Below are 230686 nucleotides of genomic sequence, written 5' to 3' on the forward strand. Positions count from 1 at the left end.
CTTGCCAAGTACTCGATCACCGTGAGCGCGCAGCCCGCGTTTGATGCCGCCTGGGGTGGGGCAGGAAAACTCTATGAGCAGCGCCTGGGCGGCCCACGGAGAGCGGCCATGAACCCCTTCGCCTCGTACTACTCCACCGGCGTGCCCGTGTGCTTTGGAAGCGACAGCCCGGTCACCCCCTTGCGCCCGTGGTCCAGTGTCCGGGCCTGCTTGGAGCACAGCAACCCGGACCAGCGTATTTCGGCGCGCGCCGCGTTCCTGGGACACACCCGCGCCGGGTGGCGGGCCAGCAGGCAGCGCAATCCGCTCATGGGTCAATTGGTTCCCGGGGCACCTGCAAGTTTTGCAGTGTGGGAGGTTGAAGAGCTGATGGTTCAGGTGGCAGATGACCGTGTCCAATCCTGGTCCACCGATCCGCGTGCCCGTACGCCCCTTCTGCCCGCGCTGGACAGCGGAAGCGACCCCACCTGCCTGCAGACCGTACGGGAGGGCCGGGAGCTCTTCTCAAGGGAATCATTTCGGTCATAGTTGTAAATATCCTGCCGATACTGAAGGCCCCCTGACCTGCGTCAATGAATGAAGCCGCAGGTCAGGGGGCGCTTGACAGTTTTTGTGAAGCCCGTAGCATTTAGGGTCAACAGGCTTCCACAGGGAATACCTGGTTGTCTGGCCGCGGTGGGGTCCGTGTCAAAACAGTCAATGGGCCCGTTTTCAGACCGTGGCACTCGTAGTGGGCAGGTCCGCAGTGCCGCAGAAAACGGTTCGGCCTCGAGTTGGAAACACGGGTCGGCACTGGACCTGGGCTTGTGGACCTGCCCGCGGCCAAGGAGACTTGGTGTGTCTAGCACCACAAGTGGCCCTGAGCACGCCGAGTTGTCGCCCTATAATGGAGAGTTGCGCCAGAATCCCAGCCTCGCTGCTGCTCCGGCCCACTGACCGCTCCATCAAGGAAAGGCCTCTTCTTGCGTGTCCTGACGATCATCCCCACCTATAACGAGCTGGAATCGCTGCCCAAGACCCTCGGACGGCTGCGCGTGGCTGTCCCCGCCTCTGACGTCTTGGTTGTCGATGACAACAGCCCTGACGGCACGGGACAGCTCGCCGACAGCATTGCGGCCGAGGACAGCCAGGTCCATGTCCTCCACCGCAAGGGCAAGGAAGGCCTCGGGGCCGCTTATATTGCCGGATTCAAATGGGGTATGGCGGCTGGCTACGACGTCCTCGTGGAGATGGACGCTGATGGATCTCATCAGCCCGAGCAACTGCCGCTCTTGTTGGATGCCATCAACGACGGCGCCGACCTCGCCATGGGCTCACGCTGGGTTCCCGGCGGAGGCACCGTGAACTGGCCGTTGTACCGCCAAGCGATCTCACGCACGGGCAGCACTTACGCCCGCATTATGCTTGGCCTGAAGATCAAGGACATTACTGGCGGGTACCGCGCCTTCCGCCGCAGCACCCTTGAGGCACTCAAGCTGGACCAGGTCGAATCGGTTGGCTACGGCTTCCAGGTGGACCTTGCGTGGAGGGTCGCCAAGCTGGGACTGAAGATCGTAGAACGCCCCATCACCTTTGTGGAGCGCGAGCTAGGAGCCTCCAAGATGAGCGGCAACATCGTTGTTGAGGCCATGATCAACGTGACCAAGTGGGGGTTGGCCTCCCGCTGGGCCGCGCTGACCCGGAAGAAGTCCCCGGTTTCAAAGTAGGCCAGAACAAACAAGGGCCGGGTCCGCACTCTGTTAAGAGGGCGGACCCGGCCTTTGTCTTAGGACTACGCCTTTGGCTGTGCCTTACGCCGAGCGGCGTTCCCCGCGGCGTTCGCGCAGGATGTTCAGCCGGTCTTCAAGGATCTGCTCGAGTTCGGGAAGGCTGCGGCGTTCCAGCAGCATGTCCCAGTGGGTACGGACGGCCTTCTCGTTGGTGTCAACGGGGCGTTCGCCATCAACCAGGAGCGCTTCCTTGCCCGTCTTGGAAACCCAAACAGGGGGAATCTCCGCTTCGGACGAGAAGGTCACGAAGACCTGCTCCCCGTCCGCGCAACGGTATTCAACCCTCTGGCGCGGTGCCGGCTCAACGCCGGACTCGGTTTCCATGCTCTGGGCGCCAAGACGCATGCCCCGCAGGCTGCGATCGCTCATGATTACTCCCTCTGTCTGTTCACGGAACCAGGCTCCGCGCTAGCCGGACGCCGAATCGACGCCGCCCGGGCTACTGTATGCACACGTTGCATCACTAGATGAAACGCCTGACCAAGCGTTAATGTTCCGTTCGGACTGAACCGGCCGGACAAATACACCATTATACCCGGATTGATGCAGGCAGGACAAAGCGGGAGCCTTCCCTGAAAAAAGCCCCTGACGGAACTCCGTTGCAGCCCGGATGCCACGAGGGGCCGGCCACGTGAGATGGCCGGTCCCTCGCCTCGAACTGGATTGCGAAGCTGCCTTCGGCTACGCTGGCGGATCCTGTGCCGGGGGAATCGATTCGGGGTGTCCGGAACTCACTGCCGGGGCGGCCGCGGGTGCGGAAACCTCGGCTGCGGGCTTCCCGGAGTCGCTGAACAGGTCCGCAACGCCGGCCCCTCCGTTTGTGCCTCCCAGTGCACTGCCGATGCCCTTAAGGGCCTCGCCGACCTCGCTGGGGATGATCCACAGCTTGTTGGATGATCCTTCCGCGATTTTCGGCAGGGTCTGAAGGTACTGGTAGGCCAGCAGCTTTTGGTCCGGATTGCCCTTGTGGATGGCATCGAAGACCTTCTGGATGGCTTGGGCTTCACCGTCGGCGCGCAAGATAGCCGCCTTTGCGTCGCCCTCGGCGGCAAGAATTGCAGCCTGCCGCTGGCCTTCGGCCGTGAGGATCTGCGACTGCTTGGTACCTTCGGCCGTCAGAATTGCAGCACGCCGGTCGCGCTCGGCCCGCATCTGCTTTTCCATCGAGTCCTGGATGGAGTGGGGCGGGTCGATTGCCTTGAGCTCCACGCGTGAAACGCGGATTCCCCACCGTCCCGTAGCTTCGTCCAAGACCCCGCGGAGCTGGCCATTGATCTGGTCGCGCGAGGTGAGGGCCTCTTCGAGATTCAGGCCACCCACCACGTTGCGGAGCGTCGTGGTGGTCAGCTGCTCAACAGCCTGGATGTAGTTGGCGATCTCATAGGTCGCGGCCCGAGGATCCGTCACCTGGAAGTAGACCACCGTGTCGATGGAGACTACCAGGTTGTCTTCGGTAATCACCGGCTGCGGCGGGAAGGAGACCACTTGTTCGCGAAGATCCAACAGTGGCAGGAGGCGGTCGACGAAGGGGATCAGGATGGTGAGCCCGGGGTTGAGCGTGCGCTGGTACTTGCCCAGGCGTTCGACGACGCCAGCGCGCGCTTGCGGGATGATCCTGATCGAGCGGACCAACACGATGATCACAAATATGACGAGAACTAGCAGCACGATCGCGGCTGCAGTTCCTCCCAAGCTATCCATACATCTCCTTCATTCCCCAGTTACGTATTTGATGTGGTCTTGTGTGCGGCAAGCGCCGATCATTTTCTGGCCAAGTTTGCGGGACGCGCGCTCCGGGGCGCCGCTCAGCGCGGACTGTTTTCCGCCGTTGAGGCGACTACCGCCGTCGCGCCGTCAATCCTGGTGACCTGCACTGTCTGGCCGGCGTCGATGATTCCCGCGGCGCTGCGGGCGGTCCATACATCGCCACCGATCTTCACCAATCCTGCCGTCGCACTGACTGGCTCCATCACGAGCGCCGGTTGGCCGATCAGGCGGTCCACGTTGGTCCGTTGTTCGGCAGGACCCTTGTGCAGATGCTTCAGGGCGATAGGGCGGACAAAGGCGATCATGAGCAAGGACACGACGCAAAGGACGACGATCTGAAGCCAGAGATCAGCTCCGGCAAAGTCCGCGACCAGTGCAGCCAATGCGCCGCCGCCGAGCATGATGAAGAAGAAGTTGAGCGTCAGCATCTCCACTACGGCAAACGCGAGGAAAACCGTGAGCCAGAGAGCCCACCAGTTGCTGCCAAGCCATTCAAACATCATTCCCCCTGTTCCCGGACTTGCGGCGGCAGCCGGCCTGATCCGGACTGCAGCGTCGGCAAGATCCAGTCGCTGTTTTTCCATCCTAGCCCGGTGCGAAGCTTCGCGTTAGGAGGGTCGCTCAGGCGCAGTGAAAATGCTGAGGTTGAACTTCGCTGTGGCTCCGACTGACGATTCTGCTGCGATCGACGCCAACAAAGCCGAACGCTCCAGATGGTGGCCCGCCGGGCCCATGAAGGCGACGTCAGCAATATCGCGCCCGTTGAGTGTCAGCTCCACGTCGAGTTGGACGGAGTCCCCGGGAGTGAAGAATTGCATGGACTCTGCCAAGCGCTCGTCTTTGCCCGGTTCTATGCTCAGCATTCCGGTGCGTTCCGCAATCTCCGCGAGGTGTCCGCTCCGGGGAGTCACCACGATCACCCGGCCGCCAGGACGCAACACGCGGGCAAACTCCGGAGGATTCCGCGGCGCAAAGACCACGATGAGGGCGTCGACGCTATGGTCGGCGAGCGGCAGTGGACGCCAGATGTCCCACACCAGATTGATGGCGCCGGGATTCAGACGTGCTGCCCGGCGGAGGGCGAACTTCGAGATATCGATGCCAATAGCGGCCGCGGGAGTGCGGTCCAGCACCGTATGTAAATAGTGGCCGGTGCCCGTGCCGGAGTCCAGAACAAGGGATCCCGGCGCCGACAGGACCGGGGATGCCAGTTCCGCGATGGCATCAGCCAGGGGAGCGTAGTGTCCGCCGCCCAGGAAGTCGTTGCGGGCTGCGACCATCTCTGCCGTGTCTGCCTCGAAGACCGTACCTTTGCCGGTAAGCAGGTTGAAGTAGCCCTGTTTGGCGGCATCGAAACTGTGGCCGGCGACGCAATTCAACGAAAAGGGCGCCGCACCGCTGAGGCCGAAAGAACCCTGGCAGACCGGGCAGCGCAGGGAAGGGACGGCGTCGGCAAGCATAGGGGTAATCCTACGGCGGCCGGAGTGGCACGAGCCGTCGCGACGGGACGGCAGCTAGGCTCACCAGCGTGAAAGCCGAACAACTCCCGCTGCTGAAGTCCGTCTCTTCCCCTGCCGCCCACCCGGATGGCACCCGCGCCGTCGTGTCCGTCACCCGGCCCGATTTCGACGCCGATGCGTACGTAGGGCAACTCTGGAGTGTTGCCTTCGACCCTGCAGTCCCGCCTCGACGAATCACCCGAGGCTTCCGGGACACTGCACCCGCTTTTTCCCCCGACGGCAAGGTGCTGGCGCTCCTCCGGGCGACGCCGGACGGAAAGCCACAACTGCACGTAGTCGAAGCCGACGGCGGGGAGCCGCAAGCGATTACGGAACAGAAATTGGGAGTCTCGGAGTTTTCCTGGGCGCCCGATTCGAGCAGGATTGTGTTCTCCTCGCGGATTCCCGAAGAAGGCCGTTACGGAACGGTTGAAGGCGTCGGGGCGGACGGCGAGGACCCTCGGCTCATCACGGACAACCAGTACCGGCTCAACGGGCTCGGCTACACGGCGGACAAACCCGCCCAACTGTTCGTCGTCGACGTCCCGGAGCGCGGAGCGGAACCTCCCGTGGCTCCCGTGGGGCGCGCTGCGAAATCACGCGGACCTGAGGCGCCGAGCTTGCTGCCGGCAGCGGTGCAGTTGACGTTCGGCGACGCCGATCACGCGTCACCGTCTTTCAGCCGCAACGGCGAGAGCGTCTACTTTGTCGCGTCGCTCCATAAAGCGCACGACGCCGATATCGCCTCTGGGATTTATCGCGTCCGGGCTGCGGGTGGCGAGCCAGAAGCCGTGCGGCCGGATGCCGCGCCACAAGCTGTGCACGAGGTCCGCGAATCCATCGACGGCGAATGGCTGTTCTTTACGGCGCAGGACCTCGGTGAAGACGGTTTGGACTTCGTTGCGAGGAACACGGCCCTCTACGTGATGCCTGTTCGCGGGGGCAAAGCCGCAATGCTGAGCGATGTCGAAGGCCAGGACATTTCCGGCCCCCTCGAACCTCTCGGGGTGGATGGCATGCTTGGTCTCAACACAAGCCGTGGGAGTGTGGAGCTGATCAAATGGACGGCCGACGGCGGGAGCGCGGTCCTGCTCAAAGGGCCCCGGGTTGTAGGGGGTGCTTCCGCGGAGGGTGGCGTGGTGGCCGTCAGTGTCAGCGACGCTTCGAGCAACGGCGAGGTCGGCGTCCTGGAGCGGCGCGAGCTGCGCTTGCTTACTGACTTCTCCGGGGAACTCCGGGCAGAAGCAAACATCCTGGATCCGCAGGAATTCACCGCCACTGGCAATGATGGCTACGCGGTCCATGGCTGGGCGGTCCTGCCGGTGGGCCAGGGTCCGCATCCGGTGCTGCTGACCATCCACGGTGGCCCGTTCGCTCAATACACGGCCGCTTTCTTCGATGAGGCCCAGGTATATGCAGAGGCGGGATACGCCGTCCTGATGTGCAATCCCCGTGGTTCTGCCGGATATGGTCAGGCACATGGTGGCGCCATCAAGGCGAAAATGGGCACCGTGGACATGGCGGATGTGCTTACCTTCCTGGATGGCGCACTAGAGGCCTTCCCGACGATGGACGGGGAATCGATCGGCATTATGGGCGGGTCTTATGGTGGATATCTGACGGCGTGGGTTACTGGACATGAACACCGTTTCAAGGCGGCCATTGTGGAGCGAGGCTTCCTTGACCCCGTCAGTTTTGCCGGCTCTTCGGATATCGGGTGGTTCTTCGGCGGTCAATATACGGGTGGATCTCCGGAACAGATGGCGGCCCAAAGCCCCATGGCCGTCGTAACTGAGGTCCGGACGCCTACGCTCGTGATCCACAGCGAAAACGATCTCCGTTGCCCTGTTGAGCAGGGACAGCGCTATTTCGCCGCCTTGAAGGCACAAGGCGTGGAGACGGCGTTGCTTCTCTTCCCGGGCGAGGACCACGAACTTTCGCGTTCCGGTACGCCGCATCACCGCCGTCAGCGGTTCGAACAGATCCTCGCGTGGTGGGCGAAGTACCTGCCTTCCGCGGCAAACCCGTCGCGCGAATCCGGCCCGGTTAAGAGTTAAGGAAGCCCAGCCCGCGGCGTGCCTCGTCGATTCCGGGGTACGCCCAGCGGGCGCCGTATTCTTGATCGCCGGCAAGGGACCGCAGCTCGGCCCTGTCCAGATAGAGTCCGCCGTGCAGATGGTCGGTCTCGTGTTGGACTATCCGTGCCTGCCATCCTGAGAATCCTTCCGAGGCTGAACTTCCGTCAGGACGTTGGTAGTGCACGCGAACATCCCGGTGCCGCGTGACCACGGCCTGGAATCCACGCATCGACAGGCAGCCTTCGTAGAACGACGCGGTGGAAGTCCCTTCGGGCTCGTACCTGGGATTCAGGATCGCGAGGAAGCCCAGCGGTGTCCTCTCACGGATTTCTGAAGCGACGGGGTCAACGTCGAAATGGTCCTCAAGCACGGCCAACTGCAAGGGAATGCCGAGCTGGGGTGCTGCGAGGCCAACGCCGGGGGCGCCGTGCATGACATCCCGCATCCGTTCGATCAGTTGCGCCAGCTCGGTGTCCTCGAGCTGGCCATCATAAGGTGCGGCGAGTTGCCGGAGCACGGGGTGGCCGACCTGGACGATGGGTGGAAGCCCGTCGAGCCCGAGTAGATCCTGAACTGCGGCGCGGATCTGGGAGGCCGTGAACGTCGTGTCCGGGCCGGCCGGCAGGGGCCGAGTCTCAAAGTCCATGGATTGAGCTTAGTGGGATGGCACCTCAACCGTCCCCGCAGCTCTTTGTGACGAAATCGTAGATGCTTCCACGCAGCGCGTTACCGGCAGCAACCTTGATAGTCCCGGCAACTCCATTGACCGTCACGTGAAGTGGCATGAGCGTGCCCACTTTGTCCTCCGCGACGGCGTGCGGGTCGCAACGTGCGGGGCGGATGCGCAGGCTGAGGGTCGAGTCCTTGTCTGCGCCATGAATCACGACGCCATGGGGCCATGGGCTACCCGGGTCCGCTGCGAGGAGGGTGGTTTCGCCGATTGATTCGATGGTCATGGACCCTGTACCGCCACGGGGTTTGACCGTGATGGTCATTGTCGCCAGGCCTTTCCCGGGTCCTGGGTCCAACGTCGGCAGGAGCTCCAGGCTCGCTATTTCCGAGGCTCTGCGTTCCAGGCATAGTTCGCTGTTGTTCCGAGCCAGCACGCCGAAGGGATCCGTCACGGCTTCGCTGTACACGTGGTCCGAGCCCGCCAGCACATAGTCAACCGTGGATTCCGAGGAGCCAGGGGGACAGGCTGGAGACGGAAGCTGCACGGGCAGGCTCTTTGTCTGGCCCGGCGGAATGGCTGTGCCATCGGCGCTCGAAGACCATCCGATCGTTCCATCAAAGCTCGCCGTGCGCAGGGCGGCGCGTACCACAGTGATGGTGTCCGGGCCGCGGTTGCTGAATTGGATCTCGATGATGTGCGTGCTGTAGTTATCCCGGAACTGGTTTAGTTGGACGGTGAGTGGGCCGGCGGGCGTCGTGGCCTGTGGTCCAGGCGTCCCGGTACATCCCGCGGTAGAAGCTGCCATGATGCCCAACAGACCGATGAGTACGACGGCGGCTGCCCGCCGTCGTCGAACACTCACTTTACGCCCCTGGGGGTCATGGATGCAGTCTAAAACGCAATCACGCCTAGTGCATCGTGAATCGGCGGGCCACGAGTTCCGAGAACATCGGCAAGGTTATCGCCCGGCCGATCAAGGCGTTCCGTGCGCCCAGGACTTTCGGAGGCAACGGGCGGCCCAGCGCCATGTTCACACTGGCCTGCCATATGGCTTTCTTCGCTGCACGCTGACGGTTGCGCTCGAATGCCGCGAGTTCCTTGCTGGCAGGCTTTCTTCCGGACGTTCGCAACGCCTCGCTGATAATCGGCGCCAGGGCAACCGCATCCAGCCAGCCCAGATTCATCCCTTGACCGCCGATCGGGCTGATCTCGTGCGCCGCATCGCCGAGCAAGGCAACCCGTCCATGAACCATCCGGGAGACCAGGCGTGAGGTCACGCCGAACGCACTGATCATCGTATTGCTCGTTGAGTCCACCGCCGTTCCGGTCCGCTTTCGGATCAGGGCAGCGAGCGCACGGGGAGTTGGTTCTTGGCAAGGCGCGCCAAGCCGGACTACCCATCTTCGGATACCGCCGGGCAGTGGAAAAGACTCGACGATTCCCGCCGGCTCAAGGAAGAGGACTGCCTTGTTGCCGTACATCGACTCATCCTGGAAATCGCCCATGACGTAGTAGTCGGGGTAAGTACGCAAGCGCGGCTCCAAACCGAGGCCCTCTCGGACGGCGGAATGGACGCCGTCGGCCGCCACCACGAAGCGGCCCAGGAACTCCACCGCCGACCCGCCTTCCTGTCCGCGCAAACGTAGGTACCCGCCGTCGTCGACCACTTCCTCGACGCGCACGCCGCGGAGAAGGGCGCTTGGATCGAGTTCGATAACCCGGGACTCGAGGGCTTGGGTGGTGAGATATTGCGGAACGGAAAGGATAAAGGGGTATTCAGCGGAAGGCCGGGCAAAATCCATATCGGCAACTTTGCGCCCGCCGCTGTACGCGGCCCCGTGGGTGATCCGGACGCCTGAGGAGACCAAAGAATGGGCAGCGCCCACAGCGTCGAGTGCGGCTAGCGCCGGGGGATGGATTCCAATCGCCCGGGTTTGGCGGCTCGACGTTGCCCGTCGCTCCAGGATTGCAACGCGGTGCCCGTGTTGCAACAAGAGCGCGGCCATGTACAGCCCCACCGGCCCCGCTCCAACCACTACCACGTCAAACATGTGGAGCCTCACCGGGTCGGTAAACCAGGAGGTTGTGCCACAGGCCGTTGCCTTCCACCGTCCAGACAGGGGGAGTGGCGGCACGCAGTTCCGCCATTGTGTAACTGCGCCTGATGGACGTGAGTCCGTCGCCGTGGATATAGGAGCCGAGCCCGAGTGGCCAGGCACCGGCCCAGAAGAGAGAGTAGGCGAGGCGGCTGCGCCTGAGGTCGTTATGGAGGGCAATACGGCGGCACAGCTGTTCAGAGTCGCGAAGGAACGAGGCGAATTCGGGGGGCGTCAAGTGGTGCAGGACGTGGTTGGAGATGACGACGTCGAATCGGAGCCCCTCTGACACAAGCTCCGAGCTGAAGGCCTTCCGATATTTCACGCCCTCGACTGGCGGCGCGGAGTTCGCGAAATGGAAGGCACGCTCGTCCGGATCGATTCCGGTGACCTCGAGCTGGTATCCCTCCGCGGCGGCCCGGCGCGCGAGGCTTCGGGCGACGTCGCCACCGCCGCAGCCAATGTCGAGGACCGTGGTGGGCGCCGCCGTCGTGAGCAATGGCCTGATTAGGGACTTGTATGTATCCCGCCAGCCAGACACCACTGCGTTGACGAGCGGAAACCGCGCGTAACTGCGGTTGAGCCGACTGAGCTCGCAATCGGGGCGGTCCATGTCCTCAATGGCGGTCACGTCACGCTCGCGGAGAAAGCCGCCTGGGCGGGGGAGGGCAGGCATCACAATGCTGGAGAAACCCGGGTGAACAGCCCCGTTTCCACAGTGAGGCCGGGCCCGAATGCCATGGAACAGATACGCTCCTCCCGCTGTGCCGGAGTTTGTCCCAGGATGTGCTTCAAGACGAAGAGTACGGTGGCGCTGCTCATGTTGCCGTAGTTGCGAAGGACTTCGCGTGCCGGAATCATCTGTTCCTCGGTGAGCTCGAGCTTCGACTCGACCTTGTCGAGAATACTGCGGCCGCCGGGATGGATGGCCCAATGCGTGATGTCCCGATAGGGGAGTCCTGCCAAGGAGGGGTCGCGAGCAAGCAGCGGTTCGAGCGCCCCGGTGATGTGCTCCTCGATGATGTGCGGCACGTACGATCCGAGAACCATTTCGAAACCTTCGTCGCCAATGTTCCAGGCCATGGCTTCTTCGCCCACAGGCGTCAGGACTGTCTCGAAATGGTCCAGCCTGATCACCGGGTCCGGCCCTTCAGGTTCACGGGAGGTCACGACGGCGGCGGCCGCACCGTCGGCAAAGATCGCCGATCCCATGATGGTGTCCGGGTCATTCGAGGTCCGGACGTGGAGAGAGCACAGCTCCACGCAGATAACCAGAACGACGGCAGAGGGATCGGCCTGACAGAACTGCCGGGCCGCCCGGAGGGCCGGGAACGCAGCGTAGCAACCCATGAAGCCAAGGTGGTAACGCTGCACGGCCGGGCTGAGGCCAAGGGCCCGGACCACCTTATAGTCGGGCCCGGGGTTGAAGAATCCGGTACAGGAGACAGTGATGACATGAGTTATGTCAAGTAAGTCAATGTCAGGACATTTCCCTACGGCGGCTTTGGCGGCCTCTATGAACAGCTTGGTAGCCTCGACAGCAAAAATCTCGTTGCGGACCTTGGTGCTGGGACTCAGAACCCGGCCTGAGTCAGGGTCGAAGAATGACGGGTTCTCACCGTGGTTATCAAGGGTCAGTTCAGCAACGGCAGTGAACCGGGTGTCAATCGCAGCTGAATCGAAGCAAGTTCGCACGAGCCGGGATCCGAGTCGCGTCAGGCCGGGTTGGGATGCAAAGACATCGCGCGCTTGTGGCTGTACAAGCACTGTGGGCGGTACGGCAGTTTCCAGAGACCTCACGTAGACCGGCATGCTTCATTGTTGGCGACGAAGATGCTGTTGACAATGGCAGTGGGGGGAAATGTGGAAGTTTTGAGGGTTTGGTTTTGCGGCGTCGCCGGGGTGCTGCTGAGACACTCAAGACTGGCAACGAGACGTGTTGGCGTGGGACGAGTAGGAGTTCCAGTTTTCAACCGTGGGTGAGTGTCAGGCCTACTACACTGCGGTCATGGAAGTCTTTGCCACTGTGGCGATCGGGATTGACTTAAGTTTTGCCGCGACAGCAGACGGCGGTAGGCGCATGCCTCTTTTAGGTGGCTCCGCTGTGGAGACGAGGTTCAATTACCGCCCGAATTGGGGTCTTCCGGGCTGGGCCGACGGCGAGCAGACGGCTGCACCGATATTGGGTTTCTCCCGGCAGGATATTCATCCTGGGGAAGCGGTTCGCGCCGTGATCGCGCCTCTGTTCTTTGGCAGCGTGCCAGCTTGGAAAGAGGTAGGTCCCGGAGATGAGCTGCGCATGTACGAAGGTCTACGCATCTGCGGGCGCGGCACCGTTGTTTGGGTGAAGCCCTCGAACTGGCCCATGCCAGAAGTGGACCAAGTGCGGTTTACTCGCTGGCTCGAAACCGGATAACCGGCGATGTATTAGGGGGTAGTCCTGTATCAGGCTTCGGAGGTGTGGCGGTAGGTAACCGTGGCGAATGCGCTGCCCACCAGGGCTCCTGTGACGCCCGCGACTACCCAGGGATTCTCTGAATAAACCAGGCTGCAGAGGGCAAAGGCCATTGCGCCTGAAGTCATCAGTGCAACGACTCCCGTGACAATTGCCCGCGTCTTGCGGGTCGCTTCCTCGGCCACCGCCAACCTGGCAACGATTACTGCGCCGGCAACTGCCGCCCCAAGGACCGTCATAACAAGCACTTCAGCGAATAGGTAGAAGAGATAATAAAGGACGAAGACAGGGTTGAATGTGGGCAACGTGTAACTGAGAAGATGAACTACGGCCGCTGTGATGCCCAGGCTCACGCCGAGGCAAGCAAGCCTCGACCTTAGCTTTCCCCTGCGCCACCAGCCGGGTTGGCTGCTACTTTTCGCCACTATTCAGCACCACCCGTCGGAGATTGCCGCCTGTAATTCCCGGCTCTTGCTCATGCTTCCCCCTGTGTTCGGTTGGCTTGTAGTGAAGCGCCGATGTATCTGGCATAGGTGCTTGCTGAGGCAACCGCGTGACGTTCGATGGTTGCCGGGGAGTAGCCAAGGACTTCGGCGATGATGGGTATCGGGGTTGCTTTAGTCATTTCGTGAAGTGTTCCGAGCCGGGCCGCGCGCGTTGAGAACATGCTTTTGAGACGCTCACGAAGTGTCCCGCCTCTAACGTGGTGTCCTGGGTTTTGGCCGGGGAAAATCCATGGTGAATTGGGGTGCGCCGCCGTTTGGCTCCGTCTCGCGGCCAGGTCGCGTAGGGGGTGGTCGAGGGGAGGCGGGAGCGTTATGGCTGTGGCGCCGAGGGTGACGGTGGCATGTTCATCCAGTATTTCGGCGTTGCTCCAGGTGAGGCGTACGGCATCTTCGATCCGTTGTCCGAAGATCAGGACGAGGATGGCCGCAAACCTGTCGCGGGGATTGAGCTTATCGCTGTGGATGGCTTCCTGGATCAGGCGGTCTTGCTCGGCGGACCCGAGCTTTGCACTGGTGCCTCGCCGGTGCGGGGTCATGGCGATGTCAGCCGGGGTGAGCCTGCTTTTGATCGCCCATTGGAGGAACCGGCTGGCGAACTCACGGGTCGTCGGGCCTCCTGCTTGCCAGACGTCCAGGTCTGCCTGCGTCAGCTGCTTGAGCGTGGTGCCTCGGTCGGCAATCCATTTCAGGAATTCGATGGCAACAGTCACGGTCTGTTTGGAACGCAGGAAGGTGCCTTCGCTGATCTGATCCATGGCGCTCATGCGCCGGATTAGGTGCCACCGGATGAAGCGTCGGACGACGTCGTGGCTGTCGCCTTTGGGGAGTCGCTGGAGGGCCTGTTCGCTCCAGGTGTGGTAGCGGGCGAGTCGTTCATCCCGGCGGGGGAGCGCGCCGTGTTCGACGAGCAGTCCCCGGACGTAGTCGCGGGTCCGGTGTGGGGGGAGAGCGTCCAGGGATTCGTGGGTTATGGATTCGGAAGCGGCAAGGTCTGTAAGGAAGCCGCTGACGTGCTTTTGGTTGATCCAAGTCAGTCCGCTGTTGGCGCGGTTCATGGACTTCAGTGCGGCGGCCACTGGCTGGAGGGGTTCGGCGATGGCGCCGGTGTGGGGGTTGGTGAGAAGCCGTTCGACGGTGGTGGTGAGGACGCAGGTCCAGCAGCGGCCGCCGGAGTGGAGTTCAGCCTCGGTACCGCAGCCGCGGCAATCTACGTTCAGCTGGATGCCGCTGCAGGACCGGCAGACGGGCTGGCCTTCAATGAGTCCCGGCAGGACGCCTTGGTGGCCGCAGGAGCAGGTGCCGGTGCGGCGTTTCCCGGCCTGGTAGCAGTATCCGCAGATGCGCGCATCTGGCCATGAGGCAACGATTTGATGATGCTCGGAGCATCGTCCGCACGGTTCAGGCCACTTGGCCGGGTCACTCGCCCGGCGTGGTCTACTCATCGGGTGCGCTGTTGGGATCGGCGAGAAGCTTGATGCGCCTCGCAATCGGCTTGTTCGGCACCGCAGCGATGCCTTCAGTGTGACGCGGCGCGTTGGCACTGGCGGCGGCGCGGATTTCAACGTAGGGCTCGAAGAGGTCGTTGGGGCTGCAGTCCAGGATGTCGCAGAGGGCTGCGAAGGTGCGAGCTGGAATCCGTTCCGGCTCACCTGTGATGAGCCGGTAGACCTGGGTGTCGGAAAGGTTGATGCCCCGTGATCTGAGCAGAGGCTGGAGCTCGGAGGTCTTCCACAGGTTGCGGCTTGCCATCACTTTTCGAAGGTTCCAGTGGTAGCCCATCCGGCGTTGGTCTGGCATTACTGCTCCCGCGGGGTTGTGCGCCGTGCGATCATCTGTTGCACGGTCTTGTGCTTGAAGTCGTTGGACACATGGGTGTACAGGCCGGTAGTGGAGCCACTGGCGTGGCCGACCTGTTCCTGGACAAAGGCCGGATCATATCCGGCTTCGATCTGGTGGGTGACATAGGAATGCCTTGTCTCCGCAGTCGCCGTGTGCGTTTGGGTTCGTGTGGCGATAGAGCAGCCGGGACTTCCGGTGCTTCGGCTTGTGACCGAGCTGGTCGCGCGTGTTGCGTTTGGACGTTTCTGAGGTGTCATAGATCACTTTCTAGGAAGGTGTTGCCTGTTAGTTGGATGAGCCGATGGTGGCGGCTCGTTGCGGCAGCCGGCTGACCCGGCTGTCGGAGGTGGCCGCGGCCCGCAGGCGGACGATCTCGTCGTGTTGGGCGGCGAGTCGTGCGAGAGCTTGGGTCTGGAACTCGGTGAGTTGGTTGATCGTGGCGGTTGAGTCAGCCAGGCGGTGCTTCAACGCAGTGACCTCGTTCTTGAGGCGGGTGATCTGCGCGTCGCGCAAGTCAGGCTGTTCGCCTGCCTGCTTGAGAGTCCGCAGGCGCTGTTCGAACTCGACGCGCAGATCGGCGTAGGGCCGGCTGCCGTAGAAGGCAGTGCGGTCGACGCCCGACTCGGCGGCGAGAGTCTTGACGTCGCAGCGGCCCTCGGGCGGGATCTCGCCGCGCAGGAGCCGGTCCATGGCGGCGCGGATCCGGTTCTCGTTGGCGGTGCGCTGAGCTGCGGTGATCCGCATGTCATTCCTTGGTCTGGTTGGTGGCGGTGCCAATGGCGTCCAGGACGCCCAGGGCTCGGTGGAGGTCGGCCTGCAGTCGGGCTCGTTCGCTCTTGCGGGTGGGGCCGAGGCTGCCGAGGAAGGTCTTGGTCTGTGCGGCGTGCTCGGCCCAGACCGGCCGGTGACGGGGATGGTGGGTGGCTTGCGGGCAGCGCGCGGAGTCACACATTCCCGTCAGGGGTCGGTCGGCATGCGGGGTGCCGGCGAGTTTCAGGCAAAGCGCCCGGGACGGGTCGGTGAACCAGCAGTAGTTGGCCGTGCCCAGATGCAGTGTCTGGGCACGTTTGGTGAGCAGGTTGAGCACTTCTCGGTCGCTGCGCTGGGTCTTCGGCGGGCCCGCCTCGCCGGTGGTGAGCTTGCCGTCGACGTGGGCGAAGAAATCCGTCAGCTCGCTAGCCGCTGGCCCTGCGGGCATGATGCCTTGCTGGTAGTTGCGGAACTCGGTCCAGACCAGATCGAGGTTGCGCTCGGCCTCGTGCTTGTTGACCTCGGACAGCAGTTCGGCCTGCGCCCCGCCCGGTCGGGACGCATACCCCTCCGTTGTTGCCGTCGCGATGTGCTTGAGGTGCAGTTTGGCCGCGAGCAGACCCCCGGGACGGTAGGCCAGCTCGATCGCCAGCGTGCGACGTAGAGCCCGGAGGCTGACTGGGGCTTCGGGGATGGGAGCCAGGCCGAGGCGCCGGCCAGCTGGCCCGTTGACCCAGTTGCGGAACCATCTGTAGCGGACGTCGAAGGCGAACCGGCCCAGCAGCGGCGCTCTGTTCTCGGGGGTCTCATGCAGCCGTTCGAGCAGCTGAGCGGCGCGGTAGGCGGGTTCGATGATGACCCATTCGTCGGTGAGGCCGCCCAACTGCTGGCCTTTGATGACTTTTCCGGCCAGCCGGTAGCGGACCAGCCCTGGGCCGTAGTGCTCGGGTGGGCGGCAGCAGCCCACTTCCAGCTCCATCAACTCGGACGACCGCATCCCGGACACCGCTGCCAGCAGGACGATCGCGGCCGTGCGGACGATTCCGACGAGGGCGACAGCTTCCGATCGATCCAGCGGCAGTGTCCAGGGGAGGGTTCCATCCCCATCAGCGCGGCCGACGGCGGTAGCGTTGCGGGCGAAGGGTTTCTCCGCCCCGACCACGGCCATGGTCGCTTCGATCCGGTCGCGCAGGTGCGGAATCCACTGCCGCCAGAACTGGGTGAACCCGGCCTGGCGGGCCAGCAGCCCGAGGGAGACCCGGGTCAGCGGATCGTCGGGTGCCCAGCCGCCAGCCACCCGGTCCCGGATGGTGTGCTCGGCAGCCATCGGAAGCGGTTCGCTGCGGCGTTCGTAGTCCGCCAGCAATTGCGTGATCTCCTCGGCGGGCAGCGTGGAGGTAAAGACGTGGTCCCCAAGCCTGTGCGACCATTTCCGGTCGGCGTCTCTGACCTGTGTGATCAGGTCGATCGCGTGCGGGCCGAGCGTGCCCACCAGATAGCTGGCTGCTGCCAGCATCGGCTGCAGGGACGCGTCGGCGACGGGCGGGGTCTTGTTCTGTCCAACTCCGGAGGGCATCTCGGCGACCGCGGAGGGGGCGGCACCGCCCCAGGGGCGCAGGTCCTCGGGGACCCGGTCGAGGCTGAACAGTTCCCGGTGGTTGACCAGGTCGACGACGGTCTGGGCGGCGGCCCGTCGGGTCGCGGGGCTTCGTTCGCCGACGACCTGGCCGTTGTCGTCGAGCAGGTAGCGTCGGTGGGCCAGGTATGCCTCGCAGCGGTCGGCGCTCACCTCGCCGAGGCTGGTGAGGCCCTGATCTGTGAGCCAGATCAGGAACCGGGTCAGTTCGGCCAGCCGCCCGGAGGCGGTCAACAGGTGCAGCGGGGTCCGGTAGGCGCGCGGCAAGGGCATTACAGCCTCGTGTCTGGGGGCAAGCATCGCCACGATCTGCTCCTTGGCGACGACCCGCCAGCGAGGGTTGGCAATCGCGGTGAAATCGAACCGGCGGCTGACCTTGGACATCTGGTTCGGCAAGCCGATCACAGCGGTGAAATCCCAGCGTTCGTCCTCGAACACCGGCCGGCGCGTCCCGTCGGGCAACGCCAATCCGGCTTCACGGCAGATGTCCATGCCGGCGAACACTGACCCGGGCTGCTCATAGGCGAGTGCGGTTGTCATCGGGTGGACTCCTCCGGGCGCACGGGAAGTTCGTCGTCACTGTCGCCGACCTGGGCAGCGGCACGAACCACGACGACGGGGTCGAAGCCGTCCAGCACCTGGCCGATCCGCTGGGAGTAAGGGCCGAACACGGCCATGAACTGAGCAGCGGGCATCTGCTGCCATTGCCGGGAGAAGAACGCCTTGAGCCGCAACAGGTTCGCCGCGTGCCGGGGCGCGAACACCGCCAGCGGGCAGAGCAGGCAGACCCAGGGCCGGGCAGGGCACGGCTTGCCCTTCGGTCCGTGCAGGCCGGAGAGCTGATCCGCGCAGGCCGCGGTGAACACGTCGCGTTGCCCGCCGACGAGTTCGGCGATCACCGTCTCGTCCAGGTGGAGCGCAGCGACCAGCTGCGGGTAGTCCCCGGCGAGGGTGGCGGCGTCCTCGCCGGTCACGACCATAGGCGGGTGCGCCTTGCGCAGCAGGTCGTGCTGGGCGTCCTCCACGATCGCCTCAGCCGCCCGACGCTGGGAGGGCGTGGTGGCGGTCAGGTAGTGATCCCCCTCCACCTCCGGGCTGTGGTTGGGGTCGATGGTCGCCCGGCCGCGGCCGGCCCAGCTGCGCTTGTCCCGCAGCGACTGGAACGTGGTGCGGATCCGCGAACGATGGATCTTGATCGGCGCACCGTCGGCATCGAGCAGGTCGTGGCGGACCACCCATCGTTGGATCGCGACCCGGCCGGCCGCTCCGACTTCCGCCGTGATCTCGGTTCCGCCGGGTTTCCTCAGCCGTATCCACAAATGCCGCCCGTGCTCCGGGGCGGCGTGGCCGCGCAAGAGTTCCGAGTGCGCCAGCCACTGCTCCAGCAGCCGGACCGCCCGCCGGGGCAGGTTGAGGCTCTCTGCCGCGGTGCGGCCCTTGACGTAGGACAGCAGGATGGTGGAGTCGCCGGCCCAGTCGATGTCGTCGGTGACCAGGTCATCGATACCGTCAGGGACGATGCCGGAGTAGATGCCGAACAGCAGCCGGTAGGCGATCACGACATCCAACCGCGGGAACAAGTCCATGCTCGCTTCCAGCACCCCGCCGCGCTGGCGGACCACGTTGTCCGAGCAGCCCAGGTGCTGCCCGAAGGAGGCGATGCCGACCGGGCCGATCCGGGCCAGCAGCCAGCGCAGGTTCTCCTCGCTCCACCCATGCTCGCGCGGGTGCTGGCCGCGCCGGGCCGCGGCCAGGGCGCGCTTGTGCCGGGCGAACGACTCGTCCACGACACGGCGGCAGGTCTGCGTGAGCTGGTCCCAGTGGTCTTCCGGGTAGGGCGGCAGCTGGTGGCGGCTGCGCTGGGGGTTGTAGGCCCGCCCGGCCGCCAGCTCGGCCAGTTTCGCGTCCAGGCGCCCGCCCGCGAGCTGGAATCCGTGAAGCATCCGGCGGGTGCACGCCTCTTTCGGGCCACTCGCGGCCATCCAGTACTCGGCCATCTGCGCCCGGCTCAGGTCCGACGCCCCACCGGTGAACCCCCGGGCGGCCAGCGTGCGGGTCAGGTGCCGGATGGACTGCGCGTAGTGGGTCAGCGAGCCCGCCGCGTCGACCGAGCCGTGCGGGTGGATCAGCTCTACCAGCCCCACCGCGAGGTCTCGGGCCAGCAGCGGGCAGGGCAAACGGTCCAGGTCGAACCGCGCGGTGGAGCCGTCGCTGAACACGCATTCGATGCCCAGCGGGTCCTCGGTCACGGTGGCCGGCATCAGCACAACCCGCTGTCACCGTCGTCGAACTCCGCCGCGGCCTCCTGCTCGGCAGCGGCCTCGGCGAGCAGACCGTCGGCGATGCCGGCGCTGTCGTAGGCGTCACGGTAGATCCGGGTCGTGTCCAAGCGTTTGAGGTACTTTTCCGTGGTCAGCACCGAGGAGTGGCCGAGCAGATCCCGCAGCACAAGCAGTGGGTCCGCTTTGGACAAATAGAACACCAGGGCGGCGTCGGCGTCGGTGTCCTTCACCAGCTTCGCGGCTTGCCGGTAATGCCCGGTCACCAGATATTCCAAAGTTCGCATCGAGAAGGAATGGCGCAGCCGATGCGGGTGGATGTGCGGGAACCGTGGCTCGAACCGGGCGCGGATCCGGTCGACTGTCCGCTCGAACACCGTGGCCCAGGCGGTGAACGGTCCGCCGCCGTTGCGCAGCGCGAGCAGGCAGGAGCCCCCGCCCGGAGCGACCAGCCGACGCCGCTCGTCCGGAGTGAGCGTGTCCCACCGGCGGCGGATGCCGTTGATCTGTCCTCCCCGCGCGTCCGGGTTGGTCACCAGCAGCGGCTCGCCCCAGCGTCGCGGCGGGCGCCAGGCCGAGCCGTCCACGGTCACGACGCGGTCGAGTTCGAGATAGTGGTGGACGGCCGCCAACGCCTCGTAGGAGATCCAGGTGGTCCGGAACTTGCGGCCCTTGGTGATCCCGGCGGGAACGGGGAACGGGATCGGAATCGCCACGGGCCGGGGTGGAAGCGCCGGGATCTCGTAGGTCAGCAGGTAGGTGAACTCCTGTGCACGCAGGCCGGTGGCCAGCGCAAGTCCGCCCACGGCGGCGTTGCGGGCCAGTTCACGACCCCGGTAGCCGGCATCCAGGGCACCGTCCGGGGCGAGGCCGCGCAAGCCGTTGAGGAACAGGTCGGTGAAGTCCGGCTCCAGGTACTTGATCGTCACGTGCGGCTTCGGGGTCCGCCGCACCGCCAGGTTCACCCGAACATCCCGGCCGGTGCCGCGGAACAAGGCCCGTGCCGTGCGGTAGGTGAACGGCTCGGCCCCAGCGTGTCCTTCCTCCATTGCCCACCGGTAGAACAGCGACAGGATGCTCATGTGCTGGCCCCACGTCGTCGCGGCAAACCGGTGCTTGAGCGGGCCGGTCGCGCGATGCTCGGCGTACCGGCTAAGCCCCAGCTTCAACCGATCCCGCGAGTCGAACAGCCCCACGCCATGCTCGGCCAGGAACTCCATCCACTCCTTGATCGCCCGCGCGTACGCCGCCCACGTGTTCGGTGACGGCGCCCCGCTGGCGGGAAGCTCGCGCAGCCACCGGTTCACCGCGACCGTCGGCCGCGGCGCGGCCGGCCCGTCCTCGAAGCACAGGTCCTCATCGACCAACACCGGCATCCGCTCCGGGATCAGCGGCCGACAATCGACCTCCCAGGACTCCCAACCCTGGGACGAGAAGAAACTCAAGATCATAACCGGAGACCATACAAACACCACGCGACTCCATGCAAAGCGCAAACGCCATGTTCCCCTGCCCTGTCACCACTTATCGCAACACGGAAACTAAGCGGGGATAAAGTGGCGGAGTGAGTGCATGGTCAGCTTCTCAGGAAGGCCCGCCAGCTCGCGAATCGCCTGGAACGACCGGTCGAAGGAGCGGACGTCCAGGCGACCCGCACGTTCACTGGGCCAGAGACTGAGCGTGCGATCCGCCGTAGGAAATCTAGCGCGCCCTTCGTCCGAGAGCCAGAATCCGAGGAGTTCGACCACCCAGTCGAACTCCGGGCTGGTCAGAACCGTACGCCGCCGTGGGCCCGATCCCGAGGTTCCTTTGGCGAAACGAACCTCGGCGCACCCAAAGCCCTTGTAGGCCGGCACGTGGGGATTGGGGCCGAAATCCACCGTCTCCAACATGGTCAGCTCACGTCGGCGCAGGCCATAGGCGTAGCAGACCTTGAATGCGATCGAGTCCCGCAGCGCTGGCAGCCAACGTTTCGACCCGGCGGCGAACTCCTGGTCGGCGAGGTCGTCTACCGTGTCGAAGAAGGTCTGGAGCTCATTTCTGGTGAAAGAGCGGCGTCCTTCCGGGGCGGCGTCATCTGTGGCGTGCTTGGGACTGTTCCACTCGAAGCAGATCTGGGAGGGAATGTCCCCGAAGGCTTGCTCACAGTAGGAGACCCAGCCGTAGCGGGAATCGGTGATGTAGGCGCAGAAGATCCGGATGGCGCTGCTGTATGACCGGAGTGTGGTCAGGGTGACAGGCTTCTCGCGTGACCTGAGACCGGACAGGTACTCATCGACGTCGTGGGCATGCCACTTCCAGGGATACTCGTTGGTGAATGCATGGAACCGAGTCACGATCGACGCTGAACTTTTGATCCATTCAGTCGTCAGGCCGCGGGCCAGCATCTGCGCCCGCCAGCCATCCAGCATGGCCTCGAACACCCGGTCTTCGGCCCTGAACAGGGAAATATCACCGTCGGTCAGGACGGACGGAATAGACCACGGCAGACGCTCCATGGTTAGCATCATATGTCGAAACCTTGCATCTAATGCAAGTAACCGACTCTGACCTGCGACAATGAGACGCTACTGCCGACTCATCTCGGGAAGAATGTTGACCAGGAAGCTTGGTCTGACCTGCAGAAACACGAAATTGATGCAGTAGGACGAGTTCTTGCATTAAATGAAACTCGTCCTGGTCTAACGCCGATAATGTACATTATGTAAAGTAATACTCTCTGTACCTCTTCTGCGATCTCCCGCGCCCCCCTGGTCCGGGGTCTATTGCGCGAGGGCCGGGCCCGCTTGGGTACTGTAGGCCTTGATTGCCCGGGAGAGGCGCTGAATGCCTTCGGCTATGACGTTCGGCGGATTGGTGACGTAAGACAGGCGCAGAGTGGTTTGATCAGGGTCGTGGGCGTAGAAGGCGGAGCCGGGCACAAACGCTACGCCCTCTTCAACGGCCAAGGGAAGAAGATCGTTGGTGTCGATGTCGTTCCCGAGGCGGACCCACAGGAACATGCCTCCGTCGGGGTTTGTCATGCCTGCTCCTTCGGGCAGTATCCCGGTGAGTTCTGCGTGCATGGCGTCACGGCGTGTTTTGTATACCGCGTTGAGGCGCCGGATGTGCTGATCGATGTTGTTCGTGGCAAGGTAATGTGCGACCGCCAGTTGGTCGGTTACCGGTGACTGCAGGCCGACCGCTTGTTTCACGATAGCGATGCTTCGGAGGATTGGCCCTTCTCCCCTGATCCACCCCACCCGGAGGCCCGGCGCCATGATTTTCGACATCGAATTCAGCAGCAGGGTCTGGGCCGGCATTCCGGGGAGCGTTGCGATTGGACCCACTGGGTCACCGGAGTATCGCAGCGGTCCGTAGGGGTCATCCTCGACCAACGCTGTTCCGGTGCGAAGCAGGACCTCGGCCACTTGATGGCGGCGGCTGGCCGGCATGCACCCGCCAGTGGGGTTTTGGAAGGTCGGGATCAGGTACACGAATTTCGGCTGATGCCGTTCTATGAGCTGTTCCAGCTCGTCCGGAAGTACTCCGTGCTCATCCGTGGGAATGCCGATCATCTGCGCCCCGGACAGCGCGAAAGCCTGGACGGCAGCAAGGTAGGTGGGCCGTTCCACGAGAACAACGTCTCCGGAGTCCAGAAGTGCTTGACCGATCAAGTACAGGCCCTCCTGGGAGCCGGAGGTGATCTGGATCTGTTCTGCGGTAGTCGGCAGTTGGCGGGACATGCGCGCTGCGGCCTGCTCCCGTAGTGCCGGTTCGCCTTCTGTCGAGGCGTATTGCAGTGCCTTGCTGGCTTGATTGGTCAGAACATGGTCAAAGGCTGCCCTGATTTCCTCGACGGCGAACAGCCCGGGGTCTGGGATGCCTCCGGCAAATGAAATGACGTCTCCGCGCGACAGGATGCTCAGAATTTCACGTACCGGAGATGATTGGACTCCCTTGAGGCGGTCTGCGACCGGAAACCTCCACGGGAGCGCAGTCCTGTTCCCAGGGTTTTTCTCCGTCGATTCGTTCATCGTTTGCACTGGTACCTTCCTGTATATGCGCGCTCGCCACCCGAGGGGTGTTGATCCTCAGTTGTCGCGCGGCACTCCCAGTGTGATGTCATTGGTCTATGCTGTTCAACCATGACAACATGATCGGAGTCCACCTTGCCGAGGACCTGGTCAACCTCGACGTCGACGGCGCGTGGACGCGCGATGCGGTTTCGGCCACACTTACGCGTTCTCTGGTCCGCATCGTGGACCTCGACGACGAACTCACGGAGCTTCACGACTGGACGCGCCGCCTGCGGGCGGTGTTCGCCGCAACCGACACGGACACGCGGTGCGAGTTGATCAACGAATTGTTGGCCGTCGGGGGTGCGTGAGGTTCACCTCGCGACGCACGACGGCTTTCCCCCGCATCTCCATTTCGCCCAAGACGGGCATCGCCTCACCGAGCGAGTGCAGGCGGCGACCATCGGCGGCCTCGCGATCTTCGCCGTCGAGGCCCGCGTCGGGCGCATGGGCATTTGCTCACGCCCCGGATGCGAGCACGCCTACGTCGACACGAGCCGGAACGGACGACGCGCCTACTGCTCGGCAACTTGCGGCAACGCCCACGCAGTCCAGCGTTACCGCGAACGGAAAGCAGCCAATCGCCATAGCACCGAGCTCGGTTCGAACCACCTAGAACGTGTATGACTTGATACGAAATAGCGAAGCATCGCCGCCCACCGATAATTGCGCCGTGGCTCGACTACGGTCAACTAGAGTCCCTTAGGTAAGGAGCAAGCCATGGGTGAAGCCTTCAATGCCGTGGACGGCGTCCGGATTTCCTTCCAGGAATCGGGTGCAGGCCCCACCATCGTTCTGGTGCACGGTTCAGGGCTTTCCCGCGCCATCTGGCGGGGTTTCGGCTACACGAAGGCCTTGGAGGAACGATTTCACGTGGTGGCCCTGGACCTACGGGGACATGGCCGCAGCGACAAACCGCATCACGAAGACGGCTACAGTATGGATCTGCTCGTCGGAGACCTTCTGGCAGTCCTGGACGCCACGGGTGTGCAGTCAGCCCACTACCTGGGGTATTCCGCTGGCGCGAGAGTCGGATTCTCACTGCTGGCCAGCAGTCCCGAGCGTGTCAAGACGTTCACATCTGCCGGCGGCACATACCGCACGCCGGCCGGGCAAATCGAATCGATATTCTTCCCCGGATATGACGAGGCCCTGGACCGGGGTGGCGTGCCCGAATTTCTGCGCCAGTGGAGCAGTGCCGCAGGCCGTGAGATAGATCCGCAGACCGCAGCAGCCTTTCTGGCGAACGACCCCGCCGCCCTGCGCGCCTACTTCCGGCGCAGTGAGGACGAACCCGGAATCCCGGAGGAGGCTCTCCGGAAGATCGACACCCCCACCTTGCTGCTCGCCGGCACGGAGGATCCGCTCCGGCATGCGGACTCGGAACGGGCGGCCCGGCTCATGCCCAAGGCCCAATTCCATGCCCTGCCCGGCCGTACTCACGGACAGACTCTGACTCCCGCCAGCCCCGTCCTCAAGATGGTCAACTCACTCATCGAATCGACTCGAGAGTAGCGAGCGAGAAACGATCATCACTCCCCCAAAGCCGCAATCGCGTGCGCCGGGAGCAGAAGAGATAACGGAAAGAAGGGACCCATAGTGCTGATCTGTGCAACGTGCGCCGTCGAATACGAGGAGCCGACCCCGGCGGTCTGCCCGATCTGTGATGATGAGCGCCAGTATTTACCCGCAAGCGGACAGCGCTGGCTCAAATTGGACGCACTGGAACAGGGTGGCCAGCGTACTGTGTTGAAGGAGAACGAGCTGGGGCTGATAGGGATCACCACCGAGCCCGTAGTGGGGATCGGCCAGACCTCGCAGCTTGTGATCACGCCGGCGGGTTCGCTCCTATGGGATCCGGTAGGTTACGTCGATGACAGCGCTGTGGACGCCGTACTCGGCCGGGCCCCCGTCCTCGCAATAGCCGCAAGCCATCCGCACATGTTTGGTGCGCAAATCGAATGGTCCCGCCTCTTAGGCGGGGTTCCGGTACTTGTGGCCGACGCCGACCGCGACTGGCTAGGGCGAACCGGACCCGCCGTCGAATTTTGGTCCGGCAGCCGAACAGTCACCGAAGGGCTCACACTGCACCAGACCGGGGGACACTTCCCTGGCAGCGCAGTAGCTCACTGGGCTCGTGGGGCAGACGGAAAGGGCGTACTGCTGACCGGCGACAGCGTGTTTCCGAATCCCGACCGCCGCTCCATCGCGTTCATGCGCAGCTACCCGAATCACGTTCCGCTCTCCGGCGCAGTGGCGCTTCGAATCGCCAGGCAACTCGGCGAAATCGAATTCGATCGGATGTACGGCAACTTCAACAATATGATCGCTTCAGGGGCCAAGACCGTGTTGCATGGTTCTGCGCAGCGGCACGCGGCATGGGCACGTGGAGACTTTGACCATTTGACCTGAACCTGGACGGTGTGCTGGCACCGCCTCACTTAACTACCTGCTGAAACCGCAGTCCCCACGCCTAGCGCCGCGAGAATCGCCGCGGAGGTCCGTTCCAAAGCTTTGGTCACGGTTGGTCGTTTCAGCCAGAGAACGGCCTTGGTAGCCACGAAGGACAGGATTCCGAGGTAGATCATCGAGATCGCAAAGTCGATGACGCCGAGCATCATCGTCAATCCAAATGAGGCTTCCCCGGAAGGCAGGAACTGGGGTACAACGGCGAGGAAGAACAGTCCAACCTTCGGATTGAGCAGGCACGATACGAGCCCGGCGAAGAAGCTTGAGCGCAGTTGGCCGCTGACTCCAGGGCCGCCGTCTCGCTGCGGTGCTATTTGCGAGCGGCGGCTGTGGACAAAGGCGCTGACTCCCAGGTAAATCAGATCTTCACCACCCTGTAGGCTTCGGCCGACTGCTCCAGCAGGGCCGCCAGTCCGATGCCCACAAGGCCTGCCCAGAAAATGCTGCCGAGCGAGGAACCGAGCGCCGCTGAGAGGCCGGCTTTGACGTTTGACAGACTGCACCTGAGGACGAGGAAGGAGTCTGGGCCAGGGGTAAGGGCCAAAATAGCGCACAACCCGACAAACGCCGTCAGTGAGCTCAGAGTCATCTTCCCATTCAACCATTGCCGGAGATTTGTGCTGCGCGTAGCGGGGCGCACGGAACCTTCCCAGACGTCCCAGCTACAATGGGGGCCGTCCGTCATTCCCCCGGAGAGGTAGTCCCCCTTTTGGTAACTCGCCACGATGCACCCAACCCGGAATCGGGTCAGTCCGCACCTGTCGCCTATCCGGGGCAGGGCAAATTGGCTACCCGCAGCCGGCGTTTCAGCTATCGTCGGGCGCCGCGCTGGTTCAAAATCACGAGCGCCGTGGTGGCCGTCCTGCTGCTCGCGGTCGTCGCCTTCGGCGGATATTGGGTGTGGAGGCTTCAATCCAACATTTCGACGGCTGCCCTGGGAGCCGGTGGCCACAGATCGGAAGGCCCGGCAGATGACCGGAAGGACCGCTTGCAGATCCTCATTCTCGGTACCGACACCAGAAGCGGCAAAAACGGACAATTCGGGACGACGGACCAGTCATCCGGCCATGGGCAATCCGATGTGATGATGTTGCTGGATATTTCCGCAGACAACAATCACGTCAACGTCATCAGCCTTCCTCGGGACCTGCTGGTCGACGTCCCCGCGTGCACTGACAACAAGACCGGACAGCACTACGCAGAACGCCAGAACGCCATGATCAACAGCGCGATGGCCGAAGCCGGCATTGGCTGCGCCGTGGATACCGTGAACAAGCTGACGGGCCTGGAGATGGACCACTTCATGATGGCCGACTTCAACGCCGTCAAAGAACTCTCCAATGCGGTCGGTGGGGTGGACGTCTGCGTGAGCTCGGCCGTGAACGACCCCGACTCCGGACTTCACCTGCCCAAAGGCACCTCGCAGGTCCAAGGGGATCAGGCCCTCGCCTTCCTGCGCACTCGCCACGCATTTGCCGATGGCGGTGACCTCGGCCGAATCAAGGCCCAACAGGCGTTTCTTGGCTCGCTGACCCGCAAACTCAAAGCCGACGGAACACTCGGCAACCCGCAGAAGATGCTGAGCATCGCCGACACGGTCACCAAAAACCTGACCGTCGACGACGGGCTTGCTTCCGTTCCTGCTTTGCTGACCATCGCCGACCGACTGAAGAACATTGACCCGGCAAAGGTCAACTTCATCACGCTACCGAACGTCCCAGCGGCGTCAGACCCAAACAGGCTCGACCTCGATCAACCGGCTGCCAGCAACTTTTTTGCCGCCTTGAAACAAAGCGCTGATCTCAGTCAGCCTGCCCCTAGCGCTGCTCCCTCCCCTGCTCCGACCACCGAAACTCCGAAAGCGGCCTACAACAAGGCGCTTCAGCCGATCACCATCGCCAATGGAACAGGCGTGAGCGGCAGGAGCCAGGACATCGCAGCGCTGCTCTCCTCCGGTGGCTTCACGAAGGTTGCCCGGATTCAGGGCGATGCGAGGCCGCAAACCATGGTCTACTATGGTGCCGGGTTTGCCGATGTCGCCGCGGACGTTGCCGCCATGTTCGGGTTGCCAGCGGCGAGCGTGCAGCAGGTTCCCAGTGTCCAGGGAGTCCAGCTTTACGCCGGGCAAGACTTCGCCACAGGGAGCAAACCGACGCTTCCGGCGCCCAAGCCGAACGATGTGGTTGCCCAGACCGCCCAAGACCAGACGTGTCAGGCAACCAACCCCGCGGGATAGCCGGAGCACAACGCCACTGAGAGCACCGGCGGCCGCACTGGCCACAGTGCGAAAGCGGTACTACCTTGAGGTTCCCTTTACTGGGGCTGCTCTCCGGTGACGTTGACCAGCCACGCAATGCCGAATTTGTCGGTCAGCATTCCGAAAATATCGCCCCACGGCGCTTTCTCCATCGGTACGGTGACCGTCCCGCCGTCGGCCAGTCCATCCCAATAGCCGCGAAGCTCGGCTTCATCGTCTCCGCTGAGGGACACCGAAATGTTGTTGCCCGGGTTGTAGTCCATGCTGTTGGGAGTGTCTGCAGCCATCAATAGCAGCCCGTTGTCGGTCTTAAGCGCCGAGTGCATGATTTTCTCGCTTTCGGCCGGGTCTTCGCTGGCGTGGAATTCCGCGAAAGTGCTCTGGGTCAGCTCTCCGCCGAAGACCGACTTGTAGAAGGCCATGGCGTCCTTGGCACTGTCCCGAAAGCTGATGTAAGGATTGAGGTTGGTGGTCATTACATGGCTCCTCAGTTGTTGTGGCAGCGGATTCAGCTGCCTTTGCGTCATGCTAACAGCGCCGGCGTGAAGCATCCACAGGGATTGCTCCGTGCCGAACGGCGCTCTGAGGCTCTGTCCGACATGTAGAATCCAACCGCTTCTTGCACCTGCGAAACAGACCACAGGCACGTCGTCCGGAAAACAACACCCGACGGCGGCTGGCTACCATAGAGCATGACCATCCCTGCCGCTTTGGCTTCCTTCGCCTTCGTTGCCGCTCTGCTCACGATCATTCCAGGAATGGACACGGTTCTCGTGCTGCGCACTGCCATCAGTCAGGGCCGCGTTCCGGCGTTCGCCGCAGCCGGAGGGATCTGCACAGGCACGATGGTGTGGGGTGTTGCTGCCGCCGTCGGCGCGTCTGCTTTGCTCGCTGCTTCGGAAGCCGCATTTCTGGTCCTCAAATTGGCTGGTGCCGCCTATATGGCGTGGCTGGGCTTGTCCATACTGATCAAGAGTTTCCGGCGTGTGCCTCTCGCCTCAGCTGCGGACCTTGCCCTGGCCTCGGCCGAATCCATGGCGCAACCCCGGCCGGCAAGCAGACGTTCTTCATGGCTCACCGGCATCACGTGCAGTCTGCTGAATCCCAAAGTAGGAGTGTTCTACATGGCGATGATTCCGCAGTTTTTGCCGCCGGACGCGTCGCCGTTGCTGATGGGCGTACTTCTGCCGACCGTCCACAGCATTGAAGGCATCTTGTGGTTCGCGGGGATCATCGCCGCAACCCACTTTGCCCGCAGATGGCTCCAATCACCTGTGGTGGGCAAAGTCACGGACCGCATCGCCGGCGTCGTACTCATCGGGTTCGCGGCCAAAATCGCAACAGACCGGAGTTGACCCGCCTAGTTTACTGTTGGCTCACGGCCTACGAGTCCCACCGTGTTGCCTTCGCTGTCTTCGATGAACGCCATCCATTCGTCGGTTCCGGCAGGTCCAAGGCTCCCGTCAACGTGGCTGTAGATGAGCTGTGGTTCCTGAATGACCTTGACTCCTGAGGCACGGATCTCTTCAATCGAGGACCTGACGTTGGCCACACCAAGATAAATAAGCGACGTCGGAGCCCCCTTATCCAGGAGGAGCCGAACCCCGTTCAAATCGAAGAACAGTAGCCCAGGTGGATCGAACCTTCCCCTCGGCTCGCTGCCGAGGAGTCGCGAGTAGAAAGCAGCTGCGCGGTCGAGGTCAACGGCCCGCTGGGCAACTTGGATCAACCTCATTATTTACCTCCGGGGACTGGCTTCGCTCTAGGTTTGGTAGCCACATCTTCCGCGCAGCGAGGCTTTGGTTCAAGGCCTTGTTCGCGGGCGTTCGTTCCAGGACCTGAACCCATCGGTTAGAGTTCGGCATCCGTGCGGGATAGGGTCGTTTCCATGCCTGCTGCAAAAGCCACCCCGGTCCGGACTGCCCTCATCGCCGCATTTTTTGATGCCGTTTTCATCCTGGTTTTCGCGGCCATCGGCCGGGACGCACACCAGCGCGCCGATGTCTTGACGGGGGTCTTCTCGACGGCCTGGCCGTTTCTTGCGGGTGCCGCGATAGCGTGGCTCTCCGCGAGGATATGGCGGGCGCCCTTCGCGATCTGGCCGTCCGGCGTCGCTGTATGGATCGGAACCGTGGCCGGCGGCATGCTTTTGCGTGCAGTTACCGGCCAGACCGTAGTACTTGCCTTCATCATCGTTGCTTTGATCAGCTTGGCGATCCTGCTGCTTGGCTACCGTGCCGTGATCGCCCTCGTGACCCGGGTTCGTCGACGGAGAAGTCAGCCCTGAGCGCCAACCCATGCACTAGGCTTGCATCGTCCACTGCTGCACTTCGGAAAGGCCGCCCCCAGTGATCACCGCTTTTGTCCTGATCAAGACCGACGCTTCACGTATCCCGGAGACGGCCGAGGAGATTTCCGCCATCCAGGGCATCAGCGAGGTCTACTCCGTCACAGGAGAATGGGACCTTATCGCCGTGGCACGTGTCGCCAAGCATGAGGAGCTGGCGGACGTCATCGCGGACAAGCTCTCCAAGGTTCCTGCAGTGGTTCACACCACTACGCACATCGCATTCCGTGCGTACTCCCAGCACGATCTGGACGCCGCTTTTTCCTTGGGCTTCGAGCAGTAAACGCCAATACCCCTGGCGCCTGGCCGGCTCAGTTTTGGGTGAGTCCGACCCACGTGTCCAGCACCCGGGCAGCTGCCCCGGAGTCAATGGACTCGGTGGCCCGCAGCCAGGCCGATTTCATGCGGTCTAGGAACGGTCCGTCGGCGGAAGTGTCGAAGGCAACCAAGCCGGCAGCGGCGTTGAGCAACACGGCATCTCGGACCGGGCCCGGCTTCCCGCCCAGTACTTCGCGCACGACGGCGGCATTCGCCTCGGCGTTGCCGCCTCGGAGATCTGCGACGGTTGCCAAGGCGATCCCCAGGTCGGCCGGCGAGAACAGAAGTTCGGTAACTTCCCCGTTCCTGATTTCCCATACCGTGGATGGACCCGTGGTGGTCAGTTCATCGAGGCCGTCTCCTCCGCGGAATACCAGTCCGCGACTCCCCCGGCGCGCCAGGACCCCGGCGATCAGCGGCGCCATGGTGGCATTGGCCACCCCAACGGCTGAAGCCTGGACATGGGCCGGGTTGGTCATCGGTCCCAGGAAGTTGAAGGCTGTGGGGATGCCGAGTTCTGCCCGGACAACTCCGGTATGCCGGAATGACGGGTGGAATACCTGCGCGAAACAAAAAGTGATTCCAGCCTCTTCGGCGTTGCGGGCAACGCGCTCAATCGGCAAGTCGAGCCTCACGCCAAGGGCTTCCAGGACGTCCGCGGAGCCTGACGACGACGACGCCGCCCTGTTTCCATGCTTCACGACGCGCGCGCCCGCACCGGCGGCCACGAGTGCAGCCATCGTGGAGATGTTGACGGTGTTGAGTTGATCGCCACCCGTACCCACGATGTCCAGTTTTTCGCCCGGGATACTCACGGGATTGGCGTTGGAGAGCATCGCCTCAACCAGTCCTGTGACCTCCTCCACAGTCTCCCCCTTTGCGCGCAACGCAACCAGGAAGCCGGCAATCTGGGAAGGAGCGGCTTCCCCGGACATGATCGTGTTCATGGCCCATGCGGTGTTCTCGACCGAGAGGTCATGCCCCTTGATCAGGGCGGAGATGAGTCCGGGCCACGAGTTGCTTGCCTGCTGTGCAGATGCCTGTGAAGTCACCACTTGATGCTAGCGATCCACCCGGCTCCATGACCAATGCGAACCACTCAGGGAACTTTTCCGCGCGAATTCGCGTGTTTGTAGAAAAAGTCCCCCCAAAAGGCGGTTCGCATTGGGAAGTCCGGACTTTTACAGACATAATGTCCTTGTGACATCTGCGACCCATGCCCCCAGTACCCCGGCGCACCCGACGCTGAATCGCCCCAACCTGGTTTCCGTTGGAACCGTTGTGTGGCTTTCCAGTGAGTTGATGTTCTTCGCCGGTCTCTTTGCCATGTACTTCACCCTGCGATCGACGTCAGGTGCGTTGTGGGCCGAAGAAACCGGCAAGCTCAACTTCCCGTTTGCGCTTGTCAACACGATCGTCCTTGTGGCCAGTTCCTTTACATGCCAGATGGGCGTCTTCGCTGCCGAGCGACTTGAGCCACGCCGTCGAGGCGGCGTGCTGCAGCTCACCCGCTGGGGTATGACCGAGTGGTTCATCCTGACGTTCCTCATGGGCTCCTTCTTCGTTGCCGGGCAGACCACCGAATACGCCATGCTCGTTTCGGAGCACGTCACCCTTTCGGCCAACGCCTACGGTTCCTCGTTCTACATCACGACCGGCTTCCATGGTCTCCACGTCATCGGCGGCCTCATAGCCTTCCTGTTCATCATCGGTCGCGCTTACGCGGCCAAGAAGTTCGGGCACTTTGAAGCGACCTCGGCAATCGTCACCTCGTACTACTGGCACTTCGTGGATGTTGTGTGGATCGGGCTCTTCCTGGTCATCTACGTCCTGAAGTAGCCAAGCACTGACTCTTGTTTCGCAAGAGGATGAATTTTCAAAAAGCGGCTCACGGAGCCGACGCAGGATCGAATAAAGGAACCACCACGTGAAGGCACTCTCGCAGAAGCGACGTCATCCACTGGCAGCCATTGCGCTGCTGCTGATGGGACTCCTCGTCACTGGTGGGCTTTACGCCGTTGCCACAACGGTCAACCAGGCGAAGGCAGACACCACTACCTTCAGCGCAAGCGACGCCCAGGAAGGTGGCAAGCTGTTTGCCGCCAACTGCGCCACCTGCCACGGCATGGGCGCCAGCGGATCCAAGGACGGCCCCTCGCTGGTCGGCGTGGGTGCGGCTGCGGTTGACTTCCAGGTTGGCACCGGCCGTATGCCCATGCAGATGAACGGACCCCAGGCACAAGAAAAGCCGAGGCAGTTCAACGACCAGCAGACGCAGCAGCTGGCGGCTTACGTCGCTTCTCTCGGCGCCGGCCCGGCCATTCCCGATGCAGCGCTGCTTGACGAAAAGGGAGATGCCGCCAAGGGTGGCGAACTCTTCCGTGTCAACTGCGCTATGTGCCACAACGCCGCAGCCGCCGGCGGTGCATTGACCCGCGGGAAGTTTGCTCCAGCATTGGCTGGTGTCTCGGGCCAACACATCTATGAAGCCATGGCAACCGGTCCACAGAACATGCCCGTCTTCAACGACGCCAACATTTCTCCTGAGGGCAAGCGCGACATCATCACCTTCCTGAAGAAGATTGAAGCCAACGGTTCGCCGGGTGGCGCCGACCTCGGTTCGCTGGGTCCGGTTTCCGAGGGCCTCTTCGTCTGGGTTGCAGGCCTCGGCGTCATCATCGCCTTCACCATCTGGCTGACGTCGCGTACGTCTTAGTCCAGGCGCAGTAAAAGCTTCTGCTGTCCCCACAGCAGTTTTGAATTGAACATTAACCCGGTTCCGACCGGGACAACGAGAGAAGGATGAGGCGAATTATGGGCAACCATAGTGACGGCAGTCCGAACCACTCGGGCACCGTAGCTACGGCTGGTCAGAATGTTGTGGAGAAGTTTCAGGATCCTGGACTTCCTCCGCACCGTTTGCGCCTGGCTGACACGGACCCGAGAGCCGCTAAGCGAGCCGAGCGGCAGGTAGCCATTCTGTTTGGCATCTCCGTCATCGGCACGGTGATCTTCCTGGTGTCGTACTTTGCCATCGATCTGCACACCGATGGATCGATCGCAACGATCCGCACCCAGAACCTGTTGCTTGGCCTTGGTACTGCATTCGCGATGCTCGGCATCGGCACCGGCATCGTGCACTGGGCCAAGGCCCTCATGCCGGACCACGAGGTATCGGAAGAGCGCCACGCCATCCGCACCGAGGAAGACCGGCAGGCAGCCGTGCGAATCGTCGAGGACATCGTCGAGGAAACCGGCATCAAGCGTCGCCCACTGATCCGCAACACCCTTTTGGGTGCTGTGGCACTGGCCCCCTTTCCGGCCTTGGCCGTATTTGGTGACCTTGGACCCCGCCCGGACGACAAGCTCGCACACACCATGTGGGCACCCCAGGACGGCAAGCTCAAGCGACTCACCCGCGACCCCGACGGAACTCCGATCAAGGCGTCGGATGTGACCATCGGTTCTGCGTTCCACGTGATCCCAGAAGGCCTTAACGAGCTCCAGGAAGGCAAGCTGAGCGCGAAGGCCAAGGCCGTCGTCCTACTCATGCGCCTCAACCCGGAAGACTTGACGATTTCCAAGGGCCGGGAAAACTGGAGCTACAACGGAATTGTTGCCTACTCCAAGATCTGCACCCACGTTGGTTGCCCGGTTGCTCTCTATGAGCAGCAGACGCACCACCTGCTGTGCCCGTGCCACCAGTCGACCTTCGACCTCACCAAGGAATGCAAGGTTGTCTTCGGACCCGCCAGCCGTCCGCTCCCCCAGCTGCCCATTGCGGTCGACGCTGAGGGCTACCTCGTAGCCACGAGCGATTTCAAAGAACCTGTAGGACCGAGTTACTGGGAGCGTGACGAGCATGAGCGCCTCATCAACAGCTGAAGTCCCCTTCGTACCCAAGACCAAAGTTGGCCGTATCACGGACTTCGTTGACGAGCGGGTCGGCGGATCAGGAATCCTGCGTGAGTTCGGCCGGAAAGTCTTCCCCGATCACTGGTCCTTCATGTTCGGTGAGGTGGCGCTGTATTCCTTCGTCATCCTCCTCATGTCGGGTACGTTCCTGACGTTCTTCTTTGACCCGTCCATGGCTGAGACCCACTACTCGGGTTCATACACTCCGCTGACCAATGTCGAAATGTCCGTGGCGTACAGCTCCTCGCTGAACATTTCCTTCGACATTCGCGGTGGCTTGTTCTTCCGCCAGGTACACCACTGGGCGGCTCTGCTGTTCGTGGCCTCGCTTGGTGTGCACATGCTGCGCGTGTTCTTCACGGGCGCCTTCCGCAAGCCGCGTGAAATGAACTGGGTTGTGGGTGGTGTCCTGCTGATCCTGGCTATGGCTGAAGGCTTCACGGGATACTCCCTCCCCGACGACCTGCTCTCCGGTAACGGCCTGCGAATCATCGACGGCGTCATCAAGTCCATCCCGGTGATCGGAACGTACATCTCCTTCTTCCTCTTTGGAGGTGAGTTCCCGGGAACGGCCATCATCGGCCGGCTGTACGTACTGCACATTCTGCTGGTGCCAGCCATGATTCTTCTCATGATCGTCATCCACCTTTTCATGGTGGTTGTCCACAAGCACACGCAGTACCCCGGCCCGGGGCGCAACGACGGCAACGTCGTTGGTTACCCGCTAGGACCGGTCTACGCTGCGAAGGCCGGCGGCTTCTTCTTCATCGTGTTCGGTGTCGTCGCACTTATGGCTGCGATGTTCACTATCAACCCGATCTGGAACTACGGGCCGTACGACCCCTCCCCCGTGTCGGCCGGTACACAGCCTGACTGGTACATCGGATTCGTCGATGGGGCACTGCGTCTTATGCCGGGTGTGGTCAACGACTTCCACTTCGAGTACGTCATCTTCGGCCATGTGCTGACGCTGAATGTCCTGCTCCCGGCATTGGTTCCTGCCGGCATCATTTTCACGGTGCTCTTCATGTACCCGTGGATTGAACGGTGGATCACCAAGGACAACCGCGAGCACCACGTCCTCGACCGTCCTCGTAATGCTCCAACCCGCACCGCCATCGGTGTCGCAGGGTTCACCTGGTACTGCGTCATGTGGGCCGCTGCAGGTTCGGACCTCATCGCAACGCACTTCCACGTTGCCCTGAACGACGTCACGTACTGGCTGCGCACGCTCTTCTTCCTTGGCCCGATCATCGCGTTCATGGTGACCAAGCGCGTGGCCCTTGCGCTCCAGCGCAAGGACCGCGAGATCGCCTTGCACGGCCGCGAAACCGGTCGCATCGTGCGCTTGCCGCATGGTGAGTTCATCGAGGTACATGCACCGCTGGACGACTATAAGCACTACAAGCTCGTCGGCTTCGAGTCGCCCGTCCCGCTTCCGGCTGAGCCGAACGAGCACGGTGTGGTCACCCCGAAGGAAAAGCGCCGCGCGGCACTTTCCAAATGGTTCTTCGAAGACCGTGTTGCTCCGGCAACGCCAGCCGAGCTTGAAGCCGCGCACGGGCATGGCCACCATGAGGCCATCGAGTCCGGCGAAGAGCACAAGAGCCTGAGCCATTAGTTCTCGGCGATAACAAATGAGAGAGGGCCCCGTCCGCATTGGACGGGGCCCTCTCTCATTGTTTGTGTGTGCCTGCTGCCGGGTCACTCGCTGACGCTTTGAGGCTAGTGGGTATGGTACCCCGTGGACCGGCTTCGCGTGGACCGAACGCCTGGGCGCTGCAACGGGACCCACAACTTATACCGGTCAGCCCTGTAGTAGGAGACGGAATAGTCCACCATGGCGCGTGCGACGAAGGCGTGACGTTGAATCTTGAGCAGCGGAGTGCCGACATCCACGTTCAAGAGCCGCGCAGTCGATGGCGAAGCTGCTGTTGCTTCGATCATGTCCTCGCCCCATTCCATGACGAGTCCGTACTTTTCGCTCAACACGTTGTACAGCGAAGTGGGAGGCGCTCCGTCCAAAAGGCCCGGCACGCGATGGGCGGGGATGAAGTTCTCGTCCACGCTCATAGGCTCGTTGTCTGCGAGCAGGAGGCGTCGGAAGCGAACCAAGGGAGTCCCCTCCTCCAGCTGGAGTTCCCGGGCTAGGAAGGCACTCGCGGCGATCTGCTCGAAGCTCAAAACCTTCGCCGCCGGAACCATGCCGCGACGTTGCATTTCCTCGCTGTACGACGTGAGCTTTACTTGGAGGTCCAGCTTCGGTTTGCGGACGAAAGTTCCCAGACCAACCACTCGTTCAATGACCTCTTCGCCGACGAGGGCATCGATGGCCTGCCGCACCGTCATCCTGGCTAGTCCGAAACGTTCAGAGAGGTCCCGCTCCGATGGCAAGGCAGCACCGGGCTTGCAAGACTCCGAGATGTAGGTTCGCAGGATCTCGCGCAGTTGAACGTAGATAGGAGTGCCGCTCTTGCGGTCGATCTCCCCCGTGATACGTGCTGCTTCAGCAGGCATGACGGCTTCCGGCCCCGAAATCTTCCATGAAACAAGCGTAGGCCATTCTCCTGACAGGTCTAGACCAGCTGGACGCCGTGAACTGTGCCCTCGTGCGGCGGCGCTACGCTTGTAAGGATCAAAATCGCAGTCGGCATCTGGCCGTCCGAGTCAAAAGGAGCCGGTTTGCCCGAGCACAAAGCCATCGTCGCCGCAGAGATCGGCCTTCATGCACGGGCAGCCGCCGTGTTTGTCCGTGCGGTGACGGCTACCGGGCTCCCGGTGACCATCCGGAAACCCGGCCAGCAAGCGGTCGATGCCAGGTCCCTTCTTGAGGTCATGACCGAGGACTTCGGCCATGGCTGCGAGGTGGTTCTGTCGGTCCCTGGAGAACCGCTGCCGGCTGGTCGGACGCTTGAAGAGGTTACTGACGCCCTAGCCGCCCTTTCGGCCGTCTTGGAGGCCGTAGAAGGGCGCTGAGCGGGGTAAACGCACAGGCTCGGCCGGGAAGCGTGCCCGCGGACACCGTTCTTCTATACGACAACGACAGCGGGCCCCACCAATTGGTGGGGCCCGCCGTCGTTGTTCAAAATGCTTCTAGTGCGCGTGATCTCCACGGCTGTATTCGAAGACCCAACCGACCAGGGCCACGAGAGCCAGGCCAGCGGCGACGAACGTAATCCAGAAACCCACGGCGAGGCCAAGGAAGCCACCGGCACAAGCCAAGCCGAGGACCAGCGGCCACCAGCTCCAAGGGCTGAAGTGTCCCTGCTCGCCGGCGCCTTCGTGAATCTCGGCGTCCGGACGGTCTTCCGGACGCATACCGACACGCTTGCCTGTGAAACCAAGGTAACCGCCGATCATGCCAGCCAGGCCGCCGACCAGGAGAATACCCAGCGTGCCAACCCACTCAGACCAGTGGGTCAGAAAACCGTAGGCCACCGCAACGGGGACGAAGAAAAACGACCCGGCTCCAAAAATCCATGATTCGATCTTCACTTGGCGTCCTTCTGATCAGCGTTGCCGAGCAGTGTTGCTCCCGGCTCAGGCGACTGTGCTGTGTGGTGCTGTGCGAGCTCCGGGTGGTGTAGGTCAAGGGCCGGACGCTCGGAACGGATACGGGGAAGCGAAGTGAAGTTGTGCCGCGGCGGGGGGCAGGACGTAGCCCACTCGAGCGAGGCTCCGAAGCCCCAAGGATCGTCAACTTCAACCTTCTTGTTGCTGCGCCACGTGATGTAGACGTTCCAGAAGAAGGGCAGGAGAGACGCACCGAGGACGAAGGATGAAATCGTGGAGAACTGGTTCATCCAAGTGAAGTTGTCCTGCGGCATGTAGTCCGCGTAGCGACGGGGCATGCCCTCGACGCCGAGCCAGTGCTGGATGAGGAAGGTGCCGTGGAACCCCAGGAACAGAAGCCAGAAGTGGATCTTGCCCAGGCGTTCGTTGAGCATCTTGCCGGTCCACTTGGGCCACCAGAAGTAGAAGCCTGCGAACATGGCGAACACGACCGTACCGAAGACCACGTAGTGGAAGTGGGCAACCACGAAATACGAGTCCGAAACGTGGAAGTCAAGTGGCGGAGAGGCGAGGATGATGCCGGTCAGGCCACCGAAGAGGAAGGTGACCAGGAAGCCGATGCTCCAGAGCATGGGCGTTTCAAAGGTAATCGAGCCCTGCCACAGCGTTCCGATCCAGTTGAAGAACTTCACGCCGGTGGGTACCGCGATCAGCATCGTCATGAAGGAGAAGAACGGAAGCAGCACGGATCCAGTGACATACATGTGGTGGGCCCACACGGTCACCGACAATGCGGCAATGGCGATGGTCGCGTAGACAAGGCCCTTGTAGCCGAAGATCGGTTTGCGGCTGAACACCGGGAAGATCTCAGAAACGATGCCGAAGAACGGCAAGGCAATGATGTACACCTCGGGGTGACCGAAGAACCAGAACAGGTGCTGCCAGAGGACAGCTCCGCCGTTCTCCGGATCGAAGATGTGGGCGCCGAATCGGCGATCCGCGCCGAGTGCGAAGAGCGCAGCGGCGAGGGGCGGGAACGCCATGAGGACCAGGATGGCCGTCACCAGGGTGTTCCAGGTGAAGATCGGCATGCGCCACATCGTCATGCCCGGAGCGCGCATGCAGATGATGGTGGTGATGAAGTTCACAGCACCCAGGATGGTTCCGAAACCGGACAGGGCGAGGCCGAAGACCCAGAGATCGCCGCCGACGCCCGGCGTGAATGTCGTGTTCGACAACGGCGCATATGCGAACCAGCCGAAGGATGCCGCACCCTGCGGGGTGATAAAGCCGGACACGGCGATGGTGGAGCCGAAGAGGAAGAACCAGAAGGCCAATGCGTTCAGTCGCGGGAAGGCAACGTCCGGGGCACCGATCTGCAGCGGCATGATGACGTTGGCGAAGCCGGCGAAGAGCGGTGTCGCAAACATCAGGAGCATGACGGTGCCGTGCATCGTGAAGAGCTGGTTGTACTGTTCCTTGGTCTGCAGGATCTGCATGCCGGGTTCGAACAGCTCTGCACGGATGAGCAGCGCCATGACGCCGCCCAGGCAGAAGAACACAAAGGACGCGATCAGGTACATGTACCCGATGGTCTTGTGGTCAGTGGAGGTGATCCAGTTGACGACGATGCGTCCCTTGGATTTGGGTACTACCGGAGACTCAAGGACTCCGGCGGATTGAGTGTAAGTAGCCACGTCGCTTCCCTTAATTCTTCTCGTTCAGGTTCGGGTTGCGGTCGTACTTCGAATCGAGAAGACCGGTATTGCCGCTCTGGCGAAGCTGGTTCATGTGAGCCTGGAACTCAGCCTCGGAAACAACCTTCACGCGGAACAGCATCTCTGAGTGGTATTCACCGCAAAGTTCGGCGCACTTGCCGTCATAGGTTCCCTCCTTGGTGGGGGTCAACCTGATGTAGTTGGTCTTGCCGGGAATCATGTCGCGCTTCTGCAGGAAGGCGGGGACCCAGAAAGAGTGGATGACGTCGCGGGAGTTCAGCTGCAGGTCAACTGACTTGTTGACCGGAAGGTACAACGTGGGGAGCTTATCCTTGTCCACGTCGTTGCCCGTGAGGTGTGCCTGGACGCCTGCCTCGTGGAGGTCCTCGGTGACGACAGAGCCCTTCACGTAGTTGAAGTCCCAGGCCCACTGCTTGCCGTGGACGTCAACAACGACGTCGGCCGGCTGGGAGCGGTCATCAATCGCACGCTGGTCCTGGTCGGTGAAGTAGAAGAACACCAAGACCATGAACAGCGGAATGGTCAAATAAAAGACCTCCAGAGGGAGGTTGTAGCTAAGCTGCTTCGGAAAACCCGTGGTGCCCTTACGGCGGCGGTAGGCGATGATGCACCAGACCAGCAGGCCCCAAGTAATAATGCCGACGACCAGGGCGGCGATCCATGAGTTGACCCAGAGGTCCATGATCCGATCGGTGTGGTTGGTGGTGCCACGCTCGGTGGGCAACCAGCCCTTCTCTACCTCTGGTGAACATCCGGTCAAAACCAACGCGCCGGCTAGTGCCAAGCCAGTGATCGAGGTGATCTTTATGCGTCGGCTGCCGGTTCGGTTCTGCGAACTCACAGACGGCCCTTCCTCTTGTTGCTGCAGCCCGGCAGGCCGAAGGCCCACCGGGCACACTAAAGTTTTACTACCCGATGTAGAGCTTACCGCTACCGAGCGGGTTTCGCCGACATGCTGGCCCAGTGCGTCGGGTTGGGTTGAAACCCGTTCCTGAACTGGGCCAACAGTCTGCGAATGCCCGGCTTAGTGGAACGAATCGCCGCAGGCGCAAGACCCGCCGGCGTTGGGGTTGTCGATCGTGAAGCCCTGCTTCGAGATCGTGTCCTCGAAGTCGATGCTGGCACCGCTCAGGTACGGCACGCTCATCTTGTCGACAACCACTTCAACGCCGTCGTAGTCGCGGACGGCATCGCCGTCGAGCAGGCGCTCGTCGAAGTAGAGCTGGTAGATCAGGCCCGAGCAGCCGCCCGGCTGAACAGCGACGCGGAGCCGCAAGTCCGTGCGACCCTCTTGTTCAAGAAGGCTCCGGACCTTGCCTGCGGCGACGTCGGTCAACTTGACCTCGTGCTCGGGAAGCTCGCCGCCTGCGAGCTGCGCTCCGGTGCTGTTTTCGTTGGTTGCAGTGCTCATTGGCCTACCTTCTTATGACGCTCTTGGCGGCTGCGCCTTCGCGCCGCCTGCCCTTACCCAAAATACGTGCGGGTTATAGCTACATGCTACGTCGAGCCGGCGCATAGCTATAACTCCTAACGTAACCGCCGGGACCGTTACCTTGTTCCCCGCCGTGGATCTTGTTCCCCTGGTGATCCATATGGACACCTTCGGGATCTGGAGTGTCAGAGGCCTTCCGCGTTAAAGCGCGCCAGCATCAATGCCTCGGCCAGGACGGCGTTATGGAAGTCGCCAATGTGAAGTGATTCGTTGGCGCTGTGCGCCCGGGAATCCGGATCCTCTACGCCGGTCACGAGGATCTGGACATCGGGGTAGGTTTCGGTCAGGTCCGCGATGAAAGGTATGGATCCACCGATCCCCATTTCGACGGCCGGCACACCCCAGGCTTCACCTAGTGCCCACATCGCGATCCGGGCCGCAGCCGAGCCGGTGTCAGTAGAGAAGGCGTTGCCTTGCTCCCCCGGTACGAACGTCACTTTCGCTCCGAAGGGCGAGTTGGCCGTCAGGTGCCTTCCCATTGCGTCCATAGCGGCATCCGGATCTTGCCCCGGAGCCAAGCGCAGGCTGAACTTCGCGCGCGCGGAAGGGAGCAGCGTGTTGGATGCGACGTCGACGGCGGGTGCGTCGATGCCGATGATGGACAAGGCGGGCTTGGTCCAGAGCCGTGAGGCGATGCTGCCGCTGCCTGCAAGCCTCACACCGTCGAGCACAGAGGCATCCGCACGGTACTGTTCCTCGTCAACGTCCTCTACCACGTCATCTTTGGCCACCAAGCCCTCGATGGCCACGTTGCCGTCGTCGTCGTGCAAGGTCGCGATAAGACGGGACAAGAGGGTCGGCGCGTCCAACACAGGACCACTGAACATGCCGGAGTGCACGGCGTGGTCCAGCACCCGCACCTCGAAGGTGCCGTCCACCAGGCCGCGAAGACTGGTTGTCAGGGCTGGAACGCCGACCTTCCAGTTGCTGGAATCGGCCACGACGATAACGTCCGCCTCGAGGAGATCGCGGTGTGTTTCGAGGAATGTACGGAAGGTCGGCGAGCCCGCTTCTTCCTCGCCCTCGAAGAACAAAGTGACGCCGAGGCCGAAATCATCTCCCAGCACTTGGGTTGCAGCAGCGTAAGCGCCCAGGTGGGCCATGATTCCCGCTTTGTCGTCGGCTGCGCCGCGGCCATAAAGGCGGCCTTCGCGTTCCTCGGCCACAAACGGCTCGGTATCCCACAGGCTCACGTCGCCGGGCGGCTGCACATCGTGGTGCGCGTACAGAAGGATGGTCGGCTTGCCCGGCGCTGCAACGCGGCGCGCAACAATAGCAGGTCCTCCCGGAGTGCCGTCCGTCTTGTCGCAACGCAGAGTCTGGACGTCGGCGAAGCCCGACTCGCGGACCAACGCCGCAACGGCCTCGGCGCTGCGCTCAAGTTCCGCGGGGTCGAAACTTGGCCAGGCAATGCCCGGAATGGCGACGAGCGCTTTCAAACGCGCCATGGTCTCGTCAAAAGAAGATTCGACGGTGGACTTGAGCGCATCGACATTGATCGTGCCGGAGCCGCCGGAAAGGGTCTGCGGGATCTCCGCATTCATTGAAGTCATGGCGAAAACACTACCGCTGGGAGTGGTGCGGGGAAACCGGTATGGACGGCGTCGCGGACTCATTCGCAGGGTGCCGCGTCGCGTCAACTTCAGGGCGCTTCCTGCGGGGTATTCTGTAGGGGTGTTTGGACGTAAAAAGGATGAGCCGAGCGCTCAAGACTCAATAGACCAGCTTGCCGCCGATGCCGCCGCGAAAGGTACAGGTGCTGGTAAGGGCGCACCCACGCCCAAGCGCAAAGAACAGGAAGCTGCTCGTAAGCGCCCCTTGGTGCCGACCGACCGTAAGGCCTCCAAGGAAGCCGAGCGCATCGCAGTGCAGGACCAGCGCCAGAAAGTGCGCCAGGCACTCGATACCGGGGACGAAAGATACCTGCCGCTACGGGACAAGGGACCCCAGAAGCGTTTCGCCCGCGACTACGTCGATGCCCGTTTCAGCCTCGGCGAGTACCTGATGTTCGGAGCGCTGCTGTTCGTAGTGATCTCCTTCATCATTCCGTCAGGAAGCGATGCCCTCAGCTATATCTTGATCGGTTTCTGGGTCATGTTCCTGGCGGTCTTCGCGGACGTTTTCATCCTTTCCCGCAAGCTGCGCAAGGGCCTGACGCAGAAGTTCGGCGAAGTCGAGCGCGGCACTGTCTGGTACGGCAGCATGCGTTCCCTGCAATTCCGCCGCCTGCGCCTTCCGAAGCCGCAGGTCCAGCGTGGCCAGTACCCCTCTTAGGGCCGCAAGCCACCAAGGACGCAAGCCACCCAGGACAAGAGTCCAACTAAGCAGAAAGACCCTGGAACAGCTGTTCCAGGGTCTTTCTGCTTGTCCGCATGCGGCGATCGAGGGCCTGGCTAGCGGCGGTGCTTCGCAAGGGCCTTGTTGATGCCGGCGGCCCAGAACGGACCTTCGTAGAGGAACGCGGTGTATCCCTGCACCAGGGTGGCTCCGGCGTCGAGCCTTTCCTGGACGTCGGCTGCGGACTGCACCCCGCCGACGGCGACGAGCGCCAGGCCCTCCCCTACGGCGGCCTTGAGCCGGCGCAGTACCTCGAGCGACCGCGCCTTGAGGGGCGCACCGGAGAGCCCGCCGGCGCCGCAGGCCGCCACCTTACCCGGTTCGGAAACGAGGCCCTCCCGTCCGATGGTGGTATTGGTGGCAATGATGCCATCGAGCTTGAGGTCCAGGGCGAGGCGGGCGACATCGTCAATGTCGTCGTCGCTGAGGTCCGGGGCGATCTTGACCAGCAGGGGGACATGGCGACCAGCGGATTCGTCGGCGGCGTCTCCGACGGCGCGCAGCAGCGGGCGGAGGGTCTCGACGTTCTGGAGCAGGCGCAGGCCGGGAGTGTTCGGCGAGCTGACGTTGACCACAAGATAGTCGGCGGCGGGCGCCAGGCTCCGGGCGCTGACCAGATAGTCCTCAACCGCGTCGTCGAGCTCGACAACCTTGGTCTTGCCGATGTTGACACCGATCACGGGGCGAACGCCCGCATGCGTGCGCTGCAGGGCCGCCCTCGCGGCCTTGAGGCGCGGCGCCACCGTCGCGGCGCCGTCGTTGTTGAATCCCATGCGGTTGATCACGGCCTTGTCCTCGATCAGGCGGAAAAGCCGTGGCTTTTCATTACCCGGCTGGGCCTGGCCCGTGATGGTGCCTACTTCCACGTGGCCGAAGCCCAACTCCGCGAGGGCCTCGATTCCGTGGCCCTCCTTGTCGAAACCGGCAGCAAGGCCGAACGGCGAGGGGAAGGTCAGGCCGAAAGCCTCCGTGCGCAGCGAGGGGTGCGGTGCCGTCATTTTGGCCAGAACGCGCCCCGCTCCCGAGCGGTGTGCGAAGCGGATCGCCTGGAAGCCGATCTTGTGTGCTTTTTCGGCATCCATCCAGGAGAAGGCCAGCTTGAAGAATGTTGGGTAAACGCGCATGTTCCTAGTTTTCCGGTTTACAGGCGGCGCACCAAACCGGAGCGGTTACCGGGCGTTAGCATGTACGAATGCCCAGCAATCCACGTGATGGAGTTCACTCCAAGGCAACCATTCAAGCCGACGTTCTCGTCATCGGCGCGGGACTGTCGGGGCTGGTGGCCGCCGCCCAAGCCTACGCACTCGGGAAACGGGTTGCCGTGGTGGACCAGGAACCCGCAGCCTCCGTGGGCGGCCAGGCACATTGGTCTTTCGGTGGACTGTTCCTGGTCAACACCCCCGAACAGCGAAGGCTGGGCGTCAGGGACAGCGCCGAACTTGCCTTGGGCGACTGGTTGGCATCCGCGGCCTTTGACAGGCCGGAGGACTCCTGGGCCCGGCTTTGGGCGGAGGCCTATGTAGACTTCGCCTCCGGCGAGAAGCGCCGGTGGCTGAGATCGCTCGGCGTGCGGCTCTTTCCGCTGGTGCAATGGGCCGAGCGCGGCGGCTATGGCCCCCAAGGCCACGGCAACACAGTCCCGCGGTTCCATGTCACCTGGGGCACTGGCCCCGGCGTCGTTCAACCGTTCCTGGAAAAGGTGAGCGAGGGCGTCGCCCGGGGCAGGGTATCCCTCCACTTCCGGCATCGCGGCACGGAACTAACGACGACGGCGGGCCGCGTCACCGGGGTCAGCGGCGAGATACTTCAGGCGTCCGGCGCCGGACGCGGCGAAGCGTCGTCGCGGACCGTCGTAGGGAGTTTTGAAGCGACTGCCGGAGCCGTCATCGTCACCACCGGCGGAATTGGTGGAAACCATGCAATGGTGAGGCGGCAATGGCCCGACCGAACGGCCCCGGAACACATGCTGAGCGGCGTACCGGCCTCCGTGGATGGCGAGTTCCTCGCTGCCGTTGCTGCCGCCGGCGGAGGGCTCATCAACGGTGACCGCATGTGGCACTACCCCGAAGGCATCCACAACCACTCCCCCGTGTGGCCCTTGCATGGCATCCGCATCCTCCCGGGTCCGTCGTCGCTGTGGATTGATGCGACGGGACGGCAGCTGCCCGCCCCGCTTTTTCCAGGCTTCGATTCCTTGGGTGCCCTCAGGCATATCCTGGCGGGCGGACACGGACATTCGTGGTTCGTATGCAACCGGACCATCGCACTCAAGGAATTCGCCTTGTCGGGTTCAGAACAGAATCCGGATCTCACAGGCAAGGACATCCGGCTCCTGGCCTCTCGGCTCAGTCCTGCCAGTGATTCCCCGTTGCGCGGCTTCCTGGACCGTGGCGTGGATTTCCTGCAGGCTGCAACGGCCACCGAACTAGCTGGAAAAATGAACTCGCTGACGGGTTCGCCCCTGATAGATCCCGGCCAGCTCGATAACCTCATCCGCGATCGGGACCATCAAGTGGCCAGCGGGCTAGGCAAGGACCCGCAGCTCGCCGCTGTCCGGGCGGCGCGGAGGTTCGCCACCGACAAGATCATGCGTGTGGCCCCTCCGCACCGGCTCACCGACGCGAAACACGGCCCGCTTCTGGCAGTTCGGCTCTCCGTGCTGACACGCAAGAGCCTTGGCGGACTACAGACGGACCTTCGTTCACGCGTCCTTGACAGTTCCGGAGCGTCGCTCCCCGGATTGTACGCGGCTGGAGAGGCATCTGGTTTCGGCGGAGGCGGAATCCATGGATACCGGGCATTGGAAGGAACCTTCCTTGGCGGCTGCCTGTTCTCCGGGCGCGCAGCAGGGCGCGATGCCGCAGCGAGTGTCTAAGCTGTTCCCATGGAGTGGCAGACCGACATCCTCGGCGCGGACTTCGAAAGTTGCGCCTTCGAGGCGGCAGGACCTGACGGGGTGGTCCGGCGTGCAACACTGGTTCGCCACGTCCCTCACGAGGTTGCAGGACGTGGCGATCGGCCACCGGCCACCAACGGTTCCATCCTTTTCCTGCACGGCTGGAGCGACTACTTTTTCAACGTCGCACTGGCAGAGTTTTGGACCGGACAAGGCTTCCATTTCTACGCCCTCGACATGCACAACCACGGCCGCAGCCTGCAGGCGGGCACCCCGGGTGGCTACGTGGAACATCTAGATGACTACGACGCTGAGATCGGCAAAGCGATCGACATGATCCGCTCCGGCGACCTTCTTGGGGAGGTGCCCCGTTCGTTGACCCTCATGGGACATTCCACCGGAGGACTCGTGGCCGCCTTGTGGGTCAGCCGCAACCCCGGTTCGGTCCAGTACCTCGTACTCAACAGCCCGTGGCTTGAAATGCACGGAAGTTCCTTGGTCCGCCGTGCAGCCCAGACCATGGTGAAGCCGCTTGCGCGCTTCCGTCCCACGACAATCCTGCGCTTGCCCGAACGAGGGTTCTACTTCCGCAGCATCAGCAGCTCAGCCGAGGGCGAATGGCTCGTCGATCCCAAATACCGGCCCCCCTTGGCCTTCCCCATGCGGGCAGGATGGCTCAGCGCTGTCCTCAGCGGACACACGAGGGTGGCCCGCGGGCTGAGAATTGACATCCCCATCCTCGTGCTGATCTCCGGAGCGAGCGCGAACGGGATGGTCTGGCAGGAGTCCATGAGGCGTTCAGACGCAGTCCTGGACGTGAACACCATGGCTGTCCGTGCCATGACCCTTGGCCGCACCGTCACGTTGGAACGGGTGGACGGCGGTCTTCACGACGTGTTCCTTTCGGCAGGCCCGGTGCGCGCCGATGCCTACGCCCGGCTTGCGCGCTGGATTCGCGGTTACATCTCGAACGGCCCGCCGCCTGAGCATTTGGCCGGCGAGGAACACGGACAGTCTGGGGAAGCGCCATGACCACGGAGCTGGGCGTGCCGGTATGGCAACAGGATTTTCTGGGCGGTGGTTTCGAGGCCCTGGAATTGGAACTTCCACCCGACGAAGAAGGTCCGGTTTGCGCCACCCTTGTCCGTCACGTCCGTCCAGTGCCAGCCCATTCGGCGCCACACGGACTTCTCGATGCCTTGACGGCCTTCACCAGACGCCGCCGTCGGAGGGAAGTTCCCGTCACGGAGGGCCCACCGAGGGTGGTGCTCTACCTCCACGGCTGGGCCGACTACTTCATGCAGACAGAACTGGCGGAGTTCCTGAGTGCCTCCGGATTTCATTTCTATGCGCTTGACTTACGCAAGTTCGGACGGAGCCTCCGGCCGGGGCAAACTCCCGGCTACACCACCGATCTGTCGGTATACGACGAAGATATCGATGCCGCGCTGCTTGCGATACGCCAGGACATTGCCGAAATAACCGGTAGCGCGGAGGCGCCTACCGTCCACCTTCTGGCCCATTCCCTGGGTGGCCTGCTTGCGGCACTGTGGGCTGACCGGAACCCTGGCCGCATTGCCACCCTGACGCTGAATTCGCCGTGGCTGGAACTTCAGGGCAGCAGTCTGATCCGCAGCATCGCGATGCATTTGGTGGAACCGTTTGCCCGCACGGATCCCAAGCGGCCATTCCGATTTCCGGAGATGCCGGCCTACTGGGAAAGCGTGAGCAACCTGGCCCACGGGGAATGGACCCTTGATCCGGAATGGCGGCCGCGAACGTCGTTCCCGATCCGCGCGGGGTGGACAAAGGCAGTCCTGGCGGGACACTCCACCGTCGAACGCAAACTCAATATCGATGCTCCGGTGCTCGTGCTGCTTTCGGGACGCACCCGCATCCAGTCGGAGTGGAGCGCGGAGCTCATGCGCGTCGACGCCGTGATCGATGTTGAGCAGACTGCCCGCCGGGCCCTGGGACTTGGACGGCGGACAGCCGTGTTCCGCTACCCGGGCGCTCTCCATGATGTGTTCTTGTCACGGCGCACGGTCCGCCAGCAGGCCTACAGGGACGTCGCTATCTGGTTGGCTTCTTATCCGGACTGACCGGATTTTGACAGCGCACTCGTGTTAATTGTCAGCGGGATGCGGCAGCGTCCACTGCGCCACCGTAGCGGCGGTCCCGTTTGGCATAGATCTCGACGGCGTCCCACAAGGTCCTGCGGTCGACGTCGGGCCACAGCGTATCCATGAAGACGAACTCTGCGTAGGCCGATTGCCACAAGAGGAAGTTGGACAGCCGCTGCTCACCGGAACTGCGCAGGAACAAGTCGACGTCCGGAAGATCCGGTTCATCAAGGTACTTCTGGATGGTCTTCTCTGTGACAGAGCCCGGCTTCAGGCGTCCATCGGCAACATCCTGGGCGATAGCTGCGACGGCGTCGGCGATTTCGGCCCGGCCGCCGTAATTAACACACATGGTCAACGTGCACGTGTCGTTGCCGCGGGTGTAATCCTCTGCTTCCTCAAGTTCCTTGATGACGGAACCCCATAGCCTGGGACGTCGGCCTGCCCAGCGAATTCGCACCCCCCACTCGTCGAGCTGGTTGCGCTGCCGACGCAGCACGTCCTTGTTAAATCCCATGAGAAAACGCACTTCTTCAGGAGAACGGCGCCAGTTTTCAGTGGAGAAAGCGTAGACGCTGACGTACTTGATGCCGAGTTCGATCGCGCCGGCCATCACATCCAGCAGCGCCGGTTCCCCGGCCTTGTGGCCCTCGATGCGCGGCAGGCCGCGTTGGTTTGCCCAGCGGCCGTTGCCATCCATGACGATGGCCACGTGCTGCGGGACCAGTTCGGCGGGTATGGCCGGTGGCCTGGCCCCCGAGGGATGTTGGTACGGGGCCTTAACCGGGGTCCTCCGCGCAGTTGCCGTCTTCTTTTTTCCCAGTGCCACTTTCAGCTTCGCTCCACATGTTTGAGGGACTTCAATGCTCGTTCAAGATGCCATTGCAAGTAGCTCGCCACCAAACCGGCTGCCTCCCGGCGATGCAGGCTCTCGGACACATCCGCCGTTGCCCAGTCCCCCGTCAGCAACGCGCCCAACAGGACCACGGTCTCGGGTGCCGGCGCCGGCGAACCAGGGGGGCGGCAGTTAGCGCAGATCATTCCGCCCAAGGGAGCGGAGAATGCGGTATGCGGACCGGCCGCCCCACAGCGGGCACAGTCCGTGAAGCTGGGTGCCCAGCCGCCGGTGGCCAAAGCGCGAAGGAGGTAGGAGTCAAGAATGAGTTCCGGGGGGTGGTCGGAACGGCTCAGCGAGGCAAGAGCCCCCACGAGGAGGTTGTATTGCGCGGTTCCCGAATCGGCGTCGGCGTCTGTCAGCTTCTCTGCGGTTTCCGTCATGGCGGCAGCGACCGTGTACCGTGAATAATCGGCGGCAATCGAGCTCCCATAGGCTCCTTTGGCGACCGCCTGGGTGACGATGTCCAGGGTGCGGCCAGACACCAGTTGGAGGTCTGCCACCATGAAGGGTTCCAGCCGGGCCCCGAACCGGCTACTGGTCCGCCGCACACCCTTTGCCACCGCCCGAACCTGGCCGTGATGTTTTGTCAGCAGAGTGATAATGCGGTCCGCTTCGCCCAGTTTGTGGGTGCGCAGCACAACGGCATCGTCCCGATAGGACCGCGCTGCGAACGAAGAAGGATTGGCCACAGTTAATCTTCGCACCACACCGGGCCTTCTCGGGTCCGGCGGAGCCGTGCGGCACCGTGTTGACGGTGCCGCACGGCAAATAGCTATGCCCGGACAGCCCTAATGGCGCGATTGACAGCAGAGATGACTGCCTTGAGCGCAGCGGTGCTCGTGTTGGGATCGATACCGACACCCCACAGGACCCGCTCGCCGACGGCGCATTCGACATATGCTGCCGCACTGGCGCTGCCGCCCTCGGACAATGCATGTTCCGAATAGTCCAGGACGCGTACGTCCACGCCGTCTTCACGCAGGATATCCAGCAGCGCAGCGATGGGGCCGTTGCCCGTGCCGGTTCGTTGAACCACGGTGCCGTCGACGCGGAGCGCTGCGTGCAGGGTCAGCTCGCCGGATTCATCGGTCTCCGTGCGGATGGAGCCCAGCGAATAGCGTCCCCACTGGCCATCGGCCGTGGTAGCGGGAAGGTATTCGTCTTGGAACATCGCCCACAGCTGGGCTCCACTGACTTCGCCGCCCACGGTGTCGGTGCGGTGCTGGATGACGCCGGAGAATTCGATCTGTGCCCGGCGCGGCAGGTCAAGGCTGTGCTCGTTCTTGAGCAGGTACGCCACACCGCCCTTGCCGGACTGCGAGTTGACGCGGATGACGGCCTCGTAGCTGCGGCCCAGGTCCTTGGGATCGATCGGCAGGTACGGGACCTGCCAGGTGAAGTCGTCAACGGCCTTGCCGGCCGCGGCAGCTTCCTTTTCGAGGGCTTCGAAACCCTTCTTGATGGCGTCCTGGTGCGAACCGGAAAATGCCGTGAACACGAGATCGCCACCATACGGGGAGCGCTCGGGGACGGGCAACTGGTTGCAGTACTCCACGGTCCTGCGGACTTCGTCGATGTCTGAGAAATCGATCATCGGATCCACGCCTTGCACGAACATGTTCAGGCCCAGGGTGACCAAGTCCACGTTGCCGGTACGCTCGCCGTTGCCAAACAAGCAACCTTCGATGCGGTCGGCGCCTGCCAGGTAGCCCAGCTCTGCCGCCGCGACGCCCGTGCCGCGATCGTTGTGGGGGTGGAGGGAGATGATGATGCCGTCACGGGGATGCAGGTTCCGGTGCATCCATTCGATGGAGTCGGCGTAAACGTTGGGGGTGGCCATTTCCACGGTGGCGGGCAGGTTGATGATGACTTGCTTGTCGGCGGATGCTTCAAAAACGTCGGCAATTGCGTTGCAAACCCGCGCTGCGTACTCGAGCTCGGTTCCGGTGAAGGACTCCGGCGAGTACTCATAGGTGATGTGGGTGTCCGTGAGGGTTTCCTCGTACTTCTTGCACAAGCGCGCACCCTGCAGGGCAATATCCAGGATCCCGTCTTCGTCCTGGTTGAACACAACGCGGCGCTGGAGAACCGACGTGGAGTTGTACAGGTGGACGATGGCCTGCTTGGCGCCCACGAGGGATTCGTAGGTGCGCTCAATCAGATGTTCGCGCGCCTGGGTCAGGACCTGGATGGAGACGTCATCCGGAATGTGGCCGCCTTCGATGAGTTGCCGCACGAAGTCGAAGTCGGTCTGCGACGCAGACGGGAAGCCGACCTCGATTTCCTTGTACCCCATCTTCACCAGCAACTGGAACATCTTCAGCTTGCGGGCCGGGCTCATGGGATCGATCAGTGCCTGGTTGCCGTCACGCAGGTCCACGGCGCACCAGCGCGGGGCCTTGGTGATGACTTTGTCCGGCCAAGTGCGGTCTGCCAGCTCGACCTTGATCTGGTCCTGGAAAGGCAGGTACCGGTGGATCGGCATTCCGGAGGGCTTTTGTGCGTTGCGCATGACTTAGGGCCTTTTCTCTTAATCTTGAAGGAAGATTGGCCGGGCACAGCTAACTCCGCAGCGAGGGTTGGCCTAGCGAATATTCGCTTTCAAGGCCCCGCCGCGGCAGCTAAGGAGAAGCATTCCTGCACGCACCATTTCACAGTAACACGGGTGCGTATGATGACAATGCAATACCTGAAGCAACGTCCACTATGCAGACGCGGTTACGGTGGAGAGCCGGATCCGCTCGTCGTCCGAAGGAGTTCTTGTGCCACAGTCGGGGATCACACTGTCCAACATCGATGAAAGCGTTCGGCCGCAGGACGATCTCTACCAGCACGTCAATGGTGCGTGGCTGAAGGCCACGGTCATTCCGGACGACCGTCCGCTGGAGGGAACTTTCACCGCGCTGCGTGATGGCGCCGAACTGGCAGTCAAAGCGATCATCGAAGAGGCGGCCGCTAAGGGCGAGGACGCCAGTGGAATCGAGCGCAAAGTCGGTGAGCTCTATAACAGCTTCATGGACGAGGACGCTGCCGAAGCCAAGGGCATGGAACCGATTCGCGCCCGGATCGATGAGGTCTTTGCCACTGCTTCGCCCGCCGAAGTTGTCGCATTGTCCGGGCGGCTGTTCCGCTCGGATGTTTCCGGCCTCTTCTCCATCTACCCAGCGCCCGACGCCGGGAACCCGGACCGGGTCCTGCTTTACATCGGCCAAGGCGGGCTTGGCCTTCCAGACGAGTCCTACTACCGGGACGAGAAGTTCGAACCGATTGTCAGTGCCTACGGCAAGTATGTCGCCAAACTCTTCAGCCTGGCAGGTATTCCCGATGCCGACGCAGCGGCCCAGCGCATCGTCGCCTTTGAAAAGGCCCTTGCCTCGCACCACTGGGATAACGTCACGCTTCGCGATCCGCAAAAGACATACAACCTCAAGACTGCGGATGAGGGACGTGAACTGTTCCCATACATGGACGCATGGTTCGACGCCGCCCGGATTGAGGGCGACAAATTCACCGAGCTGGTGGTGAGCACTCCGGATTTCTTCACCGGTGCGGCCGCCCTTGTCGAGTCTGAACCTCTTGCCACCTGGCAGGAATGGTTGGCTTTGCGCGTGCTCAACGCTGCTGCCCCCTATCTGTCGTCAACCTTCGTCGATGCAAACTTCGATTTTTACGGCACCACCCTGAGCGGTACGCCGCAGAATAAGGACCGCTGGAAGCGCGGCGTCGCCGTCGTCGAAGCCGCCCTCGGAGAGGCAGTGGGACAGATCTATGTGGAGCGCCACTTCCCCGAGGGTTACAAGGCCAGGATGCAGACGCTGGTCGCCAAGCTGATCGAGGCTTACCGCCAGAGCATCACCGCCCTCGACTGGATGGGCGAGGACACCAAGGCGGAAGCACTGAAGAAGCTCGCGGCCTTCCGGCCCAAGATTGGTTTCCCGGACAAGTGGATCGACTACTCCGCCGTCGACATCGACCCGGCTGATCTTCTGGGGAACGTCGAGCGGGCCCACAATGCCGACGTCGACCGCCACCTTGATGAGATCGGCAAGCCGGTTGATCTGAACAAGTGGCTCATGACCCCGCAGACCGTGAACGCCTACTACCACCCGATGCTGAACGAGATTGTTTTCCCCGCGGCGATCCTGCAGCCCCCCTTCTTCACGGCAGAGGCTGACGACGCCGTCAACTACGGCGGCATCGGCGCAATCATCGGACATGAGATCGGCCACGGCTTCGACGACCAGGGCTCCCAGTTTGATGGAAGCGGAGCGCTGCGGAACTGGTGGAGCGAGGAAGACCGCAAGGCATTCGAAGGACTGGCGGCCAAACTCGTGGCCCAATTTGACGCTCTTGCGCCGTATGCGGCTCCTGAGCATAAGGTCAACGGGAAACTCACGCTGGGCGAAAACATCGGCGACTTGGGAGGCCTGACCATCGCATACAAGGCTTACCTGCTGAGCCTTGACGGTTCGGAACCGCCCGTCTTGGAGGGCCTTACCGGCCAGCAGCGCTTCTTCATGTCCTGGGCTGCCGGCTGGCGCCAGGTCATCCGGCCCGAGGAAGCCATCCGGCGCGTCGCTACGGACCCGCACTCCCCCAACGAGTTCCGCACTAACGCCATCGCCAAGAACCTGAACTCATTCCATGAGGCGTTCGCGGTGGAATCCGGGGACGGGATGTGGCTGTCGCCTGAGGACCGCGTCAGTATCTGGTAAGAAGCAGTACGAAAGAAGGGAGCGTTGACCACAAGCGGTGGTCAACGCTCCCTTCGCTTTGTCGCGTGGCTACCGGGCGATGAGGGCGGGGTTGACGGCCTGACACTTTACGTCGCCCGCGGTCTGCTTGACGACGTCGGCCGGGACGGAAACCATTCCAAACTTTGTTCCCGTTGTGAAGTCGGAGCCCACATACACCTGGACTCCGACGATGCCCGGAGACGGCTCGATCTGTGCGGCGGGAATGCCCAACAGGCCGGCAACGTCCGGCGCAACGTCGGCATAACCGGTCCCGTAATAGACAACCGTCTTGGATGCAGCCGCGGCCAGGAAATGGCCGGCCTTGGTGAACCCGCCGCCAATGAGTGCGGCCGCGAGTTCCTGGCCTCGTGACGCAACGCCCGAACCGTCGGCTACCGTCACTGCTTGGAGGGCCTTGTTGTAGGCAGGGGCGGCGGGAGAACCGGCAGCCGGCGTTGAAGGAGTGCCTGAGGAGGCCGTCGGGGCAGGCGAGGAACTCGGCGACGGAGCCGCTGTGGCGGCCGGGTTGGTGAGGTCCAAGTTCGCCCGCATGGCCGCAAACAACTGCGTGGCCTGTGGTTGGACCAGTTCGAGCCTGTTGATGTCGACGGCGGCGGGCCGGGTGGGAGCCGACACGAAGGCCACCTTGGACAGGTCAATGTCTTTGAGGCGGTTCCCGATCGTCAGGAGCGACTGGGCGGATGCCAGGCCGTTATCCACGGTGAGGTTCTTGGTTACGACGTCGGCGATCGAAAGCAGGCTCTGCGGATTGCTGAGCGTGCCATCAGCCTTGACTTTGCGGGTCAGCGAGGAAAGGAACCCTTGCTGCGCTTGGATGCGTCCGAGGTCGCTTCCATCACCAAAACCGTGGCGGGTCCTCAGGAAGGCCAGGGCCTGCTCGCCTTCGACTTTCGAAGTCCCCTTGGCGAGTCTGAGCCCGGAATCGGGGTCGTAGACGGCGTCGCTCACGCACACGTCGACTCCGCCCACGGCTTTGGACAGTTCCTTGACGGCGTTGAAGTCAGCCATCATGAAGTGGTCAATCTCCAACCCGGTGAGCTTGTTCACGGTGTCCACCGCGCAACCGATGCCGGCCTCAGCCATGGCCGAGTTGATCATGACGTTGGAGTGGGCTTCATAAACCGTGTTGGTTTTGGCGTCAGTGCACTTAGGGACAGTCACCAAGAGATCACGGGGAAAGCTAGTGAGGCTCACCCTCTTGTTGTCCGCCGAGATGTCCAGAAGCATCATGACATCTGATTGACCGTAGCCTGTGGAGTCCTGTGAGGAACCGTATTGCGAGTTTTTCCCGTCGCGGGTGTCGGAACCGAGGATGAGGATCTGCAAGCGGTCCGTGGCATCGTTGGCCGCGGCTTCGGTTCTCGTGGCGCCTGCCGACAAAGGTGCCTTGCTGATGTTCGACTGCAACCGGATAACCCAGTAAGCGGCGAAAGAGATGCCGGCGACGAGGAGCACAGACACTGACACTGCGGTGATCTTGAGCCAGAGCGGGAGCCCCTTAGGAGCATTCATGTGGCGGGGGGTGCTGGGGGCTTCCCCGTAGCGTGCAGCGCCGGGCGGACCAATGGTGCCGGGCTCCTGCACGCGTGCATCGCGACGTCGCACTACGTGCTCAACCTTTCCTCGGAAAATGGGATTCGGACCATTTTACGGGCCCAAACTGGGAAAATCCCCAGTGACTAGAACCCCAGCTTCACGAGTTGCTTTGGATCGCGCTGCCAATCCTTGGCCACCTTGACGTGCAGGTCAAGATAGATCTTGGTTCCGAGGAGGGCTTCGATCCCCTTGCGGGCGTTGGTTCCGACCTCCCGCAAGCGACTTCCGGCCTTGCCTATGATGATGGCCTTTTGGGACGGGCGCTCAACGTAGAGATTGACCCGCACGTCAAGGAGCGGGTTGTCTTCGGAGCGGCCTTCGCGGGGAAGGATTTCCTCCACCACCACGGCCAGGGAGTGTGGGAGTTCATCCCGGACACCCTCCAATGCGGCTTCGCGAATGAGCTCGGCGACCATGATGGCCTCAGGTTCATCCGTGAGTTCACCGTCCGGGTAAAGAGGCGGGGAAGCGGGCATGTGCCCAATGAGGACGTCGGCAACGGTGTTGACCTGGAAGCCGTCGGTTGCGGAAACCGGAACGATGTCCGCCCAGCCTTGCTCGCCGAGCACTTCGCGCCCCAGTGCCGCGACTGCAAGGAGCTGCTCGGTCAGGGCCTGACGGTCTACGAGGTCGGTCTTGGTGACGAGTGCGATGATCGGCTTGCGTCCAACGGCAGCGAGCTGCGCAGCAATGTACTTGTCACCCGGACCGATCTTCTCGTTGGCCGGCAAGCAGAACCCAATGGCATCCACTTCCGAGAGGGTGTCCGCCACGAGATCGTTGAGGCGCTTGCCAAGAAGGGTGCGTGGGCGGTGCAAACCCGGGGTGTCCACGAGGATGAGCTGTGCGTCTTCCCGGTGGACAATGCCGCGGATCGTGTGCCGGGTGGTCTGCGGCTTTGCCGAAGTGATGGCTACCTTCTGGCCAACCAGAGCGTTGGTGAGGGTCGACTTGCCGGCATTCGGACGGCCCACGAGAACGGAGAAGCCTGCGTGGAAGCCGCCGAAGTCCTGATCGGCGTCGAACTTCTTATTGTGCTTGCTCACGTGGAACTCCCTGTTGCGTTGTGTCGGCCTCGTCGAGAAGGTCTTCAAGGTCAGTGTCTTCTTTTGGAATGGCTGCCGCAATGATATGGCTGACCCGGTTTCGCCGGCCTTCAAGCCTATCGGCTTTCAAGGAGATCCCGTCCACCTTCACCGCACTGCCTACGATCGGCACCTTGCCCAAGGTCTTGGCCAAGAGGCCGCCTACGGTGTCCACTTCGTCGTCGTCGAGGTCAATGTTGAAAAGTTCGCCGAGGTCGTCGATGCTCATCCGTGAACTGACACGGAACGTGCCATCACCCAAGTCGGTGACCTCCGCATCGTTGGAGTCGTATTCATCCACAATCTCTCCCACGATTTCCTCAATGAGGTCCTCCAGCGTCACCAGTCCCGCCGTGCCACCGTACTCGTCAATGACCACAGCCACGTGCGTGGACTCTTGCTGAAGCTCGCTGAGGAGGTCGCTGACGGGCTTGGATTCCGGAACGAAACGGGCCTCGCGGGCTATCGCGTCCACGTCCGGGCGTACCGAAGGCTGTTCCGGACGGTGCAATGCGGCAGCGACGTCCTTCAGATAAAGAATCCCGCGGATCTGATCAGCATTCTCGCCGATAACCGGAATCCTTGAGTAGCCGGAGCGCAGGAACAAGGCCATGGCCTGCTCAAGGCTGGAGCCCGACTCGATGCTCACAATGTCCGTTCGAGGGACCATCACAGAGCGGACCAAGGTGTCGCCGAAGTCGAAGACCGACTGAATGAGTTCGGCCTCGCTGTCCTCGATCATGTCCGATTCCGTAGCCCTGTCGACGAGCTCACGGAATTCTTCCTCGCTGAAGAACGCTTCATCGCCGCTGGGAGCACCAGGCGCCACCGCACTGCCGATCGCTACGAGCCAGCCGGGAATTGGCCCCAGGATCCAGCACAGGAACCTGATGAGGGGGGCCGAGAAGCGCACCACGCCGCCTGAGTTGGCGCGCCCGAGTTGACGAGGCGAGACGCCCACCAAGACGAACCCGATGACGGCCATGATGCCCGTCGCCGCCAGTCCGGCGAGCCAGACATTGTCGAGGAGACTGTGCATGACCACGGCGACAGCCACTGCTGCCGCCATCTCGAACCAGACCCGCCAGAATCGTAATGCCCGTATGTGGGCAACAGGTTGGGCGAGGATGCTGCGAAGGGAAGTCCCCCGGCTCTTGACGATGGCGTGCTCTGCCTCGTGCCGCGGCAGGAAGGTAAAGGCAGCCTCCGCCGCAGTCAGCAAGGCGACGAAGCTGAGGAACACCAACGCCATGCCGACCAGGATGAGTGAGGTCACTGCATGGTCTCCATGGGGGCATCCTTGCCGAGGAACTCGGACAGCAGCTCACGCTGCAGGCCGAACATTTCTTCCTTCTCTTCCGGCTCAGCGTGGTCGAAACCGAGGAGGTGGAGGATTCCATGCGTGCAAAGCAGGAGCATTTCATCCTGGGTTGAATGGCCCGCATCGCGCGCCTGGACCTCGGCCACTTGCGGGCAGATGGCGATGTCGCCCAGCATGCCCTGTGGCGTCGGTTTGCCTGGCGTTCCCGGTGTTAGCTCATCCATGGGAACGGAAAGGACATCGGTTGCGCCGGGTTCGTCCATGAGCTCGATGTGGAGCTTTTCCATGGCAGCTTCGTCCACGAGCAGGATGGAAAGTTCAGCTTGGGGGTGGATGTAGAGCCGCTCAAAGATGAAACGCGAAAGCGTCACCAGTTGAGCCTCGTCCACCTGGATGCCGGACTCGTTGTTGACCTCGATGCTCATCGGCGTTCTCCCCGTTTCTCATGCGCCGCCGCGTGCTGTGCGCGCACCCGGTGCTTTTCGTCCCAAATGCTGTAGGCGGACACAATGTCGGCCACCAGCCGGTGCCTGACGACGTCGGAAGCGTCCAACATCGTGAAGTTCACGCCGTCGATCCCACTGAGGATTTCCCGGACGATACGCAGGCCGGAGGTGGCTCCAAAAGGTAGATCCACCTGGGTGATGTCCCCTGTGACTACCATCTTGGAACCGAAACCAAGCCTCGTGAGGAACATCTTCATCTGTTCCGCAGTGGTGTTCTGGGCCTCATCAAGAATGATGAACGCATCGTTGAGCGTGCGGCCGCGCATGTACGCAAGCGGCGCCACTTCAATCGTTCCGGCAGCCATGAGGCGCGGGATCGACTCCGGATCCATCATGTCGTGCAAAGCATCGTACAACGGACGCAGATATGGATCGATCTTGTCACTCAGCGTTCCAGGGAGGAATCCGAGGCGCTCCCCTGCCTCGACGGCGGGCCGCGTGAGGATGATGCGGCTGACTTCCTTGAGCTGCAGTGCCTGCACGGCCTTCGCCATGGCCAGGTACGTCTTGCCGGTGCCGGCCGGGCCGATCCCGAAGATCACCGTGTTGTCGTCTATGGCGTCAACGTAGCTCTTCTGGTTCAGAGTTTTTGGACGAATGGTGCGTCCGCGGCTGGAAAGAATGTTGTGGGTCAGCACTTCCACAGGACTCTGAAGTGACTGGCTGCGCAGCAGGGAAACGAGCTGTTGGAGTACGTCAGGGGTGATAACGGTCCCCCTGCCGACCAAACCCCGGACTTCCTCCAGGAGCCGCATGATCCGGGGAACATCGCCGGACGGTCCGCTGAAGGAGAGCTCGTTGCCGCGCACATGAAAGTCGACGCCGGGGAACTGGGCTTCTATGTAGCGCAGTGCCTCGTCATGGCTGCCGAGGGTCTGAACCATCTGATCAGAGTTGTCGAAGACGACAACTTCCGTCCGGGCGCCTGGGACAGAGTGCGGGAACTCGGCCGGGCCTGTGTCAACGCTGCCGGCCCTGGGCCGCCCGTTCAATGATTCTGTCATAGTGCTGGCCTAGTGGCCTGTGCTCCTCCGGCTTGGTTATGTCCATCGATTTGCTCCGATGTCCGTTCGCTGGATGGGCGCAGGATCGCGGGCCTCGGATTGCTTTCAATCCTACGCCAGCCAGTCTCGAGGGTGGTTCCGGACCGTGCCCGGGAGGGCTGCGGGCAGCCGATTTCAGGCCAGTTTGGTATCAACTCCGTATCGACCTCGTATCAATCGCATTGCAGTTGGTGCCGGAGTATGGAATCGCCAGCAAGCGCCGCGGGGACTATGACAAGCTGATTTATGGGCAAAAATGCCCTGCACCCGCTCCTCGGGCGCATGACTCCCCCGCACCACAGCGGCCGAACACGAGCAGGAATCCACTATTACCAGGCCAGCCGGCATTCCAGAGGGCACACGCATCCGGAGACGTTCCGCCATGCTTGTGACCGCGCTGACCGCTGCCCTGTTTCTTTCGGGTTGCGTTGCTGACCGTTCGGGTCAGGGATCAACTACGCCTGTCCCCAATCCGACCGCTGCCCTGCAGGCGGCACCCGCCACCAATGCGCCGCTCGAGACAACCCAGGCGTCAAACAAGATTCCGGTGTACTGGATCGGACGAAGCGACACGGATATCTTCCTGTACCGCGAATTTCGTGACAACCCAGGCAACGAGAACCCCATCACTACCGCCCTGCGGATCATGATGTCCCAAAAGCCGCTGGATCACGATTTCTTCACGCCATGGCAAAATCCGAGCGACCTTGCGACGTCGATTTCCGGCAAGAACGTGGTCACGGTCGACGTTTCCCGCGACGCGTTCAATTCCAACCTCGACGCCGGAATGGCGCAGCGAGCGGTCCAGCAGCTCGTCTACACCGCTACCGCTGCTGCGGCGAGCTCGGGCTTGATCGACTCCGGTCAGCTGATCAAGGTGACCATCCTGGTAGACGGGCACACGGACTACATGGCGTTCGGTCAGGTCAAGCTGGGTGATCCGATGGTCCGGGACGCAACCATGGTGGCACCCGTCTGGATCATTGAGCCTCAGGAGGACCTGACCCTGCCTGCCGGTCCAGTCAAGTTCAACGGGCGTAGTACCGACACTTCGAAGAAACTGCATTGGCAGATCCTCCGCGAGAACTCAAGCGGCGAGAAGACATCATACCTGTCCGGTCAGACCACTGCTTCGACCGTGCCGGGACAAGGTGGCGCCTTCAACTTCACGGTGGGCCTCGGAGCCGGGCGGTACGAGTTGCGCGTTTCCATGGTGGGTCCAGGCGACGCCGATATCGCCACGGATACCCGTTCTTTCAGCGTCCGCTGATCACCTGCTTGCACCGCGAGCCACTCGACGGGCTGCCTGGGCAGCGCGCTTGGCGCTCTACCAGCGCCCCAGAATGTCGCTGGCCAGTACGACGGCGGCCGGGCCCGCCGTCGACGAGCGAAGTACATGGTGCCCCAAGAGGGCGGTGACCGCGCCGACGTCGCTCAACTTGGTTACTTCGCGCGGCGAGATGCCGCCCTCTGGCCCCACGATGAGCAGCACTTCGCGACCTGCTCCGGGGTCCCCGCCGGAAAGCTGATCCTGCCACTTCTCCAATACATCCCTCAGCGGGCGCTTTGCGTCCTCGTGCAGGATGATCGCCAGATCAGCAGCGGCAACGGCCGCCGCCAAGCCGGAGCCGTCGACGGCGGCACGCACTTCCGGGATCCACGCGCGCCGTGCCTGTTTGGCCGCTGCGGTAGCCACCGATTGCCACTTCGCGAGGGCCTTGGCGGCCCGCTCCCCCTTCCAACGGACAATGGATCGTTCCGCCTGCCAGGGCACCACGGCGTCGATCCCGAGTTCCGTTGCCGTCTCGACGGCGAGTTCATCGCGGTCGCCCTTGGCGAGGGCCTGGACCAAAACGAGGCGCACTTTCGGCTGGCGCTCCTGGAGGACATCAGATGCAAGGACTTCCAGGCTTCCTTGTCCGGATGCGGTCACAGTTCCCGTAAGGCGCTTTCCGGCGCCGTCGGCAATGTCCACGGCTTCGCCGACTTCCAAACGCTTGACGGTGACTGCATGCCTTGCCTCGGCGCCGACCAGCACGAACGTGTCACCGGGCCCGAGCCCGTCGAGCGTTCCGGCGGCCGCGAAGAATACGGGGTTGCTCACCGCTACAGGTTACCGAGCTTGTCCCGCAGCTTCGCGAACATACCGCCGCTCGCTACGAGCTTGCCCTCGGTAAACTGCTCACCGCGCAACTTGGCCAGTTGGCGGAGCAACTCTTCCTGCGCGGCGTCGATCTTTCCGGGCGTCTCAACGTGCAGGTGTACCTTGAGGTCTCCCCGGCCGTATCCGCGGAGATGGGTGACGCCCAGTCCGCGCATGGTGATGACCTCGCCGGACTGGGTGCCGGCCTTGACGTCGATCTCCTGGGGGCCGTCAAACGTATCCAGCTGCAGCTCGGTTCCCAGTGCCGCGGCCGTCATGGGAACGCTCAGGGTCGCGTGAAGGTCGTCGCCCTCGCGTATGTAGGTGGAATCGGCGTTGACCCGGATCTCCACGTAGAGATCGCCGGAAGGACCGCCGGCCGGCCCTGCTTCGCCCTGAGACGACAGCTGGATGCGCGTTCCGGTCGCCACGCCGCCAGGCACTTTGACGGTCAGCGAACGGCGGCTGCGGATGCGGCCCTGGCCGCTGCACTCATTGCACGGATCCTTGATGATAGATCCGAAACCTTCACATGAACCGCACGGCGCGGAAGTCATGACCTGGCCGAGGATGGAGCGGACTGGGCGCTGGACCTGACCCGAGCCGCCGCAGATGTCGCAGCGCTCCGGGTGGGTTCCCGCTCGGCAGCATGAGCCTTCGCACGTGGGACAGACGACCGCAGTATCCACTTCAAGTTTCTTGTTGACGCCGAAGACGGCCTCGCGCAAATCGATGCGGACACTGATCAGCGCGTCCTGGCCGCGGCGCATACGTGATGCAGGTCCCTGCATGCCACCGCCACCCCCGCCGAAGAACGTGTCGAAGATGTCCTGGAATGCGAATCCCTGGCCCGCGTAACCTCCACCGAAGCCGTTGTCAGTGCCGTTCTCGTTGCCCGTGGCGTCATACACGCGGCGCTTCTGGGGGTCGGAGAGGACCTCGTAGGCGTGGGTCACGGCTTTGAATTCCTCGGCGGCGCCTTCTCCGGGGTTCACATCGGGATGCAGCTTACGGGCGAGCTTGCGGTAGGCCTTCTTGATCTCCTCGCCGGTTGCTTCCGGTGAGACGCCCAGAACGTCATAGTGGCTGCTCAAAGTCGGTATCTCTTCCTTGTTGTACTGCGTTTCTTGCGAGACGGTTTCTGGCCGGGGCTGTCAGCCGCCCAGAATGCGGGAAAGGTAGCGTGCGACGGCGCGGACGGCCGCCATGGTGTTGGGATAGTCCATCCGGGTAGGCCCAAGAATGCCGATCTTGGCGTTGCTGCCCGGACCGTAGCCGGTGGCGACCACCGACGCTTCGGAGAGACCGTCGTAAGGGTTCTCGCGGCCGATGCTCACTGTGACTCCCCGAGGGTCCTCGGCCATGTCCGAGAGCAGGCGCAACATGACCACCTGTTCCTCGAGAGCCTCCAAGACCGGCCCGATGCTGAGCGGGAAATCCACGTTGGAGCGGGCCAGGTTTGCTGTGCCTGCCATGACCATGCGTTCGTCCCGGCTTCGGTCGGCCAGCCTTTCCAGACCAAGAGCGAGGACACCGGCAAGGCCTCGAAGCGCTGGCGGGCAGAGGGCAACCACGGACGGCAGGACCTGCGGCATGAGGTCAAGCTGCGAGCCGGCAATGCTCCCAAGGAAACGTGTGCGCAAGGCCATGACATCTTCGTCCGTGGCATCGGCCCCTGCGTGCACCACGCCCTGTTCCACTTTGCCGGTGTCGGCGATAAGTACTACCAAGACCTGGCGCGGAGCCAGCAGCACAAACTCAATGTGCCGTACGCGGGCGCGGCTAAGGTGCGGGTACTGCACGACGGCGACCTGGTTGGTCAGTTGGGACAGGAGCCGAACGGTGCGCTCAAGGATGTCCTCGACGTCGTCGGGTCCCTCAAGCAGCGAGTGGATGGCCCGGCGCTCGGCGGCTGAAAGCGGTTTGACCTGGGAAATACGGTCGACGAACAGGCGGTAGCCCTTGTCCGTGGGGATCCGGCCGGCACTGGTGTGCGGTGCGGCGATGAGTCCTTCTTCTTCCAAAAGGGCCATGTCGTTGCGGATGGTCGCGCTCGACACTCCCAAATGGTGCCGTTCGACCAAGGCCTTGGATCCGACGGGCTCGCGGGAGTGAACGTAGTCCTCCACGATGGCGCGCAACACTTCAAGCTTGCGTGGTTCGCTCACTGCCCACCTCCATTCAACAGCCAGTGCTGAACAGTTACTACTCAGCGACCTGATATTCAAACAATTAGCACTCAACATGCCCAAGTGCTAACAAGTCTAGTATGAGCCACCACGTTGTTAGCATTGGTACCGCTCGCGGCGAACATGATTCCCGCGCGGTCCGGCGGAATGTCCAGGGCCGTCATTGATCCCCTAGCGCAAAGTGGTGTGAAGACCGTGTCTTACGACAATTGGGGCCCGCGAGACCTCTCCTCGCCTGCCAAGAGGCAACTGCCCGAGGTGCCCGTTGAACGCGGAATGGTTCTCGAAGACGTGCAGTCCGGTTGGGTCGGGGCCGTGACCAGGGTCGAAAAGGCCGGCGGCATGCACATTGTGGTGCTGGAGGACCGCCGGGGAAAGAACAAGTCGTTCCGGCTCGGCTTCGGATTCCTGCTCGACGGACAACCGGTAAAACTTCTGCCGCCGGCGCCCCGCGCCGCTGCCGGAGCGGTCACCGGGCAAGCGGGCAGGACCGCTTCAGGATCCGTCAGGGTGGCCGGCCAACGCGCGCAAGTCGCCAAGGCAAGCCGGATCTGGGTGGAAGGCAAACACGACGCCGAACTCGTGGAGAAGGTCTGGGGAGATGACCTCCGGGTGGAGGGAATCGTCGTCGAACCCTTGCATGGCGTTGACGATCTCAAGGCGGCGATTGCCGAGTTCTCTCCAGGCCCGGGCCGCAGGCTCGGAGTCCTGGTGGACCACCTGGTGCCGGATTCGAAAGAGTCGCGGATTGCCGCCGATGCCATGACACTGCCCGGTGCTGCAGGAAACGTCCTGATCGTGGGCCACCCCTATGTGGACGTCTGGCAGGCTATTCGCCCCAAGGTTCTGGGGATCCAGCAATGGCCCACCGTCGCCCGCGGAACCGATTGGAAGACCGGCATCCTGAAGTCGTTCGGCTGGCCGCATGAGACACCGGAGGACGTCGGGCTAGGCTGGCAGAAGCTTCTCGGCGCCGTCCACAGCTACGCGGACTTGGAGGCCTCCCTGCTGGGACGGGTGGAAGAAGTGATCGACTTCCTGACTGTACCCTGACGGCTCCTTGCAGCTTCCGGTTCGCTTTAGCGGCGGCCTCGGTGCGGTTTCCGCGACTTCGGGTCCGGGGGGTTGGTCCGCTGATCGCGCGCTAAGCAAGTATTCTGGGACAGCAACACTGCACCGATAGATACTCGAAGGAAGAAACTGTGGCAGACAACGCTCCTGACGATGGGGACGGCGCCTCGGGCCAGTCCCAGTACCACGGCGTTCCTGCCAACGCGCTGCCCTTGACCGCCTCGGAAGACCGGCAGTGGGCAACCCTTGCGCACTTCGGCGGGATCCTCGGCTGTGTGCCCTCGCTTCTGATCTACCTGATTTTCCGCGAACGTGGCCCCTTCACGGCTCAGGAATCCAAAGAGGCGCTGAACTTCACTTTGCCTCCAACGATTGCCGCAGTGCTTGCCAACATTCTGGTCTTGCTCCCGGTGGTTGGAAACTTGTTCGCAGTTCTGGCCACGGCAATCTGGGTTGCTGTGACGTGCTTCTCTGTATCTGCCGGCATCCGCGTCAACCACGGACAGCCGCACCGCTACCGCTTCAACCTGCGCTGGATCAAATAGCGGCTGTTCCCCGGCGCGCGAGTGCTCGCGCAAGCTGGTACGCGCGCCAGCGTTCGTGCCGGCGGGGGCTACTCCGGGAGGATGCGACGCACCACGGCGTCAGCCAGTAGCCGCCCCTTGAGCGTCAAAATCAGCCGCCCTTGGAAGGCCGCCGCGGGCTCCACCAGGCCGTCGGCAATGAGGCCCGCCACGGCATGACGGCCCACCTTGTCGAGGGCGTCTACCTGGAGTCCCGTGCCGAGGCGCGCTTCCAGCATGATGCGTTCCACTTCCCGGGTTCCGGCGTCGAGGGTTTCGCGCCCAGCGGCAGGAGAGACGCCTTGACCGAGCCTGTTTGCGTAAGCGGTGGGGTGCTTGACGTTCCACCAGCGGACGCCGCCCATGTGGGAATGCGCGCCGGGTCCGATGCCCCACCAATCGTCTCCCCGCCAGTAGGCAAGGTTGTGTTTGCACGCCTGTTCGGGTGTGCGGGACCAGTTGCTGACCTCGTACCAGTCGAGCCCGGCGGCGCTGATCAGCTGATCGGCGAGTTCGTATTTGGCGGCGTGGTCGTCGTCGTCGATTCCGGGAACTTCCCCGCGCCGGATCTGGGCGGCCAGCTTGGTGCCATCTTCCACGATCAACGCGTAGGCGCTGATGTGGTCCGGTTTGTAGGACAGCGCAGTGTCAAGGGAAGTTTGCCAATCGGCCATCGACTCGCCTGGAGTGCCGTAGATCAGGTCGAGGCTCACGGCGAGGCCAGCGTCGCGCGCCCATTGGACCACCAACGGGACCCTGCTGGGCGTGTGGGTACGGTCCAGAACCTTGAGGACGTGCGGGACTGCTGACTGCATGCCGAAGGAGACCCGCGTGAAGCCGGCGTGGGCCAGCAGCTGGAGCGACTCGGGAGTCACCGAGTCCGGGTTCGCTTCAGTGGTGACTTCGGCCCCTGTTTCCAGCCCCCAGTGCCCGACGGCGGCCGTCAGGATGCGTGCCAGGTCTTCAGCAGGCAGCAGCGTCGGCGTGCCTCCGCCGAAGAACACCGTGCTCAAGGGCCGATGCGGGAGTCCGGAGGAGCCCATGGCCTTGACGGCGAACTCTACTTCCGAAATCGCAGTGGAAGCGTAGGCGTCCTGGGATGCGCCGCCCCCAAGCTCGGTGGCGGTATAGGTGTTGAAGTCGCAGTATCCGCAGCGCACGGCACAGAAAGGTATATGGACGTACAGGCCAAACTTGCGTGACTCGACACCGTCAAGCACCTGCGGCGGCAGGAGGCCGTCCGCAGGTGCCGGATCTCCGAGGGGAAGGACACTAGGCACACGATCCCCCGTATGCCCGTCCCCCGGTGTTTTGGGCGAACAGCCCCATTATTTCTTGGCCTTGTCCTTGGACTCGTCGGTGGTAAGGGCTGCGATGAACGCTTCCTGTGGAACCTCCACGCGGCCCACCATCTTCATGCGCTTCTTGCCTTCCTTCTGCTTTTCCAGAAGCTTGCGCTTACGGGTGATGTCACCGCCGTAGCACTTGGCAAGGACGTCCTTGCGGATGGCGCGGATGCTTTCGCGGGCAATGATGCGCGAGCCGATGGCAGCCTGGATGGGCACCTCGAACTGCTGGCGGGGAATGAGCTCGCGCAGCTTGCCGGTCATCATGACCCCGTAGGCGTAGGCCTTGTCACGGTGGGTGATGGCGCTGAAGGCGTCAACCTGCTCGCCTTGGAGCATGATGTCAACTTTGACCAGATCGGCAACTTGCTCGCCGTCGGCCTTCCAGTCCAATGAACCGTAACCGCGGGTCTTGGACTTAAGGATGTCGAAGAAGTCGAAGACAATTTCGGCAAGCGGCAAGCGGTACCGGATCTCTACACGGTCCTCGGAGAGGTAGTCCATGCCGCCCATGACCCCACGGCGGCTCTGGCACAATTCCATGATGGCGCCGACAAATTCGTTGGGCGCCAGGATGGTGGCGGACACCATCGGCTCACGGACCTCCGAGATCTTGCCCGTGGGGTATTCGCTGGGGTTGGTGACGTGGAGGACACGCTTGTCCTCCAGCGTGACCTCATACTCAACGTTGGGAGCAGTGGAGATGAGGTCGAGATTATACTCGCGCTCGAGGCGCTCACGGGTGATTTCCAAGTGCAGCAGGCCAAGGAAGCCCACGCGGAAGCCAAAGCCGAGCGCGGCCGAGGTCTCCGGTTCATAGACGAGTGCGGCGTCGTTGAGCATCAGTTTCTCGAGGGCATCCCGGAGCACCGGATAGTCCGTGCCGTCCAAGGGATACAAGCCCGAGAAGACCATGGGTTTGGCATCGGCATAACCGGCCAGGGATTGCGCAGCGGGCTTGGCCAGGTTGGTTACGGTGTCGCCCACCTTCGACTGGCGGACGTCCTTTACGCCGGTGATCAGGTAGCCGACCTCGCCCACGCCGAGTCCCTTGGAGGGAGTGGGTTCCGGCGAGCTGACACCGATTTCCAGCAGTTCGTGTGTGGCACGGGTGGACATCATCTGGATCCGCTCGCGCGGATGCAGCATGCCGTCCACCACGCGGACATAGGTGACCACGCCGCGATACGTGTCATACACGGAATCGAAAATCATGGCGCGCGCCGGGGCGTTGGGGTCGCCAACGGGTGCCGGCAAATCGCGGACGATCTTGTCCAGGAGGGCCTCCACGCCGGCGCCGGTCTTGCCGGACACGCGCAGCACGTCCTCGGGGTCGCCGCCGATCAGGTTGGCGAGTTCCGCCGCGTACTTTTCGGGCTGGGCGGCCGGAAGGTCGATCTTGTTGAGCACCGGAATGATGGTGAGGTTGTTTTCCATCGCCAGGTAGAGGTTGGCCAGGGTCTGGGCCTCGATGCCCTGGGCCGCGTCCACCAAGAGGACTGCACCTTCACAGGCCGCGAGGGAACGGGAGACCTCATAAGTGAAGTCAACGTGGCCAGGGGTATCGATCATGTTCAAGGCGTAGCTGATGCCGTCAAGTTCCCAGGGCATGCGGACAGCCTGGGACTTGATGGTGATGCCACGCTCGCGTTCGATATCCATGCGGTCCAGATATTGGGCCTTCATGTCGCGGGATTTAACGACGCCGGTGTACTGCAACATGCGGTCGGCCAAGGTGGATTTACCGTGGTCGATGTGGGCGATGATGCAGAAGTTCCGGATGATGGCCGGATCTGTCGCGGCGGGCACCGGTGCGGTGCGGGCCATGGGAGACACGCAGGGTCCTTACTGTTGACACTCACACGGCCGAATCCCGGACTGATCTGGACCAATCCGGCCAATGCCGCATATCTGAACTTATAGTCTCCCATGAACACGACGCCGGTTGTGCACTTCGATCAGGCGCCGTTGCGTTGCGGGCGACGCAGGATGTCAATGGAAAGTACGGTGGTGCCATGGCATCGGACACACATTTGCTTGGCAGACTCCTCAAAGGCTCCCTGGGCTACCTTCGACGGATCGTTGGAGCCCCCGTCGGTACAGAGCCCCGCAAGCCACCGAAAAGCCGGGTGTCGGCGGAGACGAGCCGCCCCCGGAACGCGGCGGCCGGCGTCGGGCAGCTTTCCCGGCCCTATCCGGGGGACTTCCGGGGCAAGGTCTCTCCGCGGTACTCCCCCAACCCTGACGGCAAACCGGATCCTGGAGAGATCGTGTGGTCGTGGGTCCCCTACGAAGAGGACTATTCCGAGGGCAAGGATCGGCCGGTCCTTTTGATAGGGCGCGACGGCGGGTGGCTGCTGGGGCTGATGTTGACCAGCAAAGACCACGATAATGGCCGCCGCTCAGGCGACTACGTGGACATCGGGACGGGCGGCTGGGACCCCCGGGGCCGGCCCAGTGAGGTCAAGGTGGACAGAGTGGTGCGCATCAATCCCGCGGACGTCCGGCGTGAGGGCGCCGTCCTGGACAAACGCACTTTCCAGGTGGTGGCCCGGCGACTGGGTGGGCAACACGACTCGGCGTAGACGGCAAATCCCCGGAAAAGCGCAGAGTCTGATAATATTTATGGCTGTGTGTCCGTGCAGGTCGACGGCCACTCATGGTTGGCTGCCATAGGCATCCCCACGCCGCTCAGTCGATGGCCAACCTGAAAACCCTCTAGACCATTTCCGCATTAAAAAGAGAGTTCACACACGTGGCTAATATCAAGTCCCAGAAGAAGCGCATCCTCACCAACGAGAAGGCTCGCCTGCGTAACAACGCTGTCAAGTCTGAGCTGAAGACGGCCATCCGCGCCGTTGCCACCGCCGTTGAGTCCACGGACAAGGATGCCGCTGCAAAGGCTCTTGTTGCTGCCAGCCGTAAGCTGGATAAGGCTGTCAGCAAGGGCGTTATTCACAAGAACAACGCTGCAAACCGCAAGTCGGCGATCTCCAAAAAGGTCAACGCACTCTAAGGTTTATCCAGTTCGACTGAGCTGAACGTGAGGCCGGCGCCCAATGGGTGCCGGCCTCAGTTATTTAAGCCCGGCACGAACGAGGCGGAACGGCCACCGGGCGGTGGCTCCGACTCACGACGCGCAATTGGACTCTCGACCCTCGGATTCCCTGTGTGTCGTCAGGAAATGTGCGTATGGCCCAACAATCTGGGTGTCGCGCGTCGGCTACCGGCCCCGGGCCGAAGCGGCAATGACCGTGACAGCGTGCTCCACCGCGTATACCGGATCCCGCGAGAGGCCTTTGACCTGGGCGTCCGCTTCAGCCGTTACCTGGATGGAACGGATCAGGCCTTCAGGAGTCCACCGTCGGACGTCCCGCTGCGCCTGCTCCACGAGCCAGGGCTGCATGCCAAGCTGCTTGGCGATCTGTGCTGACGAGCCTTGGGCTCCGGCAACCTTGGCAAGGGCGCGGAGCTTCGCGGCAAGGGCGGCAACCAGCGGCACGGGGTCAACCCCGGTGGCGAGGGCGTGCCGGAGGGTGGACAGGGCCTGCGGTCCGTTGCCGGCCATGGCGGCGTCGGCAACCTTGAACGCAGTGGCTTCCACGCGGCCGCCGTAGTACCGCTCCACGGTGGCTGCGTCCACGGTGGTGGTGGCATCCGCGATGAGCTGGTTGCATGCTGCTGCGAGCTCCGAGAGGCTGGCCCCGACTGCATTGACGAGGGCCTGGACAGCTTCCGCTTCGATGCGGCGGCCGCCTGCCTTGAATTCCGAGACGACGAATGCTGTTTTCTCGGCATCCTTTTTCAAGGGCTGGCAATCCACGACCGGCCATCCGGAGGACTTGATGGCGTCCAGAAGCTTCTTGCCCCGTACTCCCCCACCATGACGAAGGACCAACACGACGTCATTCTCAGGATGTGTGAGGTAAGTCAGCGCATCGGCAAGAAAGGCATCGTTCATGGACTCAAGGCCCTCGATCTCGATGAGTTTAGCCTCATCGAACAACGACGGCGTGACAGTCATAGCGAGGGAACCGGACTCGTAGCTTCCCGCGTTGAGTTTGCTGATTTCCACGTCCGGCGCGGTGGCCCGCACCTGGGAACGGATCCGATCCATTGCACGGATTCCGAGGTACTCCTCAGGGCCGGTGATAAGCACTACGGCGGACGGGGTAACGTCCCGCCAGCCGATGGTGTTCGCCGCGGAGGCCTTAGCCTTGGCGACCTGGGCAGCAGCCAATGTTGCTTCCTTCCAGAAGGGTTTTGCTTCGGTCCCAGTCTCCCACGTCGAGCGTCCCGCGCATTGTTCGCCAAGGCCCCGGCCCTGTAGCCGGGCGTCCGGGAGCTCCCGGAATGCCCCTTAACCCATCGGCGACGGACAGTTGACTCCGCAGCCTTCATGAGGAGAAATAGCCGGCGGTGCAAAGCCAGCACGGCGTGGCCCGTCCACGCTGGATGCAGGACCAGCCACACCAGCAGGATGGTCACAACAGACCACAGAAGCATGGTGGCAATTCCTGTCAGGCCTTCGGGCCAGGACAGTGCGGCTCCCGGAAGTCCTGCGAAGAACCGGGCGATGACCGCCACCATTCCCGCGCTCACTCCGGCAATGGCCATAGGAATGGCAGCTAGCCAGGGAACCAACGGAACGATCGGAACGGCAATGGTCCCCAGGATAGTCACCGGTGGGACAAACGGAGCTGCCGCGACGTTCGTCAGCAATGAGTAGCTGGAGAATTGTGGCTGCAGGGCAACAATCACCGGGCTGCACAGGAGCTGCGCTGACAAGGGAACAGCAATGGCCGAAGCGATCCAGGAAGGCAGCCAAGCTGGAGCCCAGGATGCGATGGGCCCTGCCAAGAGGACAATCCCCAGCGTGGCGAGGACCGACAGGAGGAATCCCACGCTCATGCCAAGTGAAGGATCCAGAATGAGCAGGCTACTGATTGCGAGGCAGAGAAAGCCCAGGCTCCGGCCCCGCCGCCCGCCGCTGAGGGCTGTAACGCCGATAGCCCCCATAACGGCTGCCCTGAGGACGCTCGCATCCGGGCCGACCATCATGACAAAGGCGGCCAAGCCCACAAGGGCCCCGATTGCCGCGGCGCTCCTGGGAAGCCGTAAGCTCCTGGCCAAAAGCACCAAGCCCCCAAGGATGAGGCTGCAATTTGCGCCGCTGACGGCCGTGAGATGGGTGGTGCCGGTGGTTTTCATAGCGGCTTCCAGGCCTTCGTCCAGGCCGGAGGTGTCGCCCGTGACCATTCCCGGCAAAAGACCTGCGGCGTCGCCCTGCAACCATTCGGCAGCAGAGGCGAATTGCTTCTTCAACTGCGCCGGACCTTCCGGCATAGCGCCCTCCGTTTCCAGCCTGGGCTGTGCGTTGGGGCGGTGCTGTGCATCGAGGTCATGCCGCGCGTCCGGCTTCAAAGGAGGTGTAGCGGCCGCGAGAACGCCGGCCTCCAACTGGCCTGCTTTTGCCTGCTTCAGCTTCCCCGCGGTTCTGATCTCGTCGCCCGTTGCGACCTGGTCCCAGCCCTGCCCCCCAGTGAGCAGAATTCTTGTGCGGGAACGGATCAACTGACCATCGGTTGCTATGTCCATCACTTCTGCCGGAACTGCCCACCGTCCCGATCCACGCGAGCCAGTGCCCAGTTCGCGGGGCTCTCCCACGATCAGCACGTGGATGACAACGGAGTCCCGCGATGCCGCGGCCTCAGCGACGGGGCCGTCCTGGCGCGGTCCCGCATCCATTGCTGCATGGGCCGCCACGGCAGCACCGAACAAGCACGCAACGGCCAGGGTGGCGGCAAGGGTCCTTGAGCGCGAACGCGAGTTACCGCCGACGCGGGCTTCCGAGCGCCTGGGCTCCGGGTGCCTCCGAGCGGTTTGCCGAATCTGGGGGATTCGCTGACGCCGGCCTCCCAGCAGAAGCCCCGCGACAACACACAGGCCCGCACACAGGGCCATTATCCATAACGACGGCAAGAAGGGAGCGGAGAGGGATACGGCCCACGTGAGCGTGGCGGACGGGACCAGCCGCAGGTCGATCCGGCTACGGTTCCCATGGGCGTCCTCGCGCCCCGACGGCGTCGATCGCGGGGCACTCGCCTGCCCGGTTCCCTTCATACCCGGTCGCCGGCCATGTCAGACCGTCACCAAGGGCAGTAGGGCTTCCATCATCTTCGGGCCGACGCCATCTACGGCGTCCAGGTCTTCCACCGCCACAAACGGACCGTGCTGCTGCCTCCACTCCACGATGCGCTTGGCCAGGACCGGACCAACCTTTGGCAGGGCATCGAGTTCCTCAGCCGTCGCGGTGTTGAGGTTGAGCTTTCCTCCCGCAGAGGCTCCGGATCCCGAGTTACCGCTTCCCGAAGTTCCCCCTCCACCATCTCCGCCCGCGGCCCCGCCGGCAGCTCCAGCCGCTGGAGCGGTAACGGCATCCCCTGCCCGCGGAACATGGATCTTCGCCGCGTCCTGCACTACCGCCGCAAGGTTGAGGCTGTTCAGATCGGCGGCCGGCTCCGCGCCCCCGGCAGCGGCGATCGCATCAAACACTCGTGCTCCGGCCGGCAATGTGACGATCCCGGGGTCCTTCACGGCACCGGCCACATGGACAGTAAGCTGGCCGCGCCGCGATTCGGGCGGGTCATCCTGTGCTGTGCTCACACCAACGCGTGGCGCTGCACCAGCAAGCGAACTGCGGACCAAGGGCGCGACGGTTGGCTGGGCCGTCCACGCCTGCCAGGCGAACCACAACAGCAACAGCAAACATGGAACGGTCAGCAAGACAGCTACTCGCCTCGGCGTGCGCCAACGAAGCCGCGGAGGAGCCATCGATTCGCCAGAGGCGCCTGAATCGCCGGAATCTGGTTCGCCGGAAGAGTAGCCGGACGGGGAAGTCCCAGTGTTGCCTTCAAACAACGTGTGCAAGGGCAGTAACGGGTCGCTATTGTCGTGACCCCGATGAAGTCCGCCCTGTCCGGCGCCTCCCAGCTCAGCACTATGCTCGCCAGCCAGAGGCGGTGCAAGACGGGCCGTGAACCGTCGACGCGCAGCACTCGCGGCGTCGTTGGCTGAGGCGGCACCGTTCCTGCGTGGCATACCACCGAGCCTAGAACTGCCCACCCCGCCGTGGCAGGCGGCATCGACCCTATGTGGACAAGGACGCTGGCAAGAGGCAGTGTGGAGGATCAGTTGCACCCGGGGACGCGTCAGCAATCAAGTGGGAGATCGGAGCAGCGTCGGTGCAGTCGATATCTGGCTCGTACAGGTCCGCCGGAGTGTCGCCGATGTCCGGACTGGACACCGTGCAGTCGCTGCCCTCGCGGCTTACGTCGACGCCAGTCGTATTCTCCCCCGTCTCTGGCAGCTTCGCCACCAGCATGCGGTCGATGACGCGGATCGGGACAGCGACATACGTGGAGCGGGGCCAGCGACCTAGGGTTCACGGTCAGCTACACGGAAGCCGTAAGCCTCGGCCACCCACCAACCAAGGTCGATACTGCGGACAAGCAGGCAGTCCGGTGGAAGTCGAGTTTCAGCTGAACTGGCACGACGGACGATGGCTCCTCGGGATAGGACACGCGCCCATCCGCGCAGTGACGTCCCACCCTGCAAAACCCGGCGGATAAACCGCCTGCCAAGTCAGGACGGATAATTCCTCGCCCCACTTTCCGAGTGAGCCTTTGGCCGTGGCTGCGGTGAATGACCCGTCACGGCCATACCTCAAGCAGCTTCCGGTGGTCGAGTCATCCTCTGCTCTGCTCCCGCCAACCGTCGACGCGCAGCACTCGCGGCGTCGTTGGCTGAGGCGGCACCGTTTCTGCGTGGCATACTTTCCTGACACGCTCTCAGCAAAGAGAAGTCCCGGCACCTGATCTGATTGATGAACGGCCGGGACTTCTACAACAAAAGTGATTACCAAGTAACCAAGCTCATGCCCAGGCTGTTGGCAATCGTCCGGGTGGAGGTGAAGAGCACGTCGGGCGAGCACACATTTGCACCCTGGTCGTGTACCGATCCGCAATTGTTCGGGTCAGCGTTCAGCACTGCTTGGATCATGCCGACAGCACCGACCGACCCATCGGAACGAGGCATAAGGACGGGGCCGCCGCTGTCACCTTGAATCGCGGCAATCTGGCCGTAAGTCTGCTGATAGCCCTCAATGTTGTATGTGCCGCCATAGCCGTCGTTCCACCAGTAATACATGCCGATGACCTGAATATTGCAGTGCACCCCGGAGTTGCCGCCGCTCGTGCAGATACCGTCGCCCGGGGAGACATCCTGAAACCCTGAGACGGCTTTCGAGTATCCCGCAGTGTTATTCCAGGCGCCGTCGAACATCCAGCTGCTGCCCGTGCCGTCAAGGAGAGATGCCTGGCCATCTGGCGAATCCCGAAGTTCATACCCTACATAGACCCCGGAGTTGTCACGGTCATAGTAAGAACCTTGGGGGCAGTGCCGTGCAGTTACAGCGTAGGAGCGGCTTGCGTCTTTCAGCGAGAAGCCGGTGCTGCAGGTGTGACCGGATTCGATCATGTAGCCGCCGGAGTTGAACGGCGCATAGTCATTCGAGCGCGTTGCCCTTGCCGGAGTCGCTCGGCGGTTGTCGGTCACTTTCACGGGTCCGCCAGCCGCCGTCCCTGCGGTTGCTGACACCTTCGCCAGGTCCGGTGTCGACTGTCCAACGGAGTGCCCTTCGACGGCGATGGCGCCGTCGTCATCGCGCACGCCCACGATTCCATCGACTTGGAAACCGAGATCCTTGAATGCCTTACTCTGGGCATCGATCTTTGTAATCGCGGCCTTGATTTGCGGCCACCCAATGCTTGAAGTCGGATAGTTTTTGCTGATTGGCCACGAATGTCGGACCGTTTGCCTTCGTGTAGCGATCGATCTCGCTTGACCCAGAAGGGGCTGTCGGCGAGGTCGTAGCCGCCACCGCGGCACCACCACCGATTCCGGTTGAGACGAGCAAAATGGCCGCCGATGCGCGGACAGCAAGTGATAAGAACTTCAATTTACCCCCAGGTTTGATTAGTTCTTCGATATTTAATTTTGTTAGGTTGGCTATAGCGGGCGTCACCAATTAGGACGCTGGTCCGCGCAGCGTGGTCGTTACTTGTTTTTGAAGTTGAGAGTGTCGGTTCCGCCCTTCCATGTCAAAGTGTCCTGATTAAAGGTCATTTCAATAGGCTGTTTCAGGAACTGTACGACCCACTTTTCCTGTTCAGCCGGGTCGCCGACGCATCCAACCGCTCCGACCGCCAGCTTTTCAACAATGAGAGTGCTCCCTGTGATCATTGCTGGTCCGCTGATTGGATTACAGGGAGTCTTCGCGGTGAGCTCTAATCCACCATTCACAGAATTCAGCTCCACCGTAAGCCCGCCAGTAGCTACCCACGGGAGAGTGACGCCGTTCGAAGTCCCCGAAATGCTGACGTATTGAGAGCACGGAGCAGAGGGAAGGAAAGGCGCGCAGGATACATGTGGAGTTGCGGAACTGATCGGAGGCGGAATGGGTACGGCTGTGCCGGCTTTGCCGACCGGGCCGGACGCGCAAGAAGTCATGAGCAGACCGACGAAAAATAAGCAATAAGTGAATCTCGGCAACCGACAATGCTTCATCGAATCCCCCTGAATGTTGAAATTGATCGGAGCATATACATGGATGAGGTCTTTGTCACTGAGCTTCTCGTACATTGTTTTCAACGATTCGTGCCAAGGATCCGTCGTCGCGTTTCGCGGCTTCGGCAACAAGGTCGAGGCTCAGGTGGGCCGCGGCCTCGGCCAGGAACGAGGGATGGGACAACCCCGACCGGCCTTTGGAAGTCGCCGGGCCGGCCGGGGCTGCCCGGTTCTTACGGGACGGCGTCGTTGGGCCGGGGGCCGGAGGATAGTCGCTTGGCAGGCTCAGCGTGGTCAGGCACCACTCCAAGGCTGCCCGCGATCGAGCTCAAGAGAAGAGCGGGGATCTTGGACCGGCGCCGGTGCTTCATGCGCCTGGGCTCTTGCCGGTCAGGTACGTTTCCACGCATGGTCCGGACAATCCTGTTACCTATTGTTTTGACGCTGTCCAATGTCTTCTCCTTTCCTTGTCTGCCACGTACTCGTTGCTTCAGGTGGTCTTCCGACGATCCACCCCTTGATCCGCTCCCCACGGGTTGCCCCCGATGAAGCCTGCGGGTCTCCACTTATTAAGTTGGTATGCGGTATCCTTCGTGACGCGAAAATCGGCTTGCATCTTCGGCCTTTGCCCAACAAGGTCGCCGCTGGCCTTTGCACGTAGGGGACGATTGCTGCTACGTCGCCATTGCCTTATGTACCGAGACGTGCACGCTGACCAACTACTTCCAGATCCGCTGTGCGTTTACGACCTTGTGATGACCCGGCATCACGCAGCGCTAGCCCCGAGAACTCGAATAGCGCAGCAAGCAAAGAGGAGCGCAGTGACAGGGCCGCAGCTCCCGGGGTGGGAATGGGATGAGGGTCGATCCCGCGAATTGAAGGATCAAACCGCAGAGACATGTTCGGAAATCCTCCGAGACGCCAGGCACGGAGCCGTAACCAGGGCCGTGCCTGCCCACGCTGCGCCCTGCCACATAGTCGACCAGAAGTCCGGACAATCACGATAAAGGCGAAGGGTCGACCACAGTTAGAACGAACGTAAGCCAGATCAAGAGTACGAAGTGCTACATCGAAGAGTACGAAAATGAGCGGGGCCAGATGAGTGACCGCCTTCGCGAGAAGGTGACGGGTCGAAAGGTCGATCCGGGACTGACGGAGGGAAACAAGCGAGATCAGGTTCATCCACAACGAGAAGCTCTCCCACATGTATGCCTGACGGGCACGCCGTTCACAAATACCGAGGCCCTGGCTCGGATTTTCTCAACCATGGGAAAGGCGAACCCGGCCGTGACGTGTCCGCGGAGCTGGCAGTACTTTTCAGTCGCCGTCCGCGGACGGCTTCGCGAGGTCTTTGCCTGTGGCGGGGCTGCTTGCGCTGGAACCGCCTGCCGCGACGCCAGGCGTGCTGCTTTCCCCAACGACCACCACCAAAACGCCGAGGCCTGCGTGAGCTGCGAGGACGGCAGGCAGGGCACTTATCTGTGCAGGCGGGCATCCCAGGCAGTCCTCCCCCAGCCGCGACGCCAGCCGTTCGGCCTCTGCCAGGTTTCCAAAATGGTGCACGGCAAGCCGGGACTGTCCCGACGGCCGGGAATTGACATCAGCAGAAACGATTTCCTCAAGCCGAGCGACGGCCTTAGCCGCCGAACGCACCCTCTCAAGCGGCACGATCTTGCCGTCGTCGACCGCCAGGATTGGTTTGATGGACAGCATTGTCCCGAGCAAGGACGCGGCAGTGCCGATTCGTCCGCCGCGCCGTAGCTGCTCAAGGCTTGGCACATAGAAATAGACCTTGGTACGGCCCAATCTCTCCTCGGCAAAGCGACGGACTTCCGTGGCCGAACGGCCGTCTGCTGCGGCGACGAGCGCACTTTGGACGCCCATGCCTAGGGCCATTCCCACGGTGCGCGAGTCAATGACCTCCACCGGGATTGCGACCCGCTGTGCGGCCAACCGGGCGGCATCGGCGGTGCCGGACAGCTCGGCGGAAATATGGATGGAGACGACAGCCTCAAAGCCGCGAGACTGCGCGGCGAGGTAAGCCTGTTCGAATTGCCCGGGTGAAGGACGTGAAGTCTTCACTGACGATCCGGCCGCCAAAGCCAGCGCCAGTGTCTCAGTGATGTCATCTTCGCCCTCGCCGTAGATTTCTTCGCCCACCATGACAGGCATCGGTACGACGGCGAGGCGCCCGTCCGCAACGAACGCTTTGACCCATTCGGCCGGCAGTGCGGCTGCCGAATCAGTGACGACGGCGGTCCGCACGGCGACAGGCGGCGGTTCAGCTCCGGCGCGACCCGGCGTCGTCGGCTGACGCAGGCGGGCCAAACGTTCCTTGAGCCACAACCATGCGGGTGGTTCGCGGTCCGTCAACGGTGCCTCCTGGGCTGCTGGCCGGCCGCCGGCAAACACCGGCGGCCGTATTCCCGGCTAGGCCGGGACGATGTTGACCAGTTTAGGCGCGCGCACGATCACCGTGCGGATGCCACGGCCATCGAGTGCCCGCTGCACGTTTTCGCTCGCCAAGGCGAGCTCGCGAAGCGCGTCCTCGCTGATGTCAGGCGACACCTCGAGGCGGTCGCGGACCTTTCCTTGAACCTGCACGACAGCCGTCACGGTGTCCTGGACAAGGAGGGACGCATCGTGGGACGGCCAGCCAGCATTCGCCACGGAGGCCGGGTGGCCCAACTGGTTCCACAGGTCCTCGGCCGTGTACGGCGCGAAGAGGCTCAGGATGATCGCTACGGCCTCGGCGGCTTCGCGGACGGCGGGATCTGCCCCACCGGCACCGGAATCGATGGTCTTACGGGTCGCATTGACCAGTTCCATCAGCTTGGCCACCACGACGTTGAACTTGTTGTTGTCCAACAGCTCTGCGGCGTCGGCGATGGTCCGGTGGGTGACGGTGCGGAGGGCGCGGTCACCGGTGGAGACATCGACACCCGGTTCGCTCGTGACGTCCTGGCCAAGGCGCCAGGCGCGGGCAAGGAACTTCGCCGAGCCCGACGGCGAGACGTCGGCCCAGTCGACGTCGTCCTCGGGCGGAGACGCGAAGACCATGGTCAGGCGAACGGCGTCGACGCCGAACTTGTCCAGCTGCTCGCCAAGATCCACGCCATTGCCGAGGGACTTGCTCATGGCCTTGCCGCCGTTGAGGACCTGTCCCTGGTTGAGCAGGGCGCTGAAGGGTTCGTCCGCTGCAAGCAGGCCCATGTCGTGGATGACCTTGGTGAAGAAGCGGGCGTAGAGCAGGTGCAGGATGGCGTGCTCCACGCCGCCCACATACTGCCCGACGGGCATCCAGTCATTGATCTTGGCCGGATCAAAAGGGCCCTCGGTGTAATGCGGGGAGACGAAGCGCAAGAAGTACCAGGACGAGTCAACGAACGTGTCCATGGTGTCCGTGTCCCGCTGGGCGGCCCGTCCGCAGTTGGGGCATTCGACGTTGACCCATTCCAATGCCGCGGCGAGAGGAGACGTGCCTCTCGGCGACAGCGCTTCTCCGCGCAGGTCTTCAGGCAGGGTCACAGGCAGTTGATCGTCCGGTACCGGCACCTCGCCACATTCGGCGCAGTGGATGATGGGAATCGGAGTACCCCAGAATCGCTGCCGGCTCAGGAGCCAGTCGCGCAGGCGGAAGTTGACGAACTTCTCCCCCGTGCCCAGCTTCTCCAGGATGTCGATGGCCGCCGGGATGGCCTCGGCCTTGGACAGCCCGTCCAGTTCGCCGGAGTTCATCAGGGTGCCTTCGCCGGCGGTCGCAATACCGGTTTCCGCGGGGTCTTCCCCACCCGTGTTCAGCACCGGACGCACTGGCAGGTCAAAGGCCCGCGCGAAATCGAGGTCGCGCTGGTCGTGGGCAGGGACTGCCATGATGGCGCCCGTGCCGTAGTCGGCAAGCACATAGTCGGCGGCCCAGACGGGCAGCTTTTCGCCGTTGAGGGGGTTGATCGCGTAGCGGCCAGTGAACACGCCGGTCTTCTCGCGCTCAGTGGACTGGCGCTCAATGTCCGACAGGGCCTTGACCTTTTCGCGGTAGGCCATGAGGGCGTCGTGGTGTTCGGGTGTGACCAGGTCCAGCGCCAGGTGAGCGTCTGCGGCGACAACGAAGAACGTTGCCCCATACAGGGTGTCCGGGCGGGTGGTGAAGACAGTGACCTCGCGCTCGGCGCGGCCGTCCGTGGATTCGATGGCGAATCGCACGTGTGCACCCTCGGAGCGACCGATCCAGTTGCGCTGCATTGCCAGCACTCGCTCGGGCCAGTGCCCCTGGAGCTCGGACATGTCATCCAGCAAGCGGTCAGCGTATTCAGTGATCCTGAAATACCACTGGTTGAGGGACTTCTTGGTCACGGGAGTTCCGCAGCGTTCGCAAGCGCCGTTGACCACTTGTTCGTTGGCCAGGACGGTCAGGTCCTTTGGGCACCAGTTGACCGGGGAATCCTTGCGGTAGGCCAGACCGCGCTCGTAGAAACGCTTGAACAGCCACTGTGTCCAGCGATAGTACTCCGGGTCCGACGTGTGCAGCCGGCGGGACCAATCGGCAGAGATGGCGTAACGCTTGAACGATGCAGCCTGGGTATCGATGTTGGCATAGGTCCACTCGCTGGGGTGGGCATTGCGCTTGATGGCGGCGTTCTCTGCCGGCAGGCCGAAGGAGTCCCAGCCGATGGGGTGCAGGACGTCGAAGCCCTTCTGCCGGAGGTAGCGTGCCACCACGTCGCCCATGGCGAAAGCCTCGGCATGGCCCATGTGGAGGTCGCCTGAAGGGTAGGGGAACATGTCCAGGACATAGCGCCGCTCACGGGATCCGTCATCAACAGGGGTGAAGACTTTGAGGTCTTCCCAGACCTGCGGCCACTTGGCCTCCATCGAGGCGAAGCTGTAGACACCCTCCTCGGGCGTCTCGCCTGCCACTGTTGACTGTGCTCCGGTTTCTGTCTCCGGCTGAACGCTCACTGCTGCCCTCTTCTGTTCTTCCATGACGGTTTTGCCTTCTGCTCCGGGCCCCGGAAGGTCCCGGACACACAAAAGCCCCTCGGCAAGGAGGGGCGGCCGCTCGGTTCGCGTTGTCTTAGAATCGACGTTTACCGGGCGGCTAGCTAAGCAGAAGGATCGCACGCATAAAGCCACCTTACCGCACCAAGTCCTTGGCGCGGGTTCGAGAAGCCCAGCAGCGCCGATTGAGGTTCCGGGGACTCCCCGCCATGGTGTGGTGGGCACCGCGAAGCGGGCGGGCGGGAGTCCCCGGAACCTCTCTTAAGGAGGCCTATTTAACGTCCTCGTCTACCCAATCCATGGACTTGGTCACTGCCTTCTTCCACAGGCGCATTTGGCGCTCCTGCTCTTCGGCCGGAAGCTGCGGCTCCCAGCGCTTGTCCTCGCCCCAGTTGGCGCTGAGTTCGCCGAGGTCCTTCCAGAAACCGACCGCGAGGCCGGCGGCGTAGGCAGCACCCAGGGCTGTGGTCTCCACGACCTTCGGACGGACCACGGGGACGCCCAGGATGTCCGCCTGGAACTGCATGAGCGCCTCATTGGCGACCATGCCGCCGTCGACCTTCAACTCGGTCAGTGGAACGCCCGAGTCCGCGTTGACGGCGTCGAGCACTTCGCGGGTCTGGAACGCGGTGGCCTCCAGCGCTGCGCGGGCGATATGGCCCTTGTTGGCGAAACGGGTCAGTCCCACGATGGCTCCGCGGGCGTCGGCGCGCCAATACGGGGCGAACAGGCCGGAGAATGCCGGAACAATGTACACGCCGCCGTTGTCCTCGACCCCGGCCGCCAGGGTCTCCACCTCGGGAGCGGAGCTGATTATGCCAAGGTTGTCGCGCAGCCACTGGATCAGTGAACCGGTTACGGCGATGGAACCTTCCAGTGCGTAGTGCGGTTTGGCATCGCCCAGCTTGTAGCCCAACGTGGTCAGGAGGCCGTTCTTCGAGTGGACGATCTCCTCGCCCGTGTTGAAGATCAGGAAGCAGCCGGTGCCATAGGTGTTCTTGGCTTCGCCGGCCTGGAACGCCGCCTGGCCAAAGGTTGCCGCTTGCTGGTCACCGAGGATGCCCGCGACGGGCACTTCGCGCAGCAGTTGGGACGTGTGCACGGTGCCGTAGACCTCGGAAGAGGACTTGATGGCAGGCATCATCGACGCCGGCACGCCGAAGACGTCCAGGATGTCCTGGTCCCACTGCAAGGTGTCGAGGTCCATGAACAAGGTGCGCGAGGCGTTGGTGACGTCCGTGGCGTGCACGCCGCCGTCGACGCCGCCTGTCAGGTTCCACAGGACCCAGCAGTCAGTGTTGCCGAAGATGAGGTCCCCGGCTTCAGCCTTGGCCCGCGCACCTTCAACGTTGTCCAGGATCCACTTGATCTTGGTACCGGAGAAGTAGGTTGCCAAGGGCAAACCGACCTTCTGCTTGAAGCGCTCGGGTCCGCCGTCCTGGGCAAGCTCGTCCACGATTGGCTGTGTGCGGGTGTCCTGCCAGACGATCGCGTTGTAGATGGGTTCGCCCGTGTTCTTGTCCCACACGACGGTGGTCTCGCGCTGGTTCGTGATGCCGACGGCGGCGATGTCGTGCCGGGTCAGGTTCGCCTTGGAGAGCGCCGAGCCAATGACCTCACGGGTGTTGTCCCAGATTTCGACTGGGTTGTGCTCCACCCATCCGGCCTGGGGGAAGATCTGTTCGTGTTCCATCTGGCCGGAGGAAACGATGTTTCCCGAGTGGTCGAAAACGATAGCGCGCGAGCTGGTGGTTCCCTGGTCAATGGCGATGACGTATTGCGACATTTTGACGTCCTTGTCTGATTGCTTGGTGTGGATGCGGGATAGGTGTTGAGCGGAGTACTACTTGGCGATGGTTGCCATAATCGGCACTGAGTGGGCAACCAGGCCCGCGATGGTTCCGCCCAGGAGCGGTCCGACCACGGGAACCCACGAGTATGCCCAGTCGCTGGAGCCCTTGCCCTTGATTGGCAGAATGGCGTGGGCGATGCGTGGACCGAGGTCACGGGCCGGGTTGATGGCATAGCCCGTGGGCCCTCCAAGGGACGCGCCGATACCCACGACGAGCAGTGCCACTGCGAGCGGTCCGAGGCCGGACGGAGTGCCGCCGAATGTCAGGATCACGAAGACAAGCACAAAAGTGCCGATGATTTCTGTTACGAGGTTCCAGGGGTATGAGCGGATCGCCGGACCCGTGGAGAACACCGCGAGTTTGCTCGCTGCCAGCGGCTCGGCGTCGAAGTGCTGCTTGTGGGCGAGCCACGCGAAGATGGCGCCGAGGAAGGCGCCGGTCAGTTCTCCGCCGAAGTAGGTGAACGTGGATGCCGCGCTCACGGCTACCCCTGGGGCGAACTCGGCCTTGCCGTCAACCAAGAGGCCAAGCGTGACGGCCGGATTCAGGTGCGCGCCGGACATTGCCGCCACGTACACGCCGGCAAATACAGCGATGCCCCAGCCAAAATTCACCATCAGGAACCCGCCGTTGTTACCTTTTGTGCCTTTCAGCGCGACGTTTGCCACAACGCCACAACCGAGCAGGGTAAGCATTCCGGTTCCGAACACTTCGGAAAGGAAAACAATTCCGAGAGACATCTTTGACTCCTCATTTTCTTCTGTTGTCAGCCCCCGCAGATTTGTTGGGGGCCGTTGGTCCGGCGTCCGTTAGTGCCGTCCCGGTTGCGGTGATCCCTGGCCGAGCGGAGCACCGCAACCCTTGTGTCGCGGCTTCATGGCCGGGACAATCAAGCTGATGTGACGTACATTACGTTCAAGCGACGAGGCTGTGAACAGTCACGCCATGAAAACGTAGAAGCACCTCCTGTGCGTGTTGGATTTCCGCGTCACGCTGCGTTGGATCCCAGCCAAGCGGCCCGGAAAGGACCTCGGCGATTTCGTTGAGCAGCTCCCCTGTCACGAGGCCGCGGAAGGCCAGCGAGGTGCGGCGAATGAGGACATCCACGAGGTGCCCGATCTTTTCGTTGGCGGCCATGAATTCCAACTCCCGGACGCTGAGCTCGTTCGTGGAACGCAGTTTCCGGTCCTCGCCCGCCTTGAGGAACGCGATGACCTCCTCGGCGCGGGTACCGTAGCGGGTCAGCAGGCCGCTGACGCGATCGGCGTCGAGGCCGGGAGCCATGTGCTTCTTGACCCAGTCCTGGATGCCGTCCTCGCTGTCCGGGAAGCCGGAGCCGCCGCCGATGGCGAGCTTCGCCGTCGACACCTTGCGTTCCATGCCCAGCTCACGGAGGACGTCGTTACTCAGGTGTTCGGCGAGGGCGCGGAAGGTGGTCCATTTTCCGCCGATCAGTGAGAGGACGACGGCGGCCTTGCCGCCTTGGGCGATCGCAACGCCGGAGGCCAGGCGCTCTCTACGTTCGATGCGGTAATCGCGTGACACGAAGCCCGGCTGGGTATCATCATGGCGCGGTAGCGGGCGGACCCCGGCGAAGCTGTAGACGATGTGGCTGCGGTCCACCGTGATGGATGGAAATACGTGCCCCACGAGGTCGAAGAAGTAGTCAATCTCGGTTTCGGTGCACACGGCGTCCTGGGCCATGTCGGCGTCGACGTCGGTGGTGCCCACCAGGACGCGGTCACCCATCGGATAGATCAGGACGATCCGCCCGTCCGTGTGTTCGAAGAAAATTTCGCGGCCGCCGCACGCTGCGAGCAATTCCGGGTGGTCCAGGACAATATGGGAACCCTTGGTTCCGCCCATGAAACGGCTCGCGGCACCCATTGCCTTGTTGGTGAGGTCAACCCAGGCGCCGGTGGTGTTGACGATCACGTCGGCCTGGAAGCTGAATTCTTCGCCAGTTAGTTCATCGCGCAGCAAAACGGCGCCGGCCGTGCCGGCGGCGGAGTCCATCGAGACAGAGTCCATCGAGACGAGCGAGACGTAGTTGCTGGCGCGGGCGCTGCCACCGGGCAGGTCACTTCCGATGCCTGCTTTCTCGCCGTCCTGGAGCACATCGAGCGTCAGTCGCTCCGGATTGTGCACGGAGGCGTCAAAGTAGGTGGCTGCGTATTTGATGCCCGGGTGCAGCCGCGGCAACTCGGCCAGCGCCTTTTTCCTCCCGCGGAACTGATGGCGCGGCACGCTGCCGCCGTCGCGGGAAAAGAAGTCGTACATGCTCAGTCCGAGCTTGATGAGGAAGGCGCCACGTTCCGTCGGCTTTCCTTGCTTGTGCGTGAGGAAGCGTGTGGGGGCGGACAGTATCCCGGAAAAAGTGCTGAAGATGGGGATGGTTGTCTGCAACGGCTTCACGTAGTGCGGGGCGATCTTCAGGAGGCGGTTGCGCTCGACCACGGATTCCTGCACGAGGCGGAATTCCCCATTCTCGAGGTAGCGGATACCGCCGTGGATCATGTGGGACGAAGCCCCGCTGGCACCCTGGCAGTAGTCACCACGCTCCACGAGTGCCACATCCACTCCCTGCAGCGCCAGATCACGGAAAGTGCCGACGCCGTTGATGCCGCCTCCGATGATCAGCACTTGGGCTTTCGGCCGTTCGCGAAGTGCCGAAGCGGAGGTTCGATGTGGTGATCCTGCCGCGGAACCGGAAATGCTGGTGTGTCCCAAAACTGCTCCCTTGGGCTTTGGTATGAGCGCTGCATCACTTGACGGCGCACCTTGCACAACTATTCTTCGAAAGAGTGGAAAATGAAATCAAGCTATTTGCACAAACGTGCAGAACGGAACCCACATGCCACGCGTACGACATTCAGAGGCCCTCCGGGCAGCGCAGATGTACTACCTCCAGGACCTCACGATGGACGCCATCGCCCGCGAACTTAGGACTTCACGTTCAACGGTTTCCCGGTTGTTGTCCTCGGCCCGCGAGTCGGGACTGGTGCAGATCCAAATCCGGAGTCCACTTGACTCCGCCCCCGAACTGGAACGGATGATCCGCAGCCACTACGGCGTGGACGTGCACGTGGTACCTGTCCTGGACACTTTGAACGAGGCGGAAACCCTCGACCGGGTGGCGATGCAGGCAGCACGCACGATCGGTCCACTTGTCGATTCCAACGCCATTATCGGCGTGGCCTGGGGTGCGACCATCAGCGCCGTCAGCAGACACCTGACCCGCAAGATCACACACGGCAGCACTATCGTGCAGCTCAATGGCGCCGGGAACATGCAGACTACCGGCATCACCTATGCGAGTGACATCATGCGCCGTTTCGGCATTGCCTATGGCGCGCGGGTGGAACAGTTCCCCGTGCCCGCCTTCTTCGACCACGCTTCCACCAAGACCGCCATGTGGAATGAGCGCAGCGTCCAACGCGTGCTCGACCTCCAAGCGAGGATGAGCATCGCGATCTTCGGTGTCGGGTCGGTCCATTCGGACTATCCCAGCCACGTCTACGCGGGCGGGTACCTCGATGAAACCGACTTGAATCTACTGGCCAGCTCCGACGTCGTGGGGGACGTTGCCACCGTCTTCTTCCGTGCCGACGGCTCTTCCGACGGGATCACCCTCAACGAACGTTCCACCGGCCCAAGCCATGAGCAACTGAGGCAGGTCCGGCGCCGCATCTGCGTCGTTTCGGGGGCATCCAAGATCAACGGCCTGCGTGGTGCCTTGGCGGCCGGGCTGGCTACGGATCTGATCGTGGACGAGGCCACCGCAAAGCGCCTGGTGAGTTTCGGGAGCCCATCCTGAATATTTGGCTGGTCCTGAATCATTCCCGGCATCGAGGTGGGTAGAGTCTTGGCTATGAAACCCTCGCCTAGGCTCAGTCTCAACAACGGCGTCCTGATTGACCAGTTGGGGTTCGGGCTCTACAAGGTGCCACCGGCGGACGCCACTTCTGTGGTCGCCACCGCGCTAGGCGCCGGCTACAGGCACTTCGACACCGCCGCAATGTACGGCAACGAGACCGGCGTAGGCCGCGGCATAGGCAGCGCCGTGATACCCCCTGCCGGTGTGGATGGCAACACCGGAGGCTCCGGCGAAGGCACGCACTCGCTTTCGCGCGAAGACGTCTTTGTCACGACGAAGCTCTGGAATGACGATCACGGCTATGACTCCACTCTCCGGGCTTTCGACAACTCCATGGCCAATCTCGGCCTGGACTACGTCGATCTGTACCTGATCCACTGGCCTTGCGCCGAGCGCGGCCTGTTCCAGGAGAGCTACCGGGCCATGGAGACCCTGTACCGTGAAGGCCGCGTGCGCGCGATCGGAGTTTCCAATTTCCAGCCGGCCCACCTTGAATCGCTAATGCAGAAAGCCGAAGTGGTTCCAGCCGTGAACCAGATCGAACTGCACCCATGGCTGCAGCAGCCACGGCTCCGGACCCTGCACGAGCAGTTGCGTATCCGCACCGAGGCCTGGAGCCCGTTGGGGCGTGGACAGGTCCTCCAAGATCCAGCCGTGCGCGCGCTGGCGGACAAGTATGGCAAGACGCCCGCACAAATCATCATCCGCTGGCACCTCCAGCTGGGGAACATCGTGATTCCCAAAGCGAGCACTCCGGCACGCATCCAAGAGAACTTCAATGTCTTCGGCTTCGAGCTTGATGCCGAAGACATGGACGGCCTTGCCACCCTGGAACGCCACCACCGCACCGGGTCACACCCGGACAATGTCAACTAGGACCCGTCGAATGGAACAAGTGGACACCCACTCCCCCGAACCCACCCCGGCCTCCCCACGGGAGTTCTTCAGCCAGGCCCTGGCCTCCCGGACCAGCGCCTCGGACATCGATCTTGACGGCAGCAACGTGGCGTATTGGTGCTACGAACCGGTCACCACGACTGCGACCACGCGAACCATCCTGGTCATCCATGGTTTCCGCGGCGACCACCACGGCCTGCTCCGGGTGGCCGACCATTTGCCCGAGATGCGGATCATCATGCCGGACCTTCCCGGCTTCGGCAGTTCGGAACCTTTTGCCGGAGACCCCCACACGGTGGAACGCTATGGAAAATTCATCACCGGCTTCATGGCGGCACTGGGCCTCGGGCCGGACACGGTTTTGCTCGGTCACTCCTTCGGCTCCATCGTCGCCAGCCACTTCGCCGCCTCGAACCCAGGTGCAATCCGTCCACTGATCCTGGTCAATCCCATCGCGGCTCCCGCGCTCGAGGGGCCAAAGGGCCTCATGACGAAGCTGGCAGTCATGTACTACCAAGTCTCTGCCAAGCTCCCGCGCAGGCTGGGGCTCGCCGTCTTACGCAGCCGCCTGATTGTTCGCGTCATGAGCGCCACCATGGCCAAGACCCGCGACAAGGAACTCCGTGCCTTCGTCCATGGGCAGCACGATGCGTACTTCTCCGCCTTCGCCGACCGTGCCAGCCTTCTGGAGTCCTTCCGGGCCTCCGTGTCCAGCCATGTGGCCGAGGTCGCCAGCCAACTGGACCTCCCGGTGTTGCTGGTGGCCGGCGAAAAGGATGAGATCGCGCTGCTCCGGGACCAGCACAAACTGCTGGAGCTCCTGCCCGACGGCGCGCTGGTAGTGATTCCCGACGTCGGGCATTTGATCCATTACGAGACACCGGCGCCGGCCGCCGCCGCCATCCGCAGCTTCCTGGAGGAACACCCCGCGTGAAAATCGTCATCGACGCCCGCTTCACCCGCACGGACCATCATGACGGCATCAGCCGCTACGGTTCGAGCCTTATAGCGGCGACGTCCAAGATCGCGGATGTCACCATGCTGATCAGCGACAAACGCCAGTTGGCGCTCCTTCCGGACGTCCCTTACGTGCTGATCAGCAGCCCGCTGTCGCCGCGCGAACTGTTCGTGGCGCGCGAAGTCAACAAGCTCGGCGCCGACGTGGTGGTTTGCCCGATGCAGACCATGGGAACCCTGGGCCGGAAGTACGGCCTGGTCCTGACCCTGCACGACCTCATCTATTATGAGCACCCGGCCCCTCCGGGCTTCCTGCCGGCACCCGTACGGCTGCTGTGGAGGCTCTACCACAAGGCCTACTGGCCGCAGCGCCTGCTTCTCAATCGGGCGGACGTCGTAGCCACCATCAGTCACACCACTGAGTCGCTCATGGCGAAGTTCAATTTGACCCGCCGGCCTGTCCGGATCGTGGGCAATGCGCCACAACCAGGTCAGACGCCGCGTGATCCGGAGGGCGGCGCCGAGAAGTCCCTGCTTTACATGGGCTCGTTCATGCCATATAAAAACGTGGAGACAATGATCCAGGGCATGTCCGAATTGCCCGGATTCACGCTGCATCTTCTGAGCAGAATCACCCCCCAGCGCCGTGCCGAGCTCGAGCCCCTGGTGCCGCCCGGTGCCCGGGTCGAATTCCACAACGGCGTCACGGATGCCGAATACGATTCCCTGTTGATCCGTGCCACGGCCCTCGTCAGCCTATCCAAGGCGGAAGGCTATGGGCTGCCCTTGGTTGAGGCCATGGCACTTGGCACTCCCGTGATAGCCAGCGACATTCCCATCTTCCGGGAGGTCGGTGCGGATGCCGTGAGCTATGTGCACTCGGAATCGCCCGCCGAATTTGCTGCGTCCGTCAGGGCCCTTGAAGACGAGGAGTTGTGGCAAGGGCGCTCACGCCGTTCAGTGGAACGCGCGGCCGACTTCAACTGGGACCAATCGGCCCGTCAATTGCTGGCGGTGGCCGAAGAGGTCGTGGCGATGCGAAGCCGCAAGCGCTAGAGGACGTCCACGCCGTCGAGCCGCAGTTGCACAGGTCCCGAGGTGCGCTTCGCCGCACTGGCTGCTTTGACTGACCGCATGGCCCGGGTGGCTTCGGCCGCTTGGGCGTAGGGAATGAAGAGCAGCGTCCGGACGTCCGGATCGCCGTCTTGCGCTGATGCACGCTGCGCTGACGGGGCGAGCGAAACAGGCGCGGGGCCAGCAGTGCGCAACTGGATGTTCTTGGCCAGGACTTCGGTGAAGTGCACGACGTCGGCCCGCTTGCCCGTGACGGACGCGATCCGTACCGCGGGCGGCAACTGAAGTTCCTGCCGCAGTGCCAGCTCCCGGGAGGCGTACCCGGCCGGGTCCCAACGCAGGAGGGCACCCGTCGCTGTGGTGTCGTCGGCAGTGATGACGACGAGTCCGCCTTCGCTGGCGGGGCGCACGAGCGCCGCAGCGTTGAACCACCGCCGAACGGTGTCCTCGCCAGCACGAAGGTTCTCCCGGCGGAGGAGCGAATTGCCATCCAGGAGCAGCGCCGCTGCATAGCCGCCGGGTGCGATGGGTTCAGCGCCCACGGTGGCCACCACCAGCGCACGGGCGTCGGAGACCGAGGGTTTGACCTGGTCTCCTGAAGAAGTCACGACGGCCTTGCCCGGAAAAGCCCTGCCCAGCTCTTCGGCGGTCCGGAGCACGCCGGCCGCCCCTCTGCGAAGACGGCCGCCGCCACAATTGCGGCAACGCCATTCAGGAGCCGGGGTGGAGCACCAACGGCACTGTGGCAGGGCCGATTGACCGGCGATTGCGAGGGGCCCTTGGCAATTGTTGCACCTGGCCGGCTCGCGGCAATCCTCGCAGACCAACGACGGCGCGTAGCCGGCCCGGGCCACCTGCACCAGGACAGGTCCACGTTCCAGTCCTTCTTTGGCGGCCCGCCACGCGGCGCCGGGCAGGCGTGCAATCCTGGCCAGGGGGTCCCGCTCCTGCTCGAAACTGTCCGCCGTGTTGAGAACGCGGGGCGCGCTGCCGCGGACCACGGTCCGAGGGGGTTCCACTGGGACGGCCCAGCCCCCTTCGACCAGTCTCTGAAGCTCGGTGCTGCGGCTGTGCGCAGCCATGAGGCATGCCGCAGACTCCTGTTCGGAGCGCAAAAGCAGGATTTCGCGGGTGTGGGCGTAAGGAGCGCGTTGGTCGATATGGAGGTCGTCGCCGTCGTCCCAGCACACCACGAGTCCAAGGTCCTGAACTGGAGCGTACGCCGCGGACCGCGTACCGATCGCCACCTTGGCGGCGCCGCTCAGCAGCCGAAGGTAGCTCCGGTACCGCGGGGACTGACCGTCGTCGGCCGTCAGCCGCGCGATTTCCCCAACCGGCAAGACAGCGTCGAGCGCCGCTTCCATTCGGTCAAGATCACGGTAGTCGGGCACAACCACAATCGCGCCACGCCCTGAGGAACGGACTGCTGCCACCGCAGACGCCACAAGTTCGGGCCAGCCGGCGGCTCCAAAGCCCTGCACTGCGGTGAGGACAGCCCGCGGCGAGCCACCTCCGGCCAGATGCTGCAGGTACGGTGCGCCGTTGGTGTAGGAAGCCCAGGTTGCTTGAGCCGGGGATACGGCGCCCCCGGCGGGGCTGGCAGCCGCGGCTCGATCCTCCAAGAGGGACGCACCGGAAAGGAATAGCTTCTCCAGACCCGCGACACGCGGCGGAATGGCTGTCCGGAGAACGTCGCTCAGCGTCCCGGCGTAGCGTGCCGCGATGCTGGAGGCAAGCTCCAGCAAAGGCGGCGTCAACACTTGGACGGGTGAAATCACCTTGAGCAGCGGGCTTAACGCATGCCCTGCCTCCGACGATTCCGCACGCTCCAGCACGTAGCCGTTGAGTTCCTGGCCGCTGAAGCGCACTTTGACCCGCACGCCCGCCAACGCGGTGTCTTCGAACTCAACCGGGACACTGTAGTCAAAAGGCCGGTCCAAATGCGGCAGAGGCGATTCGATCAAGATCCGTGCCACCGGATTGCGTGCCGCGAGGGTTGGCCCGGCGGCGTCGCTCCCGCGAGCGGGGAAACCCTGCAACAAGGACGGCTGGCGGGCTGGCGAAGGCAACGCCATGGCAAAGGGAAGCAGCGAATCATCGCTCATGCTTCTCACCTCCCTGGAGTGCCGGATGCCGGCGACGGGCTCAATGCGAGTGACGGGCTTGCTCGTGAGGACATGGCCCGCTGTTTCACACTTGGGAAAAGCCAAGCAGACACCACCGACAATTTTGCCCGGCGGATCAGTCCCTAACCGACACGGTCCGGATCAGGCGTTGAAATATTCCTTCAACTCGTCCACCCGGTCCAGCCGCTCCCACGTGAAATCGGGCTCGTCGCGGCCGAAGTGGCCGTGCGCTGCCGTCTTGGCGTAGATGGGACGCTTGAGGTCAAGGGCGTCGATGATGGCACGCGGACGGAGGTCGAAGATCTCCGCAATTGCTTCGCTGATCTTGGCCGGGTCAACAGTCTCGGTACCGAAGGTTTCGACGTACGTGCCGACAGGACGCGCCTGGCCGATCGCGTAGGCAATTTGGATTTCAGCGCGCTTCGCCAGCCCTGCGGCCACGACGTTCTTGGCTACCCAGCGCATTGCGTAGGCGGCCGAACGGTCCACCTTCGACGGATCCTTGCCGGAGAAAGCACCGCCGCCGTGGCGGGCCATGCCGCCATAAGTGTCAACAATGATCTTGCGGCCGGTCAGTCCGGCATCACCGACAGGTCCGCCGATGACGAAGGCGCCGGCGGGGTTCAGGATGTTCGCGACGTGGGAGATATCCAGGTTGGACACTGCCAGGACGGGATCGATCACGTGCGACGCCAGATCGGCGCGCAAGCGATCAAGGTGGGTTCCTTCGGCGTGCTGGCTGGAAATGACCACAGTTTCAACGGAAACCGGGCGGTCGCGGTCGTATCCGACCGTTACCTGGGTTTTGCCGTCAGGGCGCAGGTAGGCCAGTTCGCCGCTCTTGCGAACTTCCGTGAGCCGCTCCGAGAGGCGGTGGGCCAGCCAAATGGGGGTTGGCATGTAGGACGGGGTTTCGTCACTCGCGTAGCCGAACATGATGCCCTGGTCACCGGCGCCTTGGAGATCATAGTCGTCCTCCTGGCGGCCTTCGCGGGCCTCGAGGGAGTTGAAGACGCCGCCGGCGATGTCGTTGGACTGCTGGCCGATCGAGACTGACACGCCGCAACGGGCGCCGTCGAAGCCGTTGGCGGAAGAGTCATAACCGATTCCGAGGATCGTCTCGCGGACGATCTGCGGAATTTCGACATATGCATCCGTAGTGACTTCGCCAGCCACGTGCACCAAGCCGGTGGTGGCCATAGTCTCAACAGCCACGCGGGACTCGGGGTCTGCTGCCAGAAGCGCGTCAAGGATGGCGTCGCTGATCTGGTCGCAGATCTTGTCCGGGTGCCCTTCCGTAACCGACTCCGAGGTGAAGAGCCGGAGCTTGGACGGGGTTCCGTGGGATTCATGATGCAGCGGTAAAGTCACTCGACTACCTTACTCGGTTGAGGGCGGTCGGCTTCCGCCGTATGTCCCTGTGCTAAGGAATGAATTGCTAAGGAATGAGCTGCGTCCAGGCCTAGGTGGCCGGGTGCACGTGGCTCAACTCAGTACTGATGCGGTCAATGACGGCGGCGGCGACGTCGGATTTGGAACCCGCCGCGGACTGCGGCGCCGCACCATGGCCGGACAGAATGATCACGGAATTCTGGTCTTGGCCAAACACACGTCCGACTCCGACCTGGTTGACCACCAAAAGATCGCAGCCTTTGCGTTTGAGCTTGGCGATGGCGTGTTCCAGGACGTTGCCGTCCTCGTCCCCGGTTTCGGCTGCGAATCCGACGATCAACTGTGTGGTTGATCCGGCGTCGCGGCGCTGTACCAGCTCATGCAGGATGTCAGGGTTCCGTACGAGGCGCACTACGGGAGCGTCCTCGCCTTCGCTCTTCTTGATTTTGGTATCTGAAACTTCAGCGGGACGGAAATCGGCGACTGCTGCCGCCATGATGACGACGTCGGAGCCAACGGCGGCTTCCAGCGCGGCGTCGCGGAGTTCCAAGGCAGATTCAACCTGGACCAGCTCAACGCCGGCGGGAGGCTGCACTTCCATGTGGGCTGCGAGGAATCTCACATTCGCGCCGGCGTCGAGGGCTGCTGCGGCAAGGGCAACGCCCTGCTTGCCGGAAGACCTGTTCCCGAGGAAACGGACCGGATCCAAGGCTTCCCTGGTGCCACCCGCGGAAATCGTAATTGTTCGCCCGGAGAGAGGTTTGGTGCCAACAAGCTGGGTGGGATGCGCGGAGACGTCCACCAAAGCGAGAGCGGCCGCGAAAATGGACTCCGGTTCGGGGAGCCTGCCCGGTCCGGAATCCGCGCCGGTCAGCCGACCCACTGCGGGTTCAAGGACGGTGATGCCGCGGCTGCGCAGAGTCTCCACATTGGCCTGGGTTGCTTGGTTCTGCCACATTTCGGTGTGCATTGCGGGGGCAAAAAGCACGGGGCCATGAGCCATGAGGAGCGTGTTGGTGAGCAGGTCCCCGGCTTGGCCGGTTGCGGCTTTGGCCAACAGGTCGGCGGTTGCCGGGGCAACCACTATGAGATCGGCCTCATGACCAAGCCGGACGTGGTTGACCTTCTCCACGTCGTCAAAGACACTGTTGCTCACGGGATTGCCCGAGAGCGCCTCCCAGGTGGCTACGCCGACGAACCGGCTGGCGGCCTCCGTGGGAATCACCGTCACATTGTGCCCGGCTTCAGTAAAAAGCCGGAGGAGCGAAGCAACCTTGTAGGCTGCGATCCCTCCCCCGACTCCGAGGACTATGCGCACGTGACCTCCGTCAACAGGCAGTCTGTTTTACTCTGCGGGCTCGATCGGGGTGGAGACCAGCAGGCCTTCATTGATCTCGCGCAGGGCGATGGAAAGCGACTTCTCGTTCAACTTCGTGTCGACCAGCGGGCCAACGTACTCGAAGAGGCCCTCGTGCAGCTGGGCGTAGTAGGCGTTGATCTGGCGCGCGCGCTTGGCGCCGAAAATCACCAGGCCGTACTTCGAATCGGCAGCAGCAAGCAGCGAATCGATCGGCGGGTTGATGATGCCTTCAAGGTTCGTGGACACGAAATCTCCAAATTCTAACGGGCTGACAAGTGCTAGCGCTTAGCGCTGGTGCGGGGTAAGCCCCATGAGTGAAACGAGCTCGTCCGCTGCCCGGCGTACGTCGTCATTGATGACGGTGTGGTCAAACTCCGGTTCAGCGGCAAGTTCCAGTTTAGCGGTTTCCAGCCGCCGCCGCTGTTCGTCGGGGGTTTCGGTGCCGCGTCCTACCAAGCGGCGGACCATTTCGTCCCAGCTGGGCGGAGCGAGGAAGACGAAGTTCGCGTCGGGAACAGCGGCCTTGACCTGGCGCGCGCCCTGCAAATCGATCTCCAGCAGTACCGACTTGCCTTCGGCGATGGCGGCGTTGACCGTGCTGCGGAGCGTGCCGTAGCGATTCTTGCCGTGCACCACTGCCCACTCGAGCAACTGGCCATCTTCAACAAGTGCGTCGAATTCCTCGGCGGATTTGAAGAAATAATGAACACCGTCCGTTTCCCCCGGACGCGGCGCCCGGGTGGTGGCCGAAACTGACAGCCAGACCTCGGGGTAATTGTCGCGGATATACGTGGATACGGTTCCCTTGCCAACGGCAGTGGGGCCTGCGAGGACGGTCAGTCCCGGATTCTTGCTCACATCGTCCTTCGTGGAGAGGCTTTATACGCTGCATTTCTTCTTAAACGCTGTATTCGTTTAAACGCTGTATTTGTCTTCCATAAAATCTATCAGCGACCGGGACTGATGAATTCCCAGACCCCGGACCCTGCGTGATGGTGCGATCCCGATCTCCGCCATGATGGCCGCGGCCCGGACCGGACCAACACCCGGAACTGCCCCCAGAAGCTCGGAAACACGCATGCGTGCCAAGGCCTCATCAGTCTGCGCCGACTTGATCAGCCGGGCGATGCTGAGTTCTCCGGTCCTGAGCTGCTCCTTTGCCAGGGCCCGTCTTGCCCGGGCCCTGGCGGCCTTTTCCAAGGCATCGGAACGTTCCTCTGCGGACAAGGCTTTCAACGTCACTGACACATCCCCCTTTGGCCGGCATCGAGTGCGTAGCGGTTTGGACTGCTCCCGAAATTACCGCGTGGTCAGTGCGGAGCGCAATGCACTGGACACACCAAGATCTCGACTAACCAGTCAGCAAGCCGTCCCGGATGGACTCAGTAGCGGAACGCAATCCGGCAATTGAGGGACCCGCGGCCAGGATTCCGCGGCTCGACGTCGCCAGTACCGCCGGATATGCCTCACCGAAAGTGGCGCGCAGATCCGCCGGCGTGGCTCCCTGGGCTCCTAGTCCGGGAGCCAGGATGGGACCCTGAACCGCGTTGAGGTCCAAGCCAAGGTCCACCAAAGCCGTGCCGATAGTCGCACCCACCACAAGACCGACGGACCCCATGCCCACCGAACCGAGAGCGCCGGCATAGCGACGGTTCTCATGGGCGGCCGCCTCAACGATACGGCGGGCCACCGACTCGGAACCGCCTACGTGCTGGACGGACTTGCCCTCGGGGTTGGAAGTCAGCGCAAGGACGAAAACACCCCGGCCGCACTCGGCGGCGAGGTCCAAGGCCGGCCGCAGTGACTCGAATCCGAGATATGGGCTTAATGTGACCGAATCCGCAGCCAATGAAGAACCGTCGCGCAGCCAAGCGTCTGCATAGGCAGCCATCGTGGAGCCGATGTCTCCGCGTTTGGCATCGGCAATGCTCAAGACGCCGGCGTCGGACGCAGCCGCAAGGGTCCGTTCCAGTACTGCTATTCCCGCGGAGCCGTGGCGCTCATAGAGTGCCACTTGCGGCTTCACCGCGGCAGCGAGGGTCGCCACGGCCTCCACAACGGTGAGCGAAAAACGCTCCAGCCCGGCGACGTCGTCGTTCAATCCCCAGTCCGCCAGCAACCCGGGGTGCGGGTCGATGCCCACGCACAAGGGGCCTCGGGCAGCCATGGCGGAAGCCAGGCGGGAACCGAACGGCTCCCGGTCCGGCCGCCCGAGAGGGGGCTGCCCGACGGGAAGCTGCCCTTCTACTGCAGACTCAGGCATTGACGGCCTCGGTGGATGCCTTCAGGTTGGCGGCGTGCTCCTGCAAGCTGGTCACCGACCACTCGTAGGTGCGCAGCGCCTCGATTGCCTGCACCGCGGCGTTGAACTCGGCCACCGTGGTGATGCACGGGATGCCGATGGACGTGGCGGCCGCGCGGAGTTCGTAGCCGTCGCTGCGGGCTTCGCCACCCGAAGGCGTGTTGAAGACCATGTCGATCTCGCCCGCAATGATGAGGTCCGCGATGGTGCCTTCGCCCTCGGCGCTACTGCCCTCTGCGACCTTGCGGACCGGGGTGGCCCGGATGCCGTTGCGGCGCAGCACATCCGCCGTGCCGCCCGTGGAGACAATCTCGAACCCGAGATCGGACAGGCGCTTGACACCCATGATCACCGAGCGCTTGTCGCGGTTGGCGACAGAGACGAAGATCTTGCCTTCGGTGGGCAGCGCGTTGTTGGCCGCGGCCTGGCTCTTGGCGAAAGCGGTGTCGAAGTGCTTGTCGATACCCATGACCTCGCCCGTGGACCGCATCTCAGGGCCGAGCAGCGAGTCCACCACCTTGCCCTCGGGCGTCCGGAAGCGGCTGAAGGGCAACACGGCTTCCTTCACCGACACGGGCGCGTCGAGCGGAAGGGTTGAACCGTCGCCCGCCTCCGGCAGCATCTTGTAGGCGCTGCGCAGCTGGTTGATGGTGACGCCGGTACCGATCAAGGCCGCAGCCTTGGCCATCTGCACGCCCGTGGCCTTGGAGACGAACGGCACCGTGCGGGAAGCCCGCGGGTTGGCCTCCAGCACGTAGAGCACGTCGGAAGCCAGCGCGAACTGGATGTTGATGAGGCCACGGACGCCTACGCCTTCAGCGATGGCCCGGGTGGCCGTGCGGACGCGTTCGATCACGTTGCCGCCGAGGGTGATCGGAGGCAGGACGCATGCGGAGTCACCGGAGTGGATGCCGGCTTCCTCGATGTGCTCCATGATGCCGCCGAGGTAAATGTCCGTGCCGTCGAAGAGCGCGTCGACGTCGATTTCGACGGCGTCCTCAAGGAAGCGGTCGATCAGCACCGGGTGGTCCGGCGTGATTTCCGTGGCGTTGGCGATGTAGCGGGAGAGGTTGGCTTCGTCATAGACGATTTCCATGCCTCGGCCGCCAAGCACGTAGGACGGACGGACGAGGACCGGGTAGCCGATTTCGTCGGCGATCTTCTTGGCGTCCTCGAAGGACACCGCGGTGCCGTTCTTCGGGGCGATCAGGCCGGCGCGGTCGAGCACGCGGGAGAACATGCCGCGGTGCTCAGCGAGGTCGATGGCTTCCGGCGAGGTGCCCAGGATCGGCACACCGGCGTCTGCCAGCTGCTGTGCGAGCTTGAGCGGGGTCTGGCCGCCAAGCTGGACGAACACGCCCATGACGCCACCAGTGCGCTCCTCAGCTGCGATGACTTCGAGGACGTCCTCAAGGGTCAGCGGTTCGAAGTAGAGGCGCGTGGAGACATCGTAGTCCGTGGACACGGTTTCCGGGTTGCAGTTGACCATGACGGTCTCGTAGCCGGCCTTGCGCAGCGCCATGGAGGCGTGCACGCAGGAGTAGTCGAACTCGATGCCCTGGCCGATGCGGTTGGGACCGGAGCCCAGGATGATGATGGAAGGCTTGGCGTGCAGGCCCACCTCGTCCTCTTCGTCATACGAGGAGTAGTGATACGGGGTGTAGGCGGCAAATTCGGCGGCGCAGGTGTCCACCGTCTTGTAGACCGGACGGATGCGCAAGGCCTGGCGGACGCCGCGGACAACAGCCTCCGGGTTGTGGGTCAGGGTGCCGATCTGCGCATCCGAGAAGCCGTGCCGCTTGGCGTTGCGCAGCATGTCTTCGGTCAGGGCGCCGGCCTTGCGGATCTCCTGGGATGTCTCGTTGAGCAGCTGCAGCTGGTCCAGGAACCACGGATCGATCTTGGTGGCGGCGTAGAGCTCTTCAACCGAAGCACCTCCGAGCATGGCGCGCTGGACCTGGTAGAGGCGGTCCGTCGTCGGGCGCTTGGACTTCTCGATGAGTTCCGGAACTTCCCACTCGGGCACGTGGCTGAAGTCCAGCTGCGAGCCTTTTTGCTCAAGGGAGCGAAGCGCCTTCTGCAGGGCTTCCGTGAAGTTGCGGCCCATGGCCATCGCTTCACCGACGGACTTCATGGTGGTGGTCAGCGTGTTGTCCGCGGCCGGGAACTTCTCGAACGCGAAACGTGGAACCTTGACCACGACATAGTCGAGCGTCGGCTCAAACGATGCCGGCGTCTTCTGCGTGATGTCGTTCGGGATCTCGTCCAGGGTGTAACCGAGGGAGAGCTTGGTGGCGATCTTGGCGATCGCGAAGCCCGTTGCCTTGGAGGCCAGCGCCGAGGAGCGCGAAACACGCGGGTTCATCTCGATGACGACGACGCGGCCCGTGTCCGGCTCGATGGCGAACTGGATGTTGCAGCCACCGGTGTCGACGCCGACTTCGCGGATGACGGCGATGGAGATGTCACGCAGGCGCTGGTATTCGCGGTCCGTCAGGGTCAGGGCGGGTGCCACGGTGATGGAGTCGCCGGTGTGGACGCCTACAGGATCGAAGTTCTCGATGGAGCACACAACAACGACGTTGTCGTTCTTGTCGCGCATCATCTCCAGCTCGTATTCTTTCCAGCCGAGGATGCTCTCTTCCAGGAGGACCTCGGAGGTGGGGCTGTACTGCAGGCCCTGGCCCACGATGCGCCGCAGGTCACCTTCGTTGTACGCCAGGCCCGAGCCCAGGCCGCCCATGGTGAAGGACGGACGGACAACCATCGGGTAGCCGAGGTCTTCCGCGGCGGTCAGTGCTTCATCCATGGTGTGGATGATGTGGCTGCGGGCCGACTCGGCGCCGCAGCGCTCCACGACGCCCTTGAACTTTTCGCGGTCCTCGCCGAGTTCGATCGCGGCAATGTTGGCACCGATGAGTTCGACGTTGTACTTCTCGAGCACGCCGTTCTTGTCCAAGGCGATGGCCGTGTTGAGGGCCGTCTGTCCACCCAGCGTGGGCAGGAGCGCGTCCGGTCGCTCCTTCGCGATGATCTTTTCGACCACCTCGGGGGTGATGGGCTCGACGTACGTGGCGTCGGCGAACTCGGGGTCGGTCATGATGGTGGCCGGGTTGGAGTTCACGAGGATGACGCGCAGGCCCTCCTCCTTCAGGACCCGCAGTGCCTGGGTGCCGGAGTAGTCGAATTCGGCTGCCTGGCCGATGACGATCGGGCCGGAACCGATAACAAGGACGCTCTTGAGATCTGTACGCTTTGGCATTACTTGGTGTCCTCGTTCTTCGCGGAGTTCGATGTCTGAGTGGCGGTGGCCTGCGCGGCATCCTGGCCGTTCTTCGTGCTCTCCATCAGGTCGATGAAGCGGTCGAAGAGGTAGGCGGCGTCGTGCGGACCGGCTGCGGCTTCGGGGTGGTACTGGACCGAGAAGGCCGGGATGTCGAGGCAGGCGAGTCCTTCGACGACGTCGTCGTTGAGGCTTACGTGGCTGACCTCCACGCGGCCAAAGCGCTCTTCCGGAGCCAGCGTGGCGCCGTCCATGGGAGCGTCGACGGCGAAGCCGTGGTTCTGCGAGGTGATTTCCACTTTGCCTGTACGGCGGTCCATCACCGGCTGGTTGATACCGCGGTGGCCGTACTTGAGCTTGTAGGTACCGAATCCGAGCGCGCGGCCCAGGATCTGGTTGCCGAAGCAGATACCGAAGTACGGCAGCTTCTCATCAAGCACCGAGCGGAGCAGCTTCACCTGGACGTCAGCGGTGGCGGGGTCGCCAGGGCCATTGGACATGAAGAAGCCATCCGGATTGACTGCCTTGACGTCTTCCAGCGTGGCCGTCGCGGGAAGGACGTGGACGCGGACGCCCCGTTCGGCGAAGCGCGCTGGCGTCATGGCCTTGATGCCAAGATCGATCGCGGCGATGCTGAATCTTGCTTCCCCCTCCCAACCGTGGTCCGCAGGTTCCACGACGTAGGCTTTGTCGATACTCACTTCTTCGGCCAAGCGGGCGCCTTCCATGGGAGCGCTGGCCAGGACGGAATCCAGGAGTTCCTTGTCGGTGGCATTGGCTGCCCCGCCGGAGAAGATGCCTGCGCGCATGGTCTTGTGCTCGCGCAGGTGCCGGGTGATCGCCCGGGTATCCACGGCTTGGATCCCGACGATCCCCTGCTCGACGAGTTCCTCGTCAAGGCTGCGCTCCGAACGCCAGTTCGACGGGCGGCGGGCGGCGTCGCGGACCACATAGCCGGCCACCCAGATGCGGCGGGACTCGGCGTCTTCCTTGTTCACGCCGGTGTTGCCGATGTGCGGAGCCGTCTGGACCACCAGTTGGCGGGCGTAGGAGGGATCCGTGATGGTTTCCTGGTAGCCGGTCATGCCGGTGGCGAAAACGGCCTCGCCCAGGGCAACGCCTGTGGCGCCGTAGCTGCGGCCGCGGAACATGCGGCCGTCTTCGAGGACCAGCACTGCTGCGGTGGACTCTGCTGGATTGTTTGTGGTCACTGTATTGCCTGTCACTGTATTGCCTGTCGCTGCGTTGGTGTCCGTCACGTTGTTACTTTCCACTATCGGCATCTGCCTGGGGGGCTGCAGAGATCAATTCTTGAAGTGCTTCGAGGAGGGGTTGCTTGTCGGCGGCGTGCCTGGTCCTGAATCCGGTGTCGAGCTCACGTTCTCCGAGCATCCAGCTCAAGACCACGAGTCCGTCCTTCTCCACGAACTTTCCGGCCATGCCGCTGGCGCTGCGGTAATCGGTCACCGCTCGCGATGGAATGAACAGTGGCGCGGTCCCTTTGCGGTCAAAGAGGACTCCTTCCGGATGGACGCTCATTTCCGCGTTCCCGCGGAAGCCCAGGCCATGAACGGCGATCCGGTCAAGCCAGTCTCCCGACGTCGTTGTGGCCACGTACTGGCCTTCAGCCGCAATGCCTGCCGGGCTGAGCTGCTCGGGCACCTCCGGAAGCGGCCCGACGCCGGCCTGCCGCTTGAGCCTGCTACGCCAACCCATTGCGATGAGTCCGCCGGCGACTGCGGCAAGGCCCAAGACCAGGAGCAGGGAAGCGATTTTGTCCATCAGTTGCTGCTGCCTGCGCCGGCGGTGTCCGTGGCGTAGCGGTACGGCGTATTGAGCTTGCCATCCAGCACGGTCGGGTGGCCCTTGAAGAAAGTGGCGATGACGGCGCCCGGCAACTCCTTGCCCGCAAAGGGCGAGTTCCGGCCCATGGTCGCCATCTTATGCGGATCCACTGTCCAGCGGGCAGCCGGGTCCACGAGGATCACATTGGCAGGCTCGCCGGCCTCAAGCGGGCGTCCCTGATCTGCCACCCGGCCAATGGCCGCGGGCACCGTTGACGTGACGCGGGCGAAGTCGGCCCACGTCATCAGCCCTGTCTCGATCATGGTTTCCTGGACTACCGACAGGGCTGTTTCCAAGCCCGTCATGCCCATCGCTGCCTGGGCCCACTCACATTCCTTGTGCTCGCTCGGATGCGGGGCGTGGTCCGTGCCTACGACGTCGATGGTGCCGTCGGCGAGCCCGGCGCGGAGTGCCTGGACATCCGCGTCGGTACGCAGCGGCGGGTTGACCTTGTAGACGGGGTCATAGCTGCGGACCAGCTCATCGGTGAGCAACAAATGGTGGGGCGTGACCTCAGCGGTGACGTTGATTCCACGTGCCTTGGCCCAGCGGACGATCTCCACCGAGCCGGCGGTCGATACGTGGCAGACGTGCAGGCGGGAGCCGACATGCTGGGCCAGGAGCACGTCGCGGGCGATGATGCTCTCCTCGGCGACCGCCGGCCAACCGGCAAGGCCAAGAACGGCGGAGACGGTGCCCTCGTTCATCTGGGCGCCGGCGGTAAGGCGCGGTTCCTGCGCGTGCTGGGCAACTACGCCGTCGAACGCCTTGACGTATTCCAGGGCGCGGCGCATCAGCACGGGATCGTGCACGCAGATGCCGTCGTCGGAGAAGACGCGGACCTGGGCACGGGAGTCGGCCATGGCGCCGAGTTCGGCAAGCTGTTCGCCGGCGAGTCCAACCGTGACGGCACCCACTGGACGCACATCCACCCACCCGGAGGCGCGGCCCAGGCTGTGGACCTGCTCGACGACGCCGGCGGTGTCCGCCACCGGGTTGCTGTTGGCCATGGCGTGCACAGCCGTGTAGCCGCCGAGGGCTGCGGCGCGGGTTCCCGTTTCCACGGTTTCGGCGTCTTCACGACCGGGTTCGCGCAAGTGGGTGTGGATGTCTACCATGCCGGGAAGCGCCACGAGGCCGGCGGCCTCGATCACCGTGGCGCCTTCTGCGGACAGGCCGGTCCCGCGCTCAGCGATGACGCCGTCGCGGATCAACAGGTCCTCGGCGTCGCCACCCAGGATGGCCGCGCCGCGGATCAAATAGGTACCGGTTGCTGTACCTGTTGCGGTCTCGGTCATCAGTTGCTCTCCTTGTCGGAACGGGCGGTGCCCGGTGTGGTGGCGGCTTCACGGGTGTCCCCCGAGAGCAGCAGGTACAGGGCGGCCATTCGGACCGACACGCCGTTGCGGACCTGGGCCAGCACGGTGGAGCGGGGCGAATCGGCGGCGGCGGATGAAATTTCCAGTCCGCGGTTCATGGGGCCGGGATGCATGATGATGGTGTCCTTGAGCCCGAGTTCGTCGAGGGCCCGGAGACGGGCATCGTCGAAGCCCCAACGGCGCGAATACTCGCGCGTCGAAGGGAAGAAGGAAGCATTCATGCGCTCACCCTGGACCCGCAGCATCATTATCGCGTCGACGCCGGCCTCGAGTGTCTCGTCAAGGTTGTAACTGACCTTGCACGGCCAGTGTTCGACGCCGATCGGCAGCAAGGTGGGCGGAGCAACGAGGGTTACTTCCGCACCAAGGGTGCGCAGCAGCCACACGTTGGAACGGGCGACCCGGGAGTGCAGGACGTCGCCGGCGATCGCGACGCGCATACCCGTGAGATCTGCGCCCGTGGACGCCGAACCTTTCAGCTTGGACCAGTGCCGGCGCATCGTGAAGGCGTCCAGAAGGGCCTGGGTGGGGTGCTCGTGCGTGCCGTCGCCGGCGTTGATGACGGCGGCGTCGATCCAGTCGGTGGCAGCCAAGCGATGCGGTGCACCGGAGGCCCAGTGACGAATGACTACCGCGTCGGCGCCCATCGCGGCAAGAGTCTGCGCGGTGTCCTTGAGGGACTCACCCTTTGATACCGAAGAACCCTTTGCCGCGAAGTTGATGACGTCGGCGGAAAGCCGCTTGGCGGCCGCCTCGAAGGAAATACGGGTGCGGGTGGAGTCCTCGAAGAAGAGGTTGACCACCGTGCGGCCACGCAAAGCGGGGAGCTTCTTGACTTCCCGGTCCCCCACCGCGGCCATCTCTTCGGCGGTGTCCAGGATCCGGATGGCGTTCGCCGCGCTGAGGTTCTCCGTGGAGAGCAGGTGTTTCATGCGCCGGCCTCGATCACTACTTCATTGATGGGCTGACCGTCCACCGAATCGAGTTCTTCCAAGTGGACCCGGACTTTTTCCGAGGAGGACGTAGGCAGGTTCTTGCCCACGTGGTCCGCGCGGATGGGCAATTCGCGATGGCCACGGTCCACGAGGACGGCGAGGCGAACGATGCGGGGCCGGCCGAGGTCGATGATGGCGTCGAGGGCGGACCGGATGGTGCGGCCGGAGTACAGGACATCGTCGATGAGGACAACAACCTTGTTGTCGATGCCGGACAGTGGCAGCCTTGTGGGATAAGGAGGCCTGGCAGGCTGGTGGGAAAGGTCGTCCCTGAACATGGTGACGTCCAGTTGACCGACGATTGCCGAGGCGTTGACGGACGGATCCGCGGCGGCGATCTTCTCTGCCAGCCGCACAGCCAGCGGATAGCCGCGGCGTGGGATGCCCAAAAGGACCAGATCCTGGGAGCCCTTGTTGGCCTCGAGGATCTCGTGGGCGATACGAGTGAGCGCACGGTCGATATCCGCGTGGTTGAGGACAACCCGGGACGGTACCGGCGCAGTGACTTCAGTCATCGCTCGTCTCCCCTTTCCCCGCCTCACGGGACGGAATTAAAAAAGGAACATTTGCCCTTCAAAATTACCACAGGGATGACGGCCTTCCGACGCGCCCCGGATCCTCGCGACGCGTTTTGGGTTACACCGGTCCGGGTACGGGCGCTTCCGGGCCGATGCGGTCCGGACCTATGCAGAAGTCAGATTTCCACCAGCCGGTACCCCGTGCCCCGGACCGTGGCGAGGCGGTCCGCGCCTAGCTTCTTTCGTAGGTACAACACGTAGACGTCCACCACGTTGGACGTTCCGTCAAAGTCATACCCCCAGACGCGGCTGAGCAATTGTTCCCGGGACAGCACCTGTCCAGGATGGCGCATGAAGGTTTCCGCCAACGCAAACTCGCGGGAAGACAGCTCAATTTCCTTGCCGTTCAATTTTGCATTCCGGGAGTGCAGGTCCAGTTCAAGGAGACCACATTTCAGTATGTGGTCCAACGTGCCGGGCAGCGGATTGCGGAGTCGGATCCGTATCCGGGCAAGCAGTTCCTCGAATCGGAAAGGCTTGGCCAGATAGTCATCCGCCCCGCCGTCGAGGCCTGCAACGGTGTCGTGAACCGATGTCCGGGCCGTAACCATAATCACTGGAAGACGGACTTTCGTCTCACGCAGCAATCCCAGAACGGTAAATCCGTCCAGGCGGGGCAGTCCGGCGTCGAGAATCAACAAATCAAATTGGCCCGACGTGGCGTAGTCCAGAGCCGTGATCCCGTCGGCCACCACGGACGGTGTGTGTCCGGCGGCGCGGAGGCCCTTCTCCATGAACGTGGAGATCCGCGCTTCGTCCTCGGCTATCAAGATCCGGCTCATGATGCGGCCGCCTCGCTCATCAAGGGAATGTGCAACGTAAATGTAGATCCTTGGCCTGGGGCCGAATTCACCGTGACCCGGCCCGAATGCGCCTCGGCGATTGCCGTGACAATCGCAAGCCCGAGACCGGCCCCCGCCTCGCCCCGACCGGTTTCGACCCTGCCGAACCGCTCAAAAATCCGCTCCTGGTCCCGGACCTCGATGCCTATGCCGGTATCGCGGACCCAAACGGCCAGGGTCCCGGGACCGGACACCCCGCCTTCGCTGACCAATCCGGGTTCAACCCTGCAACCCAACGCTATTGTGGCTTCATCATCGGTGTACTTGACGGCGTTTGCCGCGAGTTGGACGAGCGCTTGGGTCAGGCGCTGCGGGTCGGCATTCACCACGGCATCGCACAGTTCATCCACTTGCCATTGCCTGTTGGCGAGCACGCGGATCTTTTCCATGACCTCGTCAGTGAAGCGGGCTACGTTCAGTTCCTCCCTCCTGACGAACTCCGGACGCTGCGCATTGGCCAGCAAAAGGAGATCATCCACCAACCTTTGCATCCGGGAGAGTTCATCGAGTAGGAGCGCCCGCGTCTCGGCGACGTCCGACGGGTCGTCATCCGACATCAGTTCCAGGTGACCACGCAGGATGGTCAAGGGCGTGCGAAGTTCATGCCCGACGTCGTCGATGAACCGGTGTTGTTCTTGGGCGCCCGCATCGAGCCGTTCAAGCATCAGATTGAACTTGTGAGCCAATTGGGAAACGTCGTCAGCCCGCGACCGCTCGTCCACGCGCTGGCTTAGGTCGTCGTGGCTGACTACTTCGGTTGCTTCGCGCATCCGGCGCAGGGGACGGAGAAGGCGCCCGGAGAAAACGGTGCCGATCAGACCAGTCGCGAGCAACGCCCCGCCGGAAACCATCGTGTAGGTCCGGATCGAGGAAAGAATTCTCTCCTCCTGGTCCGACGTATCCCTGCCAATCAGGAAAAATGACTGGCTTCCACCAGCGCCAAGGCTCACCGGCCGGATCGTCAGCCGCATCCGGTCCTTGTCCGCGCCCAGGCTTCCGACGACGGTGCGCGCCGGATCCGCCATGTTGAGGACCGGGCCGTAGAGGGACTCCGGAAGCACAGGGTCGTCCGGGTTGCCCTCGACTTTCCAATCCAGCTTCCCGTCGACGAATGCCGCTATCACTTCGTGCCTGCCGGGATCGATTTCGTGCGCCGCCGACCGGAGCCGGGAGATGGACGGCGCGCCCGCTCCTGATGATCCGGCGAGGGCAATTTTTTCCACATTCTGTGCTTTGTCGGAAAGGCTTTGATCAACACGGTTATTCAGTTCCGTGAAGGACACCACGAACGTCACGACTCCAGTCAGGACCAGGCTGGCAAGCATCATGAGGAGCATCATGGCCAACACGAGGAAACGGACCGACCGCACCCTTGACTGCACGCCCTTCCAAGCGTTTCCGGCAGCGACACGAAGGCGGGTACTTGACGGAGCCGCGGAGTCCGTACCGCGCCACCATATGCCGCGCACGCGCGAAACTCGAGGCACTGGCCCACCCCATTTTTCACCAACAGCATCGATCAACACCCGCACACCGTCCTTTTGGGAAGGTGCGGGACCCGATCTGGTATGCAGCCAGCCGCAGCACTGGCCTACCGAAGCGATGTTAGTCAACCAAGCATGGTGCCGCACGAGTAGTGACTACCTGTTAATTCGGCCTTCTTCCGTTGAGTCTCCGACGCGGCATGGAGGCCTTGATCACCCGCAGTGAGCCGTATTGCGGACGTTCATGAGAAACCCCTCATGTTGGCCACATCCCCCCCTCATGTCCGGTCGCGACAATAGGTATCTCACTTTCACCTCGGCCCTGGGAAAATGACTGACTACGGAGGCTCACCGTGGAACCGCTACGGATTGTCTTGTATTCGCACGACTCGCTAGGACTTGGCCACGTCCGCCGAAATCTCGCCTTGGCCCACGCGCTGACCACCGAGTTGCCTACCCTCATCGGACGGGAAGTTACAGGTGTGCTGATCTCCGGTACGGCCGTCGCCCCGGGATTTGCCGTTCCGGCGGGCTGGGACTGGGTTCTGCTGCCAGGAGTGGATAAGGGTCCGGCGGGCTACAAGCCCCGGAATTTGGCCTTGACCATGACCGAACTGGTGTCGCTGCGTGCCGCGGTGTTGTCCGGGGTCTTGGCCGGCTTCAGGCCCGATCTTATCGTGGTGGATCGACACGCCACTGGAATCCACGGGGAACTCGAAAGTGCGCTACGCGAAGCACGTTCTGCCGGGCGGGTGAGAATCGTCCTGGGACTGCGGGAAATCCTCGACGCCCCCGTCCCGGCAATGGCCGAATGGGCCCGGCTTGGAGGTCCCAGCGTGATCAAGGGGATTTTCGACGCGATTTGGATCTACGGTGATCCGTCGATTCACGATCCTGTGGCGGCCGGCGAAATCCCCTTCTCACTCCGCCGCCTGATTCAATTCACGGGATATCTCGCCCAGGGACGACCTACGGGATCTGCGACGACGTGCATGCGTGGGCCATACTGTTTAACCACCGTTGGCGGCGGTTCCGATGGTCATCAATTGGCCCTTATCGCAGCCGCCACTCCCCTGCCTCCGGGCTTGGGACATCTCATAGTCACCGGCCCGCAGATGCCGGCCAAGCAGGTCCTGGACATACGTCATCGGGCTAACCCAGGCACAAAAGTCCTCACCACGGTCGACGACGTCATCCACCACATGCGGCACGCCGCAGCCGTGATCTCGATGGGCGGGTACAACAGCGTCTGCGAAATCATGAGCACCGATGTTCCGGCGCTGATCGTCCCGCGCACTTTGGCGCGCGCCGAACAGAGGATCAGGGCGCACTCGCTAGCCCGTGCCGGTTTTGTAGACGTTCATGAAATCAGTAGCCTCACCCCGGACATTCTCCATGACTGGTTGCTCAGGAGGGCAGGGACCGTCATTGACCGGAGTGGTATCCGCTTGGACGGTTTGTCCTGCCTTCCCCGGCTTGCCGCGGCCCTGTTCGATCCGGTAGCCGAGCGGATCGACCTCCGCCCGGCGAAGAAGATGAAAGCCGAGGTAGGCAATGTCGCAATCTGAACCGGAAACGGCCTATGTTCTCAAGATGTATCCACGTTTCTCCGAGACGTTCATCGTCTCCGAGATTCTGGCACGGGAGGCCGCCGGAGAAAGGATCAGCATCTTTTCGTTGCGGCCACCCACGGGCCCCCGCTTCCACCCGGAACTTGCCAGGGTCCAAGCACCCGTAAGCTACATCGATCGCCCCCACAAGTCCGAGGATCTCTGGGACATTTTTCGAAGTGCCCAGAAAGCGGGGATCAGCCACGCAGTGGCCGGGGCCTTCAACGAATTGACGGCGACGGACCCGGACGACGCGGCCCAGGCACTCCAACTCGCCATCACCTTGCAGCAGCGCAACATTGGGCATTTACACGCCCACTTTGGTTCGATTGCCGCCAATGTGGCGAGGCTTGCTTCATTGTTGACCCGGGTCCCCTACTCGTTCACCGCCCACGCGGCGGACATCTTCCGGGAATCGGACGACGGCGAGCACCTGCGGATCAAGCTGGAACAGGCCCACCACGCAATAACGATCAGCCAATACAATCTCAGCTACTTGCGGCGCCGCTTCCCCGGGGCAACGGACCGCCTGCATCTGGTACGCAATGGCTTGGAACTGGAGCGCTTCCCTTACGAGGAACCACGTCCCGTAGGTGAGATCGTCCGGATCGCCGCGGTCGGAAGGCTAGTGGAAAAGAAGGGCTTCGAATATCTGCTGGCTGCTGCCGCCGAGCTTTTGGAACAGGGCTTCCGACTGGAGGTGAGGATCGCCGGAGACGGACAACTCGCCGACGACCTTCAACGGAGCATCGACCACCGCAATCTCCGCGCTACGGTCCGCCTTCTGGGAGCCCAGACCCAGGATCAGGTCAGATCCCTCCTAAGATCCGCCGACGTGTTGGTCGCACCCTGCATCATCGGCCACGACGGAAACGTGGATGGGCTGCCCACCGTCCTCCTCGAGGCAATGGCCATCGGTGTGCCGTGCATCGGCACCGATTTAACGGGAATCCCGGAGGTCATCAGGGACCGCCAGACAGGGATCCTGGTTCCCCCAGGCAATTGGCGCCGGCTGGCCGAGGCCATACGCGAGATCTGCGGACCTGGAATTGACCGTCCTGCCCTCACGCGAAACGCACGCAGGCTCATCGAACAGAACTACGATTCCAGGCAGCAGGCAGTAGAGCTTCGGGCGCTGTCAATGGCTCGGAAGCAGGTTGCCTGATGCACGTGGCATACGTTTGCGCTGACGAAGGCGTGCCGGTGTTTGGCACCAAAGGATCGTCTGTCCATGTCCAGGAAATCGTACGCGCCTGGCGCAAGAAGGGGGCGACGGTAACGCTCTACTGCACCCGACTTGGCACTGATCGTCCAGACGATCTGGCCGATCTCGACGTCGTCGAAGTTGCCGCCGGGTGCGCCGAAGGGCCTGCGCGCGAGCTGGCCCTGGAAGACGCGGCATTCGCTCTCGCCGCCAGGATCCTTCACGAAGGCTGCGAACTGGTCTACGAACGCTATTCGCTATTCAGCCCGGTGGTGTCTGTCGTGGCCAGCGTCCTCGGCGTCCCGGCCGTACTCGAAGTCAATGCCCCTCTCATTGAAGAACAAGCGCGGTACCGGCAACTCTTTGACGTGGAGCGGGCCGAAAGTGCCCTTCTACGCAACGCGCGGGCGGCGGACGTCGTGGCCTGCGTTTCAGCGCCCGTGGTCCGCTGGGTCCAGGGCAGGGCACCTTCCGCCAGGACTGTGCTGGCTCCGAACGGCGTCAACGTCGAACGAATAGCCGCCCGTACGGGCGGACGCCACCACGCCGGCCACCTCACGGTTGCGTTTGTCGGGACTTTGAAACCCTGGCACGGGGTTCCCGAGCTGTTTCAGGCCGTCGCACTGGCCAACATGCGCGAGGCCCGCAGCCCGAGCGGACCGAACCGCTGGGCCGTGAAAGTCATAGGCGATGGTCCAGTCCGGACCACACTTGAAGAGTTGGCAACCTCGCTGGGCTTGGAAGCGGATTTTACCGGCGCCGTCGCACCCGGGTCCGTGCCAGGGCTCCTTCACGAGTGCGATGTGGCCGCAGCTCCCTACCCCGTTGAGGAGCCCGGTCGCGATGACTATTTTTCGCCGTTGAAAGTCTATGAATACATGGCCGCCGGAATGCCCATCGTGGCAACCTCGGTGGGACAGATCCCGTCCATTCTTGACCATGGACGCACCGGACTGCTGGTTCCGGCCGGCGATCCCGCAGCATTCGCCGCTGCCCTGGGCGTCCTTGCCGCTGATCCTGGCTTGCGGGATCGTCTGGGAACCCAGGCCCGTGAGCAGGCTGAATTGCGCTTCAGCTGGGACGGCGTGCTCTCGCGCATCACTGCGGCGTTGCCAGCCCCGCGAAAGGTGGCATGATCATGACCACGACGCCCAAGCATCGGCGTCCACGACCTGGAATGCAGCCCGTGCGCCCCCCGCGCAGTGGCAAGGCCGAATCCGGCCTGCGACGGACGTTGCGGTGCGTGCGTCCGCATCTTCACGGCCACCGGCTCCTGATGGTCGGAGGGTTCACCGCCTTGGCGGCGGACGTCCTTTTCCGCCTGATTGAACCATGGCCCGTGAAACTGGTCATCGACGCCGTCTCTCGTTCCCTCGGCGCGACTCTGCGCAGACCGGGCCCCAGCATGAACGCCAGTCTTGAAACTCTTTTGCTATGCGGTGGTGCGATCGTGGTCATCGCCATCGTGCGTGCCATCGCCAACTACTGGTCCGCCATATCGTTCGCCCTTGTCGGCTCAAGGATTGCCGCGGATCTTCGAGCCGAGACCTTCCGCCACGTCCAGAGCCTGTCCATGCGCCACCATACCCGTGCCTCGACCGGCGACACCGTCCAACGCCTTGTTGGAGATGTCTCCCGTCTTCAGGAAGTCGCCGTCACCGCCGGGTTGCCGCTGCTGGGCAACGTGGCCACGCTCGTCTCCATGACGATCATCCTGCTGTGGCTCGACCCGCCATTGGCACTGGTCGTCTTTTTAGCGACCGGCGTCTTTGGGCTCCTTTCGCGGAAAAGCTCCGGACCCATCACGGCTGCCGCCGGCAACTCCCGAAAAGGTGAAGGAACCCTCGCCACGACGGCCGCCCAGACGCTCGGCGCGATCCGCGAAGTCCAGGCCTACGGACTTGAGGACACGATCAGCGCAGGTTTCCGGTCCAGCAACCAGGCAACGCTGGGAACAGGGGTTGCCGCCCTCAGGCTCGCCGCCAGTCTTGAGCGTCGGACCGATGTTCTAATCGGCCTGGCAACGGCAGTCGTATTGGCCGGAGGCGGATGGCGGGCATTGGACCACTCAATAACGCCGGGAGATCTGATCGTCTTCCTCACGTATTTGAAGACAGGGATGAAACCGTTGAAGGACCTGGCCAAGCAGACCGGCAGAATCGCTCGCGCCACGGCCTCCGGCGAGAGGGTCGCGGACCTCCTCGATGCGCAAACCGATCTTCCCGAGGCGCCCAACGCCCGCGTACTGAAGAGCAGGAACCCGGACATCGCCTTCGAAAACGTCTTCGCCGGTCACGGCGAAGGCACAACGGTACTGCACGGGATCAATCTAACGATTCCTGCCGGGGAGCACCTCGCCATCCTCGGACCATCCGGCGCCGGCAAATCCACCCTTGCCAGCCTTGTCCTTCGCATGATCGACCCGAGCACCGGCACAGTCAGGGTGGGAGGCACGGACGTCAAGGACCTCCAGATCGCGTCCGTACGCTCCCACGTGTCCATCCTGCTGCAGGACTCGGTCCTGTTCGGAACCACCGTGCGGGACAACATCCGGTTCGGCCGCCTCGACGCCACCGACGACGAAATCGAACGGGCAGCTGCCCTCGCCCAAGCCGATGGCTTCATCCGCGAGCTCCCCGATGGTTACGACACCATTCTGGGCGATGCTGCGAAGGATCTTTCCGGCGGGCAGCGTCAACGCCTCGCGATTGCCAGGGCCATCCTCAGACAGGCACCCATCGTCATCCTGGATGAAGCCACCGCCGGGCTGGACCCTGCCTCCCGCGAATCGATCCTGAATGCCCTTGAAGCCCTCACCCGCGGTAGGACGTCAATCACCATCACTCACGACGCACACTCCGCGCGCAACTGCGATCGGGTCATCTGGCTCGAGGACGGTCGCATCATCGAAGAGGGCAAGCCGGCCGATCTGCTGAAGGGCCCGGAGAGCCGTTTCGCTACATGGGTTGAACAGCAACGAAACACGCGGCCGGAAAAGTTGGAGGTGACGGCATGAACATGACAGCGCTAAACCGGCCAGGCGCCGACCAATCCCTCGCACTGCGTGACAGCGCCCTTCCTTGCTTAGCCGATCTGCTCGACAATCACCGGCTGTCAGAGTTGTTGGGAGAGCCGGTACGGATCACAAGGGTCAGATACAAGCCGGGGACGTCCGTGCTGGCCGCCTTTCGCCTTACCCGCAACGGCCACCCTGACTACGGCTGGGCGATGACCCGAACCGCGGCCGGCAATTCCAAACTCCGGCGGCGGGAAAGCTATTCCAGCACCCACGGCGGGGATATCCGCCTCCTGCAGCCGGACGGTGGAAAACCGGACGCACTTGTCGCCGTCGGCGGATTCGAAGACGACTGGGCACTCACGGGAAACCTGCGCTGGCTCCGGGACCACGGCTTGGAACGGCTTGGGGCCCTCCCCCGAACAGGAGGCAGGCTGGTGAGCGGTCCGGCAAGCATAGTTCGCTACAAGCCCGAACGGCGCCTGGTCCTCGTGGATCACTCCCCCGCTGGCTCCATCGTCATCAAAGCCGCCGCCGAGTCATTCAACAACGCAAGGCAACAGCATTTTTGGCAATGGCTGCATCGGCACGGGGTGCCAGTCCTTCCGTGGCTCGGAGACGTGGGGTGTGCAGATCACGGCATCAGCGCCAGTCCCTTCTGGGGCGCCGGGGATCTTGGGTCAGTTGACGACGACGGCGGGTCCCGCCACGCGGGCGAGGCGCTGGCCAGGCTCCACAACGCTCCGGGGTACGCGGGCAGCCACCCCGCCGATCCACAGCCGAGCCTCCTCGGCCAGCTCATGGCCACCACATCGATGATCACCACGCTTCTGCCCATACTCGAAGAACCCGCCATGAAACTCGCTGCCAGGCTGAGCTATCAGCTGCGAGTTCAAACAAGCCACCGACACCACACTCTGCTCCACGGCGATTTCTCTCCGGACCAGGTCCTCGTCGCCGATCAGGACGTGCGGATCATCGATTTTGACCGGGCCCACTGCGGCGTGCCGGAAGTAGACATCGGTTCGTTCGCCGCCGTCGAAGAAATCAATACCCGGGCGCCGGGTGCAGAGACGGCGGGTGGTTCGAAAACGGCGCACTTGATCGAAGGATACCTCGAGGCCGGGGGCAGGTTCTCGCGGGCAAATATCAACGCGTGGGCGGCATTCAGGCTGTTCACCGGCAGTGTCGACCCGTTCCGGGACCGAGCCGCCGACTGGGCCGCCGACGCGGCGTGGCAGATCGACCGGGCATTGGAGTTGACCAGATGAATTGGCAGCCTCCCATCCCGACGGACGCAGTGGACGATTCCGGTACGCGTTGGCACACTGTCCGGGCCTGGCCGGATAAAGCCCCTGGAGACTATCTCCTTGAAGTCCTGACGCCGGGACGCAAGGGCGTCCGGGCCGCCCACATGCGGCGCGGCCACTTTGAACTGGTGCCTCGGAACGATCCCGGACTGCCGGCCTTGCTGGTGGAGGCTCGCCGAGGGGAAGTCATCTCCCATCGGCCCCACAAGCGGGCGGTCATCCGGGCCAAGGGGCGGTACATCAAGGTATTCCGGCCCGGCCGGGCCGTCGTGTCGGCAGAACGGTGTGAACAAATGGGCGTCCTCCTGCTCGCTGACAGTTTCGTTGCGCCCAGGATCATCCACGGTTCCACGGACGTCATGGTTTTCGGTTCAATCCCCGGACGGACCCTCCGCGAACTTGGTGAGGACTCCGAGGTCAACGACGAAACGTTCGCGGGCATATGGGCGCAATGGTCGCGGGCATGGGTATCCCAAGTCATCGGGGTGCATGGCGGGGCGAGGCATGACCTCGTTGCCGCCTTGCCGCTCCATCCGCCGGAGAAGGAAGCGTCCGATCTCTTGCTCTGGGTGAACCGCTGGGTGCACCACAACCAAAACTCCCCTGAGACGTGGCCCGAACGTGACGTCCTACGCGCCAGGGCGAATCAAGTGACCGAAGACCTCCTGCGGTCAACACCGGATCCGCTGGTCTGGGCACATGGAGACCTTCACGACAAGCAAGTCATCTGCACCAACGGAGAATCCCCGCTCGGATTGCTGGACTTCGACGCTGCGGCCCAGGCTGAGGCGGCCCGGGATCTTGCCAATCTTGACGTCCACCTGAACCTTCGGCTCCAACTGCGCTTGTTGACTCCTGAACGTTACCTGGTAGCCCACACACAGGTACTGGCCGCCTCGAAAGACCTGCACGTGAGTCCGGTCCGGTTTCACGCCTATGCGGAGGCCACTCGTACCCGCTTAGCCTGTCTTTACTCCTTCCGCCCGGGGCTTGGATCCGTGGTGTCCGGTCTTCTTGAAGAGCAGGCAGCGCAAAGGCCATTCTCCGAATTCAACACTCCGGGCAGTTCCGGGGCGGCTCGGGAGATGATCATGTGAACTGGCACCCTCCGGTGCCGGCTAAGGTCAGCGACGGCGCAGGCGTTACATGGCAAATCCGCAGGGCATGGCCCGGATCGTTGGCCGGCGAGTTCGTCCTCGAAGTACGCGACCCAGTTCGGCCCGGAGTACGGGCCGCCCACTTCCGGCAAGGGAATTTCGATCCTGTGCCCCGCGATGATCCGCTGATTCCATCCCTCGCGCGGGAAGCTGCGAAGGGCAATGTCATCGTCCACCGTGCCCACAAACGCGCCGTCATCCATGCCGGTGACGAGTACGTCAAAGTATTCCGGCCAGGCCGGGCTGTGGATGCCGCGAGCAAGCATCGCATCGCAGCCTCCCTTCTGGCCTGCAGCTCGTTAACTACCCCGCGAATCCTCGAGGCCGGTACCGATGTCATGGTCTTCAGCAGCCTTGGCGGCCGCCCCTACTACGAACTCGGACAGGACCACGCCACTGTCACAGACGCATCTTTTGATGCCGCCTGGGCGCGATGGGCACAGGCTTGGGCCACAACCGCATCGATCGCCAAAAGCGTTGACTTCCACGACAGCCTCGACAGCCTGCCGACCCACCCGGCGGAGACAGAGGTGGCCAATCTCCAACGCTGGATAAATCTTTGGCTACGGCACAGCCAGGGGGTTCCGGAAGCCGCCACAGCACGATCTGCCTTGCTTGCGCGCGCGGAGGCGGCCATCAACGGGCTTAGCGGCTCGCCCGCCGATCCACTCGGATGGGCGCATGGCGACTTGCATGACAAACAGATATTCGGGTCCGACGACAGCGGCGGGCCGGGGCTCTTGGACTTCGACGAGGGCTGCCGTGCCGAGGCCGCCCTGGACCTCGCGAACCTCGACGTCCACGTGGAACTGCGGCTCCGCCAAAAGCTCCTGACAACGCGACGGTATGTCATCGCCCACCGCCACATTGTGGCTACCGCCGAGCAACTACACGTCAGCCCGGAACGATTCGCCGCCTATGCGGCTTGCACCAGGCTTCGCCTCGCGTGCCTGTATTCCTTCCGCCCGCCGTGGGGAGCCGATGCCACGAAATACCTGAGCGAACGGACCACGCTTGAGAGAGCGCGCTAGGACGGGACGCCTCAGCGTCAGAGCCACCACCGAATCAGACGTCAAGCCACAGACACGAAGGAGACACTTATGGAAACCATCGGCACCCAGCCGCAGGCTGGTGTTCTCGTGCCCCCGACGCGGGCCTCGAACCTTACCGTGTCCGTCATCGGCACCGGCTATCTCGGTGCAACCCACGCAGTCTGCATGGCCATCCTGGGCCACGACGTCATCGGAATAGACGTGGACGACAGCAAGATCGAGGCTCTCTCCCGAGGTCTGCTACCGTTCTTCGAACCCGGGCTGAGCGAACTCCTTTGCCAGGCCCTGGCAACCGGACGGCTGAAGTTCACCACCGATTTCTCCGCAGCGGGGCCAGCGGACCTTCATTTCATCTGTGTCGGCACACCACAGTCCCCCGACTCAGACGCCGCTGATCTGCACTTCGTGCACGCTGCTGTTCGCCGGCTTACCCAACATCTGGGCCGGAGGTGCTTGATCGTCGGTAAGTCCACGGTGCCTATCGGCACGGCGGCACGGCTGGCGTCCCTGGTACGTTCGTTGTCGCCCGGAGGCAACGCGGTGGAACTTGCTTGGAACCCGGAATTCCTGCGGGAGGGGCACGCCGTCGAAGACACGCTCAGACCCAACCGCCTTGTCTTCGGAACTGCCAGTGACTGGGCCCTCGCGCAGCTGTCCAATTGCTACCTGCCCCTGATTGAGACCGGCACCCCCGTGGTTGCCACCGACATGGCAACCGCGGAACTCGTCAAAGCCGCTGCGAACTCATTCCTCGCCACAAAAATCTCCTACATCAACGCAATGGCGGAAATCTGCGAGGCCACCGGCGCCGATGTCAATCACCTGGCGGACGCGCTCGCCTACGACACCCGGATCGGCGGGCAGTTCCTCAAACCCGGATTGGGTTTCGGCGGTGGGTGCCTGCCCAAGGACATCAGGGCTTTCGCCTACCGGGCGCGTGAATTGGGCGTCGGACAGGCCGTGAGCTTCTTGCACGAAGTCGACCATATCAATCGACGACGCAGGCAGCGGACCGTCGACCTCATATCCGATCTCGCTTACGGAAACCTCGACGACGTCAAAGTCACCGTGCTCGGCGCGGCATTCAAACCGGACTCCGACGACATCCGCGACGCCCCTGCCCTGGACGTCGCACGGATGCTTTACGCAGCCGGCGCCCAGGTCACTGTCTTCGACCCCCAAGCAATGGACAACGCCCGGAGGAAGTACCCCGAGCTAAGCTACGCAGCGAGCCTCGAAGAAGCGGTGACCGGCGCGGAGGTCGTGGCGCTCCTCACCGAATGGGCGATCTTCCGAGAAGCCGACCCCGTCAGGCTCGGCCAACTCGTTGCTCGGCGAAATATCGTCGACGGAAGGCACGTCCTTGACCCAAACGCCTACCGGGCAGCAGGATGGGACTACCGTGCGCTGGGCGTGCCTTCTCCCTTGAACTCCCTTACCCTCCTGCCGGCCACAATCCCCGGCCTCGTTCATGACACCGCATCAGTTCAATAGATCGTCCATGACAGGTGCGCCCTTGTCGTTGTCGGTCAACGGCGCGAGTCCCCAGGAAGCTTCGATCGTGTGCAAAAGGGAGTAGTGGCCATACGCGGCCCCGGACTGGTAGCCCTTCTTTGCGGCCGGTCCGGCGAAAATCGCCCCTACCGCATTGCTTTCGTCGCTGCCTTCATCCCACGTGATCACCAAGAGGGACTTCTGCGTCACGAACGCGGGCGAAGCAAGGATCCGGGGAACCTGCTCTGCAAGCCACGCATCGCCGGTCTCCACCGGGCAGTCGTGCATGTCATTGCATAGGTTCGGACTGATGAAAACATAGTTCGGAAGGGTGGAAGCGGAGGCCAGATCCGCGGTGAACCGCGTGAAGGGCACCACATGCGCCGCGCAATTGTTCCTGTCGCTGGTGACGCCGGGGTAGTACATGAAAGGATTGTGCCGCACTGCGTATTTGCCCGAATTGCTGGCCGCACAAGGAGCCGGCATGCCCTCGGCGTACATTTTCCAGCTCCGGCCCGATTGCTCAATCCGGTCGACGATGCTGGGGACGGCCGCCGTGCAGTTACCACCCGGACTGCAGTCGTCCGCTATTCCGGCGGTGGTGCCGCTCGTGAGGGCGAGGTAATTGGGCAAGCTCGGATGGGCGAGGGCCTGATAGTTGTTGGCCAGGGCCGATTCGGCGGCAAGCTTGTTGATGTAGGGAGCAGCAGCCTTGCCGAGGATGTCCGAGGCGGGTTTGTTCTCCTCAACGATAATGACGACGTGATCGAAACCACCGGCGCCGGCAGCGACGGTGTTCGATTGCGAGGGAGCCGGCGCTGACGGCGAGACTGATCGACCGACGTCAGGAACTGACGGCGAGGCTGATCGACCGACGTCGGGAACTGACGGCGAGGCTGATTCCGAACCCGAGGGGCCGGCTGGGGGACCTTGGGGCTGGCATCCGGTCGTCAGCACCAGCGTGAGAAGACCCACGACCACAAGACGGTGCCCGCTCTTGGCTCGCATCCCCTGATGATATGCGCGGTGTGGGAATCCGGCTATACCCGAGATACCCGTTCGATCGATGACGCTGGGCGCCCTGACCCGAATCGTTCCAAGTGGTTACCCCATTGGAGCGGGCCGGAGCGGCCCTCAAACGAGTGGCTGGCACTCAGGCTAGAAGCGGTTCAGCGGCCGTATTCTCACAGAATGGGGGCCGTTGAGGTCGGCAAAGCATCACAGAGGATGCGTCTGGGACCTGGCTGAAGTCGAGTTTCGCCACCGTCAACGAGAGGGCCTCGCCAATGCGGCACATCGTTGTTCATGCACATCATAAGGGAGCATCATGATGGCAATCTTTGCACGCACGCGGTTGAGGGTGGCTGGGATCTGCGCGGCGTTGGCCCTGGCCCTCAGCGCTTGCGGCAGCACTGGATCCGCGACGGGTACAGCGCCTGCCAGCCCTGCGCCCACGGCGATCACTGTCGCGAAAGATGTTGCCCTGACTGGCAGCCCGACATTTGACAAGATCAGGTCCACCGGCAAGGTCCGAATCGGCGTCAAGCAGGATCAGCCGGGCCTGGGTTTCAAAGACGCAACGACCGGTGAATACAGCGGTTTCGACATTGAGATCGCCACGTGGATCGCCGCATCGCTGGGTTACGACAAAGACAAGATCGAGTTCACGCCGATTCTCTCGGGTACCCGTGAATCCGCTATCGCCAGCGGAGCCATTGACTACTATGTGGGCAGTTACCCGATCACAGACCACCGCAAGAAGCTGATCGACTTCGCCGGCCCCTACCTGGTCACAGGCCAGGGCCTGATGGTGAGGAAGGACAACGCATCCATAGGCAGCGAAAAGGACCTTGCGGAGAAGAACGTTTGCTCCGCCACCGGGGTGGACTCGATAAAGTACATCCAGGCCAACTTCCCAGCCGCCCGGACAACTGAGCTTGACACTTACGCCAAATGCGTCGAGTCGCTCAAGGCCGGGCAGGTGGACGCAGTTACTACCGACCAAGCAGTCCTGATGGGCTACACCGCCCAGGACCCGGACCATTTCAAGGTGGTCGGCCAGCCGTTCACTACCGAAAAGTATGGCGTGGGCATTCCCAAGGGCGACAAGGCCCTGCGGACATTCATCGGAAATATGCTCACTGATGGCGGCGCCATCTGGAAGAAGATCTACAACGACACGCTCGGTAAGTCGGGGACAACAGGTGAGCAGCCCAAAGTCGACCAGTACTGAGGATCCGGGGCATCGTGAATCGCCCTGGCCCGGCAATACAAAACCCCGGCTGGAATCCCAGCCGGGGTTTTGGCGACTACTACAGTCCCTGCCTAGGCGAGCAGGGAAGGCTTCAGCTTCTGCAAACGCCCCAGGAGGCCGTTGATGAACGCAGGCGATTCATCGGTGGACATGACCTTGGCCAGCGCAACTGCCTCGCTGACCGCCACTCCGTCCGGGACGTCATCGTTGTAGAGGAGTTCCCAAGCGCCGATACGCAGAATGATGCGGTCAACCGCGGGCATGCGCTCAAGGGTCCAGCCCTGGGCGTAGGTCTGCAGGAATTCATCGATGGTCGGCTGCATGGCAACCACGCCCTCCACGATGTCGGTCGTGTACGGGTTGACTACGAGGTCGGTCATTTCCCGGCGGGCCTTCAAGACCTCGAAAGCGGAGGCGGAACGCTGCTCCGCCTCGAACAGTACTTCGAGGGCCCTGTTGCGGGCCTTACCACGGGCACTCACTAGTCGTTGACCCGGCCCAGGTAGCTGCCATCGCGGGTGTCGACCTTGACCTTGGTGTTGTTCTCAACGAACAGGGGCACCTGGATCTCATAGCCGGTTTCAAGGGTGGCCGGCTTGGTTCCAGCGGAGGAGCGGTCGCCCTGCAGGCCCGGCTCGGTGTAGGTGATTTCGAGGACGACGCTCGGCGGCAGCTCGATGTAGAGCGGAATGCCTTCGTGGATGGCGATGTTGACCATCTGGTTTTCCAGCATGAAGTTGGTGGCGTCGCCTACCGTGGCACCGGAAACCGTGATCTGGTCGAAGTCCTGGGTGTCCATGAACACGAAGTCCGCGCCGTCCTGGTACAGGTACTGGTAGTCGCGGCGGTCAACGGTGGCGGTTTCGATCTTGAGGCCGGCGTTGAAGGTCTTGTCTACCACCTTGCCAGACATGACGTTGCGCATCTTGGTGCGCACGAACGCGCCGCCCTTGCCCGGCTTGACGTGCTGGAACTCAATGATGTTCCAGAGCTGGCCCTCGAGCTTCAGCACGGTACCGTTCTTGATGTCATTTGTGGTTGCCACTAGTATCCTCTGGTTTCTCTCACTGGTTCTAGCTACGCCTTCTGGCTTCCAGCCGACTATGCCAAGCAGGCATGCCTTGACGGCCGCCAGCGCGTATTTATCAAAAATCCAAAGACCATTCTACCGGCAAATTGCGCAGCGCCTGCCGCGCCCCCTGTTCAACAGGCAAACGGGTCCAGGAGGCGCCCCCGTTCAGGAGGCAAACTCGAGGACGTTACGGGCACGCTGCAAGGCGACAGCGGAGGAGTAAATCAGGGAAGCATCGGCTGCCAAGGCAACGCGCAGGTCCAGGGCCTTGGTGAACGATTCCGCCGCGGCGACGGGGTTTCCGGCCACAAAATGGGCCCGCCCCAAATATTGGTGGACGATCGGTTCCTTGGTTGTTCCCTGGAATTCTCCGAGCAATTGGCGGAAGAGCTCCACGGCGCGGTCGAAGCGGTTGGTGGCACGGTGCAGTTCAGCCTCGAAGATCCTGAGTTTGAAGGACTCGGGATCCTTGTAGCGGGCCTCGGCCAGCAGCTCGGCGGCTTCGCCGGGGTGGCCTTCGAGCATGAGCGCCATGATGCGGTCGGCGGGATCGGTGGACTCAACCAACGCGGTCCGCATGGCTTCCTCGTTGACGATATGTGGCAGGAGCGTGTCCGGGTTGGTGCGCACTCCAGGGAACCCGCCGGTAGGCCAATCACTGACACTGCTGAAAGTTTCAGTAGTCATGATGCGATCTCCTGGTAGGCAGCGAAAAGCAGCGAGGTGTCGGGAACGTCGAGGATTCCGGGCTTTGCGACGCCGTCGAGCACCACGAATCGCAAGAGGTCGCCGCGGGACTTCTTGTCGCGGCGCATGCCATCAAGCAGGCCCTGCCAGCGGTCCCGGCGGTAGGTGACCGGCAGCCCGAGCCCCTCGAGGATCGTGCGGTGCCGGTCGGCGTCGACGTCGGATAGCCGCCCGACGCTGCGGGCGAGTTCGGCGGCGAACATCATGCCGACCGAGACTGCCGCGCCATGACGCCATGAGTAGCGTTCCACGAGTTCGATCGCGTGGCCCAGGGTGTGGCCGTAGTTGAGGATCTCGCGCAGGCCGGATTCCTTCAGGTCTTCGGAAACCACTTTCGCTTTGACCGAAATGGCACGCTCGATGAGCTCGCGTAGCACCGCCGAGCCCGGATCTGTGACTTCCTCAGGCTTGTTTTCGACGAGGTCCAGGATGGCGGGATCTGCAATGAAGCCGCACTTGATGACCTCGGCCATTCCGGAAATCAGCTCGTTCTTCGGCAGCGTCTGGAGCGTGTCCAGGTCAGCCAGGACTGCAGCGGGCGGGTGGAAGGATCCCACAAGGTTCTTGCCCTCCGCTGTGTTGATGCCGGTCTTGCCACCCACAGACGCATCCACCATACCGAGGAGGCTCGTGGGCATGTGGATGACCTTGACACCGCGCAACCAGGTTGCCGCGACAAATCCGGCGAGGTCGGTGACAGCGCCGCCGCCTACCGCAACGATCGCATCGGAACGGGTGAAGTCGTTCTGGCCAAGTACCTGCCAGCAGAAGGCCGCAACCTGGATGTGCTTGCCCTCTTCGGCGTCGGGTATCTCAGCCGTGACGGCGGTGAATCCCGCCGCCTCGAGCTCCGCGCGCACGGTGTCGCCCGTAAGTCGCAGGGCGCGCGGGTGAACCACAAGCACACGCTTGACGCGCTCCCCCAGCTTCGCGGGAAGGGTCGCCAAGAGGCCGCGCCCGACGACGACGTCGTAGTTTTCGTTCGCGGACTGGCCGGTGACCTTGATGACAGTTGCTTCGTTGCTCACTTTTGCACTTTCTCTTTCAAGGCCGCGTATTCACGCAGTCTTTCCTCCACGTGGAGGGCGATTTCCGCCACGGTTCCGGACCGTACATCGACGGTGACGTCTGCCAAGCGTTCATAGACGGGACGCCTGGCAGCAAACAGGGCTTCCCAACGCGCCATGGCGTCGCCCGCCAAGAGCGGCCGGCCAGTGTTGCGGGCGATGCGCTCGGCGACTGTCTCCGCATCGCATTCGAGATAGACCACAGTGCAATCGCCCAGGAGCTGTTGGGTGCCGGAATCCAGCACCGCGCCGCCGCCAAGTGAAACAATCCCGCCGCTGATGTTCGCGGCTTCGACAGCACGCGCGACAGTCCTGGCCTCGATCTCCCGGAAGGCATGCTCTCCGCGACCAGCGAAAATATCCGCGATGGTCCCGTGGTGCTCAACAATGACGACGTCCGTGTCCACAAACGGCACGCCCAATTGCTGGGCGAGCTGGTGGCCTATGACTGACTTACCGACGGCCATCGGTCCAACTAACGCAATCGCAGGCCCGTGACCGGCGCCCGAGGTACTGCGGACCACTAGTGGCCGACCGAGTCCAGGTTTGCCGGAATGCTGTCCAGGTAACCCCGAAGGTTTCGTGCGGTTTCAGCGACCGAGTCACCGCCGAACTTCTCAGCGACAGCTTCGGCCAGAACCAGGGCGACCATGGCCTCGGCGACCACGCCTGCAGCCGGGACGGCACAGACATCGGAGCGCTGGTGGTGGGCCTTGGCGGCCTCTCCGGTGCTCACGTCAATGGTCTTTAGTGCGCGGGGGACGGTGGCGATGGGCTTCATGGCGGCGCGGACTCGAAGGACTTCGCCGATGCTCATGCCGCCTTCGATGCCACCTGCCCGGTTGGTCTTCCGCACGATGCGGCCGGCCTCGTCCTTGACGATTTCGTCGTGCGCAGCGGAGCCCCGGCGGGCAGCAGTGAGGAAGCCATCGCCCACTTCAACGCCCTTGATGGCCTGGATGCCCATAAGGGCCGCAGCCAGGCGGGAGTCGAGGCGACGGTCCCAGTGCACGTAGCTGCCGAGTCCCGGCGGAAGGCCGTAGGCCAGCACCTCGACAACACCGCCTAGGGTCTCACCTTCCTTGTGTGCTGCGTCGACCTCGGCCACCATGGCGTCCGAGGTCTCACGGTCGAAGCAACGCAAGGGGTCGGCGTCGAGGGCCAGGACGTCGGACGGCACAGGCAGCGGCCGACCCTCCGGAACAGTGACGCTCGCGATGGAAACCGTGTGGCTGACGAGTTCGATGCCGAGCTGCTTCAGGAATTGGGAAGCGACTGTGCCAAGGGCAACGCGAGTGGCGGTTTCCCGTGCACTGGCGCGCTCAAGGACAGGGCGCGCTTCGGGGAAGCCGTACTTCTGCATGCCCGTGAAGTCTGCGTGGCCGGGCCGGGGACGGGTCAGGGGTGCGTTGCGGGCTTGCTCGGCAAGAAGGGCGGGATCCACCGGGTCTGCAGACATGATCTGCTCCCATTTGGGCCATTCGGTATTGCCGATCTGGATGGCGACGGGTCCGCCCTGCGTGACGCCGTGCCTGACGCCGCCAAGGATGTTCACTTCGTCCTGCTCGAACTTCATCCGGGCGCCTCGACCATAGCCGAGGCGGCGGCGCGCCAAGGCGTCGCGGATTTCCTCGCTGGTGAGTTCCACACCGGCGGGGACGCCTTCAACAATTCCGAGCAATGCCGGGCCATGGGATTCACCGGCAGTCAACCAACGCAACATATAACCAATCCTGCCATGTAAGGCCCCTAGTAGACCCGCCGGGGTAGCCCGACTGAGTCGCACATCACATCTATGACATCGGCGGTGACGTCAGCGCCGGAAAACAAACGGATTTGCTCCACAGCTTGGTAGAGCAGCATTTCCAGACCGGGTACCACCACGCCGCCCCTCGAATGCCATACTTCGGCAATCCGGCTGGGCCATGGATCGTAGGCTACATCCAGCAGCACACCCCAGACGCCGTCAGGAAGCTTGCCGGGGAGCCCGTCAAGCTGCGTGGCGATGCCGTCCGCCGCCCGCGGCGGAAGGGTGGAAATCACCAGGTCGGCTCCGGCCATGCCTTCAGCCGCCTCGGCCATCGGCCGGAGTTGAACGGCGAGTCCGACGGCGGCAGCGGCGGCTTTCGCTTCGGTTGCCCGTCCGGCGTCGCGCACGTAGACGTCAACATGTTTTGAACCCAGCTCGTGGACCGCCGCGATGGCCGCCGCGGACGTTCCGCCACCGCCAAGAATCGCGGAATTCGGCCGCTCCTTGACCCCGGCATTCTTGACGGCGTCAACGATGCCAGCCACATCCGTGTTGTGGCCAATCCGCCGCACACCGTGCTCAGTGGCTTCAAACGCGACTGTGTTGATGACGCCCAGGTGGGCGCCGGCCCCACGGACCTCGTCGACTTCGGCCACCATGGCGGTCTTGAGGGGCATGGTGACGGACAGGCCGCACCAATTGTCCCTGGCTTCAAGGGCCGCCATGAAGGCCGGCAGCCGCTCAACGGTCACGTCGATGGCTGAGTAGTCGATGTCGAGCCCAAGCTTCGCGTAGGCCGCGCGGTGGAGAGCCGGTGACTTCGAGTGACTGATGGGGTGCCCCAGGACGGCAGCACGCCTACTCACACGCACCGTCCCGCGTTGGCGGCACACCATGCGTTGTACTGCTCAACGTACTTGCTGTGTTCCGCCAACGTGCTGGAGAACTTCGTCTCCTTGGTATCGAGGTTGATGGTCACCCAATAGAGGTAATTGTTGGCTGTTGGCTTCGCAGCAGCGTCGATTGCCGTCTTGCCGGGCGAGCCGATCGGGCCAACCGGCAGGCCCACGTTGGCATAGGTGTTGTACGGGTTGCTCTTGTCAGCCTTCTGGGCATCGGTCAAGTGGAAGGTCTTGGTACCGAGGCCGTAGGTGACAGTGGCGTCCGACTGGATGAGCCCATTCGTCTCCGTATTGCCTGGCTTGAGCCTGTTGTAGATGGCACCCGCTACGTTTCCATAGTCAGCCTGGCCACCTTCAGCCTGCACAATGCTGGCGACAGTGATTGCCTGGTACTGCTTAGTTGGATCGGTAACGCCCTGCGCCTTGAGCTCATCGGTGGTCCCAGTGACGAGCTTCTGGAGGATGTCCTTGGCCGGGGTCCCAAGCGGGAAACGGTACTCCCCCGGTGCCAGGAAGCCTTCCAGGTTCTTTGCGGGGGCCGGGACGCCAAACTGGGCCGGCGAGTCGCTGAGGGCCTTCAACTCGGACACAGGGATACCTGACCCCTTGGAGATCGCATCGAGCGACTCCCCAATTCGAAGCCCCGCACTGAGCGCGAAGTACATCACCTTGGAGGCGTCCTTATTGAGGAGGACATTCACGGCATCGGAGTTCTTCATTTCGGTGCGGAACGTGAAATCGCCCGGCGAGAGTTCACCCCCGGCCGCCGTGAATGCGGCCAGGAACGTGTCTGCGTTGGCAATGACGTGCTGGTTCTGGAGGTTGGTCGCGACCAGTTTGGGTCCGGATCCCGGGGCAACCGTGACCGTGACGGAACCTGTGCCCGGGCCGGGGTAGTCACTGACCTTGTCCATGCCGAGCAACGGCTTCAGGAACTGAGCCCCGACCGCAACAGCGGCGACGAACACCGTGAGGGTCAGCAGGAGTGCGAGAAGGCGACGACGGCGCCGGACTTTCTTCGACCGAACCTTTGCCACCGGAGCCGCAGCCGGGATGAGTTCATGTGCATCGTGCTCGTCATGGACTTCGTAGTCGAAGTGGGGATCGTGGTGCTCATAACCTTCGTCATGTGCATGCGGTTCATGGAACTCGTCGCCGTGTGCGGCGTCGTAGATCGGAACGGCGTCGTAGTTCCCGGCATCGTGAAGAAGCGCGGCGTCAGGGTGCACAGTGTCTGGGTGCACAGTGTCAAGGTGCACAGTGTCCTGGTGAGGGACGTCAGGGAGGTCGGCGTCTTCGAGGACGGTGTCTTCGAGGACGGTGTCGTGGAGCGCTGCGTCTTCATGTGAAGATTCGTGTTGTTGCACGTCTTCCTCCGGTCGAACCACATCGGACTGCGGAGGAAAGTCCCCGGACGGCCCGGCTTCGCCGCGAATGCCGTCATCGTGGAGTTCAGGGGCGTGGGACTGCGTTTCAGGGGCCGCCGCCGCGTAGTGCGGAACATGCGCGGGCTGCGGCTCCGGTACGGCGACAGGTTCAAAGTAGACAGGCACAGGCGGTGGCAACACCTCCTGGTTCTGAGTCTCTAGGAAGCGTTCCCTGGCACGGATTTCACGACGAGTCAGCGGCCGGGTGCGGCCTTCCGATGCGTCGTTGGAGGGGTCGTTGTTGACCGGGCTCACAATTGTCTTCCCCTCGTTGGAGAGTGTGGATCAATGCCGGGGGCCGGCAGCGGCGCATTGGCACCGTCAATGTGTTGGGGTGGCGCCGGCGCTTGCACGCGCCTGCCCACATCTGCACCTCTGGCTTTTTGCATGTCGATCGCGTGCTGCAGAATTCCGGCAGCGGCAACCTGATCCACTACTTTACGATGATCCTTGCTGCTCATGCCAGCTTCATGGAGATTGCGGTGGGCCGTCACGGTACTGAGCCGCTCGTCCACCATGTTGACCGGAACGTCGAGCCCACGGCGCTGCAAGTGGGCTGCCAGTAACTCCGCGTAGTCGTTAGCCATGATCGCCGACGCGTGTTCCTCACCCTTCATCGTGCGTGGTAGCCCGACGAAGATCTGGACTACACCGAACTCCGCGACCTGCCGGACGATCACACCGATGTCGGAATTCTTCTTGGCGTCCCGGCTCACCGTCTTGAGCGGTGTGGCCAGGATCCCGTCCGGATCGCAGATAGCAACTCCCACACGGACGGTGCCGACGTCTACCCCCAGTTTGATTCCCCGGGGGTAGTCGTCGTTGCGCGCAATGGCTTCCAAGATCAGCGCTTGGCGATCGCGTCCACAACGGCCGCAAGGGCCGGTGCGATCTTCGCAGCGTCGGTTCCGCCGCCTTGAGCGACATCGTCCTTGCCGCCGCCACCGCCGCCGAGGATTCCTGCTGCCACCCGGACCAGGGCGCCTGCCTTCACGCCAGCGTCACGGGCGGCCTCGTTGGTGGCCACGATGATGACAGGACGATCGTTGCTGACACCTGCCACAGCCACGGTGGAAGCGTCGGAGCCGAGCCGGTTGCGCAGATCCATGGCGAGGCTGCGGAGGTCGTCCGCTCCCCCGACCTGGCCGGCGTCGTGCGCTACTACCCGGACGCCTGCGGCGTCTTGTGCCGTGGCAACGAGATTGGCCGCGGCCGCGATCAGCTGCTCCTTGCGGAGGCGGTCGAGTTCCTTCTCGGTGGCCCTGAGCTTGGCCAAGGTGCTGGAGATCCTGTCTGCCAGCTGGCTCGAAGGGACCTTGAGCATCTCAGTGAGCTCGGTGACCAAGGCACGTTCGGCAGCGAGGTGCCGGAAGGCGTCAAGGCCGACGAAGGCCTCCACGCGACGGTTTCCCGAACCGACGGACTGTTCGCCGAGGAGCGACAGGCTGCCAATGAGGGAGGTGTTGGCCACATGGGTGCCACCGCAAAGCTCGCGGGACCACGCGCCGTCGATCTCCACGACGCGGACTTCGCTGCCATAGTTCTCGCCGAAGAGGGCCATGGCGCCGAGGGCCTTCGCCTCGGCGAGGCCCATGACCTTGGTGTCCACCTGGAAGTTGTTGCGGATGGCGATGTTCGAGACCTCTTCGATCTCGGACTTCGTGGCGGCGCTCAATCCCTCGCCCCACGCGAAGTCGAAGCGCAGGTATCCGGCCTTGTTGAAAGAGCCCCGCTGGGTGGCCTCCGGGCCAAGGATTTGATGCAGGGCAGCGTGCACGATGTGGGTGCCTGTGTGGGCCTGCTCTGCTGCATGGCGGCGTTCGCGGTCGACGGCGGCGCGGACCAAGGCGTCTGAGGAGATCTCGCCTTCGCGGACGATCGCCTTGTGGACGCTCAGGCCCTTCACGGGGCGCTGGACGTCGAGAACCTCGACGACGAAGCCGTCGCCGGTGATGAGGCCCTTGTCGGCCGACTGGCCGCCGGCTTCGGCGTAGAACGGCGTCTCGTTGAGCACGAGTTCGATCTCGTCGCCCGTGGAAGCATGGGCGACACGCCGTCCCGAGCTGACGATGCCGCGGACACGGGCCTCGCCTTCCAACTCGGTGTAGCCGGTGAAGACGGTTTCCCCTTCGGCCAAGAGCTCCTGGAAGGCTGAGACGTCGGCATGTCCACCCTTCTTGGCCTTGGCATCTGCCTGGGCGCGCTGGCGCTGTTCCAGCATGAGGCTACGGAATTCGGCTTCGTCAACCTTCAAGCCGGCTTCCTCAGCCATTTCGAGGGTGAGATCGATCGGGAACCCGTAGGTGTCGTGCAAGGCGAAGGCGTCTTCGCCGGACAGCGGCTTGCCGGCAGCCTTGGAGAGCACCACGGCTTCTTCGAGGCGGGCGGTTCCGGAGGCGATGGTGCGCAGGAAGGCTTTTTCTTCGGCGTAGGCGATGCGACTGATGCGGTCGAAGTCGGTCTCCACAACTGGGTAGACGCCCTTCATGGCGTCGCGGGATGCCGGAAGCAGTTGCGGGAGGCAGGCCTCTTCGACTCCGAGGAGGCGCATGGCACGGACGGCCCGGCGGATGAGCCGACGCAAGACGTAGCCGCGGCCTTCGTTGGACGGCGACACGCCATCGGAGATCAGCATGAGGGCCGAACGGATGTGGTCGGCAACAACGCGCATCCGGACATCGTCCGTGTGATGCGGGTCGTCAGCGGACTCGGCAGAGGTGTAATCCTTGCCGGACAGCGCCGCGGCCTGGTCGATGACCGGACGGACCTGGTCCGTCTCGTACATGTTCTCGACGCCCTGCAGGATCATCGCGAGGCGCTCCATGCCGAGGCCGGTGTCGATGTTCTTCTTGGGGAGCTCGCCAGCGATGTCGAAGTCCACTTTCGAGCGGACGTTCTCGATCTGGTACTGCATGAAAACGAGGTTCCAGATTTCGACGTAGCGGTTTTCGTCCGCGATGGGACCGCCTTCGGCGCCGTAGGCCGGGCCGCGGTCGTAGTAAATTTCCGAGCACGGACCAGCGGGACCGGGCTGTCCGGTGGACCAGTAGTTGTCAGCCTTCCCCATCCTCTGGATGCGTGAGGCGGGGATGCCGGTGTTCTTCAGCCAGAGATCCTGGGCTTCGTCGTCTTCCTCGTAGACGGTCACCCAGAGACGCTCAACGTCAAGCCCATAGCCGCCGTCGTCGACGCTCTTGGTGAGCAGTTCGAAGGCGAACTTGATGGCGTCTTCTTTGAAGTAGTCCCCGAAGGAGAAGTTTCCGCACATCTGGAAGAACGTGCCGTGGCGGGCGGTCTTGCCCACTTCCTCGATGTCGCCGGTACGGATGCACTTCTGGACGCTCGTGGCGCGGTCGAAGGGCGGCTCCTCACGGGCGGTCAGGTAAGGAATGAAGGGAACCATGCCGGCCACGGTGAAGAGCAGGGAAGGGTCGCTGGATACGAGCGACGCTGAGGGGACGGCGGTATGGCCCTTGCTGACAAAAAAGTCCACCCAGCGTTTGGTGATCTCCTGCGACTTCATTAGCTGATTACTTACCCTTCTCAATTCACTGCACATGAGCTTGTGCGCGGCCTTGGCAGTTGCCATTGCCGCAGCTTCTAATTCTGCCTTGTTGACGGCCGCTTGGGCGAACCGCGGTGGCTATCCGGCGTCGGGCTCGTTGATGCCGAGCGCGGACCGGAGGTCCGCTTCCCGTTCATTCATTCCGGCACGCACTGCGTCGGCGAAGTCATACACGCCATCAGCCAGCCGGGCTACGGCGCGGTTCAGGCCGTCGGGACCGATATTGGCCTTCGCTTCGGTGATCTTGCGGAAGGCAATGATTCCGATTGCCACGCCGATCCCCATCCAGACGATTCTTTTCACAATGTTCCTGACTTACGAACGGGTTCAGCGGCTGCGGCGGCCATTGCTCGATTTGCGGCGGTTGGAAAAAGCCGAACGCACTCCGTAGCCGAATGCGGCCACCTTGATGAGCGGTGAACCGACAGTTGCGGCCACCAGCGAGGACAACGCGGAGATGTTGGCTGAGGCATCGGAAACGTTGGAGGTGATGCCATCCACCTTCTTCAGCTGCTGGTTGGTCGTGGAGACCGTCGCCGTGACTTCATCCATCAGCGGCGTCGCTCCGTCGCTCAGCGAGCGGATGGAGGTGCGGACTTCGTCAAAGACCCGCCCAAGTTTGAGGATCGGGACAGCCAGCAGCAACACAAGGAGCGCAAAGACTCCGGCCGCGATCAGGCCTGCAATATCGCCACCAGTCATGGACACTCATCTCCTAGCATTTGTTGCGTTGCGGTGGGCGCGCTGTGCGGCTCCGCACAGGCGGCCCCCGGCATGGCTTCCCCAAGTACCTTACATACAAAGAAGCCCGCGGCGCGTGCCACGGGCTTCTTTGTATGCGCTTGCTGGAATTTAGCGAGCGTAGAATTCGACGACGAGCTGCTCTTCGCAGGTCACGGGGACCTCGGAGCGCTTCGGGCGGCGAACCAGGCGTGCCTGCAGGGCATCAATCTTGACGTCCAGGTAGGCCGGAACGGAGTTCAGGACGTGTGCACCGGCAGCTGCAACCTGGAACGGAGCCATGACTTCGCTGCGGCTGTGAACGTGGATGAGCTGACCTTCCGCAACGCGGAAAGACGGACGGTCCACGCGAATGCCGTCAACCAGGATGTGGCGGTGCACAACCAGCTGGCGGGCCTGGGCGATGGTGCGGGCGAAGCCTGCACGCAGCACGAGTGCGTCAAGACGCATTTCGAGCAGTTCGATCAGGTTTTCACCGGTCAGGCCCTTGGTGCGACGTGCTTCTTCGAAAGCACGGGTCATCTGGGCTTCGCGGATGCCGTACTGGGCGCGCAGACGCTGCTTTTCGCGCAGACGTACGGCGTAGTCGGAGTCCTGCTTCTTGCGGGCACGGCCATGCTCACCGGGGCCGTACGGGCGGCGCTCCATGTACTTGGCGGCCTTGGGGGTCAGAGCGATGCCGAGTGCACGCGAAAGGCGTGCGGTACGGCGAGCACGAGTGTTGTTAGCCACTTGTGTCCTTCCAATATCTGCGGTGTGTCAGTGTTACTGGCCTCCATGAGGGAGAGCATCGGCCAACCGCTGCCTTTTGCTACGGGGCGCAGGGCACAGGATCAAAACGTGAATTTTGATGGAATGTGCGTCCGCGCCTTGCCAGACAAGCATCCATCCTACCATGAGGCTTACTCGCCTCGGATGATCCTGCGTAGCCGCTCGAGTCGGGGAGCAATGTCCCGTTCCCCTCCGTTTCCAGTGGGTTCGTAGTAGTCCTTGCCCACCAGGTCATCCGGCGCGTATTGCTGGGTGGCTACGCCATGCGGGGCGTCGTGGGCGTATGTGTAGCCCTGACCGTGCCCAAGTCCCTTCGCTCCTTGGTAATGGGCGTCCCGCAAGTGCGCCGGAATCCCGACGCCCATCCCTGCGCGCACATCGGCGATGGCCTTATTGATGCCCATATAGGCGGCATTGGATTTTGGCGCAGTGGCCAAGTGCACCACGGCTTCGGCGAGGATGATCCGACCCTCGGGCATCCCGATCAGCTGCACTGCCTGGGCAGCGGCGACGGCGGTCTGAAGCGCGGTTGGATCCGCCATGCCGATGTCCTCGGCAGCGGAAATGACGATCCTGCGGGCCACGAAGCGAGGGTCTTCGCCGGCTTCGAGCATGCGGGCCAAGTAGTGGAGGGCCGCGTCGACGTCCGAGCCGCGGATCGATTTGATGAACGCGCTGGCGACGTCGTAGTGCTGGTCCCCCGCCCGGTCGTACCGGACAGCGGCCACGTCCAGGGCCCGCTCCGTGTGGCGGAGTTCGACGACGATCGGAGCCTCGGGGGCGCCGTCACCTGCGAGCCCCTCCTCTTCGGAGGCGTCGCCGTCGTCGTTCCGGTCCCCGTAGGCGACGCCAGCGGCGGCCTCCAGCGCCGTCAGCGCGCGTCGGGCATCTCCCCCGGACAAGCGGACCAAGTGCTCGAGGGCTTCCGGGCTGAGCTCTACCTTCCCTGCCAGGCCGCGGGCGTCGGCAACGGCCCGCTGCAAGAGACCTTCGACATCGGCATCCGTGAGGGGTTTCAGGGTGAGCAACAATGACCGGGACAGCAGCGGCGAGACAACCGAGAAGGACGGGTTTTCAGTTGTAGCCGCGACCAGGACTACCCAGCGGTTCTCGACGCCGGGAAGCAAGGCGTCCTGTTGGGCCTTGTTGAAGCGGTGGATCTCATCAAGAAAAAGCACGGTTGTTGTCCGGTAAAGGTCCCGCGCGGTGAGGGCATTCTCCATGACAAGCCGGACATCCTTGACGCCGGCGGTGATCGCCGACAATTCAACGAACTTCCTGCCGGGTCCACGGGCGATGACGTGGGCAAGCGTCGTCTTGCCCGTACCCGGCGGTCCCCACAAGATGACCGAGCTTGGACCGGCGGGACCGGCGGCGTCGGCCCCCGCGGCAAGCTGCCGCAACGGAGACCCCTGGCCCAGCAAGTGCTGCTGTCCCACGACGTCGTCCAGTGTCCGGGGCCGCATGCGAACGGCCAGAGGACTCCGCGGCGACGCCGGACGCGCTGTGCCTGCACGTCCATCACCGGAACGGTTCGAATCGGCCGCCTGGCTGCCGGCGTCGTCGTCGTCGTCGCTGTCCGCGCCGGCACCAAAGAGATCTTCCACATGGATAGGCTACTCATGATTCCAGCGAAGGAGACATCGACGTGGAGACCCGGCCATCCGGCCCCAACGAAAAGCAACCCCCACGGGCGGGGCGCACCGCCTTCATCCCTGGTCCCCGGTTGCCCGGTTGGGTGGAGCGCTTCGCCGCGAGCCATGGCGCGCTTCAGGAAGAGCCCGACGACGGCGGCACGCTTTTGCGGGCTGCGGACGGCACGCTTCTATTAGCGGCAGACGGCGCCAGGGCGCTGCTGAAAGCCCCCTGGCCAGTTGATGGTAGGCCCGGCAAGGGCGTCAACACGGTGGAGCGTTTGGCATCGCTCGCTTCACAGGAAAGGCGGCTCGGAGTCATTCTGGTCCGCCGGGGCGGCTACGCGGTGGGTGTGGTGATCGGCGGCACAGTGTCTGCCTCCAAATCGGGTTCGCGCTATGTGCAGTCGCGGTCCGCGGCGGGAGGATCCTCGCAGCAGCGGTTCGCCCGACGTCGCGAGAATCAGGCCAACGCCCTGGCTGAGGCAGTGGCCGGACAGGCCGCCCACGTCTTCGCCGGGCAGGGCGTTGAATACATCGTCCTCGGCGGGGACGCCGCACTTGCCGCAGCGGTCTTGGGGGAAGCGGCGTTGAAGGAATACGCATCGCGGAAAAGGCTCGCGTTCCTGGCAGTCGCCGACCCCAACGCAACCGTCCTTCGCAGGGCCGCGGCAGATGCGTGCGCCGTGCGGATCGAGGTCACGGATCCGCAGTAGCGGCTCGCAGCGCCAACACCGCCAACGCAAGATCGGTGGGGTTCTGGAGGTCCAGCCCGGTGTACCGTTCGAACGCCGCCAACCGGTTTACCACTGTGTTCCGATGACAAAAGAGCTTGCGTGCAGTCTCCACCAGGCTGCCTGTTCCGAGGAACGTTGTGGCCGCTTCGAGGATGCGTGCCCGTTCCTGCGGTGCGCAGCCTTGCAGCTTGGGAAACACGAGCAGTCCCGGATCGCAACCGAGCTGGGACAATCTGTGCCTCGTGATGGACAACCACCGGTCCCTGAGGGTGAAGACGCCAACGCTTCCCATGGGCAAATCGCGCATGACTTCGCGGGCGGCGGCAGCCGAGGTTCTCACGCTGCCGAGGCCTTCAGCCAGCGGGGCCACGGCTACTGCCATGCCATCGAAGAGGACTGACTCTTCATAGATGAGCGCGTCGCTAAGCTCCGCGTGGCCCTGCCCGCCGCGCTTGTGGATAACCAGGGTGTGGTGCTCTTGGTCGAAGGTAAAGAAGGCTTCTATTCTCTTGGCCCGGTGACGCAGGCGGCGTTGTACGGTCAGGCTGTCTTCCCTGCTGACCGCTGCTACAAGGAACCGTGCGCCGACGTCGACGCGCAGGGCACCGGCGATCCTGGAAAGATCCGATTCCGACGGTTCCCCGGGGGCCAATAATTGCGAGAGGTACTGGTGCTGCAGATCGGCGTTTGCCCGCTCGATATCCTCCAGTTCAGCGACGTACCGCGCCTGGACGCGTGAGGCGAAGGTGTCCACCGTGCGCCAGACGAGTTCGGTCCTGCTGACAAGCAGCGCCGGATCCACGGCCAAGGCGGATGCGGACAACGCATCCCACACCACGGAAAAGTCCAACCTGATCGCGCGCACCAGGCTGTCCAAGGGGAGCCCTTGCATGGCGCGGCGCTTGCCCAGCTCTGCGGCGATGGACTCCAGGGCGTCCATGCTGGTTCCTCCGTCCCGCAGCACGCCGAGAATGGCCACCAAGGAATCGTGGCTGCTCCGGCGAACGTCCTCAATGGTCAGCCCGGATTCGCTGTACACCGGATCCTGGAGGATTCTCGCGATGAATGTATCCACCATGCCAGGGATCAGTTCCGACAACGCCGCAACCACGCCCCGCCACTTCTCATCGTCCGTCATGGCACCTCCACTGTCCTCCTTCATCATGCCTCCCCAAGAGGAATGGCCGCTTGTACCTTCGTACATTAATTGGCCCCGATTCGAGGTGAAGTTGTCATTGGCCGCGCCACCGTTGCTTGGGACGATCGATGTCAGCCGTTTTTGTGCGGCTCCCAAATTTATAGGCCAGGAGTTTTCGATGACCACCAACATCCCTGTCGAGGAGCGGCCAACGGCTGTCCGCTCCGACGAACAGTCCGGATATAAGAAGGGCCTGTCCAACAGGCAGGTGCAGATGATCGGGATGGGCGGTGCGATCGGCACCGGCTTGTTCCTTGGCGCCGGAGGCCGGCTTGCCTCGGCCGGTCCTGTCCTTCCCGTTGTCTACGCGATCTGCGGCGTCTTCGCCTTCTTCGTCCTGCGGGCTCTAGGCGAGCTCGTCCTCCACCGCCCGTCGTCGGGCTCCTTCGTTTCCTACGCGAGGGAGTTCTTCGGCGAAAAGGCTGCCTATGTTTCGGGCTGGGTGTATGCGATCTCCTGGGCGCTCACGGCGATCGTGGACATCACCGCCATTGCGGTCTACTTCCATTACTGGACGGCCTTCAGTTCCGTTCCCCAGTGGGTCCTGGCCCTGGCCGCACTGGCGGTCGTGACCGGCGTCAACCTGATTTCGGTCAAGCTCTTCGGTGAACTCGAGTTCTGGTTCGCCATCATCAAGGTGGGTGCCTTGGTGGCCTTCCTGATCGTTGGCGGCATCTTCTTCGCCGGCAACTTCCCAGTGGCCGGCCACAGCCCCGGTTTCTCCCTGATCGCCGAGAACGGCGGCCTGCTCCCGAACGGGCTCCTGCCGGCCGTGATCATCGTCCAGGGCATCGTGTTCGCCTACGCCGGGATAGACCTGATCGGTGTCGCGGCCGGTGAAACAAAGAACCCGGCGAGAGTCATGCCCAAGGCTGTCAACGCGGTGATTTTTCGGATCGCTATCTTCTACGTCGGGTCTTCGGCGCTGCTGGCCCTGCTGCTTCCCTTCAACGCGTACAAGGCCGGCGAATCGCCGTTCGTGACCTTCTTTGCCGCCATTGGAGTCCCTGGTGCAGGCGATGTCATGAACTTCGTGGTGCTGACCGCGGCGTTGTCCAGCCTCAACGCGGGCCTGTATTCCACCGGACGCATCTACCGCTCCATGGCCCAGTCCGGCACCGCGCCCAAGTTCATGGAACGGATGAGCCGCGGCGGTGTTCCCTACGGCGGAATCCTCTTCACCGCGGCCATCACCTTGCTGGGCGTGGGACTGAATGCCGTGGTTCCGGCCATGGCCTTCGAGATCGCCCTCAACGCGACGGCCCTGGCCATCCTGTGTACATGGGGAACCATCGTGTTGTGCCAGCTCAAGCTCTACAAGCTGTCCAAGAAGGGGCTCATGCTCCGGCCCGCATTCCGGATGCTTGGCGCTCCCTGGACCTCCTACCTCACTTTGGCCTTCCTTGCCGCCGTCATGGTCCTCATGGTCTTCGACTTCCCGGTCGGGACATACACGGTCGCATCGCTCGCCATCATTGTCCCGGCGCTCATCGCCGGGTGGTACGCCGTCCGCAAACGAGTGCACGAATTGGTGATCATCAATCCCGGAAGCCATGTCCTTCCGGTCATCCCGTCAACCCTCAAGAACGAAATGGAAGGCCCCGCATCATGAGCACCCCTACTATCGGCATGAACGCCGGCGTCATCGCCTCCGAGGCCTTCCTCCGCGACTTCCGCAGCCTCTCCGCCATTGGCGAGACCCCAGGCCATGGCGTGGACCGGCAGGCAGCAACCACCGCCGACGCACAGGCCCGCACCTGGTTCACCTCCTTGGCTGCCCAGTACGGCTTCCGCACCGAAACGGACCAGGTAGGCAATCTCTACGCGCTTCTGGAATGGACGCCCGGCGCGCCCTACGTCCTGGTTGGATCCCACCTCGACAGCCAGCCGACAGCCGGCAAGTACGACGGCGCCTACGGAGTTGCTGCCGCCCTGCACGCCGGCCGGCGCCTGGCCGAGTCCACCGTTCCCGGGGAGAAGCCCAAGTACAACCTGGCCGTGGTGGACTGGTTCAACGAAGAGGGCTGCCGCTTCGCGCCCTCCATGATGGGAAGCTCCGTCTACACCGGAAAACTGCCGGCTGAAACCGCCCTCGCCATCACCGACGTCCATGGCGTCACCGTGCGCCAGGCGCTGTCCGCCATCGGCCAGCTCGGCACCGGCAACGGCCCCCAGGCCGCAGCCTACGCCGAGATCCACATTGAGCAGGGCCGGTCCCTCGAGAACTCCGGAACCACGATAGGCCTGGTTCACTCTTGCTGGGCCGCAGCCAAGTACAGCGTCACCGTGCACGGCGAACAAGCCCACACTGGTTCGGCCGTCATCGCCGACCGCAAGGACGCCCTCCTGGGCGCGTCCCGGCTTGTCGTCCTGCTGCGCGAGATCGCAGACCACTTCCCGGGAGCCGTGCTGCACACTTCAGTGGGGCAACTGACCGTCTACCCGAACTCCCCGGTGGTGGTTCCGTCCAAGGTGGAGCTAGTCATGGACATGCGCACCGCAGACGAGCACGTGCTGGCCGCGGCCAAAACGCTGCTCCGTGCCGGCATCTCCCGCATCGAGGCCGAAACCAACGTCTCGATCGACGTCGAGGAATCCCATGCCTGGGGCATCAATCCGTACCAGCCCGCCGGCGTCGAACTGGCACGCGAATGCGCCGACAAGCTGGAGCTAAGCAGCGCACCGGTGTTCACCCTGGCCGGCCACGACTCGATCAACATGAAGGACATCGTTCCCACGGTCATGCTGTTCGTCCCCAGCGTGGACGGCATCTCGCATAACGAGCGAGAGTTCACGCACGACGACGACGCCTGCGCCGGGGTGGACATGCTCACCGAAGTGGTGGCCCGCCTCTGCCGTGGAGATCTGGACGGGGTGAAATGACACTCGCGCACGGGCCCGATGTGCGTATTGCCGTCCTTCAGGCCACCGGCCTCGTTAACTCGGCAACGGAAAACCTCCGGCTCATCGCGGCCCGGGCGCACGAGGCCAGGCAACGCGGCGCAGAGCTCCTGGTCACCCCGGAGCTGTTCACCAGCGGCTACGCACCAACCGTGGTCCACGGCACCGACGGCGCCGCACAGCGCGAGCAGCTCGCCGCCATCGCCGTCGAGCATGGCATCGCACTGGTGGCCTCCACCGTGGAACATGAGGACGGCAGGCACTACATCAGCGCCTCCCTGTTCGGCCCCGACGGCACGGAACTGGCCCGCTACCGCAAGCAGAACCTCTTCGGCACAGACGAGAACTCCGTGTTCACGCCCGGAAGCGAGGCGCCCGCCGTCGTGGACTTCAACGGCGTCAAGATCGCCCTGGGCATTTGCTTCGACGTCGAGTTCCCCGAGTTCGTGCGGTCCACCTCCCTGGCGGGCGCCGAGTTGCTGTGTGTGCCGACGGCGGTACCCCTCCGGGCCGCGGACGACGCCGGCGAGCAACCCTTCAACACACGGCTGATCCCCTCCATGGTGGTCCCCACCCGCGCGCTCGAGAGCCAGCTCTTCATCGCCTACGCGAACCACGCCGGCCCGGACTTCGCAGGGTTAAGCACAGTCGCCGACCCGTACGGCCGGCGCCTGGCGACGGCGTCCGGCGAAGCTGAGCTGATTCTCGCCGACGTGGACCTCGCGGTCCTTGCCCAGGCTCGCCAGGACACGGACTACTTGGCCCGCCTCATGACCAACGAACCCACCGCAACAAACCACTAAGGACACAAGTGACCATCGCAGCCACAAGCACTCCGACTGCATCCGCGACCGCAACCGCGGCCGCTCCCATCACCATGCTCAACCCGGATTTCCCGTTCCCGTATGATGACTTCCTCGCGCACCCGGCAGGGATCGGCAGCGTCCCCGAAGCCATGCACGGCACCGAAGTGGCAGTCATCGGCGCGGGCCTTTCCGGACTGGTTGCCGCCTACGAACTCATGAAGATGGGCCTCAAGCCTGTCATTTACGAATCCTCCAGGATCGGTGGCCGCCTCCGCGGCGGGACCCAGCCAGGACAGTCCGCCCCCGTGGCGGACCTCGGTGGCATGCGCTTCCCACGGTCGGGACGGTCCTTCTTCCACTACGCGGACAAGGTCGGGATCGAAACCCAGCCGTTCCCCAATCCGCTCACCCCGGCAGCGGGAAGCACGGTGATCGAACTCGGCGGACAGGCGCACTATGCCGAGACCGCCGCGGATCTTCCACAGTTCTTCGGCGACGTCGCCGCCGCGTGGGACGACTGCCTTGAGGAACGCGCCCACTTCACGGCGATGCAGGAAGCCATCCGGAACCGCGACCTGGCCACCATCAAGAAGCTCTGGAACGAGTTGGTCCCGAAGTTCGACGACGTCTCCTTCTCCGGCTACCTCGCCACCTCCAAGGCGTTCTCCACGCTGCCGTTCGAATACCGGGAGGCCTTCGGCCAGGTCGGCTTCGGCACCGGCGGCTGGGACACCAATTTCCCGGATTCGTTCCTCGAAATCCTCCGTGTGGTCTACGTGGACGCCGACGCCGAGCAGCACCGGATCATCGGCGGCGCACAGCTTCTCCCGGAGCGGCTGTGGAACCACACTCCCGAAAACCTGGCCCATTGGACGGCCGGCACCAGCCTGGCGTCACTGCATGGAGGCCACCCCCTTGGGGCCGTGACTTCCGTACGACGGCTGGCCAACGACGACGGCACCCCGGGCGACATCGCCGTCACGGACAAATGGGGTAAGGAAGCCCGCTACCCTGCCGTCATCGCCACGTGCCAGAGCTGGTTGCTCTCGGCGCGCATCGACGTCGACGAATCACTCTTCAGCCACAAACTGTGGACCGCGATCGAACGTAGCCACTACATGCAGTCGTCCAAGACCTTCGTGGTGGTGGACCGGCCTTTCTGGAAGGACATCGACCCCGAAACCGGACGCCAGGTCATGAGCACCACGCTCACAGACAGGCTCACCCGCGGAACCTACCTCCTGGACAACGGCCCGGACCAGCCAGCCCTGATCTGCCTGTCCTACACCTGGAACGACGACGCCCTCAAGTGGCTCCCCTTGGATGCCGACGAACGGGTCCGGCTCATGCTGCATTCACTCAGGCAGATCTACCCCACGGTGGACATCGCCTCGCACATCGTCGGTGATCCCATCACGGTCTCCTGGGAGGATGATCCCAACTTCATGGGCGCCTTCAGCGACAACCTCCCCGGCCACTACCGCTACCAGGAACGGCTCTACACCCACTTCATGCAGGAAGGTCACTTGCCGGAACACCGCGGCATCTTCCTCGCAGGGGACGACATCTCCTGGACCGGAGGCTGGGCCGACGGAGCCGTGACCACGGGCCTCAACGCTGTGTGGGGAGTCATGACGCAGCTGGGCGGCGGCACCCCTGGGGACAACCCCGGCCCTGGCGACCGCTTCGATGAACTGAAACCGATCCGCCTCCCCTAGGCAGTCCGGCTAGCGGCTGCCTTCTAGCAGCCTGACAACGCCCGCTGGGGCCGGGCCTGCCGGTAGAGGTACCTGCCATGTTCTGCGAAGCCGGCGCCCTCGTACAGAGCCTGGGCGCCGGTATTCGAGGCCATCACCAGTAACCAGAACTCCGACACCCCTCGGCGGTTGCCAGCCGCAAGAAGCGCGTCGAGGACTTGCCGCCCGTAGCCACGGCGGCGGTGCTTGGCCGTGGTGGCCATGCAGTAGATCCCGCCCCTGCCTTCCACCAAGGCGAGGCGTCCGACGGCGGCCAGGGCGCCGTCGTCGTCCCTCACGAGAGCGTAGAGGGACGGGCAAGACGAAAGGATGTTCCGCGCAATCTCCAGCTCGGCGTCTCCCCCGCGCCCGTCCACCGACCACCACAGCCGGAGCCACTCTTCGGACGGCTCGTCGGAGATCTCGACGCCGCCAGCCAGGTGACCGTGCCGGGTCCGGGAAAGCTCGCCGCCCGGCCGGACCATGATGAGCGTTTCAGACTGGCGGGTGAATCGTTGCGCATCAAGCACCGCGTTCAGGCCGGTGCTGCGCTCGTCCTCGACAATCTGGAAGATCAGCGGGAGGCGCCGGGAGCGATACCACCGGGTCGCGGCCCGCACTGCCGATTCGTGGTCATCGGCCTGCTCCCTGGGCCAGACCGAGTTTGCCCGCTGCGTGACGCCACCTGCGGCCCTCATGACCCATCCGCCGGTGTCCTCACGATACGGGGCCGGCCATGCGCGGTCCATCAGCTCCTCTATCAACCCAAGGCTCATCTGCTCGGCCACGTGTCCTCCTCAAAGTCAATCGCCGTCATGATACGCCGAAGGCCTCCGCAACTGCGGAGGCCTTCGGTCTGCTACTACGGTTCGTTAGTCGGACTTGCCCTGCGGCTTGGCCTCAGGCTTGAAGTCGACTCCGGCTTCCTTGCGCTGCTGCGCCGTGATGGGCGCAGGAGCAGCGGTCAGGGGGTCGTAGCCGCCGCCCGACTTCGGGAAAGCGATGACGTCGCGGATCGAGTCAACGCCGGCCAGCAGGGCCACGACGCGGTCCCAACCAAAGGCCATGCCGCCGTGCGGAGGCGCGCCGTACTTGAATCCCTCAAGAAGGAAGCCGAACTTGGTCTGCGCGTCTTCCTTGTCCAGGCCCATGAGCTCGAAAACTCGCTCCTGGACATCGGCCTCGTGGATACGGATGGAACCTCCGCCGATTTCGTTGCCGTTGCACACGATGTCGTAGGCGTAGGACAGGGCCGATTCAGGGTCCTTGTCAAACGAGTCCAGGAACTCGGGCTTCGGAGAAGTGAAGGCATGGTGCAGGGCCGTCCACTGGCCGCCACCCACTGCGACATCGCCGGAAGCGACTGCCGCAGCAGCAGGTTCGAACATCGGAGCGTCCACGATCCAGACGAAGGCCCAGTCCTTGGGATCGATAAGGCCGGTGCGGTGGCCGATCTCGACGCGGGCGGCGCCCAGCAGGGCACGGGACGGGGACTTCTCGCCGGCGGCGAAGAAGATGCAGTCGCCGGGCTGTGCGCCCACGGCGTCGGCGAGGCCGGCACGTTCGGTGTCCGTGAGGTTCTTGGCAACGGGGCCCGTGAGCTCGCCGTCTTCCTTGAACAGCACGTAGGCAAGTCCCTTGGCGCCACGCTGCTTGGCCCATTCCTGCCAGGCATCCAGCGCTCGGCGGGCCTGCGAGGCACCGCCGGGCATGACGACTGCGCCAACGTAGGGAGCCTTGAAGACACCGAAGTTCGTGTCCTTGAAGAACTCGGTCAGTTCGGTGAGTTCCAGGCCGAAGCGCAGGTCCGGCTTGTCTGAGCCGTACTTGGCCATTGCCTCGTGGTACGTCATGCGGCGGATCGGCGTCGGGATCTCGACGTCGATCAACTTCCACAGTGCTTTGACGATGCTTTCGCCGAGCTCAATGATGTCGTCCTGGTCAACGAAGCTGGCTTCGATGTCGAGCTGGGTGAATTCCGGCTGTCGGTCCGCACGGAAGTCTTCGTCCCGGTAGCAACGGGCAATCTGGTAGTACTTTTCGAAACCGCCAACCTGGAGCAGCTGCTTGAAAAGCTGCGGCGACTGCGGAAGCGCGTACCAGGAACCCGGCGCCAGACGCGCCGGAACCACGAAGTCACGGGCGCCTTCCGGCGTCGAGCGGGTCAGCGTGGGGGTTTCGATCTCCACATAACCCTGCTGGTGAAGCAGTTCGCGGGCCACGCGGTTAGCCTCGGAACGCAGGCGCAGGTTGTGGGCGGGGCCGGGGCGGCGCAGGTCGAGATAGCGGTGCTTGAGGCGCGCTTCCTCTCCGACCTCCACGTGCTCGTCGATTTGGAACGGCAACGGGTCCGAGGTGTTGAGGATCACCACTTTCTCGGCGATGACCTCGATCTCGCCGGTGGCGAGGTGCGGGTTCTCGTTGCCTTCGGGACGCTTGCTGACGGTGCCCACGATCTGCAGCACATATTCGTTGCGCAGGCCGTGGAAGACCTCTTCCTCGCGAACAACCACCTGGGCGACACCGGACGCGTCACGCAGATCGACGAAGGCCACGCCACCGTGATCGCGGCGGCGGCCTACCCAGCCTGCCAGGGTAACGGTCTGTCCAATGTGCTCGGAACGCAAGGATCCGAGGTCATGTGTGCGCAGCACAGCATTCCTTTCAACATGATTTTCAGCGGATCATGACAAAACGATCCCGTTCGAGTTTACCCGTATCGATGAATCGCCGCCCCATCAGGCGGTGCCCCGACCAGTTGTGGCCGGCCGGTTACCGCCCGCGGGCGCCGGTCCGCGCTTAGCGGGTGGTGATGCGGACGTGGAGATCCTCTGCGGACGGCTCCCAGCTGGCGGGATCCGCGTCCACCTGCTCGCCGGAGCGGATGTCCTTCACTTGGTGCTTGCCGTGGTCGTCCGTGAACCAGACAAAAGGTATGCCGCGTCGATCGGCGAACTTGATCTGCTTGCCGAACTTCTCGGCCTTGGCCGCAACCTCGGTCGCGATCCCCCGCCCGCGCAGCTGGGCCGCGACGTCCTGGGCAGCGGACCAGCTGTCGTCGTTGTTCAGTGCCACCAGCACTGCCGTAGGAACCGAGCGGGATGCCGTTGCGAATTCCTGGCTCAGGATGCGGGATACGAGGCGGGTCACGCCGATCGAGAGCCCGACGCCGGGGAACTTGCGGTTGCCCTTGCTCGCGAGAGCGTCGTAGCGGCCGCCGGAGCAAATGGAACCGAGCTGTTCGTGTCCCACCAGGACGGTTTCGACGACGGTACCGGTGTAGTAGTCCAGGCCCCGGGCGATGCTGAGGTCGGCAACAACCTTGCCGGGGGCGCGCTGCACGGCGGCCTCGATAACTTGTTCGAGTTCGCTGAGGCCTTCTTCGAGCAGCTCGTCCGTCACACCGAGTGCGCGGACCTGCGCCACAAAGGAGGTGTCCTCACTGCGGATGCTTGCAAGCTTCAGGGCAAGTGCCGCCTGCTCATCCGTGGCGCCAAGCTCGGTCTTGAGCAGTTCGGCGACTTTCGCGTCGCCGATCTTCTCGAGCTTGTCGATGCTGCGCAGCACCCCGGCGGTGTCGGTGAGGCCGATACCGCGGTAGAAGCCTTCAGCCAACTTGCGGTTGTTGATGCGCAGGCGGAAGTCCGGAATGGGAAGCGCGCTCAGCGCCTCGGCGATCACCAGGGCGATCTCGACGTCATAGCGGAACGGCAGTTCGCCGTCGCCCACAACATCAATGTCCGCCTGCGTGAACTCGCGGGCGCGACCTTCCTGGGGACGTTCCCCCCGCCACACCTTCTGGATCTGGTAACGGCGGAACGGGAAAGCGAGGTAGCCGGCATTTTCCACGACATAGCGGGCGAAAGGAACCGTCAGGTCGAAGTGGAGGGCCAAGGCATTGGGATCCGCCTTGTCCGACTTTCCGCCCTCGCCGGCATCCTCATCTTCCTGCAGGCGACTCAGGCCGTATACCTCTTTGTCGATCTCGCCCTTGCGCAGGAGTTGGCCGACCGTCTCAACGGCACGGGTTTCGATGGAGGAGAAACCGTGAAGTTCGAAGGTCTTGCGCAAGGTGTCCAGCACATGCAATTCCACCAACCGCTCCTGGGGAAGCCACTCGGGGAATCCGGACAGGGAGGCGGTACGAGCCATGGTGGAATTTTCTCCTCAATGATTGCGTCGGCCGGACCTGCCTCAAAGAACCACGGGCCGATTCGGCTCAGGATGGGCTGGCGCCCAGCCAGTCATGCATAAACTATGTGCGGCAGCCAGTTTATGCTTTCGGCGCCTGCACATCTAATGCAGGCGCTTGGCTTGGGTTGCCTGCGATGGAAGCATGTCCAGACAACCAGGAGGACTCTTGGCTACAAGGTCGCGGGACAACCGTGAAGCCAAACGGCGCATCAGGCAGATGGAAGCCAGGCGCGAGCTTCGGCGTGCCCAGGGCAAGCGGCGCCGCCGGGACAATGTGGTCGCCGTCGGTGTGGCTGCGGCCGCATTGATCGCCGCCGTCGTACTTCAGCTCACCGTGTTCAACTCGAACCCGAGCGAGTCGGAGTTCGCAGCGGCGCAGGCCGGGCTCAGTTCGCCGTCGGCGTCGCCTTCCGCCACGGCCACAAACAGCGCGGGGACAAACAGCGCGGACATTCCCAAAGCGGATACCGCGGCAGGCAAGACTTTCACTGGCCAACTCAGCCTCAACGGTGGGATTGTCGGTGTCGAACTGGACGGCACCACGGCTCCCCAGGCCGCCGCCGTCTACAAATCCCTCACCGACGCGGGTTACTACAGCGGCCTCAAGTGCCCGCGACTGACCACTGCCGACAACTTCTCGGTGCTGCAGTGCGGCGCCAAGGGGGCGGACACCACTGATGACCCCAACTTCCACTGGGGACCGCTGGAGAACACGCCCGCCAACAACACCTATCCGGCCGGAACAGTCGCCGTCGCCAGGACGGGCAACAACGCCTACGGCAACGGGCACCAATTCTTCATCGTGTACAAGGACACGGTCATTCCCCCGGATTCCGCCGGCGGGTACACGATCGTAGGCAAGGTGACGAGCGGGATGGATGTCGTGACGAAGATTGCCCAAGCGGGCATTAGTCCGGGCAGCAGCGCCACCGACGGCGCCCCTGTGGCACCTGTCACGATAGACTCGTTTTCTCTGAAGTAAACAGCCCGGACAACGGTCCACGGCTCGTTACCTTAGTAATCCCTCCAAGCGAAAGACTTTTAGCGGTGACAGACAGTCAGAAATCCGACGAAACTGCAGTAGTGGCCAACGAAGAAGAAATCCAGGCACCGGCAGCTGCCGAAACCGGCGTTGAATCAGCCGCGCCGGTAGAGGACGCCGCCGAAACCGGCGTTGAATCAGCCGCGCCGATAGAGGACGCCGCCGAAACCGGCGTTGAATCAGCCGCGCCGATAGAGGACGCCGCCGAAACCGGCGTTGAATCAGCCGCGCCGATAGAGGACGCCGCCGAAACCGGCGTTGAATCAGCCGCGCCGGTAGAGGACGCTGCCGAGTCCGCACCGAAGCCTGCTTCTCCGACACCACGCCCGGCTCCCTCGCACGCACCATCTCCCGCAGCATTTGCTGCCCGTCCGAAGGCCGCAGCGAGCGTGATTCCAGCCGCACCAGCTGCACAGCCCACCGCTGTGTCGCTCGCGGAGGCCGCCAAGTGGGGGCGCGCGGAGGGTGACGGTCATGTCTTCCTGACCATCGACGGCGAAGAGCAGCCGGTGGGACAGTACCCAGGCGTGAGCACTGACGAGGCGTTGGCCTACTTCGCCCGGAAGTACGAGGACGTCGTCGCGCAGATCGTGCTGATGGAACACCGCGTGGAGTCCAAGGCCCCGGCCACGGACATGCAGAAGACGGTGGACCACCTGCGCGAACAACTGGCTGAGCGCAACATGGTGGGCGACATCCGCACCGCGGAAACCCGCTTGGACGCGTTGGCCGGACAGATTTCTGAACTGGAAAAGTCCGAGAAAGCCGCGCACGACGCCGCTCGCGCGGCCGAACTCGCTGCGCGCGAAGCAATCGTTGCAGAGGCCGAATCCATTGCGTCCCAGGATCCGTCCCAGGTCCAGTGGAAGACGTCCAGCGCCCGCATGAACGAACTCTTCGAAAGCTGGAAGACGGCCCAGAAGAACGGCATCCGGCTCGGGCGGAGCAACGAGGACGCCCTCTGGAAGCGGTTCCGCTCGGCCCGTACCGTGTTTGACCGCCACCGCCGCGCCTACTTCTCCCAGTTGGACAGCACCAACTCGGCTGCAAAGGTCGCCAAGGAACAGCTGATTGTCGAGGCCGAAGCCCTCTCCAGCTCCACGGACTGGGGATTCGCGGCCGGCGAATACCGCCGCCTCATGGACCAGTGGAAGGCTACGCCTCGCGCCAGCCGCAAGGACGATGACGCCCTCTGGCTGCGCTTCCGCGCCGCCCAGGACGTCTTCTTCAGCAACCGCCAGGCCGCCAACGATGAGATTGACCAGCAGTACACGGTCAACCTTGCCGTCAAGGAAGATCTGATCGCTGAGGCCCAGGCATTGCTGCCGATCACGGATCTGAACGCCGCCAAGAAGGCCCTTCAGTCCATCCGTGACCGTTGGGAAGAAGCCGGCAAGGTACCGCGAGCCGACATGGGCAGGATTGAAGCCGGCCTGCGCAAGGTCGAGGACGCCGTCCGGGAAGCCGAAGACGACAAGTGGCGCCGGAGCAACCCGGAGACCAAGGCCCGCACCAACAGCGCCCTGTCGCAGCTTGAAGCTGCAATCGCCGGCCTGAGGGAAGACCTCGAAAAGGCCGAAAAGGCCGGAGACCAGCGCCGCATCAAGAATGCCCGTGAGGCCCTTGAGGCCCGCGAGGCTTGGCTCGACCAGATCCAGCGCTCGGCCAGCGACCTCGCCTAGACTATCCAGGCTGACAGGCCCTGTCCCGGTTATCCACATAACCGGGACAGGGCCTGTTTTCGTTGCCGCAGCCACGCGATGATTGCTTAATGGCCTCTGGATTCCCTCCCCCGAAACAACAGGATTTCCTCGCCCAGGAACTATATGAGCCCAGCCCGCTGTTCACTTGGGCTGAGCTTCAATCAATGGCCGGCGACGGCGTGCTCACACCGCTTTACGAGAAAAGCTTCACCCCTCCCGGACTGGCTGTCACGCCTCGGCTTCGCGCCCGCGCAGCCGCCTCGGTGGTTCCGGATCGCATCCGCAGGAAAGTCATTGCGGGCCGGATGACTGCGGCCTGGATCTACGGTTGCGCCGATGCCCCAGAGAGGCTCTCGCTCCTGGTGGACGCGAAACACCGCATCTCGAGCGTGCGATCGGCCCGGGGCTGCATTCTGCACGAGGTCCGATTGGGCCAACTGGATGTGGTCAGCATCGGCGGACTGCTGGTGACCAGCCCGCTCCGGACGGCCGTGGATGTCGCCATGCACGTCGAAGCCGACAGGGCCGTGCCTGCCCTGAGAAGCCTGCTCTCCAAGGATGAACTCGGCGTCCGGTTGCGGCTCCTGACCCTCGCCGTGGAGGCCTCCCCGAGGGTCCCCCACAAGAAGGCTGCGTTGCGCAAGCTCGCTGCGCTATCGCTTCAGTCTGATGCATTCCCACCCGAGGCGGCCGCCTGAGTTCCTACGGTTCAGCTCCGGCGACGATTTCCCGTGGTCCTGTAGACATCGAAGACGCCATCGATCTTGCGCACGGCACTGAGCACATGGTGCAAGTACTTCGGATCGCCCATTTCGAAGGCGAAACGGGAGATGGCCACACGGTCGCTGGAGGTGTGCACCGAAGCGGCCAGAATGTTGACGTGGTTCTCCGACAGTACGCGGGTGACATCCGAGAGCAACGACTTCCGGTCCAGTGCTTCCACCTGGATCTCAACCAGGAAGACGCTGGACTGGGTGGGAGCCCATTCAACCTCGACGATGCGGTCCGGCTGGTCACGGAGGTCCGAGACGTTCGTACAGTCCGTGCGGTGCACCGACACGCCGGAGCCCCTGGTTACGAAGCCCAGGATGGGATCAGGCGGGACAGGCGTACAACAGCGGGCCAGCTTGACCCAGACATCCCCGACTCCCCGGACGATGACTCCGGAGTCTGAGTACTTGGTCTTCTGAAGTTGCGAGGGGATGCTGACTTCGTCCAGGTCCTCGTCGGGCGTTTCATGGCCACCAAGGTGCTCCATGAGCTTTTCCATGACGGACTGCGCCGAAGTGTGCCCATCACCAACGCCTGCGTAGAGACCCGAAATATCTACGTAGTGGAATTCCTCTGCCACCGTGGACAGGGCGTCATGCGTCATGAGGCGTTGCAGGGGAAGGTTCTGCTTGCGCATGGCGCGGGTCAGTTGGTCCTTGCCGCGCTCAATGGCCTCTTCGCGGCGTTCCTTGCTGAACCACTGCCGGATCTTGTTGCGGGCCCGTGCGCTCTTGACGAAATGCTGCCAGTCCTGACTTGGACCTGCGCCCTCGGCCTTGGAGGTGAAAATCTCCACCCAGTCGCCATGATTGAGCTCGCTATTGAGCGGCACCAGCTTGCCGTTGACACGCGCACCGATGGTCCGGTGACCCACCTCGGTATGGACTGCGTAAGCGAAGTCCACAGGCGTCGAGCCTGCGGGAAGGGCCATGACCTCGCCCTTGGGGGTAAAGACAAAAACTTCGCGGGCATTAATCTCAAAACGCAGGGAATCCAGGAACTCGCCCGGATCCGACGTTTCCTGCTGCCAGTCGACCAATGAACGCAACCAGCCCATGTCGCCGTCCTTGGGGCTTCCGGGGCCTACAGCTGTCCGGTTGGGCTGGTCCTTGTACTTCCAGTGGGCCGCCACGCCATACTCGGCGCGTCGATGCATCTCATGCGTGCGGATTTGGATCTCGACGGGCTTGCCGCCAGGCCCGATAACCGTGGTGTGCAGGGACTGGTACATGTTGAACTTCGGCATGGCGATGTAGTCCTTGAACCGCCCCGGCAGGGGGTTCCAGCGCGAATGCAGGGTGCCAAGGGCTGCATAACAATCACGGACGGAGTCCACCAGGACCCGCACGCCCATGAGGTCGTTGATGTCGTCGAAGTCCTTGTCCCGGACGATCATCTTTTGGTAAATCGAATAATAGTGCTTGGGCCGGCCTGTGATGGTGGCCTTGATCCGGGCTACCCGAAGGTCTTCGGCAATCTGGTTGCGGATGACGCTCAAGCTCTTCTCGCGCTCCGGAGTGCGGTCCCCCACCATCCGGACAATCTCCTCGTACACCTTCGGGTACAAGGCGGCGAAGGAAAGGTCCTCGAGCTCCCACTTGATGGTGTTCATGCCCAAGCGGTGGGCCAGAGGGGCAAAGATCTCAAGTGTTTCGCGCGCCTTGCGGGCGGAGGATTCGGCGGAAACGAATCGCCACGTGCGCGCGTTGTGCAGGCGGTCCGCGAGCTTGATCATCAGCACGCGGATGTCCTTGGCCATGGCCACAACCATCTTGCGGACTGTCTCGGATTGCGCGGCCTCACCGAATTGAACCTTGTCCAATTTGGTGACACCGTCCACGAGCATAGCGACCTCAGGGCCGAAGTCACGGGTCAAGTCAGCGAGCGTGTAAGGAGTGTCCTCAACTGTGTCGTGCAAGAGTGCAGCGGCCAGGGTGGTGCCGGTGAGCCCGAGTTCGGCCAGGATCGTGGCCACGGCCACTGGGTGGGTGATGTACGGATCACCGCTCTTGCGCTTCTGTCCTTGGTGGCTGCGCTCTGCTACCGTGAAGGCCCGCTGGATAAGATCGAGGTCTTCCTTGGGGTTGTTCGCCCTGACTGTCCGCAGGAGCGGTTCAAGGATGGGCGAATAGGTGCTCGCGCCGCGTCCCGTCAGCTTCGCCAGCCTGGAGCGCGTCCGTTCGCGCCGTCCGGGGAACGTCGGACGCACGCCGGGACTGTCCACGGGAACACCACCCGAGGTGCTGCCCGTAGCTGCAGAAGCGGTGCCGGGCACGGGGCTCAGGCCGTCCTCCCCGCCCGCCGGTGGCGCCGACGTCGTACGTTCCTCCACAAAAGCACCTCTCACGACTGACTTAATTCTCCCAGTCTATTCCGCCGGTGACCTGTCCAAGAACCGGAACCCCCATGACGGAGGCAGGAACCGAAAGGGCCGGTCACCGCAATTGAGCGGTAACCGGCCCTTTCGAGGGAACAAGGCTTAGACGGAGGCAGTTTCCGAACTCGAACTGGCGGCTGCCGCGCGTCGATTCGCCACCTTCTTGGCCTGCTTCTGGAGCTCCGGTTCGCTCTGGCGCAGCCACGCGTACAGCGGTGCTGCGATGAAGATTGTGGCAGCCGTACCGATCAGGATGCCGACGAACAGTGCCAGGGAGAGGTCACGCAGCGTTCCCGCTCCCAACAGTCCGGCACCGATGAAGAGGATCGCGGCGACAGGAAGTACCGCCACCATCATGGTGTTGATGGAGCGCACCAAGGTCTGGTTGACGGCAAGGTTCACCTCTTCGGCGAAAGTGCGCCGACTGGAGGTGGCGATGTCCGAGGTGTTTTCACGGATCTTGTCGAAAACCACCACGGTGTCGTAGAGGGAATAGCTGAGAACCGTCAAGAAGCCGATGATGGCCGACGGCGTCACCTCGAAATCGCTCAAGGAGTAGACGCCTGCCGTGGTGAACATCGTGACCAGCATGCCGGCAAGGGCTGAAACCGACATCTTCCAGGTACGGAAGTAGAGAGCCATCAAGAGAGCGGCCAAGCCCACGAACACCGCGAGGCCAATCAGGGCCTGCTTGGTGACGTCCTGGCCCCATGTGGGGCCAATGAAGGTTGAGGTTACCTCGTTGTCCGTGACGCCGTAGGCCTTTGCGAGGTCCGTCTTGATCTTGATGGTCTGGTCATCGCTGAGTTTGTCAGTCTGGATACGCATGGTGTTGCCTGCGACGTTGGCGACGCGCGGAACTGCACCGGGGACGACGTCGTGGACCGCCTTTTCACCGGCGGCGGAATCGGTGGTCTTCACGTTGGAAACTGTGAACTCGGACCCGCCCCGGAAGTCGATTCCGAGGTTGTAGCCGCCCTTGACCACTGGCAGGAGGATGGAGATCGCCACCGCCACTGCGGCGATGATGAACCAGATCTTCTTGCTGGATACGAAGTTGTAAGAGCGCTTGCCCGTGTAGAGCTCGTTGCCGAACTTTGCGAAGCTCGTGGTCATTACTTCTCCTCCTTGGTTCCGTTGGAAGAACCAGCCAGCTGGGCTTGCTTTTCCGCAAGCCGGCGCTCGGCGATGGTCATGCGACGCTCGGCTTCCGCAGCGGCACCCGTGTTGCGGGCGCGCACGACGGCGGGCTTCTCGGCCGGCGTGCGGAGCCTGCCCGCACCGCGGTACAGCGGCAGGGCGCCAAGGCGCTCAGGGTCCAGACCGGAGAAGCGGTGGCCTTCGCCGAAGAACTTGGTCCGGGCCAGCACCTGAAGTGTCGGGTGCGTGAACATGAACACGACCAAGAGGTCTGCCAGCGCGGTGAGGCCGAGGGTGAAGGCAAAGCCGCGGACGTTTCCAACGGCGACGAAATACAACACCAAGGCAGCGAGCAGGTTGACGGCCTTTGAGGCGAGGACCGTGCGCTTGGCGCGCTTCCAACCGTTCGCGACGGCGGACACGAGGCCCTTGCCCTCACGAAGTTCGTCACGGATGCGTTCGAAGTACACGATGAAGGAGTCGGCCGTTTGGCCAATGGCCACGATTAGACCTGCCACACCGGCCAGCGACAGCCGGTAGTTTTCAGTCCATCCAAGAATCGCGATGGCAAGGTAGGTGAGTCCGCCGGCCACCACGAGGGAGAGGATGGTCACGAAGCCCAAGGCTCGGTACTGGAAGAGTGAATAGACCACCACGAGCAGGAGGCCGATCACGCCGGCCATCAAGCCAAGACGCAGCTGCTCGCCGCCGAGGGTGGCGGAAATCTGCTCCTCGGACTGGATATCGAAGCTGATGGGCAAAGCGCCATAGCGAAGCTGGTCTGACAAGGCCTGCGCGGACGCTTGCGTGAAGTTACCAGTGATCTGCGGCTTGCCATCGGTGATGACGGCGAGGGCACGCGGCGCAGAAATGACTTGGTCATCCAGGACGATGGCGAACTGGGCCTTGGGGTCGTTGCCGCCCTGTGCCTGCGATGCCACGTAGAACTGGTTGAGCCTCTGGGTAACGTCCTTGAAAGTCTTCGTGGCGTTCGCATCGAACGTGATAGTCACGCCCCAGGCATTGGTCACCGAGCCCTGTGCACCCTGGACGGGATCGAAGGAGGACGAAACGATGTCCTGGCCCTTCACCTCGACCGGGCCGAGGATGTACTTGACGGCAGGAGTCTTGGCCGTTGCCGGCTCGCAGGTCACCAGCGGCTTGGCGGGATCTGACCGCGGCTGCTTGTCCTGGGCGGGATTGACACAGTCCAGGGCTTCGAAAGCCTTGTAGACGTCCGCAGTCACCCAGTTGGTGTCGCTAGCGTTTGTTGGCGCAGCCGTGGGCTTGGGCAGGCTCGCGTCAGGCGTCCGCGATGCCACCGGAACGGCCGCAGGGTCTCCCGCCGTGATAACGGGACGGAAGTTCATGTCCGCCGAGGCCTGGATCAGGGCGCGGGTTTCCGAGCTGGGCGTGCCGGGAAGGCTGACAACCACGTTGCGGCCGGACTGGGTGGTGATTTCCGCTTCGGCAACGCCTGAGCTGTCAACGCGTTGGCGAATGATCGCCACAGCCTGGTTCAGCTGTTCCTCGTTGATGCCCGACGAACCCTCGACCTTTGGCGCGAGGATCATCTGCGTGCCGCCCTCAAGGTCAAGCGCGAGCTTTGGTGCCCAGCTTGCATGGCCTGTGACGACTCCCCCAGCGAGGACTGCTGTAAGTACAGCGAATATTGCGACAAGCCAGATCAGCACCCTGCGGGCTGCGTTTTTTTGGCCGGTTCGTGCCATGTTCGATCTTCCTGTTGATGACGGAACAGCCGCCGGCGCGCACTTGTGAGCGCAGGCCGGCGGCGGTTCATTGCCGTAGGACTATTCCCGCTGGTGACGCGGGTACGGACTAGCTGTCCTTCTTGCCCTCGTCATTGAGGCGCTTGAGGGTTTCCTCCGGGGTCTCAGCGTGTGCTGGCTCGTCGGCGTCAGCAGCCGTCAGGGACGACGCGTCATCCGGAACGTCAACAGCCGCTTCCTCGGCGGGCTCAACAATCTTGGTAACGGCCTGGCGGTGCACCGTGGCGAGGTTGCCCGGAGACAGTTCAAGGACAACTTTGTTCTCGGCGTCGTCCATCGAGACGATTCGGCCGTACAGTCCGAAACTGGTCATGACGTCAACGCCAGGGGCGAACTGGGACTGCAGCTTGGCCTGCTGTTGCTGCGTCTTCTTGTTGCGGCGGAACATCATGAAGATGAAGACGCCAAGCATGGCAAACAGCAGGATTGTCATTGGATCCACAGGGAAGTTCCGTTCTTTACTTACGTTTTTGGTTTCACGGCCATGTCTGCCCGGTGGATCCGACGGCCGTGGAGCTTTCCCCCACTTGGCCGCACAATGCTCCGACGGGCGGGCACAGAACCAAGGACTCGAACGTGCCGAGTGTCATACCAGTCTAGAGGCTTAAGCTGAATGGATCGTGCTAGCGGCCGGTGTCGATGCTTTCTGCCTGATTTTCGCTGTCCTCGAACAGGGCCAGAGGGTCCTGTCCGAACACGCCGGCCGGTACGGCATATCCAAGGTGCGTCCATGCCGAGGCCATGGCAATCCTGCCGCGCGGCGTCCTCCCAAGAAGTCCCTCACGTACGAGGTACGGCTCAGCAACAGTCTCGACCGTCTCAGGCTCTTCGCCGACGGCGATCGCGAGGGTGGACAGCCCCACCGGACCCCCGTTGAACTTGGTGATCAACGCTTCCAGTACCGCGCGGTCCAGGCGGTCCAGTCCACGCTGGTCCACTTCATACATGTCCAAAGCGGCGGAGGCAGCCCGGGCGTCGATCTGTTCGATGCCGTGGACCAATGCCCAGTCCCGCACGCGGCGCAGCAGCCGGTTGGCGATACGCGGTGTTCCACGGGAACGGCCGGCGATCTCGCTGAATCCGGCCGAATTGACCTTCAGGTCAAGGAGCCCGGCCGAGCGGCGCAGAACCAGCTCAAGCTCGGCTACCGAATAGAACTCCAGATGTCCGGTAAATCCGAAACGGTCACGCAGCGGTCCGGGCAGGAGTCCGGCCCGGGTAGTAGCGCCGACCAGGGTGAATGGCGGCAGCTCCAGCGGAATGGCTGTTGCCCCTGCCCCCTTGCCCACCACGATGTCCACCCGGAAATCTTCCATGGCCATGTACAGCATTTCCTCTGCAGGCCGGGACATCCGGTGGATTTCGTCGAGGAAGAGAACCTCACCTTCCGAGAGGGAAGAGAGGATGGCTGCCAAGTCCCCGGCATGCTGGATGGCTGGACCGCTGCTGATGCGCAAGGGAGCGTTCATCTCGGCGGCGATGATCATGGAGAGCGTGGTCTTGCCCAGCCCCGGGGGGCCTGAAAGCAGGACGTGGTCCGCGCTGCGGCCGCGCATCCTCGAGGCTTCCAGGACGAGCGAGAGCTGCTTGCGAACGCGGTGCTGGCCGACGAAGTCGTGGAGGTTTTTCGGGCGCAGTGCGGCTTCGATGATGCGCTCTTCGGGTTCCTCTCCCCCGGTAACGAGGGACTCCTCAGCCACGGCTGCCTACCCGGTTTCCCGCGCGGGCACCGTCCTGGCCGAGCCAGCGGAGGGTGGCCCGCAGAATGTGCGCGACATTGCCGGCGTCCGCAAGTTCAGGGGAATCCGCCATTGCCTTGTCGATGCTGCCGGCGGCGTCCTTCTCGGACCAGCCGAGACTCGTCATGGCGGCGACCACTTGCGGCTTCCAGACCGCTTCGGCCGCGACGGCGGGCGCAGCCCCCGGCGCGGTGCCATGCGGGACGAGCTTGCCGGCAAGTTCCAGGACGATCCTGCCGGCTACCTTGGGTCCAATACCGGGAACCCTGGTGAACGACTTGGCATCACCGGAATGCGCAGCCACGCGGATCGCTTCGGGCTCATGCACGGCCAACACTGCGAGGGCCAGACGCGGCCCCACCCCGCTCACACTGAGCAGGACATCGAAAACTTCCCGCTCGTCGTCGTTCGAGAAGCCAAAAAGCGTCAGGGAGTCCTCCCGGACGATCAACGAGGTGAACAGCTTTGCTTCCTGGCCGACATGCAGATGGCTGAGGGTCTGGGGCGTGGCGTAGACGCTCATTCCGGCACCGTTGAGATCGATGACGGCCGTGGACAAGCTGACGTGCGCCACGGTTCCGCGGAGAAAACTGATCAAGACCCGGCTCCTGAAGTACTGCCCCGTGCATGCTGCGCCGCGGGCTATCCGAACATATCTACGAATACCCTAGCAAGGGCAACCGACAATTAGCGGACGCGGCGCGCTTTCGCCTCGGCTTCGGCCCAAGCCCTCTGGGCCGGCGTCAGCGCGCTGCTCCCTGGTCCGGTAGTGGCAACCGCGGCGCCGCTGCCTGCCCGCCACGCGTGCGTAACAGCGAGGGCCAACGCATCCGCGGCGTCCGCAGGACGGGGCGGTGCGTCCAGGCGCAAGATCTTGGTAATGAGTTTTGTCACTGCCTCTTTGTTGGAGGTGCCGCTTCCAGTGACGGCAGCTTTGACCTCCGACGGCGTATGGAGTGCCACCGGAATGCCGCGCCGCGCAGCGGCGGCAATGACCACACCGGACGCCTGGGCCACGCCCATGACTGTGCTGACGTTCAACTGGGAGAAGACCCGTTCCACCGCAAGGACGTCGGGTTTGTACAGGTCAAGCCATTCATCGATGGCCTCAGCGATGACCAGCAACCGCTGGTCCAATGACTGCTCCGGGGAGGTTCCCACGACGCAGACGGCCACCATGGTGGCGCGCCGGTTCCGTTCGACGTCGACCACTCCGATGCCGCAACGGGTGAGGCCCGGATCGACTCCCAATACGCGAAGAGTCAAGTCCGGGCCTCCCTGTTTGATGTCACGCTGAGTTGCAAGAGGACGCTACTCGGCTTCGAGCGCAGCCTGGACTTCCTCGCTCATGTCCGCGTTGGTGTAAACGTTCTGGACGTCGTCGAGATCTTCGAGGGCGTCCACGAGCTTCATGAACTTCTTGGCGCCCTCGAGGTCCAGCGGAACCTGCATGGACGGCACAAACTCGGCTTCGTCCGACTCGTATTCGATGCCGGCTTCCTTGAGGGCATCTCGGATTGCCTGGAGATCGGTGGGCTCCGAGTGGATTTCCCAGTTTTCTCCGCTGTCCTTGACTTCCTCGGCGCCGGCGTCGAGTACGGCCATCAGGATGTCGTCTTCGCTGAGCCCGTTCTTAGGCAGGTTAACGACGCCCTTGCGGGTGAAGAGGTAGCTCACGGAGCCGGGGTCGGCGATGGTGCCGCCGTTGCGGGAAATGGCGAGCCGGACCTCCGAGGCAGCACGGTTCTTGTTGTCCGTGAGGCACTCGATCAGAAGAGCGGAACCCTGCGGCCCGCGGGCTTCGTACATGATTTCCGTGTAGTCGACCACTTCACCGGTCAGGCCGGCACCGCGCTTGATGGCGCGGTCGATGTTGTCAGCGGGAACCGATGTCTTCTTGGCTTTGGTGACAGCCAGTTCAAGGCTTGGGTTGCCGGCGAGGTCCGGTCCGCCCATGCGGGCAGCGACTTCGATGTTCTTGATCAGCTTGGCGAACGACTTGGCCCGGCGGCTATCGAGGATGGCCTTCTTGTGCTTGGTCGTCGCCCATTTGGAGTGGCCTGACATGCTTTAAACTTCCCCTCTGATCATTCGAATAAATAGTTCATGCACGCGCTTCTCCCCAGTCACTTCCGGGTGGAAGGAGGTGGCCAGCAACCGACCTGAGCGCACTGCAACAATTCTAGCCAACCCATGCAAAGCGTCCGTGTGGGCGGCTTTGCCCGGTTCCACTTGGGCGAGGATCTCGACGCCCGGACCCACGCGTTCCACCCACGGTCCGCGGATGAACACTGCATGGACAGGATCAACTCCAGACACCCCCGCACTGAATTCAAGTCCCTTGAAGTCAAGATCGGTTTCAAAGGACTCGCGCTGCCGGCCGAAAGCGTTGCGACGGACCGTGATGTCCAATCCACCGAAAGTCTGCTGCGGATTACCGGCCAGGTCCGTGGCGGGATCGGCGATGTCGTCCGCCAGCAGGATCATGCCCGCACAGGAACCGTAGACGGGGAGCCCGGACGCGATCTGCTTGCGAATGGGATCGGCGAGTTCAAAGATACGGGCCAATTTGTCGATAGTGGTGGATTCGCCACCGGGAATAATGAGGCCGTCAATGTCGTCTAGCTCCGCGGGACGCCGGATGCCGATTCCGGTGGCACCGGCCGCTTCGACGGCGTGAAGGTGCTCGCGGAAATCGCCTTGTAGGGCGAGGACGCCGATGCGCAGGCCGGAGCCCACGCGTGATGACGCCTCGGAAGGGGGGTTGGTCATTCGACCATCATAATGCGCTGCCGATGGCGGAGCCGCCTTGGCAACCCGATTGCAGGCCTGCGGCACATGGTTTATGCACCAACTGGGATATATTACAGAGCATGTTTTCGTTCACCGTTCCACTCGGCAAGCTGGTGCGCGCAGTGTCCAGGCTTCGCGGCGGAGGTTCGGCTCTGCCTGGCCTCGTGGTCGAGAAGATCGACCCGGGCTTCATGCAACGGACGCTGTCCTCGCTCCCCCATGGCGTGGCCGTGGTTAGCGGGACCAATGGCAAGACGACCACCACCAAAATGGTGGTGGAACTGCTTGAAAGCCAAGGCTTGAAGGTCTTCACTAACCGCACAGGCAGCAACTTCACGCGCGGCGTGGCAGCGGCCCTCCTGGGTGAGGTGGACTGGCGCGGCAAGCTGGACGCCGACGTCGCGGTGTTGGAACTTGACGAGGCACACGCCGTGCACTTCGTGAACAAGGTACCGCCGCGCTACTGCCTCCTCTTGAACGTTCTTCGCGACCAACTGGATCGCTTCGGCGAAATCGACACGACCGCGTTGCTTCTTCAGAGGATCGCCGAAAGAACCACGGGAACCGTGGTCCTGAACCGCGAGGATCCGCGCGTCGCCCGGATCGCAGCGACCATTACTGGTCCCGAAGTGCTCTACTTCGGTTTGGACGAATCGCTCCGCAGCACCTTCCCGAACGACGACGACATGCGTTCCGCGACGCCTGGAACCGGCGCCCAAGGTGACGTTCCCGCCGTCGAAACGGCCGACGTCGTGCTCCGCCGGGTCGGTGCCGACGAAGCGGACTTCGAGTTCGACGGCGAACGGGTCACCACCCAGCTGAAGCTCCGCGGCGTCTACAACATCTTCAACGCCGCCGCCGCGTTGGTGCTGGCCAGAAGCATTACCGGGGCAAGCGGCAAGCCAGGAGACGCCGCGAAGCTGGTCAGGGCCCTCTCCGAGGTCGCTCCGGCGTTTGGCCGCGGGGAAAGCCTCGTGGTGGACGGCCAGCCCCTTGAGTTGGTGCTGGTGAAGAATCCCAGCGGCTTCCGGCTCGGCCTGAAGTCCTTCCCGGCGAAGGGCTACGCGTCCATGATCGCCATCAATGACAACTATGCCGACGGCCGCGACATGTCCTGGCTATGGGATGTTGAATTCGAGTCCCTCCGAGAGGACGGCGTGGACGTCCTCACCGGCGTCCGAGCGTACGACATGGCCCTGCGGCTTCAGTACGACGAGGTCCGTTTTGGCTCCGTGAACACAGACATCCCCGCGGCCTTGGCTGAATTCATCCGGGGTTCGGCAGGCAAGCCGAAGCGGGTTTTCTGCACTTATACTGCGATGCTGGCCATTCGGCGTGAACTCTCCAAAATCACCACAGTGGAGGTGGTCTCATGACCTCGGCCGAAGATACTGCACAACACGCAAGCAAGGGCACCATACGGGTACTGCAGTTGTATCCGCGTGCGATGAACATCTACGGGGACTGGGGCAACTCCCTCGTCCTGCGCCAGCGGCTGCTCTGGCACGGCTACACGCCCGAGCTCCTCGAATACAACGTGGGCGACGAATTCCCCGAGGATGTTGACATCATCGTCGGCGGCGGTGGACAGGACAGCGGCCAGATCGTCATCAAGGACGACCTCCAGGCACGCGGCGACCAACTCCGCGGGATGGCGGAGGACGGAACGCCCATGCTGGTCATTTGCGGGCTCTACCAGCTTTTCGGCAAGTTCTTCAAGACGAAGGCCGGCCCGGTCATCCCGGGCATCGGCATCCTGGATGTCGAAACCGTCGGCACCGATGAGCGTCTCATCGGCAACGTCACGCTCACCTCACCTGAGTTCGGCGAAATCCTGGGCTACGAAAACCACAGCGGACAGACCTCTCTGGGCCCCGGCGTCGAGCCCCTCGGCACCGTGTCCAAGGGCGCCGGCAACAACAGCAAAGACGGCCATGAAGGCGCCCGGCACCGCAACGTCGTTGCCAGTTACCTGCACGGATCCCTGTTGCCGAAGAATCCTGCCATCGCCGATTTCCTGATCCGCACCGCCGCCGAACGTAAGTACGGTACTTTCGTCCCCGGAACGCCCGACGACGGCTTCGCCCGCCTCGCGCGCGAACATGCGGCGCGGCGGCCGCGCTAGCTGCACACCCGGCCAAGATCGTTGTGGACCGCGGCCCTGCATGAAAGGGTTGCTTGATGACGAACCCTCTCTTGGAGCCGAGTACCCTTCCCTTCGGATTGCCACCCTTTGCAGAGATCCAGGACAGCCACTACGCCGAGGCAGTGGACGCGGGTCTCGTTGAGCACCTGGCCGAGATCCAATCCATCGTGGACAATCCGGAGCCCGCATCCTTCGAAAATACGGCGGTTGCGATGGAACGCTCTGGCCGCATGCTGGAGCGGGCAGCGGCATCCTTCTTCACACTGGTTTCCGCCGATGCTTCCGAGGCCATCCGGAAGCTGGAAACGGAACTGTCTCCACGCTTCTCTGCCCATCAGGACGCGGTTTACCTCAACCGCGGACTGTACGAGCGGTTCGCAGCCATTGACACTTCAGGGCTTGATGACGAGTCCATCCGGCTGGTGCAGGAGTACCTCAGGGAATTCCGCCAGTCGGGGATCCAGCTTGAACCGGATGATCAGGAAAAGCTCAAGGGCCTCAATGCGGAGCTGTCCCGTTTAGGCACGGAGTACGGCCAACGCGTCAAGGAAGCCATGAAGGACGCGGCACTCTTGCTGGATGATGCCGCAGAGCTTGCAGGCCTGCCAGCGGACGAAATCGCCAGCGCTGCCGAGGCAGCACGCTCTGCCGGACACGAGGGGAAGTACCTCCTGACCCTCATACAACCGAGCAACCAGCCTGCTTTGGCTTCTTTGCAGAACCGCGACCTCCGCCGCCGCCTGTATGAGGCGTCCATCGCGAGGGGCAGCGACGGCGGCAGCCTGGACGTCCTGGAACTGGCGAAGTCCATGGTGTGCTTGAGGGCTGAGAAGGCGGCCCTTCTCGGGTTCGGGGACTACGCCGAACTGGTCATCGACCGGCAGACTGCTCCAGATTTTGCGGCGGTCGAGGCCATGCTCAACAGGCTCGCTCCGGCCGCGATCCGCAACGCCGACGCCGAAGCCGCCGCACTGGCGCAGAGCGCAGGGCACCCGCTGGAAGCTTGGGATTGGGCGTACTACTCCTCGAAGGTCCGGCGGGAGCGCTACGCGGTGGACGAGCAGCTTCTACGGCCCTATTTCGAATTGGACCGGGTGCTGGTGGACGGGGTGTTTTTCGCAGCCACAAACCTCTTCGGTATTACCTTTCACGAGCGCAAAGACCTTGAGGGATACCACCCAGACGTCCGCGTCTGGGAGGTCCGCAACGAGGACGGCACCGAGTTGGGCCTCTTCCTGGGCGACTACTACGCCCGGGACTCAAAGCGCGGCGGCGCCTGGATGAACTCGCTCGTCGAACAGTCAGCACTGCTGGGCACCAAGCCAGTGGTGATCAACAACCTGAACATCTCCAAACCGCCAGCGGGAGAACCGACCCTTCTGACCTTGGACGAAGTCCGGACCGCTTTCCACGAGTTCGGCCACGCCCTGCACGGACTTTTCTCCAACGTCACGTATCCACGGTTTTCCGGAACCTCAGTGCCCCGGGACTTCGTGGAGTATCCGTCACAGGTCAACGAGATGTGGATCATGTGGCCCGAGATCATCGGCAACTACGCCCGCCACTACGCCACCGGCGAGCCGCTCTCCCAGCACATCATTGACCGCCTCAACGAGTCCAGGCTCTGGGGCGAAGGTTTCGCCACGACGGAGTACCTCGGTGCGGCCCTTTTGGACCTGGCCTGGCACGTGTTGGACGTGGAAGGCGTTCCACAGGATGCGCAGGACTTCGAGGCCAAGGCATTGGCTGCGGCCGGCGTGGCGCACTCCCTCATACCGCCCCGGTACCGCACGGGTTACTTCCAACACATCTTCGCCGGTGACTTCTACGCAGCCGGGTACTACTCCTACATCTGGAGTGAAGTACTCGACGCGGAAACGGTGGACTGGTTCACCGAAAACGGCGGACTCCTGCGCAAGAACGGCGAACGATTCCGTGCGGAGCTACTCTCCCAGGGCAACAGCCGGGATCCCTTGGAATCCTTCCGCACACTCCGGGGACGAGATGCCTCCCTGGAGCCCCTCCTCAAGCGCCGCGGGCTTCAGTAGTCGGTAGGCCGACCCAACTAACCCGCAGTTGTTGTCGTTTTGGGCCCTGATAACGACATTAACTGCGAGTTACTTGGGTTAACGCACGACGGCGGCCAGTCACCGTGAAGGTGACCGGCCGCCGTCGCGCTAGAGGCAAGCTGTGGTCCGGCAGCGTGCGTAAAAGGGGCCCTGCGTCCGGCTCGCCGCGAAGCGGCCTAGCCGGGTGTGGGGAATAGCACGCAGAGGACCAGAGCGCTGCCGCGCTACAGGTGAGTGTTACCAGCCGCGCTCGGCGAGGCGGTGGGGTTCGGGGATTTCCTCGACGTTGATGCCCACCATGGCTTCGCCCAGGCCGCGGGAGACCTTGGCGATGACGTCGGGGTCATCGAAGAACGTGGTGGCCTTCACGACGGCGGCGGCACGCTGTGCCGGGTTGCCGGACTTGAAGATGCCCGAACCGACGAACACGCCGTCCGCACCGAGCTGCATCATCATTGCCGCGTCCGCCGGGGTGGCGATGCCGCCGGCGGTGAACAGCACGACGGGGAGCTTGCCGGTGGCGGCGACTTCCTTGACGAGCTCATACGGGGCCTGCAGTTCCTTGGCCGCGACGTAGAGCTCGTCCTGGGGCAGCGTGGAGAGTCGGAGGATCTCGGCGCGGATCTGGCGCATGTGCGTTGTGGCGTTGGAGACGTCGCCGGTGCCGGCCTCGCCCTTGGAACGGATCATGGCCGCACCCTCGTTGATGCGGCGCAGGGCCTCGCCGAGGTTCGTGGCGCCACAGACGAAGGGAACGGTGAACTTCCACTTGTCGATGTGGTGGGTGTAGTCGGCCGGGGTCAGGACCTCGGACTCGTCGATGTAGTCCACACCCAAAGACTGCAGGACCTGGGCCTCGACGAAGTGCCCGATGCGGGCCTTGGCCATGACCGGGATGGACACCGCGGCGATGATCGCATCGATCATGTCCGGGTCCGACATGCGGGAGACGCCGCCCTGGGCGCGGATGTCCGCGGGAACGCGCTCGAGCGCCATCACGGCCACGGCACCGGCATCTTCGGCGATGCGGGCCTGCTCGACGTTGACGACGTCCATGATGACGCCGCCCTTGAGCATCTCGGCCATGCCGCGCTTGACGCGGCTGCTGCCCGTAACGCTGGCTGCGGACGAACCGGCTTCGTTGCTTACATCAGGTGTAGACACAAAAACCCCTATGGGTAGATAGAAGACCTTGGCCGGGGCGCAGGCGGACAGGTGGCCACGCACAGCACGCACCGGATTTCCAGGTCACATTGACCAAGTAAGTTCAATACTAGTCCCCTGCGCTGGGCCGGTCGTACTTGATTACCCGCCTCAGGCCACACTGTTCCGCCAGTGGCTGGAGGCACCGCGCATCGGCTGATATGGGTCCCGCTCGTCGCGATACTTCGAGTACCAGGGAACGGATCGCAAGCTAACCGGGCTAATAATGTCCGAGCCTCGTGACAGTGTTTGTTTATGGAAGGCATCGATCAATTAGCGGCACGTCGGGCGGCCCCGCCCGATGGCGGGATTGCGCCGCTGGGGCGTCTTTCCCGCCGCCTGAAGCCCGCTGCTTCCTCCCGCCATGCCGACATCAACCGGCTGGAGGTCTGCCCCGGTACCGGGCCTGAATCCGCGCCGGGCCTGGCAGGTGGCCTTGATCAGGCAGCGGAGGCGATGAATGCGCTGCGTTCAGCTGCCGTCTCCGAGGCCCGGCTGTTTGGCTTCCCCGAGGCCGCTGAGTTCGCCGGCAAGGTCGAAGAGATCTCGCGGACGGTGGAGTTTTTGCAGATCGTAGCGGCCCAGGCCCTGGAGCGGACGCGGCGCGAAGCCCAGGCGGCACGGCAGTCATCCCCGGCACCGGCGTGGATGACCGGCTGGACCGAGCCCGCGGCAACCGCATCCGACCCCGGGGTTCCGGCGTCGGCACCTGCGCTCAGCCCCACGGAAGTGGCCGCCGTGGTTGACGGCGGTTACCGGAACGCCGCCGAATTCCTGCGGGCCAGGCTGCGGATCGGCATCGGCGAGGCCCGGCGCCGGCTCGCACAGGCCGCCGCCGTGCTCCCGCAGGCAGGGATCGCCGGGCAGGAAATACCCGCACGGCACGGGGTCCTCGCCGCGGCCCTTTCCTCGGCAGCCGTGCCGTCCCGTTCGGCCACGGTGATCAGCGTTGCCCTGGACCAGGTGCGGCACATCGCCGATACGGACACCGCCCTGCAGATGGAACAGGCACTGACCAGCACCGCGCTGCAGAGCGATCCCGATTTCGTGTCCCGGATGGCGAAGCGCTGGGTCCACGCCATCGACCAGGACGGGCCAGAACCCGGAGAGGAAGAACTCCGCCACCGCCAAGGCGCGTTCATCCGCACACCCCGCCGCGGCCTGCATCACCTGGAAATCTTCGCCACCGCGGAACAATTTGAAACCCTCGCCACCGTCATGAACACCGCCACCAACCCGCGCCTCCGCCACGATACCGGCGGATCACCGGACGCGGATTCCGGCGGCACCACCGGCGGCGCCGCCGGAGGGTTTTCGGAGCACGACGCCGTTGCCCACCCGTCGCTGGATCGCCGCTCACGGGCACAGAAGCTGCTAGACGGGCTCGTCGGGGCCTGCGCAGCGGCCCTGTCCACCGGTGAGCTTCCCGCCGCGGGTGGTCTCCGTCCGCAGGTGATGGTCACGATCGACTACCGCGAGCTGCTCGAGCGCGTCGAACACCAAACCACCGCAGCAAGCCCCCGCCTGGGCACCGGCACGTCCACGTTCCAGGGCCCGATCCACCCCTCGGCCATCCGCAAGATCGCCTGCGACGCGGACATCATCCCCGTCCTGCTCGGCAGCGACAGCCGCGTCCTGGACATCGGCCGCACCACCCGGGTGTTCCCGCCCCACATCCGCAAAGCCATCACCGCCCGCGACCAAGGCTGCGCCTTCCCCGATTGCGACATCCCCGCGCCCTGGTGCGAAGCCCACCACACCACCTACTGGTCCCACGGCGGCACCACCGGAACCGACAACGGCGTCTTGCTGTGCAGCCACCACCACCACGTCATCCACAAAGAACAATGGACCATCACCACGGACACCGGAGTGGCATGGTTCAAACCCCCACCCCACATCGATCCCCGCCAAACACCCAGACGCAACCACTACTTCAGACCCACCCGGGGATGAACCCGCGAGCACGAAACGCGCCTGCACACCACAGGAACGCGAGTGACACCAACGCGTATCTCCCGAGCGGCCAACAGGCTTCGGCGCACAAAATGATCCGACCGCTTAGGCGGGTGTACCGCCGTCGACGTCTGCCATTGCCTGTTCGCGGACAGCCGCCATCCTTTGGACGACGGTGATGCCCGTTGCGGCGGCGAGCATGACGAGGGTCACCAGCAAGACGACGGGAGGCAGCCCCAGGCCGGTCAGGCCGGTGACGAGCAGCACCGAGATGAGCCGCTCGGCACGCTCGGCGATTCCCACGTTGGCGTAGAAGCCCAGTGATTCAGCCTTGGCGCGGGCGTATGAAACAACCATCCCGAGTATCAGGCAGGCCACCGCCGCTATGGCAATAGCGCTGTTCGCCCCGCCCATGAAGAACCAGACGGCGACGCCGGCGAAAATGGCGCCGTCCGCCAGCCGGTCCAGCGTGGAGTCGAGAAAGTTTCCCCAGGGGCCGCTGCGGCCCTGCTCCCGCGCCATTATGCCGTCCACGACGTCGGACAAGGCGAAGACCGCGATGAGCAGGGAGCCCCACCAGAGTTGGCCCATGGGGTAGAGAATCAGGGCGCCGAGCACTACCCCGGCGGTCCCGACGACGGTAACGGCGTCCGGCGAGACCCCCACCTTGAGCAGGAATCGGGCAAGCGGCGAGAACAACGCGGTGAAAAACCCGCGCGCATGACGATTAAGCATCCGTCTCCCCGGATGCGTCCGACTCGCCAGGCCACGCGTCTGCCACTTGCTGGCGGACCTCGTCAAGGGTCTGGGTTATGGCCTTGGTCTGCGCGATGATCGGGAAGAAGTTTCCGTCCCCGCCCCAGCGCGGAACCACATGCTGGTGCAGGTGAGCTGCTATTCCAGCCCCGCCGGCCACGCCCTGGTTCATGCCCAGGTTGAAGCCGGCCGGGTTGGACACCTTGCGTAGCACGCGCATCGCAGTCTGCGTGAGCTCCGCCATCTCAGCTGTTTCCTCCACTGTGATGTCCGTGTAGTCCGGCACATGCCGGTACGGGCACACGAGCAGGTGGCCGGGGTTGTACGGAAACAGGTTCAGCACCACGTAGCAGGTCTTGCCACGGTGCACGATGAGGGATTCCTCGTCCGTCCGGCTTGGAGCTACACAGAACGGGCAGTCGTCCTGGTTTTTGAACTGGTTCGGCCCGCCCTTGATGTAGGCCATGCGGTGCGGAGTCCACAGGCGCTGGAAGGCGTCCGGAACACCTGCCAAGCTGAAGTCGTCGGTCACTTCAGCATCGCCCGGATAGTCAGCTGTCACGCCTGTGTTCTCCTGCACTGTTTCCGCCTCGGCGTTGCCGCCTCGTCAGCTCTCGCGGTTCTTGACGGCGTCCACGATTCTCCGGACGGCCTCGGCAACGGGCACGCCGTTGTCTTGGCTGCCATCACGGAAGCGGAACGACACAGCGCCGGCTTCCGCGTCCTCTCCGCCGGCGATCAGGACGAAGGGAATCTTGTCCTTGCTCGCAGTGCGGATCTTCTTTGGGAAGCGGTCCGATGATATGTCCGCTTCGGCACGGATCCCCGCGGCCTTGAGCTGGTCAACGACGTCGAACATATAGTCGTTGAACGCCTCCGCCACCGGGATGCCAACCACCTGCACGGGCGAAAGCCACGCCGGGAAGGCTCCTGCGTAGTGTTCGGTGAGCACGCCCATGAAGCGCTCGACCGAGCCGAACAGGGCACGGTGGATCATGACCGGACGCTGGCGGGTGCCGTCGGCAGCCTGGAACTCGAGCTCGAAACGCTCAGGCAGGTTGAAGTCCAGCTGAATAGTGGACATCTGCCAGGTGCGGCCCAGCGCGTCCTTGGCCTGCACCGAGATCTTCGGGCCGTAGAACGCGGCTCCACCCGGATCCGGGACCAGTTCCAGCCCCGAGGCCTCGGCTACTTCGGCCAAGGTACGGGTGGCTTCCTCCCAGGCGGCGTCCTCACCAACGAACTTGTCTTCGTTCTTGGTGGACAGTTCAAGGTAGAAATCGTCCAGGCCGTAGTCCTTGAGCAGGCCGAGGACGAAGTTCAGGGTGGTGGTGAGTTCGTCCTTCATCTGCTCGCGGGTGCAGTAGATGTGGGCGTCGTCCTGAGTCATGCCGCGCACACGGGTCAGTCCGTGAACAACGCCGGACTTCTCGTAGCGGTAGACGGAACCGAATTCGAAGAGGCGCAGGGGCAGTTCGCGGTAGGAGCGGCCGCGAGATCGGAAGATGAGGTTGTGCATGGGGCAGTTCATCGGCTTCAGGTAGTAGTCCTGGCCGGGCTTGCGCACGGTGCCGTCGTCGTTCAGTTCCGCGTCGATGTGCATCGCCGGGAACATGCCTTCCTTGTACCAGTCAAGGTGGCCGGAGACCTCGTAGAGGTGGCCCTTGGTGATGTGTGGGGTGTAGACGAACTCGTAGCCGGCATCCACGTGGCGCTGGCGGGAGTAGTCCTCCATGGCCTTGCGGATGATGCCGCCCTTGGGGTGGAACACCGGCAGGCCGGAGCCCAGTTCGTCCGGGAAGGAGAACAGGTCCAGCTCCGCGCCGAGCTTGCGGTGGTCGCGGCGCTCAGCCTCGGCGATGCGCTCCTGGTAGGCCTTCAGTGCATCCTTGGTAGGCCAAGCGGTGCCGTAGATACGCTGCAGCTGCTGGTTGTTCTGGTTGCCCAGCCAGTAGGCCGCCGAGGAACGGGTCAGGGCGAAAGCATTTGAGATCAGTTTGGTGTTGGGCAGGTGCGGTCCGCGGCAGAGATCGCACCAGACACTGTCACCGCTCTTGCGGTCCACGTTGTCATAGATGGTGATGTCCCCAGCGCCCACCTCGACGTTGACGCCCTCGCCGGCGTCGGCAGCGTTGTTCTTCTTGCCCAGCAGTTCGAGCTTGTAGGGCTCGTTCTTCATGGCTTCGCGGGCTTCGTCTTCAGTGACAACGCGGCGCACGAACTTCTGGTTCTGGTTGATGATCTTCTGCATCATCTTTTCGAGCTGGCGCAGGTCTTCAGGGGTGAAGGGTTCGGCAACATCGAAGTCGAAGTAAAAGCCGTCTGTGATGTACGGGCCGATTCCGAGTTTGGCATCCGGGCGCAGCTGCTGCACGGCCTGGGCCATGACGTGTGCGGTGGAGTGGCGCAGGACGTTAAGGCCGTCCGCCGACTCGATGGTCACACCTTCAACCTGCGCACCTTCGGGCAGCGCCTGGTCAAGGTCCTTGAGTTCGCCGTCGACACGGGCTACTACAACGTCGCGGCGCTCGAAGAAGAGTTCCGCGCCGGTGGTCCCTTCCGTCACCTTGGTCTCTTCGCCATCGACGATGAGGGTGATCTGCTGGGCATCTGACACGGGTGTCTCCTATTCATTGATATGGCTTCATAGCTTGTGGCGTACGGGGACCACAGCCAGCCACCGTCCATCGTATCTGCTCCGGCGGAGGCCACCAAAGCAGGCATGGGCGTGCCGTTTCGCGGCCGGTAGACCGACAGTAATCGGCGACGGCCCTTGAGTTCGGCGCTACTGATGTTGTCGCGGAATGGGCGATCAGGGTTTAGCCTGCAGCAATGCAAGAAGGGCTTTGCCGTCCGGGCTGCCCAAGCCGGTGCAGGGGTCCCAGCCGGTCCCGGCCCGGTAGCTTCCGTTGGAGCCTGTTGTGATGTCGTGGAAGCCTGACGCAGGTTGCGTGCCGTTTTGGTAGAGCAGCGGCTGGATCAACCCGAAGCGCCTGTTGGTTGCCTGGGCGAGGCGGGAGATCAGCGCCGCCCAGAGAGGTGCCACCGCGCTGGTTCCGCCGATCACCATGTCTTTCCCATCGACTCGAACCCGGTAGCCGGTCTGCGGGTCCGCGACGCCGCTGACGTCTGGCACGCCTCGTCCTGTCTTCTTGGGGGCGGGTTTGTGCTTCGCGTGTCCGGTGACGCCCGACTGCCAGGAGGGAACAGGAAAGACGTCGCTGTACCCTCCGCCGGTAGCCGAGTTGGGACCGTCGTTCCAGACGGTTTCTGCGCTGATGACGCCCGTCGCATGGTCCGCTTGAAGGCGGGTTCCGCCGCAGGCCAGCACATGAGGGCTCGACGCCGGGAAATCGGCGTGGTCCTTGCTGTCCGTTGCGCCGTCGGCACTGCCGTTGTCCCCGGCTGCGGCTGTCACCGTCACCCCGAGGGCCGCTGCGTCGGCCATGGCCTGGTCGAAGGCCGTACGGGCTTGGGCCGTCCATGCGTCCTCGCTCTGGCCCCAGCTGATGCTGATTGCGGCTGGTGCGGGATTCGCGTGCGACGCTGCGATAATCGAGTCCAGGAATCCGGCGTCGGTGTTGGGGGCAAAGTAGACCACAATATTGGCCTTCGGTGCCAAGGCACCTACAACTTCGATGTCGAGCAGGACTTCCCCGTCGGCACCCGCCGGATCCTGCCCTGGCTGGTTTGCCCCGCCGTCGACTCCCACCGCAGTGATGGTCGGTGTGGGTATGCCGAGGCCTTGGAAGTAGGCGTCCAGGTCCTGTTGGCCGTAGCCGCCGCCGAGTTCGATGATGGCCACGGTTTGGCCTGTCCCGTCAGTTCCGTCTGGGAAGTTATAGATTTTTCCCAACTGGGGCGGGGTATAGCTGGTACCTGTCGCGGCCAGCGGTATGACGCGAAACTGAGCCCGGGCTTGGGGACGGTCATCAAGGCCTAGGACGGCAACAACGATGCCGTCGAGGGCCGCGGGCACCTGGAGGCCTCCGGTGCGGTGGCGGTGCGTAACCGAAGTGCCGTCTGGGCTGCGGCTCGTCAGCTCATCCAGGGACGTTCCGAAAATGCTGCTCAGCTGCTCCACTGAGCCGGCCAGCCGAATCCTGCGGCTAGCCGCGTCCGATTCAACAACCTCAAGGCCCAAGTCGGTGAAGGTATGCACGGCCAGATCAAGGTCCGCGGCGGATGCGCCGTAACTCAAGGCCAGCTCGTCCCGCGACAGAGGGGTGGACGGCACTTCAGTCAATTCTTCCTGGCGTCGAAGTATGACCGTCGCCTCAATCCGACGGGACGGGTCGACTGGACCTAGAAGGTCCCTGACGCCCGGAGCGGGGGCCCTTTCTGATCCCGGTAGCGGGACGCTGCGCGTCTCTGTCGACTGGCGCTCTTCCGGGGTGTGCTGCATCGACATTGGTGCCTCCTAATTATCGCGGTGACAGAGCTCCGTCCCCTGCGATTATGTACCCGGGGCCTTTTTGGCACCATGCCTCGTGGCTTGGGTGCGGAGGCCTCCCACGGTAGCGTGGGCCCTGGCAGGCCGTGGCACCGCCATGGCGAGCGCGTGGCGAGTCGAAGGAGCGAACCATCAATAGGTCTCACCGGGCATCAGCCCATGAACCCGACACAGCGGTTGAGTTGAACCCGGTTTTCAGCCGGCCGGGAGAATCAAGCATCTTTCCACGTTTCACCCTCCCGGACGGAGAGTCCCTCCCGTCGACGGCCTATCAGGTCGTCCACGATGAGGCCATGCTGGACGGGAACTCCCGCCTCAATCTCGCAACGTTTGTTGGAACGTGGATGGAACCCGAAGCGTCGAAACTCTACGCCGAGACGTTTGACAAGAACATGATTGACAAGGACGAATACCCCCAAACCGCCTTGATCGAAACCCGCTGCTGGCGCATGCTCGCAGGCCTGTGGAACGCGCCCGATCCCGCCAAGTCCGTGGGGACGTCCACCATCGGCTCCTCAGAGGCATGCATGCTCGGCGGCCTGGCGTTGAAGCGCCGCTGGCAACATTCAAGGCGGGCGGCCGGCCTTTCGACGGACAAACCCAACCTTGTCCTCAGCTCGGCCGTGCAGGTGTGCTGGGAGAAATTCTGCAACTACTGGGACGTGGAAGCCCGGTACGTTCCTGTGTCAAAGGAACATCCGGCGCTCGACGGCCACGGACTGGATCAGTATGTGGACGAGAACACAATCGGCGTTGTGGCCATCATGGGCGTGACCTACACGGGATCCTATGAGCCTGTGGAAAGTATCTCCGCGGCGTTGGACGAGATACAGGCACGGCGAGGACTCGATATTCCTATCCATGTTGACGGTGCCTCCGGCGCCATGATTGCGCCTTTCCTGCAACCGGAGACTGTTTGGGACTTCCGTTTGCCAAGGGTTGCCTCGATCAACACCTCAGGCCACAAGTACGGCTTGGTCTATCCAGGCCTTGGATGGGTCATCTGGCGGGATGGGCAAGCCCTGCCCGAGGACCTGATCTTCCACGTCAGTTACCTGGGTGGGAACATGCCGACTTTCGCCCTGAACTTCTCCCGCCCCGGCGCCCAGGTGCTCTTGCAGTACTACCTGTTCCTCCGGCTCGGATACGAGGGTTACAAATCCGTTCAGGCAACCTCCCGGGATGTGGCGCTTTTTCTCTCGAGTGAAATAGGGGTGATGGAGCCATTCACTTTGTGGAGCGACGGATCGGACATCCCGGTCTTTGCCTGGCAGCTTACTGACGGCTATACGGAGAATTGGAACCTTCACCACTTGTCCGAACGGCTTCGGATGAATGGGTGGCTCGTCCCCGCCTATCCAATGCCGGACGGCCTGAGCGAGGTGACGGTGCAAAGGATCGTTGTCCGCAACGGCTTCACACGCGACCTCGCATCCAGCTTCCTGGACGACCTCAAAAAGGAAGTTGCGTACTTGGACGGCCTCACCGCGCCCATGCCCGCAGGCGGGCAAACCCAGGTGTTCCACCACTAGTCAGCAGCGACTCACAAGGAGAATGCCCATGTGCCGCCTGTTCGGCTTGCACGCCGGGTCCCAGCCCGTCCGGGCCACGTTTTGGCTCTTAGACGCGCCGGACAGCCTCGCTGACCAGAGCCGGCGCGAACCCGACGGCGCCGGCATAGGCACCTTTGACGGTGACGGTAAGGCCCATGTGTCCAAGCAGCCGCTCGCCGCCTGGGAGGACCACGCCTTTGCGCGCGAGGCGCGGATCCTGAAGAGCACGACGTTCCTGGCCCATGTGCGGTATGCCAGCACCGGCGGACACACGATGGTCAACACGCACCCGTTCGAGCAAGAAGGCCGGCTGTTCGCCCACAACGGCGCCTTCGCCGGTCTCGAACAGCTGGATCAGCGGCTGGTTCAGTTAGGGGCGGCGGATCTGGTGTACGGCCAGACCGACAGTGAGCGCCTCTTCGCCCTGATTACTGCAGAGAGCAGGCGAGCAGGTGGCGACGTCGGCGAAGGTATCACCCAAGCGATCAGCTGGATCGCCCATGAACTTCCGGTCTTCAGCTTGAACCTTATTCTGACGACGGCGACCGACCTTTGGGCGGTTAGGTTCCCGAACACTCACGAACTGCACATTCTGGAACGGCATCCAGCGAGTCCTGGCGATGCAGTTCCGTTGGACGCGCGGAGCTCACGCATCCGCGCCCACAGCAAGGAGCTCGCCCATTCCGGACACGTCCTTATTGCCACTGAACCGATGGATGACGACCCGGCGTGGAGGCCGTTGGCTGGCGGCGCGCTGGTCCACGTCGGTCCGGACCTAGGAGTGACTATCAGCTACCCCTTCCCCAAGGCGCCGGCACATCAGCTCACGCTGTCCGACCTCTCCCCCTCCGCGGCTGCATCCCAAAAACCCTGAGCGTCGAACGAAAAGCAGCCTCGGCGTCTTACTCTGGAGGCGCGTGTTCAGCGCGTCAGTGCACCCGGCCGCACATAAGATCGATCCATGACCGCTGAAGTCGAATCCGAAACCGCCTTCGTCCCGGCCGTGCAACTGGACGGACAGATGAGCATCAACGACGTCCTGCTTGAGTTGGGTTGGGAACCTGTGGTGTACCCGTCGGCGAACGCCGACGCCGGGGACTTCCACATTTTCTAGCCGGGGGCCGCTGCCTCTGGCCATGGAGGTACTGGCAGGGACTCCTTGCGCTGCCGAAACTCGGAGATGTACGTCAACCCGGTCCGTCCGGCCAACTATGCGCGTTTCATTTTCCTGGATGAAGAACGCGCCCGGCGGTTCTTCCCGGACTGGGAGCTCGCAGCCAACAACATGGTTGCCATCCTCCGCGCCGAGGCCGGTCGCGACCCGTTCGACCGCGGGCTAAGTGATCTCGTTGGAGAGCTATCCACCCGCAGCGACGAGTTCCGCACCAGCTGGGCAGCGCATGACGTGCGCCGCCACTACACCGGGTTCAAACATTTCCTCCACCCTGTGGTGGGCGAACTCCGCCTGCTGTTCGAAGCGATGGAGCTCTCGGCGGACACGGGGCTCTCGCTGTTCATCTACCCGGCAGAACCTGGCTCCCCCTCCGCAGATGCGCTGCGCCTCCTCGCGAGCTGGGCCGCAACCCGGGAACTGGCAGAACTACCGCAAACCGCACCTGCCGCAGGTGGCGCGTAGCGGCGACCTAAGGCGTTATTCGGCGGCGATCAAGCTAGCCTTCAACCAAGAAACGGCACGTCTTCTCTGCGCGGCCGGAAAAGCGTGCCCGCCTTGAAAAGGGACAAAATCGGCGACGCCTTCCCGGAAGGAACTGATGAGGCCTTGGACGTCCGAAAAGGGAAACAGCGGATCATTCCGTCCGGCGACGATCATGACACGCTGGTTTTCAATAGCTTGAGCCACCAGATGGGTGTCACCGCCTTTGCGAAGATTCGGCACAAACCACGCCGGGTTATGCGAAATGGCCTCCCGTTCAAACGACTCAAGGGTCCCGATCCCGCAACTGAGGACCCCGGCACGCAGCCGCGGATCGCAAGCTAGATTGAAGAGTCCGATCTGGCCGCCCAGGGAATGACCTGCAATCCCTACGGGTCCGCGAACTTCGGCGTCAAGCCATCCGGTGACCATGGCGATGTCCCCCGTGTGGAGGTCTTGCAACGTCGACCCGGACGCCACCAGGTTCCATGCCTCGCGGTGCTCCGCTTGCCAAGGGTCCGCCGTGTCGCGTTGCCGCTCCTCGAATCCAAGAAGGTCGGGGACCAGCGTCGGCATGCCTGCCTCTGCCAATTCAAGGGCAAACGCCATTTGCGGGTCACCGTCAAGCCCGGCAAGCTCGCCCTTTCCCAGGGCATAGTTTCCGGCGTGTTGGTGGACGGCCACCACAGACCCCGCCTGATGATCGTCGTCGATCGGCGTAAGCAAGAGACAAGGGACAACATGCCCATCGTCCGCCCAAATCTCGAGGCGCTCGCGGAGGACCTTCCCCTGATGGACACGGGGACCACGAACAACTTTCGCAGCTTGATAAGAGCGAATGGGGTCCAACCCGAGAAGGGACAGAATCTCAGCCCGGGCGTCATCCACTATGTGAGTTCCCTTCCGTGTTCGGAATCTTCAATCATTCTTCCCCTCCACCTAGGGATGATCCAGGGCGGCCTCCCCGCGGATCCGGGGCTACGGCTGCCGACGCTCTTGCTCGCCGCCGTCGTCCCTCTCCGAACGGGTTCCCGCATCTGGGTCCAACTCTTCGGCCCGCCGTAGCCGGTCTTGCGAGACTTCGTTGGCCCGCTCGGAAGCCGCCTGCTTCTCGGTGGCCTCCTTATGCAACTGTTCCGCTTCGCCCTCGGCTCGGGCGGCGTCGGCCTCCGCCCGAGCAGCCTCGGCGCTGCGCTCATGAGCTCCCAGGGCGTCGGTCCGTGCCCTCTCGCGGAGCTCCGCGGCGCGCTTGCGGTCGACGGCAGTCTTCGCGCGGCGTCCAAAAACGACGACGGCGAGGATCAGCGCGATTATGACAACCACTACGACGATCCAGATCCATTGTTGCCAGTCCATTTCGGCCTCCTCAACATTGACTGTGCCTCCGCCGCCGCGGCGCCGGTTCCATCCTGCGGCCGACCCTACGGTTGGCCAGCTGGGGTCGGCGTGCCCGGGCTGCACGCGGATGCTGGTGTCTTGAGTCAACAACTTTGCGTGAAGCATGGCACGAGTAGCGTGTACTTGTTTTCCTCAGGCGAGGCCCGCCGTCGGGCTTGCTACTCGACCGCTGGCGAGGGCCGACGAACGCCAAAGGCAAGTGAAGGTTCGTCCGGTAGACCCGAGAGCGTCTGGAACAGGCGAACCCGTGGCTTGGTGCAAGAAGATGCCGAAGAAGGCAATGATCAGGCCTATCAACGCGGCACTGTCCTCCGCGAAGACGGCACGCATTGTGGGATCCGAACTCTTGAGCACGTGCTCCCAGTGGTCATAGCTCCACCCTGACGTCCCAACGTGAGTTCACACCCGGCTAGCCTATGGTCTACGCCGTTAAATAAGTAAGGTGATGATATCCGGGATTGACGAGAGGTTGGTCGATGGGCAGATGCGTTTGCGGTTGATTCTCGGGCTGATCGTCGTGATCTGGCTCGTAGTGGGAGCGGTAGCCGCCGGCCAGCGCGGCTATTTCAACGCGGTTCCCGCGAAGTGTTCGCAATTCGCAACGGTTAGTCTGAATATCGTTGCGGGTCCACTGAACTACATGGGACTGAACCCTGTGGGAGGCTGCGAGCTGCCGCGACCGTCGTGAGCTACCCGGAGGACCCCTTGTCATAAACTGCAGACACGGGGCCATATTCATTGTTCACGGCTCCCGGGCCGTGGACAATCCGGTTGCCCTCATTACTATCGAGAGTGGATGCGGGCAATCCCGGACTCAGCCGGGACCTGCCAGGATGACTATTGGGGGCTGGCAGTGTCGGAACCTTTGGAGTCTTTTGACCCACTCGGAGGGCCGGAAATGGTGTTGAATTCCGCTGTGGTCGGAAGTGACAACCTCGCAGCCTTACGCGAGCAGGCACAGGGCATCATCGACGAAGTCCTCAGCGGTACCGAGCCCGACGGTGAGCACATTCGGGCCAAACTGAGGGCCAGCATTGCCCGGCATCCAGGCTTCCCTGAACTTGCCCTGCTTGAGCACTTGATGAATCGGAACCATTGACGTCCGACTGACTGCAGGGCGGTCACCCGTAACGCTCGGGTCTTTCGGAGGACCGGGTGTGCCGGAACACTGCGGGTTTGACAGGTTTTACACAGGGTTTACTCGCCCGGTCTTGTGAGCCCAAACGGAGCTGGCACAGACTGAGTGTGATGTGGGGGGCGATCCATTAGCGATCGTTCAACCAAATTAGCGATCGTTCAACCAAACCAGCGGACAGGGAAGGCAGCGATGCTAAGTCCCGCTCCGTAGTGAAGTCGCTACGCAGCTGGATCCGCAGACCGGGAGGTAGCAGTGGCTGGCGTGTTTGAAGTATTCGTTGACGGAGAGTCCCTTTTCAGGTTCCGCCTCAAATCACCCGACGGAATGGTCATTGCTGTTTCGACGCCGTTCGAGGACAAGTCCGGTGTGGTCGCCGGCATCGCCGCTGCGCGCGAGTGTGCAGGCATGGGGCTGGTCACAGACCTTTGCCCGGCTGCGGGCGCCCGGGAACCGGTCACGATGATAGCTCTTCAAAGCACGGTTCCGCAGAGCCCGCTTCCCCAAAGCGCGACCCCACAGGCGTGTGATGAGCGGCGCAAGGCGAGCGACGGCTTTCGTGCCCGTGCCAAGGAGCTCCGGCGGGCGGCAACCGCACCCAGGTGGACCGGCGCGGCATAGGAATTCGACAAGGTCAGGACCGACGGCGCACTGGGGGACTCACCTGGGTCTCAGCAGGCGAGATGCGCCGCCGGCCGTTTTGGTCCAGCCACAATTCTTCCACCGTTTGCCCGTCATGCACAGCGGGTTTGCCCTCATCGAGCTCACGCAGCTCACCCAGCTTACGGCGACGGTTTGAGAACCATCGCCGAGCCTCCCCCTCGCCGGACCGGCTCGGCGGCTGCGATCATGCGCCCGTTGGGCCTGAACTCAATCGCTGTTGCCGCACCGATCTCCGCGGCCGAGGTGAAGGCATCGCCTGATGGCGTGAACTGATGGCCATACGGTGTCAGCTGACTCCCATACGCCGTGATGAAGTCCGGCTCGGCGGTGACCTTGGCGGTGTTCCGTTGCGAAGCACGTGGGGCGGCGATCGCGTCAGAGATGCTCATGCCCAGGTCCACCCTGTTCAGGATCGTCTGCAACACGGTGGTGATGATGGTCGATCCGCCGGGTGAGCCGAGGGCGAGGAACGGATTGCCGTCCTTGAGGATAATGGTCGGGGACATCGAGGAGCGCGGGCGCTTCCCCGGCTCGATCCGGTTCGGGTCGGCCGCGTTGTAGACGGCGGAGAAATCGGTCAGCTCGTTGTTGAGCAGGAACCCGCGACCGGGCACCACGATTCCCGATCCGCCGGTCTGCTCGATGGTAAGCGTGTACTCGACCACGTTTCCCCATTTGTCCGCGACCGTCATGTTGGTCGTGGAGATGTTTTCGGTGTCCTTCTCATCGGCGAGCGCGGCAGCGGAAGCCGGGCACACGCCGTCGTACGCGGACACATCCCCAGGGGCGACGGGTTTCGTAGCCGCGTGCAGCGGATCGATCTGGCAGGCGCGTTCCTTGCCGAAGATCGGGTCGGTGAGTGCGCCCGTAGGAACATCTACAAAGGCAGGGTCGCCGACATACTTTCCACGGTCCGCGAAAGCGAGCGCGCTTGCTTCGAGGTAGTGGTGCAGGGCGGCCGGTTTGGACATCTCCGAGAGATTGACGGTGTCCAGGATGTTGAGCGCCTCACCCACGGTGGTGCCCCCGCTGCTTGACGGCGCCATGCCGTAGACGTCAAGGCCGCGGTAGTCGATGTGGGTGGGCGCCTGGTCCAGGGGTTTGTATGCCGCCAGGTCTGCGGTGGTCATGTGCCCCACGGGGATCGGCAGCGTGGTGGTGGTAGTCTTCGGCGGCGCCTGGACGGTCGCCGCGATCTCCTCCGCGAGGGGGCCGCTGTAGAAGGCGCTGGTGCCTTGCTTCGCGAGGAGCCGGTACGTCGCGGCGAGGTCGTGGTTCTGGAAGACGCTTCCGACGGCGGGTGCGTCGCCTCCGGGGAGGAACAGCTTGCTCGTGGAACTGAACGCCTCGAAGCGGAGCTTGTTGTCGAGTGTCTGCTGACGGAAGGTCGGATCCACCACAAAGCCCCGGGTCGCGACTTTGATGGCCGGCCGGAGGGCATCTTCAAGGCTCAACGTGCCCCAGCGGTCCAGGGCGCGCTCCCAGGTTGCCGCTGTGCCCGGAACGCCTACGGAAACGCCACTGGTGACGAGCTGGGGCGTGAAGTTGTAGGGCTTCCCGGTCTTCGGGTCGATGAACGCGTCGTGTGGCATCGCCGCCGGGGCGGTCTCGCGGCCGTCTATGGTGCCGATCTTTCCGGTCTTTGCGTTGTAGAACACGAAGTATCCGCCACCGCCGATCCCGGCGCTGTAGGGTTCGGTCACTCCAAGGGTCGCGGCCGCGGCGACGGCGGCGTCGGCTGCGTTGCCTCCGTTGCGGAGGACCTCGATCGCGGCGGCGGATGCCTCGGGGTCTACGGTGCTCACCGCGCCGCCGTATCCGGTGGCGGTGGCGGTCTTTTCAGTCTGGCGCGGATCGGCAAAGGCGGGGCTGGCAACGGCACCGCTCGTCAGGCTCAGGGCGAGAACTGCCGTCATGGTGGCCAGTCGAAGTCTCGGATGTGGCATGGTGGCTCCCCCATCAAGGTTGTGCGAGTTGGCGGTGTGGCCACCCTACTCCGCGGTGGTGCGAGGCTCAACGGGTTCAGGCTATGCCGGTGTGGGCACCAACAACCTTCTGCAAGCCATTGACAAACTTGTACAAGGTTTTCCATACTTGCAGGACAAGGTTTCAACGAAGCAACTGGAGGACAGATGTCGGCAAAACTCACGGATGTCGCAAAGCTGGCGGGAGTGTCCCTGGCAACAGCGTCGCGGGCATTCGGAGATCCCGGTCGCCTGGCCGCCGAAACGCGGCAGAAGGTCATGGCCGCTGCGGAGCAACTCGGCTACGACGTACCCGGAGTGACGGGCAGCCGGACGTTCGGCGTCATTGTCCCTGACGTCTCCAACGCGGTCTTCGCGGCCCTGATCAAGGCCATACAGGACCAGGCATGGCATGGCCGGCACCGGATGATCCTAGCTGACACCGCAGAATCCTCCTCGCGGGAACGCGCCCACCTCGAGTCTTTCTCGACTGGGGTGGACGGCATCATCCTCTGCTCGCCCCGCTTGCCGTCAGAGCAGATCCACGAACTCGCCGGCAGCGCCCCGCTGGTGGTCATCAACGGCGAAGCCGAGCACGCGGCACGTGTACTCATGGAGGCCGGCGAGGGAATCCGCCAGGCCATAGAACACCTCTACGCCCTTGGCCACCGCAAACTCGCCTACGTCCCTGGACCGGCGTCGTCGTGGGCAAATGGCCAGCGTAGCGCCGCCATCACCCGATTCTGCGCCGAGTGGGGCATTGAACTCGTCACCGTCGGGAACCAAAACGCAACGGTCGACGGCGGACTGGCGGCAGCGGCGTCGGTAGTCGCCAGCGGTGCCACCGCAGTCATCGCTTACAACGACCTCGTCGCCATCGGCATGCTCGCCGGGGCCCGGACCCTCGGCTACCACTGCCCGGAGGACATCAGCGTTGTCGGCATTGACGACCTTGACATCGCCGCCGCAGCCGAACCGGGACTCACCTCTGTCCGAGTGCCCATTGACCGAAGCGGTGCCCTCAGCCTCGAACTGCTCCTTGAGCAAATGGCCGGAAAGCCGATCGCCACGGAAGCCGTCCACCTCAGCTCCCAACTCATCGTGCGTGGCTCCACATTTGCCGCGCGCACCGCCGAGCAAGCCCTCCAGGGAAAGTAACCATGAGAATAGTCATCGCAGACCCCAATCTGATGCCCCAGCGGTCCACCTTCGAGGCCGCCCTTCCTGGGGGGTCCCTCACCTCCTGGCACGATAGCTGGAACGAGCACGCCGTCCTGACCGACCTCAAGGACGCCGACGTCTACGTGGGCCCACGCTTCACCGAGGCCATGGGCGCAGCCGCCAGCAACCTGCGCCTGGTCCACGTGGGAGGTGCCGGCTACGACGGCATCGACGCCGAGGCTATGCCCGCCGGGGCGGTCTGCGCCAACACCTTCCACCACGAAAGCTCCATTGCCGAACACATCGCCGCGGTCCTGGTGGCCCTGCGCCGCAACCTGATCGCGCAGGACGCGGCCCTCCGGAGCGGCGTCTGGTCTTCCTCCGTTTACTCCCCCGAGATCCGCCAGCCCGAAACCCTTCGCGGGGCCGTGGTGACATTCCTCGGGTTCGGGCACATCGGCGGCGCGGCATGGGCGCTCCTCAAGGCCTTCGGCGCTGAAGGCATCGCCATTACCCGCAGCGGCAGCGTGGACGCCCAGGCCAACTCCCTGCGCTGGGCCGGCACTACCGAACGGCTTGGCGAGGCACTCAGTGAATCGGACATCCTGGTGGTCAGCATCCCGCTCTCGGAGCAGACCGCCGGCATCATCAGCGCAGCTGAACTCGACGACCTTGGCCCGGACGGATTGCTTGTCAACATTGCCCGTGGACCCGTCGTTGATGAAACCGCCCTCTACGAAGCCCTGAAAGACCGCCGGATCGCAGGGGCCGCAATTGACGTCTGGTACCAATACCCGGGGACAGACGGCCGTGGCGAACCGTCCGCCCTTCCGTTCGGCCGGCTGGACAACATCATCATGACCCCGCACTCCTCCGGCGTCACCGCGGAGACTTTCCGCAGCCGCGCGCTCGAGATCGCCGAAAACATCACCCGCCTTTCCAAAAATGAACCGCTGAAGAATGTAGTGATTTCCCGATGACCCGAAAAATCGTCGACGTCGACGTCCTGGTAACCAGCCCCAGCCGAAACTTCGTCACGCTCAAGATCACCACCGACGACGGCCTGGTCGGTTGGGGTGACGCCACCCTGAACGGCCGCGAACTTTCTGTTGCGAGCTACCTCCGCGATCACCTCGGCCCGGCCCTGGTGGGCAGGGACGCGGACCGCATCGAAGACACCTGGCAATACTTTTACAAAGGGGCCTACTGGCGCCGCGGGCCTGTGACCATGGCCGCAATCGGCGCCATCGACCTCGCCCTCTGGGACATCAAAGGCAAGGCCCTCGGCGTTCCGGTTTACCAACTCCTAGGCGGCGCAGCCCGCGACAAGATCCTCACCTACACGCACGCCACCGGATGGGACCTGCCCGAGCTGTTGGACTCGATAGACCAGCGCCGCGAGCAAGGCTTCCGCGCCGTCCGTGCACAGTCGGGCGTCCCTGGCCTGTCGAAGGTCTACGGCGTTACGAAGGGCGCCGCGAGCTACGAACCTGCCGGTCGCGGCGCCGGACCTGTCGAAGAAGACTGGGACACCTCGGCCTACCTGCGCCACGCACCAAAGATCCTCTCCGCAGTCCGTGAACACGTCGGCCCCGAACTCAAGTTGCTCCACGACGTCCACCACCGCCTCAACCCCACCGAGGCAGCCCGGTTGGCCCGCTCCTTGGAAGACGTGGACCTGTTCTGGCTCGAAGACGTCACCCCCGCCGAGAACCAGCGCCTGCTCCGTACGCTTCGCCAGCAGACCACGATTCCGCTGGCCATCGGCGAAGTCTTCAACACCGTCTGGGATGCCGAGTTGCTCATCACTGAACGGCTCATCGACTACATTCGCACCGCCGTCGTGCACGCCGGAGGCATCTCCCACGTCCGCAAGATCCTGGCACTCGCCGAGGTCTACCAGATCAAGGGCGCCCCGCACGGGCCCTCCGATGTCTCCCCCATCAACCTCTCAGCATCGCTGCACCTGGGCCTGGCCACGAGCAACTTCGCCATCCAGGAATACATGGGCTACGAGCCCGTGGTCTCCGAGGTCTTCCAGTCCAGCTTCCGCTTCGAAGACGGCTACCTGCACCCTGGCGACGAGCCTGGACTGGGTGTCCGCGTGGACGAAGAAGCCGCTGCCCGCTTCCCGTACGCGCAGGCCTACCTGCCCATCGCCCGGGAGCTCGACGGCTCCATGAAGGACTGGTGAACCATGGCGATATCAAGCCTCCCGCCGCTGAGCTCCGAAACACCTGGAATCGCGTGCCGAACGGAAGCTCCTGCCCCGGGCATCGTGCACCTCGGCCTGGGCAACTTCCACCGCGCCCATCAGGCGGTCTACACGGAAGCCGCCATGGCCGCCCATGGCGGCGACTGGGGAATCATCGGAATCTCCAGCCGCTCAACCGCCATCACGGATGCCATGCACGCACAGGACATGCTGTACACCGTCGTCGAGATCTCGCCCGAGGGATCGACGTTCTCGACGCCACGCGTGCACACGGATGCCTTTGTTGCGGCACAGGAACCGCAGCGCGTTGTGGCGGCCATTGGCGCCGAGACCACGCGCATCGTGTCGCTGACCGTCACCGAAAGCGGCTACACCTACAGCCCTGCAACCGGATCCCTCAACGTCGCCGATCCTGACGTCCAGCACGACCTCGCCAACCGCCCGGTCCCCCGCACCCCGATCGGGCAGATCGTCCGCGGCCTCCAGCAGCGCGCACGAACCCACGGCAAGCCGCTGACAGTCCTCAGCTGCGACAACCTCGCGGACAACGGACACCACACTCAACGGCTCGTCCGCGAATTCGTTTCATTGCTGCCTGCCTCTGAGGCCGCGGAAACGCTGCCATGGATCGACGCCAACGTAACGTTCCCGTTGTCCATGGTGGACAGGATCGTGCCCGCCACGACGGACCATTACCGCAGGCTCGTCGCCGAGCAACTCGGCTATGCGGACCAGATCCCCGTGCCCGCCGAACCATTCACTATGTGGATCCTGGAGGACAACTTCATAGCGGGCCGTCCTGCCTGGGAGGCCGGAGGCGCGATCTTCACGGACGACGTCGCGGCATACGAGCAACTCAAGGTCAGGCTCCTCAACGGCACCCATTCGCTGATCGCCTACCTTGGGGCGTTGTCCGGTGCAGCCACCATTCCGGACGCCATTGCGATGGACTACGTCGAGGCGGCAGCCCGCCGCGTGCTCCGCGAAGAGTACCTGCCGAGTGTCACCGTGCCCGCCGCCGTCGACGTCGACGCCTACGTGGAGCAGCTCTTCTCGCGTTGGCGCAACTCGGCATTGGGGCACCGGACCAGCCAAGTGGGCAGCGATGGTTCGGTCAAACTGCGCCAACGGATCCCGATTCCAGCATTGGAAATGCTCGACGCCGGCGCCATGCCCCACTACCTCGCCCTTACCACAGCGGCGTACCTGTCATGCATCGCACCCCTGCGCGGTTTCAACCCCGGCAACCACGCCAACGAAATGCAAGACCCCGCCCGGGAAACACTCCAAAAACTCGCAGCAGTATCCACGTCCGGACGCGACCTCGCCGCCAAAGTGCTCGGCGAACACCATCTCCTGGGTGACGAACTCGCGATGCGTGAAGACTTCATCGACCGCACCGGCGAGCTGATCGACATCATCCACCGGCAGGGCCCACTCGCCGCCGCCCACGTGGCAGCCGAGTCAACCTCGCTTCTTCCCGCACAGACCCGGAGCATTCGATGACCACACAAGCAGTCCGCCATGCCGAAAGACCTTCACTGCCGCTCACCACGGAGGCAGCCGTCCTGCACGGTGCGGGCGACATCCGCATCGAACAGAAAACCCTGAAGCCCCTGGGACCGAACGATGTCCTCGTGGAAATGCGTTCGGGTGGAATCTGCGGCTCGGACCTGCACTACTTCGCTGAAGGCCGCAACGGCACCAACATCCTCCGCCAGCCCACTGTCCTGGGCCACGAGGGGGCCGGCGTTGTCATCGCGGCCGGTGAGGCGGCCAGCATTGCCGCAGGCACCGCCGTCGTGATTGAACCCGCGCTGCCCTGCCGGAAGTGCCCCACGTGCCTCTCCGGACGCTACAACCTGTGCCCCACGGGGACGTGCTTCGGTTCCCCGCCCACAGACGGACTGTTCGCCCGCCACGTGGTGGTTCCCGAGGCCGCCCTTCACGAACTTCCGGACAACATCCCGGCCGACATCGGGGCAGCGATCGAGCCGCTCGCCGTCGCGGTCTGGGCGGTTGAACGGGCGCAGGTCGAGGCCGGGCACCGAGTACTGATCACGGGTGCCGGCCCGATCGGGCTACTCGTCGCGCAAGTCGCGGCATCCCGCGGAGCGTCAGAGATCATCGTGACGGACGTCAACGACAACCGGCTCGCTGTTGCGGCGGCATTCGGGGCGACGAAGACCATCAACACGGCCAACGAGGCCCTTGGCCTGAGGGACATGGATCGCCTGATCGAATGCTCCGGCAACAGCAGGGCGCTGGCCGACGGCATCCAGACCTTGGCCCCTGCAGCCCGGGCCACAGTGGTGGGCCAGGCCCGTCCCACCGTGGACGGCATCCCGCTCGGCTTCCTCCAACGCTACGAAATCGATTTGGTGACCGCGTTCCGGTATGCCAACGCGTTCCCGACGGCGATCCAGCTCGCCTCATCGGGCGTTGTGGACCTCCGGTCCATCATCACTTCCACGTTTGACCTCGCCAACGCCGCGGCCGCACTCACGGCCCCGGTGACAGACCCCACCAACCTCAAAGTCCTCATCACCTACTGACTCGGCCCACCTACGGGCAAGCGGGCATCCATTCAAAGGAGTATGGAAATGACCACAGCAGCAAACCTCCCACCCACGCCAGTGGACCAAAGCAAGGTCCGCAAGGCCGCCGTCGCCGGACTCATCGGCACCACCCTGGAGCTCTACGATTTCGTCATCTATGGAACGGCGTCGGCGCTGGTCTTCAGCAAGCTCTTCTTCCCTAACATCTCGCCCGCCGCGGCACTGCTCGCCAGCTTCACCACTTTCGCCGTCGGATTCCTGTTCCGGCCCCTCGGCGGGATCTTCTTCTCCCACTTCGGCGACCGTCTCGGCCGCAAATGGGTCCTCGTCGTCACGCTGCTCCTGATGGGCGGGGCCACGCTGGCCATCGGGCTCCTGCCGACGTTCGGCCAGATCGGCATCTTTGCCCCGGTCCTGCTTTGTGTCTGCCGAGCAGCCCAGGGCTTCGGAGCCGGCGCTGAACAATCGGGCGGCGCAACCCTGCTCACAGAGTCTGCAGCCCCTGGAACCCGAGGCAAGCTGGCTTCCCTCATCATGGTTGGTGCAGCCGCCGGAACGGCGCTCGGCGCACTCGTGTGGATCGCGGCGCAGTCCCTGGCACCCAACGACATGCTTACGTGGGGCTGGAGGCTCGTCTTCCTCTCCAGCATCTTCGTCACCATCGCTGCGCTGGTCATCCGGCGCAAGCTCGACGAATCACCGGTCTTCGAGGAGATCAAGCAGGCCCGCACGGAACCCCCGGCACCGTTGCGGGAAGTTGCCAAGTACGGCAAAGCCAACGTCCTCCGCGTCATCCTCATGAACCTCGGCGTCAGCACCCAGTCCTACACCATCCAGGTGTTCATGGCCTCCTACCTCATCACCGTGATCGGAACGGACCCGAAGTTCATCCCGCCCGTGCTCCTCATCGGTTCACTCTGTGGCGGCGTCGCGGCAGTGTCCTTCGGAATCCTGTCCGACAAGATCGGGCGCCGGCGCGTCGTCTCCCTCATCACCGGCGCGCTCATCCTCTTCCCCGCCCCCGCATTCCTCCTGCTGACCACCGGCTCGCCGGTAGCCATCGTGTTGGTGATCGTGGTCGGCTTCGTCCTGGCCTGCCAAGGCGTGGTGGGCGTGCACATGAGCTACTTCCCTGAGATCTTCGGCAGCCGCTACCGGTACGCAGGCGTCACCTTGGGCCGCGAGTTCTCCTCCATCATCGGCGGAGGTATCGCCCCTATGATCTGCGCTGCGCTGCTGGGCATGTTCAGCAACTCCTGGATTCCTGTGGCGATCTACATGTCCGCAACCATGCTCATCAGCTTCATCGCCACCCGGATGTCCCCTGAAACCCTGAACCGCGACCTCACGGACCCTGAGGACGCCGCGCACAGCAAAAGCGGCGTTATCCCGCTGACCGCCGAAGCGCAGCACGTCCAGTAACACCCGAAGGTCCGACGGCGGCACGTGCCGCCGTCGGAACCCCACCAACCAAGCACCGCACGAAGGACATCCATGCTCCGTCTCGAAACCCCGGACACCGTCTCCCGCCCGGCACCATCCACCATCCTCCGCGAGACCAGGGTCGTGGCGGTGCTGCGGGCCCGGCACGCGAAGGACTACACCCCCGTCATCGAGGCCCTCCGGGAAGGCGGCGTGCTCAGTATCGAACTGACTCTGAGCACACCGGGAGTGTTCGACGAGCTTCCCCTACTGCAAGAGCGGTTCGGCAACTCCGTCGAACTCGGCGTCGGCACCGTGACCACTGGTGCCGAGGCCGCAATGGCACTTGACCTGGGTGCCGCGTACATCGTCACGCCCATCACTGAACCGGATGTCATCACTGCGTGCACAATGCGCGGCGTGCCCGTCTTCCCGGGCGGGCTGACCCCCACCGAACTCCACGCCGGTTGGAAGCTCTGCGCCACCGCCGTCAAAGTCTTCCCAGCCTCGACGGTCGGTCCTGGCTACGTATCGCAGTTGCGCGGCCCCTTTCCGGACATCGAGGTGGTTCCGTCCGGCGGGGTCGACATCGAGGACGTACCGGCATGGATCCGCGCCGGCGCATTGGCAGTCAGCCTCGGAGGGCCACTTCTCGGCGACGCGTTCAAAGGCGGGAGCCTGACCGAGTTGACCGCACGTGCGCGACGGGTCCGCAACCTCGTTGATGAGGCAGGTGGCGAGCGATGAACAGCAAGCCGTATGTCGTGACCCTCGGCGAAACCATGGCGCTCATGTCATCGGACAAGGCCGGCCCGTTGGCCCATGCCTCCACCATGAGCCTCGGCATCGGAGGGTCTGAGTCCAACGTCGCCATCGGCCTGCAACGCTTGGGCGTCCAAAGTGTCTGGTGCGGCCGCATAGGTGCCGATTCCCTCGGTCAGCTTGTGGAGCGGGAGATCCGCGCGGAGGGCGTCGACGTCCGCGTGACGGTTGACGACGAGGCGCCGACCGGCCTGATGATCAAGGAACGCCGGACCCCCACAGCCCAGAAGGTCGCCTACTACCGGTCCGGCAGCGCGGGCTCAAGGATTGCCCCCGACGACGTCGACGAACGGCTGATCGCCGGCGCCGCCCTGCTCCACGTCAGCGGCATCACGCCGGCGCTCTCTTCCCAAGCTGCTGCCACGCTCCGGTACGCGATCGCCGCAGCCAAAGCATCGGGCGTTCCGGTCTCCTTCGACCTGAACTACCGCAGCAAGCTCTGGGAACCCGAAACCGCCGGAAGCGCCTACCGCGAGATCATCCCGCACGTGGACATAGTGTTCGCTGGACTTGAGGAAGCCCGGCTCGCCGTCGGACCAGCCGCCGACGCCGAAGAAGCCGCCAGGCGCATTGCCGCTATGGGCCCAAGCCAAGTGGTTATCAAGTTGGGCGCCGAGGGCGCCCTGGCTTGCATTGAAAGCCAGGTCTTCCGGCAGGAAGCACTGGCCATCGAAGCCCTCGACACCGTGGGCGCCGGCGACGCGTTCGTGGCCGGCTATTTGGCCGAATTTGTCGAGGGACGCGAGCCCAGGGAGCGCCTTCAAACTGCCGTAAGCACAGGGGCATTTGTTTGCCTGGTACCCGGCGACTGGGAAGGGCTTCCGCGCCGCGAAGAATTGTGGCTCCTGGGCAACCATGAACCGGTCAGCCGATGACCGGGTTTTTCGTGGGAGCGTATGCCGCCGCCCCAAGCCTGACCGGATGGAATCCATCGGCTGAGGGAAGATTCCTGAAATCCGTCGTGGAACTGGAAGGCGTTGCCGGCCTCGAAGTCCCGTTCACGGGAGCGCTGCACAAAGACGACGAAGCCTGGTTCCTGCAGCAATTGCCTGACCAAGCGGACTTTGTGGTGACGACCATTCCCGGGACCATGGCCAGGCTCGGTTCAGACCCCTGCTTCGGTTTGGCCTCAACCTCCATGGCCGGGCGCCGGGCAGCAATCGACTTCATTCGCGATGCGCTGAGGGCCGTCGGAAGGCTCAACGAGCGCGTAGGCCGGTCCGCGGTTGTTGCGCTTGAGATCCATTCGGCCCCGTGGGCAGATGGGCAACGAGCCTCCACGGCCGCCCTGTCCGACTCGTTGGCCGAAATTTCCCAGTGGGAGTGGAACGGTGCACGGCTTGCGCTCGAACACTGTGACGCATTTGCCCCCGGCCAGGCACCGGCCAAGGGGTTCCTTTCCCTCGAGGAGGAGGCCGAGACAGTGCACAGCGTGATCGAGTCAACCGGCCGGCCCATGGGAATTGCCATCAATTGGGGGCGCTCAGTCCTTGAGCAACGCAGACCGGAGGCCGCGCTGGAGCATATCAACTTCCTTCGCGAGGGTGACCTGCTGGGAGGTTTCGTGCTCTCGGGCTGCGCGGGCGTTGATACCCGGTACGGTCCGGCCTGGGCCGACGTCCATGTCCCGCCCGCACCCCGTATGCAGAGCCACGCCGACCCGTCGTCGGCCGAGTCGGCCGCTGACCTCGACGTCCTCGAGGCGTCGTCCCTCCTGACCGTTGAACGCATGGAGGAATGCCTGCGCGCCGCAGGCCCTGGGACCGGCGCCGACTTTCGGGGAATCAAAGTGGCCGCTCCGCCGAACGCAACAGTGGAGCAGCGCGTGGCCGTCATTTCGAAAACCCTCGATCTGGCCCGGCAAGCGGAAAGGCAGGACCTGCAGAGCCGGACAGCCCCGTAGCGGGAGGGCCGAAAAGCCCTCCCGCTACGGCTGCGCGCTTGAGCCAGCCTACTGGCTGGGAACCCTAGCGCTTGCCGGCGTCCGAGTTGCCCTCGGCATGGGCGCGGTCCGGCTTATGCTGGCCTTTGCCCTCCGACTCGTGGTCCGCGTTGCGGCGGCCAGCGCCTTCGTCCTTGACCTCCGTCATTCCGTCGTCGTCACGATCAGCGGGCTCAACCGGCGCGACATCGGACGAAGGTGACGCTTCGGTAGGAGCGGGTACTGGTGAACTCGGAGTGCGAGTGGGCGCCGGCCCGCTGGGCTCCTGCTCAGCTGGGTCCTCAGTTGCGGGAGCCGACGGCGATGGGTCCGATAACTCCGTGTCGGGAGCCTTCGCAGGGGGCGCCGCCGTCGTCGGAGGCACCAAAGGCGCCGACGCCGACGGGCTGGCCGATGCGGTGGACGCAGGAGCCGGCGCTTCCGTGGTGGTGATGCTGGTAAAGGCGGCGGCGCCGCCTCCTGCTGCGATGGCGCCAGCAGTGATCATGGTGATCACTGCTTTACTGGTTGCAAGACTAGTCAGAATAGGCATGAAGACCTCCGGAATTCTCTTCTTGATTGCTCATTGGATATTTCACGGACTGGGTTGCGGTTGCCTCACCGCGCGCTCCGGTATCGGAACTCCCGCACCAACGTAGGCACAGAAGCCGCTGAATATCACCCCCGCGGACGGGCGCTTGAGCCTTTGTTCACCCGCCGTTCATCTTGTCAGGGGACTTTCGGCCGAACCGTAACTTTCTCGTCGCGCGGGACGATTACCCTAGAGGGGCGTGTGTCTCGCAGGCTGCATTGCAGTTTCCGCAGGTTCAAAGAAAGCGAGGGAGCTGTGCCGGATGGCCCTATCACCGGAGAGAACGATGCTCTTGTAGCAGGTCGATACAGGCTGGGAAGCCTGATCGGCCGCGGCGCGACGGCGTCGGTGTACCAGGCACAGGATGAGAGACTGGGCCGCGACGTGGCGCTGAAACTCTTTGCTCCGCTATTGGGAGGCCCGGAGGGGCTCGCCCGGCACGAAAACGAAATGCGGCTCCTTGCGACATTCAACCACCCGTCGCTCGTGACTCTCTTCGACGCAGGCACCGACCACCGGGACCCGGAGCATCCGCGGACATTCCTCACCATGGAACTGATTCACGGACCGGATCTGCATGCCAGATTGCGGGGCCACCCACTGGCGATCGGGGACGTTGCCCATATCGGAGCAGATCTTGCTTCGGCCCTGGAGTATGTCCACGGGCGTGGGATCATCCACCGCGATATCAAACCGGCGAACGTCCTCCTGGCCGAGGCTCCCGCTGGATCCACAATGCGGCCCAAGCTCACGGACTTCGGAATCGCGCGAATCATTGAGGGAACCCGATTGACGGCAACAGGCACCATGGTCGGAACCGCCGCGTACCTGAGCCCGGAACAGGCCACCGGCTCCACCCTCGGTCCGGCAAGTGACATCTACTCGCTGGGGCTCGTCCTCCTCGAGTGCCTCACCGGAACGCTCGAATACCCGGGAACCAGCGTGGAGTCGGCCGTTGCGAGGCTACACCGTCCACCCCGTGTTCCGGCGACCCTCGGGCAGCGGTGGGTTGACCTCCTCGCCGCCATGACATTGACCCGCCCCTCCGAACGACCTTCAGCGCGAGACGTTGAGCAAGCACTCCGGGGTGCGATCAGTTCCGGCGTTCCGGCGGCGATCCCAGGCGTTCCCGCGGGGATGCCCGGGGTCGCCCACGGGGCCACGCAGACGCTTCCCCGCTTGCCCGACCGCCCTCCCCGCACAGCCAGCCCAGCAATCCAGACGCGCCTGCAGCCTGTGGCATCGGGGAGCGAAAGCAGTGGTAACGGCACCGTCGTCGTGCCAACCATGCGAAACTGGCGACAATGGCGAGGGAAATCGCTAAGCCGCCCGCGCCGCTCGGCCTGGGCCATCGGCGCCGGACTGCTTACCACCGCCTTGGTGATCATTGGTGTGAGCGCCTTCCAGCCGACGGATCCAGCGGTCCCTGCACCACTTCCCAGCGTCGAGGCGACGCCAACAACAACGCCTAGCAACGCTGCGCCCGTGCCCTCTTCGAGCGTTGAGTCGCCACCTCCTGTGGCACCAGCCCCTGGGAATCATAAGAGCAGTGGCAAAGGCAAAGGATAACGACTAAGAACCCGCAGCGGGATCAGCTGTGAGCTGCTGCGACGTCACCTTAGCGCGCCCTCACCTCGACTGACGCGCAAGGCCGAGTGTCCCGGCGTCGGGCGCTAGGCAGCCAGCCTCGCCCGGATCGCCTGCCGAAGGGCTTCCAGGCTGGGCAGCCCGGAGAGGCCTCCGACCGTAGGGTAGACGCGACAAGTCATGGCCGGTTCGGCCGTCGACGGGAAGAGGTCGACTCCGTCCAGGGTGAACGTCGGGGATCCGTGGAAGCCGGACACGGTGGCTTCTTCGTCCGTCATGATCTCCCTGACTGCTATCAGCGCAGGATCGGTCCCAACAAGCTCCAAGGCCTGGGAAAACAGTTCCCGGGCTGCGGACCCGTGCGGGCAGTCCCGGATAGTGAGGAGTTCGAAGTCCATGCCCTCATTATCCGCTCCGGCGCAGTCAGCCTGTCAGCAGGTCAGCATGCTGGGCCGCGACGACGTTCGGATGTGCCCGAAGCCGGTAGCGGAGGGCGTTGTCACCGTAGGTTTCAAGAATCGGGCTGTTCGTCGGGTCAACCGACAGGCCGCGCGCCTTCGCTTGAAACTCCGGGCTCACCGCGAGCTGCGGCATTCTCGCGTCCAGCGCCGGATTGTAGAAAAACGGTAGGGATATCCGGTCAGTACCTCGAAGAGGTGAGATCACGCGATGCAGGGTTGCCTTGAGGTAGCCGTTCGTGGCCAGTTCCAGCATTTCGCCAATGTTGACCACGAATGTTCCCGGCACTTGGGGCGCGTCAATCCACTTCCCTTGATACTCGACTTGGAGGCCGCCCTTTCCGGGCTCCACGAGGAGGAGCGTCAGCACGCCTCCATCGCGGTGTGACCCGACGCCCTGTTTGGGTTCCGGGTTGGATTCCCCCGGATATCGGACAATCTTGAGCACCGGGAAAGCCCGCGCGGCGAACGCAGCATCAAAGGTGTCCTCGGGCGCTCCGAGAGAAACCGCCAGGGCCCGCAGCAGTGTCAGGGAAATGGCGCTCAGCCGTCCTGTCCATTCTGAGACAATCCCTTGCATTTCCGGGAGCGCGGCTGGCCACAGATTGGGCCCTTCCAGGCGCCAATAGGCCGCAACGTCCGGCCCCGGCTCCACAGCGTCACGCTCGACGCCGATATCGATCTGCTCGCGCCAATCGACCCCACCGTCGGTGAGCTCACCGCCGACACGGGTGTAACCGCGGAACTGGGGGCTGTGGACATTCTCGATGGCGAGTTTTTCTTCTTCCGGCAACTCGAAGAAGCGGCGTGACACATCGAGAATCGCGTCCGTCAACTCCTGCGGGATGCCGTGCCCGGCCAGGTAGAGAAAGCCAATCTCGTGCATGGCATTGCGGAGTTCCTCACGGAACCGGGCCGCCTCGTCTGCTCCGGCATTCAAACGTGAAAGATCGAGCACGGGCAATGTATCGAGTGTCAATGCATTTCGTCCTTTTCATCGAGTGTCGCACGAGTGTTCACGTGGCGCTTCAATCCGGCAGTTTGGGACGCCATACTCCAAAACGGTTGCCGTGCGGGTCCAGGAGGTGCGCGAACTCGATAGCGCCGTTGTCAACGAACGGAAGGGCCACACTCGCACCGAGAGACTCTGCCTTGGCGATCGCGGCCTTCACGTCGTCGACTTCCACGTAGAAGATCGCCCAGGACGTCCCGTCCAGCGACGCGGTGTTCCATAGACCGCCCTTGTCGCCATTCACCATCTGGTAGCCAGCGGGCGAGGACTCACTAAACGCCCAGTCGAAGAGTGAGCCGTAGAAGGTCCGCGCACTGTCCGGATCAGGAGAGCCAACTTCGAAGTAGTTCACGGTCGAGGCCATGAATGTTCCTTTCCACTTCCGCGGGATCCAAATCCGATATTCAGGCCCAGAATTCGTCTGCCTGGGCCGTCTCCTCGAAGTACTCCCGGCCCTCGACAACCTTTCCGTCGCGGAGTACGAAGGAGATGGCAGTTGCAACATCGAGGATTTTTCCGTCGCTTTCAGCGTGGCTTTGCTGGAGCCCCACAGTGTGGTTTTCCCCGCCGACGATGTCCTGGACCATCGCTTTGAAGGAACCTTGGGAACGTGCTCCCAGCTCGCCGAAGTAGGCCAGGATGGCGTCGCGTCCTTGTTTCGTCCCGGACAGCGCGCCATTTCCACCTGCGTACCAGACTGCATCCTCCGCGAACAACTCGCCGAGTGCCGCCAGATCACCTGCATTAAAGGCCTCGTACCCTCGCCGGACCAATTCAGCGTTTTCTGCAGCTCCCATGTCGGATACCTCTCCGTCATCCTCGTCGGTCGAATGGGACGGCTTAAGGCTATTCCTGGCCCGGGTGCCTGTCGATGGGGAAGCCCCTAAATTCAGGGACCATCCCAAGGCGGCGATTCAGTGGCAAGCTTGACCACAAAGACGCCGCACCCGCATGGAGGGCAAGCCGTGATTGACATTGCCGAGGCCGTTCTTCACGACGGCACGACGATCCCTGTAACCATCCAAGGGAACGGGCGTACGCTGATAGTCCCAGCACGCATCACCCGGTATCTTCCGGAGGAAGCCGACACCATGCGCCGGTGGGGCGCTGACCCGGATCTGGGACCCAACTTGGTCAACGGCCTTGCGCGAACAAACCGAGTGGTCGTTGCCGATTACGAAGGACATCGGATGACCCACCCTGCACCGGACACCCTCACCCCCGGGAATGTCTCCGCGGATTTCCTTGCCATCGCCGATGCCGCTGACGCCCGCACCTTCGCTTACTACGGTTACTCATGGTTGGCGCTTTGCGGGCTGCAACTCGCAATCCGAACGGAGCGCCTTTGGGCACTGGCCATGGGCGGATACCCTCCGCGCGATGGACCCTACGAGAGCATGCTGGCGGTCACGAGGGCAGCGCACTCGATGGCGATTCAATCCGCCAATCAGGTTCCTTCGCCGGCTACTGCGGCGGAACCCGGCGACTGGGACGCCGACCCCGTCCAGACAAATGAGGCACAAACCCGCCAATTCGTCACCCTCTACGAGGCCCTCCAGGACTTCAACGACTCCTCCGCCGCGGTCCCGCGGGATTTGCCGAGGCTTGCTTTCGCCGGCGCGGACGACCGGATCGACTACGGACCCGCATGGGGAAATGTCCGGGTCAAGATCGGAGAACCCTTGGCGTTACACAGGCAGGCCCTCATGGAGGCGGGATGGGATGTCCAGGTACTTCCCGGCCTAGACCACATCAGCGCGATGCATAGCTCAGTCGTCTTGCCCATCTTGAGCGAATGGCTCCAGAAGGTCGGCTAGGCCTGCTTTCCATCGACGAGCCCCTCCCAATAGACGGCCAAACGCGGCGGGCGCCCATCCTCCCCTACAAATATTCAGCCCCGAGCAACCTCGGCTTCTTGCCAGCTTTGGCCTCTTGAGACCGCTCCGGGCCGGTGGGACGATGAAGCGGTGAATCCCTTCTTCGAATTTCTCAGCCATTACTGGTGGCTGGTCTTTCCCCTGAGCGGTTTGGCTGGCGGATGGGCGCGGTCGTGGTCAAGGGCCAGCGAACGGCGGCATCGCCGTCGGGTGGAGCTCTACCGGCTCCAGAACCGAGCGGCGCAGGCTGAGGAGGCCAGCCAGGCCGAGGTCCTCCGGCTGCAGGAGGCTCACGACGCAGTGAACCGGCGATGGCTGGAATACGAGCTTGACGTCGGAAAACTCATTGATTTTCCCGTCATGTCCGATGTGCGCGAACCGCTCACGGTGGCCTTTCTTCGGGCGAAGCGGGAAGCGGACGGTTTGCGCCCTGCCGCACCCGGCGACATTACGACGGCGGCCCGGTTGGCGGAATACCGCGCATCCGTGCGCAGCTTTGAGCTGGCGTTCGATGTCGCCGAGCGGGAAGCCAAACGCGTCAAGGACAGCAACTTTTCCGGGCCCGAGCGCCAGCGGCTGGCGACCGCCAGGAAGCTGCTCAGGATCGCCTCGGACAGTGCCTCGACGCCGGCAGAGCGGCAGACCGCCTACAAGCGTGCCAGGCGTGAACTGGATGGGCTGATTGTCCTGCCCGAAGCGACCATCGCGGCTTTGGAAGAAAAATTCGCCGGCATACTCGATGCCCCAAAGGCCCCCGACTTTCATCAAAACTGACAAGCTCACAGGACGAGCGGCTGGGCGCCCTACCTCTCCCCATCAGTGTTTGAGGCGATGAATTATCGCGTACTTGTGATGCTTCCGGTGGCCAGTCTTGCCGCGACGGGGAGTCAGGCCGAGAGGGGGCAGTCCAAGAGCTTTCCGCCTGCGTGACAGACGAATGTTTACGTAAACCAAAAAGACGATGAAACCCAGCGACGGGATGAGCAGCACGAATAACCACGGTAAATTGCCCACGGTGCGCCTCCTATGCCCAGTTTCCGGCCGGCCAGACTGGACGTCAAGACACGCCCAAGAGCTAGCCATGCGGGCACGCCCGGCGTAGCTTTTTTCTCATCAGGACACCCGCATTGGCTGCCAGTCGGCACCTATCAGGAGGTCAGCATGGACAACTTTCTCCGACGCGGCGGACTCGAAGTCCCGGAGCCCGTCAGACGTTTCCTTCAAGGCGAATCCGACCCTTCGCTTCGCATCGAGCAATACCAAGAAGGGGACACCCTGGTCGTCAGAGTGGATTTGCCGGGAATCGACCCAGAGACGGACGTCGACATCAGTGTCTACGACGACAGCCTCCACATCCAGGCGCGGAGGGAGGAGAACGCCGATCACGTAGCCAAGAAGGGTTATCGCAGCGAACTTCGCTATGGCGAACGTTCACGTAGCATCCCGCTTCCCAGGGGTGTGCGCCAGGACGGCATCGTGGCCACGTACGAGGACGGTGTCCTCGAAATCCGCATCCAGCTTCCCGAACAGTCAGAGTCCCCCACCGCGAAAATCCGCGTTGTCCGTCCGGGTGGCCGCGAAGCCAATCAGTCTCCAGAGGAGCCAGAGAACTTAGTCACCTGAGGATGCAAATCCTCAAGGATTGTGGACGGCATGGCGAGGACCGCGGCGACGGTGAGCGCTGCGCATACAAGCACCGCAAGAAATACTGCAGCAGAGGCGTATACGATCGTCTGCGGATTCTTCTCGCCGCCGGGGCTGCCAGCGTAGATTGCATTTGCCACGGCCCCGAAGACTGCAACCCCTAGTGAGCTGCCAATGGAACGAGCAAAGAGATTGGTGCCTGTCACTACTCCGCGCTCGTTCCAATCGACACTGGACTGGGCAGCGATCAGGCTCGGGGTTGCAAGGAGCCCCAGTCCGAGCCCGGAGATAAAGCAGCTGGAAGCGACGAGGACGAGGTTCGGCGTATAGGCAGTGACGGCAAGGACCAGCGCGCCGATGAATGTGACCGTGATCCCGATCAAAGCTGTTGCCCTGAATCCAATCCGAAGGTAGAAACGCCCCGATTGCGAGGCACTGACCGGCCAGCCAATTGTCAAGGCCGCCAAGGAAAGGCCCGCCAGAACCGGGGAAACCGAAAGCGCTCCTTGGAGGAAAGTGGGAACGTAGGAGGTAAGTCCGAGCACTATTGCTCCCGCACCGAAGGAGATCATTGTCGTTGTAACAAGAAGGCGCCTCGAGACGACCCAGGGTGGAAGGACGGGCTCGGCCGCTCGCCGTTCGACCAAGACGAAGGCAACAAACAGGACTGAACCAGTGGCGAACACGGCGACGCTGATCGGGGAGGTCCATGCCCACGCCTGGCCGCCCTCCAGAGCTCCCAGGATTATCAGGGTCAAGGACGTTGTGAGAAGAGCGGCTCCGAGGTAGTCGACCCGGTGCTTTATGCGTTCGATGTTCTCGTGGAACTTTTGAACCAGCATCCACGCGGCCACGAGACACAGTGGAATGTTGACGAGGAAGATTCCGCGCCAAAGTCCGAGCGAAGAGAATACCCCTCCCAGGGTGGGGCCTACGACAGACGAGACCGCCCACACGCTGGCGAGGTAGCCCTGCACCTTCGCGCGCTCGGCCAGGGAGTAGATGTCTCCTGCGATGGTAATGGCAACGGGCAACACCGCACCGGCACCCAGCCCTTGCACGACGCGGAATACGATGAGCGTCGGCATGCTCCACGCCAACCCGCAGAGGATCGAGCCGAGCAGGAAGAGTCCGATGCCGGTGAGGATGATCGGTTTGCGACCTGCCATATCGGAGAGTTTCGCGTAAACGGGAACCGAGACGGCCTGCGCAAGCAGGTAAGCGGAAAAGAGCCACGGGAACGAAGAGAAACCTCCGATTTCACGCACAATCGAGGGCACTGCGGTCGCCACAATCGTGGAGTCGATCGCGACGAGCCCGCTCGACAGCATCAGGGCAATCAGCACCGGTCCACGCTGGGAGCGGAAGCCGATGCCTTCGGCTGGAGTTGTCATCTCATGACCCATCGTGCGGCTCCCATGTGTGATCACGCTAGGCGCATCCTTCCCGGGACGCAACGACGGCATCCGGCAAGCCTCCGATATCTACGGATCGACGGGCACTGATCGGCTAATGGGCGGCCCTGTCATTCACCCAAGCCCCGGCGTATCCTGATTACGCTTCCGGCACCGGCTTCGGCCGGCATATTGTTCCGTACCTACTCAGTTAGGCGTCATCCATGGAGATGGACATCAGGAACCACTGGGACAAGCTCAGTCCCGAAACGCGACGATGGCTCACCGACAACCCTGGCTGCGTGGTTCTACCCCGCACCATCGCGGAAATAATTCACCAAGAAACGGGCGTCACCCCTGACGCCGACCAGCATAGCCAGGTCAGCCTCTCCCCCGAGGACCTCAGCTTCATCCGGGCCAAGGCTGAAGAAGTCTCGGACCGGCCGAATTAATCGGCCCGGTCAGTCGTCGTCTTCATCCGCCGGCGTCGTCTTCATCAGCCGGCGCCGGTCGCTCGGCCAGTCCTGCCGCAACGGCGCACAGGCTAATCAGAACTCGTCGAGCCGCGAGTCGGAACGAGTGCATTCTTTTCAGAAGAGATAAGCGAAATGTAGGTCTCCAACTGGGACCGCAACTGATCCGGCGAGTGGTGTTCGGGAGTGAGGGTGGCGGTGATTTGGGCACCGAGGGCGAACGTCATGATCCCTCCAACGATGTCGTCGTCGTTGAGCCCCTCCTTCAGTTCGCCAAGGTCCATGGCTTCACGGAGCCTGGCGAATAGCGACTCACGCCATTGCTCCATCGAGGAATCATGCAGGGCCGCCTTCGCCGGGTCCGTGAGTGCGCGCTGCCAGAAAGCTATGGCAATTCGGGCCTCGTTGAGCCTCTCAGCATCAAGCGGCAGGATTTCGTGGCAATAGCTACGTAAAGCAGACAGGCCGCGCTGGCCGGCAGTGGAGATGTCCATGCGGGCGTTCGTCTGGTTGAAAACGTGGGCGAACGCAAACGTCAGTAGATCGTCCTTCGTCGGAAAATAGGGCTTGAGCGCGCCGTTGGCAAAGCCTGCTTCCATGGCAATTTCACGCATGGTTGCGCCCTCGATCCCCCTCTTCGCGATGATCCGCCAGGTGGCTTCGACCAGCTCTACCCGGCGCTTGTCGTGGTCTACGATCTTCGGCACGCGTTCCCCAAATCTTTTTTCTACAACCGTTGTGACTCAGATTACACGATGCTATTCTCTACACACATAGAAAATAAACCGTCGACCACGAAGGCCTTCCATGAGCACAACTTCCTCCCCAGAAATCGCTGAAATGGCCGCGTTTGCCGGGCTGTCTCCGTACGCACTGACCAGCGCCGAAGACGTCACGGCGGTCAGGGGCATCCTGGCCGATGCCGGACTCTTCGGTGAATCCATCAGGGTCGCTTATCTTGGGCTGCTTGATCCCCCGCGCGATTCGGGGACTCCCGATTCGCGGAATCGCGATTCAGGAGCCGCGGACCGCAGGTTCAGGGCGTTCCTGCATAACGCTTCATCCGGTGCGGCACAGGACGTCGTGGTCTCTGTGACCCACCGGGAAGTCGTCTCGAAAGTGGAACTGGACACGTCCGTGACGGGCGAGCTTCCAGTCATCGAAGAAGAATTCGAGGTGGTTGAAGAGATCCTCGCCCAGGATGAGCGCTGGCTCAAGGCCTTGGCTGACCGGAACCTCGATGTCAGCAAAGTCAGGGTCGCTCCCCTGTCGGCCGGGGTCTTCGAATACCCCGAAGAGAAGGGCCGCCGGATCCTGCGGGGCCTGGCTTTCGTTCAGGATTTCCCGGAGGACAGCGCTTGGGCGCATCCGGTGGACGGGCTGGTTGCCTACGTCGACGTCGTGAGCAAGACCGTAGACCAGGTCCTGGATTTCGGCCCCGTTCCGGTACCGGAGGAGCGCGGCAACTTTACGGACCCTGAGCTGACCGGACCGATGCGCACTACCCAGAAGCCGATCCACATCACCCAGCCGGAAGGACCTAGCTTTACGGTCCAGGGCGGAAACCACGTCGAGTGGGAAAAGTGGAGCCTCGACATTGGTTTCGATGTCCGGGAAGGCGTCGTCCTGAACAATGTGGCGTTCGACGACGTCGATCGCCGCCGCAGCATCCTCAAGCGGGCTTCCATCGCCGAGATGGTGGTGCCTTACGGGGATCCCTCCCCCGTGCGCTCCTGGCAGAACTACTTCGATACCGGAGAATACCTGGTGGGCCAATACGCCAACTCATTGGAGCTCGGCTGCGACTGCCTCGGCGAAATCACTTACCTTAGCCCGGTGGTCAGCGACGCGTTCGGCCGCCCGCGTGAGATCCGCAACGGTATCTGCATGCACGAAGAGGACTGGAGCATCCTCGCCAAGCACAGCGATCTTTGGAGCGGCGTGAACTATACGCGCCGGAACCGCCGGCTCGTCATCAGTTTCTTCACCACCATCGGTAACTACGATTACGGCTTCTACTGGTACCTCTACCTCGACGGCACCATCGAATTCGAAGCCAAGGCCACCGGCGTCGTCTTCACCAGCGCCCACCCGGGGAAGGGCTACCCCTACGCCTCGGAACTGGCTCCCGGCCTTGGGGCTCCCTTCCACCAGCATCTCTTCAGCGCCCGCCTGGACTTTGCCATCGACGGACTCACGAACCGCGTCGAGGAAGAGGACGCCATCCGGGTGCCGATGGGCGAAGGCAACGAACGCGGCAACGCCTTCACCCGCCGTCGTACTGTCCTCAAGCGCGAATCGGAAGCCGTGAGGGAGTCCGACATGGCGGCCGGACGGGCCTGGGTGATCTCGAATCCCGAATCACTCAACCGCCTGGGCGACCCCGTGGCGTACAAGCTCCATGGCCAAGGGCATCCCATGCTTCTGGCCGACCCCGAATCATCCATCGCCCGGCGTGCCGCCTTCGCCACCAAGGACCTGTGGGTGACCCGCCACGAAGAGAATGAGCGCTACCCCAGCGGCGACTTCGTCAACCAACACTCCGGAGGGGCCGGCCTGCCGTCCTACATTGCCCGGGACAGGGACATCGATGGACAAGACATCGTTGTGTGGCACACCTTCGGGCTGACCCACTTCCCCCGCCCGGAAGACTGGCCCATCATGCCAGTGGACACGGTGGGCTTCAAACTCCGCCCTGAAGGCTTCTTCGACCGTAGCCCTGTCCTCGACGTCCCGGCGTCAAAGCCCGCCGAAGGCGGCCACTGCCACATGGAGGCCCAGAAATGAGTTTAACAACCGGAAAAGAGACCACCGAGGTGGGCCACCCGCATCACAATCGACGCCGTCTCGGCGTCCCCGCGGTGACCTTCATGATCATCGCAGCGTCGGCACCGCTCACGGTCCTTGCCGGCGGGGTGACGACGACGTTCGCCGTCACCGGGGTCACCGGCGTGCCGCTGTCCTTCCTGCTGCTCGGGGCAACGCTCGCTGTGTTCGCCGTCGGCTACGCGGCCATGAGCAGGTACGTGGTCAACGCCGGCGCCTTCTATTCCTACGTCGCGCAGGGCATTTCCCGGCCGGTGGGCGTCGGGGTTTCCATGGTGGCGCTCATGGCCTACAACCTGATGCAAGTCGGGATTTACGGCCTGTTCGGCTTCACCGTTTCGAGCTTGATCAACGAACGCTTCGGCGTCACCGTCCCCTGGTGGATTCCGGTTCTGGTCTGCATCGCCGTCGTCGCATTTCTTGGTGTGAACCGGGTTGACCTGTCGGCGAAGGTCCTCGGGGTGCTGGTCGGCCTGGAGTTCCTTGTGGTGATCGTCTACGACGTCGTCTCCTTTGCTGTAGCCCCGGAAGGCGTCAGCGGAGCGCCGCTCAGCCCGGAAAGTCTCTTCGTGCCAGGCGTAGGGGCGGTCCTCTCCTTTGGCATCGCGGCGTTCATGGGATTTGAGTCGGCCGCGATCTACGGCGAGGAAAGCAAGGATCCCAAGCACACTGTCGCCCGGGCAACGTACACCGCAGTCGCCATCATCGCCCTGTTCTACGCTGTTTCTTCCTGGGCCATGGCGGTCGGAACGGGACCGTCCGCAGTGGTCGACGCGTCGGCAAAACAAGGACCGGACCTGATGTTCGGCTTCCTCAGTGACCACGCCGGTGTACTTCTCGCCGACCTGGCCCGCCTGCTCTTCGTCACCAGCCTCTTCGCAGCCCTGGTCAGCTTCCACAACGCCGCCGCCCGCTATTTCTTCTCCCTCGGCCGGGAACAAGTCCTTCCCCGAAAGCTCGGTGCCGTACGCCGGCACAGCGGCGCCCCCTACGCCGGATCCATCGCCCAGACGGTGATCGCCGTCTTGGTCACGGTGGCGTTCGCCATCGCGGGAACCGGATCACCGCTGGGTGACCTCTACCCGGTCCTGACCATGTTCACGTGGCTGACAAATGACGGCGCTATGGGACTTGTCCTCCTCATGACCGTTGTTTCGCTGGCTGTCATTGGATTCTTCCGCAAAAACAGGCATGACGCGGGAATCTGGACCCGCGTGATCGCCCCTGCTCTGGGATTCGTGCTCCTGGCTGCTATCTTCATTCTGATCGTGATCAACTTCAACGTGCTGCTCGGGCAGAACGAAACCAATGCGCTGACGTTCATCTTGCCCGCCACCATCGTGGTACCTGGATTGGCGGGTGTCGCCTGGGCGTTCCGACTCCGGCGGAGCACTCCCGCCGTGTATCAGCGGATCGGACACGGCGAAGAGGACCCGGCCGCCGTGCACCTCGGTGACGAAGAAGACTGATCAGCACCGGAACTGGTGACCGGCAAACCTCATGCACACACTCCTCTCAATAGTCATGCTGGCCTGCTGTGCCCTCGGAATCTGGAACCCGCTGCGCGAAGGCTTGGTCAAGAACCTCAGCCAATGGGGACCGATGGCACTCATGCTCGTGGGGATGGCGGACACCACCGTTGGGCCGGGCATCATTCCTGGCGTTGTTTGGGGCTTCCTTTTGCTCCTGGCTTCACCGCTTCCGTTGGTGCTCCTGCCCAAGGATCACCGCGGCGGCATGGAAATGCACCGCTCCATGTCAATCCTGGCCATGTTCGCGATCCTGGTCACAACCCTTTCCCCGGCATCATCGGGTTCACTCCACCAAGCACACGCACACGCCGGGCTTGGAGGAGTGAACCCGGCACTGGCGGTAGCCCTCGCGGTAACTGTCATCGCCTACTCAGTCGCCTTGGCGGCCCGGCCGGTCCGGCCGAGCGGCCGCGGACACGGCCGTCACCCGTCTGCATCGTTTGAGGCCCTTTCTTCGGCGGGCGCCTTGGGCGCGATGATCCTGATGGCTGTTTGACCTTTAGAGACTTGTCCTTCGAAACCATTACCAACTCAGAGTGGAGTAACCCCTTGGAAACCTACGACGCCCTCTTGGCATCAATCACCCCGTCCTCCGGCGACACCCGGACGATTTTCGACCCCGCCACCGGCGCCGCAGTCGGCGACGCTCCCGTTCACACCGTCGAGGACCTCGAGCGCGCCATCGCCGCCGCCGAGGCGGCCCAGCCCGCGTGGGCTGCGCTGGGTCACGACGCCCGGTCCGCCGCGCTCCTCAAGGCCGCCGACGCCGTCGAACGCTCCGCCGAAGAACTTGCCCGCCTGCTCTCCCGCGAGCAGGGCAAGCCGCTCAACGGCCCGAACGCCCGTTTCGAAGTCGGCGCCTGCGCCGCGTGGCTGCGCGCCACCGCCGGCACGCCCCTGGACCCGGAAACCGTGGTGGACGACGGCGAAACCCGCGCCGAACTGCACTACCGGCCCATCGGCGTCGTCGGCGCCATCGGACCCTGGAACTGGCCCATGATGATCACCATCTGGCAGATCGCCCCCGCCCTGCGCATGGGCAACGCCGTCGTCGTCAAGCCCTCCGAATACACGCCCCTGTCCGTGCTCGCCCTGGCGGCCGTTATCAACGAAGAACTGCCCGAAGGCCTGCTGACGGTGGTCTCCGGCGGCCGCGACGTCGGCGCACGGCTGGCCGAACACCCCGCCATCGGCAAGGTCATGTTCACCGGCTCCACCGCCACCGGCAAAGAGATCATCCGCTCCAGCGCGGACACGGTGAAGCGCCTCACCCTGGAACTCGGCGGCAACGACGCCGGCATCGTCCTGCCCGACGCCGACCCCGCAGCGATCGCCGAAGGTCTCTTTTGGGGCGCCTTCATCAACACCGGCCAGACCTGTGCGGCGCTGAAGCGCCTTTACGTCCACGACTCGCTGTATGAGGCAGTATGCACCGAACTCGCCAAAGTCGCCGGGGCGATGCCCATGGGTAACGGCCTGGACGAAGCAAACGTCCTTGGCCCCTTGCAGAACAAAGCCCAGTACGACGTCGTGGCCCGGCTGGTGGACGCAGCCCGCGACTCCGGCGCCCGGATCCTGCTCGGCGGCAACCCCGGCGCTGACCAGCCCGGCAACTTCTACCCCACCACGCTCGTGGCCGACATAGACAACAGCAACCCGCTCGTCGCGGAGGAACAGTTCGGCCCCGCCCTGCCGATCATCCGCTACAGCACCGTTGATGAGGCGGTCACCATGGCGAACGCGCTCGACGTCGGACTCGGCGCCTCGGTCTGGTCATCGAACCTGGACGAGGCCCGGAAGGTAGCCGCCCGTCTCGAAGCCGGAACGGTCTGGATCAACAAGCACGGCGCCGTGGACCCGCGCATTCCATTCGGCGGCGCCAAGCAGTCCGGCTATGGCCTCGAATTCGGCGTCGAAGGCCTCAAAGCGCTGGGCGTGCCACAGATCATCAACGGCTAGGCGGTGACGGAGGCGCGGCTGCAGGGGCGGGACCCCTGCGCCGTCGCCTTTGAGTCTCCACGTAGGCCGTGACAAGGAGCAAGACAATCGCAGCAAGCACCAAGATGGCGGCACCGGGAACCTCGGCGCTCACCGGTATGAGCAAAACAGCGATCACCACGGTGGGCACCGCCCACGGCAGCACCGCGTGCAATGGCTGGCCATAACGAAGCGAGACGATCGCATTGCAGCCATAGAAAAGGGCTAGACCTCCGCCCAGCGAGATCCCCGAACCGAGCGGCAGGTGCTCATAGGGTGCTGGAATGGCGGTCGCGATCGCGCCGGCGATCGCTGTCACTCCCAGTACGAGAAGAAACGGTAGGAACAACGTGGTCTGGAGTATTCCTGCGAAGTCCGAGCGGGACTGCAGGCGCTCGAGCCCCGCGGCGATGGTCCCGGTGCCATATTGGAAGAACGCCCAGCCAAGGAACGCAACAATGAGGAATCCGAGCGCTCCGACCAGACCGGCGCCCGGACCCCAATCATCAGAAACCTCAGTGACGATCGTGAAGATGGATTCGCCGAGGACAATGATGACGAACAATCCAAGCCGCTCGGACGCGTGTTCGATATTGATACCGCCGATGCCGCGGTCAGGCCAAAGGCGCGCGCTAACCACCATCATGCCAACCTCGACGACGATGGCCGCCGCCCACAGGACGACGGCGACATGGAGTGGCAAGAAGGCCGCGATGAACCAAAGGACGGCCGTGCCGCCGTTGTAGATCCAAATGCGCCACGGGGTTTCAACTGAATTCCCTCGGTGTTGATACAGCCACAAGACCAGCAGGACGACGCGGATGGCGGTATTAGCCAGCGAAAAGGCCCACGCCCGTTCTCCAAAAGCACCCGGTGCAGCCGCGGCCATGACGCTCGCCGCCGCCATGGCCGCGAGCATGGCGATACCGAGGGTCCGGGACGACAGTCCGGGCAAGAGGTTGACCACGGAAACGATGTTCACCCACGCCCACCAAGCCGGGAAGAAAAGCAGGACGTAGGTACCGAACTCGGCCCATCCGGGGTCGCCATGGATCCCGCGTGCAAGCTGCCCGACGAAAGCGACGAAGACGAGGTCGAAGAACAGCTCCATCCAGTGAACACGGCGGGGGTCACGGGCCACCTCGTGCGTCAACGCGCCAGAATCCGACGACTTATCCATCATTGACCAATGCTATTGGCTGCGAGCCCGGAGACGGGCGAGTGCTCGATTCGCGTTTGGGGTTTCCCAAAAAGACAGCGCCGAGATAGTAGCATTTGTAATACAGGAATACTTTTGATTCGAGAAGCGTCCTACGCGCGTGGAAAACATTGGGGCGACAAAAAGTCATGGATTCGGAACCGATACAGCCTGAGGTAAATCCGCGGTTCAGCAACACGCGGAATGAGAATATCGAGCTTGCCCTCGAGCAACTCCGCGACGGTGGGTTCACTCCCCTTCAGCTGGACGAATTCCTGGAGACGCTGCGGCGCATGGAGGCCGACGGTTCGATACTCGCACCCCTGACAAATGCCTTGCTTGCCATGAACGTCACGGTTCAGTGGCTGATGTAACGACGGTTCCGGCCTATTTTCTTTCCAACGTTGTAATCTGCTTGTAAAAGCGGAAGCTGACTTGCTTGCGGAAGAAGGAAAACGTGGCGATCACCATGCGGGAAGTGGCTCAGGCGGCCGATGTGTCTATCAAGACCGTCTCGAACGTCATCAATGACCATCCGAACATCAAGGCCGAAACCCGCGACCGTGTTTTGCAGGCCATCGAGAAACTTGGCTATCAGCCCAACCTCTCTGCCCGCGGACTGAGGTCTGGCCGCACGGATGTCATCAGCCTGATCATCCCGGACTTGAAAAACGCATACTTCGCAGAGCTTGCCGACGCCGTGATGACCGCCGCATCCAAGCGGGGAAAAGTGGTGATCATCGAGCAGAGCGGCGGGGCGAGGGAACGCGAACTGGAAATTCTCCACGGCCCACGGATGCGAATGGTCGACGGTGTCCTGTACAGCGTGTTGGGCCTGGGCCAGGAGGATGCGGACCTTGTCGACATCCCGACACCCATGGTCCTCTTGGGCGAACGGATCTTTCACGGGCCGGCGGACCACGTGACAATGCAAAACATCGAAGCTTCACAAGCGGCCACCGAACACCTCTTGGAACGCGGACGGACCAAACTCCTGGCCTTTGGCGCCCATCGAAATGAAGTCATTGGCTCAGCAGGGCTTCGCCTGGAAGGGTATCGCAGGGCTTTGCAGAAGGCCGGACTGGACTACCGCGAGGAAATGGCAATCGACGTCCAGTCGTGGCACCGGTCCGATGGCGCCCAAGCCATGCGCTCGGTCCTGGAATCCGGCTTGACCTTCGACGGCGTCGTCGCCTTCAACGATTCGATCGCCTTGGGAGCGATGCGCGTCATGCAGGATGTCGGAGTGAAAATCCCGGAAGATGTGGCAATCATCGGCTTCGACGACATTGACGAGACTCGGTACTCCCTTCCAACATTGTCGACCATTGATCCGGGAAGGCGTGAGATCGCCGAGACCGCCGTCGCAATGCTGCTGGAACGCATCGACGGCGTGGCCTCGTCTACGCCGGCCCGGGAGTTTGAAGCCGGGTTCACGGTCATCAGCCGGGAGTCCACGGCTATCTAGCCGCCTGCCGGGACTCCGCCAAACTTCTTCTTGACATGTAAGCACGGTCACATCATGATGGATTTACAACGATTACTTACATCGATGTAAATGTTTTGAAGCCTCTATGCTCCGCCGAATCCGTCGAGTTCCACATCAGCATTGGCCAGAGGACGGCCTACCCCACATCACCACCTCCGACGACGACGTCCATGCACGAACCGAAGGGAATCTACGTGAACAAGAAAGCAATCGCAGCCGCAATGTCAGTCGCTGCCCTAGCCACTACGCTCGCAGGCTGCAGCGGCGGTGCGGATGCCGCCAGCGCGGGCTCTGACACCACGAATTGCACCAACAAAATTGTCCATGCCGACGCGCCGAAGGTCTCCGTCTGGGCTTGGTATCCCAATATGGCCACGGTGGTCGACAACTTCAACAACGCCCACACCAATGTGCAGGTCTGTTGGACCGTGGCCGGCCAAGGTGCCCCGGAATATGCGAAGTTCCAGACCGCCATCCAAGCCGGCAAGGGTGCCCCCGATGTGATTATGCTCGAGGCCGACCAGCTAACGGGTTTTGAATTGCAGAACGCCCTGGTGGACCTGAGCAAGTACGGCGCCAGCGACGTAAAGAAGAACTTCAGCGCGGGATCCTGGAAGGACGTCTCGCAGGGCGACTCGGTTTACGCCATCCCGGTCGACGGCGGCCCGATGGCCATGATCTACCGCAAGGATGTGCTGGACAAATACGGCATCAAACCGCCGACCACCTGGGCTGAGTACGAGGCGGCGGCCCAAAAGGTCAAGGACGCCGGTGGACCGGTTTTCGGAGACCTTGGCAGTAACGTCCCGGCAGCCCTGACCGCCCTCATGGCGCAAAAGGGCGCCGTTCCCTTTGCCTACGACCTCGCGGACCAGAAGAACATCTCGATCCACTTGGACAGCCAGGCCGCCAAGGACGTACTGAGCTACTGGGCAGGCTTGGTAAGGAAGGGCCTTGTCGGCACCCAGGACCAGTTCACTACCGATTACATCTCAGGAATGATCGGCGGCAAGTATGCCACGTACATTTCGGCTGCGTGGGCCCCCGGGTACCTGACGGGATCCGGAGTCGGCAAGGGCAACGAGAAGGGAACCTTCGCTGTAGCGCCGCTTCCCCAATGGGATCCAAGCAGCCCTGTCTCAGTGAACTGGGGAGGATCCACGTTCGCTGTCACTTCGCAGGCCGGTGACAAGACGCTGGCCGCCGAAGTCGCCAAGGGCCTTTACGCCGATGATGCATCCCTGACAGATGGCTGGAAGACCCAGACAATCTTCCCGCTCAACCAGAATGTGCTGAAGTCGGACGCCTTCATCAACAACGCCGTCAACTTCTTTGGTGGCCAGACCGCAAACAAGGACATCTACATCCCGGCCGAAAACGCCTACAAGGGATTCAACTACAGCCCGTTCAGTGTCTACTACTACGCGCAGCTGCAGGCCGAAACGGTGAAGATCAACGCAGGCAAAGTGAGCGGGGACGAAGCGGCCAGCGAGCTGCAGAACATCATGGTGAACTACGCGAAGAGCCAAGGATTCACCGTCAACTGACAGCGCTTCCCGTTCCGCCGGCCCAAGGGCTGGCGGAACGGGAGGGATTCGATCGACAGAAAGTTGCAGGACAGATCATGGCAGTTCACGGGTCAACGGTGACGACGTTGCCAGGCATTTCCCCCACGGACAAGCAGAATCCTCCACCGCCGCCCGGACGCAAAGCCCACTCCCGCAGCGGGAAGATGAACGCGCGCCGCGCACGGACGGGATGGCTCTTCATTGCGCCTTTCGGGTTGGTTTTTGTGGCGTTCCTCCTGGCTCCCCTTGGTTACGCCCTCTACCTCAGCCTGTTTACCAAAGGGCTCGCGACAGGGACCCGGTTCAGTGGATTGGAAAACTATCTCCACGCTTTCACGGATCCGCAGTTCCTCAAGGGCGTATGGTTCGTCATCCGTTTCTCCTTGGTTCTCATACCCCTCCAAATGGCCATTTCCCTCGCAGCCGCCCTCGTGCTCGACCACCTCACCACCCGGCTCGCCCGGTTCTCCCGGCTGATGATCTTCCTGCCGTATGCAGTGCCCGCCGTGATTGGGGCCCTGATGTGGGGGTTTCTCTACAGTCCGATATTCGGCCCTTTGCAGCAGGTCTTTTCCCTCTTCCACGCATCCGCGCCCTTCCTTCTCAGTCAGGACAATGTCTTCTACGGCCTGCTCAACGTGGTGACGTGGCAGTGGGCCGGCTACTACATGATCATCGTTTACGCGGCGTTGCAGGGAATTGATCCGACGCTCTACGAAGCCGCCAAGATCGATGGGGCTTCCGCATGGCAGGTCGCGTTCCGCATTAAGGTGCCCCTTGTTTCCTCGGCGCTGGTACTGATCCTGATCTTTGCCCTGATCGGCACGCTGCAGTTCTTCTCTGAACCGCAAATCCTCGGCCCGGTCGCCAACGGCAGCATCACCCCGGACTTCACCCCGAACATTTACGCGTTCAACTTGGCCTTCGGATACGCCCAGTTCAACTACGCCTCGGCGATCTCCTTCTCCCTCGGCATCATCGTCTTCATCGCCGTGTATGTCTTCATGTTCGCCACCCGCAAAAAAGGGAGCACCCTCGCATGAGCGCCGCAACAACAGATATCCCGGCAACTAGTGCCCCGGCCGCAGCCCGGCAGTCGCGTCCCCGGCACCGCAACGTGGTAGCTCATGTATTCCTGGGCGTTTTGGTCCTGTACTTCCTTGCTCCGATTTGGTGGCTCTTCGTCGCCAGCACGAAGGACGCCGAAGGTCTTTTCGCCGGCACTTCCGGCGCCATGTGGTTCGACAGGAATTTCAACTTGATCGCAAACATCCAAGACCTGTTCACGTACAACGGTGGTGAATATGTCCGGTGGATGGGCAATTCACTTCTTTACGCTGTCAGCGGCGGTTTAGGTGCCACTGCGATCTCGGTCCTGGCGGGCTACGGGTTCGCCAAGTACAAGTTCCGGGGCCGGAACCTGACCTTCTCCTTGCTGCTCGGTGCAGTGATGGTCCCCATGACGGCACTGGTGATCCCGACGTTCATCCTGATGTCCAACCTCAAACTGACAGATACTGTGTGGGCAGTCATCCTGCCGTCGCTACTGAGCCCCTTCGGCGTCTACCTGATGCGCGTCTACACCGCAGAGGCAGTCCCGGACGAACTGCTCGACGCTGCCAGAGTGGACGGAGCCGGAGAACTGCGCACCTTTTTCCAGGTCTCTTTGCCGCTCCTTCGTCCGGCCGTCGTAACTGTCCTGCTGCTCTCTGTTGTCGGGACCTGGAACAACTACTTCCTGCCCTTGGCCATGCTGTCCACGGAAAGGCTCTACCCGCTCACCGTCGGCATCGGACTCTGGGAGCAGCTGGCTTCGTCCAACAATGGCGGTGGCCATTCGCTCTGGAGCCTGATCATTGTCGGCTCGTTCATTTCCATCATTCCCCTCGTCGTGGCTTTCCTCACCCTGCAGAAGTACTGGCAGGGCGGGCTCTCCCTCGGCAGCCTCAAATAGGCCTTCACAGCGCCTGTACCGCCTCCCGTTCCCCTTATCTGAAAGCAGCCAATGGTTTCCGCACGCCTTACCATCGACCCACAGTTCGCCGTCGGCCACGTCAATCCCCGGCTCTTCGGTTCGTTTGTTGAACACCTTGGACGCTGCGTCTATGACGGCATCTACGAACCCGGACACCCCAGCGCAGATTCGGACGGCTTTCGCACCGACGTCATTGAGCTCGTCAAAGAACTCGGAGTGTCCACCATCCGCTACCCCGGCGGTAACTTCGTCTCGGGGTTCCGCTGGGAGGACAGCGTCGGCCCCAAGGACCAGCGACCCCGCCGCCTCGACCTTGCCTGGCACTCAACCGAAACCAACCAAATCGGCATGCACGAGTTCAGCACGTGGTTGGAGAAAGTGGGCAGCGAACTCATGCTGGCGGTCAACCTCGGGACCCGGGGCACCCTGGAAGCTTTGGACCTGCTGGAGTACTCGAACATCCGCTCCGGGACGGAACTATCCGACCGCCGCGCCCTTCATGGACGCGGGGAGCCTTTTGGCATCAAGATGTGGTGCCTCGGAAACGAAATGGACGGCCCGTGGCAACTGGGCCACCGATCCGCGGACGATTACGGCAAAATCGCCTCCCAGACTGCCAAGGCCATGCGGCAGTTGGACCCATCTGTTGAGCTCGTGGTGTGCGGCTCATCGAGCGCACATATGCCCACTTTCGGCGAGTGGGAGCGGGTCGTCCTCACCCACACCTACGAGGACGTCGATTACATTTCCTGCCACGCCTACTACGAAGAGAAAAACGGAGACCTGGACTCATTCCTGGCCTGCGCGTCCGACATGGATCAATTCATTGAATCAGTGGTTGCAACCGCGGACCACGTCAAGGCTGTCAACGGGAGTACGAAGACCATCAACATTTCCTTCGATGAATGGAACGTGTGGTACCTCGAGCGGTTCCAAAACGTCGACAAAATCGAGGGGCTAGACAACTGGCCCAAGGCGCCACGGCTTCTTGAGGACGTGTACTCCGTGGCTGATGCCGTCGTTTTCGGGAACCTGTTGATCTCCCTCCTCAAGCACGCCGATCGAGTCACCTCCGCGTCGCTGGCGCAACTGGTCAACGTGATCGCCCCCATCATGACCGAACCCGGTGGCCCGGCGTGGAAGCAGACCACCTTCTTCCCCTTCGCTCTGACCTCCAAACTGGCCAAGGGAGTCGCACTGGACGTGCGGCTGGAAGCCGACACCTACAGCACGGACGCCTACGGCACGGTCCCGCTGATCGACGCCGTCGCCACTTTCGACGCCGACACCGCCACCACCTCCGTCTTTCTGGTGAACCGCTCCCGGACCGAGGAGGCAACTGTCACCATCGACCTGACCGCCCTCGGCAGCGTCATCGTTTTGGACGCACAAACACTCTCGGACGCGGATGTTTACGCCAAGAACACCCTCGATAATCCGGAGCGCGTCGGCCTGCAGCCGAACAAGAGCGCCGTGGTGCGCAACGGCGTCGTCGAAATCAGCCTTCCGCCGGTCTCGTGGACGGCGCTGAACATAGGTTGACTGTGCAGAATTGGGCAAGAACGTAGGAAACGTCCCGGTCTAAAGACCGGGACGTTTCCTACGTCGGAACTCGGTTCGTCTAATATGAGCGAAAGTGAAGACCGCGAGCCCATAGGAGAGGCCCGAGCTAGCGGCAACCGCCGGCAGCTCGGGCTTCTTTCGTTTCAAACGTCCAGCAGGTTTGTCACACAGCGAAGATGCTCCACCGTGCCTGGTGGACTGAGCCTGCTTCCAGCCGGACCAGGTCCTGGCCGCTGTTGAAGGCATCGGGCGGGCAGGTCATCGGTTCCACAGCGAGTCCCAGTCGGTTCGGCAGGGGTGCAGGCTTGTCCGCGGTGTGGATCTGCAGCCAGGGGCAGCTCCGGTCCCATGACATGCCAACTCCCGTTCCAGAGGGGTCCCGGACCACCACGCGGGCGGTCCAGTCGTCGTCGAACGCGATGTCCGTGAACGCATGGTCGATTTCCGTCGCACCGATAGGGCGCGGTGTGCGAAAGTCGAATTCGTGGCCCGCCACGGGGCGCGTGCCGATCGGCAGCAGTCTGTCCGAGGTGACCTCCAGGAAGGACCCAGCCGGCAGCTCAAGGCTCCAGTCATCCAGCGGAGACTCGCCTGCAAGCAAGTAGGGGTGCGGGCACACGCCGTACGGCGCTGTCCCCTCGCCGACATTGGTTGTTGTCACGAGACTGTGCAGGCCTGCGGCGTCCAGCCGGTAGTCCAGCTGCAGCGCGAGCCGGAACGGATATCCGGGGCTGCCGCCAAGATCGCACGTCAGGCTAAGTGCGTTGGCACTGCGGGCTTGAAGTCTCCAGAGCTGCCCGAACACGAGTCCATGCAGTGCAGTCCGCCTCGCGGGCTCGTTGAGCGGAAGATGCCGTATGGTGCCGTCGTGGCGGTAGCTTCCATCCGCGATCCGGTTGGGCCAGGGTGCGGCGATGATGCCTCGATAGTCCGGGATGGGCGCGCCGGCGTCGAACGAAACCACAAGGTCCCGGCCCTGGAAGGTCAGCTGCCGCAGGGCGCCGCCCCGTTGGACGATCGAGGCGGCGTAATCCCCCGAGATCAGCCGGAATTCCTCACCGTTCACAGTCCGCCGGCGAGTTTGTAGTAGGCAGCATTCCAGGCCAGTTCCTTCTTGAACTGTTTGATGGTAGTGCCGTCGTCGATGGTGAGCAGTTCGGTCCGGGCAATCTCGGCGAAGTCTTCGAATACCCCCATGCCCACCTGCGTGGAGAGGACGGTATGGTGCGCGGCCCCCGCGGTGAGCCACGCGGCGGCGGAGGTCGCGAAGTCCGGCTTGGGTGACCACAGTGCCCGGGCGACCGGGAGGTTGGGCAGGGGTTCGTCGAGGTCGACGACATCGACTGCGTTCGCGACGAGTCGGAACCGGTCGCGCATGTCCGAGAGCGCGACGACGACGCCGGGACCGGCGTCGGTGTCGAAGACCATGCGGACGGGGTCTTCCTTGCCGCCGATGCCCAGCGGGTGGATCTCCACGCGCGGCTTAGTGGCGGTCAGGGAGGGGCAGACCTCGAGCATGTGCGCGCCGAGGATCTTCTCCTGCCCCGGCGTCAAGTGGTAGGTGTAGTCCTCCATGAGGGAGGCGCCGCCGGGCAGTCCGGCGCCCATGACCTTGGCGGCGCGGACCAGTATCGCGGTCTTCCAGTCGCCCTCGGCGCCGAAGCCGTAGCCGTCGGCCATGAGCCGCTGCACGGCCATCCCGGGAAGCTGACGCAGCGCGCCCAGGTCCTCGAACGACGTCGTGAACGCGGCGGAACCGTTCGCCTCCAGGAAGGACCGGAGACCGAGTTCGATCCTGGCGCTGTAGCGCAGCGAGTCGTGCCGGGCACCGCCGGCGCGCAGCTCCGGTGCCACCTCGTAGAGGCGCTCGTACTCGGCCACGAGGGCGTCGACGTCGGACTCCGGCGCGCCGTGCACGGCGTCGGCGAGCTCGTTCACGGACCAGGTGTTGACCGAGACGCCGAAACGCAGCTCGGCTTCGGTCTTGTCCCCTTCGGTGACGGCGACGTTGCGCATGTTGTCACCGAAGCGGGTCAGCTTCAGAGTGCGCACGGCGGCCCAGCCGGCGGCGGCGCGCTGCCAGGCACCCACCTGGCGCGTGACCTCGGGGTTGGAGACGTGCCCGACGACGGTCTTCCGCGGCACGCCGAGGCGGGACTGGATGTAGCCGAATTCGCGGTCGCCGTGGGCAGCCTGGTTCAGGTTCATGAAATCGAAGTCGATGTCCGCCCACGGCAGGGCCACGTTCGCCTGGGTGTGCAGATGCAGGAGGGGTTTGCGGAGCAGGTCCAGTCCCTGGATCCACATCTTGGCCGGGCTGAAGGTGTGCATCCAGGCGGTCACGCCGATCACGGCGTCGTCCGAGTTCGCCTCAAGCGCGGTGCGGCGGATCGCGTCCGCATCCGTCAGCACGGGCTTCCAGACCACCTTGACCGGAACATCGGAGGACGCGTTCAGGGCGGCGGCGATTTCCTGGGACTGCGCGGCGACCTGTTTGAGCACGTCTTCGCCGTACAGGTGTTGGCTGCCAGTGAGGAACCAGACTTGGTAGTGTTCGAGGGACGTATTGTTGGCATGAGGCACGGGGTTCTCCTTGAAAAGATCGTGGGGTGGAAGGCCTAGCGGCAGGCCGAGTCAGCGGCCGTAGACGTTCTGGTAGCGGTCGTAGAGGGACTCGATCTGGCCGGCGTCGATGGGCAGCGGTTCACCGAGCTGCCGGGAAATGTGGACCGTGCGGGCCACTTCCTCGCACATCACGGCGGCCTTCACCGCGGAACGGGCATCCTTGCCGATGGTGAACGGGCCGTGGTTCTGCATCAGGACGGCCGGTGAGTGGGACGCCCGGAGTGTTTCCACAATGCCGCGGCCGATCGAATCGTCCCCGATCAGCGCGAACGGCCCAACCGGGATGGTGCCGCCGAATTCGTCCCCCATCATGGTCAGCACGCACGGGATCGGCTCCCCGCGCGCGGCCCAGGCCGTCGCGTAGGTGGAGTGCGTGTGGACGACTCCCCCGACGTCGGGCATGTTCCGGTAGACGTAGGCGTGGGCGGCGGTGTCCGACGACGGCGAGAAGTCCGGGTTGCCCCACATGGCGCTTTCGCTATCGCCCGCCACGGGAACCCCGTGGAGGTCGGTGACCACCATGGACTCGGGCGTCAGCTCGTCATAGGAAACCCCGGACGGCTTGATGACCATCAAGTCATGCCCGGGGACGCGGGCGGAGACATTACCCGCGGTCCAGACCACGAGCTCATAACGGGTCAGTTCGGCATGGAGTGCGCACACTTCGGCCCGGATCCGGGCAATCGTCTCCAGCAGCGCGCTCATGCGGAAACCCCTGCCGTGAATACTGGTTCCGAAGTAAGGGGTCCAACGGCCTTCCGCTGGATCTTCTTGAGCCGGTGCATGACCCCGTTGGCTCCCCTGCCGAAATAGTCGTGAAGGGTCCGGTACTCGAGGAACAGCTCCTCATAGGCGGCGACGTTTTCGGGAATCGGCGTATATACGGCGCCGGGCTCGGATCCCATGGCGGCCGCGGCCTCCCGGATGTCCGGGTACTCCCCCGCAGCGACAGCGGCATGGATGGCCGAGCCCAGCGCGGGACCCTGGGTGGAGCCGATGGTGGAGAGCTGCAGCCCGGTGACGTCGGCGTAGATCTGCATCAGCAGCTTGTTCTTTAGGAGCCCTCCGGCCACGATGAACTCCTTCACCGGGACGCCGGAGTCCCGGAAGGCGTCCACGATGGTGCGGGTGCCGAAGGCCGTGGCCTCCAGGAGCGCCCGGTAGATGTCCTCCGGACGGGTCGCCAGGGTCTGGCCAACGATGACACCGGAGAGTTCGTGGTCCACCAGGACGGAGCGGTTCCCCGAGTGCCAGTCCAGGGCGATGAGCCCGTGCTGGCCGATCTCCTGACGGGAGGAAAGCTCCGTGAGGTACTCGTGGATGCCCAGGCCGAGTTCGCCTGCGGCTGCATGGTATTCGGGCGGGACGCCGTACTTGGTGAACCAGCCGAAGATGTCGCCCACCCCGGACTGGCCGGCCTCGTAACCCCAGAGCCCGTCCACGATCCCGCCGTCGACCACTCCGCACATACCCGGCACTTCGCGAAGCCCGGAGCCGTTCATGACGTGGCAGGTGGAAGTGCCCATGATGGCAACGAGCTGTCCCGGTTCCACGGCACGGGCCGCCGGCGCAGTGACGTGGGCGTCCACATTCCCGACGGCGACGGCGATGCCTTCGCGCAGGCCCGTCCAGGCGGCGGCTTCGGCCGTGAGATATCCGGCGGCGTCTCCCAGCCGGCCTATCGTGTGTTCGAGCTTGGTGCCCACGAAGTCCTTGAAGTCCGGGTTCAGGGCGGCCAGGAAGTCCCCGGACGGGTAGGCGCCGTCCTGGTAGATGCCCTTGTATCCTGCGGTGCAGGCGTTCCGGACGTAGTTTCCGCACAACTGCCAGACGATCCAGTCTGCGGCTTCCACCCAGTGGTCCATCTCCGCATACGCTTCCGGGTCCTCTTCCAGCAACTGGAGGCCCTTGGCGAATTCCCACTCGGAGGAGATCAGCCCGCCGTAGCGCGGCAGCCAGGTCTCGCCTAGCTGGGCTGCGAGTGCGTTGATGCGGTCCGCCTGCCCCTGGGCCGCGTGGTGACGCCAGAGCTTCACATAGGCGTGCGGCCGGTCGGCGAAGCCGGGGAGTTCGCTCAGCGGCGTGCCGTCAGCCTTCACCGGCACCATTGTGCACGCCGTGAAGTCCGTGGCGATCCCGACGACGGCAGCCGGATCGATCCCGGCGTCGCGCACCGCGGCAGGAACCGCGTGACGCAACACGCCCCGGTAGTCCTCCGGTACCTGCAGTGCCCATTCCCTCGGAAGCCGCGTGGCTGTTGCATCAGGTACATCCGCCAAATCGGCCGGCAATGCTTCCGTGATGACCGCGTGCGGGTAATCGAACACGCCGCTTCCGAGCTCTTTGCCGTCTCTGACCCGCACCACCACTGCCCGGCCCGACAGCGTGCCGTAGTCCACGCCGATGACATAGTGTTCGTTGCCGTCCGCTGCGACGTCCATGAAAAGTCCTCCAATAGCCAAGCCGCTACTCCGCGGCCTGCACTAATTGTGAGCGCTAACAAAGTTGGCGTCAAGTGCTGGCCGGCGGCTGGCCAAGAAGGAAGTAATACGGTCAGGCAGGGGCGGATGTACTCTGGCGAACTACCAACTCAGGCGCCACCACGGTGCCGCCAATGCTTTCCCCATTCTCGATGGCGCCAAGCATCAGATCCATGCAGCGCCGGCCGAGTTCTTCGAAGTCCTGCCTTACCGTTGTCAGCGGCGGGGTGAAGAAGCCCGACTCAGGCTGATCATCGAATCCCACCACCGAGACATCCTGGGGTACGCGCACGCCGGCTTCGTTGAAAGCGCGGAGCAGGCCCAGGGCCATCTGGTCGTTGCCCACGAATAGCGCGGTGGCAGTCTTTTCGCCGGCGAGCTTCCTCCCGATGTCATAGCCGCTGCCTGCGCTCCAGTCCCCCTCCAGTAGCAGGTCATCGTTCAAGCCGGCCATGCGGAGGGCGGAGCGCCAGCCCTCGGCCCGGGCCGCGCCGTCGATCCAGTCCTGCGGGCCGGCCACGTGCCCGATCCGGCGATGTCCTTGCTCTATCAGATGCCTGACGGCCAATTCCGCGCCCCGCCTCTGGTCCACCATCGCTCCCCCCACGGCCGCATTGCCCAGTGAACCCACGGCCACCACGGGAACCCCGAGGTTCATTTCCGCCAACGCCAACAGGGTTTCGGAATGGGGCACGATCACCACGATCCCGTCCACGGACTGGTCCAGGAAATGCCGCACCGCATCAAGAATCGCCTCCCGGCCGACGGTCCGCAGTGCGGCAATGCTCACGAAGTAGCCGGCATCCTTGGCGGCTTGTTCGACCCCCAGCAAGGTGTTCGTCGGACCGTATTGGGAGAGCTCGCTTGCCAGGACCCCGATGGTCTGGGAACGGCGGGTCACCAGGCTCCGCGCGGCGGTATTGCGCCGGTACCCCAGCTCGGCGATGGCCGCCTCGACCCGTTCCCGGGTGCCCTTGCTGACGTTGGGGTGGTTGTTGATCACCCGGGACACGGTCTGGTGCGAGACTCCCGCCCGCTCCGCCACGTCCTCAAGCCGTGGCAACCGTCCGCTGCTATTTGTCATGGGGCTATTCTGCTCGACCCGGACGCGAAGCGACGAATGGGCGACTCCGGATTCACCCGCCGGACGGATGCACTGCCGCCCCGGGGATAGACTCGATCCAAGCCCAACAACCACCATTTGAGGAGCCCGATGCGCGCCACCATCATCCACGGTCCCGGCGACATCCGTGTTGAAGACCGTGACTACCCAACGGTCCAGCTGCCCACCGACGTGATCGTGAAGGTCACCGCCTCCTGCGTCTGCGGATCGGACCTATGGCCGTACCGCGGCGTCAAGCCCACCCACAAGCCGTCCGCGATCGGGCATGAATTCATCGGCACCGTGGAGAGCATTGGCGACGATGTCACCACCTTGGCGGTGGGCGACTTCGTGATCGCCCCGTTCGTGGTCAGCTGTGGCGCGTGCCCGCAATGCTTGGACGGAGTCACGGTGGCCTGCGATCATTTGGCCGGTTGGGGCGGCAAAGATGACAGCGGGCACGTGATCGACGGCGGCCAGGGCCAGGCGGTCCGGGTGCCACTGGCGGACTCCACCCTGGTCAAAGTTCCCGGCGTCACGGCGCCCGACGACGCGCTCCGTGCCAGCCTGCTGACGCTGTCCGATGTCATGTCCACCGGCCACCACGCCGCCCTCGCAGCTAACGTCGGGCCCGGCAGGACCGTCGTCGTCGTAGGCGACGGCGCAGTAGGGCTCTGCGGCGTGCTCGCAGCAAAGCGGCTCGGAGCCGAACGAATCATCGCGATGTCCCGGCACGCCGACCGCCAGGCAATTGCCCTCGAGTTCGGAGCCACTGACATCGTTGCCGAGCGTGGCGAGGACGGCGTAGCCAAGGTCCGCGCGTTGCTGGGAGGCGTCTTGGCCGACTCCGTGCTGGAGTGCGTCGGGACCAAGGAGTCCATGGAACAGGCACTGCACAGCGTCCGCCCAGGCGGCGCCCTGGGCTTTGTCGGTGTCCCGACGGGCGGGGCCGAAGCCCCGCTCCGGTACCTGTTCGACACGAACATCTCGATTGCGGGCGGAATGGCCCCGGCCCGCACCTATATCCCGGAACTGCTCGCAGACGTACTCGACGGCACGATCAATCCGGGCCGGGTCTTCGACACGGTGATGCCGCTCGAGGAAGCACCCGAGGCCTACCGCGCGATGGACGAACGGCGCGCCATCAAGGTTCTTCTCACCCCCTGATCGGCATGGCTTGAATCCGCAGAATCCTGCTGAATGTCGGGGCTGTGGCGCGCGCACGGGAACGGCGGGAGAATCCATATACAAGGCTGAATGAACCCAAAGGAGTGAGCAGTCATGATCGCTGCTGCCCATGCGCGCGCGGTGGTTAACCAGGATGGGTATCTGCCCATCGAGGATCATGGACTCATCGGCGACGGATCCACGTGCGCCCTGGTAGGGCGGGACGGCGCAATCACATGGCTCTGCCTGCCCGAGTTCGACAGTGCGCCGTTCCTGGCAGGAATTCTTGACGCCGAGTCCGGGGGTCGATTGAAATAGCGCCGGTCCACACGGTGGCATCCGTCCAGCGCTACACCGAGGACTCCTGTGTGCTGGTGACGTCCCTCCTGTCCGACCGTGGCGTGCTCGAAGTCACGGACGGACTCACCCTGCGCGCCGGCGCCGACCTCTCGGAGCCGGTACCTGCTGGTCGTTCCGAGCTCCTCCGGCACGCCCGGGCCGTGGGCGGAGACGTCCCGCTCCGCATCAGCCTGATACCGAAGGCCGGTGTCACCTTTGATGCCCTGGCCACGGGCTGGAGGTTCGATTGGCGGCAAGACGGAGTCCAGGAGGTCTACCTGTGGTCCTCGGTTGAACTCGTGCCTGATGGGCGCGGCCTGTCTGCAGAATTGACGCTTCGTGCGGGAGAAACTCTGACCATGGTCCTGCACTGGTCGGGGCGGTTCCGGCTTCGCCAGCACCCGGAGAGCAAGAAGCTCATCGACCAGACTGTCTATGCCTGGCGCCGCTGGGCTTCAAGCTTGGACTGCGAAGGCTCCCAAGCCGGGTTGATGAAACGCTCGGCTTTGACGCTGAAGATGTTGGACCATGCTGAAACGGGCGCCATCCTGGCTGCAGCCACATCCTCCCTGCCTGAGTGGCCGGGAACGTCGCGGAACTGGGACTACCGGTACACGTGGGTGCGTGACGCGTCCTTCTCCAACTACGTATTCAGGCGCATTGGCGACCCAAGCGATGCGGATGTATTCCTTGCCTGGGTCCTGACCAATGTCGAACGGGACGGCGTCCCGCACGTTATGTACGCTCTGGACGGGTCCCAGCCACCTGACGAGGTGGAGGATCCACAATTGCGGGGATACCGAGGATCAGCACCGGTCAGGTGGGGCAACGGAGCCCGCCACCAACTCCAGCACGATGTTTACGGCGAAATAGTCGATATCGCCTACCAGTGGTCCGGCAGCGGCAGGCGGGTCGACGAGCGGCTCTGGGCCGCGCTGGTGCCCATTGTGGAAATGGCGATCAAGAAATGGCGGGTTCCGGACTCTGGTCCTTGGGAGATCCGCGATAAGAGCCGGCCCTTCACCTATTCCGCCGCGTTGTGTTACGTCGCGATCGACAGGGCCATCCAGATCGCGCGCCGGGACGGACTTCCTTATCCCAAGCGCCGTTGGGAGGCAACTGCGCGCCAAATCCGGGAGGCTGCCCTGACTCAATCCTGGGACCCCCGGCGTCGCACTTTCACTGAAAATTTGGGCGGCAGCGGCGGCCTGGACGCATCGTTGCTGACCCTTCCTGTCCGCAACGTCATTGATTTCGACGATCCGAGGATGGTCGCCACCACAAAAGCTATTGCCGCCGAGCTCGACGCCGGCAACGGCCTCTTGTTCCGCTACTTGCCAAGGATTTCCCCCGACGGGCTGCCGGGAAGCGAGGGCGCCTTCTTGCTCTGCAGCTTCTGGCTTGTGGATAACCTAGCCGGCCAGGGCCGGGTGGATGAAGCGCACGAACTCTACGAATCCCTCTGCAGCCGGGCAAATCCGCTGGGTCTGCTGCCAGAACAGATCCACCCGGACACGGGAGAGTTCCTAGGAAACTTCCCGCAAGCGTTCAGCCATGTGGGGGTGCTCGCGAGCGGTCTGCGCCTGCTGAAAGCGGAGCGACGCGCTGCCAACGCCGGTTCCACCTCGGAGAACCAGACCTAGCTTCGAAGCGAGGCACGATGCGTGCGTGGTGGGTGCATGAACCCGGTCCGATCGCGACGGGCCCGCTTGTTTGGGGCGAAAGGCCCGATCCGGAGCCGGGGCGACGGGAGCTACTCGTCAGTGTCCGAACCAGCGGTGTCTGCCGGACAGATCTCCATTTGGCCGAGGGAGACCTTGAGCCGCGGATGCCGGACGTAGTGCCCGGCCATGAAGTGGTGGGAATGGTCATTGACACGGGCGAAGGGTGCATCAGGTTCCAGCCGGGTGACAGAGTCGGCGTGGCCTGGCTCGGAGGAACATGCGGGATGTGCCAATATTGCCAGCGTGGCGAAGAGAATCTCTGCCTCTCCCCCACGTTCACCGGATGGGATAGAGACGGGGGCTATGCGGAAAAGCTGACCGTGTCCGAGGATTTCGCGTATGCCATTCCGGAGCAATTTTCGGACGAGCAAGCGGCACCGCTACTGTGCTCGGGCATCATCGGGTACCGCGCGCTCAAACGCGCCGCGGTCCCGCCGGGCGGCCGGCTGGGCATCTACGGTTTCGGGGGCTCGGCCCACCTCACAGCGCAAATGGCACGCCACCAAGGTGCATCCGTCTACGTGATGACACGCTCGGAATCGGCCCGTTCCCTGGCGCGCGAACTCGGAGCTGCGTTTGTTGGCGACTCATACGATGCGCCGCCGGACCCGCTCGACTCGGCGATACTTTTCGCCCCCGTTGGGGACCTCGTCCCGGTGGCATTGAGGGCACTCGGCCGGGGCGGGACCCTCGCGATTGCAGGCATCCACCTGAGCGACATACCGTCCCTGAACTATTCCGCCGACCTCTTCTATGAGCGGCAGCTTCGCAGTGTTACCGCCAATACCCGCTCGGACGGCGAGGAATTCTGGTCGCTGGCGGCGGAGATTCCCCTCACTCCCACCACAACGGCATATCCTTTGGCCGAAGCCGATCTGGCGCTGCAGGACCTGGCCGGGGACCGTATCACCGGGGCTGCTGTCCTGAAGGCCTGAGCTGTGGATCTGGCCCCGGGATTCTGCGTGCGGATACATGAGAAAGAGCAAGCGACCGGCGGGTCCGGTTGAGGTCCCGCCGGCCGATGTTCCACTGTTAGGTGTTACGGCTGTTCAGGTGTTACGGCTGTTCAGGGTTGCGGCCGTTCAGTGCGAAGGGCTGACCATGTGATGCCGGTGTTCCTCGGTGCTCGGCTTGATCGCCGTCGCGGTGACGACGAGCGCCACCAGACCGGTGATCCAGGACGTCCAGGCGACTCCACCTTGCATAGCGTAGGAACCCATCCACGGAGAAAGGAAGAGCAGGGCGCCCAAGCCTGCCTGGACCCACTCCATGACCGGCGTTCCGGGCATGGCCAGATTGATGACGCCGCTGATGATCAGCAAAGCGCCGAACACGACCATCAGGGCAGCCGACGAACCGGCCGCCGTGGTCCAAATGACCGATAGAGCAGCATAGAGACCGGCAATAACCGTGACCCAATCCTGCCATCGCGTCCATTTCTTCATTGAAACCACCTCTGTGATGTGGACTGTGCCCCAGGACACCTTGGACGGCACCCCAAGGGGCTTCACTTGTTGACGGTGACCTCCCAACGAGGTACCGCCATCCGGTGCTGCGATGACCAACCGTACGCCCTAAGCCGACCCCAAGGTCCCGCTCTCATCGCCGGTCCGGTATTGATGTAACAAAATCCGCCCGCCACTCCTTCCCGGCATCGCCGTCGTCAAAACCCCGCGGCGCACCAAGCCTTGCTAAGCGCAGACTTCCGGTCTACAACGTAGTCATAGAGCAACATCGACGAACATGCCCGGCGTCGTGGCATGTTCGTCCGGAGAGGACCCCGTGATATCGAGTCGCTGGTCGTAAAGTCGCCAGTCAGTTTAGCGCTGACTTATTGACGTCCGTTGGTGAAGACCGCCGTGGCCTCCGGCGTGGACCTGTGTCCGGCGCCAACGCCCAGGTTCCGGCCCGACCCCGCCAGGTCGCCTGCAGTCGCAACCAACGGAAGGAATGAAATGTTAAACATGAAGGTCCCGGCACGAAGCGCTGGAACCGCCTTCATTGCAACCCTCGCCATCACGGCACTCGCCGCATGCTCGAGTACGAGCACATCGCCTTCGCCAAGCGCCACGAGTTCCGGCGGACCCGTACCGCAGATCTCAGCGGATGCGTTCACGGCGGACTTCTCAGCGATGAAGCAACTCACGTCGCTCGCTTCACAGGGCAAGGGCATGGTGGGCGTACTGCTGCCGGACACCACCACCTCAGCGCGGTACGTGACGTTTGATGCCCCGTACCTGAAGAAGGCATTCGAAGCCGCGGGACTCGACTCCAGCAAGTTCAAGATCGACAACGCGCAGGGCAGCGCAAGCACCATGCAGACACAGGCCGAGGCTGATATCACGGCCGGGGCATCCGTTCTGCTGGTCGATGCCCTGGACTCGGGTTCCGGCGCGGCCATCGAGGCGGCCGCCAGCTCGCGTGGCGTCAAGGTGATCGACTATGACCGGCTCGTCAAAGGCGGCGCGAAGGATCGCACCTACGTCAGTTTCGACAACGTCAAGGTTGGTCAACTGATCGGCCAAGGCGAAATCAGTTGCATCGCAGACTGGAAGGTCACCAAGCCGAACATCCTCATCATGGATGGCGACCCGACCGATAACAACGCGAAACTGTTCGCCGAAGGCTACAACGGCATACTCAAACCGCACTTCGACAGTGGCGAATACGTGAACGTAGGCGAGCCTGCCGGAACGTGGACACCGTCGGTAGCACAGACGACATTCGCCCAGCAGTACACGGCACACTCGAACATCAACGCTGTGGTTACGCCCAACGATGACAACGCCAACGCGGTGATTTCGTACCTGCAGAGCAAGCAAATCCCCGCCAAGACCTTCCCCACCACGGGGCAGGATGCGTCCCTGTCCGGGTTGCAGAACATTCTGAAGGGCTACCAGTGCGGAACGGTGTACAAGCCGATCTATTTTGAGGCCCAAGCAGCCGCGGCGGCGGCACTCTACCTGCGGGCCGGCATGACCATTCCCTCAACCTTGGTGAACGGCAAGACGACGGACGACACCGCGAAGACCGACGTCGCCTCGGTCCTGCTGACCCCGCTGTGGGTGACCACTAAGAACATGGCTGACACCGTGGTGAAGGACGGCGCCGTGACGAGCTCTTTGCTGTGCATCTCGCAGGTGAAGGACGCGTGCACCTCGGCAGGAATCCAGTAGTTGGAACATGAGTGAGTTGGTAACCTCGGACCCCGCCGACGTCGGGCCCCTGCTTCGGCTAGTGGGCATCGACAAGAATTTCGGGCCGGTGCAGGCACTGGTCGACATCACTCTTGAGGTGCCGGCCGGGAAGGTGACTGCGCTTGCCGGTGACAACGGCGCGGGCAAATCGGTATTGATCAAATGCGTCGCCGGCATTCACGCCCCCGACGACGGCCAGCTGTTTTGGGAGAGCAAGCCCGTACGGCTGAACTCGCCGCACGAAGCCGCCGCGCTAGGCATCGAGACCGTGTATCAGGACCTGGCCCTGTGCGACAACCTCGACATCGTGCAGAACCTGTTCCTCGGCCGCGAGCGGCTGCGCCACTTTCTCCTCGACGAGGAGAGCATGGAGGTCACGGCCAGGGAAACGCTTGCCAGCCTGGCCGTGACCACGGTGCGTTCCATCCGGCAGCCCGTCGCATCGCTGTCCGGTGGGCAACGCCAGTCAGTATCGATCGCGAAATCCGTGCTGTGGAACTCGAGGCTCGTCATTATGGACGAACCGACGGCAGCTCTCGGCGTCGCACAGACCGAGGTTGTCCTCCACCTCATTCGCCAGCTCGCAGACCGTGGCGTCGCGGTCATCGTCATCTCGCACAACATGAACGACGTGTTCGAGGTTGCCGATCGCATCGCCGTGCTCAGGCTCGGACGTCTCGTACAAGTTCGGCCCGTAACAGAAATGGACCGGCAGATCGTGGTCGACCTGATGACCACGGGGTTCTCCGATCGGGCAAAGCCCGAACTTGCGCCGTCGAAACGCCCGCTACCCGCCCTCAAGGGGCCGCTCCCCTCGACCGCCGCTGCCCTCCAGGACGAGCCGACCACCGCAGCCGCAGCGCGGAAGGCCGCACTGGCGTTGAACCCCGACATCACCGCAACATCGCTGCCTGAATACTTCCGTGCGGCGCTGGCACGGGTTCGGGGCGGCGAGAGCGGAGTGTTGCCGGTACTCGCGGGCCTGTTGCTGATCTCTGTGCTGTTCCAATCGCTGAACCCCAACTTCCTGACTCCCGGCAACATGGTGAACCTGCTCATTCAGGGTTCTGTGTTCATGCTGCTGGCGATGGGCCAGGTCTTCGTGCTCCTGCTCGGCGAAATCGATCTGTCAATCGGGTACGTCGGTGGAGTGGGCGGCGTCATCATGGCTGAACTCGTCCAGGAGTCGACCGGCTGGCCGTGGTGGGCGGCTATCGCGGTCGGGTTGGTCAGCTGCGCCGGCATCGGGGTATTGCACGGAACCATCATCACGCGCCTCGGGCTACCGTCATTCGTCGTGACGCTCGGCGGCCAGCTCGGCTGGCTCGGCGTGATGCTCATCATCCTCGGCAGTGGCGGCGTAGTGCCCATCAACGACACTGTCATCAACAACATCGCCAGCGGCAACCTCAGCCCGGTCACCAGCTGGATCCTCATGCTCGTCGTCGTCGGAGCGTTCAGCACGTGGACGTGGCTGCGGGACTCCCGCCGTCGCAACACGGGACTCGTCGCGCCGCCCGCCAGCGTGAGCGCACTGAAGATCGCAGCTGTGCTTGCCGCGGGCGTGGCCCTCGTCTGGCTCTGTAATACCGACCGCGGCACCCTGGTCGAAATCAGCGGGGTGCCGTGGGTGCTCCTCGTGGTGCTCGGAGTCCTCGCCGCTTGGACGTTGCTGCTCGGGCGCACCCGGTTCGGTCGCTACGTCTACGCTATTGGCGGCAACGCCGAGGCCGCACGGCGGGGAGGCGTGAACCTCGCGCGCATTCGGACCCTCGCCTTCATGCTCGCCTCCTTCACCGCGGGTATCGGCGGAATCGTCTACGCGTCGCGGCTCCGCTCCGTCTCGACGTCGTACGACGGCGGCACGCTGGTTCTTTACGCCGTGGCGGCCGCAGTGATCGGCGGGACTAGCCTGTTCGGCGGGCGGGGCAAGGTGCTGCACGGAGTGCTCGGCGGGCTGGTGATCGCGACGATCGATAATGGCATGGGACTGCAGGGCTACAGCGCGCCGGCTAAATACGTAGTCACTGCCCTGGTTCTGGTCGCAGCGGTGACGATCGACGCGGTCGCCCGGCGCGGGCGTTCCCGGACCTAAGGAGACAACAATGACTGGTTCCGGACCAGCGCTCGCGGTCGGCGGCACCGGCATGCTGGGTGGCCAGGTGGTGTCCGAGCTGTTGGCGCGAGGGAAGCAAGTCCGCGCCTTGGTGCGCCCGGGTTCGGACGCAACACGCCTTGAAGCCCTTGGTGCCACGATCGCCCGGGGCGACATGATGGAGCCCGAGTCGCTCCTGCGCGCCATGGATGGCGTTGACGCTGTGATCACCTCCGCAGCTGGATACACGAGGCACCGGGAGGGCGACAGCCCCGTCATCGACACCGTGGGCAACATCAACCTTGTCGATGCGGCAAGCCACGCCGGCATTCGCAGATTCGTCCTGACGAGCATCCTCACCTGCGACCAGACCCCGGATCTTCCGCACTTCTGGCACAAGAAACTGACCGAGGATCGCCTTGAAGAACTCGGGGTCCCGTTCGTGGCGCTGCGTCCGGGCGCATTCCTTGACCAGATCACTCGCTACGGGGACCCTTTCAGCGAAGGGCGGATCACGTGGTTCGGGTCTTCGAGCGTTCCCCTGACGTTCGTACTTACCCGTGACCTCGCTGGGTACCTTGCGGCAGCTGTCGACGCAACCGGGGTCGAGGGGCAGCGAATCGACATCGGCTGGGACCAGCCCGTAAGCATGCAGGAGATCGCTGATATCTCCGCCCAACTGCTCGGCAGACAGGTTCAGGTCGTCCTCAACCCGATCAACCCGATGGCCAAGGATCTTGAGGCCATGATGGACTGGTTCCAGAGCGGCCGCTACGTCGCCGATACCTCACGACAACGCGAAGTGTTCGGCCCGCCTCCAACCGCCAAGGACGCCGTCGCCCGCCTGATCACCAGCCTCGGACATCCAGTCTGACTGACCCCCGTCCGACGACGGCCAGGCGCGGTTTTCAGCTAGCTCGCGGCGGGCAGTGCGTCGGGGATGCGCGGCTTGGCATTGCCGGCGAACGTGAACTTGGCGTCGTCTCCTTCGCCTTCCACGTCAACCACCACAATGTCGCCCGGGTGCAGTTCTCCGAAGAGGATCTTCTCGGAGAGCTGGTCCTCGATCTCGCGCTGGATGGTGCGGCGCAGAGGCCGGGCACCCATGGCCGGGTTGTAGCCACGCGTGGCCAGGAGCACCTTGGCGGCCGTGGTGAGCTCGATGCCCATGTTCTTGTCCGCCAAGTGCTGTTCCAGGCGGCCTATCATCAAGTCCACGATCTCGATGATCTCCTCCTGGCTCAGCTGGGGGAAGACGATGACGTCGTCAACGCGGTTGAGGAACTCGGGGCGGAATTGCTGTTTGAGTTCTTCGGTCACCCGTGCCCGCATGCGGTTGTAGCCGGTGGTGGTGTCCGTGCCGGACTGGAAGCCGGTCGCCACGCTCTTGGAAATATCGCGGGTTCCCAGGTTGGTGGTCATGATGATCACGGTGTTCTTGAAGTCCACCACGCGGCCATGGCTATCCGTTAGCCGGCCGTCTTCGAGGATCTGCAGCAGTGAGTTGAAGAGGTCCGAGTGCGCTTTCTCCACTTCGTCGAACAGCACCACGGAGAACGGACGACGGCGGACCTTCTCGGTCAGCTGCCCGCCCTCGTCGTAGCCGACGTAGCCCGGAGGGGCACCGAACAACCTCGAGACCGAGTGCTTTTCCGAGTACTCGGACATGTCCAGCGTGATGAGTGCCTCTTCATCGGCGAAGAGGAATTCGGCGAGGGCCTTGGCGAGCTCGGTCTTGCCGACGCCGGTGGGGCCGGCGAAGATGAACGAACCGCCCGGACGCTTGGGGTCTTTGAGGCCTGCACGGGTGCGGCGGATCGCCCGCGACACCGAGCTAATCGCCTC

The 230686-nt window shown here is 63.3% G+C and carries 209 protein-coding genes and 3 pseudogenes (2 of these 212 cut by a window edge); 90 read left to right on the forward strand and 122 right to left on the reverse strand.

From position 1 onward, the window contains the following. Together AC3ANQ_RS11295 and AC3ANQ_RS11300 are read left to right on the forward strand one after the other, a co-directional pair. Positions 1–528 carry the 3' end of an amidohydrolase gene (locus AC3ANQ_RS11295; protein WP_488305128.1) on the forward strand. 1137 nt of this gene lie to the left of the window's left edge, so the window shows 528 of its 1665 coding nt (coding positions 1138–1665); its start codon lies off the left edge, out of view; its stop codon occupies positions 526–528. 434 nt (positions 529–962) lie between these two features. Next, positions 963–1706, forward strand: coding sequence for a polyprenol monophosphomannose synthase (locus AC3ANQ_RS11300; protein ID WP_488305129.1), 744 nt, complete (start codon positions 963–965; stop codon positions 1704–1706). Between the two features lie 84 nt (positions 1707–1790). Here AC3ANQ_RS11300 and AC3ANQ_RS11305 read toward each other — a convergent pair whose 3' ends face one another. The 4 genes from AC3ANQ_RS11305 to AC3ANQ_RS11320 all read right to left on the reverse strand — a co-directional run bounded on the left by AC3ANQ_RS11305 (position 1791) and on the right by AC3ANQ_RS11320 (position 4996). Beyond that, positions 1791–2138 carry an RNA polymerase-binding protein RbpA gene (locus AC3ANQ_RS11305; protein ID WP_059389983.1) on the reverse strand — a complete coding sequence of 116 codons (348 nt, stop codon included), beginning with the start codon at positions 2136–2138 and terminating at the stop codon, positions 1791–1793. 312 nt (positions 2139–2450) lie between these two features. Next, positions 2451–3470: an SPFH domain-containing protein gene (locus AC3ANQ_RS11310; protein ID WP_488305130.1), complete on the reverse strand. Its 1020-nt coding sequence runs from the start codon at positions 3468–3470 to the stop codon at positions 2451–2453. A 104-nt stretch (positions 3471–3574) separates the two neighbouring features. Continuing rightward, positions 3575–4036, reverse strand: a complete 462-nt coding sequence (locus AC3ANQ_RS11315; RefSeq protein WP_488305309.1) for an NfeD family protein — start codon at positions 4034–4036, stop codon at positions 3575–3577. 108 nt (positions 4037–4144) lie between these two features. Continuing rightward, positions 4145–4996, reverse strand: a complete 852-nt coding sequence (locus AC3ANQ_RS11320) for a methyltransferase domain-containing protein (RefSeq protein WP_488305131.1) — start codon at positions 4994–4996, stop codon at positions 4145–4147. Between the two features lie 68 nt (positions 4997–5064). On the opposite strand from AC3ANQ_RS11320, the gene AC3ANQ_RS11325 reads away from it, so the two are divergent. Then, positions 5065–7092, forward strand: a complete 2028-nt coding sequence (locus AC3ANQ_RS11325) for a S9 family peptidase (RefSeq protein ID WP_488305132.1) — start codon at positions 5065–5067, stop codon at positions 7090–7092. Here AC3ANQ_RS11325 and AC3ANQ_RS11330 read toward each other — a convergent pair. Genes AC3ANQ_RS11330 through AC3ANQ_RS11350 form a run of 5 tightly spaced genes read right to left on the reverse strand, consistent with a single transcriptional unit; the run spans position 7082 to position 11694 of the window. Beyond that, positions 7082–7759, reverse strand: coding sequence for a peptide deformylase (locus AC3ANQ_RS11330; protein ID WP_488305133.1), 678 nt, complete (start codon positions 7757–7759; stop codon positions 7082–7084). The genes AC3ANQ_RS11325 and AC3ANQ_RS11330 overlap by 11 nt on opposite strands. Positions 7760–7784: 25 nt before the next feature. Further along, a complete protein-coding gene (locus tag AC3ANQ_RS11335; protein WP_488305134.1) occupies positions 7785–8648 on the reverse strand; it encodes a hypothetical protein in 864 nt (287 codons plus the stop codon). A gap of 46 nt (positions 8649–8694) precedes the next feature. Then, positions 8695–9837 (reverse strand): FAD-dependent oxidoreductase, encoded by a 1143-nt coding sequence (locus tag AC3ANQ_RS11340; RefSeq protein ID WP_488305135.1) that lies wholly within the window; start codon positions 9835–9837, stop codon positions 8695–8697. Then, positions 9830–10558 carry a class I SAM-dependent methyltransferase gene (locus tag AC3ANQ_RS11345; RefSeq protein WP_488305136.1) on the reverse strand — a complete coding sequence of 243 codons (729 nt, stop codon included), beginning with the start codon at positions 10556–10558 and terminating at the stop codon, positions 9830–9832. The genes AC3ANQ_RS11340 and AC3ANQ_RS11345 overlap by 8 nt, the downstream gene beginning before the upstream one ends. Then, positions 10558–11694 carry a type III polyketide synthase gene (locus tag AC3ANQ_RS11350; protein ID WP_488305137.1) on the reverse strand — a complete coding sequence of 379 codons (1137 nt, stop codon included), beginning with the start codon at positions 11692–11694 and terminating at the stop codon, positions 10558–10560. The genes AC3ANQ_RS11345 and AC3ANQ_RS11350 overlap by 1 nt, the downstream gene beginning before the upstream one ends. 196 nt (positions 11695–11890) lie before the next feature. Here AC3ANQ_RS11350 and AC3ANQ_RS11355 point away from each other — a divergent pair, with 196 nt between their 5' ends. Beyond that, a complete protein-coding gene (locus AC3ANQ_RS11355; protein WP_488305138.1) occupies positions 11891–12298 on the forward strand; it encodes a hypothetical protein in 408 nt (135 codons plus the stop codon). Between the two features lie 29 nt (positions 12299–12327). On the opposite strand, the gene AC3ANQ_RS11360 is transcribed toward AC3ANQ_RS11355, so the two are convergent. Next, positions 12328–12690 carry a hypothetical protein gene (locus tag AC3ANQ_RS11360; RefSeq protein WP_488305139.1) on the reverse strand — a complete coding sequence of 121 codons (363 nt, stop codon included), beginning with the start codon at positions 12688–12690 and terminating at the stop codon, positions 12328–12330. Positions 12691–12812: 122 nt separating this feature from the next. Next, complete coding sequence (locus AC3ANQ_RS11365) at positions 12813–13607, reverse strand: hypothetical protein (RefSeq protein ID WP_488305140.1); 795 nt, start codon at positions 13605–13607, stop codon at positions 12813–12815. 12 nt (positions 13608–13619) lie between these two features. Here AC3ANQ_RS11365 and AC3ANQ_RS11370 point away from each other — a divergent pair, with 12 nt between their 5' ends. Further along, a complete protein-coding gene (locus tag AC3ANQ_RS11370) occupies positions 13620–14201 on the forward strand; it encodes a hypothetical protein (RefSeq protein WP_488305141.1) in 582 nt (193 codons plus the stop codon). A gap of 76 nt (positions 14202–14277) precedes the next feature. Here AC3ANQ_RS11370 and AC3ANQ_RS11375 read toward each other — a convergent pair whose 3' ends face one another. The 8 genes from AC3ANQ_RS11375 to AC3ANQ_RS11410 all read right to left on the reverse strand — a co-directional run bounded on the left by AC3ANQ_RS11375 (position 14278) and on the right by AC3ANQ_RS11410 (position 23363). Further along, positions 14278–14640, reverse strand: a complete 363-nt coding sequence (locus AC3ANQ_RS11375) for a helix-turn-helix domain-containing protein (protein WP_488305142.1) — start codon at positions 14638–14640, stop codon at positions 14278–14280. After that, the gene (locus AC3ANQ_RS11380) at positions 14640–14939 is read right to left on the reverse strand and encodes a tyrosine-type recombinase/integrase (protein ID WP_488305143.1); all 300 of its coding nucleotides are present in this window, start codon (positions 14937–14939) and stop codon (positions 14640–14642) included. Before AC3ANQ_RS11380 ends, AC3ANQ_RS11375 begins: the two co-directional genes overlap by 1 nt. Positions 14940–14967: 28 nt before the next feature. Then, the gene (locus tag AC3ANQ_RS11385; protein WP_488305144.1) at positions 14968–15426 is read right to left on the reverse strand and encodes a hypothetical protein; all 459 of its coding nucleotides are present in this window, start codon (positions 15424–15426) and stop codon (positions 14968–14970) included. 1 nt (position 15427) lies between these two features. Continuing rightward, on the reverse strand, positions 15428–17608 hold the full coding sequence (locus AC3ANQ_RS11390; RefSeq protein WP_488305145.1) for a site-specific integrase: 2181 nt from the start codon (positions 17606–17608) through the stop codon (positions 15428–15430). Further along, complete coding sequence (locus AC3ANQ_RS11395; RefSeq protein ID WP_488305146.1) at positions 17605–19329, reverse strand: hypothetical protein; 1725 nt, start codon at positions 19327–19329, stop codon at positions 17605–17607. The genes AC3ANQ_RS11390 and AC3ANQ_RS11395 overlap by 4 nt, the downstream gene beginning before the upstream one ends. Then, entirely contained in the window at positions 19329–20798 is a 1470-nt protein-coding gene (locus tag AC3ANQ_RS11400) for a tyrosine-type recombinase/integrase (RefSeq protein WP_488305147.1), read from the reverse strand. The genes AC3ANQ_RS11395 and AC3ANQ_RS11400 overlap by 1 nt, the downstream gene beginning before the upstream one ends. Positions 20799–20888: 90 nt before the next feature. Beyond that, positions 20889–21845: a tyrosine-type recombinase/integrase gene (locus AC3ANQ_RS11405; RefSeq protein WP_488305148.1), complete on the reverse strand. Its 957-nt coding sequence runs from the start codon at positions 21843–21845 to the stop codon at positions 20889–20891. A gap of 264 nt (positions 21846–22109) precedes the next feature. Then, positions 22110–23363: an aminotransferase-like domain-containing protein gene (locus tag AC3ANQ_RS11410; protein ID WP_488305310.1), complete on the reverse strand. Its 1254-nt coding sequence runs from the start codon at positions 23361–23363 to the stop codon at positions 22110–22112. 98 nt (positions 23364–23461) lie between these two features. Between AC3ANQ_RS11410 and AC3ANQ_RS11415 the strand changes: the two genes are divergently transcribed. The 4 genes from AC3ANQ_RS11415 to AC3ANQ_RS11430 all read left to right on the forward strand — a co-directional run bounded on the left by AC3ANQ_RS11415 (position 23462) and on the right by AC3ANQ_RS11430 (position 25817). Beyond that, positions 23462–23716: a hypothetical protein gene (locus tag AC3ANQ_RS11415; RefSeq protein WP_488305149.1), complete on the forward strand. Its 255-nt coding sequence runs from the start codon at positions 23462–23464 to the stop codon at positions 23714–23716. Beyond that, complete coding sequence (locus AC3ANQ_RS11420) at positions 23709–24032, forward strand: CGNR zinc finger domain-containing protein (RefSeq protein WP_488305150.1); 324 nt, start codon at positions 23709–23711, stop codon at positions 24030–24032. The genes AC3ANQ_RS11415 and AC3ANQ_RS11420 overlap by 8 nt, the downstream gene beginning before the upstream one ends. A 93-nt stretch (positions 24033–24125) precedes the next feature. Then, complete coding sequence (locus AC3ANQ_RS11425) at positions 24126–24920, forward strand: alpha/beta fold hydrolase (RefSeq protein ID WP_488305151.1); 795 nt, start codon at positions 24126–24128, stop codon at positions 24918–24920. A gap of 84 nt (positions 24921–25004) precedes the next feature. Further along, positions 25005–25817 (forward strand): MBL fold metallo-hydrolase, encoded by an 813-nt coding sequence (locus AC3ANQ_RS11430; RefSeq protein WP_488305152.1) that lies wholly within the window; start codon positions 25005–25007, stop codon positions 25815–25817. Between the two features lie 29 nt (positions 25818–25846). On the opposite strand, the pseudogene AC3ANQ_RS11435 reads toward AC3ANQ_RS11430, so the two are convergent. Beyond that, positions 25847–26559, reverse strand: a pseudogene (locus tag AC3ANQ_RS11435) (LysE family translocator). On the opposite strand from AC3ANQ_RS11435, the gene AC3ANQ_RS11440 reads away from it, so the two are divergent. Then, positions 26542–28110 (forward strand): LCP family protein, encoded by a 1569-nt coding sequence (locus tag AC3ANQ_RS11440; RefSeq protein ID WP_488305153.1) that lies wholly within the window; start codon positions 26542–26544, stop codon positions 28108–28110. The pseudogene AC3ANQ_RS11435 and the gene AC3ANQ_RS11440 overlap by 18 nt on opposite strands. A gap of 77 nt (positions 28111–28187) precedes the next feature. On the opposite strand, the gene AC3ANQ_RS11445 is transcribed toward AC3ANQ_RS11440, so the two are convergent. Next, complete coding sequence (locus AC3ANQ_RS11445; protein WP_488305154.1) at positions 28188–28607, reverse strand: VOC family protein; 420 nt, start codon at positions 28605–28607, stop codon at positions 28188–28190. Positions 28608–28823: 216 nt separating this feature from the next. On the opposite strand from AC3ANQ_RS11445, the gene AC3ANQ_RS11450 reads away from it, so the two are divergent. Next, complete coding sequence (locus tag AC3ANQ_RS11450) at positions 28824–29486, forward strand: LysE family translocator (protein WP_488305155.1); 663 nt, start codon at positions 28824–28826, stop codon at positions 29484–29486. Between the two features lie 5 nt (positions 29487–29491). On the opposite strand, the gene AC3ANQ_RS11455 is transcribed toward AC3ANQ_RS11450, so the two are convergent. Then, a complete protein-coding gene (locus AC3ANQ_RS11455) occupies positions 29492–29866 on the reverse strand; it encodes a VOC family protein (protein ID WP_488305156.1) in 375 nt (124 codons plus the stop codon). A gap of 153 nt (positions 29867–30019) precedes the next feature. Between AC3ANQ_RS11455 and AC3ANQ_RS11460 the strand changes: the two genes are divergently transcribed. Both AC3ANQ_RS11460 and AC3ANQ_RS11465 read left to right on the forward strand, forming a co-directional pair. Then, positions 30020–30418, forward strand: coding sequence for a DUF3054 domain-containing protein (locus tag AC3ANQ_RS11460; RefSeq protein WP_488305157.1), 399 nt, complete (start codon positions 30020–30022; stop codon positions 30416–30418). A 61-nt stretch (positions 30419–30479) separates the two neighbouring features. Continuing rightward, a complete protein-coding gene (locus AC3ANQ_RS11465) occupies positions 30480–30761 on the forward strand; it encodes an Lrp/AsnC family transcriptional regulator (RefSeq protein ID WP_078108932.1) in 282 nt (93 codons plus the stop codon). A 28-nt stretch (positions 30762–30789) separates the two neighbouring features. On the opposite strand, the gene trpD is transcribed toward AC3ANQ_RS11465, so the two are convergent. Further along, positions 30790–31848, reverse strand: a complete 1059-nt coding sequence (gene trpD / locus AC3ANQ_RS11470; protein WP_395796645.1) for an anthranilate phosphoribosyltransferase — start codon at positions 31846–31848, stop codon at positions 30790–30792. A 148-nt stretch (positions 31849–31996) separates the two neighbouring features. Between trpD and ctaE the strand changes: the two genes are divergently transcribed. The 4 genes from ctaE to qcrB all read left to right on the forward strand — a co-directional run bounded on the left by ctaE (position 31997) and on the right by qcrB (position 36332). Beyond that, positions 31997–32635 (forward strand): aa3-type cytochrome oxidase subunit III, encoded by a 639-nt coding sequence (ctaE, locus tag AC3ANQ_RS11475; protein WP_488305158.1) that lies wholly within the window; start codon positions 31997–31999, stop codon positions 32633–32635. A gap of 88 nt (positions 32636–32723) precedes the next feature. Next, the gene (gene qcrC, locus AC3ANQ_RS11480) at positions 32724–33512 is read left to right on the forward strand and encodes a cytochrome bc1 complex diheme cytochrome c subunit (protein WP_488305159.1); all 789 of its coding nucleotides are present in this window, start codon (positions 32724–32726) and stop codon (positions 33510–33512) included. Positions 33513–33610: 98 nt separating this feature from the next. Then, the gene (gene qcrA, locus AC3ANQ_RS11485; protein WP_488305160.1) at positions 33611–34681 is read left to right on the forward strand and encodes a cytochrome bc1 complex Rieske iron-sulfur subunit; all 1071 of its coding nucleotides are present in this window, start codon (positions 33611–33613) and stop codon (positions 34679–34681) included. Beyond that, positions 34659–36332: a cytochrome bc1 complex cytochrome b subunit gene (gene qcrB, locus AC3ANQ_RS11490; protein ID WP_488305161.1), complete on the forward strand. Its 1674-nt coding sequence runs from the start codon at positions 34659–34661 to the stop codon at positions 36330–36332. The genes qcrA and qcrB overlap by 23 nt, the downstream gene beginning before the upstream one ends. Before the next feature lie 104 nt (positions 36333–36436). Here qcrB and AC3ANQ_RS11495 read toward each other — a convergent pair whose 3' ends face one another. After that, a complete protein-coding gene (locus AC3ANQ_RS11495; RefSeq protein ID WP_488305162.1) occupies positions 36437–37228 on the reverse strand; it encodes a GntR family transcriptional regulator in 792 nt (263 codons plus the stop codon). A gap of 165 nt (positions 37229–37393) precedes the next feature. Here AC3ANQ_RS11495 and AC3ANQ_RS11500 point away from each other — a divergent pair, with 165 nt between their 5' ends. Further along, positions 37394–37687 (forward strand): HPr family phosphocarrier protein, encoded by a 294-nt coding sequence (locus AC3ANQ_RS11500; protein WP_488305163.1) that lies wholly within the window; start codon positions 37394–37396, stop codon positions 37685–37687. 117 nt (positions 37688–37804) lie between these two features. Here AC3ANQ_RS11500 and AC3ANQ_RS11505 read toward each other — a convergent pair whose 3' ends face one another. The 5 genes from AC3ANQ_RS11505 to AC3ANQ_RS11525 form a co-directional block, all read right to left on the reverse strand. Next, a complete protein-coding gene (locus AC3ANQ_RS11505; RefSeq protein ID WP_488305164.1) occupies positions 37805–38206 on the reverse strand; it encodes a cytochrome c oxidase subunit 4 in 402 nt (133 codons plus the stop codon). Then, complete coding sequence (gene ctaD, locus AC3ANQ_RS11510) at positions 38203–39921, reverse strand: aa3-type cytochrome oxidase subunit I (RefSeq protein ID WP_395796631.1); 1719 nt, start codon at positions 39919–39921, stop codon at positions 38203–38205. Before ctaD ends, AC3ANQ_RS11505 begins: the two co-directional genes overlap by 4 nt. Before the next feature lie 10 nt (positions 39922–39931). Beyond that, on the reverse strand, positions 39932–40804 hold the full coding sequence (gene ctaC, locus AC3ANQ_RS11515) for an aa3-type cytochrome oxidase subunit II (protein ID WP_488305165.1): 873 nt from the start codon (positions 40802–40804) through the stop codon (positions 39932–39934). A 183-nt stretch (positions 40805–40987) separates the two neighbouring features. Then, the gene (locus AC3ANQ_RS11520) at positions 40988–41374 is read right to left on the reverse strand and encodes a HesB/IscA family protein (protein WP_059390004.1); all 387 of its coding nucleotides are present in this window, start codon (positions 41372–41374) and stop codon (positions 40988–40990) included. 206 nt (positions 41375–41580) lie between these two features. Further along, complete coding sequence (locus tag AC3ANQ_RS11525; RefSeq protein WP_488305166.1) at positions 41581–43008, reverse strand: M20/M25/M40 family metallo-hydrolase; 1428 nt, start codon at positions 43006–43008, stop codon at positions 41581–41583. Between the two features lie 121 nt (positions 43009–43129). Between AC3ANQ_RS11525 and AC3ANQ_RS11530 the strand changes: the two genes are divergently transcribed. After that, positions 43130–43729 carry a DUF3043 domain-containing protein gene (locus AC3ANQ_RS11530; RefSeq protein WP_488305167.1) on the forward strand — a complete coding sequence of 200 codons (600 nt, stop codon included), beginning with the start codon at positions 43130–43132 and terminating at the stop codon, positions 43727–43729. A 119-nt stretch (positions 43730–43848) separates the two neighbouring features. On the opposite strand, the gene AC3ANQ_RS11535 is transcribed toward AC3ANQ_RS11530, so the two are convergent. Then, complete coding sequence (locus AC3ANQ_RS11535; RefSeq protein WP_488305168.1) at positions 43849–44916, reverse strand: quinone-dependent dihydroorotate dehydrogenase; 1068 nt, start codon at positions 44914–44916, stop codon at positions 43849–43851. Positions 44917–44984: 68 nt separating this feature from the next. Here AC3ANQ_RS11535 and AC3ANQ_RS11540 point away from each other — a divergent pair, with 68 nt between their 5' ends. From AC3ANQ_RS11540 to AC3ANQ_RS11550, 3 genes are read left to right on the forward strand one after another with little or no spacing between them, the layout of a single operon-like run. After that, positions 44985–46667 (forward strand): FAD-binding dehydrogenase, encoded by a 1683-nt coding sequence (locus AC3ANQ_RS11540; protein WP_488305169.1) that lies wholly within the window; start codon positions 44985–44987, stop codon positions 46665–46667. A gap of 9 nt (positions 46668–46676) precedes the next feature. Beyond that, positions 46677–47720, forward strand: a complete 1044-nt coding sequence (locus AC3ANQ_RS11545) for an alpha/beta hydrolase (RefSeq protein ID WP_488305170.1) — start codon at positions 46677–46679, stop codon at positions 47718–47720. After that, positions 47717–48790 carry an alpha/beta hydrolase gene (locus AC3ANQ_RS11550; RefSeq protein ID WP_488305171.1) on the forward strand — a complete coding sequence of 358 codons (1074 nt, stop codon included), beginning with the start codon at positions 47717–47719 and terminating at the stop codon, positions 48788–48790. Before AC3ANQ_RS11545 ends, AC3ANQ_RS11550 begins: the two co-directional genes overlap by 4 nt. A gap of 31 nt (positions 48791–48821) precedes the next feature. On the opposite strand, the gene AC3ANQ_RS11555 is transcribed toward AC3ANQ_RS11550, so the two are convergent. From AC3ANQ_RS11555 to leuA, 3 genes are all read right to left on the reverse strand, one after another. Continuing rightward, on the reverse strand, positions 48822–49640 hold the full coding sequence (locus tag AC3ANQ_RS11555; RefSeq protein WP_488305172.1) for an isoprenyl transferase: 819 nt from the start codon (positions 49638–49640) through the stop codon (positions 48822–48824). A 2-nt stretch (positions 49641–49642) separates the two neighbouring features. Further along, a complete protein-coding gene (gene recO, locus AC3ANQ_RS11560) occupies positions 49643–50398 on the reverse strand; it encodes a DNA repair protein RecO (protein WP_488305173.1) in 756 nt (251 codons plus the stop codon). 83 nt (positions 50399–50481) lie between these two features. Next, on the reverse strand, positions 50482–52221 hold the full coding sequence (gene leuA, locus AC3ANQ_RS11565) for a 2-isopropylmalate synthase (RefSeq protein WP_488305174.1): 1740 nt from the start codon (positions 52219–52221) through the stop codon (positions 50482–50484). Between the two features lie 250 nt (positions 52222–52471). Between leuA and AC3ANQ_RS11570 the strand changes: the two genes are divergently transcribed. Then, positions 52472–54424: a M13 family metallopeptidase gene (locus tag AC3ANQ_RS11570; protein WP_488305175.1), complete on the forward strand. Its 1953-nt coding sequence runs from the start codon at positions 52472–52474 to the stop codon at positions 54422–54424. Positions 54425–54493: 69 nt separating this feature from the next. Here the strand turns inward: AC3ANQ_RS11570 and AC3ANQ_RS11575 are convergent, their stop codons facing one another. From AC3ANQ_RS11575 to AC3ANQ_RS11595, 5 genes are all read right to left on the reverse strand, one after another. Continuing rightward, entirely contained in the window at positions 54494–55978 is a 1485-nt protein-coding gene (locus tag AC3ANQ_RS11575; protein ID WP_488305176.1) for an LCP family protein, read from the reverse strand. A 167-nt stretch (positions 55979–56145) separates the two neighbouring features. Then, complete coding sequence (gene era / locus AC3ANQ_RS11580; protein ID WP_488305177.1) at positions 56146–57108, reverse strand: GTPase Era; 963 nt, start codon at positions 57106–57108, stop codon at positions 56146–56148. Continuing rightward, complete coding sequence (locus tag AC3ANQ_RS11585) at positions 57092–58423, reverse strand: hemolysin family protein (RefSeq protein WP_488305178.1); 1332 nt, start codon at positions 58421–58423, stop codon at positions 57092–57094. The genes era and AC3ANQ_RS11585 overlap by 17 nt, the downstream gene beginning before the upstream one ends. Next, entirely contained in the window at positions 58420–58893 is a 474-nt protein-coding gene (gene ybeY / locus AC3ANQ_RS11590) for an rRNA maturation RNase YbeY (RefSeq protein ID WP_488305179.1), read from the reverse strand. Before ybeY ends, AC3ANQ_RS11585 begins: the two co-directional genes overlap by 4 nt. Beyond that, positions 58890–59978 carry a PhoH family protein gene (locus AC3ANQ_RS11595; RefSeq protein WP_488305180.1) on the reverse strand — a complete coding sequence of 363 codons (1089 nt, stop codon included), beginning with the start codon at positions 59976–59978 and terminating at the stop codon, positions 58890–58892. The genes ybeY and AC3ANQ_RS11595 overlap by 4 nt, the downstream gene beginning before the upstream one ends. A gap of 421 nt (positions 59979–60399) precedes the next feature. Here AC3ANQ_RS11595 and AC3ANQ_RS11600 point away from each other — a divergent pair, with 421 nt between their 5' ends. Beyond that, positions 60400–61287, forward strand: a complete 888-nt coding sequence (locus tag AC3ANQ_RS11600; protein WP_488305181.1) for a GerMN domain-containing protein — start codon at positions 60400–60402, stop codon at positions 61285–61287. A 57-nt stretch (positions 61288–61344) separates the two neighbouring features. On the opposite strand, the gene AC3ANQ_RS11605 is transcribed toward AC3ANQ_RS11600, so the two are convergent. The 3 genes from AC3ANQ_RS11605 to hrcA are packed head-to-tail and all read right to left on the reverse strand — an operon-like array spanning position 61345 to position 64328. Further along, on the reverse strand, positions 61345–62121 hold the full coding sequence (locus tag AC3ANQ_RS11605; protein WP_488305182.1) for a 16S rRNA (uracil(1498)-N(3))-methyltransferase: 777 nt from the start codon (positions 62119–62121) through the stop codon (positions 61345–61347). Between the two features lie 2 nt (positions 62122–62123). Next, entirely contained in the window at positions 62124–63254 is a 1131-nt protein-coding gene (gene dnaJ, locus AC3ANQ_RS11610) for a molecular chaperone DnaJ (RefSeq protein WP_488305183.1), read from the reverse strand. A 60-nt stretch (positions 63255–63314) separates the two neighbouring features. Continuing rightward, a complete protein-coding gene (gene hrcA, locus AC3ANQ_RS11615; protein ID WP_488305184.1) occupies positions 63315–64328 on the reverse strand; it encodes a heat-inducible transcriptional repressor HrcA in 1014 nt (337 codons plus the stop codon). 216 nt (positions 64329–64544) lie between these two features. Between hrcA and AC3ANQ_RS11620 the strand changes: the two genes are divergently transcribed. Then, the gene (locus tag AC3ANQ_RS11620) at positions 64545–65402 is read left to right on the forward strand and encodes a DUF3097 domain-containing protein (protein WP_488305185.1); all 858 of its coding nucleotides are present in this window, start codon (positions 64545–64547) and stop codon (positions 65400–65402) included. Between the two features lie 149 nt (positions 65403–65551). Further along, positions 65552–65965, forward strand: coding sequence for a DUF4870 domain-containing protein (locus AC3ANQ_RS11625; protein ID WP_265977346.1), 414 nt, complete (start codon positions 65552–65554; stop codon positions 65963–65965). 68 nt (positions 65966–66033) lie between these two features. Here AC3ANQ_RS11625 and hemW read toward each other — a convergent pair whose 3' ends face one another. Beyond that, a complete protein-coding gene (gene hemW / locus AC3ANQ_RS11630) occupies positions 66034–67263 on the reverse strand; it encodes a radical SAM family heme chaperone HemW (protein WP_488305186.1) in 1230 nt (409 codons plus the stop codon). A 48-nt stretch (positions 67264–67311) separates the two neighbouring features. Then, on the reverse strand, positions 67312–69165 hold the full coding sequence (gene lepA / locus AC3ANQ_RS11635) for a translation elongation factor 4 (protein ID WP_488305187.1): 1854 nt from the start codon (positions 69163–69165) through the stop codon (positions 67312–67314). A 179-nt stretch (positions 69166–69344) separates the two neighbouring features. Here lepA and AC3ANQ_RS11640 point away from each other — a divergent pair, with 179 nt between their 5' ends. Beyond that, complete coding sequence (locus tag AC3ANQ_RS11640; RefSeq protein ID WP_488305188.1) at positions 69345–69914, forward strand: type II toxin-antitoxin system PemK/MazF family toxin; 570 nt, start codon at positions 69345–69347, stop codon at positions 69912–69914. Between the two features lie 170 nt (positions 69915–70084). After that, positions 70085–70345 carry a 30S ribosomal protein S20 gene (gene rpsT / locus AC3ANQ_RS11645; protein WP_028267110.1) on the forward strand — a complete coding sequence of 87 codons (261 nt, stop codon included), beginning with the start codon at positions 70085–70087 and terminating at the stop codon, positions 70343–70345. Positions 70346–70552: 207 nt separating this feature from the next. Here rpsT and holA read toward each other — a convergent pair whose 3' ends face one another. From holA to AC3ANQ_RS11705, 12 genes are all read right to left on the reverse strand, one after another. Then, positions 70553–71569 (reverse strand): DNA polymerase III subunit delta, encoded by a 1017-nt coding sequence (gene holA, locus AC3ANQ_RS11650; protein WP_488305189.1) that lies wholly within the window; start codon positions 71567–71569, stop codon positions 70553–70555. Then, positions 71488–73095, reverse strand: a complete 1608-nt coding sequence (locus AC3ANQ_RS11655; RefSeq protein ID WP_488305190.1) for a ComEC/Rec2 family competence protein — start codon at positions 73093–73095, stop codon at positions 71488–71490. Before AC3ANQ_RS11655 ends, holA begins: the two co-directional genes overlap by 82 nt. A gap of 375 nt (positions 73096–73470) precedes the next feature. Next, complete coding sequence (locus tag AC3ANQ_RS11660; protein ID WP_488305191.1) at positions 73471–73995, reverse strand: helix-hairpin-helix domain-containing protein; 525 nt, start codon at positions 73993–73995, stop codon at positions 73471–73473. Positions 73996–75246: 1251 nt separating this feature from the next. Further along, positions 75247–76065 (reverse strand): chymotrypsin family serine protease, encoded by an 819-nt coding sequence (locus tag AC3ANQ_RS11665; protein WP_488305192.1) that lies wholly within the window; start codon positions 76063–76065, stop codon positions 75247–75249. A gap of 37 nt (positions 76066–76102) precedes the next feature. Next, the gene (locus AC3ANQ_RS11670) at positions 76103–76414 is read right to left on the reverse strand and encodes a hypothetical protein (protein ID WP_488305193.1); all 312 of its coding nucleotides are present in this window, start codon (positions 76412–76414) and stop codon (positions 76103–76105) included. A gap of 32 nt (positions 76415–76446) precedes the next feature. After that, a complete protein-coding gene (locus AC3ANQ_RS11675) occupies positions 76447–77031 on the reverse strand; it encodes an META domain-containing protein (RefSeq protein ID WP_488305194.1) in 585 nt (194 codons plus the stop codon). Between the two features lie 158 nt (positions 77032–77189). After that, on the reverse strand, positions 77190–77408 hold the full coding sequence (locus AC3ANQ_RS11680; RefSeq protein WP_488305195.1) for a hypothetical protein: 219 nt from the start codon (positions 77406–77408) through the stop codon (positions 77190–77192). Between the two features lie 865 nt (positions 77409–78273). Then, positions 78274–79329: a DegV family protein gene (locus tag AC3ANQ_RS11685; protein ID WP_488305196.1), complete on the reverse strand. Its 1056-nt coding sequence runs from the start codon at positions 79327–79329 to the stop codon at positions 78274–78276. Between the two features lie 57 nt (positions 79330–79386). Then, positions 79387–81915: a leucine--tRNA ligase gene (gene leuS / locus AC3ANQ_RS11690; RefSeq protein ID WP_488305311.1), complete on the reverse strand. Its 2529-nt coding sequence runs from the start codon at positions 81913–81915 to the stop codon at positions 79387–79389. Between the two features lie 310 nt (positions 81916–82225). Continuing rightward, positions 82226–83740, reverse strand: a complete 1515-nt coding sequence (gene glpK / locus AC3ANQ_RS11695) for a glycerol kinase GlpK (RefSeq protein WP_488305197.1) — start codon at positions 83738–83740, stop codon at positions 82226–82228. A gap of 57 nt (positions 83741–83797) precedes the next feature. Next, a complete protein-coding gene (locus AC3ANQ_RS11700; RefSeq protein ID WP_184735076.1) occupies positions 83798–84547 on the reverse strand; it encodes an MIP/aquaporin family protein in 750 nt (249 codons plus the stop codon). Positions 84548–84722: 175 nt separating this feature from the next. After that, complete coding sequence (locus AC3ANQ_RS11705; protein WP_488305198.1) at positions 84723–86537, reverse strand: glycerol-3-phosphate dehydrogenase/oxidase; 1815 nt, start codon at positions 86535–86537, stop codon at positions 84723–84725. Between the two features lie 124 nt (positions 86538–86661). Here AC3ANQ_RS11705 and AC3ANQ_RS11710 point away from each other — a divergent pair, with 124 nt between their 5' ends. Genes AC3ANQ_RS11710 through AC3ANQ_RS11725 form a run of 4 tightly spaced genes read left to right on the forward strand, consistent with a single transcriptional unit; the run spans position 86662 to position 90594 of the window. Next, positions 86662–87624 (forward strand): sugar-binding transcriptional regulator, encoded by a 963-nt coding sequence (locus AC3ANQ_RS11710; protein ID WP_488305199.1) that lies wholly within the window; start codon positions 86662–86664, stop codon positions 87622–87624. Positions 87625–87678: 54 nt separating this feature from the next. Further along, the gene (locus AC3ANQ_RS11715) at positions 87679–88560 is read left to right on the forward strand and encodes an aldo/keto reductase (RefSeq protein WP_488305200.1); all 882 of its coding nucleotides are present in this window, start codon (positions 87679–87681) and stop codon (positions 88558–88560) included. Positions 88561–88570: 10 nt separating this feature from the next. After that, positions 88571–89515 carry an alpha/beta fold hydrolase gene (locus tag AC3ANQ_RS11720; RefSeq protein WP_488305201.1) on the forward strand — a complete coding sequence of 315 codons (945 nt, stop codon included), beginning with the start codon at positions 88571–88573 and terminating at the stop codon, positions 89513–89515. Beyond that, positions 89512–90594, forward strand: a complete 1083-nt coding sequence (locus AC3ANQ_RS11725; RefSeq protein ID WP_488305202.1) for a glycosyltransferase family 4 protein — start codon at positions 89512–89514, stop codon at positions 90592–90594. Before AC3ANQ_RS11720 ends, AC3ANQ_RS11725 begins: the two co-directional genes overlap by 4 nt. Here AC3ANQ_RS11725 and AC3ANQ_RS11730 read toward each other — a convergent pair. The 15 genes from AC3ANQ_RS11730 to AC3ANQ_RS11800 form a co-directional block, all read right to left on the reverse strand. Next, positions 90591–92717, reverse strand: coding sequence for a primosomal protein N' (locus AC3ANQ_RS11730; RefSeq protein WP_488305203.1), 2127 nt, complete (start codon positions 92715–92717; stop codon positions 90591–90593). The two genes, AC3ANQ_RS11725 and AC3ANQ_RS11730, sit on opposite strands and share 4 nt — an antisense overlap. 162 nt (positions 92718–92879) lie before the next feature. Beyond that, positions 92880–94109, reverse strand: coding sequence for a methionine adenosyltransferase (gene metK, locus AC3ANQ_RS11735; protein WP_488305204.1), 1230 nt, complete (start codon positions 94107–94109; stop codon positions 92880–92882). A 91-nt stretch (positions 94110–94200) separates the two neighbouring features. Then, positions 94201–95448, reverse strand: a complete 1248-nt coding sequence (gene coaBC / locus AC3ANQ_RS11740) for a bifunctional phosphopantothenoylcysteine decarboxylase/phosphopantothenate--cysteine ligase CoaBC (RefSeq protein ID WP_488305205.1) — start codon at positions 95446–95448, stop codon at positions 94201–94203. Positions 95449–95475: 27 nt separating this feature from the next. After that, the gene (gene rpoZ / locus AC3ANQ_RS11745) at positions 95476–95736 is read right to left on the reverse strand and encodes a DNA-directed RNA polymerase subunit omega (RefSeq protein ID WP_078109003.1); all 261 of its coding nucleotides are present in this window, start codon (positions 95734–95736) and stop codon (positions 95476–95478) included. Between the two features lie 39 nt (positions 95737–95775). After that, positions 95776–96348: a guanylate kinase gene (gene gmk, locus AC3ANQ_RS11750; RefSeq protein WP_488305206.1), complete on the reverse strand. Its 573-nt coding sequence runs from the start codon at positions 96346–96348 to the stop codon at positions 95776–95778. Between the two features lie 57 nt (positions 96349–96405). Continuing rightward, on the reverse strand, positions 96406–96732 hold the full coding sequence (gene mihF / locus AC3ANQ_RS11755) for an integration host factor, actinobacterial type (RefSeq protein WP_268021647.1): 327 nt from the start codon (positions 96730–96732) through the stop codon (positions 96406–96408). Between the two features lie 109 nt (positions 96733–96841). Then, positions 96842–97753, reverse strand: coding sequence for an orotidine-5'-phosphate decarboxylase (gene pyrF / locus AC3ANQ_RS11760; protein WP_488305207.1), 912 nt, complete (start codon positions 97751–97753; stop codon positions 96842–96844). Then, positions 97746–101054 carry a carbamoyl-phosphate synthase large subunit gene (gene carB / locus AC3ANQ_RS11765; RefSeq protein ID WP_488305208.1) on the reverse strand — a complete coding sequence of 1103 codons (3309 nt, stop codon included), beginning with the start codon at positions 101052–101054 and terminating at the stop codon, positions 97746–97748. Before carB ends, pyrF begins: the two co-directional genes overlap by 8 nt. Further along, positions 101054–102358, reverse strand: coding sequence for a glutamine-hydrolyzing carbamoyl-phosphate synthase small subunit (gene carA / locus AC3ANQ_RS11770; protein ID WP_488305209.1), 1305 nt, complete (start codon positions 102356–102358; stop codon positions 101054–101056). The genes carB and carA overlap by 1 nt, the downstream gene beginning before the upstream one ends. Then, positions 102339–102857, reverse strand: a complete 519-nt coding sequence (locus tag AC3ANQ_RS11775) for a PH-like domain-containing protein (protein WP_488305210.1) — start codon at positions 102855–102857, stop codon at positions 102339–102341. The genes carA and AC3ANQ_RS11775 overlap by 20 nt, the downstream gene beginning before the upstream one ends. After that, positions 102857–104218, reverse strand: coding sequence for a dihydroorotase (locus AC3ANQ_RS11780; protein ID WP_488305211.1), 1362 nt, complete (start codon positions 104216–104218; stop codon positions 102857–102859). Before AC3ANQ_RS11780 ends, AC3ANQ_RS11775 begins: the two co-directional genes overlap by 1 nt. After that, complete coding sequence (locus tag AC3ANQ_RS11785) at positions 104218–105231, reverse strand: aspartate carbamoyltransferase catalytic subunit (protein ID WP_265981169.1); 1014 nt, start codon at positions 105229–105231, stop codon at positions 104218–104220. The genes AC3ANQ_RS11780 and AC3ANQ_RS11785 overlap by 1 nt, the downstream gene beginning before the upstream one ends. Next, positions 105228–105809 (reverse strand): bifunctional pyr operon transcriptional regulator/uracil phosphoribosyltransferase PyrR, encoded by a 582-nt coding sequence (pyrR, locus tag AC3ANQ_RS11790; protein WP_488305212.1) that lies wholly within the window; start codon positions 105807–105809, stop codon positions 105228–105230. Before pyrR ends, AC3ANQ_RS11785 begins: the two co-directional genes overlap by 4 nt. 179 nt (positions 105810–105988) lie before the next feature. Further along, positions 105989–106654 carry a response regulator transcription factor gene (locus AC3ANQ_RS11795; protein WP_488305213.1) on the reverse strand — a complete coding sequence of 222 codons (666 nt, stop codon included), beginning with the start codon at positions 106652–106654 and terminating at the stop codon, positions 105989–105991. Then, positions 106651–108096, reverse strand: a complete 1446-nt coding sequence (locus AC3ANQ_RS11800) for a sensor histidine kinase (RefSeq protein WP_488305214.1) — start codon at positions 108094–108096, stop codon at positions 106651–106653. The genes AC3ANQ_RS11795 and AC3ANQ_RS11800 overlap by 4 nt, the downstream gene beginning before the upstream one ends. Positions 108097–108551: 455 nt before the next feature. On the opposite strand from AC3ANQ_RS11800, the gene AC3ANQ_RS11805 reads away from it, so the two are divergent. The 8 genes from AC3ANQ_RS11805 to AC3ANQ_RS11840 all read left to right on the forward strand — a co-directional run bounded on the left by AC3ANQ_RS11805 (position 108552) and on the right by AC3ANQ_RS11840 (position 119041). Next, positions 108552–109766, forward strand: coding sequence for a glycosyltransferase family protein (locus tag AC3ANQ_RS11805; RefSeq protein ID WP_488305215.1), 1215 nt, complete (start codon positions 108552–108554; stop codon positions 109764–109766). After that, positions 109753–110973, forward strand: coding sequence for a glycosyltransferase (locus tag AC3ANQ_RS11810; RefSeq protein ID WP_488305216.1), 1221 nt, complete (start codon positions 109753–109755; stop codon positions 110971–110973). Before AC3ANQ_RS11805 ends, AC3ANQ_RS11810 begins: the two co-directional genes overlap by 14 nt. Before the next feature lie 38 nt (positions 110974–111011). Next, entirely contained in the window at positions 111012–112148 is a 1137-nt protein-coding gene (locus AC3ANQ_RS11815; RefSeq protein WP_488305217.1) for a glycosyltransferase family 4 protein, read from the forward strand. A 107-nt stretch (positions 112149–112255) separates the two neighbouring features. Beyond that, entirely contained in the window at positions 112256–114028 is a 1773-nt protein-coding gene (locus AC3ANQ_RS11820) for an ABC transporter ATP-binding protein (protein ID WP_488305218.1), read from the forward strand. Beyond that, a complete protein-coding gene (locus AC3ANQ_RS11825; RefSeq protein WP_488305219.1) occupies positions 114025–115299 on the forward strand; it encodes a phosphotransferase family protein in 1275 nt (424 codons plus the stop codon). The genes AC3ANQ_RS11820 and AC3ANQ_RS11825 overlap by 4 nt, the downstream gene beginning before the upstream one ends. Continuing rightward, a complete protein-coding gene (locus tag AC3ANQ_RS11830; protein ID WP_488305220.1) occupies positions 115296–116435 on the forward strand; it encodes a phosphotransferase in 1140 nt (379 codons plus the stop codon). Before AC3ANQ_RS11825 ends, AC3ANQ_RS11830 begins: the two co-directional genes overlap by 4 nt. Next, positions 116432–117526, forward strand: a complete 1095-nt coding sequence (locus AC3ANQ_RS11835) for a phosphotransferase (RefSeq protein WP_488305221.1) — start codon at positions 116432–116434, stop codon at positions 117524–117526. Before AC3ANQ_RS11830 ends, AC3ANQ_RS11835 begins: the two co-directional genes overlap by 4 nt. Positions 117527–117595: 69 nt before the next feature. Then, positions 117596–119041, forward strand: coding sequence for a UDP-glucose dehydrogenase family protein (locus AC3ANQ_RS11840; RefSeq protein ID WP_488305222.1), 1446 nt, complete (start codon positions 117596–117598; stop codon positions 119039–119041). Here the strand turns inward: AC3ANQ_RS11840 and AC3ANQ_RS11845 are convergent. Further along, positions 119030–120049 carry an alkaline phosphatase family protein gene (locus AC3ANQ_RS11845; protein ID WP_488305223.1) on the reverse strand — a complete coding sequence of 340 codons (1020 nt, stop codon included), beginning with the start codon at positions 120047–120049 and terminating at the stop codon, positions 119030–119032. The two genes, AC3ANQ_RS11840 and AC3ANQ_RS11845, sit on opposite strands and share 12 nt — an antisense overlap. Before the next feature lie 319 nt (positions 120050–120368). Between AC3ANQ_RS11845 and AC3ANQ_RS11850 the strand changes: the two genes are divergently transcribed. Next, positions 120369–121274, forward strand: coding sequence for a glutamate ABC transporter substrate-binding protein (locus AC3ANQ_RS11850; RefSeq protein ID WP_488305224.1), 906 nt, complete (start codon positions 120369–120371; stop codon positions 121272–121274). Between the two features lie 92 nt (positions 121275–121366). Here AC3ANQ_RS11850 and nusB read toward each other — a convergent pair whose 3' ends face one another. The 14 genes from nusB to AC3ANQ_RS11920 form a co-directional block, all read right to left on the reverse strand. Next, complete coding sequence (gene nusB, locus AC3ANQ_RS11855; protein ID WP_184735037.1) at positions 121367–121777, reverse strand: transcription antitermination factor NusB; 411 nt, start codon at positions 121775–121777, stop codon at positions 121367–121369. Further along, complete coding sequence (gene efp / locus AC3ANQ_RS11860) at positions 121777–122340, reverse strand: elongation factor P (RefSeq protein ID WP_488305225.1); 564 nt, start codon at positions 122338–122340, stop codon at positions 121777–121779. The genes nusB and efp overlap by 1 nt, the downstream gene beginning before the upstream one ends. A 192-nt stretch (positions 122341–122532) precedes the next feature. Continuing rightward, positions 122533–123054: a tetratricopeptide repeat protein gene (locus AC3ANQ_RS11865; RefSeq protein ID WP_488305226.1), complete on the reverse strand. Its 522-nt coding sequence runs from the start codon at positions 123052–123054 to the stop codon at positions 122533–122535. Further along, positions 123051–124142 carry a 3-dehydroquinate synthase gene (gene aroB, locus AC3ANQ_RS11870; RefSeq protein ID WP_488305227.1) on the reverse strand — a complete coding sequence of 364 codons (1092 nt, stop codon included), beginning with the start codon at positions 124140–124142 and terminating at the stop codon, positions 123051–123053. Before aroB ends, AC3ANQ_RS11865 begins: the two co-directional genes overlap by 4 nt. Then, positions 124139–124705: a shikimate kinase gene (locus AC3ANQ_RS11875; protein WP_488305228.1), complete on the reverse strand. Its 567-nt coding sequence runs from the start codon at positions 124703–124705 to the stop codon at positions 124139–124141. Before AC3ANQ_RS11875 ends, aroB begins: the two co-directional genes overlap by 4 nt. After that, the gene (gene aroC, locus AC3ANQ_RS11880; protein ID WP_488305229.1) at positions 124705–125904 is read right to left on the reverse strand and encodes a chorismate synthase; all 1200 of its coding nucleotides are present in this window, start codon (positions 125902–125904) and stop codon (positions 124705–124707) included. The genes AC3ANQ_RS11875 and aroC overlap by 1 nt, the downstream gene beginning before the upstream one ends. 26 nt (positions 125905–125930) lie before the next feature. Further along, the gene (locus tag AC3ANQ_RS11885) at positions 125931–126797 is read right to left on the reverse strand and encodes a shikimate dehydrogenase (protein ID WP_488305230.1); all 867 of its coding nucleotides are present in this window, start codon (positions 126795–126797) and stop codon (positions 125931–125933) included. Next, positions 126794–128515: an endolytic transglycosylase MltG gene (gene mltG, locus AC3ANQ_RS11890; RefSeq protein ID WP_488305231.1), complete on the reverse strand. Its 1722-nt coding sequence runs from the start codon at positions 128513–128515 to the stop codon at positions 126794–126796. The genes AC3ANQ_RS11885 and mltG overlap by 4 nt, the downstream gene beginning before the upstream one ends. Further along, positions 128512–129102, reverse strand: a complete 591-nt coding sequence (gene ruvX / locus AC3ANQ_RS11895) for a Holliday junction resolvase RuvX (RefSeq protein ID WP_488305232.1) — start codon at positions 129100–129102, stop codon at positions 128512–128514. The genes mltG and ruvX overlap by 4 nt, the downstream gene beginning before the upstream one ends. 2 nt (positions 129103–129104) lie before the next feature. Next, complete coding sequence (alaS, locus tag AC3ANQ_RS11900) at positions 129105–131783, reverse strand: alanine--tRNA ligase (RefSeq protein WP_488305233.1); 2679 nt, start codon at positions 131781–131783, stop codon at positions 129105–129107. Between the two features lie 120 nt (positions 131784–131903). Further along, positions 131904–132110 carry a hypothetical protein gene (locus tag AC3ANQ_RS11905; RefSeq protein ID WP_488305312.1) on the reverse strand — a complete coding sequence of 69 codons (207 nt, stop codon included), beginning with the start codon at positions 132108–132110 and terminating at the stop codon, positions 131904–131906. 42 nt (positions 132111–132152) lie between these two features. Further along, the gene (locus AC3ANQ_RS11910) at positions 132153–132527 is read right to left on the reverse strand and encodes a DUF948 domain-containing protein (protein ID WP_488305234.1); all 375 of its coding nucleotides are present in this window, start codon (positions 132525–132527) and stop codon (positions 132153–132155) included. Positions 132528–132677: 150 nt separating this feature from the next. After that, positions 132678–133298 carry a 30S ribosomal protein S4 gene (gene rpsD, locus AC3ANQ_RS11915; protein WP_078108983.1) on the reverse strand — a complete coding sequence of 207 codons (621 nt, stop codon included), beginning with the start codon at positions 133296–133298 and terminating at the stop codon, positions 132678–132680. Positions 133299–133468: 170 nt separating this feature from the next. Then, positions 133469–134944: a replication-associated recombination protein A gene (locus AC3ANQ_RS11920; protein ID WP_488305235.1), complete on the reverse strand. Its 1476-nt coding sequence runs from the start codon at positions 134942–134944 to the stop codon at positions 133469–133471. A gap of 41 nt (positions 134945–134985) precedes the next feature. Here AC3ANQ_RS11920 and AC3ANQ_RS11925 point away from each other — a divergent pair, with 41 nt between their 5' ends. Next, positions 134986–135687 carry an acVLRF1 family peptidyl-tRNA hydrolase gene (locus AC3ANQ_RS11925; protein WP_488301239.1) on the forward strand — a complete coding sequence of 234 codons (702 nt, stop codon included), beginning with the start codon at positions 134986–134988 and terminating at the stop codon, positions 135685–135687. Here the strand turns inward: AC3ANQ_RS11925 and AC3ANQ_RS11930 are convergent. Further along, the gene (locus AC3ANQ_RS11930; RefSeq protein ID WP_488301240.1) at positions 135671–136846 is read right to left on the reverse strand and encodes an RsbRD N-terminal domain-containing protein; all 1176 of its coding nucleotides are present in this window, start codon (positions 136844–136846) and stop codon (positions 135671–135673) included. The genes AC3ANQ_RS11925 and AC3ANQ_RS11930 overlap by 17 nt on opposite strands. Before the next feature lie 178 nt (positions 136847–137024). Here AC3ANQ_RS11930 and AC3ANQ_RS11935 point away from each other — a divergent pair, with 178 nt between their 5' ends. The 4 genes from AC3ANQ_RS11935 (at position 137025) to AC3ANQ_RS11950 (ending at position 142331) form a co-directional block, all read left to right on the forward strand. Continuing rightward, complete coding sequence (locus AC3ANQ_RS11935; RefSeq protein ID WP_488301241.1) at positions 137025–138518, forward strand: amino acid permease; 1494 nt, start codon at positions 137025–137027, stop codon at positions 138516–138518. Continuing rightward, positions 138515–139789, forward strand: a complete 1275-nt coding sequence (locus tag AC3ANQ_RS11940) for a M20 family metallo-hydrolase (protein WP_488301242.1) — start codon at positions 138515–138517, stop codon at positions 139787–139789. Before AC3ANQ_RS11935 ends, AC3ANQ_RS11940 begins: the two co-directional genes overlap by 4 nt. Continuing rightward, positions 139786–140610 carry a nitrilase-related carbon-nitrogen hydrolase gene (locus AC3ANQ_RS11945; protein ID WP_488301243.1) on the forward strand — a complete coding sequence of 275 codons (825 nt, stop codon included), beginning with the start codon at positions 139786–139788 and terminating at the stop codon, positions 140608–140610. The genes AC3ANQ_RS11940 and AC3ANQ_RS11945 overlap by 4 nt, the downstream gene beginning before the upstream one ends. A 74-nt stretch (positions 140611–140684) precedes the next feature. Then, a complete protein-coding gene (locus tag AC3ANQ_RS11950) occupies positions 140685–142331 on the forward strand; it encodes a flavin monoamine oxidase family protein (protein WP_488305313.1) in 1647 nt (548 codons plus the stop codon). 23 nt (positions 142332–142354) lie between these two features. Here the strand turns inward: AC3ANQ_RS11950 and AC3ANQ_RS11955 are convergent, their stop codons facing one another. The 3 genes from AC3ANQ_RS11955 to hisS form a co-directional block, all read right to left on the reverse strand. Then, entirely contained in the window at positions 142355–143125 is a 771-nt protein-coding gene (locus tag AC3ANQ_RS11955) for a GNAT family N-acetyltransferase (RefSeq protein WP_488305314.1), read from the reverse strand. 96 nt (positions 143126–143221) lie between these two features. Continuing rightward, positions 143222–145003: an aspartate--tRNA ligase gene (aspS, locus tag AC3ANQ_RS11960; RefSeq protein WP_488301244.1), complete on the reverse strand. Its 1782-nt coding sequence runs from the start codon at positions 145001–145003 to the stop codon at positions 143222–143224. A gap of 145 nt (positions 145004–145148) precedes the next feature. Beyond that, positions 145149–146501, reverse strand: coding sequence for a histidine--tRNA ligase (hisS, locus tag AC3ANQ_RS11965; RefSeq protein WP_488301245.1), 1353 nt, complete (start codon positions 146499–146501; stop codon positions 145149–145151). 208 nt (positions 146502–146709) lie between these two features. Between hisS and AC3ANQ_RS11970 the strand changes: the two genes are divergently transcribed. The 3 genes from AC3ANQ_RS11970 to AC3ANQ_RS11980 all read left to right on the forward strand — a co-directional run bounded on the left by AC3ANQ_RS11970 (position 146710) and on the right by AC3ANQ_RS11980 (position 149986). After that, positions 146710–147525, forward strand: a complete 816-nt coding sequence (locus tag AC3ANQ_RS11970; RefSeq protein ID WP_488301246.1) for a peptidylprolyl isomerase — start codon at positions 146710–146712, stop codon at positions 147523–147525. A gap of 65 nt (positions 147526–147590) precedes the next feature. Continuing rightward, positions 147591–149267 (forward strand): DUF349 domain-containing protein, encoded by a 1677-nt coding sequence (locus AC3ANQ_RS11975; protein ID WP_488301247.1) that lies wholly within the window; start codon positions 147591–147593, stop codon positions 149265–149267. 89 nt (positions 149268–149356) lie between these two features. Next, complete coding sequence (locus AC3ANQ_RS11980; protein ID WP_488301248.1) at positions 149357–149986, forward strand: type IV toxin-antitoxin system AbiEi family antitoxin; 630 nt, start codon at positions 149357–149359, stop codon at positions 149984–149986. An 11-nt stretch (positions 149987–149997) separates the two neighbouring features. Here the strand turns inward: AC3ANQ_RS11980 and AC3ANQ_RS11985 are convergent, their stop codons facing one another. From AC3ANQ_RS11985 to pdxT, 9 genes are all read right to left on the reverse strand, one after another. Further along, positions 149998–152391: a RelA/SpoT family protein gene (locus AC3ANQ_RS11985; protein ID WP_326493989.1), complete on the reverse strand. Its 2394-nt coding sequence runs from the start codon at positions 152389–152391 to the stop codon at positions 149998–150000. 147 nt (positions 152392–152538) lie between these two features. Then, positions 152539–153552: a protein translocase subunit SecF gene (gene secF / locus AC3ANQ_RS11990; RefSeq protein WP_488301249.1), complete on the reverse strand. Its 1014-nt coding sequence runs from the start codon at positions 153550–153552 to the stop codon at positions 152539–152541. Next, complete coding sequence (gene secD / locus AC3ANQ_RS11995) at positions 153552–155306, reverse strand: protein translocase subunit SecD (RefSeq protein ID WP_488301250.1); 1755 nt, start codon at positions 155304–155306, stop codon at positions 153552–153554. Before secD ends, secF begins: the two co-directional genes overlap by 1 nt. Positions 155307–155415: 109 nt before the next feature. After that, positions 155416–155799, reverse strand: coding sequence for a preprotein translocase subunit YajC (yajC, locus tag AC3ANQ_RS12000; protein WP_488305315.1), 384 nt, complete (start codon positions 155797–155799; stop codon positions 155416–155418). Positions 155800–155989: 190 nt separating this feature from the next. Further along, on the reverse strand, positions 155990–157066 hold the full coding sequence (gene ruvB / locus AC3ANQ_RS12005; protein ID WP_488301251.1) for a Holliday junction branch migration DNA helicase RuvB: 1077 nt from the start codon (positions 157064–157066) through the stop codon (positions 155990–155992). Continuing rightward, on the reverse strand, positions 157059–157703 hold the full coding sequence (gene ruvA, locus AC3ANQ_RS12010; RefSeq protein WP_488301252.1) for a Holliday junction branch migration protein RuvA: 645 nt from the start codon (positions 157701–157703) through the stop codon (positions 157059–157061). Before ruvA ends, ruvB begins: the two co-directional genes overlap by 8 nt. Before the next feature lie 89 nt (positions 157704–157792). Continuing rightward, entirely contained in the window at positions 157793–158371 is a 579-nt protein-coding gene (ruvC, locus tag AC3ANQ_RS12015; RefSeq protein WP_488301253.1) for a crossover junction endodeoxyribonuclease RuvC, read from the reverse strand. Positions 158372–158416: 45 nt separating this feature from the next. Then, the gene (locus AC3ANQ_RS12020; protein ID WP_488301254.1) at positions 158417–159172 is read right to left on the reverse strand and encodes a YebC/PmpR family DNA-binding transcriptional regulator; all 756 of its coding nucleotides are present in this window, start codon (positions 159170–159172) and stop codon (positions 158417–158419) included. 3 nt (positions 159173–159175) lie between these two features. Then, positions 159176–159877, reverse strand: a complete 702-nt coding sequence (gene pdxT / locus AC3ANQ_RS12025; protein WP_488301255.1) for a pyridoxal 5'-phosphate synthase glutaminase subunit PdxT — start codon at positions 159875–159877, stop codon at positions 159176–159178. Positions 159878–159978: 101 nt separating this feature from the next. On the opposite strand from pdxT, the gene AC3ANQ_RS12030 reads away from it, so the two are divergent. The 3 genes from AC3ANQ_RS12030 to AC3ANQ_RS12040 are packed head-to-tail and all read left to right on the forward strand — an operon-like array spanning position 159979 to position 164092. Continuing rightward, a complete protein-coding gene (locus AC3ANQ_RS12030) occupies positions 159979–161274 on the forward strand; it encodes a MurT ligase domain-containing protein (protein ID WP_488301256.1) in 1296 nt (431 codons plus the stop codon). After that, the gene (locus AC3ANQ_RS12035; RefSeq protein WP_488301257.1) at positions 161271–162023 is read left to right on the forward strand and encodes a type 1 glutamine amidotransferase; all 753 of its coding nucleotides are present in this window, start codon (positions 161271–161273) and stop codon (positions 162021–162023) included. Before AC3ANQ_RS12030 ends, AC3ANQ_RS12035 begins: the two co-directional genes overlap by 4 nt. A 56-nt stretch (positions 162024–162079) precedes the next feature. Next, positions 162080–164092, forward strand: a complete 2013-nt coding sequence (locus AC3ANQ_RS12040) for a M3 family metallopeptidase (RefSeq protein ID WP_488301258.1) — start codon at positions 162080–162082, stop codon at positions 164090–164092. A 258-nt stretch (positions 164093–164350) separates the two neighbouring features. On the opposite strand, the gene pdxS is transcribed toward AC3ANQ_RS12040, so the two are convergent. Beyond that, the gene (pdxS, locus tag AC3ANQ_RS12045; protein ID WP_488301259.1) at positions 164351–165277 is read right to left on the reverse strand and encodes a pyridoxal 5'-phosphate synthase lyase subunit PdxS; all 927 of its coding nucleotides are present in this window, start codon (positions 165275–165277) and stop codon (positions 164351–164353) included. A gap of 294 nt (positions 165278–165571) precedes the next feature. Between pdxS and AC3ANQ_RS12050 the strand changes: the two genes are divergently transcribed. Continuing rightward, the gene (locus AC3ANQ_RS12050) at positions 165572–167272 is read left to right on the forward strand and encodes an HNH endonuclease signature motif containing protein (RefSeq protein ID WP_488301260.1); all 1701 of its coding nucleotides are present in this window, start codon (positions 165572–165574) and stop codon (positions 167270–167272) included. Between the two features lie 105 nt (positions 167273–167377). On the opposite strand, the gene pgsA is transcribed toward AC3ANQ_RS12050, so the two are convergent. From pgsA to AC3ANQ_RS12070, 4 genes are all read right to left on the reverse strand, one after another. Continuing rightward, a complete protein-coding gene (gene pgsA / locus AC3ANQ_RS12055; protein ID WP_488301261.1) occupies positions 167378–168007 on the reverse strand; it encodes a phosphatidylinositol phosphate synthase in 630 nt (209 codons plus the stop codon). Continuing rightward, positions 168000–168608 (reverse strand): HIT family protein, encoded by a 609-nt coding sequence (locus AC3ANQ_RS12060; RefSeq protein ID WP_488301262.1) that lies wholly within the window; start codon positions 168606–168608, stop codon positions 168000–168002. The genes pgsA and AC3ANQ_RS12060 overlap by 8 nt, the downstream gene beginning before the upstream one ends. 27 nt (positions 168609–168635) lie before the next feature. Further along, on the reverse strand, positions 168636–170645 hold the full coding sequence (gene thrS, locus AC3ANQ_RS12065; RefSeq protein ID WP_488301263.1) for a threonine--tRNA ligase: 2010 nt from the start codon (positions 170643–170645) through the stop codon (positions 168636–168638). Between the two features lie 195 nt (positions 170646–170840). Beyond that, entirely contained in the window at positions 170841–172439 is a 1599-nt protein-coding gene (locus AC3ANQ_RS12070; RefSeq protein ID WP_488301264.1) for a S53 family peptidase, read from the reverse strand. A gap of 173 nt (positions 172440–172612) precedes the next feature. Here AC3ANQ_RS12070 and gad point away from each other — a divergent pair, with 173 nt between their 5' ends. From gad to AC3ANQ_RS12090, 4 genes and pseudogenes are all read left to right on the forward strand, one after another. After that, positions 172613–174013 (forward strand): glutamate decarboxylase, encoded by a 1401-nt coding sequence (gad, locus tag AC3ANQ_RS12075; RefSeq protein ID WP_488305316.1) that lies wholly within the window; start codon positions 172613–172615, stop codon positions 174011–174013. Between the two features lie 28 nt (positions 174014–174041). Further along, complete coding sequence (locus tag AC3ANQ_RS12080; protein WP_488301265.1) at positions 174042–174908, forward strand: class II glutamine amidotransferase; 867 nt, start codon at positions 174042–174044, stop codon at positions 174906–174908. A gap of 87 nt (positions 174909–174995) precedes the next feature. Next, on the forward strand, positions 174996–175148 hold the full coding sequence (locus tag AC3ANQ_RS12085) for a hypothetical protein (protein WP_265981806.1): 153 nt from the start codon (positions 174996–174998) through the stop codon (positions 175146–175148). A 60-nt stretch (positions 175149–175208) separates the two neighbouring features. Next, positions 175209–175670: pseudogene (locus tag AC3ANQ_RS12090) on the forward strand (MmyB family transcriptional regulator); the annotation flags it as partial. A gap of 15 nt (positions 175671–175685) precedes the next feature. On the opposite strand, the gene AC3ANQ_RS12095 reads toward AC3ANQ_RS12090, so the two are convergent. From AC3ANQ_RS12095 to AC3ANQ_RS12105, 3 genes and pseudogenes are all read right to left on the reverse strand, one after another. After that, on the reverse strand, positions 175686–176414 hold the full coding sequence (locus AC3ANQ_RS12095; RefSeq protein WP_488301266.1) for an alpha/beta hydrolase family protein: 729 nt from the start codon (positions 176412–176414) through the stop codon (positions 175686–175688). 252 nt (positions 176415–176666) lie between these two features. Next, entirely contained in the window at positions 176667–177191 is a 525-nt protein-coding gene (locus tag AC3ANQ_RS12100) for a hypothetical protein (RefSeq protein ID WP_488301267.1), read from the reverse strand. A gap of 111 nt (positions 177192–177302) precedes the next feature. Continuing rightward, positions 177303–177446: pseudogene (locus AC3ANQ_RS12105) on the reverse strand (heavy metal transporter); the annotation flags it as partial. Positions 177447–178002: 556 nt separating this feature from the next. On the opposite strand from AC3ANQ_RS12105, the gene AC3ANQ_RS12110 reads away from it, so the two are divergent. Both AC3ANQ_RS12110 and AC3ANQ_RS12115 read left to right on the forward strand, forming a co-directional pair. Further along, the gene (locus tag AC3ANQ_RS12110; protein ID WP_488301268.1) at positions 178003–178185 is read left to right on the forward strand and encodes a hypothetical protein; all 183 of its coding nucleotides are present in this window, start codon (positions 178003–178005) and stop codon (positions 178183–178185) included. Between the two features lie 291 nt (positions 178186–178476). Next, a complete protein-coding gene (locus AC3ANQ_RS12115; RefSeq protein ID WP_488301269.1) occupies positions 178477–178842 on the forward strand; it encodes a YegP family protein in 366 nt (121 codons plus the stop codon). 161 nt (positions 178843–179003) lie between these two features. Here the strand turns inward: AC3ANQ_RS12115 and ggt are convergent, their stop codons facing one another. Then, positions 179004–180830: a gamma-glutamyltransferase gene (gene ggt, locus AC3ANQ_RS12120; RefSeq protein ID WP_488301270.1), complete on the reverse strand. Its 1827-nt coding sequence runs from the start codon at positions 180828–180830 to the stop codon at positions 179004–179006. A gap of 186 nt (positions 180831–181016) precedes the next feature. Here ggt and AC3ANQ_RS12125 point away from each other — a divergent pair, with 186 nt between their 5' ends. The 9 genes from AC3ANQ_RS12125 (at position 181017) to AC3ANQ_RS12165 (ending at position 190929) form a co-directional block, all read left to right on the forward strand. Beyond that, a complete protein-coding gene (locus AC3ANQ_RS12125) occupies positions 181017–182006 on the forward strand; it encodes a LacI family DNA-binding transcriptional regulator (RefSeq protein WP_488301271.1) in 990 nt (329 codons plus the stop codon). 2 nt (positions 182007–182008) lie between these two features. After that, the gene (locus AC3ANQ_RS12130; protein WP_488301272.1) at positions 182009–182989 is read left to right on the forward strand and encodes a 2-hydroxyacid dehydrogenase; all 981 of its coding nucleotides are present in this window, start codon (positions 182009–182011) and stop codon (positions 182987–182989) included. Further along, entirely contained in the window at positions 182986–184203 is a 1218-nt protein-coding gene (gene manD, locus AC3ANQ_RS12135) for a D-mannonate dehydratase ManD (protein WP_488301273.1), read from the forward strand. Before AC3ANQ_RS12130 ends, manD begins: the two co-directional genes overlap by 4 nt. Positions 184204–184206: 3 nt before the next feature. Continuing rightward, entirely contained in the window at positions 184207–185730 is a 1524-nt protein-coding gene (locus AC3ANQ_RS12140) for a mannitol dehydrogenase family protein (RefSeq protein WP_488301274.1), read from the forward strand. After that, entirely contained in the window at positions 185727–186779 is a 1053-nt protein-coding gene (locus AC3ANQ_RS12145) for an alcohol dehydrogenase catalytic domain-containing protein (protein ID WP_488301275.1), read from the forward strand. Before AC3ANQ_RS12140 ends, AC3ANQ_RS12145 begins: the two co-directional genes overlap by 4 nt. Positions 186780–186827: 48 nt before the next feature. Continuing rightward, entirely contained in the window at positions 186828–188204 is a 1377-nt protein-coding gene (locus AC3ANQ_RS12150; protein ID WP_488301276.1) for an MFS transporter, read from the forward strand. Between the two features lie 72 nt (positions 188205–188276). Then, positions 188277–188951, forward strand: coding sequence for a bifunctional 4-hydroxy-2-oxoglutarate aldolase/2-dehydro-3-deoxy-phosphogluconate aldolase (locus AC3ANQ_RS12155; protein ID WP_488301277.1), 675 nt, complete (start codon positions 188277–188279; stop codon positions 188949–188951). Beyond that, positions 188948–189901, forward strand: a complete 954-nt coding sequence (locus AC3ANQ_RS12160) for a sugar kinase (RefSeq protein WP_488301278.1) — start codon at positions 188948–188950, stop codon at positions 189899–189901. Before AC3ANQ_RS12155 ends, AC3ANQ_RS12160 begins: the two co-directional genes overlap by 4 nt. Then, a complete protein-coding gene (locus AC3ANQ_RS12165; RefSeq protein WP_488301279.1) occupies positions 189898–190929 on the forward strand; it encodes a DUF4862 family protein in 1032 nt (343 codons plus the stop codon). Before AC3ANQ_RS12160 ends, AC3ANQ_RS12165 begins: the two co-directional genes overlap by 4 nt. Positions 190930–190993: 64 nt before the next feature. Here AC3ANQ_RS12165 and AC3ANQ_RS12170 read toward each other — a convergent pair whose 3' ends face one another. Beyond that, positions 190994–191500 (reverse strand): hypothetical protein, encoded by a 507-nt coding sequence (locus AC3ANQ_RS12170; RefSeq protein WP_488301280.1) that lies wholly within the window; start codon positions 191498–191500, stop codon positions 190994–190996. Between the two features lie 294 nt (positions 191501–191794). Here AC3ANQ_RS12170 and AC3ANQ_RS12175 point away from each other — a divergent pair, with 294 nt between their 5' ends. Continuing rightward, entirely contained in the window at positions 191795–193108 is a 1314-nt protein-coding gene (locus AC3ANQ_RS12175; RefSeq protein WP_488301281.1) for a serine/threonine-protein kinase, read from the forward strand. A 104-nt stretch (positions 193109–193212) separates the two neighbouring features. Here the strand turns inward: AC3ANQ_RS12175 and AC3ANQ_RS12180 are convergent, their stop codons facing one another. The 4 genes from AC3ANQ_RS12180 to AC3ANQ_RS12195 are packed head-to-tail and all read right to left on the reverse strand — an operon-like array spanning position 193213 to position 195393. Beyond that, positions 193213–193524, reverse strand: a complete 312-nt coding sequence (locus AC3ANQ_RS12180; RefSeq protein WP_488301282.1) for a hypothetical protein — start codon at positions 193522–193524, stop codon at positions 193213–193215. 25 nt (positions 193525–193549) lie between these two features. Further along, on the reverse strand, positions 193550–194563 hold the full coding sequence (locus tag AC3ANQ_RS12185; protein WP_488301283.1) for an isopenicillin N synthase family dioxygenase: 1014 nt from the start codon (positions 194561–194563) through the stop codon (positions 193550–193552). Between the two features lie 49 nt (positions 194564–194612). After that, complete coding sequence (locus tag AC3ANQ_RS12190) at positions 194613–194960, reverse strand: VOC family protein (RefSeq protein WP_488301284.1); 348 nt, start codon at positions 194958–194960, stop codon at positions 194613–194615. Positions 194961–195000: 40 nt separating this feature from the next. Beyond that, positions 195001–195393 carry a nuclear transport factor 2 family protein gene (locus AC3ANQ_RS12195; RefSeq protein WP_488301285.1) on the reverse strand — a complete coding sequence of 131 codons (393 nt, stop codon included), beginning with the start codon at positions 195391–195393 and terminating at the stop codon, positions 195001–195003. A 168-nt stretch (positions 195394–195561) separates the two neighbouring features. On the opposite strand from AC3ANQ_RS12195, the gene AC3ANQ_RS12200 reads away from it, so the two are divergent. The 3 genes from AC3ANQ_RS12200 (at position 195562) to AC3ANQ_RS12210 (ending at position 198096) form a co-directional block, all read left to right on the forward strand. Continuing rightward, entirely contained in the window at positions 195562–196413 is an 852-nt protein-coding gene (locus tag AC3ANQ_RS12200) for an alpha/beta fold hydrolase (protein ID WP_488301286.1), read from the forward strand. A 150-nt stretch (positions 196414–196563) separates the two neighbouring features. After that, positions 196564–197247: a hypothetical protein gene (locus AC3ANQ_RS12205; protein WP_488301287.1), complete on the forward strand. Its 684-nt coding sequence runs from the start codon at positions 196564–196566 to the stop codon at positions 197245–197247. 387 nt (positions 197248–197634) lie between these two features. Continuing rightward, positions 197635–198096, forward strand: a complete 462-nt coding sequence (locus AC3ANQ_RS12210) for an Hsp20/alpha crystallin family protein (protein WP_488301288.1) — start codon at positions 197635–197637, stop codon at positions 198094–198096. Here AC3ANQ_RS12210 and AC3ANQ_RS12215 read toward each other — a convergent pair. Then, positions 198060–199511: an MFS transporter gene (locus tag AC3ANQ_RS12215; RefSeq protein WP_488301289.1), complete on the reverse strand. Its 1452-nt coding sequence runs from the start codon at positions 199509–199511 to the stop codon at positions 198060–198062. The two genes, AC3ANQ_RS12210 and AC3ANQ_RS12215, sit on opposite strands and share 37 nt — an antisense overlap. Before the next feature lie 224 nt (positions 199512–199735). Between AC3ANQ_RS12215 and AC3ANQ_RS12220 the strand changes: the two genes are divergently transcribed. After that, the gene (locus AC3ANQ_RS12220; RefSeq protein WP_488301290.1) at positions 199736–199963 is read left to right on the forward strand and encodes a hypothetical protein; all 228 of its coding nucleotides are present in this window, start codon (positions 199736–199738) and stop codon (positions 199961–199963) included. A 92-nt stretch (positions 199964–200055) separates the two neighbouring features. Here the strand turns inward: AC3ANQ_RS12220 and AC3ANQ_RS12225 are convergent, their stop codons facing one another. Then, positions 200056–200691: a TetR/AcrR family transcriptional regulator gene (locus tag AC3ANQ_RS12225; RefSeq protein WP_488301291.1), complete on the reverse strand. Its 636-nt coding sequence runs from the start codon at positions 200689–200691 to the stop codon at positions 200056–200058. Positions 200692–200824: 133 nt separating this feature from the next. On the opposite strand from AC3ANQ_RS12225, the gene AC3ANQ_RS12230 reads away from it, so the two are divergent. The 4 genes from AC3ANQ_RS12230 to AC3ANQ_RS12245 are packed head-to-tail and all read left to right on the forward strand — an operon-like array spanning position 200825 to position 206301. Further along, on the forward strand, positions 200825–202771 hold the full coding sequence (locus AC3ANQ_RS12230) for a primary-amine oxidase (RefSeq protein WP_488305317.1): 1947 nt from the start codon (positions 200825–200827) through the stop codon (positions 202769–202771). Continuing rightward, positions 202768–204279: an APC family permease gene (locus AC3ANQ_RS12235; RefSeq protein ID WP_488301292.1), complete on the forward strand. Its 1512-nt coding sequence runs from the start codon at positions 202768–202770 to the stop codon at positions 204277–204279. The genes AC3ANQ_RS12230 and AC3ANQ_RS12235 overlap by 4 nt, the downstream gene beginning before the upstream one ends. Before the next feature lie 31 nt (positions 204280–204310). After that, a complete protein-coding gene (locus AC3ANQ_RS12240) occupies positions 204311–204838 on the forward strand; it encodes a hypothetical protein (protein ID WP_488301293.1) in 528 nt (175 codons plus the stop codon). Between the two features lie 53 nt (positions 204839–204891). After that, a complete protein-coding gene (locus tag AC3ANQ_RS12245) occupies positions 204892–206301 on the forward strand; it encodes an aldehyde dehydrogenase family protein (RefSeq protein WP_488301294.1) in 1410 nt (469 codons plus the stop codon). On the opposite strand, the gene AC3ANQ_RS12250 is transcribed toward AC3ANQ_RS12245, so the two are convergent. Continuing rightward, on the reverse strand, positions 206291–207502 hold the full coding sequence (locus AC3ANQ_RS12250; protein ID WP_488301295.1) for a low temperature requirement protein A: 1212 nt from the start codon (positions 207500–207502) through the stop codon (positions 206291–206293). The two genes, AC3ANQ_RS12245 and AC3ANQ_RS12250, sit on opposite strands and share 11 nt — an antisense overlap. A 164-nt stretch (positions 207503–207666) precedes the next feature. On the opposite strand from AC3ANQ_RS12250, the gene AC3ANQ_RS12255 reads away from it, so the two are divergent. The 6 genes from AC3ANQ_RS12255 (at position 207667) to arfA (ending at position 214091) form a co-directional block, all read left to right on the forward strand. Beyond that, positions 207667–207891 carry a hypothetical protein gene (locus AC3ANQ_RS12255; RefSeq protein ID WP_488301296.1) on the forward strand — a complete coding sequence of 75 codons (225 nt, stop codon included), beginning with the start codon at positions 207667–207669 and terminating at the stop codon, positions 207889–207891. A gap of 83 nt (positions 207892–207974) precedes the next feature. Continuing rightward, entirely contained in the window at positions 207975–208985 is a 1011-nt protein-coding gene (locus tag AC3ANQ_RS12260) for a LacI family DNA-binding transcriptional regulator (RefSeq protein WP_488301297.1), read from the forward strand. Between the two features lie 215 nt (positions 208986–209200). Then, the gene (locus tag AC3ANQ_RS12265) at positions 209201–210553 is read left to right on the forward strand and encodes an ABC transporter substrate-binding protein (RefSeq protein WP_488301298.1); all 1353 of its coding nucleotides are present in this window, start codon (positions 209201–209203) and stop codon (positions 210551–210553) included. A 77-nt stretch (positions 210554–210630) separates the two neighbouring features. Continuing rightward, a complete protein-coding gene (locus AC3ANQ_RS12270; RefSeq protein WP_488301299.1) occupies positions 210631–211617 on the forward strand; it encodes a carbohydrate ABC transporter permease in 987 nt (328 codons plus the stop codon). Then, the gene (locus AC3ANQ_RS12275) at positions 211614–212528 is read left to right on the forward strand and encodes a carbohydrate ABC transporter permease (protein WP_488301300.1); all 915 of its coding nucleotides are present in this window, start codon (positions 211614–211616) and stop codon (positions 212526–212528) included. Before AC3ANQ_RS12270 ends, AC3ANQ_RS12275 begins: the two co-directional genes overlap by 4 nt. Positions 212529–212579: 51 nt before the next feature. Next, positions 212580–214091: an arabinosylfuranosidase ArfA gene (gene arfA / locus AC3ANQ_RS12280; RefSeq protein WP_488301301.1), complete on the forward strand. Its 1512-nt coding sequence runs from the start codon at positions 212580–212582 to the stop codon at positions 214089–214091. A 184-nt stretch (positions 214092–214275) separates the two neighbouring features. On the opposite strand, the gene AC3ANQ_RS12285 is transcribed toward arfA, so the two are convergent. The 5 genes from AC3ANQ_RS12285 to AC3ANQ_RS12305 form a co-directional block, all read right to left on the reverse strand. Next, positions 214276–215178 carry an aldose 1-epimerase family protein gene (locus AC3ANQ_RS12285; RefSeq protein WP_488301302.1) on the reverse strand — a complete coding sequence of 301 codons (903 nt, stop codon included), beginning with the start codon at positions 215176–215178 and terminating at the stop codon, positions 214276–214278. After that, complete coding sequence (araA, locus tag AC3ANQ_RS12290) at positions 215175–216695, reverse strand: L-arabinose isomerase (protein ID WP_488301303.1); 1521 nt, start codon at positions 216693–216695, stop codon at positions 215175–215177. Before araA ends, AC3ANQ_RS12285 begins: the two co-directional genes overlap by 4 nt. A gap of 51 nt (positions 216696–216746) precedes the next feature. Beyond that, positions 216747–217442, reverse strand: coding sequence for an L-ribulose-5-phosphate 4-epimerase (locus tag AC3ANQ_RS12295; protein ID WP_488301304.1), 696 nt, complete (start codon positions 217440–217442; stop codon positions 216747–216749). Next, the gene (gene araB / locus AC3ANQ_RS12300) at positions 217439–219178 is read right to left on the reverse strand and encodes a ribulokinase (protein ID WP_488301305.1); all 1740 of its coding nucleotides are present in this window, start codon (positions 219176–219178) and stop codon (positions 217439–217441) included. The genes AC3ANQ_RS12295 and araB overlap by 4 nt, the downstream gene beginning before the upstream one ends. Before the next feature lie 112 nt (positions 219179–219290). Continuing rightward, on the reverse strand, positions 219291–220301 hold the full coding sequence (locus AC3ANQ_RS12305) for a LacI family DNA-binding transcriptional regulator (RefSeq protein ID WP_488301306.1): 1011 nt from the start codon (positions 220299–220301) through the stop codon (positions 219291–219293). Between the two features lie 129 nt (positions 220302–220430). On the opposite strand from AC3ANQ_RS12305, the gene AC3ANQ_RS12310 reads away from it, so the two are divergent. The 4 genes from AC3ANQ_RS12310 to AC3ANQ_RS12325 all read left to right on the forward strand — a co-directional run bounded on the left by AC3ANQ_RS12310 (position 220431) and on the right by AC3ANQ_RS12325 (position 224484). Next, positions 220431–221486, forward strand: a complete 1056-nt coding sequence (locus AC3ANQ_RS12310) for a zinc-dependent alcohol dehydrogenase family protein (protein WP_488301307.1) — start codon at positions 220431–220433, stop codon at positions 221484–221486. Positions 221487–221600: 114 nt separating this feature from the next. Next, complete coding sequence (locus AC3ANQ_RS12315) at positions 221601–221804, forward strand: trehalase-like domain-containing protein (RefSeq protein WP_488301308.1); 204 nt, start codon at positions 221601–221603, stop codon at positions 221802–221804. Between the two features lie 14 nt (positions 221805–221818). Then, on the forward strand, positions 221819–223468 hold the full coding sequence (locus AC3ANQ_RS12320; RefSeq protein WP_488301309.1) for a glycoside hydrolase family 15 protein: 1650 nt from the start codon (positions 221819–221821) through the stop codon (positions 223466–223468). 17 nt (positions 223469–223485) lie between these two features. Next, entirely contained in the window at positions 223486–224484 is a 999-nt protein-coding gene (locus AC3ANQ_RS12325; protein ID WP_488301310.1) for a zinc-dependent alcohol dehydrogenase family protein, read from the forward strand. 147 nt (positions 224485–224631) lie between these two features. On the opposite strand, the gene AC3ANQ_RS12330 is transcribed toward AC3ANQ_RS12325, so the two are convergent. Next, positions 224632–224994, reverse strand: a complete 363-nt coding sequence (locus AC3ANQ_RS12330) for an SPW repeat protein (protein ID WP_268021756.1) — start codon at positions 224992–224994, stop codon at positions 224632–224634. A 510-nt stretch (positions 224995–225504) separates the two neighbouring features. Here AC3ANQ_RS12330 and AC3ANQ_RS12335 point away from each other — a divergent pair. From AC3ANQ_RS12335 to AC3ANQ_RS12345, 3 genes are read left to right on the forward strand one after another with little or no spacing between them, the layout of a single operon-like run. Continuing rightward, the gene (locus AC3ANQ_RS12335; protein ID WP_488301311.1) at positions 225505–226725 is read left to right on the forward strand and encodes a sugar ABC transporter substrate-binding protein; all 1221 of its coding nucleotides are present in this window, start codon (positions 225505–225507) and stop codon (positions 226723–226725) included. A gap of 7 nt (positions 226726–226732) precedes the next feature. After that, positions 226733–228841 (forward strand): ABC transporter permease subunit, encoded by a 2109-nt coding sequence (locus AC3ANQ_RS12340; RefSeq protein ID WP_488301312.1) that lies wholly within the window; start codon positions 226733–226735, stop codon positions 228839–228841. Between the two features lie 10 nt (positions 228842–228851). Then, a complete protein-coding gene (locus tag AC3ANQ_RS12345; RefSeq protein ID WP_488301313.1) occupies positions 228852–229715 on the forward strand; it encodes an SDR family oxidoreductase in 864 nt (287 codons plus the stop codon). Between the two features lie 38 nt (positions 229716–229753). Here AC3ANQ_RS12345 and AC3ANQ_RS12350 read toward each other — a convergent pair whose 3' ends face one another. Next, positions 229754–230686, reverse strand: partial view of an ATP-dependent Clp protease ATP-binding subunit gene (locus tag AC3ANQ_RS12350; RefSeq protein WP_488301314.1) — the end only. 1569 nt of this gene lie beyond the right edge of the window; 933 of the gene's 2502 nt are visible here — the last part of the coding sequence; the start codon falls outside the window, past its right edge; it ends in the stop codon at positions 229754–229756.

The organism is Arthrobacter sp. DMZ02-1R, assembly GCF_057747935.1.

Bases quoted from the DNA above. Each gene is read 5' to 3' on its own strand.
- AC3ANQ_RS11715 (WP_488305200.1), top strand. From the start codon at position 87,679: ATGAAACCCTCGCCTAGGCTCAGTCTCAACAACGGCGTCCTGATTGAC.
- AC3ANQ_RS12100 (WP_488301267.1), bottom strand. From the start codon at position 177,191: ATGCTTCACGCAAAGTTGTTGACTCAAGACACCAGCATCCGCGTGCAG.
- AC3ANQ_RS12165 (WP_488301279.1), top strand. From the start codon at position 189,898: ATGACCGGGTTTTTCGTGGGAGCGTATGCCGCCGCCCCAAGCCTGACC.
- AC3ANQ_RS11600 (WP_488305181.1), top strand. From the start codon at position 60,400: ATGCTTGTGACCGCGCTGACCGCTGCCCTGTTTCTTTCGGGTTGCGTT.
- AC3ANQ_RS11520 (WP_059390004.1), bottom strand. From the start codon at position 41,374: ATGAGCACTGCAACCAACGAAAACAGCACCGGAGCGCAGCTCGCAGGC.
- AC3ANQ_RS12150 (WP_488301276.1), top strand. From the start codon at position 186,828: ATGACCACAGCAGCAAACCTCCCACCCACGCCAGTGGACCAAAGCAAG.
- AC3ANQ_RS11720 (WP_488305201.1), top strand. From the start codon at position 88,571: ATGGAACAAGTGGACACCCACTCCCCCGAACCCACCCCGGCCTCCCCA.
- hisS (WP_488301245.1), bottom strand. From the start codon at position 146,501: ATGGCTCGTACCGCCTCCCTGTCCGGATTCCCCGAGTGGCTTCCCCAG.
- aroC (WP_488305229.1), bottom strand. From the start codon at position 125,904: ATGTTGCGTTGGTTGACTGCCGGTGAATCCCATGGCCCGGCATTGCTC.
- AC3ANQ_RS11845 (WP_488305223.1), bottom strand. From the start codon at position 120,049: ATGCGAGCCAAGAGCGGGCACCGTCTTGTGGTCGTGGGTCTTCTCACG.
- AC3ANQ_RS12020 (WP_488301254.1), bottom strand. From the start codon at position 159,172: ATGTCAGGCCACTCCAAATGGGCGACGACCAAGCACAAGAAGGCCATC.
- ybeY (WP_488305179.1), bottom strand. From the start codon at position 58,893: ATGAGCATCGAGGTCAACAACGAGTCCGGCATCCAGGTGGACGAGGCT.
- AC3ANQ_RS11730 (WP_488305203.1), bottom strand. From the start codon at position 92,717: ATGAGCGATGATTCGCTGCTTCCCTTTGCCATGGCGTTGCCTTCGCCA.
- AC3ANQ_RS11375 (WP_488305142.1), bottom strand. From the start codon at position 14,640: ATGCCAGACCAACGCCGGATGGGCTACCACTGGAACCTTCGAAAAGTG.
- AC3ANQ_RS12335 (WP_488301311.1), top strand. From the start codon at position 225,505: ATGTTAAACATGAAGGTCCCGGCACGAAGCGCTGGAACCGCCTTCATT.
- AC3ANQ_RS11380 (WP_488305143.1), bottom strand. From the start codon at position 14,939: ATGACACCTCAGAAACGTCCAAACGCAACACGCGCGACCAGCTCGGTC.
- AC3ANQ_RS12085 (WP_265981806.1), top strand. From the start codon at position 174,996: ATGACCGCTGAAGTCGAATCCGAAACCGCCTTCGTCCCGGCCGTGCAA.
- AC3ANQ_RS11775 (WP_488305210.1), bottom strand. From the start codon at position 102,857: ATGGACAAAATCGCTTCCCTGCTCCTGGTCTTGGGCCTTGCCGCAGTC.
- AC3ANQ_RS11365 (WP_488305140.1), bottom strand. From the start codon at position 13,607: ATGAGCGCCATGGATCAGATCAGCGAAGGCACCTTCCTGCGTTCCAAA.
- AC3ANQ_RS11450 (WP_488305155.1), top strand. From the start codon at position 28,824: ATGACCATCCCTGCCGCTTTGGCTTCCTTCGCCTTCGTTGCCGCTCTG.
- AC3ANQ_RS11700 (WP_184735076.1), bottom strand. From the start codon at position 84,547: ATGTCTCTCGGAATTGTTTTCCTTTCCGAAGTGTTCGGAACCGGAATG.
- AC3ANQ_RS11780 (WP_488305211.1), bottom strand. From the start codon at position 104,218: ATGACCGAGACCGCAACAGGTACAGCAACCGGTACCTATTTGATCCGC.
- AC3ANQ_RS11545 (WP_488305170.1), top strand. From the start codon at position 46,677: ATGGAGTGGCAGACCGACATCCTCGGCGCGGACTTCGAAAGTTGCGCC.
- AC3ANQ_RS12070 (WP_488301264.1), bottom strand. From the start codon at position 172,439: ATGTCGATGCAGCACACCCCGGAAGAGCGCCAGTCGACAGAGACGCGC.
- AC3ANQ_RS11710 (WP_488305199.1), top strand. From the start codon at position 86,662: ATGCCACGCGTACGACATTCAGAGGCCCTCCGGGCAGCGCAGATGTAC.
- AC3ANQ_RS11495 (WP_488305162.1), bottom strand. From the start codon at position 37,228: ATGCCTGCTGAAGCAGCACGTATCACGGGGGAGATCGACCGCAAGAGC.
- AC3ANQ_RS11330 (WP_488305133.1), bottom strand. From the start codon at position 7,759: ATGGACTTTGAGACTCGGCCCCTGCCGGCCGGCCCGGACACGACGTTC.
- ggt (WP_488301270.1), bottom strand. From the start codon at position 180,830: ATGCCACATCCGAGACTTCGACTGGCCACCATGACGGCAGTTCTCGCC.
- AC3ANQ_RS11980 (WP_488301248.1), top strand. From the start codon at position 149,357: ATGGCCTCTGGATTCCCTCCCCCGAAACAACAGGATTTCCTCGCCCAG.
- AC3ANQ_RS11425 (WP_488305151.1), top strand. From the start codon at position 24,126: ATGGGTGAAGCCTTCAATGCCGTGGACGGCGTCCGGATTTCCTTCCAG.
- AC3ANQ_RS11595 (WP_488305180.1), bottom strand. From the start codon at position 59,978: ATGACAGAATCATTGAACGGGCGGCCCAGGGCCGGCAGCGTTGACACA.
- AC3ANQ_RS12140 (WP_488301274.1), top strand. From the start codon at position 184,207: ATGGCGATATCAAGCCTCCCGCCGCTGAGCTCCGAAACACCTGGAATC.
- qcrA (WP_488305160.1), top strand. From the start codon at position 33,611: ATGGGCAACCATAGTGACGGCAGTCCGAACCACTCGGGCACCGTAGCT.
- AC3ANQ_RS11350 (WP_488305137.1), bottom strand. From the start codon at position 11,694: ATGCCGGTCTACGTGAGGTCTCTGGAAACTGCCGTACCGCCCACAGTG.
- AC3ANQ_RS12210 (WP_488301288.1), top strand. From the start codon at position 197,635: ATGGACAACTTTCTCCGACGCGGCGGACTCGAAGTCCCGGAGCCCGTC.
- AC3ANQ_RS12310 (WP_488301307.1), top strand. From the start codon at position 220,431: ATGCGCGCCACCATCATCCACGGTCCCGGCGACATCCGTGTTGAAGAC.
- AC3ANQ_RS11310 (WP_488305130.1), bottom strand. From the start codon at position 3,470: ATGGATAGCTTGGGAGGAACTGCAGCCGCGATCGTGCTGCTAGTTCTC.
- AC3ANQ_RS12295 (WP_488301304.1), bottom strand. From the start codon at position 217,442: ATGAGCGCGCTGCTGGAGACGATTGCCCGGATCCGGGCCGAAGTGTGC.
- alaS (WP_488305233.1), bottom strand. From the start codon at position 131,783: ATGAAGTCGCAGGAGATCACCAAACGCTGGGTGGACTTTTTTGTCAGC.
- AC3ANQ_RS11525 (WP_488305166.1), bottom strand. From the start codon at position 43,008: ATGACTTCAATGAATGCGGAGATCCCGCAGACCCTTTCCGGCGGCTCC.
- AC3ANQ_RS12340 (WP_488301312.1), top strand. From the start codon at position 226,733: ATGAGTGAGTTGGTAACCTCGGACCCCGCCGACGTCGGGCCCCTGCTT.
- pdxT (WP_488301255.1), bottom strand. From the start codon at position 159,877: ATGACCAACCCCCCTTCCGAGGCGTCATCACGCGTGGGCTCCGGCCTG.
- pyrR (WP_488305212.1), bottom strand. From the start codon at position 105,809: ATGACTGAAGTCACTGCGCCGGTACCGTCCCGGGTTGTCCTCAACCAC.
- AC3ANQ_RS11440 (WP_488305153.1), top strand. From the start codon at position 26,542: ATGGGGGCCGTCCGTCATTCCCCCGGAGAGGTAGTCCCCCTTTTGGTA.
- AC3ANQ_RS12180 (WP_488301282.1), bottom strand. From the start codon at position 193,524: ATGGACTTCGAACTCCTCACTATCCGGGACTGCCCGCACGGGTCCGCA.
- AC3ANQ_RS12215 (WP_488301289.1), bottom strand. From the start codon at position 199,511: ATGACAACTCCAGCCGAAGGCATCGGCTTCCGCTCCCAGCGTGGACCG.
- AC3ANQ_RS12035 (WP_488301257.1), top strand. From the start codon at position 161,271: ATGACCTCGGCCGAAGATACTGCACAACACGCAAGCAAGGGCACCATA.
- AC3ANQ_RS11940 (WP_488301242.1), top strand. From the start codon at position 138,515: ATGAGCACCCCTACTATCGGCATGAACGCCGGCGTCATCGCCTCCGAG.
- AC3ANQ_RS12255 (WP_488301296.1), top strand. From the start codon at position 207,667: ATGGATTCGGAACCGATACAGCCTGAGGTAAATCCGCGGTTCAGCAAC.
- AC3ANQ_RS12195 (WP_488301285.1), bottom strand. From the start codon at position 195,393: ATGGGAGCTGCAGAAAACGCTGAATTGGTCCGGCGAGGGTACGAGGCC.
- AC3ANQ_RS11415 (WP_488305149.1), top strand. From the start codon at position 23,462: ATGCTGTTCAACCATGACAACATGATCGGAGTCCACCTTGCCGAGGAC.
- AC3ANQ_RS11850 (WP_488305224.1), top strand. From the start codon at position 120,369: ATGATGGCAATCTTTGCACGCACGCGGTTGAGGGTGGCTGGGATCTGC.
- AC3ANQ_RS12315 (WP_488301308.1), top strand. From the start codon at position 221,601: ATGATCGCTGCTGCCCATGCGCGCGCGGTGGTTAACCAGGATGGGTAT.
- AC3ANQ_RS12160 (WP_488301278.1), top strand. From the start codon at position 188,948: ATGAACAGCAAGCCGTATGTCGTGACCCTCGGCGAAACCATGGCGCTC.
- AC3ANQ_RS12080 (WP_488301265.1), top strand. From the start codon at position 174,042: ATGTGCCGCCTGTTCGGCTTGCACGCCGGGTCCCAGCCCGTCCGGGCC.
- AC3ANQ_RS11340 (WP_488305135.1), bottom strand. From the start codon at position 9,837: ATGTTTGACGTGGTAGTGGTTGGAGCGGGGCCGGTGGGGCTGTACATG.
- AC3ANQ_RS12250 (WP_488301295.1), bottom strand. From the start codon at position 207,502: ATGATGGATAAGTCGTCGGATTCTGGCGCGTTGACGCACGAGGTGGCC.
- AC3ANQ_RS11455 (WP_488305156.1), bottom strand. From the start codon at position 29,866: ATGAGGTTGATCCAAGTTGCCCAGCGGGCCGTTGACCTCGACCGCGCA.
- AC3ANQ_RS12190 (WP_488301284.1), bottom strand. From the start codon at position 194,960: ATGGCCTCGACCGTGAACTACTTCGAAGTTGGCTCTCCTGATCCGGAC.
- AC3ANQ_RS12040 (WP_488301258.1), top strand. From the start codon at position 162,080: ATGACGAACCCTCTCTTGGAGCCGAGTACCCTTCCCTTCGGATTGCCA.
- AC3ANQ_RS12230 (WP_488305317.1), top strand. From the start codon at position 200,825: ATGGCCGCGTTTGCCGGGCTGTCTCCGTACGCACTGACCAGCGCCGAA.
- AC3ANQ_RS12030 (WP_488301256.1), top strand. From the start codon at position 159,979: ATGTTTTCGTTCACCGTTCCACTCGGCAAGCTGGTGCGCGCAGTGTCC.
- AC3ANQ_RS12275 (WP_488301300.1), top strand. From the start codon at position 211,614: ATGAGCGCCGCAACAACAGATATCCCGGCAACTAGTGCCCCGGCCGCA.
- AC3ANQ_RS12345 (WP_488301313.1), top strand. From the start codon at position 228,852: ATGACTGGTTCCGGACCAGCGCTCGCGGTCGGCGGCACCGGCATGCTG.
- AC3ANQ_RS12305 (WP_488301306.1), bottom strand. From the start codon at position 220,301: ATGACAAATAGCAGCGGACGGTTGCCACGGCTTGAGGACGTGGCGGAG.
- AC3ANQ_RS12125 (WP_488301271.1), top strand. From the start codon at position 181,017: ATGTCGGCAAAACTCACGGATGTCGCAAAGCTGGCGGGAGTGTCCCTG.
- AC3ANQ_RS11830 (WP_488305220.1), top strand. From the start codon at position 115,296: ATGAATTGGCAGCCTCCCATCCCGACGGACGCAGTGGACGATTCCGGT.
- AC3ANQ_RS11910 (WP_488305234.1), bottom strand. From the start codon at position 132,527: ATGACTGGTGGCGATATTGCAGGCCTGATCGCGGCCGGAGTCTTTGCG.
- glpK (WP_488305197.1), bottom strand. From the start codon at position 83,740: ATGTCGCAATACGTCATCGCCATTGACCAGGGAACCACCAGCTCGCGC.
- AC3ANQ_RS11785 (WP_265981169.1), bottom strand. From the start codon at position 105,231: ATGAAACACCTGCTCTCCACGGAGAACCTCAGCGCGGCGAACGCCATC.
- AC3ANQ_RS12155 (WP_488301277.1), top strand. From the start codon at position 188,277: ATGCTCCGTCTCGAAACCCCGGACACCGTCTCCCGCCCGGCACCATCC.
- AC3ANQ_RS11405 (WP_488305148.1), bottom strand. From the start codon at position 21,845: ATGGAGCGTCTGCCGTGGTCTATTCCGTCCGTCCTGACCGACGGTGAT.
- AC3ANQ_RS11905 (WP_488305312.1), bottom strand. From the start codon at position 132,110: ATGGGGATCGGCGTGGCAATCGGAATCATTGCCTTCCGCAAGATCACC.
- AC3ANQ_RS11840 (WP_488305222.1), top strand. From the start codon at position 117,596: ATGGAAACCATCGGCACCCAGCCGCAGGCTGGTGTTCTCGTGCCCCCG.
- AC3ANQ_RS11460 (WP_488305157.1), top strand. From the start codon at position 30,020: ATGCCTGCTGCAAAAGCCACCCCGGTCCGGACTGCCCTCATCGCCGCA.
- AC3ANQ_RS11640 (WP_488305188.1), top strand. From the start codon at position 69,345: ATGGCATCGGACACACATTTGCTTGGCAGACTCCTCAAAGGCTCCCTG.
- AC3ANQ_RS11320 (WP_488305131.1), bottom strand. From the start codon at position 4,996: ATGCTTGCCGACGCCGTCCCTTCCCTGCGCTGCCCGGTCTGCCAGGGT.
- AC3ANQ_RS11930 (WP_488301240.1), bottom strand. From the start codon at position 136,846: ATGACGGACGATGAGAAGTGGCGGGGCGTGGTTGCGGCGTTGTCGGAA.
- AC3ANQ_RS12050 (WP_488301260.1), top strand. From the start codon at position 165,572: ATGGAAGGCATCGATCAATTAGCGGCACGTCGGGCGGCCCCGCCCGAT.
- AC3ANQ_RS11345 (WP_488305136.1), bottom strand. From the start codon at position 10,558: ATGCCTGCCCTCCCCCGCCCAGGCGGCTTTCTCCGCGAGCGTGACGTG.
- leuA (WP_488305174.1), bottom strand. From the start codon at position 52,221: ATGCGCAACGCACAAAAGCCCTCCGGAATGCCGATCCACCGGTACCTG.
- AC3ANQ_RS11395 (WP_488305146.1), bottom strand. From the start codon at position 19,329: ATGCCGGCCACCGTGACCGAGGACCCGCTGGGCATCGAATGCGTGTTC.
- AC3ANQ_RS11305 (WP_059389983.1), bottom strand. From the start codon at position 2,138: ATGAGCGATCGCAGCCTGCGGGGCATGCGTCTTGGCGCCCAGAGCATG.
- pyrF (WP_488305207.1), bottom strand. From the start codon at position 97,753: ATGCCTGAGTCTGCAGTAGAAGGGCAGCTTCCCGTCGGGCAGCCCCCT.
- AC3ANQ_RS12240 (WP_488301293.1), top strand. From the start codon at position 204,311: ATGCACACACTCCTCTCAATAGTCATGCTGGCCTGCTGTGCCCTCGGA.
- AC3ANQ_RS11540 (WP_488305169.1), top strand. From the start codon at position 44,985: ATGCCCAGCAATCCACGTGATGGAGTTCACTCCAAGGCAACCATTCAA.
- AC3ANQ_RS12145 (WP_488301275.1), top strand. From the start codon at position 185,727: ATGACCACACAAGCAGTCCGCCATGCCGAAAGACCTTCACTGCCGCTC.
- AC3ANQ_RS11535 (WP_488305168.1), bottom strand. From the start codon at position 44,916: ATGCGCGTTTACCCAACATTCTTCAAGCTGGCCTTCTCCTGGATGGAT.
- secF (WP_488301249.1), bottom strand. From the start codon at position 153,552: ATGACCACGAGCTTCGCAAAGTTCGGCAACGAGCTCTACACGGGCAAG.
- AC3ANQ_RS11355 (WP_488305138.1), top strand. From the start codon at position 11,891: ATGGAAGTCTTTGCCACTGTGGCGATCGGGATTGACTTAAGTTTTGCC.
- pgsA (WP_488301261.1), bottom strand. From the start codon at position 168,007: ATGCTTAATCGTCATGCGCGCGGGTTTTTCACCGCGTTGTTCTCGCCG.
- AC3ANQ_RS11675 (WP_488305194.1), bottom strand. From the start codon at position 77,031: ATGTACGAGAAGCTCAGTGACAAAGACCTCATCCATGTATATGCTCCG.
- AC3ANQ_RS12235 (WP_488301292.1), top strand. From the start codon at position 202,768: ATGAGTTTAACAACCGGAAAAGAGACCACCGAGGTGGGCCACCCGCAT.
- AC3ANQ_RS12220 (WP_488301290.1), top strand. From the start codon at position 199,736: ATGGAGATGGACATCAGGAACCACTGGGACAAGCTCAGTCCCGAAACG.
- AC3ANQ_RS12130 (WP_488301272.1), top strand. From the start codon at position 182,009: ATGAGAATAGTCATCGCAGACCCCAATCTGATGCCCCAGCGGTCCACC.
- AC3ANQ_RS11945 (WP_488301243.1), top strand. From the start codon at position 139,786: ATGACACTCGCGCACGGGCCCGATGTGCGTATTGCCGTCCTTCAGGCC.
- AC3ANQ_RS11315 (WP_488305309.1), bottom strand. From the start codon at position 4,036: ATGTTTGAATGGCTTGGCAGCAACTGGTGGGCTCTCTGGCTCACGGTT.
- AC3ANQ_RS11550 (WP_488305171.1), top strand. From the start codon at position 47,717: ATGACCACGGAGCTGGGCGTGCCGGTATGGCAACAGGATTTTCTGGGC.
- AC3ANQ_RS12170 (WP_488301280.1), bottom strand. From the start codon at position 191,500: ATGCCTATTCTGACTAGTCTTGCAACCAGTAAAGCAGTGATCACCATG.
- AC3ANQ_RS11955 (WP_488305314.1), bottom strand. From the start codon at position 143,125: ATGAGCCTTGGGTTGATAGAGGAGCTGATGGACCGCGCATGGCCGGCC.
- AC3ANQ_RS11385 (WP_488305144.1), bottom strand. From the start codon at position 15,426: ATGCGGATCACCGCAGCTCAGCGCACCGCCAACGAGAACCGGATCCGC.
- AC3ANQ_RS11795 (WP_488305213.1), bottom strand. From the start codon at position 106,654: ATGAGCCGGATCTTGATAGCCGAGGACGAAGCGCGGATCTCCACGTTC.
- yajC (WP_488305315.1), bottom strand. From the start codon at position 155,799: ATGACAATCCTGCTGTTTGCCATGCTTGGCGTCTTCATCTTCATGATG.
- AC3ANQ_RS11575 (WP_488305176.1), bottom strand. From the start codon at position 55,978: ATGAATGCTCCTAAGGGGCTCCCGCTCTGGCTCAAGATCACCGCAGTG.
- AC3ANQ_RS11825 (WP_488305219.1), top strand. From the start codon at position 114,025: ATGAACATGACAGCGCTAAACCGGCCAGGCGCCGACCAATCCCTCGCA.
- carA (WP_488305209.1), bottom strand. From the start codon at position 102,358: ATGCCGATAGTGGAAAGTAACAACGTGACGGACACCAACGCAGCGACA.
- AC3ANQ_RS12270 (WP_488301299.1), top strand. From the start codon at position 210,631: ATGGCAGTTCACGGGTCAACGGTGACGACGTTGCCAGGCATTTCCCCC.
- carB (WP_488305208.1), bottom strand. From the start codon at position 101,054: ATGCCAAAGCGTACAGATCTCAAGAGCGTCCTTGTTATCGGTTCCGGC.
- AC3ANQ_RS12325 (WP_488301310.1), top strand. From the start codon at position 223,486: ATGCGTGCGTGGTGGGTGCATGAACCCGGTCCGATCGCGACGGGCCCG.
- AC3ANQ_RS12330 (WP_268021756.1), bottom strand. From the start codon at position 224,994: ATGAAGAAATGGACGCGATGGCAGGATTGGGTCACGGTTATTGCCGGT.
- manD (WP_488301273.1), top strand. From the start codon at position 182,986: ATGACCCGAAAAATCGTCGACGTCGACGTCCTGGTAACCAGCCCCAGC.
- qcrB (WP_488305161.1), top strand. From the start codon at position 34,659: ATGAGCGCCTCATCAACAGCTGAAGTCCCCTTCGTACCCAAGACCAAA.
- AC3ANQ_RS11950 (WP_488305313.1), top strand. From the start codon at position 140,685: ATGCTCAACCCGGATTTCCCGTTCCCGTATGATGACTTCCTCGCGCAC.
- AC3ANQ_RS11445 (WP_488305154.1), bottom strand. From the start codon at position 28,607: ATGACCACCAACCTCAATCCTTACATCAGCTTTCGGGACAGTGCCAAG.
- AC3ANQ_RS11390 (WP_488305145.1), bottom strand. From the start codon at position 17,608: ATGACAACCGCACTCGCCTATGAGCAGCCCGGGTCAGTGTTCGCCGGC.
- araB (WP_488301305.1), bottom strand. From the start codon at position 219,178: ATGGACGTCGCAGCGGACGGCAACGAACACTATGTCATCGGCGTGGAC.
- AC3ANQ_RS11410 (WP_488305310.1), bottom strand. From the start codon at position 23,363: ATGAACGAATCGACGGAGAAAAACCCTGGGAACAGGACTGCGCTCCCG.
- arfA (WP_488301301.1), top strand. From the start codon at position 212,580: ATGGTTTCCGCACGCCTTACCATCGACCCACAGTTCGCCGTCGGCCAC.
- AC3ANQ_RS11400 (WP_488305147.1), bottom strand. From the start codon at position 20,798: ATGATCTTGAGTTTCTTCTCGTCCCAGGGTTGGGAGTCCTGGGAGGTC.
- AC3ANQ_RS11865 (WP_488305226.1), bottom strand. From the start codon at position 123,054: ATGACTACTGAAACTTTCAGCAGTGTCAGTGATTGGCCTACCGGCGGG.
- secD (WP_488301250.1), bottom strand. From the start codon at position 155,306: ATGGCACGAACCGGCCAAAAAAACGCAGCCCGCAGGGTGCTGATCTGG.
- AC3ANQ_RS11935 (WP_488301241.1), top strand. From the start codon at position 137,025: ATGACCACCAACATCCCTGTCGAGGAGCGGCCAACGGCTGTCCGCTCC.
- AC3ANQ_RS11810 (WP_488305216.1), top strand. From the start codon at position 109,753: ATGTCGCAATCTGAACCGGAAACGGCCTATGTTCTCAAGATGTATCCA.